The sequence below is a fragment of the Microbispora sp. NPDC004025 genome (assembly GCF_053604425.1).
This window is the reverse complement of the sequence record NZ_JBSGHN010000005.1, coordinates 283,140-450,974: the sequence shown is the minus strand read 5'-3', so window position 1 is coordinate 450,974 and position 167,835 is coordinate 283,140. Positions and strand designations below refer to the sequence as shown.

General features: G+C 71.9%; 152 protein-coding genes, 1 rRNA gene, 1 pseudogene and 1 riboswitch. Of the genes and pseudogenes, 87 read left to right on the top strand and 67 right to left on the bottom strand.

The annotated features are described in order from the left end of the window. Both rrf and ACWEQG_RS17410 read left to right on the top strand, forming a co-directional pair. Positions 1 to 88: ribosomal RNA gene (gene rrf / locus ACWEQG_RS17415) — 5S ribosomal RNA — on the top strand; the annotation flags it as partial. 1,639 nt (positions 89 to 1,727) lie between these two features. Beyond that, positions 1,728 to 2,111 carry a cell division protein SepF gene (locus ACWEQG_RS17410; RefSeq protein ID WP_346226448.1) on the top strand — a complete coding sequence of 128 codons (384 nt, stop codon included), beginning with the start codon at positions 1,728 to 1,730 and terminating at the stop codon, positions 2,109 to 2,111. A 98-nt stretch (positions 2,112 to 2,209) separates the two neighbouring features. Here ACWEQG_RS17410 and ACWEQG_RS17405 read toward each other — a convergent pair whose 3' ends face one another. From ACWEQG_RS17405 to ACWEQG_RS17390, 4 genes are all read right to left on the bottom strand, one after another. Further along, positions 2,210 to 3,523 carry a hypothetical protein gene (locus ACWEQG_RS17405; RefSeq protein WP_452285790.1) on the bottom strand — a complete coding sequence of 438 codons (1,314 nt, stop codon included), beginning with the start codon at positions 3,521 to 3,523 and terminating at the stop codon, positions 2,210 to 2,212. Positions 3,524 to 3,821: 298 nt separating this feature from the next. Then, complete coding sequence (gene argS, locus ACWEQG_RS17400; RefSeq protein ID WP_452285773.1) at positions 3,822 to 5,543, bottom strand: arginine--tRNA ligase; 1,722 nt, start codon at positions 5,541 to 5,543, stop codon at positions 3,822 to 3,824. A 51-nt stretch (positions 5,544 to 5,594) separates the two neighbouring features. Continuing rightward, positions 5,595 to 6,623, bottom strand: a complete 1,029-nt coding sequence (gene plsX / locus ACWEQG_RS17395; protein WP_452285771.1) for a phosphate acyltransferase PlsX — start codon at positions 6,621 to 6,623, stop codon at positions 5,595 to 5,597. Between the two features lie 17 nt (positions 6,624 to 6,640). Beyond that, positions 6,641 to 7,210, bottom strand: coding sequence for a DUF1707 SHOCT-like domain-containing protein (locus ACWEQG_RS17390; protein WP_452285769.1), 570 nt, complete (start codon positions 7,208 to 7,210; stop codon positions 6,641 to 6,643). Positions 7,211 to 7,597: 387 nt separating this feature from the next. Between ACWEQG_RS17390 and ACWEQG_RS17385 the strand changes: the two genes are divergently transcribed. Then, entirely contained in the window at positions 7,598 to 8,560 is a 963-nt protein-coding gene (locus tag ACWEQG_RS17385; protein ID WP_452285767.1) for a hypothetical protein, read from the top strand. A 139-nt stretch (positions 8,561 to 8,699) separates the two neighbouring features. On the opposite strand, the gene ACWEQG_RS17380 is transcribed toward ACWEQG_RS17385, so the two are convergent. The 4 genes from ACWEQG_RS17380 to ACWEQG_RS17365 all read right to left on the bottom strand — a co-directional run bounded on the left by ACWEQG_RS17380 (position 8,700) and on the right by ACWEQG_RS17365 (position 11,228). Beyond that, entirely contained in the window at positions 8,700 to 8,870 is a 171-nt protein-coding gene (locus ACWEQG_RS17380) for a hypothetical protein (protein WP_363463213.1), read from the bottom strand. A 61-nt stretch (positions 8,871 to 8,931) separates the two neighbouring features. Next, a complete protein-coding gene (locus ACWEQG_RS17375; protein WP_452285765.1) occupies positions 8,932 to 9,468 on the bottom strand; it encodes a YbhB/YbcL family Raf kinase inhibitor-like protein in 537 nt (178 codons plus the stop codon). Positions 9,469 to 9,487: 19 nt separating this feature from the next. Further along, positions 9,488 to 10,216, bottom strand: a complete 729-nt coding sequence (locus tag ACWEQG_RS17370; RefSeq protein ID WP_363463217.1) for an ABC transporter ATP-binding protein — start codon at positions 10,214 to 10,216, stop codon at positions 9,488 to 9,490. A gap of 106 nt (positions 10,217 to 10,322) precedes the next feature. Continuing rightward, positions 10,323 to 11,228 carry an ABC transporter permease gene (locus ACWEQG_RS17365; protein ID WP_169986566.1) on the bottom strand — a complete coding sequence of 302 codons (906 nt, stop codon included), beginning with the start codon at positions 11,226 to 11,228 and terminating at the stop codon, positions 10,323 to 10,325. 392 nt (positions 11,229 to 11,620) lie between these two features. Between ACWEQG_RS17365 and ACWEQG_RS17360 the strand changes: the two genes are divergently transcribed. The 5 genes from ACWEQG_RS17360 (at position 11,621) to ACWEQG_RS17340 (ending at position 17,350) form a co-directional block, all read left to right on the top strand. After that, positions 11,621 to 13,306: a peptide ABC transporter substrate-binding protein gene (locus ACWEQG_RS17360; RefSeq protein ID WP_452285763.1), complete on the top strand. Its 1,686-nt coding sequence runs from the start codon at positions 11,621 to 11,623 to the stop codon at positions 13,304 to 13,306. Positions 13,307 to 13,438: 132 nt separating this feature from the next. Next, the gene (locus tag ACWEQG_RS17355) at positions 13,439 to 14,365 is read left to right on the top strand and encodes an ABC transporter permease (RefSeq protein WP_363463210.1); all 927 of its coding nucleotides are present in this window, start codon (positions 13,439 to 13,441) and stop codon (positions 14,363 to 14,365) included. Continuing rightward, positions 14,358 to 15,305, top strand: coding sequence for an ABC transporter permease (locus ACWEQG_RS17350; protein WP_346226439.1), 948 nt, complete (start codon positions 14,358 to 14,360; stop codon positions 15,303 to 15,305). The genes ACWEQG_RS17355 and ACWEQG_RS17350 overlap by 8 nt, the downstream gene beginning before the upstream one ends. Before the next feature lie 13 nt (positions 15,306 to 15,318). Further along, on the top strand, positions 15,319 to 16,350 hold the full coding sequence (locus ACWEQG_RS17345; protein WP_452285761.1) for an ABC transporter ATP-binding protein: 1,032 nt from the start codon (positions 15,319 to 15,321) through the stop codon (positions 16,348 to 16,350). Then, complete coding sequence (locus ACWEQG_RS17340; protein WP_452285759.1) at positions 16,334 to 17,350, top strand: ABC transporter ATP-binding protein; 1,017 nt, start codon at positions 16,334 to 16,336, stop codon at positions 17,348 to 17,350. The genes ACWEQG_RS17345 and ACWEQG_RS17340 overlap by 17 nt, the downstream gene beginning before the upstream one ends. Before the next feature lie 11 nt (positions 17,351 to 17,361). Here ACWEQG_RS17340 and ACWEQG_RS17335 read toward each other — a convergent pair whose 3' ends face one another. Further along, positions 17,362 to 18,168 (bottom strand): SAM hydrolase/SAM-dependent halogenase family protein, encoded by an 807-nt coding sequence (locus ACWEQG_RS17335; RefSeq protein WP_452285757.1) that lies wholly within the window; start codon positions 18,166 to 18,168, stop codon positions 17,362 to 17,364. A 107-nt stretch (positions 18,169 to 18,275) separates the two neighbouring features. Here ACWEQG_RS17335 and ACWEQG_RS17330 point away from each other — a divergent pair, with 107 nt between their 5' ends. From ACWEQG_RS17330 to ACWEQG_RS17315, 4 genes are all read left to right on the top strand, one after another. After that, positions 18,276 to 18,554: a DUF3263 domain-containing protein gene (locus ACWEQG_RS17330; RefSeq protein ID WP_363463205.1), complete on the top strand. Its 279-nt coding sequence runs from the start codon at positions 18,276 to 18,278 to the stop codon at positions 18,552 to 18,554. Positions 18,555 to 18,662: 108 nt separating this feature from the next. Continuing rightward, a complete protein-coding gene (otsB, locus tag ACWEQG_RS17325; protein WP_452285755.1) occupies positions 18,663 to 19,484 on the top strand; it encodes a trehalose-phosphatase in 822 nt (273 codons plus the stop codon). 10 nt (positions 19,485 to 19,494) lie between these two features. Then, positions 19,495 to 20,094 carry a hypothetical protein gene (locus ACWEQG_RS17320; RefSeq protein WP_452285753.1) on the top strand — a complete coding sequence of 200 codons (600 nt, stop codon included), beginning with the start codon at positions 19,495 to 19,497 and terminating at the stop codon, positions 20,092 to 20,094. 68 nt (positions 20,095 to 20,162) lie between these two features. Next, positions 20,163 to 20,762: a hypothetical protein gene (locus ACWEQG_RS17315; RefSeq protein ID WP_452285751.1), complete on the top strand. Its 600-nt coding sequence runs from the start codon at positions 20,163 to 20,165 to the stop codon at positions 20,760 to 20,762. 12 nt (positions 20,763 to 20,774) lie between these two features. Here the strand turns inward: ACWEQG_RS17315 and ACWEQG_RS17310 are convergent, their stop codons facing one another. Together ACWEQG_RS17310 and ACWEQG_RS17305 are read right to left on the bottom strand one after the other, a co-directional pair. Next, positions 20,775 to 21,932 (bottom strand): MFS transporter, encoded by a 1,158-nt coding sequence (locus ACWEQG_RS17310; protein ID WP_452285749.1) that lies wholly within the window; start codon positions 21,930 to 21,932, stop codon positions 20,775 to 20,777. A gap of 38 nt (positions 21,933 to 21,970) precedes the next feature. Beyond that, positions 21,971 to 23,395: an alpha,alpha-trehalose-phosphate synthase (UDP-forming) gene (locus ACWEQG_RS17305; protein WP_452285748.1), complete on the bottom strand. Its 1,425-nt coding sequence runs from the start codon at positions 23,393 to 23,395 to the stop codon at positions 21,971 to 21,973. A 103-nt stretch (positions 23,396 to 23,498) separates the two neighbouring features. Here ACWEQG_RS17305 and ACWEQG_RS17300 point away from each other — a divergent pair, with 103 nt between their 5' ends. From ACWEQG_RS17300 to groL, 5 genes are all read left to right on the top strand, one after another. Further along, a complete protein-coding gene (locus ACWEQG_RS17300) occupies positions 23,499 to 24,050 on the top strand; it encodes an RNA polymerase sigma factor (RefSeq protein WP_363463198.1) in 552 nt (183 codons plus the stop codon). Between the two features lie 97 nt (positions 24,051 to 24,147). Next, a riboswitch (SAM riboswitch) is annotated at positions 24,148 to 24,287 on the top strand. A gap of 14 nt (positions 24,288 to 24,301) precedes the next feature. After that, positions 24,302 to 25,576, top strand: a complete 1,275-nt coding sequence (thrC, locus tag ACWEQG_RS17295) for a threonine synthase (protein ID WP_452285746.1) — start codon at positions 24,302 to 24,304, stop codon at positions 25,574 to 25,576. Between the two features lie 45 nt (positions 25,577 to 25,621). After that, complete coding sequence (locus ACWEQG_RS17290) at positions 25,622 to 25,897, top strand: MoaD/ThiS family protein (protein ID WP_030509193.1); 276 nt, start codon at positions 25,622 to 25,624, stop codon at positions 25,895 to 25,897. A gap of 252 nt (positions 25,898 to 26,149) precedes the next feature. Next, the gene (locus tag ACWEQG_RS17285; protein WP_079319298.1) at positions 26,150 to 26,350 is read left to right on the top strand and encodes a cold-shock protein; all 201 of its coding nucleotides are present in this window, start codon (positions 26,150 to 26,152) and stop codon (positions 26,348 to 26,350) included. A gap of 332 nt (positions 26,351 to 26,682) precedes the next feature. Then, positions 26,683 to 28,305: a chaperonin GroEL gene (gene groL / locus ACWEQG_RS17280; protein WP_363463196.1), complete on the top strand. Its 1,623-nt coding sequence runs from the start codon at positions 26,683 to 26,685 to the stop codon at positions 28,303 to 28,305. Positions 28,306 to 28,383: 78 nt separating this feature from the next. Here groL and ACWEQG_RS17275 read toward each other — a convergent pair whose 3' ends face one another. Beyond that, a complete protein-coding gene (locus ACWEQG_RS17275) occupies positions 28,384 to 28,812 on the bottom strand; it encodes a GNAT family N-acetyltransferase (protein ID WP_363463195.1) in 429 nt (142 codons plus the stop codon). After that, on the bottom strand, positions 28,809 to 30,794 hold the full coding sequence (locus ACWEQG_RS17270) for a HelD family protein (protein WP_452285744.1): 1,986 nt from the start codon (positions 30,792 to 30,794) through the stop codon (positions 28,809 to 28,811). Before ACWEQG_RS17270 ends, ACWEQG_RS17275 begins: the two co-directional genes overlap by 4 nt. A gap of 137 nt (positions 30,795 to 30,931) precedes the next feature. Between ACWEQG_RS17270 and ACWEQG_RS17265 the strand changes: the two genes are divergently transcribed. Beyond that, positions 30,932 to 31,240 (top strand): hypothetical protein, encoded by a 309-nt coding sequence (locus ACWEQG_RS17265; protein ID WP_452285742.1) that lies wholly within the window; start codon positions 30,932 to 30,934, stop codon positions 31,238 to 31,240. A 553-nt stretch (positions 31,241 to 31,793) separates the two neighbouring features. Here the strand turns inward: ACWEQG_RS17265 and ACWEQG_RS17260 are convergent. After that, on the bottom strand, positions 31,794 to 32,663 hold the full coding sequence (locus ACWEQG_RS17260; RefSeq protein ID WP_452285740.1) for an SCO6745 family protein: 870 nt from the start codon (positions 32,661 to 32,663) through the stop codon (positions 31,794 to 31,796). Between the two features lie 85 nt (positions 32,664 to 32,748). Between ACWEQG_RS17260 and ACWEQG_RS17255 the strand changes: the two genes are divergently transcribed. Continuing rightward, complete coding sequence (locus ACWEQG_RS17255) at positions 32,749 to 33,297, top strand: CGNR zinc finger domain-containing protein (RefSeq protein WP_452285738.1); 549 nt, start codon at positions 32,749 to 32,751, stop codon at positions 33,295 to 33,297. 10 nt (positions 33,298 to 33,307) lie between these two features. Here the strand turns inward: ACWEQG_RS17255 and ACWEQG_RS17250 are convergent, their stop codons facing one another. The 3 genes from ACWEQG_RS17250 to ACWEQG_RS17240 form a co-directional block, all read right to left on the bottom strand. Next, positions 33,308 to 34,963, bottom strand: coding sequence for a DNA repair helicase XPB (locus ACWEQG_RS17250; RefSeq protein WP_452285736.1), 1,656 nt, complete (start codon positions 34,961 to 34,963; stop codon positions 33,308 to 33,310). Positions 34,964 to 35,066: 103 nt separating this feature from the next. Then, positions 35,067 to 35,615, bottom strand: coding sequence for a hypothetical protein (locus ACWEQG_RS17245; RefSeq protein ID WP_452285734.1), 549 nt, complete (start codon positions 35,613 to 35,615; stop codon positions 35,067 to 35,069). 47 nt (positions 35,616 to 35,662) lie between these two features. Next, the gene (locus ACWEQG_RS17240; RefSeq protein ID WP_452285732.1) at positions 35,663 to 38,068 is read right to left on the bottom strand and encodes a helicase-associated domain-containing protein; all 2,406 of its coding nucleotides are present in this window, start codon (positions 38,066 to 38,068) and stop codon (positions 35,663 to 35,665) included. 197 nt (positions 38,069 to 38,265) lie between these two features. On the opposite strand from ACWEQG_RS17240, the gene ACWEQG_RS17235 reads away from it, so the two are divergent. Beyond that, positions 38,266 to 38,664: a cold-shock protein gene (locus ACWEQG_RS17235; RefSeq protein ID WP_363463188.1), complete on the top strand. Its 399-nt coding sequence runs from the start codon at positions 38,266 to 38,268 to the stop codon at positions 38,662 to 38,664. Between the two features lie 84 nt (positions 38,665 to 38,748). Here the strand turns inward: ACWEQG_RS17235 and ACWEQG_RS17230 are convergent, their stop codons facing one another. Beyond that, positions 38,749 to 40,041, bottom strand: coding sequence for an MFS transporter (locus ACWEQG_RS17230; RefSeq protein ID WP_452285730.1), 1,293 nt, complete (start codon positions 40,039 to 40,041; stop codon positions 38,749 to 38,751). A gap of 74 nt (positions 40,042 to 40,115) precedes the next feature. On the opposite strand from ACWEQG_RS17230, the gene ACWEQG_RS17225 reads away from it, so the two are divergent. Further along, complete coding sequence (locus ACWEQG_RS17225) at positions 40,116 to 40,913, top strand: DUF3027 domain-containing protein (protein ID WP_452285728.1); 798 nt, start codon at positions 40,116 to 40,118, stop codon at positions 40,911 to 40,913. A 2-nt stretch (positions 40,914 to 40,915) separates the two neighbouring features. Next, positions 40,916 to 43,846 (top strand): sacsin N-terminal ATP-binding-like domain-containing protein, encoded by a 2,931-nt coding sequence (locus ACWEQG_RS17220; protein ID WP_452285726.1) that lies wholly within the window; start codon positions 40,916 to 40,918, stop codon positions 43,844 to 43,846. Here ACWEQG_RS17220 and ACWEQG_RS17215 read toward each other — a convergent pair. Further along, positions 43,843 to 44,631, bottom strand: a complete 789-nt coding sequence (locus ACWEQG_RS17215) for a helix-turn-helix domain-containing protein (protein WP_452285724.1) — start codon at positions 44,629 to 44,631, stop codon at positions 43,843 to 43,845. The genes ACWEQG_RS17220 and ACWEQG_RS17215 overlap by 4 nt on opposite strands. A gap of 89 nt (positions 44,632 to 44,720) precedes the next feature. Here ACWEQG_RS17215 and ACWEQG_RS17210 point away from each other — a divergent pair, with 89 nt between their 5' ends. Continuing rightward, positions 44,721 to 45,125 carry a nuclear transport factor 2 family protein gene (locus ACWEQG_RS17210; protein ID WP_452285722.1) on the top strand — a complete coding sequence of 135 codons (405 nt, stop codon included), beginning with the start codon at positions 44,721 to 44,723 and terminating at the stop codon, positions 45,123 to 45,125. A gap of 681 nt (positions 45,126 to 45,806) precedes the next feature. Here ACWEQG_RS17210 and ACWEQG_RS17205 read toward each other — a convergent pair. Further along, on the bottom strand, positions 45,807 to 46,067 hold the full coding sequence (locus tag ACWEQG_RS17205; RefSeq protein WP_452285720.1) for a DUF2530 domain-containing protein: 261 nt from the start codon (positions 46,065 to 46,067) through the stop codon (positions 45,807 to 45,809). A 94-nt stretch (positions 46,068 to 46,161) separates the two neighbouring features. Here ACWEQG_RS17205 and ACWEQG_RS17200 point away from each other — a divergent pair, with 94 nt between their 5' ends. Beyond that, positions 46,162 to 47,667 carry an NCS2 family permease gene (locus tag ACWEQG_RS17200; protein ID WP_452285718.1) on the top strand — a complete coding sequence of 502 codons (1,506 nt, stop codon included), beginning with the start codon at positions 46,162 to 46,164 and terminating at the stop codon, positions 47,665 to 47,667. Positions 47,668 to 47,722: 55 nt separating this feature from the next. Here the strand turns inward: ACWEQG_RS17200 and ACWEQG_RS17195 are convergent, their stop codons facing one another. Continuing rightward, positions 47,723 to 48,193 (bottom strand): hypothetical protein, encoded by a 471-nt coding sequence (locus ACWEQG_RS17195; protein ID WP_452285716.1) that lies wholly within the window; start codon positions 48,191 to 48,193, stop codon positions 47,723 to 47,725. A 31-nt stretch (positions 48,194 to 48,224) separates the two neighbouring features. Next, on the bottom strand, positions 48,225 to 48,788 hold the full coding sequence (locus tag ACWEQG_RS17190) for a TetR/AcrR family transcriptional regulator (protein ID WP_452285714.1): 564 nt from the start codon (positions 48,786 to 48,788) through the stop codon (positions 48,225 to 48,227). A 96-nt stretch (positions 48,789 to 48,884) separates the two neighbouring features. Here ACWEQG_RS17190 and ACWEQG_RS17185 point away from each other — a divergent pair, with 96 nt between their 5' ends. The 5 genes from ACWEQG_RS17185 to thpR all read left to right on the top strand — a co-directional run bounded on the left by ACWEQG_RS17185 (position 48,885) and on the right by thpR (position 52,209). Continuing rightward, a complete protein-coding gene (locus ACWEQG_RS17185) occupies positions 48,885 to 49,376 on the top strand; it encodes a helix-turn-helix transcriptional regulator (RefSeq protein WP_452285712.1) in 492 nt (163 codons plus the stop codon). 10 nt (positions 49,377 to 49,386) lie between these two features. Further along, positions 49,387 to 49,815: a VOC family protein gene (locus tag ACWEQG_RS17180; protein ID WP_452285710.1), complete on the top strand. Its 429-nt coding sequence runs from the start codon at positions 49,387 to 49,389 to the stop codon at positions 49,813 to 49,815. A 243-nt stretch (positions 49,816 to 50,058) separates the two neighbouring features. After that, positions 50,059 to 50,418, top strand: a complete 360-nt coding sequence (locus tag ACWEQG_RS17175) for a MarR family winged helix-turn-helix transcriptional regulator (RefSeq protein WP_452285708.1) — start codon at positions 50,059 to 50,061, stop codon at positions 50,416 to 50,418. A gap of 5 nt (positions 50,419 to 50,423) precedes the next feature. Beyond that, entirely contained in the window at positions 50,424 to 51,677 is a 1,254-nt protein-coding gene (locus ACWEQG_RS17170) for an MFS transporter (RefSeq protein ID WP_452285706.1), read from the top strand. Next, entirely contained in the window at positions 51,640 to 52,209 is a 570-nt protein-coding gene (gene thpR, locus ACWEQG_RS17165; protein ID WP_452285704.1) for an RNA 2',3'-cyclic phosphodiesterase, read from the top strand. Before ACWEQG_RS17170 ends, thpR begins: the two co-directional genes overlap by 38 nt. Positions 52,210 to 52,306: 97 nt before the next feature. Here the strand turns inward: thpR and ACWEQG_RS17160 are convergent, their stop codons facing one another. Both ACWEQG_RS17160 and ACWEQG_RS17155 read right to left on the bottom strand, forming a co-directional pair. Next, positions 52,307 to 53,275 (bottom strand): aldo/keto reductase, encoded by a 969-nt coding sequence (locus tag ACWEQG_RS17160; protein ID WP_363463173.1) that lies wholly within the window; start codon positions 53,273 to 53,275, stop codon positions 52,307 to 52,309. A gap of 50 nt (positions 53,276 to 53,325) precedes the next feature. Beyond that, positions 53,326 to 53,895 (bottom strand): PadR family transcriptional regulator, encoded by a 570-nt coding sequence (locus ACWEQG_RS17155; RefSeq protein ID WP_452285702.1) that lies wholly within the window; start codon positions 53,893 to 53,895, stop codon positions 53,326 to 53,328. 55 nt (positions 53,896 to 53,950) lie between these two features. Here ACWEQG_RS17155 and ACWEQG_RS17150 point away from each other — a divergent pair, with 55 nt between their 5' ends. From ACWEQG_RS17150 to ACWEQG_RS17135, 4 genes are all read left to right on the top strand, one after another. Further along, entirely contained in the window at positions 53,951 to 55,123 is a 1,173-nt protein-coding gene (locus tag ACWEQG_RS17150; protein ID WP_452285700.1) for an FAD-dependent monooxygenase, read from the top strand. Positions 55,124 to 55,160: 37 nt separating this feature from the next. Further along, complete coding sequence (locus tag ACWEQG_RS17145; RefSeq protein WP_452285698.1) at positions 55,161 to 55,742, top strand: TetR/AcrR family transcriptional regulator; 582 nt, start codon at positions 55,161 to 55,163, stop codon at positions 55,740 to 55,742. Positions 55,743 to 55,809: 67 nt separating this feature from the next. Next, the gene (locus ACWEQG_RS17140) at positions 55,810 to 57,132 is read left to right on the top strand and encodes an MFS transporter (protein ID WP_452285696.1); all 1,323 of its coding nucleotides are present in this window, start codon (positions 55,810 to 55,812) and stop codon (positions 57,130 to 57,132) included. Further along, positions 57,129 to 57,881 carry an SDR family NAD(P)-dependent oxidoreductase gene (locus tag ACWEQG_RS17135; protein WP_363463168.1) on the top strand — a complete coding sequence of 251 codons (753 nt, stop codon included), beginning with the start codon at positions 57,129 to 57,131 and terminating at the stop codon, positions 57,879 to 57,881. Before ACWEQG_RS17140 ends, ACWEQG_RS17135 begins: the two co-directional genes overlap by 4 nt. Before the next feature lie 579 nt (positions 57,882 to 58,460). Here ACWEQG_RS17135 and ACWEQG_RS17130 read toward each other — a convergent pair. From ACWEQG_RS17130 to ACWEQG_RS17100, 7 genes and pseudogenes are all read right to left on the bottom strand, one after another. Beyond that, positions 58,461 to 59,726 (bottom strand): annotated as a pseudogene (locus ACWEQG_RS17130) (BTAD domain-containing putative transcriptional regulator); the annotation flags it as partial. Positions 59,727 to 59,819: 93 nt separating this feature from the next. Beyond that, positions 59,820 to 61,964 carry a peptidase domain-containing ABC transporter gene (locus ACWEQG_RS17125; RefSeq protein WP_452285694.1) on the bottom strand — a complete coding sequence of 715 codons (2,145 nt, stop codon included), beginning with the start codon at positions 61,962 to 61,964 and terminating at the stop codon, positions 59,820 to 59,822. Then, positions 61,961 to 63,013 (bottom strand): TIGR04500 family putative peptide maturation system protein, encoded by a 1,053-nt coding sequence (locus ACWEQG_RS17120; protein ID WP_452285692.1) that lies wholly within the window; start codon positions 63,011 to 63,013, stop codon positions 61,961 to 61,963. Before ACWEQG_RS17120 ends, ACWEQG_RS17125 begins: the two co-directional genes overlap by 4 nt. After that, positions 63,003 to 63,998, bottom strand: coding sequence for an MvdC/MvdD family ATP grasp protein (locus tag ACWEQG_RS17115; RefSeq protein ID WP_452285788.1), 996 nt, complete (start codon positions 63,996 to 63,998; stop codon positions 63,003 to 63,005). Before ACWEQG_RS17115 ends, ACWEQG_RS17120 begins: the two co-directional genes overlap by 11 nt. A gap of 168 nt (positions 63,999 to 64,166) precedes the next feature. Further along, positions 64,167 to 64,367, bottom strand: coding sequence for a hypothetical protein (locus tag ACWEQG_RS17110; RefSeq protein ID WP_452285691.1), 201 nt, complete (start codon positions 64,365 to 64,367; stop codon positions 64,167 to 64,169). A gap of 125 nt (positions 64,368 to 64,492) precedes the next feature. After that, positions 64,493 to 67,738 (bottom strand): BTAD domain-containing putative transcriptional regulator, encoded by a 3,246-nt coding sequence (locus tag ACWEQG_RS17105; protein ID WP_452285689.1) that lies wholly within the window; start codon positions 67,736 to 67,738, stop codon positions 64,493 to 64,495. Between the two features lie 48 nt (positions 67,739 to 67,786). Then, positions 67,787 to 68,797 (bottom strand): helix-turn-helix transcriptional regulator, encoded by a 1,011-nt coding sequence (locus tag ACWEQG_RS17100; protein WP_452285686.1) that lies wholly within the window; start codon positions 68,795 to 68,797, stop codon positions 67,787 to 67,789. 62 nt (positions 68,798 to 68,859) lie between these two features. On the opposite strand from ACWEQG_RS17100, the gene ACWEQG_RS17095 reads away from it, so the two are divergent. Then, on the top strand, positions 68,860 to 69,969 hold the full coding sequence (locus ACWEQG_RS17095) for an epoxide hydrolase family protein (protein ID WP_452285684.1): 1,110 nt from the start codon (positions 68,860 to 68,862) through the stop codon (positions 69,967 to 69,969). A gap of 93 nt (positions 69,970 to 70,062) precedes the next feature. Continuing rightward, positions 70,063 to 71,100, top strand: coding sequence for a hypothetical protein (locus ACWEQG_RS17090; RefSeq protein ID WP_452285682.1), 1,038 nt, complete (start codon positions 70,063 to 70,065; stop codon positions 71,098 to 71,100). A 22-nt stretch (positions 71,101 to 71,122) separates the two neighbouring features. On the opposite strand, the gene ACWEQG_RS17085 is transcribed toward ACWEQG_RS17090, so the two are convergent. Both ACWEQG_RS17085 and ACWEQG_RS17080 read right to left on the bottom strand, forming a co-directional pair. Next, entirely contained in the window at positions 71,123 to 72,643 is a 1,521-nt protein-coding gene (locus tag ACWEQG_RS17085; protein WP_452285680.1) for a multicopper oxidase family protein, read from the bottom strand. Continuing rightward, positions 72,640 to 73,047, bottom strand: a complete 408-nt coding sequence (locus tag ACWEQG_RS17080) for a hypothetical protein (RefSeq protein ID WP_452285678.1) — start codon at positions 73,045 to 73,047, stop codon at positions 72,640 to 72,642. The genes ACWEQG_RS17085 and ACWEQG_RS17080 overlap by 4 nt, the downstream gene beginning before the upstream one ends. Here ACWEQG_RS17080 and ACWEQG_RS17075 point away from each other — a divergent pair. From ACWEQG_RS17075 to ACWEQG_RS17065, 3 genes are read left to right on the top strand one after another with little or no spacing between them, the layout of a single operon-like run. Further along, positions 73,046 to 73,213: a hypothetical protein gene (locus ACWEQG_RS17075; RefSeq protein WP_452285676.1), complete on the top strand. Its 168-nt coding sequence runs from the start codon at positions 73,046 to 73,048 to the stop codon at positions 73,211 to 73,213. The two genes, ACWEQG_RS17080 and ACWEQG_RS17075, sit on opposite strands and share 2 nt — an antisense overlap. A 10-nt stretch (positions 73,214 to 73,223) precedes the next feature. Then, complete coding sequence (locus tag ACWEQG_RS17070; protein ID WP_452285674.1) at positions 73,224 to 74,354, top strand: sensor histidine kinase; 1,131 nt, start codon at positions 73,224 to 73,226, stop codon at positions 74,352 to 74,354. Then, a complete protein-coding gene (locus ACWEQG_RS17065; RefSeq protein ID WP_452285672.1) occupies positions 74,351 to 75,013 on the top strand; it encodes a response regulator in 663 nt (220 codons plus the stop codon). Before ACWEQG_RS17070 ends, ACWEQG_RS17065 begins: the two co-directional genes overlap by 4 nt. 197 nt (positions 75,014 to 75,210) lie before the next feature. Here the strand turns inward: ACWEQG_RS17065 and ACWEQG_RS17060 are convergent, their stop codons facing one another. Further along, positions 75,211 to 75,645: a CBS domain-containing protein gene (locus ACWEQG_RS17060; protein WP_452285670.1), complete on the bottom strand. Its 435-nt coding sequence runs from the start codon at positions 75,643 to 75,645 to the stop codon at positions 75,211 to 75,213. A 63-nt stretch (positions 75,646 to 75,708) separates the two neighbouring features. Beyond that, positions 75,709 to 76,071: a hypothetical protein gene (locus ACWEQG_RS17055; RefSeq protein WP_452285668.1), complete on the bottom strand. Its 363-nt coding sequence runs from the start codon at positions 76,069 to 76,071 to the stop codon at positions 75,709 to 75,711. 88 nt (positions 76,072 to 76,159) lie between these two features. Here ACWEQG_RS17055 and lhgO point away from each other — a divergent pair, with 88 nt between their 5' ends. The 3 genes from lhgO to ACWEQG_RS17040 are packed head-to-tail and all read left to right on the top strand — an operon-like array spanning position 76,160 to position 79,558. Beyond that, positions 76,160 to 77,344 carry an L-2-hydroxyglutarate oxidase gene (gene lhgO, locus ACWEQG_RS17050; RefSeq protein ID WP_452285666.1) on the top strand — a complete coding sequence of 395 codons (1,185 nt, stop codon included), beginning with the start codon at positions 76,160 to 76,162 and terminating at the stop codon, positions 77,342 to 77,344. 18 nt (positions 77,345 to 77,362) lie between these two features. Then, complete coding sequence (locus tag ACWEQG_RS17045; RefSeq protein ID WP_452285664.1) at positions 77,363 to 78,097, top strand: response regulator transcription factor; 735 nt, start codon at positions 77,363 to 77,365, stop codon at positions 78,095 to 78,097. Between the two features lie 3 nt (positions 78,098 to 78,100). Beyond that, on the top strand, positions 78,101 to 79,558 hold the full coding sequence (locus tag ACWEQG_RS17040; RefSeq protein WP_452285662.1) for a sensor histidine kinase: 1,458 nt from the start codon (positions 78,101 to 78,103) through the stop codon (positions 79,556 to 79,558). Positions 79,559 to 79,640: 82 nt separating this feature from the next. Here ACWEQG_RS17040 and ACWEQG_RS17035 read toward each other — a convergent pair whose 3' ends face one another. Then, entirely contained in the window at positions 79,641 to 80,108 is a 468-nt protein-coding gene (locus ACWEQG_RS17035; protein WP_452285660.1) for a MarR family winged helix-turn-helix transcriptional regulator, read from the bottom strand. A gap of 90 nt (positions 80,109 to 80,198) precedes the next feature. Between ACWEQG_RS17035 and ACWEQG_RS17030 the strand changes: the two genes are divergently transcribed. Both ACWEQG_RS17030 and ACWEQG_RS17025 read left to right on the top strand, forming a co-directional pair. Continuing rightward, the gene (locus ACWEQG_RS17030) at positions 80,199 to 80,759 is read left to right on the top strand and encodes an NADPH-dependent FMN reductase (protein WP_452285658.1); all 561 of its coding nucleotides are present in this window, start codon (positions 80,199 to 80,201) and stop codon (positions 80,757 to 80,759) included. A gap of 33 nt (positions 80,760 to 80,792) precedes the next feature. Next, positions 80,793 to 81,557, top strand: coding sequence for an SDR family NAD(P)-dependent oxidoreductase (locus ACWEQG_RS17025; RefSeq protein WP_452285656.1), 765 nt, complete (start codon positions 80,793 to 80,795; stop codon positions 81,555 to 81,557). A 157-nt stretch (positions 81,558 to 81,714) separates the two neighbouring features. On the opposite strand, the gene ACWEQG_RS17020 is transcribed toward ACWEQG_RS17025, so the two are convergent. Continuing rightward, a complete protein-coding gene (locus ACWEQG_RS17020; protein ID WP_452285655.1) occupies positions 81,715 to 83,589 on the bottom strand; it encodes an efflux RND transporter periplasmic adaptor subunit in 1,875 nt (624 codons plus the stop codon). Between the two features lie 157 nt (positions 83,590 to 83,746). Here ACWEQG_RS17020 and ACWEQG_RS17015 point away from each other — a divergent pair, with 157 nt between their 5' ends. The 10 genes from ACWEQG_RS17015 (at position 83,747) to ACWEQG_RS16970 (ending at position 95,329) form a co-directional block, all read left to right on the top strand. After that, positions 83,747 to 84,907, top strand: a complete 1,161-nt coding sequence (locus ACWEQG_RS17015) for an efflux RND transporter periplasmic adaptor subunit (protein WP_452285653.1) — start codon at positions 83,747 to 83,749, stop codon at positions 84,905 to 84,907. A gap of 92 nt (positions 84,908 to 84,999) precedes the next feature. After that, the gene (locus tag ACWEQG_RS17010; protein ID WP_452285651.1) at positions 85,000 to 85,719 is read left to right on the top strand and encodes an ABC transporter ATP-binding protein; all 720 of its coding nucleotides are present in this window, start codon (positions 85,000 to 85,002) and stop codon (positions 85,717 to 85,719) included. Further along, positions 85,716 to 86,996 carry an ABC transporter permease gene (locus tag ACWEQG_RS17005; RefSeq protein ID WP_452285649.1) on the top strand — a complete coding sequence of 427 codons (1,281 nt, stop codon included), beginning with the start codon at positions 85,716 to 85,718 and terminating at the stop codon, positions 86,994 to 86,996. The genes ACWEQG_RS17010 and ACWEQG_RS17005 overlap by 4 nt, the downstream gene beginning before the upstream one ends. A 28-nt stretch (positions 86,997 to 87,024) precedes the next feature. Next, a complete protein-coding gene (locus ACWEQG_RS17000; protein WP_452285647.1) occupies positions 87,025 to 87,609 on the top strand; it encodes a hypothetical protein in 585 nt (194 codons plus the stop codon). After that, positions 87,603 to 88,295, top strand: a complete 693-nt coding sequence (locus ACWEQG_RS16995; protein WP_452285787.1) for a response regulator transcription factor — start codon at positions 87,603 to 87,605, stop codon at positions 88,293 to 88,295. Before ACWEQG_RS17000 ends, ACWEQG_RS16995 begins: the two co-directional genes overlap by 7 nt. Further along, positions 88,279 to 89,778: a sensor histidine kinase gene (locus ACWEQG_RS16990; protein ID WP_452285645.1), complete on the top strand. Its 1,500-nt coding sequence runs from the start codon at positions 88,279 to 88,281 to the stop codon at positions 89,776 to 89,778. The genes ACWEQG_RS16995 and ACWEQG_RS16990 overlap by 17 nt, the downstream gene beginning before the upstream one ends. Positions 89,779 to 89,784: 6 nt before the next feature. Further along, a complete protein-coding gene (locus tag ACWEQG_RS16985; RefSeq protein WP_452285643.1) occupies positions 89,785 to 90,333 on the top strand; it encodes a hypothetical protein in 549 nt (182 codons plus the stop codon). Positions 90,334 to 90,445: 112 nt separating this feature from the next. Then, entirely contained in the window at positions 90,446 to 92,173 is a 1,728-nt protein-coding gene (locus ACWEQG_RS16980) for an ABC transporter (protein WP_452285641.1), read from the top strand. Continuing rightward, complete coding sequence (locus ACWEQG_RS16975; RefSeq protein WP_452285639.1) at positions 92,170 to 93,882, top strand: YfjP family GTPase; 1,713 nt, start codon at positions 92,170 to 92,172, stop codon at positions 93,880 to 93,882. Before ACWEQG_RS16980 ends, ACWEQG_RS16975 begins: the two co-directional genes overlap by 4 nt. Before the next feature lie 67 nt (positions 93,883 to 93,949). Next, the gene (locus ACWEQG_RS16970) at positions 93,950 to 95,329 is read left to right on the top strand and encodes an FAD-dependent monooxygenase (protein WP_452285637.1); all 1,380 of its coding nucleotides are present in this window, start codon (positions 93,950 to 93,952) and stop codon (positions 95,327 to 95,329) included. Between the two features lies 1 nt (position 95,330). On the opposite strand, the gene ACWEQG_RS16965 is transcribed toward ACWEQG_RS16970, so the two are convergent. From ACWEQG_RS16965 to ACWEQG_RS16940, 6 genes are all read right to left on the bottom strand, one after another. After that, a complete protein-coding gene (locus ACWEQG_RS16965) occupies positions 95,331 to 96,425 on the bottom strand; it encodes an SPFH domain-containing protein (RefSeq protein ID WP_452285635.1) in 1,095 nt (364 codons plus the stop codon). A 2-nt stretch (positions 96,426 to 96,427) separates the two neighbouring features. Further along, a complete protein-coding gene (locus tag ACWEQG_RS16960; RefSeq protein ID WP_363461592.1) occupies positions 96,428 to 96,859 on the bottom strand; it encodes an NfeD family protein in 432 nt (143 codons plus the stop codon). A 93-nt stretch (positions 96,860 to 96,952) separates the two neighbouring features. Further along, positions 96,953 to 97,387, bottom strand: a complete 435-nt coding sequence (locus ACWEQG_RS16955) for a VOC family protein (protein ID WP_452285633.1) — start codon at positions 97,385 to 97,387, stop codon at positions 96,953 to 96,955. Between the two features lie 46 nt (positions 97,388 to 97,433). Further along, complete coding sequence (locus ACWEQG_RS16950; RefSeq protein WP_452285631.1) at positions 97,434 to 98,630, bottom strand: Ig-like domain-containing protein; 1,197 nt, start codon at positions 98,628 to 98,630, stop codon at positions 97,434 to 97,436. A 38-nt stretch (positions 98,631 to 98,668) separates the two neighbouring features. Next, a complete protein-coding gene (fahA, locus tag ACWEQG_RS16945; RefSeq protein ID WP_452285785.1) occupies positions 98,669 to 99,760 on the bottom strand; it encodes a fumarylacetoacetase in 1,092 nt (363 codons plus the stop codon). After that, complete coding sequence (locus ACWEQG_RS16940) at positions 99,757 to 100,923, bottom strand: homogentisate 1,2-dioxygenase domain-containing protein (RefSeq protein WP_452285629.1); 1,167 nt, start codon at positions 100,921 to 100,923, stop codon at positions 99,757 to 99,759. The genes fahA and ACWEQG_RS16940 overlap by 4 nt, the downstream gene beginning before the upstream one ends. Positions 100,924 to 101,015: 92 nt before the next feature. Here ACWEQG_RS16940 and ACWEQG_RS16935 point away from each other — a divergent pair, with 92 nt between their 5' ends. Next, a complete protein-coding gene (locus tag ACWEQG_RS16935) occupies positions 101,016 to 101,735 on the top strand; it encodes a uridine kinase (RefSeq protein ID WP_452285627.1) in 720 nt (239 codons plus the stop codon). 3 nt (positions 101,736 to 101,738) lie between these two features. On the opposite strand, the gene ACWEQG_RS16930 is transcribed toward ACWEQG_RS16935, so the two are convergent. Beyond that, complete coding sequence (locus tag ACWEQG_RS16930) at positions 101,739 to 102,392, bottom strand: helix-turn-helix domain-containing protein (RefSeq protein WP_452285625.1); 654 nt, start codon at positions 102,390 to 102,392, stop codon at positions 101,739 to 101,741. 79 nt (positions 102,393 to 102,471) lie between these two features. Here ACWEQG_RS16930 and ACWEQG_RS16925 point away from each other — a divergent pair, with 79 nt between their 5' ends. Both ACWEQG_RS16925 and ACWEQG_RS16920 read left to right on the top strand, forming a co-directional pair. Next, entirely contained in the window at positions 102,472 to 103,863 is a 1,392-nt protein-coding gene (locus ACWEQG_RS16925) for an ATP-binding protein (RefSeq protein WP_452285623.1), read from the top strand. After that, positions 103,860 to 104,984, top strand: a complete 1,125-nt coding sequence (locus tag ACWEQG_RS16920) for an NAD(P)/FAD-dependent oxidoreductase (protein WP_452285621.1) — start codon at positions 103,860 to 103,862, stop codon at positions 104,982 to 104,984. Before ACWEQG_RS16925 ends, ACWEQG_RS16920 begins: the two co-directional genes overlap by 4 nt. Before the next feature lie 10 nt (positions 104,985 to 104,994). Here ACWEQG_RS16920 and ACWEQG_RS16915 read toward each other — a convergent pair whose 3' ends face one another. Further along, complete coding sequence (locus ACWEQG_RS16915) at positions 104,995 to 106,113, bottom strand: PucR family transcriptional regulator (protein WP_452285619.1); 1,119 nt, start codon at positions 106,111 to 106,113, stop codon at positions 104,995 to 104,997. 116 nt (positions 106,114 to 106,229) lie between these two features. Further along, positions 106,230 to 106,472 (bottom strand): EF-hand domain-containing protein, encoded by a 243-nt coding sequence (locus ACWEQG_RS16910; RefSeq protein WP_363461576.1) that lies wholly within the window; start codon positions 106,470 to 106,472, stop codon positions 106,230 to 106,232. A gap of 87 nt (positions 106,473 to 106,559) precedes the next feature. Between ACWEQG_RS16910 and ACWEQG_RS16905 the strand changes: the two genes are divergently transcribed. Then, positions 106,560 to 107,474 carry an SDR family oxidoreductase gene (locus tag ACWEQG_RS16905; RefSeq protein WP_452285617.1) on the top strand — a complete coding sequence of 305 codons (915 nt, stop codon included), beginning with the start codon at positions 106,560 to 106,562 and terminating at the stop codon, positions 107,472 to 107,474. A gap of 219 nt (positions 107,475 to 107,693) precedes the next feature. On the opposite strand, the gene ACWEQG_RS16900 is transcribed toward ACWEQG_RS16905, so the two are convergent. Next, positions 107,694 to 108,785, bottom strand: coding sequence for a cellulose binding domain-containing protein (locus ACWEQG_RS16900; RefSeq protein ID WP_452285615.1), 1,092 nt, complete (start codon positions 108,783 to 108,785; stop codon positions 107,694 to 107,696). Positions 108,786 to 109,511: 726 nt separating this feature from the next. On the opposite strand from ACWEQG_RS16900, the gene ACWEQG_RS16895 reads away from it, so the two are divergent. From ACWEQG_RS16895 to ACWEQG_RS16845, 11 genes are all read left to right on the top strand, one after another. Then, on the top strand, positions 109,512 to 110,801 hold the full coding sequence (locus tag ACWEQG_RS16895) for a cytochrome P450 (RefSeq protein ID WP_452285613.1): 1,290 nt from the start codon (positions 109,512 to 109,514) through the stop codon (positions 110,799 to 110,801). Continuing rightward, on the top strand, positions 110,798 to 111,694 hold the full coding sequence (locus ACWEQG_RS16890; RefSeq protein ID WP_452285611.1) for a terpene synthase family protein: 897 nt from the start codon (positions 110,798 to 110,800) through the stop codon (positions 111,692 to 111,694). The genes ACWEQG_RS16895 and ACWEQG_RS16890 overlap by 4 nt, the downstream gene beginning before the upstream one ends. A gap of 2 nt (positions 111,695 to 111,696) precedes the next feature. Beyond that, on the top strand, positions 111,697 to 113,262 hold the full coding sequence (locus ACWEQG_RS16885; RefSeq protein ID WP_452285609.1) for a prenyltransferase/squalene oxidase repeat-containing protein: 1,566 nt from the start codon (positions 111,697 to 111,699) through the stop codon (positions 113,260 to 113,262). A 203-nt stretch (positions 113,263 to 113,465) separates the two neighbouring features. Beyond that, positions 113,466 to 115,763: a nitrate- and nitrite sensing domain-containing protein gene (locus tag ACWEQG_RS16880; RefSeq protein WP_452285607.1), complete on the top strand. Its 2,298-nt coding sequence runs from the start codon at positions 113,466 to 113,468 to the stop codon at positions 115,761 to 115,763. Then, complete coding sequence (locus ACWEQG_RS16875) at positions 115,760 to 116,182, top strand: roadblock/LC7 domain-containing protein (RefSeq protein ID WP_363461562.1); 423 nt, start codon at positions 115,760 to 115,762, stop codon at positions 116,180 to 116,182. Before ACWEQG_RS16880 ends, ACWEQG_RS16875 begins: the two co-directional genes overlap by 4 nt. After that, entirely contained in the window at positions 116,179 to 116,553 is a 375-nt protein-coding gene (locus ACWEQG_RS16870) for a DUF742 domain-containing protein (protein WP_452285605.1), read from the top strand. The genes ACWEQG_RS16875 and ACWEQG_RS16870 overlap by 4 nt, the downstream gene beginning before the upstream one ends. Further along, positions 116,534 to 117,133 carry a GTP-binding protein gene (locus ACWEQG_RS16865; protein ID WP_452285603.1) on the top strand — a complete coding sequence of 200 codons (600 nt, stop codon included), beginning with the start codon at positions 116,534 to 116,536 and terminating at the stop codon, positions 117,131 to 117,133. Before ACWEQG_RS16870 ends, ACWEQG_RS16865 begins: the two co-directional genes overlap by 20 nt. Positions 117,134 to 117,492: 359 nt before the next feature. Further along, positions 117,493 to 118,779 (top strand): extracellular solute-binding protein, encoded by a 1,287-nt coding sequence (locus tag ACWEQG_RS16860; RefSeq protein WP_452285601.1) that lies wholly within the window; start codon positions 117,493 to 117,495, stop codon positions 118,777 to 118,779. Positions 118,780 to 118,786: 7 nt separating this feature from the next. Next, the gene (locus tag ACWEQG_RS16855) at positions 118,787 to 119,713 is read left to right on the top strand and encodes a carbohydrate ABC transporter permease (RefSeq protein ID WP_363461556.1); all 927 of its coding nucleotides are present in this window, start codon (positions 118,787 to 118,789) and stop codon (positions 119,711 to 119,713) included. Beyond that, entirely contained in the window at positions 119,710 to 120,567 is an 858-nt protein-coding gene (locus ACWEQG_RS16850) for a carbohydrate ABC transporter permease (protein ID WP_452285599.1), read from the top strand. The genes ACWEQG_RS16855 and ACWEQG_RS16850 overlap by 4 nt, the downstream gene beginning before the upstream one ends. A gap of 125 nt (positions 120,568 to 120,692) precedes the next feature. Beyond that, on the top strand, positions 120,693 to 121,547 hold the full coding sequence (locus ACWEQG_RS16845) for an N-acetyltransferase family protein (protein ID WP_452285597.1): 855 nt from the start codon (positions 120,693 to 120,695) through the stop codon (positions 121,545 to 121,547). Between the two features lie 90 nt (positions 121,548 to 121,637). On the opposite strand, the gene ACWEQG_RS16840 is transcribed toward ACWEQG_RS16845, so the two are convergent. From ACWEQG_RS16840 to ACWEQG_RS16805, 8 genes are all read right to left on the bottom strand, one after another. Further along, on the bottom strand, positions 121,638 to 122,441 hold the full coding sequence (locus tag ACWEQG_RS16840; protein ID WP_452285595.1) for a hypothetical protein: 804 nt from the start codon (positions 122,439 to 122,441) through the stop codon (positions 121,638 to 121,640). A gap of 198 nt (positions 122,442 to 122,639) precedes the next feature. Next, a complete protein-coding gene (locus ACWEQG_RS16835; RefSeq protein WP_452285593.1) occupies positions 122,640 to 124,784 on the bottom strand; it encodes a multicopper oxidase family protein in 2,145 nt (714 codons plus the stop codon). Beyond that, on the bottom strand, positions 124,781 to 125,239 hold the full coding sequence (locus tag ACWEQG_RS16830; RefSeq protein WP_452285591.1) for a DUF6220 domain-containing protein: 459 nt from the start codon (positions 125,237 to 125,239) through the stop codon (positions 124,781 to 124,783). The genes ACWEQG_RS16835 and ACWEQG_RS16830 overlap by 4 nt, the downstream gene beginning before the upstream one ends. Before the next feature lie 253 nt (positions 125,240 to 125,492). Next, on the bottom strand, positions 125,493 to 126,017 hold the full coding sequence (locus tag ACWEQG_RS16825; protein WP_452285589.1) for a hypothetical protein: 525 nt from the start codon (positions 126,015 to 126,017) through the stop codon (positions 125,493 to 125,495). A gap of 63 nt (positions 126,018 to 126,080) precedes the next feature. Further along, positions 126,081 to 127,127, bottom strand: coding sequence for a glycosyltransferase family 9 protein (locus ACWEQG_RS16820; protein ID WP_452285587.1), 1,047 nt, complete (start codon positions 127,125 to 127,127; stop codon positions 126,081 to 126,083). Next, the gene (locus ACWEQG_RS16815) at positions 127,115 to 127,948 is read right to left on the bottom strand and encodes a glycosyltransferase family 2 protein (protein WP_452285585.1); all 834 of its coding nucleotides are present in this window, start codon (positions 127,946 to 127,948) and stop codon (positions 127,115 to 127,117) included. The genes ACWEQG_RS16820 and ACWEQG_RS16815 overlap by 13 nt, the downstream gene beginning before the upstream one ends. Before the next feature lie 133 nt (positions 127,949 to 128,081). Next, positions 128,082 to 129,221 carry a cation diffusion facilitator family transporter gene (locus tag ACWEQG_RS16810; RefSeq protein WP_452285583.1) on the bottom strand — a complete coding sequence of 380 codons (1,140 nt, stop codon included), beginning with the start codon at positions 129,219 to 129,221 and terminating at the stop codon, positions 128,082 to 128,084. Beyond that, positions 129,214 to 129,621 carry an ArsR/SmtB family transcription factor gene (locus tag ACWEQG_RS16805; protein ID WP_363461536.1) on the bottom strand — a complete coding sequence of 136 codons (408 nt, stop codon included), beginning with the start codon at positions 129,619 to 129,621 and terminating at the stop codon, positions 129,214 to 129,216. Before ACWEQG_RS16805 ends, ACWEQG_RS16810 begins: the two co-directional genes overlap by 8 nt. Positions 129,622 to 129,712: 91 nt before the next feature. Here ACWEQG_RS16805 and ACWEQG_RS16800 point away from each other — a divergent pair, with 91 nt between their 5' ends. Beyond that, the gene (locus ACWEQG_RS16800; RefSeq protein ID WP_452285581.1) at positions 129,713 to 130,153 is read left to right on the top strand and encodes a hypothetical protein; all 441 of its coding nucleotides are present in this window, start codon (positions 129,713 to 129,715) and stop codon (positions 130,151 to 130,153) included. Positions 130,154 to 130,317: 164 nt separating this feature from the next. Next, a complete protein-coding gene (locus tag ACWEQG_RS16795; RefSeq protein WP_452285579.1) occupies positions 130,318 to 131,076 on the top strand; it encodes a lytic polysaccharide monooxygenase in 759 nt (252 codons plus the stop codon). 111 nt (positions 131,077 to 131,187) lie between these two features. On the opposite strand, the gene ACWEQG_RS16790 is transcribed toward ACWEQG_RS16795, so the two are convergent. Continuing rightward, positions 131,188 to 131,757, bottom strand: coding sequence for an Ohr family peroxiredoxin (locus ACWEQG_RS16790; RefSeq protein ID WP_363461530.1), 570 nt, complete (start codon positions 131,755 to 131,757; stop codon positions 131,188 to 131,190). A gap of 183 nt (positions 131,758 to 131,940) precedes the next feature. Between ACWEQG_RS16790 and ACWEQG_RS16785 the strand changes: the two genes are divergently transcribed. Together ACWEQG_RS16785 and ACWEQG_RS16780 are read left to right on the top strand one after the other, a co-directional pair. Continuing rightward, complete coding sequence (locus tag ACWEQG_RS16785; protein WP_363461528.1) at positions 131,941 to 132,894, top strand: Gfo/Idh/MocA family protein; 954 nt, start codon at positions 131,941 to 131,943, stop codon at positions 132,892 to 132,894. A gap of 54 nt (positions 132,895 to 132,948) precedes the next feature. Continuing rightward, positions 132,949 to 133,566 (top strand): HAD family hydrolase, encoded by a 618-nt coding sequence (locus tag ACWEQG_RS16780; RefSeq protein WP_452285577.1) that lies wholly within the window; start codon positions 132,949 to 132,951, stop codon positions 133,564 to 133,566. Positions 133,567 to 133,606: 40 nt separating this feature from the next. On the opposite strand, the gene ACWEQG_RS16775 is transcribed toward ACWEQG_RS16780, so the two are convergent. Continuing rightward, positions 133,607 to 134,200 (bottom strand): TetR/AcrR family transcriptional regulator, encoded by a 594-nt coding sequence (locus ACWEQG_RS16775; protein ID WP_452285575.1) that lies wholly within the window; start codon positions 134,198 to 134,200, stop codon positions 133,607 to 133,609. A gap of 75 nt (positions 134,201 to 134,275) precedes the next feature. Here ACWEQG_RS16775 and ACWEQG_RS16770 point away from each other — a divergent pair, with 75 nt between their 5' ends. After that, a complete protein-coding gene (locus ACWEQG_RS16770) occupies positions 134,276 to 135,094 on the top strand; it encodes a class I SAM-dependent methyltransferase (protein WP_452285573.1) in 819 nt (272 codons plus the stop codon). Here ACWEQG_RS16770 and ACWEQG_RS16765 read toward each other — a convergent pair. After that, positions 135,069 to 135,962, bottom strand: coding sequence for an oxidoreductase (locus ACWEQG_RS16765; RefSeq protein WP_452285571.1), 894 nt, complete (start codon positions 135,960 to 135,962; stop codon positions 135,069 to 135,071). The genes ACWEQG_RS16770 and ACWEQG_RS16765 overlap by 26 nt on opposite strands. A gap of 87 nt (positions 135,963 to 136,049) precedes the next feature. Between ACWEQG_RS16765 and ACWEQG_RS16760 the strand changes: the two genes are divergently transcribed. Then, positions 136,050 to 136,622 (top strand): TetR/AcrR family transcriptional regulator, encoded by a 573-nt coding sequence (locus ACWEQG_RS16760; protein WP_452285569.1) that lies wholly within the window; start codon positions 136,050 to 136,052, stop codon positions 136,620 to 136,622. Here ACWEQG_RS16760 and ACWEQG_RS16755 read toward each other — a convergent pair. Together ACWEQG_RS16755 and ACWEQG_RS16750 are read right to left on the bottom strand one after the other, a co-directional pair. Then, positions 136,610 to 137,677 carry a spore photoproduct lyase family protein gene (locus ACWEQG_RS16755; protein ID WP_452285567.1) on the bottom strand — a complete coding sequence of 356 codons (1,068 nt, stop codon included), beginning with the start codon at positions 137,675 to 137,677 and terminating at the stop codon, positions 136,610 to 136,612. The genes ACWEQG_RS16760 and ACWEQG_RS16755 overlap by 13 nt on opposite strands. Positions 137,678 to 137,715: 38 nt before the next feature. After that, positions 137,716 to 138,471, bottom strand: coding sequence for a DNA-formamidopyrimidine glycosylase family protein (locus tag ACWEQG_RS16750; RefSeq protein WP_452285565.1), 756 nt, complete (start codon positions 138,469 to 138,471; stop codon positions 137,716 to 137,718). Between the two features lie 43 nt (positions 138,472 to 138,514). Between ACWEQG_RS16750 and ACWEQG_RS16745 the strand changes: the two genes are divergently transcribed. From ACWEQG_RS16745 to ACWEQG_RS16710, 8 genes are all read left to right on the top strand, one after another. Continuing rightward, the gene (locus tag ACWEQG_RS16745) at positions 138,515 to 139,003 is read left to right on the top strand and encodes a nucleoside deaminase (protein ID WP_452285563.1); all 489 of its coding nucleotides are present in this window, start codon (positions 138,515 to 138,517) and stop codon (positions 139,001 to 139,003) included. Between the two features lie 91 nt (positions 139,004 to 139,094). Further along, positions 139,095 to 139,529, top strand: a complete 435-nt coding sequence (locus ACWEQG_RS16740; RefSeq protein ID WP_452285561.1) for a hypothetical protein — start codon at positions 139,095 to 139,097, stop codon at positions 139,527 to 139,529. Between the two features lie 59 nt (positions 139,530 to 139,588). Next, positions 139,589 to 140,017 carry an Lsr2 dimerization domain-containing protein gene (locus ACWEQG_RS16735; protein ID WP_452285559.1) on the top strand — a complete coding sequence of 143 codons (429 nt, stop codon included), beginning with the start codon at positions 139,589 to 139,591 and terminating at the stop codon, positions 140,015 to 140,017. A gap of 262 nt (positions 140,018 to 140,279) precedes the next feature. Next, positions 140,280 to 141,197, top strand: a complete 918-nt coding sequence (locus ACWEQG_RS16730) for a TIGR03619 family F420-dependent LLM class oxidoreductase (protein ID WP_363462729.1) — start codon at positions 140,280 to 140,282, stop codon at positions 141,195 to 141,197. 241 nt (positions 141,198 to 141,438) lie between these two features. Further along, positions 141,439 to 141,768 (top strand): hypothetical protein, encoded by a 330-nt coding sequence (locus ACWEQG_RS16725; protein WP_452285557.1) that lies wholly within the window; start codon positions 141,439 to 141,441, stop codon positions 141,766 to 141,768. Between the two features lie 399 nt (positions 141,769 to 142,167). Then, complete coding sequence (locus tag ACWEQG_RS16720) at positions 142,168 to 151,545, top strand: hypothetical protein (protein WP_452285555.1); 9,378 nt, start codon at positions 142,168 to 142,170, stop codon at positions 151,543 to 151,545. A gap of 14 nt (positions 151,546 to 151,559) precedes the next feature. Continuing rightward, complete coding sequence (locus tag ACWEQG_RS16715) at positions 151,560 to 152,270, top strand: hypothetical protein (protein WP_452285553.1); 711 nt, start codon at positions 151,560 to 151,562, stop codon at positions 152,268 to 152,270. Next, positions 152,216 to 153,832 (top strand): hypothetical protein, encoded by a 1,617-nt coding sequence (locus tag ACWEQG_RS16710; RefSeq protein ID WP_452285551.1) that lies wholly within the window; start codon positions 152,216 to 152,218, stop codon positions 153,830 to 153,832. The genes ACWEQG_RS16715 and ACWEQG_RS16710 overlap by 55 nt, the downstream gene beginning before the upstream one ends. A gap of 120 nt (positions 153,833 to 153,952) precedes the next feature. Here ACWEQG_RS16710 and ACWEQG_RS16705 read toward each other — a convergent pair whose 3' ends face one another. From ACWEQG_RS16705 to ACWEQG_RS16680, 6 genes are all read right to left on the bottom strand, one after another. Then, on the bottom strand, positions 153,953 to 155,269 hold the full coding sequence (locus ACWEQG_RS16705) for an MATE family efflux transporter (protein WP_452285549.1): 1,317 nt from the start codon (positions 155,267 to 155,269) through the stop codon (positions 153,953 to 153,955). 150 nt (positions 155,270 to 155,419) lie between these two features. Then, complete coding sequence (locus tag ACWEQG_RS16700; protein ID WP_452285547.1) at positions 155,420 to 156,433, bottom strand: hypothetical protein; 1,014 nt, start codon at positions 156,431 to 156,433, stop codon at positions 155,420 to 155,422. 416 nt (positions 156,434 to 156,849) lie between these two features. Then, entirely contained in the window at positions 156,850 to 158,241 is a 1,392-nt protein-coding gene (locus ACWEQG_RS16695) for a cellulase family glycosylhydrolase (RefSeq protein WP_452285545.1), read from the bottom strand. Positions 158,242 to 158,461: 220 nt separating this feature from the next. Continuing rightward, entirely contained in the window at positions 158,462 to 159,457 is a 996-nt protein-coding gene (locus tag ACWEQG_RS16690; RefSeq protein WP_452285542.1) for a lysylphosphatidylglycerol synthase domain-containing protein, read from the bottom strand. After that, a complete protein-coding gene (locus ACWEQG_RS16685) occupies positions 159,454 to 160,536 on the bottom strand; it encodes a glycosyltransferase family 2 protein (RefSeq protein ID WP_452285540.1) in 1,083 nt (360 codons plus the stop codon). The genes ACWEQG_RS16690 and ACWEQG_RS16685 overlap by 4 nt, the downstream gene beginning before the upstream one ends. A 58-nt stretch (positions 160,537 to 160,594) precedes the next feature. Continuing rightward, the gene (locus ACWEQG_RS16680; RefSeq protein WP_452285538.1) at positions 160,595 to 161,836 is read right to left on the bottom strand and encodes an endonuclease/exonuclease/phosphatase family protein; all 1,242 of its coding nucleotides are present in this window, start codon (positions 161,834 to 161,836) and stop codon (positions 160,595 to 160,597) included. Positions 161,837 to 162,044: 208 nt separating this feature from the next. Here ACWEQG_RS16680 and ACWEQG_RS16675 point away from each other — a divergent pair, with 208 nt between their 5' ends. The 5 genes from ACWEQG_RS16675 to ACWEQG_RS16655 all read left to right on the top strand — a co-directional run bounded on the left by ACWEQG_RS16675 (position 162,045) and on the right by ACWEQG_RS16655 (position 167,040). After that, the gene (locus ACWEQG_RS16675; protein WP_452285536.1) at positions 162,045 to 163,052 is read left to right on the top strand and encodes a glycosyltransferase family 2 protein; all 1,008 of its coding nucleotides are present in this window, start codon (positions 162,045 to 162,047) and stop codon (positions 163,050 to 163,052) included. A gap of 6 nt (positions 163,053 to 163,058) precedes the next feature. Next, the gene (locus ACWEQG_RS16670; protein WP_452285534.1) at positions 163,059 to 163,760 is read left to right on the top strand and encodes a sulfotransferase family protein; all 702 of its coding nucleotides are present in this window, start codon (positions 163,059 to 163,061) and stop codon (positions 163,758 to 163,760) included. Beyond that, the gene (locus tag ACWEQG_RS16665; RefSeq protein ID WP_363462743.1) at positions 163,757 to 164,788 is read left to right on the top strand and encodes a glycosyltransferase family 2 protein; all 1,032 of its coding nucleotides are present in this window, start codon (positions 163,757 to 163,759) and stop codon (positions 164,786 to 164,788) included. The genes ACWEQG_RS16670 and ACWEQG_RS16665 overlap by 4 nt, the downstream gene beginning before the upstream one ends. Before the next feature lies 1 nt (position 164,789). Continuing rightward, on the top strand, positions 164,790 to 165,830 hold the full coding sequence (locus tag ACWEQG_RS16660; protein ID WP_452285532.1) for a glycosyltransferase family 2 protein: 1,041 nt from the start codon (positions 164,790 to 164,792) through the stop codon (positions 165,828 to 165,830). A 130-nt stretch (positions 165,831 to 165,960) separates the two neighbouring features. Further along, a complete protein-coding gene (locus tag ACWEQG_RS16655) occupies positions 165,961 to 167,040 on the top strand; it encodes an endonuclease/exonuclease/phosphatase family protein (RefSeq protein ID WP_452285783.1) in 1,080 nt (359 codons plus the stop codon). On the opposite strand, the gene ACWEQG_RS16650 is transcribed toward ACWEQG_RS16655, so the two are convergent. Beyond that, a partial coding sequence (locus ACWEQG_RS16650) for an AfsR/SARP family transcriptional regulator (RefSeq protein WP_452285530.1) occupies positions 167,021 to 167,835 on the bottom strand: 815 nt, incomplete at its 5' end. The two genes, ACWEQG_RS16655 and ACWEQG_RS16650, sit on opposite strands and share 20 nt — an antisense overlap.

Below are 167,835 nucleotides of genomic sequence, written 5' to 3'. Positions count from 1 at the left end.
CGGTTACTTTCCGAACCCGGAAGTTAAGCCTGCCAGCGCCGATGGTACTGCACCGGGGACGGTGTGGGAGAGTAGGACACCGCCGGACAATCTTTCATATGGTAGGGCCATCCCGTTTGGGGTGGCCCTTCCGCATTTCCAGACCCCTTTTCCCCTGCGAAGGTTGTCGGGCTCGGTCCCGCGGGATGGGCGCTGAGGCCGTGGTGGTGCCGGCCCGATCCAGCCCCGGCCTCAGGCCCGGGTCCCGGCTGCGTGCCACCGTCGGCGGGCCGGGCAGCAGACCGGTCGTCACCTGCCCTGCCCTCACGGCGAGGCGGATTACAGACCCGGCGACGACATAGAACCAGGGAACACAGCCCCGGCCGATGACGGCCGGGGCTTTCGCATATCCAGGGGCAGGCACGGGGGCAGGTGCAGGGCTGGTAGGGCCGGCGGTGGTGGGCCCCAGGCCGATCCCCCAGCCCAACAGTGTGGGGCGTGAGCGTCGAGGGAGCGGAGCGGGCGGGAGGGAGGACCGCAGCGAAGGCCCAGCGAAGCGGGCTTCGCGAGGACCGGACCTTCCGGCCGGCGCAGTGACCAACCCCCACCCACACCCCCAGCTCGCTCCACCCCACACACATCCAAAGAGCTGGACGTGAGCGTCGAGGGATCGAACCACCCAGCCAGCTCAGTGACCAACCCCCACTCACACCGCCAACTCCATCCCACCCCAACACGCGTCCAAGCGGCACCCGTCCTCGTCCAGCCGCCCCACGATCCCCATACACCGCCGGCATTCCCACACCGGATGCCCATGCCCCACGCGTCCGTGTCGCTCACGCGTCCACGTCACTCACGCCGCCCCGCGGGGTCAGTTTCTGCCATGCGAGGTCGAGTCTTGATTTCAAGGGGCGGAGGCCATCGACCGGGCCGTGGTCCCCGCGAGAGAATCGGCGGGTGTTACTGGAGACGCCACGGTTGTCCTCGCGTGTCCTCGCACCGCTTTGCGGGCCGGGGGCGCGTAGGCGTTCGCCGTCTGCCGTCCGGGCCCTGGCGGATAGCTGTCGCTGCGGCGAGCGCCTCCGTCCGGACGGTGCTCCCCAGTTGCTGAACCAGTCGGTGGCCAAGGGCCCGCTCACCAGGCTGCGCGGAGGTCTGAGCGCCGGGATACGACGGACGTCTCGGGGCGTCGGCCGGGGCCGGATACGGCGGCCTTTCCCGTCCTCTTTCCGCAGGCAGGATTGCGGATCCGTACTGTGCCGGAGGCGCGAGAGACACCTCAAATGGAGCTCGATATGGAAGCCTCAAGGACGCGCTCGGGGCCGCTGCACCGTTATCGAAAATGCTTTCGATATGAGAATTCCGGCGTCTTCGTCGCACAATTCGATCTTCATTGGCGGCGTCGTGAATCGTGCCTCGCATGCGCAGCGCACCAGGGCCCACCTGCAAGATCGTGTTTCGGGAACCCGTCATCGGTGGCGTCCGTTGTGATCTACTGAAGGCGTGCCGTCGTTCGGGGTGACTGTGAGAAATGTTTGCGAAGGGTTCCATGGGGTAGGCGGGTTTGAGAGTTACCCTGGAAGGGCTGACGGAATTGACGATGAAGACACGAGTACCCGGCCTGCACATTATCCAGCCAACAACACTTAAATGGCCGGGCGTGTCGGTGGGGGTTCGCTGAATCGTCGATTACGGTTCCGCGTGTCGGGACGAGCCCGGAAAAGGACAAGCCGGAAAAGGACGAACCGATGGGGGCTGTGCGCAAGGTGGCGAGCTACCTTGGCCTGGGTGGGGCAGAGCAGTACGACGACGAGACCTATGCCGAGGACGAGTACGAGGACGACTGGATGCCGGCGGCCGAGCGTGCCGCCAAGCGTTGGCAGCCCAATGCCGACCCGGCCCGGATCGTCATGGTTCGCCCGCGGAAATACGACGACGCCCTGACGATCGGCCGGCACTTCCGCGAGGGCCACACGGTGGTCATGGACGTGGCGAGCATGTCGACGGCGGAGGCCACGCGAATGGTCGACTTCGCCGCAGGCTTGGCCTACGGCTGCGAGGGACGTATCGAGCGGATCGCGGACAAGGTCTTCCTGATCACTCCGGCGACGGTGGAGGTCTCCACCGCCTGAGACGCATCCGTGTGATCGCATGGATGCGCATCCGCGGACGAGACTGTGCCCGCCGCCCTTCCTGGGCGGCGGGCACAGTCGTCCGCGGTGCAGGCGCCCTACGCGGCCCGCGGGCCCCGGCGCAGGAGGGTGGAGACTTCCGTCAGGTCCCGGGCGGCGGCGGAGGCGCGCTCCTCGGACTCCCTGGCGTACTCGTGCAGGGCCCAGACGGCTTTGTCGGCAAGGTCGGCGAGCTTGCCGGCCCGTGTCTGGACGTACCGCACGTCCGAGTGTTCCTTGATGCGATGCCGCCACAGCAGGTGCCCGCCCCCGGCGCCGATCATCAGGCCGACGAGGGCGAGCGGCAGCGAGACCACGAACCCGGCGGCGAAGACGACGACGGCGAGGACCAGCAGGACGTATCCGGCCCAGGGCCGGGTGCGCTTCGGCACGCAGTCGGTGACGAGCCGCTGCTCGGCCGCGGCCATCGACTCCTGGTCGGGTCCCTCGGGCCTGAGCGTGATCGGATAGCCGAGGATCGGCACGTGCAGGGTGTCGGGCGGCGGTTCGCGCACGACCTCGACGAGGGCCTCGGCGGCCGCCCTGACGGCCGGCGCGGCCACGTGCAGGGCGAGCGCCGCCAAGTGGGGGTCGGCGTCGGGACGCAGGTCCTCCAGCAGATGCCCGGTGAGCGAGCTCAGCGGCCCTTCCTGACCGCGCTGGCCCGCCAGGGCGCGGAGCACGGCCAGCGGCTCGTCCTCGGCCCACACGGTGCCACGTACGATCTTGGTGACCTCGCCGGCCTGCCGGGTGGAGGTGATCTCGGTGCAGCGCTCGCGCAGACGGTTCAGGGTGACCGACGCCCGCAGCGACCGTTCGATCTCGGGGACCTTGGCCAGTTCGGGGAACGCCTCCAGCGAGGCGGGCACGGCCGTCTCCGGCAGACCGGGGACCAGCGCCTTCAGCCATCGGTCGTCGGTGTCCGGCACGTCGACCGCGTCCAGCTTGCGCAGTACGAAGATCTTGCCGACCGGTCCGTACGCCCCGCGGGCGGCGGCGAGCCACAGCGCCCGCTGGCCGGGGGTCACCGGACGGTCTTCGGACAGGTCGCCGAACGCGGTGCCGAGCCAGGAGGCGTGGATCCGGTCGCCGTGGCCGCAGACGGCGAGGGCCAGGCACAGGAACAGGGCGGTGCGCCGCTCGTCCAGCTGGTTCGCCAGGGCCAGTGGCTCCAGGGCGTCCTTGCCGGAAGTGATGAGGACGAGCGCCTCTACGGCGGGCCCCAGCCAGTAGCCCGGCACGTCCGTGATGCCCGGCGGCAGGTCGGGCGCCGTCCCGTCGGCCGCGAGGCTGACGATCAGTGCCTCGGCGTAGCGGTGTAGCTCCGTGGCCTCGGCCAGGTTTTCGAAGTCCGGACTCGTGGTCAGGTCCATGCTCACGCGGAACGCTCCCCGAGGGGTCGGCTGGCACTCCCTTGACCGCGCCAGACTAGACGCTTGGTGCGACAGTCATGGACGAGGCGCGCCGTGGACGGCCGTGACCCGTGGAAACGGCAAGGCCGGGCCGCCCAGGAGCGGGCGGCCGGCCATGGACGTATGGGGACGGCATCTCCACCATCCCCGTCATCCGGGTCATCCCCGGCATCCCAGGCACCTGTGGATGCGCGGACGGCGTCCGCGGCCTCGAGAGAGCCGTCCTCCGTGTCCGCCGGAGCGGGATCCGGCACCCCGCTCACATCCGCTCGGGGACTTCGATGCCGAGCAGGTCGAGCCCGCGCAGCAGCACACGCAGGGTGAGCGCGGCCAGGGCCAGACGCGACTGCCGTACGGACTCCTCCTCGGCCTTGAGGACCGGGCAGCTTTCGTAGAACGAGGTGAACGTCTGGGCGACGTCGAACAGGTAGTTGCACAGCCGGTGGGGCTCGGAGAGTTCGGCGACGGCCGCGACGACCGAGCCGAAGCCGAGCAGCTGCAGCGCGAGCGCCCGCTCGGCCGGGTGGCCCAGCGTGATCGGACCGGTGGCCGACTCGGGCTCGATCCCGCCGTTGCGAAAGATCGACCGGATGCGGGCGGTGGCGTACTGGAGGTACGGCCCGGTGTTGCCGGTGAGAGCGAGCATGCGGTCGAAGTCGAACACGTACTCGCTGTCGTGGCTCACCGACAGGTCCGCGTACTTGACGGCGCCCATGCCGACCTGGCGCGCGATCTGCCGGCGGGTCTCGGGGTCGTACCCGCGCTCGGCGATGACGGCCTCGGCCCGGACGACGGCCTCGTCCAGCAGCTCGGTGAGCTTGATGGACTCGCCGCTGCGGGTCTTGAACATCTTGCCGTCGCTGCCGAGCACGCTGCCGATCTGCACGTGCTCCGCCTTCACGTCGTCGTGCAGCCAGCCGGCCATCCGCGCCGCGGCGAAGACCATCTGGAAGTGGAGCGACTGGGTGGCGCCCACGACGTACAGGACGCGGTCGGCCTTCAGGTCGCGCACCCGGTAGCGGATCGCCGCGAGGTCGGTCGTGGCGTAGCCGTACCCGCCGTCGCTCTTGCGGACGATGAGCGGCAGCGGCTGGTCGTCACGGCCCTTGAACCCGGGCGGGAACACGCACAGCGCGCCCTCGCTGATCTCGGCCACGCCCGTGCGCTCCAGCTCGTCGCAGACGTCGGTGAGCATGGGGTTGTACATGCTCTCGCCGGCGATGTCGTCGTCGGTCAGCGTGACGCCGAGCGTCCGGTACACCTTGGTGAAGTAGCGGTTGCTGTAATCGATGAACTCGCGCCAGAGCCGCAGGGTCTCCGGGTCGCCGCCCTGCAGCAGCGGCACCCGGCGGCGGGACCGCTGCTGGAACTCGGGGTCGTTGTCGAACTTGTGCCGCGCCGCCTGGTAGAAGGCGTTGCCGTCGCCGGCGGCGAGCATGCCGAGGGCCTCCTCCTCGCCGATGTCGAGGAGGTGCTCGATGAGCATGCCGAACTGGGTGCCCCAATCGCCGAGGTGGTTCTGCCGGATCACCTGGTTGCCGACGTGTTCATGGGTACGCGCGAGGGTGTCGCCGACGATCGTGGTGCGCAGGTGGCCGACGTGCATCTCCTTCGCGGCGTTCGGCGCGGAGTAGTCGACGATCACGGTCTGCGGGGCAGGCTGCGGCACGCCGATGCGCTCGTCGAGCAGCCGCTGCCCGGCCTGCTCGGCGATCCAGCCGTCGCGGAGCGTCAGGTTGAGGAACCCGGGCCCGCTGACCTCCACGCTCACGTCGTTCGTGTCGAGGTGATCGGCGATCGCCTGGGCGACCTCCCGCGGGGCACGTCGGAGCCGCTTGGCCAGGCTGAGCGCGACGTTCGCCTGGTAGTCGGCGAACTGGGAGGGCCTGATCAGCGGATCTTCGGTGGCGTACTCCGGACCGAAGGCGGAACCCAGCGCCTGCTGGACCCGCTCGGTGAGCACGAGCTGCGGGTCGGTCATGCGTCAAGCTTATCGGCGCGCGGCTTCCGCCCGCCGTCCTATATCCGGTGGTCACCAGCGGCGGTGCGGCTTGTTGTTGGAGGCGATGCGCTCGCCGATCCTGGCGACGATGCCCTGGGCCGACAGGCGGGCCGCGAGCTCGCAGGCGGCGGCCACGCCGCGCGCCCGTGACGAGCCGTGCGCGATCACCACGGTGCCGTTGAGACCGAGCAGCACGGCCCCGCCGTGCGCCTCGGGATCGAGCCGGCCGGCCAGCTCCCGGAGCCGGGACCGCTGCAGCATCCCGCCGAGCCTGGCCACGCGGCTGTCCGCGATCGCCTCCCTGAACTGCTCGAAGGCGTACCGCACCGTGCCCTCGACGGTCTTGAGCGCGACGTTGCCGGTGAACCCGTCGGCGACGACCACGTCGACCTTCCGGGTGAGCAGGTCGTGCCCCTCGATGTTGCCGGTGAAGTCGATCCCGGGCGTGGCGGCGAGCAGCTCGTGAGCCCGTTTGGCGAGTTTGTTGCCCTTCGAGGCCTCGGCGCCGATCGTGAGCAGGCCGACACGGGGACGCCGCAGGCCGAGCGCCGATTCGGCGTACGCCACGCCGAGGTGGGCGAACTGCACCAGCATCTCCGGCTTGGCGTCGGCGGTGGCGCCCGCGTCGAGCAGCACGGTCGGCTGGGGCAGCGTCGGCAGGCCGACCGCGATCGCGGGGCGTACGACCCCCTGCTGGGCCCGCAGCCGCAGCCGGCCGGTGGCGACGACGCCCGCCGTCGATCCCGCGGACACGACCGCGCAGGCGTCGCCGCGCCGGACGAGGTGGCAGGCGACGGCGATGCTGGAGCGGGGCCGTCTCAGGCTCGCCAACGCGCCCTCGTCCATCGCCAGCGCCTCCTCCGCGCGGACGATGGGGATCTCGGTGACGGCGTCGTGCTCGCCCAGCTCCTGGTAGAGCAGACGGGGGTAGCCGACGAGGACGACGGGCACGCCCCGCTCCCGCACGGCCTGTACGGCTCCCGCGACGATCTCCGCGGGCGCGTTGTCGCCGCCCATGGCGTCGAGCGCCACGGGCAGCGCACGGCCGGTGGGCTGCATGGCCGCATCGTAGGCCGTCAGCGACGTGTCCCGCGGTAAACCACGATCTTGCCGAACCGCGCGTTGCCGGTGACGCGGATCAGCGGGCCGTCGCCGTCGCCGTTCCCGCCGGTCACCGAGCGCTTCGAGAAGACCGCGCTGCCCTCGTCGATCACCCTGGCGTCGGCCGGCACGGTGACGATGAGCTTGCCGCAGAAGGAGTTCAGCTCCAGCGTCACCTCACGGCCGGGCAGCACCGCGTCGCTGAGGTCCACGATCAGCGCCCCGAAGACCGAGCTGAGTTCGGTGTGCCGCCCGGCGACCCAGCGCCCACGCCGGATGATCTTGCTGAACACCGCGGAGACCCGGTGCCGCTCCGTGGCGGGCGTGGCCGGGGGACGGGCCACGTCGGGCAGGTCCCTGACCAGGGGCACGAGGTCGCCGACGGTCACCGCGCTGTAGGCGGCGTCGAGCCGGTCCGCGTGCTCGACGCTCGTCAGGCGGCCGGTGGCGAGCGCCTCGCCGAGGACGGCGGCGACCTGGTCGCGGTCGGCGTCCGAAGCGCGCTGTGCGGGGTCGTCGCCCGCATGGGGGGTGAGGAGAGTCACTCCGCCAGCGTAACCCCTGTCGAGATATGTCGCGATAAGGCGAGCTAGTGATCGGTCCCGGCGGGGCCGGGTCGCGAGGCTCGGCGGCGCGTCGCTAAAAGTGAGCGGAAAGATCTGTCGCCGGGCCTGGGCGTCGTGTTTACCGTGGCTTTCTCCGGAGGCGGGATTGCGGTGACCGCGAAGTGGTCGTCCGGTGCTTGATATACCGACTTTCCGGGCGGGCGCGGGCCGTGGATCCCCTGCTCGGCAGGGCTTTCGGCCGTGATCGGGCCTGATAGAAATGCCGACGTCTTTGTCGGCGTGCTCGCCGACGCACGGGGGTTCTTGGGTTCGTCATTCCCACTCTCGTGAAAAGGAATATGAACCGGGGGCAAGTCAATGAAACGAGTGGTTAGGACAGCCGTCGTCGCCGTCACGATCGGTATCGCCGGCATGCTCGCCGCGCCCGCGCAGGCCGACGTGTGCGCTCAGAAGTGCACGGAGCACCGGGTCGCGTCGGTGGCGAGGCTTCTGGCCGATCTGCAGGGCACGGCCGTCGGCGGGGCGACGAGCGGCGTCGCCGCGCAGGCCGACGCGGCCGCCGAGGTGGCGGTGAACCTGACCGCTGACATCAGGGCCCACCTCCTCGCCGTCGCGAAGCTCTGCGGCACCGTCACGGCCGGTCTGTCGGCCGAGGCGAACGCCCAGATCAACGCCGCGGCCGACATCGCGGCCGACATCGTGGCCGACGCGACCGTCACCGTCACCGCGAACGTGGTCGCGCGGCTGGAGGCCCACCTGACGGCCGCCCTGGTCGCGGTCGCAAACGTCAACGCGAACGTCTACGCGGCGGTGGCCGCCAAGGCGGACGTCGCGGCGGACCTCACCGCCCAGGTCGGCAGGCCGGTCGTCGCCGTCACCGGCCAGACCGCCGCCGCCGTGGACGCCTCGGCGGCGGCCGTCGCCACCGTGGGCGCCGCTGCCCACGCCGGGCTCAACGCCACCGCCAGGCTCAGCTTGCTGCTCAGCGCGAAGGCCGCCGTCGCGGCTACCGCGGGCAGCGCGGGCGGCCTGCTGGCGCTGGTGCCGTGCGACACTCCGGCGGACGGCGCCATGAGCAGCACCCAGGCGACGGCCACCGATGCCGCCGCCCGGGCCGACGCCAACGCCCACGCGGTCACCAGGACCGTCCGCGGCACGACGGACGTTCCGGCGCGGGGAGCCGCCGCGACGACGGGAGCGGCGGCCGGGCTGGCCACCTCCGCGACGGCCACGGCCGACGCCGCGGCGTCGAGCACGGTCTCGTCCGCCCCGGGCACGGTGTCCAACGTCGCGCCGCCGACCGCGCGGCAGGGCGGCTACGGCAGGTGATCGACGCCTGAGGCCTCCTCCGCCGCCGCCAAGGCGATACGCCGAGTGGCACCGGAGACCTCGCGTACGGCAGGACCACCGGAAAGACGTCGATGACGAAAGCGGCCGGCGCCCCTGAGGGGCGCCGGCCGTCCGCACGCTAGTTCGGTGAGTCGGTATGCAGGCGCAGGTGGGTGCGCCTGGCGATCTGGGCTTGCAGGCGGGCCATCTGCCAGTGCAGCTCGATGAGCTGCTCGGCGATCAGCCCGACGGGAAGCTCCGAGGGATCTTCGGCGGCCAGATTGTCGATCGCCGTCGCCAGGTCGCTCATCCGCCCCTCCCCTATGTCGAATCTCCGTTCGAATCATAGTGGAACGAGCGGCCCTCACGCATCAGGTTTCGTACACAGGTGCGATATAGCCGCGGGCGAGCGTGTTGGCCGTGATGTTGAACCCGACCACGGCCGGCGGCGTGTCGGCGTCGACGCCCAGGGACTCCACGCCGAGGGCGTGCACGGCGAAGAGGTAGCGGTGCGGGTAGCCGGGAGGCGGCGCCGCCCCGCCGTACTCCTTGGTGCTGAAGTCGTTGCGCGCGTGTTTGGCGCCCTCGGGCAGTGCCTTGAAGTCGGGGCCGTTGCCCGCGCCCGCCGGCAGTTCCGTGACGCCGGCCGGGATGTCGTACAGCACCCAGTGCCAGAAGCCGCTGCCCGTGGGCGCGTCGGGGTCGAAGCAGGTGACGGCGTAGCTCTTGGTGCCCTCCGGGGCGCCCGACCAGCGCAGATGCGGAGAGACGTTCTGCCCGCTCATGCCCCAGTCGTTGAACACGTGGGCCTCGGGGAGCCGCTCGCCGTCGCGTACGTCGTCGCTCTCGACGGTCAGCGCGGGCACCTCGGGCAGATGGTCGTACGGGATCGGTGGCGGCGTCGGCACGGTCACCCCTCCGTTTCTCTCAGGCCTTGTTGTACGCCTCCAGGACCTCCTGGGGGTCGCCTTCCATTCTGATCTTTCCCTTGTGCAGCCAGATCACCCGGTTGCACGTCTCCTCGATCACGTCGAGGTTGTGGGCGACCAGGAAGACCGTGCCGGCGGACTCGCGCATCTGCTTGATGCGCTGCTGGCTCTTCTTCTTGAACTCGCGGTCGCCGGTAGCGAGGGCCTCGTCGATGAGCAGCACGTCGTGCGTCTTGGCGGAGGAGATGGCGAAGCGCAGCCGGGCGCCCATGCCGGACGAGTACGTCGACATGGGGAACTGGACGAAGTCGCCGATGCCGGAGAAGTCCACGATCTCGTCGTACTTCTCGCGTACATCGGCCGGCGTCATGCCCATCGCGTAGCAGCCGAGGATGATGTTGCGCTCGCCCGTCAGCTCCTTCATGAGGGCCGCGTTGACGCCGAGGAGCGACGGCTGGCCGTTGGTGTAGACGGCGCCCTTGTGCGGGGGCAGGAGGCCGGCGATCGCGCGCAGCAGCGTCGACTTGCCCGAGCCGTTGCGGCCGATGATGCCGATGGCGTCGCCGTGGTGGGCGACGAAGCTCACGCCTTTGACGGCGTGGACCTCCTTCATCTGCGGCCGGCCCTGCCGCCGCAGGATGCGCATGAGGGCGTTGGCGGCGTTGCCCTTCTCGGACTCGCTCGCGGCGCCGTACACCTTGTAGACGATGTGCAGGTCGTCCACGATGACCGTCGGGGTCCCGACCTTGGGATTGCGCGTCTCGGGGGTCTGCGTCTCGGAATTCTGCGTCTCGGAATGCTGGGGCGCCACCTGCGACAGCTCCTCGGTCAGCTCAGCCACGGCCGTACCTCTCCTCGGCCCGCCAGAAGTACCAGAAGCCGACGATCAGCGCGAACACTGCCCAGAATAGACAAGTCACCCACGCCCAGCGCTCGGGGAAGCGCTGGTAGATCAGAAGATCGCGCATGAACTCGATGTAGGCGGCGGCGGGGTTGAACTCCAGGACCCAGCGGAGGAGCTCCGGCAGCTCCCTGGTCTTGTCGTCGATCGCGTAGAAGACGCCGGAGGCGTACAGCCAGGTGCGGGTGATGAACGGCATGAGCTGGTTCAGGTCCCGCATGAACGCGCCGAGGCGGGCCATGAACATGGCCATGCCGATGTTGAAGACCAGCTGCATGAGCAGGGTGACGGGGATCAGCAGCCAGAGCCAGGTGATCGGCTCCCCGGTGACGAGCACCAGGAGGACCAGCACGGCCATGGAGTAGCCGAGCTGCTGGAGCTCCTGCATGGTGTACGCGAGCGGGAGCGAGGCGCGGGGGAAGTGGAGCGCCCGGATGAGCGACAGGTTCGACGAGATGGACTTGGCGCCGCTGATCACCGTGCGCTGGGTGAAGGTGAATACCATGACCCCGGTGATGAGGAACGCCGGGTAGTTCTCGATCGACTTGCTCTGCCCCAGAATGACGCCGAACATCAGCCAGTACACCGCGGCGTTGAGCAGGGGGGTCAGCACCTGCCAGAGCTGGCCGAGCATCGACTCGGAATACTTCGAGACGTTGCGCGAGGTGGCGTACGTGAGGATGAAGTGCCGCCGGTCCCACAGTTGGCGCAGGTAGGCGGGCATGCTGGGGCGTGCGATGGCGCGTCGTAGTCCGTGACGCTCGGCGAGCGCGGCCAGCGACTCCGGGGCTCGGCCGCCACCCTGGGCCTCCGCGAGCGCGGATTCCGGCTGGCTCATGGCATGGACTCTATTGGATGGAGGTCGGTGGGACGGCTGTCGCACCGGACGTGGCTGCGACTGGTCAAAGGTAGCCCAGGACATCCTCGTCCGGGGACCGGGAGGCGGGTGTCGTCTCCCTCCTTGGCCAAAGGACCGGCAGTCTGTCGGTATATGTACTCTAAAGGGGAGTTTGATGCCGTGCTGGGCATTTAAGGTTGGGCTCACGAGAATGTGTGTGACGCCCGACTGACGCACGTGTGACCGAACTGCAACGTGCCGGAGACTCCTCTGGTGCGTCCGGTAAGGGATGCTCCGGACGACTGGCAGGACGTCAGCTGGTTTGACGAAGCCCGGCAAACCGGGTGCTAACCAGCGCGAACGCCCATCCTTAGAGGGAGGACCAATCCACTATGCGCGTGACTAAGGGCGCGAAGATCGCCACCGGCACCGCGCTGCTTGCGCTCGGCGTCGCCGCGTGCGGCGGGGGCGGCGGTTCCAGTAGCGGCGGCGGGGACAACCCCCGGGCCGCGTCGGGAACCGTCTACATCCGTGGCTGTGAGCCCCAGACCGGCTTCGTCCCGGGAAACATCAACGAGACCTGCGGCGGCACGATCAACGACTTCGTGTACAGCAAGCTCGTTCAGTACAACTCGGACACGGCCGCCCCTGAGCTCGACCAGGCCGAGTCGATCGAGACCACCGACAACAAGGTGTGGACGATCAAACTCAAGCCCGGTCTGAAGTGGACCGACGGCACGCCGGTCACCGCGAAGAACTACGTCGACGCCTGGAACTACACCGCCTACTCGCCGAACGCTCAGCTCGGCAGCTTCTGGTTCGGTGACATCGTGGGCTTCGACAAGGTCAACACGGCCGACCCCGACGGCCCCGACGGGCCGAAGGAGGCTCCGAAGCCGGAGACCGACAAGCTGGAGGGACTGGAGGTCGTCGACGACCTCACCTTCAAGGTCACGCTGACCGCGCCGATCTCGGTGTTCCGCACCAAGCTGGGCTACTCGACCTTCTCGGCGCTGCCGGAGGCCTTCTTCAAGGACCCGAAGGGCTTCGCCCAGAAGCCGATCACGAACGGCCCCTTCAAGTTCGTGCAGTGGGACCACAACTCGCAGATCATCGTCGAGGCCAACCCCGACTACCCCGGGCCGGAGAAGCCCAAGGTCAAGAAGATCGTCTACAAGATGTACAAGGACGACAACGCGGCCTACGCGGACCTGGTCTCCAACAACCTCGACTTCACCGAGCTGATCCCGCCGTCCGCCCTCGCCGGCGACAAGTGGAAGACCGACCTCGGCGACCGCGCGATCGACGGCCAGCAGGGCGTCATCCAGACGCTGACCTTCCCGGTGTACGACAAGGAGTTCGGCGGCAACGCCGACTTCCGCAAGGCGGTCTCGTACGCGATCGACCGCAAGACGATCACCGAGAAGATCTTCAACAAGGGCCGTAGCCCGATCAACGGCTGGGTCTCCCCGATCGTCGAGGGCTTCAAGGACGGCGCCTGCGGCGACCTGTGCACCTACAACCCCGCCAAGGCCAAGGAGCTGCTCGCCAAGGCCAAGTCCGAGGGCTACACCCCGCCGGCCGAGTTCCCGATCTGGTCCAACGCCGACGGCACCCACAAGGACTGGATCGAGGCCACGGTCAACAGCATCAACCAGGCCTTCGGTCCCGACGCGGGCGTGAAGTTCGTGCACAAGGACATGCCCACCTTCGCCGAGCTGCGCGACACCATCACCCAGCACAAGATCAAGGGCGCGTTCCGCACCGGCTGGCAGATGGACTACCCGCACATCGAGAACTTCCTGAACCCGCTGTACAAGACCGGCGCCTCCTCGAACGACGGTCTCTACAGCAACAAGGCTCTCGACGCGAAGCTCCACGAGGCCGACACCGCCACCGACCCCGCGCAGGCCAACGCCCTCTACCAGGAGGCCGAGGCTATGCTGCAGCAGGACATGCCCGCGATTCCGCTGTGGTCCTACGGCCTGCAGGCCGGCACCTCCAAGTGGGTGACCGGCGTGAAGGTCACTCCCTTCGGCGTGCTCGACCCGCTGTCGATCGCGATCAAGGAAGCGTAGGACAGCTCGTACGTGAACCCCCCGAGGCCGGTTCCCCCACCGGGGCCGGCCTCGTGGGCTGTCCATTCGCGAACTCCGTGTTGACCCACGGGGGGCGCATGTACGACCTTTAGCGTCAGATCGGAGGTGCGCATGGGCCGATACGCGATCCGGCGCCTGCTGCAACTCGTGCCTGTCGTGCTCGGCACGACGTTCATCATCAACTACATGGTCTGGCAGCTCCCGGGCGACCCGTTCGCCGGGAGATGCGGCCAGCGGCCATGCCCGGACTCCTACGTCACGGCCATGCGCGAGCAGTTCGGCCTGGACCAGCCGCTCCTGCTGCAGTACTGGAACTTCCTGAAGAACCTGTTCACCGGCAACCTCGGCACCGACTTCAACGGCGTCTCGGTGGCGAGCCAGCTCGGCGACGCCTGGCCGATCACCATCAGGCTCGCGCTGATGGCGGTGGCCTTCGAGGCGATCATCGGGATCGGCGCCGGCGTGCTGTCGGGCCTCAAGCGGGGCGGCTTCATCGACAACGTGGTGACGCTCTCCACGCTGTTCCTGCTCTCCCTGCCGATCTTCGTCACCGGCTACCTGCTGCAGTGGGTGCTCGGCGTGCAGCTGAACGTGATCTCGCCGACCGTGACGGACGCCGCGACCGTACCCGAGCTGATCGTTCCCGCGCTCGTGCTGGCCAGCCTCAACATGGCCTTCACCGCGCGGCTCACGCGTACGAGCATCGTGGAGAACCTGCGCTCCGACTACGTGCGCACGGCCGTGGCCAAGGGGCTGAGCAACCGGCGGGTGGTCGGGATCCACCTGCTGCGCAACTCGCTCATCCCGGTGCTGACGTTCCTCGGCACCGAGGTCGGCTCGCTGATGTCCGGCGCGATCATCACCGAGGGCATCTTCAACATCCACGGCATCGGCGGCCTGCTGTGGCGGGCCATCAACGGTCAGGACTACACGATCGTGGTCCCCGTGGCCACGCTGCTCGTGCTCGTGTACCTGATCTCCAACCTGCTCGTCGACCTCCTCTACGGCGTGCTCGACCCGAGGATCCGCTATGAGTGACCCGACCGCGACGCAAGACCTGATCAAGGGTGCGGACGATCCGGCCGCGAGTCCGGTCGCGGTCCGGGAGAGCCAGCGCAGCCTCTGGCGCGACACGTGGGACATCCTGAAGCGACGCAAGATCTTCTGGGTCTCGCTCGTGATGCTGATCGTGTTCCTCCTGATGGCGGCCTTCCCGTCGCTGTTCACGCACAAGGACCCGGAGTACGCGACGCTCGCCAAGAGCATGGAGCTGCCGAGCTCCGAGGCATGGTTCGGCTACGACCTGCAGGGCCGGGACGTGTGGGCCAGGACCATCTACGGCGCCCGCACCTCGATCATCGTCGGTGTGCTGGCCACGCTGGCCACCGTCCTGCTCGGCGGCCTGACCGGCGTGCTGGCGGCCTACTTCGGGCGCTGGCTCGACGCGATCATCTCCCGCGTCGGCGAGATGTTCCTCGGCCTGCCGTACGTGCTGGGCGCGATCATCATCCTCGGCACCGTCGCGCCGGCCCAGTCGAACCCCGGCAAAGCGATGATCATGGCGGTCGTCATCATCGTGCTCGCCCTGCTGGGCTGGCCGATCCTGATGCGCATCGCCCGCTCGGCCGTCATCCAGGCCAAGCACCAGGACTACGTGCAGGCCGCCAGGGCGCTCGGCGCCGGACCGCTGCGGATCATCTTCCGGCACCTGCTGCCGAACTCGCTGGCGCCGATCCTCGTGTACGCCACGATCACGATCGGCAGCTACATCGGCGCCGAGGCCACGCTGTCGCTGCTCGGCATCGGCCTGCGTTCGCCGGTCATCTCCTGGGGCATCGCGATCGCCGACCACACCTCGTACCTGCGGACCGGTCCGCACGCCATGTTCTTCCCGGCCGCGTTCCTGTCCCTGTGCGTGCTGACCTTCGTCATGCTCGGCGAAGCCGTACGCGACGCCCTCGACCCGAAGCTTCGATGAGGAGGCACAGCGAGTGACGGAAGTGCTTTCCGAGCAGATGGGCAGGGGCTCCCACAGCGGCGCCCTGCTGGAGGTCGACGACCTCCACGTCGAGTTCCGCACCCGGGCCGGCGTGGCCAAGGCCGTCAACGGCGTGACGTACAGCGTGGACGCCGGCGAGACGCTCGCCGTGCTGGGTGAGTCGGGCTCCGGCAAGAGCGTCACCGCCCAGACCATCATGGGCATCCTCGACATGCCCCCGGGGAAGGTGACCGGCGGCGAGATCCGCTTCCGCGGCGTCGACCTGCTCAAGCTCCCCGAGGACCAGCGCAGGAGGATCCGCGGGGAGGGCATCTCCATGGTCTTCCAGGACGCGCTGTCGTCGCTGAACCCGGTCTTCCCGGTCGGCTGGCAGATCGCCGAGATGTTCCGCATGCACCGCGGCACCTCGCGGGCGGAGGCGAAGAAGAAGGCCGTCGAGCTGATGGACCGGGTCAGGATCCCGGCCGCCAAGGACCGGGTCAACGACTTCCCGCACCAGTTCTCCGGCGGTATGCGGCAGCGCATCATGATCGCCATGGCGATCGCGCTCGACCCGGAGATCCTGATCGCCGACGAGCCGACCACGGCGCTCGACGTGACCGTCCAGGCCCAGATCATGGGGCTGCTCGCGGAACTGCAGCGCGACAGCAACATGGGACTGATCCTGATCACCCACGACCTCGGCGTCGTCGCCGACGTCGCTGACAAGATCGCGGTCATGTACGGCGGCCGCATCGTCGAGAACGCGCCGGTGCACGAGCTGTACAAGAACCCGGCCCACCCCTACTCGAAGGGGCTGCTCGAATCCATCCCCCGGGTGGACCACAAGGGCCAGGAGCTGTACGCGATCAAGGGCCTGCCGCCCAACCTGCTGGAGATGCCGACGGGCTGCGCCTTCCACCCGCGGTGCCCGTACCGGCGGGACAACTGCGTGACCGACGTTCCCCCGCTGTACACGATCAGTGGCACCCGCGGCAGCGCCTGCCACTACTGGAGGGAGGTCATCGATGAAGGCGAGCGCTGAGTCGATCCTCGAAGTCCGCGATCTGGTCAAGCATTTCCCGCTCACCCAGGGCGTCGTCGTCAAGCGGCAGATCGGCGCGATCAAGGCTGTGGACGGGGTCTCCTTCGACCTGCACCGGGGTGAGACGCTCGGCATCGTCGGCGAGTCGGGCTGCGGCAAGTCCACCCTGGCCAAGCTGCTGATGGCGCTGGAGCGGCCCACGTCGGGCTCCGTACGCGTCCACGGCAGGGACATCACCACGGCCAGGGGCGCCGAGCTCAAGCGGATGCGCCGCAACATCCAGATGGTGATGCAGGACCCCTACACCTCGCTGAACCCGCGGATGACCGTCGGCGACATCGTGGGGGAGCCGTTCGAGATCCACACGGACGTCGTGCCGAAGGGCGGCCGGCGGCGCCGGGTGCAGGAGCTGCTCGAGGTGGTCGGCCTCAACCCCGACCACATCAACCGCTACCCGCACCAGTTCTCCGGCGGTCAGCGTCAGCGCATCGGCATCGCCCGCGGCCTGGCGCTCCAGCCTGAGATCATCATCTGCGACGAGCCGGTCTCCGCGCTCGACGTGTCGATCCAGGCCCAGGTCATGAACCTGCTGGAGCGGCTGCAGAACGAGTTCGACCTCGCCTACATCTTCATCGCGCACGACCTGTCGGTGGTCCGCCACATCTCCGACCGGGTCGCGGTGATGTACCTCGGCAAGATCGTCGAACTGGGCAGCGACGCCCAGATCTACGACAGCCCGACGCATCCGTACACGCAGGCGCTGCTGTCGGCCGTGCCGGTGCCGGATCCGGAGGGCCGGGAGACGCGCCAGCGGATCATCCTCCAGGGCGACCCGCCCTCGCCGGCCAACCCGCCCTCGGGCTGCCACTTCCGCACCCGGTGCTGGAAGGCGCAGGACATCTGCGCCCAGCAGGCGCCGGCGCTCGAGGTGCGCCCGGGCAGCGATCACCCCAGCGCGTGCCACTTCGCGGAGGCCCGCGACGTGGTGAACGCCCAGTAGGACCGGCCGGGTCAGCGCCCGGGCGACAGCCGTACGTGCGCGCCCGGGGGCAGACCCAGGCGGTCGGCGGCGTCCCCGGCGTTGATCGCCATCGCGACCAGGCCTGCGGAGTCGGCGAACGCCACCAGGTCGCCGGGCGGCACGGCGGTGAACGTCTCGCGGAACGGCACGGTGACCTGGCGGCGCCCGAGCCACACGGCCAGGGTGTCGCCGAGCCGTACGCCGAGCTCGGCCAGGTCGGTGGCGGTGATCGACAACTGGACGTTGCCGTGCCTGTCCACCGACAGCACCTCGCCCTCCGCCGCGCCGTCCCGCAGCCGGCAGGTCGGCGCGGGCAGGGTCACCAGGCGGTTCACCGGCATCGGCGGCCCCACATCCGCGACCGCGCGCCCGGTGCACAGGTGGGCGGCCACCGGGGCGAACAGATCCCGTCCCGGGAACGTCGGAGAGACGCTCTCCAGGAACAGGTCCGTGTTCGTCAGCTCGTAGGCCGCGTCGGCGCCTCCGGCGGCGCGCACGGCCCACGACAGGATGCCGTTGTCCGGGCCGAGGAAGACCCGTCCTCCGGCCTCCACCGCGACCGGGCGCCGGTTGCCGCCCACGGCGGGATCGACGACCGCGAGATGGACGCCGGCCGGCAGGTAGGGCAGGGTCTGCGCGAGGATGGCCGCGCCGCGCCGTACGTCCCCGGCGGGGACGAGATGACCCACGTCGATGATCCGAGCCTGCGGAGCGATGCCCGCGATCACGCCGTGGCACGCGGCGACGAACCCGTCCTCCAGCCCGTAGTCGGTCAGGAGCGTGATTACAGAGCTCACATCACGTGACACTACGTCCGTCCCGCCCGGCCTGAACACCCCGGGTTCGCCTCGCTGGTTCGCGCATTACCATGGGACGGGCTCGCGAGCCGATCGAGGAGGAGCGGATGGACACCGAACCGGCCGGCGACGGGCCCGGCCTCTCGGACCGCGACCGCGAGATGCTCGCGTTCGAGCGCCAGTGGTGGCGTTACGCGGGCGCCAAGGAACAGGCGATCAGGGAGGCCTTCGGCATCTCCGCGACCCGGTACTACCAGTTACTCGGGGAGCTGATCGACCGGCCGGAGGCGCTGGAGCACGACCCCATGCTCGTCAAGCGGCTGCGCCGGATGAGGGCCGGCAGGCGGCGCGACCGCTCGGCCCGCCGATTCGGACTCAACTCCTAGCGCCTCTCCCGCGGCACCGGCTTTTTCCCCTTCGCACGCATGAGCCCCGCCACCGGGGCATGAGGCCGTCCCGAGGCGTACGCATCTGACCCCCACCGGAGTGAGGCCATGACCCTGCCCGCGCACGCAGGAATCGACGCGATCGTCTCCGATCCGGCCGGCGCCGTGATCGGGCTCGACTACGACGGCACGCTCTCCCCGATCGTGCCCGACCCCGCCGCCGCCCGGGTGCATCCCGGCGTTCCCGGCGTGCTGGCCGCCCTCGCCCCGCTGGTGCGCGCCGTCGTGATCGTCACGGGCCGCCCGCCGCGTACGGCGCTGGCCCTCGGCGAGGTCTCCGGCGGGCCGTCCCTCGCCGACGTGCCCGGTCTGGTGATCCTCGGCCACTACGGCCTGGAGCGCTGGGAGGACGGCCGCCTGACGGCGCCGCCGCCCCCGCCGGGGCTCGACCTCGTCCGCGCCCGGCTGCCCGAGCTCACGGCGGGCCTCGACGGGGTGTGGATCGAGGACAAGGACCGGGCCGTCGCCGTGCACACCCGGCGGTGCGCCGACCCCGCGGGGGCGCTGGAGGCGCTGCGCGGGCCGGTCGCGGCGCTGGCCGGGGAGGCCGGGCTGACGGTCGAGCCGGGCCGCATGGTGCTGGAGCTGCGGCCCGCCGGGATGGACAAGGGACGGGCCCTGTCGGCCTTCCTCGCCGAGCGCGGCGCCCGCTCGGTCATGTTCGTCGGAGACGACCTGGGGGACCTCGCCGCCTTCGGCGCGGTCGAGACGGCCGGGATCCCCGGCGTACGCGTGTGCAGCGGGTCCGCGGAGGTGACCGCGCTGGCGGAGCGCGCCGACGTGGTGGTGGACGGGCCCGACGGCGTCGTGACACTTCTCGGCGACCTCGTGGCAAGGATGGGCAAGCCGTCTGCAACCCGCCGGGCGTAACGTCCTGGGCATGAGGAAGACGATCTCGGCCGCGGCGGTCGGCCTGGCCGTGCTCGCGGCGTCCCTGGCGGTTCCCACGGCGGCGTACGCGAGCGACAGCGCGGCCACCAAGACGTTGCACCTGCGCAAGGGCCTGACCCTCAAGATCCCCTCGTCCTGGCGGGTCGACGCCGGTCGCGCGGACTGGCTGCGCGTCATCACCGGCTCGTGCCCCACCAAGGGCACGGACACGTACGGCTTCCGCGACTCGGGGTGCCACAGCTTCTGGATCCTCGGCCCCAAGGCCATCAAGGTGGGCCATGAGCTGTTCCAGGCGTACACGCCGGACGGCCCGTTCTATCCGGCCACCGACGTCGGGCCCTGCCCGGTCAAGAAGAAGCTCTACATCGGCCGGACCACGCTCGCCGAGAAGGGGCTGCGGCAGGTCGGGCCGGGGCACAAGGCCGACTACCGCGACTGGGCGGGCACCTGCAGGACCCTGACCTCCGGCACGGTGAAGGCCCGGTTCAACCAGCGCGAGTGGTACCTGCCGACGTCGCGGATCCTGGTGGTCGACCAGTGGAGGACCCCGGGTCTCGCCGCGATCCTCGAGGACGCGACCTGGAGCTGAGCGCTTGGCGATCTCCTGCCTATCGGGCCACAAGTCGTCCGCAAGTGACCGCGCCTAGTGTTTCCGGCATGTTCAGAAAGACGATCTCGGCCGCGGCGGCCGGTCTGGCCGTGCTCGCGGCGTCCCTGGCGGTTCCGGCGGCGGCGTACGCGAGCGAGAGCGGCGGCACCAAGCAGGTCCGTCTGCGCAGCGGCCTGACCCTCACGATCCCCAAGTCGTGGAAGGTGGACAAGGACGACAAGGACTGGGTGCGCGTCATCACCGGCTCGTGTCCCACCCTCGGCACCGAGGACTACGGTTTCCGCGACTATGGGTGCCACGGTTTCTGGATCCTCGGCCCGAAGGCGCTCAAGATCGGGGGGCACACGTTCCAGTCCTACAAGTCGAAGTACGGATTCGACCCGGCGACCGACGTCAGCATCTGCCCGAAGAGCTACAAGCTGTACAAGGGCGAGTGGAAGCTCGCGGACAAGGGGCTGCGGCAGGTCGGGCCCGGCCACAAGGCGGACTACCACAAGTGGGCGGCGACCTGCGTCGACAAGAAGTGGCGGGTGAAGCTGCACTACAACCAGCGCGAGTGGTATCTGCCCTCGTCCAAGGTGCTGGTCCTCGACCAGTGGGACCACCCGCAGCTGGCCGCGATCCTCAAGAACGCGACCTGGAACTGACCGGTCCGGGGCTCAGGACCGCGACCGGGAGCCCACGACTCCGCCCGCGGCCACCGCGATGAGGGCGGGCGCGAGCAGGAACGCCGTGTGCGTCCCGAAGCCGTCCCCCAGCGCGCCGAGCACGAACGGCCCGCTGCCCGAGCCCACGCCCGCCCAGATCGAGGCCGTGCCGGACGCCTGGTCCGGCCGGCCTCCCGACACCTCGATCATGCGCGTCAGGCCCATGGGGAACTGGACCGAGATGCCGAGCCCGCTGAGCGCGAGCCCGGCGTAGCAGACCGGCGCCGAGGTCCCGGTCCAGAACAGCGTCCAGCCCGCCAGGGTCACCCCGAGCGAGCCCAGCAGCACCACTCCCGGAGTGAAGCGCAGGGCCAGCCGGGCGCCGCCGAACCGGCCCGCGGCCATGCCGGCCAGCATCGCGGTCAGCCCGGTCGCCGCCACGCCGGGCGACAGGCCGGTCCGCTGGCCGAACAACGCGGCGGCCCACAGGTTGAAGGCGAACTCCAGGGCCACGCAGCACAGCAGCACGAAACCGGCGACGTGGAAGCGCCAGCCGTACGGGACCCGGAGAGAGGCCGCGGGCGACGGCGGCGGGACGGGCGCGGGCGGCACCCACACCCGGCCCATGACCAGGGCCAGCACGAGGGTGGCCGCCACCGGGACGAACAGCGAGGGGCGCCAGCCGATCGGCGACTCGGCCACCACGCTGAAGACGTAGGTGGTGGCGATGCCGGCGGTGACGCCGACCGCGTTGGCCTCGCTGATGACGGCCGCCCCGGCCGGGCCGTGGTGGTCGCTGAGCACCGCCATCATCACGTACAGGGCCGTCGAGCCGCAGCCGCCGGCGAGGGTGAAACCGGCGAGCGTGAGCGGAAGCGAGTGTCCGAACGCGACGAGGAGCACCCCGGCGTTCATCCCGGCCAGGCCGCCCCAGATGACGGCGCGGCGTCCGAGCCGCCTGGTCAGCGTGGGCAGGGCCAGCCCGCCGGCGATGCCGCCGAGCGCCATCCCGGTGCCGTGCAGCCCGGCGACGGCCTGGGACACGCCGAGTTCGGCGCGCAGGAGCGGCACGGCGGCCGACAGGCCGTACAGGTAGGTGGCGAAGGTGGCGAGCTGCAGGTAGACCAACCAGGTGGGGCCGTCCCTGGTGACCTTTATGTTGCGTTCCAAAACCAGGCAAGGTTAGCGCAAAAACGACAAATCCTTGCTCAAAGCAGCGCGGCGAGCTGGTCCTCGAACCAGCGCTGGGGCGGCAGGGCGGTGGCGGCCTCCCGCAGCCGCAGGCCGCGCGTGAGACGTTCCTGCTCCGGCAGCGTCAGCGCCTCGTGCAGCGCCGCCGCCGTGCCGGACACGTCGTACGGGTTGACCAGCAGCGAGTCGGCCCCCAGCTCGGCCGCCGCGCCCGCCTCGCGCGACAGCACCAGCGCGCACCGGGGCGACAGGATCGGGCCCTCCTTGGCCACCAGGTTCATGCCGTCCCTGATCGGGTTGACGAGCAGGACGTCGGCCAGCCGGTAGGCGGCCAGGGAGCGCGGGTAGTCGTCGTTGACGTTGAGGATGAGCGGGTCCCAGTCCTCGGTGGCGTACTCGTCCTCGATCTCCTTCGCGCAGCGCTGCACGGCCGCCGTGTATTCGCGGTACTCGGGCAGGTCGTGCCGGGAGGGGTAGGCGAACGCCAGGTGGACGACCCGGCCGTGCCACTCGGGATGGGCGGCCAGGAACTCCTGGTAGGCCCGCAGGCCGCGCACGATGTTCTTGGACAGCTCGGTGCGGTCGATGCGCACGATGAGCTTGCGGTCGCCGACGTGGTCTTTGATCGCGGTCATGTGCGACTCGACGTCCGGCTCGGCCGCCCGCGCCCGCAGCGCCTCCCCGTTCACCCCGAGCGGATGGACGCCGATCCTGGTGGTCCGCCCGTCGTAGGTCACCGTACGGGCGGCGTGGTCCACCCGGGCTCCGAGCAGCACGTCGCAGCAGTCCATGAAGGAGCGGGCCCAGCGGGCGGTGAGGAACCCCGCGTGGTCGGCGCCGAGGATGCCGGTCAGCACCTCGGCCGCGACGTCCTCGGGCAGCAGCGCGAAGTATTCGGGCGGCGCCCAGGGCGTGTGCGAGAAGTGGCCGATGCGCAGGTCGGGGCGGTCGACCCGGAGCATCGCCGGGGTCAGCGTCAGGTGGTAGTCCTGCACCATGACGCGCGCCCGGGGCGCCGCCTCCTCGGCGAGGGCCAGTGCGAAGGCCCCGTTGTACGTGCGGTACGACTCCCACTCCCGCCGGAACCGCGTGCCGAACTCGGGGGAGAAGGGCGTGTTGTACAGCAGGTGGTTGACGAACCAGAGGGTCGAGTTGGCCACGGCGTTGTAGGCGCGGTGGAAGACCGCGGGCGGGATGTCCAGCATGCGGATCGGCCCCGTCTCGAAGGCCCGGTCGAGCCGGCCGCCGGGCGCCTGGCGCACCGCGCCCCGGTCGCCGTCCGACAGCGCGGCGCAGACCCACAGGACGTCGGTGTCCCTGACCACCTCGGACAGGCCCGAGACCAGGCCGCCACCGCCCCTGCGCATGGTCAGGCCGCCGTCCTCCGACAGCGTGAAGGACACCGGGCCCCTGTTGGACGCGATAAGAACGGTGCTGCTCATCTGGGCTGTCCCTCGATCAGAGCGGGCGCGCATGCCGGAAGATTAATAAAAGCCGACCTCCGTCAATAGGATGTCAACCGATCGCGGAAGGGCTGGATACGGCATGGCACTGGACGACACGACCGAGGACCTGGCCCGATCGGCTGCCCAGGGGGACCATCGCGCGCTCGGTGAACTGCTGCGACGCATCGAGCCCGACGTGCTGCGGCACTGCGAGAGGCTTCTACCGTATCGGCAGGACGCGGAGGAGGCCGCGCAGGACACGCTGCTCGCCGTGGCACGCAACATCGGCAGGTTCGAGGGGCGCGCCAAGTTCAGCACCTGGTTGCACATCGTGACCGTGAACTGCGCCAGGACCACCTACCGCTCGCTGAAGCGGCGCTCGTCGGAGCAGGCGGAGGAGCTGCCCGACCAGCGGCCCGATCCCCGGCGGGTGAGCGTCATCGCCGGGTCGCGGCTCGACCTGCTCGACGCGATGGAGGCGCTGGAGGCCGAGCGGCCCGACCTCGCCCAGGCGCTCGTGCTGCGCGACATCTGCCAGCTCGACTATTCGGAGGTCGCCGACCAGCTGAAGATCCCCCTCGGCACGGTCAAGTCCCGGATCCATCAGGCGCGCAAGTACGTGCAGGCCGCTCTCGGCGAGGCGTACGGCTGATACGGATCGTCTCGTTATGTGAGACATCGGAACGGACACCGAGGACGCCGGGGTACAGTGCTAGGGACCTTTCTCGGAAAGGTTCCACAACTGAACATGCTCATCCAGAGGGGTGGAGGGACCGGCCCTGCGAAGCCCCGGCAACCTCCCCGGTGTCGAACTCGTGTCCACGAGGCCCGGCCGGGACAGGTGCCAATTCCGGCTCGCGGCCAGGGTGGTCGCGAGCGAAGATGAGGGAAAGGCCTCGCTTCATGGCGCACACCAGCACTGCCGCTAAGACCGCCGCGAACACCGTCGAGTTCGGCCCCGCCACGGGTCTTTCGTGTCGCGAATGCGGCACGCTTTATGAACTCGGCCCGATCTTCGCCTGTACGGAGTGTTTCGGCCCCCTTGAGGTGGCGTACGAATTCGGCGAGATCCGCCGGGAGGACATCGAGTCCGGTCCGGCGAACATCTGGCGGTACCGCTCCCTGCTCCCCGTTCCCGCCGACGTGGCGGCCAAGCCCAACCTCCAGCCCGGCTGGACCAAGCTCGTGAAGGCCGACAGGCTGGCCGCCGAGCTGGGGCTGCGGTCGCTCCACGTCAAGGACGACTCCGGCAACCCCACCCACTCCTTCAAGGACCGGGTCGTCTCGATCGCGCTGGAGGCCGCGCGCAACTTCGGCTTCCACACCCTGTCGTGCTCCTCCACCGGCAACCTCGCCGGCGCGGTGAGCGCGGCCGCCGCCCGGGCCGGACTGGACTCCTGCGTGTTCATCCCCGCCGACCTGGAGCCGGCCAAGGTCGTCATGGCCGCGGTGTACGGCGGCCGTCTGGTCGCCATCGACGGCAACTACGACGAGGTCAACCGCTTCTGCTCGGAGCTCATCGGCGACGAGCTGGGCGAGAAGTGGGGCTTCGTCAACGTCAACCTCCGGCCCTTCTACGCCGAGGGCTCCAAGACGCTGGCGTACGAGATCGCCGAGCAGCTCGGCTGGCGCCTGCCCGACCAGATCATCATCCCGGTGGCCTCCGGTTCGCAGCTCACCAAGATCGACAAGGGCTTCCGCGAGCTGATCAAGCTGGGGCTGGTCGAGGATCGGCCGTACCGGATCTTCGGCGCGCAGGCCGAGGGCTGCTCGCCGGTCTCCCGGGCGTTCAAGGCCGGGCAGGACGTGGTGCAGCCGGTGCGGCCCGACACCATCGCCAAGTCGCTGGCGATCGGGAACCCGGCGGACGGGCCGTACGTGCTCGACATCGCCCGGCGGACGGGCGGCGCGGTGGAGGACGTGAACGACCAGGAGATCGTCGAGGCGATCCGCCTGCTGGCCAGGACCGAGGGCGTCTTCGCCGAGACGGCGGGTGGCGTCACGGTCGGCGTGCTGCGCAAGCTGGTGCGCGAGGGGCGCCTCGACCCCGACGCCGAGACCGTGGTGCTGAACACCGGCGACGGGCTCAAGACGCTCGACGCGGTGGCCGAGCACGCCCGCCCCACCGCCGTCATCCGTCCTTCTCTCGACGCCTTCCGTGCGGCATTCGCCAACTGAAAGCGTTTCACCAGGCCCATCGGCAGCAACGAAAGCGAGCGAACAATGAGCGTTTCCGTGCGGATTCCGACGATTCTCCGGACGTACACCAACGGAGCCGCGGAGGTGAGCGGGGAGGGGGGAACGCTTCGAGAGGTTCTGCAGAAGCTGGACGCGGACTACCCCGGCATCGGCGGGCGCATCCTGGACGAAACGGGTAAGATTCGGCGTTTTGTCAACGTCTACGTCGGAGAAGAGGATGTCCGATTCGCCGACGGTCTGGACACCGCCACGCCGGACGGGGTGCAGATTTCGGTCATCCCCGCCGTCGCCGGAGGCTGAGCCGCCGCACCGGCGCCGAGCACCTGACATGCACTTCTATGGCGAAGAAGTCGGGCGGTGCTATGGCAAATGGTGTAGCTCTCAACTATTCAACAGCAAAGTGAAAATTCTTCGATCCCGCTTTGAGCGAACGCCAAGTAGTAGTTTGCGGATTGACTCTGTTGTCCTACGCCTTGACACGGGTATGGTCGAGGACGATCGACAAAACCGGGGGCTTCTTGGTGGTCCCCAGCCCAGCAAGAGGAGTCGGAAGTGGCGCAGGGCACCGTCAAATGGTTTAACGCGGACAAGGGCTACGGCTTCATCGCGGTAGACGGTGGTAAGGACGTGTTCGTCCATTACTCGGCAATCCTGATGGACGGCTACAAGGCCCTCGAGCAGGGTCAGCGGGTTGAGTTCGACATCACGCAGGGTCAGAAGGGCCCCCAGGCGGAGGCCGTACGGGCCGTCTGATCCCGTCATCGACCTTGGAAGGCCCGGCGCACGAAGTTCCGCGCGCCGGGCCTTCCGCTGTGTCTCCCGCTCCACTCGTCGGGGCGCTCACTCCCGCCGGGTCCGGCGTGACCTGCTGCACTCGTTCTGGACATACCGTCCAAGCTGGTCAGGGTGGCTTCCGCTTGCACTCTCGGGGGGAGAGTGCTAAATACTTGTTTGGCACTCTGAGGTCGAGAGTGACAACAATCGGGATCGGGGCGATGGGGCCCGCGCAGGGATAGCGGGCTCAAGCCGTCGCGGGCGTCGGCTCGGTCCGTTGAAGACACCCTGCTACTGGGAGGTCTAGCCTAATGGCAGCCAAGATGATCGCGTTTGACGAGGACGCCCGGCGCGGTCTCGAGCGCGGTATGAACCAGCTCGCCGACGCCGTGAAGGTGACCCTCGGCCCGAAGGGCCGCAACGTCGTGCTGGAGAAGAAGTGGGGCGCCCCCACGATCACCAACGACGGTGTCTCCATCGCCAAGGAGATCGAGCTCGAGGACCCGTGGGAGAAGATCGGCGCCGAGCTGGTCAAGGAAGTCGCGAAGAAGACCGACGACGTCGCCGGTGACGGCACGACGACGGCTACCGTGCTCGCTCAGGCGCTGGTCCGCGAGGGTCTGCGCAACGTGGCCGCCGGCGCCAACCCGATGGCGCTGAAGAAGGGCATCGAGGCCGCCGTCGAGCGCGTCAGCGAGGAGCTGTCGAAGCTCGCCAAGGACGTGGAGACCAAGGAGCAGATCGCCTCCACCGCCTCCATCTCCGCCGCCGACACCGAGATCGGCTCCCTCATCGCCGAGGCGATGGACAAGGTGGGCAAGGAAGGCGTCATCACCGTCGAGGAGAGCAACACCTTCGGCCTGGAGCTGGAGCTCACCGAGGGTATGCGCTTCGACAAGGGCTACGTGTCCGGCTACTTCGTGACCGACCCCGAGCGCATGGAGGCGGTCTTCGAGGACCCGTACATCCTGATCGTCAACTCGAAGGTATCGGCGAACAAGGACCTCCTGCCGCTGCTCGACAAGGTCGTGCAGTCCGGCAAGCCGCTGGTCATCATCGCCGAGGACGTCGAGGGCGAGGCCCTGGCGACCCTGGTCGTCAACAAGATCCGCGGCCTGTTCAAGTCCGTGGCCGTCAAGGCCCCCGGCTTCGGCGACCGCCGCAAGGCCATGCTGGGCGACATCGCCACCCTCACCGGTGGCCAGGTCGTCAGTGAGGAGGTCGGTCTCAAGCTCGAGAACGCCACCCTCGACCTGCTCGGCCGCGCCCGCAAGGTCGTCGTGACCAAGGACGAGACCACGATCGTCGACGGCGCCGGTGACGCCGAGCAGATCGCCGGCCGGGTCAACGAGATCCGCGCCGAGATCGAGCGCACCGACTCCGACTACGACCGCGAGAAGCTCCAGGAGCGCCTCGCCAAGCTGGCCGGCGGCGTGGCCGTCATCAAGGCCGGCGCGGCCACCGAGGTCGAGCTCAAGGAGCGCAAGCACCGCATCGAGGACGCCGTCCGCAACGCCAAGGCCGCGGTCGAGGAGGGCATCGTCCCCGGCGGTGGCGTGGCCCTGCTGCAGGCCGGCGCCAACGCGTTCGACAAGCTCGAGGTCAACGGCGACGAGGCCACCGGTGCCGCGATCGTCCGCAAGGCCCTCGAGGAGCCGCTGAAGCAGATCGCCGTCAACGCCGGCCTCGAGGGCGGCGTCGTGGTGGAGAAGGTCCGCAACCTCCCGGCTGGTGAGGGCCTCAACGCCGCGACCGGCGAGTACGTCAACATGTTCGAGTCCGGCATCATCGACCCGGCCAAGGTCACCCGCTCGGCGCTGCAGAACGCGGCGTCCATCGCGGCTCTGTTCCTGACCACCGAGGCCGTCATCGCCGAGAAGCCCGAGAAGGAGAAGGCCCCCGCCATGCCCGGCGGCGGCGACATGGACTTCTGATCCATCTGCCTGCTTCGTCTCAACGGAAGGGCGGTTCCCCCTCGGGGGAGCCGCCCTTTCCCGTTGTGCGCCCCGGGTTCAGGTGAGGCGCCTGACCCAGCGGGCGCAGTCGGTCTGCATCGCGTATCCCGCCGACGTCCAAGCGTGGTGCGCCAGGGTGTTGTCGTGCAGGACCATCGCGTCGGCACGGAACGCGCCGAACTTCCGGAACCGCTCCTCGGCGGCCCGGATCAGCAGCGATCCGATGCCCATGCGCCGGTGGGCGGGGTCCACGGCGAGCCGGTAGAGGTGGGCGCGCCAGCCGTCCCACCCGGCGATGAGCGTGCCGATCACGCGGCCGTCGATCTCGGCGATGAGCAGCGCCTCGGGATCGCGCTCGATCAGGGCCACGACCTTGGCGGCGTCGTCGTGCCTGTCGGTGTTCTCCGCGGCCTCCCGCCAGAACCGCAGGACGGCCTCGACGTCCTCCAGGACGCCGTCGCGGACTCGTACGTCGGGCGCGCTCATCGCAGCTCCTCGGGCAGGTCGCGGCTGTGCAGGATGGTCAGTGACGTCACGGCCCGGGTGAGGACCACGTAGAGACGGGCGCGACCGCGCTCCTCCGCCTCGGCGATGGCGGCGGGCTCGGTGACGATCACATGGTCGTACTCCAGACCCTTGGCGAGCGTCGCCGGCACCAGCAACAGCCGGTCGTCGCCCGTCGAGTCGGGACCGAGCACCGCGTGCGGGAGGTGCGCGGCGTCCAGCGCCGCCGTGAGGGCCGGCACGTCCGCGTCGGCGGCGATGACGCCGATCGACCCCTCCTGCGTGAGGGCCTGCCGTACGGCCCCGGGAAGGGCGGCGGCGACGTCGGGCTCGCGGCGTACGGACAGGGAGCCCGTGCCGGGACGCAGCGAGCGCGGCGGGGCCAGCTCCGGCGCGACGGAGGGCAGCAGCCGCGCCGCGAAGTCGAGGATCTCGCGGGGCACGCGGAAGCCGAGCGTGAGCTCGGTGACCTCGCCCGACGGCTGGCCGAGGTGGTCGAGCACGGTCTTCCAGGAGCGTGCCGACCAGGGCGTGGTGCCCTGCGCGAGGTCGCCCAGCACGGTCGCCGAACCGGTGCGGCAGCGGCGTCCGAGCGCGCGCAACTGCATCGCCGACAGGTCCTGCGCCTCGTCGACCACGAGATGTCCCTGGGACGGCGTGCGCTCGATCAGGTCGCCGAGCTCGTCGAGCAGGGCCGCGTCGGCGGCCGTCCACTTGGCCGACCGATGCGACTTGTACGGCTTGCGCCACAGGATGAGCTGCTGTTCCTCGGGCGACAGATCCGACCGGGCCGATCTGGCGAGGAACTCGGGGTCCGACAGCAACCGGAACAGCACCTGCTCGGGGGTGAGCTTCGGCCAGGCGGCGTCCAGTATGGCCTTGACCGGCTTCGAACGGGCCACCGCGTCCTGCACCCGGTCGTCGGGCGACTCGCCGCGCCGTTCCATCTGCACGAGCACGGCGTGGGCGAGCCGCTGGGCCAGGGTGGCGCGGCCCGGGCCGTACCTCGTCGTGCCGCGCAGGGAGGCGACGATCTCGCGGACCTCGTGATCGGGCACCCGGTAGCGGTTGATGCCCTTGGTGAACAACACCCCTTCGACCGGCTTGGTGACGTGCAGCCACAGGGCCCGCTTCACCACCTCGGCCATGCGTGCGTCGCCCTTCACGGCCGCCGCGGCGGGGTCCTCCGGATGGGCGTGGTCGCCCAGGACACCGGCGACCGTCGTCTGGTCGACCTTCACCTCGCCGAGCGCGGGCAGCACCGAGGAGATGTAGGAGAGGAAGGCCCGGTTGGGCCCGACGATCGTCACGCCCGAGCGCGCCAGCTTCTCCCGGTGGGTGAACAGCAGGTAGGCCGCGCGGTGCAGGCCCACGGCCGTCTTGCCGGTGCCCGGCGCGCCCTGCACGCAGACGGTCACGCCGAGGTCGGCGCGGACGATCTCGTCCTGGTCGGGCTGGATGGTCGCGACGATGTCCCGCATGGGGCCGGTGCGGGGCCGCTCGATCTCCTCCGTCAGCAGTCTGCTCTGCCCGAGCGCCCTGCCGTCGAGCGGCTCGTCCTCGTACGCCGTGAGGTCGCCGCCCTGGTAGCCGAACCTGCGGCGCAGCCGGACGCCCATCGGGTCGGCGGGGCTCGCCTGGTAGAAGGCGCGCGAGATCGGGGCGCGCCAGTCGATGACGAGGGGCCGGCTGCTCTCGTCGTGGACGTGCCGGCGTCCGACGTAGACCGTGCCGGGCAGGTCGTCGCCGGGCGCGCGGTCCAGCCGGCCGAAGAACAGCGGCGCGTCGGGATGGTCGGCCAGGGCGGCCACTCTCTGGTCGAGCAGGCCCTGCAGGACCTGTTGCGACACCCAGTCGCCGGCGGCGTCCGCCGACAGCGACTGCGCGTGCTCACGCATCGCGCGGAGCGCGGCACGGGAGGCCGCCAGATGGGCGCGCTCGTCTTCGAGCACATTTCCGGGCATGCGGAAACTCCTCCGGACATGACGAGGACAGGACTGGTGGAAGCGGGAAACACAAGAGCTTAGCGACGGACCCCGCGATGCCGAAACGGTATTTCTCGCGCGTGTCACCGTTTCCCGGGGCGGGTATCTGTACCCGGGTGACGCGCACCGTGGTTCCTCCGGCGATCCAGGCGGCGGCGAGCCTGCTGCTCGCCACGCTGTGGGGGTTCGCGGTCTTCGGCGGCTGGAGCAGGCAGGCCTTCTGCGTGACGAGCCTGGGCTCCTCGCCGGGCTGTGCGGACCGGATCGCCTCGGTGATCGCGCTGTCCGTTGTGGTCGCGGTGATCGCGGCGTGCGCCACAGGGGCCGCCTGGCTCGGCCGGCGCGAGTCCCTGTACGGCGCCGCCGTGGTGGCCTGGGTCGTCGCGCTGGTGGTGCTGTTCGTCGGCGGCCTGGCCGCGCAGTGACCGCGGGCCGGTGACCGTGTCTCGGGCGACCGTGCCTCGGTGATCGCGGCCCGGTGACCGGTCCGGGTGACCGGTCGGAGACTTTCCGGCGGCCGAGGGGCTCGTCCTCTCCTCGGCTCGCCGGGCAGCGTCATGCGGTAGTGGGGTGATTTGTCGTGAAATGCCCTGTTGCGTGAGCCTCGGACGCTCGCCGGCAGGGTGAGGCAAGGGATAACGACGAACCAGGAGTAAGACGAAAAATGCGTATATTGCGTGATTCGCCTCGTCTGCTGGGTATTGCGGCCATCACGACTGCATCATGTGAGGGTAAGGCGCGAGGGGGTGACGTGGTGACAACGCCCAAGGGTATTTCCTGGATTTAGGGTCGCCATCGCCGTACGGGTGAGCGTCCGCGGGAGGGCGCCCGGAGATCGTGACGCGCGTGCGGGCTGGTCAGGCGTCCCCGGCGGCCCGAGAGAGGCGCCGCATGCGGCTCGTCCTCACGCCCGGAGCGGCGCGCTCCAGGTCGGCCGCGCGGGCGAGCGTCCGCCGGCCGGAACTCACACCCCGGAACTCATACCGGGGCCTGGATCTTGCCGATGCCGAGTGTGGTGACGGCGGGCAGCAGGCCCGACTCGAACACCGCCCCGAGCAGTGGCAGGTTGAGCGCGGCCAGCCGCTCGGCCCCCGCGTCGCCGAGCGTTCGCCACGGGCCCGCGGCCAGTTCGTCGGTCATGCGCTCCACCTGGTCGCGCAGCGCGCGCCCCGCCGGAGTGGCCCTCCCCTCGCCGTCCACCAGGCCGCGTACGGCCAGCCGCTCGCGTGCGGCGGCCCACTCCTCGTCGGTCCAGCCGCGGCCGGCGAAGTTCTCCGCCGGGGCCGCGCCCACGGCGGCGAAGGAGACCAGGGCCTCACAGGCGTCGAGGCCGGCGGCGTGCAGGGCCGTCAGGTGCCCGTCGCCGCGGTGCTCGCGCAGCACCGTGTAGGCCTGCCACAGCGCGAGGTGCGGTTCCTCCGGCCAGGGAAGGTCGAGATTGGCCGCGGCGAGCGGCCGGTGAGCGACGTCCGCGCTCTCCGCCGCCCGGATGGCCAGCGCGGCCGCCTCCTTCACGCCCTCGTCGATCCGGTCGCCGAGTAGACCGCGCAGCGTCCGGTCCATCGCGCGCAGCCGCGCGTCGAGCACCTGCCGGGGCGACGCGGTCGCCCAGACGCCCGGCACGAGTCCGGCGATCATGCCCGGGCTGAAGCTGTAGTAGGTGGCGGCCACCAGCGCCGGTCCCGCCGCGCCGAGCGGCGCGGTGCGCCAGGCGAAGTAGCTCGGCCAGCGTGTCGAGACGTCGTAGCCGAGTGCGGCGGCCTCCTCGAAGGCCTGCGGGCTGTAGTAGAGCGTGGCGTGGACCGGCTCGATCTGATGCCACATGGTGCGGGCCAGGCGTGCGGACATCCCTCAAACCTCACTGTCTAGATAAGCTATGCCAGTGACGATAGAGGCATGGAGAATCACTGGTCAACAAGAGATAGACAGTTATGTGGGGAGCTGGGTGGAGCTCGCCGTCCTCCTGGTGAACGTCCTGGCCGCCGACGCGTCGCACGGGCGTGCTGTCACACCGCCCCGGACGGGCGGAGAACGGCTGGCCGCGATCCGGACCGGCCTCGCCGCCGCGGGTCGCCCCGGCACCGGGCTCACCACCGCCGACGCCGACCGGCTCGCCGAGATCACCGCCGAGTTCCGCCCGTTGTACGGCGCGGGGGACCGGCTGCCCGAGGCCGCCGCACGGCTCAACGACCTCCTGGTGCGGCACGGCGCCGTGCCGACGCTCTACGGCGACCCGGGAAAGCTCCGGCTGGCCTTTCACCGCTCGGACGCGACGCTCGTCGACGCCTGGGCCGCCGACATGGGCACGGCGCTGGCCATGGTCGTCGGGGTCGGCCAGGGGGCGCGGCTCGGCGCGTGCCAGGCCACGACGTGCTCTCTGGTCTTCTACGACACCACGCGCAACGCCTCGCGCCGCTTCTGCGATCTGTCCTGCCAGAACCGCGCCAAGGCCAGCGCCTACCGGGCGCGGCGCCGTACGTGACCCGAGAGGGTCACCTCGCCGGGTCCTCCTCGCCCACGTCGTCGGCGTCGATGATGTGGTAGGCGTACCCCTGCTCGGCCAGGAACCGCTGCCGGTGCGCGGCGAACTCCTGGTCGACGGTGTCGCGGCTGACCACCGAGTAGAACCGCGCGCCGCCGCCGTCCGCCTTGGGACGGAGCACTCGGCCGAGCCGCTGGGCCTCCTCCTGGCGCGAGCCGAACGTGCCGGAGACCTGGATCGCCACGGCCGCCTCGGGCAGGTCGATGGAGAAGTTGGCGACCTTGGAGACCACCAGCACCCGGATCTCCTTGTCGCGGAACGCCTGGAACAGGCGCTCGCGCTCCTTGATCTTGGTCTCGCCCTTGATGACGGGCGCGTTCAGGTGCTCGCCCAGCTCGTCGAGCTGGTCGATGTACTGCCCGATGACCAGCACCTGCTCGTCCGCGTGCCGCCGCACCAGCGCCTCGGTCACCCTCGTCTTGGCGGGCGTGGTCGAGCAGAACCGGTAGCGCTCGTCGCTCTCGGCCATGGCGTAGGCCAGCCGCTCGTCGTCGCTGAGCGTCACCCGCACCTCGACGCACTCGGCGGGGGCGATGTAGCCCTGGTTCTCCATCTCCTTCCAGGGCGCGTCGTACCGCTTGGGGCCGATGAGCGAGAAGACGTCGCCCTCCCGGCCGTCCTCGCGTACGAGCGTGGCGGTGAGGCCGATGCGCCGCCGCGCCTGCAGGTCGGCGGTCATCCGGAAGATCGGCGCCGGCAGCAGGTGGACCTCGTCGTAGACGACCAGCCCCCAGTCGCGGGCGTCGAACAGCTCCAGGTGGCGGTACGTGCCCTGCCGCCGGGTGGTCATGACCTGGTAGGTGGCGATCGTGACCGGGCGGATCTCCTTCTTGGTGCCGGTGTACTCGCCGATCTCGTCCTCGGTCAGCGAGGTGCGCCTGAGCAGCTCCTGCTTCCACTGGTGCGCCGAAACCGTGTTGGTGACCAGGATCAGCGTGGTCGCCCGCGCGTGCGCCATCGCCGCCGCGCCCACGATCGTCTTGCCCGCGCCGCACGGCAGCACCACGACGCCGGAGCCGCCGTGCCAGAAGGCGTCGGCCGCCTCCTTCTGGTAGGGGCGCAGCGTCCAGCCGTCCTCGCGCAGGTCGATGGGGTGGTGCTCGCCGTCGACGTATCCCGCGAGGTCCTCGGCCGGCCAGCCGAGCTTGAGCAGCGTCTGCTTGATGTTGCCGCGCTCGGAGGGGTGCACGGCCACCACGTCGGCGCCGAAGCGCTCCCCGACCAGAGGCTGGATCTTCTTGGAGCGCAGCACCTCCTCCAGCACGGCGCGGTCGGTGCTGGTGAGCACCAGGCCGTGGATGGGGTGCTTCTCCAGCCGCAGCCTGCCGTACCGCGCCATGGTCTCCGCGACGTCCACGAGCAGCGCGTGCGGCACGGGGTAGCGGCTGAAGCCGATCAGCGCGTCGACCACCTGCTCGGCGTCGTGCCCCGCGGCGCGGGCGTTCCACAGCGCGAGCGGGGTGACGCGGTAGGTGTGGACGTGCTCGGGCGCGCGTTCCAGCTCGGCGAACGGCGCGATGGCCTTGCGGCACTCGTCCGCCCTGGGGTGGTCGACCTCCAGCAGCAGCGTCTTGTCCGACTGAACGATCAGCGGCCCGTCACTCAATGCCTGCTCCCCCTCGTACGGCTACCGCATATCAAACACGAGGCCGGGCCGAATCAGTCCCGGTCTCGCGGATGCCGTATGTATGGGCGACGTCTGGGCGCGGTCAGTCGAGGTAGCCGTTGATCCCGGCGTAGAAGAGCCCGCCGATTCCCAGGATGAGCAGGACGACGTTGATGCCGATGGCGATCCACGTCCACTTCAGCAGCCCGCGCGCCTGGTCGGGCGCGGTGTCCACCTTGCTGAGCGCGATCCCCGACAGGATGGCCCCGGCGATGCCGCCGAGGGTCACGTAGCAGCTCAACGACAGCACGATGCTGACGACGAGGGCCACGATCGCGTGCGTGCGCGGGCCTTCCGGCCGCGGCGGGTAGCCGCCGGGCGGGTAGTAGCCGTACGGCTGCTGCTGGTAGGGGTTCGGCCCCGGCTGCCCGTACTGCCCTTGCTGGCCGTACTGTCCCTGTTGCCCGTACTGTCCTTGTTGGCCGTACTGTCCCTGCTGACCGTACTGCTGGTTCGGGTCGGGGCCAGGCGGCGTGCCGTACTGGCCGTACGGCTGCTGTCCGTAGGGGCTGGAGCCGGACGGCGGTCCATAGGGATTGGACGGCGTCTGCCAATCCTGGGGTCCCTGCCCCGGCTGCTCTGGAGTCGTCACCCTGAAATCCTTTACTACAGCGGACCCCAAGATTTACCACGAATCAGTCATCGTCCGATCTCGGCGATGCCCGTTATCCGGTGCAGGGCGAAGCGGTGGACCGTCGCCCGGGTCTCGTCGTACGCCGTGAGGTAGCCGCCCTCCATCCGGGCGGGTTCGAGGATGCGGCTGGTGGCGTGCCCCTGCGAGTCGAGGTAGCCGATCCACACCCGCGACCCCTGCCGGATGGCCTCCTGGAGCGCGCTGATCGTGGCGGTCGCGGGGGAGCGGGGCACCTGGCCCTCGGGCGCCTCGACCGGCCGCCGGCGCGAGTCTCCCGCCCGCATCGCGCGCACGGCGGCGGTCAGCGTCTCGGGGTCGGGCGCGGCGGTGGCGGTCACGCGGGCGGCGAGCTGCCCCTCGGTCCGCCGGGCGTCGGCCCGCGCGACGACCACGTCGCCCTCCAGCGACTCGGCCACCGGCGCGTAACCCATCGCCCGCAGCGAGTCGACCAGCGCGGCCCGGGACGTCTTGGACGCCAGCACGGTCGGCGCGAGCCGCCGCAGCCGCAGCAGGTGGGCCCGTTTGTCGGCGAGCACCTCGTCGAGCAGGGCCGGGTCGTCGCACCGGATGTAGGCCGACGCCGCGCCGACGCGGATGCGGCCGTGGCGGCGGGCGACGTCCGTCACCAGGTAGGCCAGCGGCTGGGGGACAGGGGTGGCCGAGTGGCGCTCCAGCATGGCGAGCAGGTCGCCGGCCGAGTGCCCCGCGTCGAGCGCCCGGCGGATCGACTGCTCGGAGAAGCGGTACACCGTCGCCCCGCCCTTGCTCTCCACGTCGGCCGTGAGCGCGAGCCGGCGGCCGAGGTCGGTGGTGAGCGGGCCCGGCGCCACGGCCGTCAGGTCGGCCTGCAGCAGCACGTGGTCGACCGGCCGCGGCAGCAGCGGCGCGAGCAGGCCCGCCGAGCGGCCGTCTCCGCGCGCGACCGAGCGGCCGTGCGAGGACGGCGCGCCGAGGCCGGTCACGCCGATGTGCTCGGCCTCGCGCAGGGCGAACCGTACGAGCCGGTCGCGCAGCGCGGGACGGCGGCGGGGCTGCTCCCAGGCGAGCCGGGCCAGCACCGACTCGGGCGTCGGGGCGAGGCCTGGCGGCGCTGACTCCAGCACGGCGAGCGTGCGTGCCCGCATCTGGGCGGCCCCCGGCCTGCGCAGGTCCGGGTGGAGGGCGTTCAGCGGGCGGTCGCGGTCGTCGCGCTCGCCGATCAGCCCGGGGGCGCGTTCCATCGCGGCCCACGCGTCGGCGAGCACGGCCCACCGGTCCTCGGTGGCCTTGATCCGCCAGGCGTCGTAACCGCCGGTGGGCAGCCATTCCCCTTCGCCCGCGGCGACCAGCCCGGCGGCGTGCGCGACCTCGACGACCAGGCCCGCCGCCCATTCCGGCAGGTCGAGCAGCTGCGCCGTCCGCCTCAGGTCCCGTACGGCGAGGCCGCCCGCGCGCAGCACCCCCGGCGGGTCCACGCTCCACACCTCGCACAGCTCCTCGACCGTTCGCACGAACGTGAACGCCTGCCCGGCGGCCGTGCGGTCGGCCAGATCCTGGTCGCGTACGGGCCCTTCCAGGGCCGGCGGGCCGGGGGACAGGTCGCGGTGCACCCGGCCGTCGCGCAGCACGAGGGCGACCTCCCGGGGGAGCGCGACCGTCTCCTCCCCGGTGGCGCCCAGCAGGCCGCGGGCCAGCAACTGCTCGATGGGCGACTGCGCGCCCGCCGTGTCCACGTCGCGGCGGGCGTTCGGCAGCCGTCCGCTCGCCGGGCCCCACACCAGTTCGTCCAGGGCGGCCCTCGCCTGCGGGGAGACCTCGCCGACGAGGCGGCCGACCGTCGCGGGGTCGGCGAGCAGCGCCGCGAGACGCTCCCTGGCGGGCCGTCCGCCGTCGGTGTGCCCGCCGCCGCCCTCGTACGCCGGGTCGATGTCCCGCAGCAGCACGTCGAGCCGTTCCGGCGGGTGGTGGCGGAAGACCTCGGCGACCGGCGGCCCCAGAGCGGCCGGGGGTTCGAGCGCGTCGGCCACCCCCGGCGCGGGCAGCAGCGCGTTCTCGGGCCCGTAGATCAGGGCGCGCGTGGTCAGCAGGTCGAGCGCGGCGTCGAGCGCGGCGTCGAGGGCGGGCCCGAGGGCCTCGGCGCCGGGTCCGTCGGGTCCGTCGAGCCCTTCGGGCATGGCGCGGCCGAGCAGGGTCAGCAACGTCTCACGGTCGGCGGGACCGGGCCGCAGGGCCAGCGTCTCCAGCACGGAGAGTGTGAACCGGTCGAGACGGTCGAGCGCCCGGCCGATCGCCGAGGGGCTGCAGGCCCGGGCGGCGAGACCGTCGATGTGCGCCGGGACGGGTGTCACGAGTTCGGGCCGCGCCGCCACGAGCGCCCGCAGCCGCTCGTCGGAACGGCCGCGCAGCCACTCGCTGAAGTCCGTGCCCGTCATTCTCTCCATGGTAGGGCTCGACCTTCATCCGGCCGCCGGAGCGCCCGTACGGCAGGGGTTTCGCGCACTCGCCGGAAAGATCCACAAGAATGTCGTCACGGGATGCTTCATTGGCCTCCGAGTGGGTCCACGAGGCCTGTCTCTGGGCATAACCTACCTACAGTCACCTTCACGACAGTCTGAACGAGGTCACCCCTGTGCCGAGTGGCAAGGTCAAGTGGTACGACGCCGACAAGGGTTTCGGCTTCCTCACCCGCGACGACGGCGGTGAGGTCTTCGTGCATTCCTCCGCCCTGCCCAAGGGCGTCGAGGCGCTCAAGCCCGGGCAGAAGGTCGAGTTCGGTGTCGCAGAGAGCCGCCGCGGCCAGCAGGCGCTCTCGGTGCGGGTGATCGACCAGCCCCCGACGCTGGCCAAGACCGTCAAGGGCAAGGTGAAGCGCAAGAAGCCCGACGAGATGGTCGTGATCGTCGAGGACCTCATCAAGCTGCTCGACGACATCTCGAACTCCTACCAGCGGGGCAAGCACCCGGACGCGGCGCACGCCAAGAAGATCGCGACCGTGCTCCGGGCCGTCGCCGACGACCTCGACGCGTAGAAGGCGCGAGGAACGCGTCCGTCCCGCCGCCCGGCCCTCCGAGACGGAGGGCGGGGAGCGGAGAGCGGCGGGATCCCGGCACGTTCAGGTCGCCGGGGCGGCGCGGGCGGCGAGCCTGCGGCGGCGGAGCATGACGAGGCGGCCGAAGGAGAGCGCGAGAGCCGCGGACATCACGCCGAGCCCGGCGGGACCGGCCACGAACAGCGACATCACCAGGCCCAGCAGGCCGCCCAGCACCCAGGCGATCTGGAGCAGCGTCTCGGCGACGCCGAACGCCGAGGAGCGCACCTCCTCGCCGACCTCGCGTTGCACGATGGCGTCGAACGCGAGCTTGCCGAGGCCCTGGGCGAACGCGCCCACGAGGGCGACGACGGCGGCGGTCCACACCGTGAAGAAGAACGCCGCCGCGACCGTGGCCACCGTGGCCAGCGCGAGCGTGGCCATGACGGTCAGGTGCGGGGACCGGGAGCGCGACCAGGAGCCGGCGGCGGCCCCGGCCAGGCCGCCCGCGCCCGCGGCGCCCGCCAGCAACGCCAGCGCGATCTTCGGATCCACGCCGCGCAGGTGGCCGTCCTGGACGAGGAACAGCAGGAAGAACACGAGGAATCCCGACTGCACCCGGATCGCGGCGTTGGCGCCCATGGCCTCGCCCACCACCGGGCCCAGGTTGAGCACGGTGCGCCATCGGGGCCGCGGCTCGTCCTCCTCCAGGTCGGGCGCGTCCACGTGCCGCGGCAGCCGTACGGCGAACACCCCGGACAGCAGGAACAGCGGCACGGCGCCGCGCAGCACCCAGTCGGGCCCGGCGACGGCGGACAGGCCGGTCGCCAGGCCCGCGCCCACGCCGGCCGAGACCAGCGCGAACAACGCGACCCTGGCGTTGGCGGTCACCAGCGGGATGTCGGCGGGCAGCACGCTCGGCATGATCGCCGCCCGGGACACGTTGTACGCCTTCGACAGGACCAGTACGGCGAGCGCCGACGGGAACAGCGTGACGGCGTCGGAGGTGTGGACGGCCCCGGCCATCCCCCAGCACAGCAGCCCCCGCGCCAGCAGGGTGCCGGCCATGATGTAGCGGCGGCCCGAGCGGAGCCGGTCGAGCACCGGCCCGACGAAGGGCGCCACGACCGCGAACGGCAGCATGGTGATCAGCAGGTACGCCGCGACCTGGCCGCGGGCCTGACCGACCGGCAGCCCGAACAACAGCGCCCCGGCGAGGGCCACCGTGACCAGCGCGTCCCCGGCCGAGTGCGCGGCCGTCAACTCGATCAGGCGGCCGAGACCGGTCCGGCCGGCTCCCTGGGCGTGCGTGAGCCGGCGCGCCGCCCGCGCCGGTGCCCTTACGACACGCGTGACGTTCGCCCAAATCTTCACCATAGGCACCGAGGGTCCTTCCATGATTTACCCATCCAGCCGGTGCGGTCCGCTCGCGGCGTGGGTGAAAATGGAGTGTGAGTCGTACCCGAATCCGTAGCACTCCAGTCGACCAGGCCTGTGCCGCGGCGGTCGACCTCGCCCGCCGGGCCGCGGAGGACATCGCGCGTCCGGGAGAGGTGGGAGAGCACCTGGGCTTCGACAGCGAGGGCGACCGGCTCGTCACCCACTACTTCGAGTGCCTCGACCGCGCCTACCGCGGCTGGCGCTGGGCGGTCACCGTCACCCGGGCCTCCCGCGCCCGCATCGTGACCGTGAGCGAGACCGTGCTGCTGCCCGGCTCGGGCGCGCTGCTCGCTCCCCGCTGGGTGCCGTGGAACGAACGGCTGCGCCCTGGGGATCTCGGCGTGGGCGACCTGCTGCCGGTCGAGGCCGACGACGACCGGCTCGTGCCCGGGTTCGCCACCGGCGACGAGGACATCGACAAGCAGATGGTCTTCGAGCTGGGCCTGGGGCGCGCCCGCGTCCTGTCGGCGATCGGCCGGGACCTCGCCGCCCGGCGGTGGCGGGCCGGTGAGGCCGGTCCGCACACCCCGATCGCGCACGCCGCCCCGGCGCAATGCTCCACCTGCGGGTTCTACTGGCAGCTCGCCGGAGCGCTGGGCCTCGGCTTCGGGGTCTGCGCCAACGAGTACGCGCCGGACGACGGCCGCGTGGTGTCCGCCGACCACGGCTGCGGGGCGCACTCCGAGGCGACCACCGTGCCCTCGATGGTCATGGACCCGGCGCCCCCGATCCTGGACGACATGGGATACGACATCATCGAGTCGGGCTCCGTCGACGAGGCCGACTCCGAACCTCTGGGTCACGCCTGATCATGTTCGACACCGCGCGCCTGCGTGACACCGTTCTCGCGGCCTGGACGGCCTCGCCCGCCCGCTTCCGGGAGGACGCCAACGCCGAGGAGGACTTCGCCCTCGGCGGTTACCGCGACCGGCTGGTCGTGGAGCTCGCCCAGAACGCCGCCGACGCCGCGCTGCGGGCCGGCGTGCCGGGACGGCTGCGGCTGACGCTCGCCGACGGCGTGCTGCTGGCCGCCAACGTCGGCGCCCCGCTCGACGAGACCGGGGTGGAGGGCCTGAGCACCCTGCGCGTCTCCGGCAAGAAGGACGAGGCGGGGGCGGCCGGACGCTTCGGCGTCGGCTTCGCCGCCGTCGTGTCGGTGAGCGACACGCCCTCGATCGCCTCCCGCGCCACCGGCGGCGTCCGCTGGTCGCGTGCGGAGACCGCCGCGCTGGTCGCCGCCCGGCCGGAGCTGGCCGCCGAGCTGGAGGGCCGCGAGGGGCACGTGCCGCTGCTGCGGCTGCCGTTCTCCGACGACTCCCTCGACGTTCCCGAGGGCTACGACACGGTCGTCCGGCTCCCGCTGCGCGACCAGGCCGCCGAGCAGGCCGTACGGCGCATGCTGGAGGAGGCGGGGCCCGCGCTGCCGCTGTCGATGCCGGCGCTGGAGACCGTCGAGATCGAGGTGGACGGGCGGACCCGCGCGATCTCGGCCGACGGCTGGCACGTCGTCGCCGAGTCCGGGACGTTCACCCCCCAGCAGGTGGCCGAGCTGTTCGCCGACCGCCCGACCGAGGAGCGGGCCCGGCCCTACTGGGAGGTCCGCTGGGCCGTCCCCGCCGGCCGCCGGAGCGACGTTCCCAAGGTGGTGCACGCGCCGACGCCGAGCGACGAGCCGCTCGACCTGCCCGCGCTGCTGATCGCGTCCTTCCCGATGACCACCGACCGGCGGCACGTCGCCCCCGGGCCGCTCACCGACTTCCTCGTCGCCCGGGCCGCCGAGGCGTACGTCCGGTTGCTGCGGGAGCTCCCGGCGACCCCGGACCTGCTCGACCTCGTGCCCGGCCTGATGGGCAAGGGCGCGCTCGACGCCGCGATCCGGCGGGAGATCGTCAAGTCGCTGCCGGACACGCCGCTGCTGCCGTCGATCTCCGACGGAATCGTGCCGGGCAGTCAGGCGCGGGCGGTCGAGGGATCGGCCGAGTTCCTGGCGCTGATCGCCGGCATCGTCCCCGGGCTGCTGCCCGCGGGCTGGGCCTCCCGGCATCCGGCCCTGACCACGCTCGGCGTGCGCCGGGTCGACCTGGCCGACGTCGTGGACATGCTGTCCGGCGAGGCCGTGGAGGACAAGGACCCGTCCTGGTGGCGGTCGGTCTACGAGGTGCTGCCCGCCGACGACCTGGAGGCGGTCGGCGCGATCGCCGTGCCGCTGGCCGACGGCCGCCTGGTGCGCGGCCCGCGCGGCACGCTGGTGCTCACCGCGGAAAGCTCCGTGGACCCCTCCCTGCTGGCGCCGCTCGGGCTGCGCATCGTCCACCCCGGCGCCGCCCACCCACTGTTGCTGCGGCTGGGCGCGGCCGAGGCGACCCCGCGTACGGTGCTGGAGGACCCGCTCACCCACGCGGCCGTGTCCGAGTCGCTGAACAACGCCGACCCCGAGCCGGTGGCCCAGGCCGTGCTGGCGCTGGTCGACGCGGCGGGCCTGACCGCGGGGGAGGCGCCGTGGCTGGCCGAGCTGGCGCTGCGCGGCGCCGACGGCGAGCTGTACGCCGCGGGCGAGCTGCTGCTGGCCGAGGGCTCGCTGGCCGGTCTGATCGACCCCGAGGTGCCGTTCGGCGTCGCCGCCCCCGAGCTGGTGGAGAGGTTCGGGCCGCACGTGCTGGCGGCGGCCGGGGTGCTCGACGGCTTCGCCGTGGTCAACGACTCCGACGTGCTGCTCGACCCGGCCGAGTGCGACCACGACCTCGACCGCGAGGACGAGTGGCTGGAGGCCGTGCTCGATCTGCTGCCCGACCTGGACGTGCCGCCGGTGGTCCGGGAGTTCACCGCCGTACGCGACCTGGAATACGTCGCGGACTGGCCGAACGCGCTCGCGCTGCTGTCGCGGCCCCCGCTGCGCGCCGCCCTGCGGCCCATGCGGGTGCTCGCGGCCGGGGAGACCGTCGAGGTGCCGTCGTACACCGCCTGGTGGCTGTCGCGGCACCCGGTGCTCGGCGGGCGCAAGCCGACGGAGCTGCGGCTCCCGGCGGGCGATCCGCTGCTGTTCGGCCTGTACGGCGAGGCGCCGGCGGGGATCGACGCGGACGCGCTGAAGATGATCGGCGTCCGGTCCACCCTCGCCGAGCTGCTCGACTCGCACGGCGGCCCGGAGGAGCTGCTCGACCTGCTGGGCGACTCGTCCCTGGAGGTCGACCGGGCCCAGCTGCGGTCCCTGTGGATCGCGCTGGCGGCCGTCGATCCCGCCCGGGTGAGCCCGCCCGAGGCCGTACGCGCGGTGCTGAAAGGCACGGTCACGGTCGCGGACGTCGAGGACGGCCCGGTCGTGGTGGAGGCGCCCGACCTGCTCCCCCTGGTCGAGGACCGGCCGCTCGTGCTCGCGCCGTTCGACCTCGCCGAGGCGCTGTCGGAGGTGCTCGACCTGCCGCTCGCCGGGGAGGAGGTCGCCGGTGCGGTCACCTCGACCGGTGCCGAGAAGCCCGTGCCGTCCGAGGTGCGCTCGCTGCTGCCCGGGGCGCCCTCGACGTACGTCGAGCACGACGAGCTGCTCGTGGACGGCCGGCCGGTGCCGTGGCGGTTCTTCGAGGGCGTGGTGCACGCCACCGGCGTCGACGGCCTGGCCAGGGGCCTCGCCTGGGCGTCCGGCCAGTGGGGCGACCGCCTCGCCGTGGCGGCGCTGCTGCGCGACCCGGCCCGGGTTCCCCTGCTGCTCGCCGAGGCCGATCTCGACCCCACGGCCTCGATCTAGGCGTCGTAGGAGATCGGGCCGGGCGCGGTGAAGTACGCGGCGGTCTCGGCGTCCGCCGGGTAGTACGACTCGATCGCGACCTCGTCCAGGGTGATGTCCGTGGGGGTGCCGAACGTCGTGGTGGTGGAGAACAGCCGTAGTTCCCGTCCGCCGAAGCGGAAGATCATCGGAACCGCGATCTCGGACTCGACCGAAGGGCCGGCGTCCTCACGGCCGGGTCCGGGTGCCAGCAGTTCCTCGTAGAGCGCGGCCAGCTCGTCGCCGGGAGCGACGGCGAGCTGACGCCGGATCCGAGTACGCAGCAGCGCACGCACCTCGGCCAGGTTGACGATGTGCGGAGCGAGCCCGCGCGGGTCCAGCCCGAGCCGCACCATGTTGATCGGCGGCCGCAGCAAGTCGGGCGCGACGTGTGCGAGGAACGGGCCGAGGGCGCTGTTGGTCATCACGATGTTCCACCGGCGATCGACGACCAGCGCGGGATACGGCTCGTGCGCGCGCAGGACCCTCCCGATCGCACCCCGGGCCGCGGACAGCGCGTCCCCGTCGAGCGGCCGTTCGGCGTAGCGGGGTGCGAAGCCGGCGGCGAGCAACAACCGGTTGCGCTCCCGCAGGGGCACGTCGAGCTGTTCGGCGAGCCGCACGATCATGTCGGCGCTCGGGTTGGACTTGCCCGTCTCCACCAGGCTGACGTGACGAGCCGAGACGTCGGCGGCGATCGCGAGATCCAGCTGGCTGATCCGCCGATGGTGGCGCCACTGCCGCAGCAGTTCCCCGACCGTGTGCATGGCCGCCGATGCTACTCCCGGGCGAGCCGTACGCCGATGAAATGCCACTTCATCGACAATCCACGCCGGCGGCGGAAACACTGCCGTCCATGCCTGCCAAGGACATGACCACAGACAACAAGAGCATCGTGCGACAGGCGCTGGCGGCGCTGGTCGCGACGGGTGACGTCGACGCGCTGGCGCGGTCGCTGAGCGACGACTTCGTCCACCACCGGCCGGACGCGACGTCGAGGACCAAGGCGGAATGGCTCGCCGCCGTCCGCACCGCGCTCGTGTCGCTCGCCGGCATGCGGGTGGAGATCCGGCACGTGCTGGCCGACGGCGATCACGTCGTGCTGCACTCGCGGCGCAGGCTGCCCGATGCCGGGCCGGAGATCGCCGTCGTCGACATCTGGCGGCTCGACGACGGGCTGATCGCCGAGGCGTGGGAGATCATCGAGCCGGTGGCCGAGGCAACCGGCCATCTGACGTGGTGGGAACCGGGCGATCGCTGACCGGGTCACGAGCCGGTGAGAGCCGCGGTCGTGAGCGTCCGGGGCGCCGGCGACGGGCCTGGATGCCCCGGCACCGTGTCCCCGCACCGTGTCCCCGCACCGTGTCCCCGCACCGTGTCCCCGCACCGTCCCCGTACCGCGTATCGGCACCGTGTTCCGGCATGTCTCCCTTCCGGGAGGGGACCCCGGACCCTGCCCGAGGGGACAACCGGCATCGCATGCTCTTCCGGACATCCGGCGCGCCCGCGCCGGTCCGACCCTCGCCTCAACGCACGACGGCCGTCGCGGTCGCCGACGCCGAAGGGCTCGCGGCGGTCTCGATGCGCCGCGTGGCGGCCGACTCGGGGTGGCGACCATGTCGCTCTACCGGCACGTCGCGGACAAGGACGCCCTGCTGCTCCAGATGATGGACACGGTCTTCGGGCGGATGCGGTTGCCCGAAGAACCGCCGCGGCACTGGCGCGGCAGGATCGAGCTGGCCTCCCGGATGCTGTGGGCGACGTTCCGCCGGCATCCGTGGCTCGCACCGGCGATGTCGGTGACACGGCCGCAGCTCATCCCCAACGCGTTCCCGTTCATGGAATGGGTGCTCGGGTGGACGCCCTGTTCGAGTTCGGCCTGCAGCGGCTTCTCGACGGCATCGCGATGCTCCTCGCCGAGCCACGCTGAACGGGGGCCGCGTCAGGAACGGCCGGGTTCCGATTCGACGGCATCGCCGGTTGGGGCGGCCTCGCGCAGCCGGGCGTCCCGTCGGCGGACGTACCCGACCCCGAACAGGCCGAGGCCGATGCCGACGACGCATACCCAGGCGGGGCGGGGATCGGCCGGTCTGACCACCAGCAGCACGACGGCCAGGGCGATCACCCACAGCACCGTTCCGGTCAGGATCGTGAGGGTGTCCCTCGTCCTGAGAGGCATGGGGTCCGGGTGGCGCTCGCTCACGCCAGCCAGCTTAGAAGGTCGCGCAGGTGAGCCGGTATCTTCATGACAAACCAGTCACGAAAGGACAACGCTGCTCCCCTGGCTCTTTCCGCCGATGGTAAGGGCCTGCGACTCTGCGCGCGTGAATGCGAACCCCATGAACACCCCTAATTTTCTCGATCGATACTTCTCCATCTCAGCCCGCGGATCCACCGTCGGACAGGAGGTCCGCGGCGGTTTCGCCACCTTCTTCACGATGGCCTACATCGTGGTGCTCAACCCGCTCATCATCGGCACCGTCGCGGACAAGACGGGCCAGTTCCTCGGCGACGGGGAGAACCCCAACATCGCGCTGGTCGCCGCGGCGACCGCGTTCGCGGCGGGCATCCTCACGATCATCATGGGTGTCTTCGGCCGGGTGCCGTTCGCCCTGGCGACCGGTCTCGGCCTGAACGCCTTCCTCGCCTTCGGCATCGCCAGCCAGATGTCGTGGGAGGACGCGATGGGCCTGGTGGTGCTTGAGGGCATCGTCATCGCGATCCTCGTGGTGACGGGTTTCCGGGTGGCGGTGTTCCACGCGATCCCGGCACAGCTCAAGACCGCGATCAGCGTCGGCATCGGCCTGTTCATCGCGTTGATCGGCTTCGTCGACGCCGGGTTCGTCCGGCGCGTGCCGGACGCGAGCGGCACCACGGTCCCGGTGAAGCTCGGCGCGCTGGGCAACGGCTCGCTGACCGGATGGCCCACGCTCGTCTTCGTCGTCGGCCTGCTCGTGACGGCCTTCCTCGTCGCCCGCCGGGTCAAGGGCGCCATCCTGCTCGGGATCGTCGGCACCACCGTGCTGGCCATGATCGTCGAGGCGATCGGCAAGGTCGGGCCGCAGACCCCCGACGGCAGCAACCCCAACGGGTGGTCCCTCAACGTGCCCGCGTGGCCGACGAACTTCATCGAACTGCCCGACCTGTCGCTGCTCGGCCAGTTCAGCCTGTTCGGCAGCTTCGCCAAGATCGGCGGCCTGGCGGCCGTGATGTTCGTCTTCACGCTCATGCTCGCCGACTTCTTCGACACGATGGGCACCATCGTCGGCGTGGGCCGCCAGGCGAACCTGGTCCAGGAGGACGGGACCGTCGAGCGCACCAAGGAGATCCTGCTGGTCGACTCGCTCGCGGCGGCGGCCGGCGGTGCGGCCAGTGTCTCGTCCAACACCACCTACATCGAGTCGGCGGCCGGCGTCGGCGAGGGCGCGCGCACCGGCCTGGCGAGCATCGTCACCGGTGTGCTGTTCCTGCTGGCCATGTTCTTCGCCCCGCTGACGGAGATCGTGCCGTTCGAGGCGGCGACCCCGGCCCTGGTGGTCGTCGGTTTCCTGATGATGACGCAGGTCAAGGAGATCGACTTCAGCGACTTCGAGACCGCGATCCCCGCGTTCCTGACCATCGTGCTCATGCCGTTCACGTACTCGATCACCGCCGGGATCGGCGCGGGCTTCGTGAGCTACATCGCCATCAAGGCGTTCCGCGGGAAGGTGCGGGAGCTGCACCCTCTGATGTGGCTGGTGGGTGCGCTGTTCGTCGTGTACTTCGCCCTCGAGCCCCTCAAGACGCTGCTCGGCCTGTCCTGAGCGTCGGACCCTGTCACGGGCCGCCGGGGCTTTCGCCCCGGCGGCCCGACCTGTGTCACAGGGTCGTGGCGGCGGCGAACGCGCAGACGGCGGCCGCGAGGATGAGCGTGTGCAGGATCATGTGCTCCAGGTTGGGGCGCGGACGGTCGCCCCGGCGGGGGAGCACGATGACGGTCTTGGCGTAGGTCCGCGCGTGCAGCGCCGCCCAGCTCTCCCCGGTCCCGGCCGTCGCCCAGGGGACCGTCACCCCGGCCAGGTACGGCAGCCACCACAGGGCCAGGCCGCCCAGGACCACGAGCAGTTCGAGGGCCGCCCCGGCGTAGGCGAGGGCGGGAAGCCCGGCGGCGGCCGCCCAGACGAGGAGCAGGGCCGGGAGCGCCATGACGGGCGCGTTCACGGCCACCTCGGTCAGCTTCTCCGACCGCTTCGCCTCCCGCACGTTGTTGAACGGGAAGAAGTCCACGAGCGTGGTCAGGAGGAAATAGGCGACGGCGGCGACGACCAGGAGCAGCGCGGTGAGAAACACGGTCGGTGGTCCTTTCTGAGCGGTCGGGGGGTCAGACGGCGTACCGCGCCTGGACGCCCTCCAGGAACGTCGAGACGGCGATGTCGAACCAGGCGTCGTAATAGGCGGGCGGCGCGACCGGCGGCTCCGGCGTCTCGCCGAACTCCGCCAGGGCGAGACCGGTCACCAGGACGTACAGCGACTGGACCAGGTGCAGCGCCTCCTCGTCGGTCAGGCGCAGCCCGTCGTGCATCGCCGACAGGACGACGGGGACGGCCTCCTCGAACACCTCCGGCGAGGCGTTCCGCACGGCGACGACGGCCGCGGCGCCGGGGTGGGCCCGCAGGGCCGCGCGCAGGTCGCGCGCCGTGCCGTGCAGCAGTTCACGCCAGGGCCGGCCGGGAGTGAGCCTCGCGACCACCTCCCGCGCGACGCGGTCCGCGACCAACTGGAGCAGGGCCGCCTTGTTCGGCACGTGGTAGTAGAGCGACGCCGCCTTCACCTCGAGGTGCGCGGCCAGTGTGCGCATCGAGAGCGCGGCGTAACCCTCCCGGTCCAGGACGTCGAACGCGGCGCGGACGATCGCATCGGTGTCGATGCGTGGGGCCGGACTCATGCGATTCCTTTCTAACACTGTTAGAACTAATCTAACGTCGTTAGAACGGGTCGGCAAGTGCGAAAACCTGTCGGTGGGCCCGGCTAGGGTCGAGCCGTGGCTGCGACGGGACGGCGGACGGTGCCGGTGGAGCTGTTGCCCCGGCTCCGGCTGGCGCGCGACCGCATCGACCGCGACTACCGCGGCGATCTCGATCTCGACGCGCTCGCGGCGGTCGCCGGGATCTCCAAGTTCTACTTCGTCCGCTGCTTCGAGGCGGCGTACGGCGAGACCCCGATGCGCTACCTGACCCGGCGCCGCATCGAGCGGGCGCAGGACCTGCTGCGCGGGGCCAACCTCACGGTCACCGAGATCTGCATGGCGGTGGGGTTCACCAGCCTCGGGTCGTTCTCGGCCAGGTTCCGTCAGCTCGTGGGCGAGAGCCCGAGCGCGTACCGCGACCGGTGGGCGGCGCGCGGCGGGCCGCATGTCCCGGGGTGCTGGCTGTTCATGCGCGGCGTGCTCGACCTCACCGGCACGGCCGCGCCGCGGAAGGATCCCCCGGATTGTGCAATTCTGGAGAAGCCCAGGTCAGAGGGGTCGCAGTAGCGTCCTCGGCATGATTAAGAACGTCTCCCTGACGACCGTCTACTGCCTCGACCAGGACGCGGCGCGGGACTTCTACGTCGACGTGCTCGGCTTCGTCCCGCGCACCGACATCAACATGGGCGAGGACTTCCGCTGGGTCACCGTCTGCCACCCCGACCACCCGGAGCTCGAGCTCACGCTCATGAAGCCGGGGCCGCCGCAGGACCCCGAGACGGCGGACTTCTACCGCCGCCAGCTCGAGAAGGGGCAGATGGGCGGCCTCGGCCTGCGGGTCGACGACTGCCGCAAGACCTGCGCGGAGCTCACCGCCAAGGGCGTCACGGTCCTGCAGGAGCCCGAGGAGCGGCCGTACGGGGTGGAGGCGGTCGTCCGCGACAACCAGGGCAACTGGCTCGTCCTGGTCGAGCCGAGGGAGTTCACGCCGGAGGACTTCGCCTGACGCCGGCGCGCGTCCGGACGGCCCGGTCCCCATGGGGCCGGGCCTTCGTCGTCCGCAGGCCCGTGACGTGCCGGTACGGTGTGTCGCGATCGCCGTGCAGAGCCGGACGGTTTGGAGGAATGCGGACATGGACCATATAGTTAGCAAAGGTAATGACTTATGCTAACGAACGCCCAGAACTTGCGCAGCGACGCCGCTCTCGCGTCCGCCTTGCGCGTGTCCCTCGCCCGGTTGACGCGACGGATGCGCAGGCAGGCCGCGCACCACTCACTGACGCCCACACAGCTCGCGACACTCGTCGCCGTCGAGCGCCACACCGCAATGACTCCCGGCGAGCTCGCGGAGCACGAGAAGGTGCAGCCACCCTCGATGACCCGCGTGATCGCCAAGCTGGAGGAGCGGGGTCTGCTGGCACGCAGTCCGCATCCGACCGACCGGCGGCAGGTGACGGTCAGCGTGACGCCGCAGGGAGCGGAGCTGCTGAAGGAGGAGCGCCGCACCAAGGAGGCCTGGCTGGCGCAGCGGCTCAGGGACCTGACGCCGGAGGAGAGGGCGACACTGCGGGCGGCGGCGCCGATCCTGGAGAAGCTGTCGACGATGTAGGCGGCATGTTCCGCTCGCTGCGGAACCACAACTACCGTCTGTTCGCCGCCGGGGGCGTCGTCTCCAACGTCGGCACCTGGATGCAGCGGACCGCCCAGGACTGGCTGGTCCTCGACCTCTCGCACGGCCGCGGCTCGGCGCTCGGCGTCACCGTGGCGCTGCAGTTCCTGCCGACGATGCTGTTCGGCATGTTCGGCGGAGTGATCGCGGACCGCTATCCCAAGCGCCGGATCCTCATGGTGGCCCAGACGCTCATGGGGCTGCTGGCGCTCACCATGGGCGTGCTGGTGCTCACCGGCACGGCCCAGGTCTGGCACGTGTACGCGATGGCGTTCACGCTCGGCCTGGTGTCGTGCGTCGAGGTGCCCACGCGGCAGTCGTTCGTGGTGGAGATGGTGGGCCGGCGGGACCTGCCGAACGCCATCGCGCTGAACAGCTCCACCTTCAACCTCGCCCGGGTCGTCGGCCCGGCGGTGGCCGGTCTGCTGATCTCCTGGATGGGCACCGGCCCGATCTTCGTGCTGAACGCCGCGTCGTTCGCCGCGGTGATCACCGGCCTCGCGCTCATGCGGGTGTCCGAGCTGCGCTCGCCCGAGCCCGTGCCGCGCGGCAAGGGCCAACTGCGGGAGGGGCTGCGCTACGTCGGCAGCCGGCCCGACCTGCTGCTTCCGCTGCTGCTCGTGGCGTTCATGGCGATCTTCGCGCAGAGCTTCTCGACGAGCATCGCCTTGATGGCCAAGCAGGAGTTCGGCGCGGGCGCGTCCTCCTTCGGCGTCGCGTCCAGCGCGTTCGCCGTCGGGGCGTTCGGCGGGGCGCTGCTCGCCGCGCGCCGGGTCAAGCCGAGCCGCCGGTTCCTGATCGCCGGGGCGCTGTGCTTCGGGCTGTTCCAGGTCGCCGCCGGGCTCGCCCCCGGATACCCGGCCTTCCTGCTGATGCTCGTCCCCGCGGGCATGGCGATGATCACGGTCAACACGACCGCGAACACGATCGTGCAGCTCGGCGCCTCGCCCGAGATGCGCGGCCGGGTCATGGGGATCTACGTGCTGGTCTTCACCGGGGGAGCCCCGATCGGGTCGCCGCTGGTGGGCTGGCTCGCCGAGCTGGCCGGCCCCCGGGTCTCGGTCGTGGCCGCCGGCGTGCTGAGCATGTGCGGCGTCTTCCTGGCGGTGCTGGTGACCCGGATGGTCGCGGCGCGCGTCGCCCGCAAGGAAGAATCGGCACGTGAGCAGATTGTTCGTGGCGCTGCTGCCGCCGCCTGAGGCGCTGGCGGAGATCGACACGGCGGTCGGCCCCGTACGCGCCGAGTGGTCGCAGTTGCGCTGGGTCGACCCCGCGCTGTGGCACGTCACCGTGGCCTTCCTCGGGGAGGTGCCCGACGAGGTCCTGCCCGAGCTACGCGTAAGGCTGGCGCGGGCGGCCGCCCGCCACTCCCCGGAGACGGTGGCGTTCGGCGGCGCCGGCGCCTTCCCCTCCGCCTCCCGGGGCCGCATCTTCTGGGTCGGCCTGGACGCCGGACCGGCGCTGACACGGCTCGCCGATTCGGTGGCGGCCGGAGCCCGGCGGGCCGGGGCGGCGGAGACCGACCGCAAGCGGTTCCATCCCCATCTCACCCTGGCCCGCTCCAGGACCCGGTCACGCCACGGCGACGACCTGCGCCCCCTGGTCGGCGCCCTGAACGCCTTCGGCGGGCGGCGCTGGGAGGTGTCGTCGGTGCACCTCGTACGCAGCCACATCGGGGCGAGCGTGCGCTACGAGCAGGTCGAGGCTTACCCATTGGCAGTCCGCGACTAGGCTCCATGGCGTGGATCGTCCTCGTCGCTGGCTATTGCCCACGGTGCTCGCGCTGCTCGTGCTCATCGTGATCGTCGGCGCGTTGCTGAACACCTGATCACCAGGCGTACTCCTCCGGGGCGGTCTTGAAGCCGGGGAAGATCTCGTCGAGCCGGGCGAGCGCCTTGTCGTCCAGCTCGATCTCCAGCGCCCGGAGCGTCCCGTCGAGCTGCTCGACCGTGCGGGGGCCGATGATCGGCGCGGTGACCGCACGCTGGTGCAGCAGCCACGCCAGCCCGACGTTGGCCGGGTCCTCGCCGAGCTCGTCGCAGAACGCCTCGTAGCGCTCGATCTTGTCGCGGTGCTTGTCGAGCTGCGCGACGATGTGGTCGGCCGCCGAGCGGCCCTTGTCGATCTTCCGGAGGATGCCGCCGAGCAGGCCGCCCGCCAGCGGGCTCCACGGGATCAGGCCGAGGCCGTAGTCCTCACAGGCCGGGATGACCTCCAGCTCGGGCGCGCGGACGATCAAGTTGTAGTGGGACTGCTCGCTGACCAGGCCGAGGGTGTTCCGGCGCCGGGCCGACTCCTGGGCCTTGGCGATGTGCCAGCCGGCGAAGTTCGACGAGCCGACGTACAGGATCTTGCCCTGCTGCTTGAGGATGTCCATGGCCTCCCAGAACTCTTCGAACGGGGTGTCCCGGTCGATGTGGTGGGCCTGGTAGACGTCGATGTAGTCGGTCTGCATGCGGCGCAGCGAGGCCTCCGCCGCCCGCCGGATGTTCAGCGCGGACAGCTTCTCCTCGTTGGGCCAGTCGCCCATAGAGCCGTACAGCTTGGTGGCGATGACCGTACGCTCGCGGCGGCCGCCGCCCTTGGCGAACCAGCGGCCGATGATGTTCTCGGTGATCCCCTCGCCCTTGACCCAGCCGTACACGTTGGCCGTGTCGAAGAAGTTGATCCCGAGCTCGTGGGCGCGATCCATGATCGCGAAGGAGTCCTCTTCCGTGGTCTGCGGACCGAAGTTCATGGTCCCCAGGCAGAGCTTGCTGACCAGCAGGCCGGTGCGGCCAAGGTGTCCGTATTCCATGCCCTCCACCCTAGGTACCTGGAGTGGACTCCAGGCGAGCCCGGCGCGCCTCAGAGGCGGAAGTCCCAGGTGAGGCGGCCTTCGGCGAGGTCGTCGGCGAGGCCGCGGACGAACTCCAGCTCGCCGGCGACCTGCCCCCGCTGGTATTCGGACTCCACGAGGAAGAGGCGGGGTACGAAGGTCAGGCTCTCGGCCAGCTCGGCGTCGAGCGCGGCCAGCCGCGTCTCCAGGGCGGTGATCCGCTGCCGCAGCGCGGCCAGCGCCTCGTCCGGCGCCAGCACGGGCAGGAAGGCGAGCGCGGCGGGAAACTCGGGAAACTCCCGGGCCGGGGTGGACAGCATGGTCCGCATCCACTGCTTGAGCGTCTCCCGGCCCAGTTGGGTGGCCTCGTAGACCGTGCGCTCCGGCCGGTTCTCCTCGCGGGTGGTCTCGCGGACCGCCAGCAGCCCGTCGCGGAGCAGCCGGTCGATGGTCTGGTACACGCTGTTGCGCTGTGCGACGTTGACCACGTCGTCCTGATGGCGCTCCTTGATCAGCTGCTGCATCCGGTAGGCGTGCATCGGCGACTCGCAGACCAGGGCGAGCACCGCCGTGGCCAGGGGAGAGCGCCGCGTCGACATGGCGCCCATCATAGGGGCCTTGTCGACAAATAGTCATAATATGTATAGTCACGGCATGACCAAGAGAGCTCTGATCATCGGCGGCGGGATCGCGGGTCCCGTCACGGCCATGGCGCTGCGGCGCGCCGGAATCGACAGCGAGATCTTCGAGGCCTACGACCGAGGCGCCGAGGGCGTCGGCGCCTTCCTCACGCTCGCGGTCAACGGGCTGGAGGCCCTGCGCCTGCTCGACCTGCACGACCTCGTCCGCGGCCTCGGCATGGACACGCCGGTCATGGAGATCCGCAACGCGCGCGGCAAGCTGCTGGCGACCACGAGCCAGCCGAGCCGTACGCTCCGGCGCGCCGACCTCTACCAGGCACTGCGCGACGAGGCCGTACGGCGGGGCGTGCGCATCCACTACGGCAAGCGCCTCGCCGACGCCTCGGCCACCTCGAACGGGGTGCGGGCGGTCTTCGCCGACGGCGGCGAGGCCGAGGGCGACCTGCTGGTGGGCGCCGACGGGCTGCGCTCGCGCACCCGCGCCCTCATCGACCCCGGTGCCCCCCTCGCCCGATATGTCGGGCTGCTGAACACCGGCGGCTTCGCCGAGGGAGTGCGGGTGCCCGGCAGGCCGGGGGTCTGCAACTTCATCTTCGGCAGGCGGTGCTTCTTCGGCTACATGATTCACCCGGAGGGGCAGGTGTGGTGGTTCGCCAACCCGCCGAGCCGCAGGGAGATGACCCCCGAGGAACTCGCGGCGATCAGTCCTGAGCAGTGGCGGGCGAGGCTCATGGACCTGTTCGAGGGCGACACGGGGCCGATGCGGGAGATCATCGCCGCGACCCCGCGCATCGTGCCGGCCTGGAACACCTACGACTTCCCGAGGGTGCCGAAGTGGTTCGGCGAGCGCATGGTCATCGTCGGCGACGCGGCCCACGCCACCTCGCCCTCCTCCGGCCAGGGCGCGTCGATGGCCATCGAGGACGCCGTGGTGCTGGGGAAGTGCCTGCGCGACGTGCCGGACATCACGGACGCGTTCGCCGCCTTCGAGCGGCTGCGGCGCCGGCGGGTCGAGCGGGTCGTCGCGCAGGGCAAGCGCAACGGTGACGGCAAGGCGCCGGGCGTCGGCGGGGCCTTCGTCCGCGACCTGATCCTTCCCGTGATCATGCGACAGGTGGAGAAGCGCAACGCGCTGGCATGGATGCACGACCACCGGATCACCTGGGACGACCACGTCGCGGCTTAATTGACCGATCGTTCTCGATTGGTCTAGAGTCGGGGTCATGGCGAGGACCAAGGAATTCGACCCCGACGTCGTGCTGGAGCGGGCCCTGGACCTGTTCTGGCGGCGCGGATACGAGGCCACGTCCATGGCCGACCTCGTCGAGCACCTCGGCATCGGCCGCGCCAGCCTGTACGCCACGTTCGGCGGCAAGCACGACCTCTATCTGAAGGCGCTGGAGCGCTACGTCCAGACGCGCGACCCGAACCTCGTGGAGCTGCTGTCGCAGCCCGGTCCCGCGCTGCCGGCCGTACGGGCCGTGGTCGAGCTGTACGCCGAGGACTCGATCCACGACCGCGACCGGCGGGGCTGCATGATCGTGAACGCGGCGGCCGAGCTCCTGCCGGACGACGAGCCGGTGGCCCGGTTCGTCGAGACCAGCTGGACGGGCCTGGAGACGGCGCTCACCTCCGCGCTCATCCGCGCCCGCGCCCAAGGGGAGATCTCCGCCGAGGCCGACCCCCGGGCGCTGGCGCGATTCGTGCTCGTCTTCCTGCAAGGGCTGCGGGTGATGGGGAAGGGGCGCGGCGATCCCGGCCGCGTCCGCGACGCCGCCGCCCAGGCCCTCGCGCTCCTCCGCTGATCTCTCCGTGGAAAGAGGAGTGCGCTTTCCCATGCTCTCATTATTGACTGATCGGTCTAGAAAGACAGTGGCGTTCGCCGTGCTCGGCGGGGCGCAGGTCACGCTCGTCGCGGCGATCACTCTTCTCACCGTGCCGCTGCCGGCGATCCAGCGGGAGTTCGGCCTCGGACAGGGGGACCTGGCGCTGCTGAGCTCGGCGTACGGGCTGACCTTCGGCGGGCTGCTGCTCCTCGGGGGCAGGCTCGCCGACCGGTGGGGCGCCCGGGAGGTGTTCCTCGCCGGGATGGCCCTGCTCGCGGCGGCCTCGGCGGTGGGCGGCCTGGCTCCGGGTCACGCCGTCCTGCTCGCCGCGCGCTTCGCCCAGGGAGTGGGCGCCGCGATGGCCGCCCCCGCGGCCGTCTCACTGGTGACGCGGCTCCGCCCGGACGTACGGGAGCGCGAGCGTGCTCTGGCGGTGTGGGGCACCCTGTCGGCCACCGGGGCCGTCGCCGGCAGCCTGCTGTCCGGCCTCGTCGCCGCCGTGGCCTCATGGCGCTGGTCGTTCCTCCTGCCCGCCGCCGCCGGGGTCGTAGCCGTGGCCGTCGGGGCCCTCCTGCTGCCGTCCGTGCCGCGTACGGCGGCCCGCCTCGATCTGCCCGGCGCGCTGCTCGCCACGGCGGGGCTGGTCGCGTTCGCCTACGGCCTTCTGCAGGGTGCGATGGTCGTCACCGCCGCCGGACTGCTGCTGATGTGCGCTTTCGTCGCTCTCCAGACCAGGACGCCGCGGCCGCTGCTGCCGCTCCGGCTCGTGGCGCACCGCCGCAGAGGCGCCGCGCTGCTCGTCGTCTTCGTCACGGCGGCCGCCAGTGCGGCGACCACGTTCCTGCTCAGTCTTCATCTGCAGCAGGGGCGCGGGCTGTCGCCGATCCTCACGAGCCTGGCCTTCCTGCCCTTTCTCCTGGTCGTCGTCATGGGCCCGGTGAGCGGCCGCCTGCTGCGCCGCTTCGGCGTGCGGCGCGTGCTGGTCGCCGGGGCGGTGCTCGCGGCGGTGTCGATGGTGCTGCTCGGCGATATCGGGGCCGGGGGGAGCGTGCTCGCCGGGCTGCTGGTCTTCCCGGTCGCCTCGGGACTGGCCTTCTCCGGCGCCACCGTGGCGGCCCTCGACGACGTGCCCGCCGAGGACGCCGGGGTGGCCGGGGGACTGGTCAACACCGCCATGGAGGCGGGGCCGACGGTGGGCCTCGCCGTGCTCGTGGCGCTCGCCGCCGCCCGCGCGGACCACGTGCCGGCGGGCGGCACCCGGGCCATGACCGAGGGCTACGGATTCGCCCTCACCGCCATGGCCCCGGTCTTCCTTCTCGCGGCGGCGACGGTCGCCGTCGCGCTTCCCCGATTCGAGGAGCGACGATGAGGTTCACGGACAAGGTGGTTCTGGTCACCGGAGCGGGTTCCGGCGTCGGCCGGGCGGTCGCCCGGGGGTTCGCCCGGGAGGGCGCCGTCGTGGTGGCGGCGTCACGGAACCCCCAGGCGCTGGAGCAGACCGTCAAGCTGATCGAGGCCGAGGGAGGCCGGGCCGCCGCGCTCACGGTGGACGTGACCGAATCGGCCGATGTGGCCCGGCTCGTCCGGGATGTCGTCACCCGGTTCGGCCGCCTCGACGTCGCGGTCAACAACGCCGGGGTATTCGCCGCAGGCGCGGTCGCGGACCTGCCGGAGGACGACTGGGCGCGAGTCATGGGGGTGAACGCGACCGGGACCTTCCTCGCGATGAAGCACGAGATCGCCGCGATGCGCGCCCAGGGCTCCGGCGTGATCGTCAACATCGCCTCGAACATCGGGGCCCACAAGAGGGTCCCCGGGCTGGGCGCCTACGCCGCGTCCAAGGCGGCCGTGAGCGTGCTGACCCGTACGGCGGCGCTGGAGAACATCGCGGCGGGAGTCAGGATCAACGCGGTCAGCCCGGGGCCGCTGGACACGGAGATGTCCGTGCGCCCCGGCGAGACCGAGGAGGACCGGGCCGCCCGGCTCCGGGACCAGCTGCCGATCGGCCGCGTGGGCACTCTCGACGAGATCACCGGCACCGTGCTCTGGCTCGCATCCGACGACGCCGGCTTCGCGGTGGGGCTCGATCTGGCGCTCGACGGCGGCGCCTCGGCCTGAGGCCCTCCGGGACGGCGGGACCTCGTCGGCGACGGTCTCCCAGAGCAGGTCGTTGGCGAAGGTCATGCGACCGGCGCGGGAGACGAGCAGACCCGCCTGGGCCGCCTGGTCGAGCGCGTCCCACACCGAATCGCCGCCGGCCTCGGCGACGAGCGCGGGGTCGAAGCTTCGGCCGATCAGAGCGGCGATCCCGAGAACTGCGCCGACCCGCGGCCCCAGCTCGGCGACCCGCCGGCGGATGAGTTCCGCCACCGCGGCGGGCACGGTGTCCGCCACCGGGTCCCGCGCGCGCCGGCTCAGGATCTCCCGCAGGAAGAACGGATTCCCCCCGGTTCGTTCTGCCAGCCGGCGCGTGGCCGGCTCGTCCAGCGTGACGCCGGCATCGGCGGCGAGGGCGCGCACCGTCCGGGCGTCCAGACCCTCGAGCCGGACCCTCACCAGGTCGTAGCGGGCCAGAGCGCGCAGCAGATCTTCGGCCACGTGCCCGGCGGTGCCCGGCGGCGGGGAACAGCGGAAGGCGGCGACGACGGTCACGGGCGCGTCGCCGGGCACGGCGCGCAGATGGATCAGAACGTCCCCGAGCAGCTCGATGGATCCCGGGTCCGCACGGTGCAGGTCGTCGAGGACGACGACAAGCGGCTGCTCGCGCGCGGCGGCGGCCAGCCATCGGGCGACCGCTCCGCCGCGACGCGCGGACGCCGTGACCGCGGGCGGCACGTCGTCCAGCAGGTCCCGCAGGGCGGAGCGGTCAGCCGGAGGGCGGCGCCGCAGGAGCGCCCCCAGCGCCTGACGCCACGGCCCGAACGGTCGCGCATCGCCGGCGTCGTCACAGTCGCCCCACAGCACCAGGTGTCCGAGCCGGGCACGGTCCTCCCGGAAGGCCGCCAGCAGGGCTGTCTTGCCGATGCCCGGCTCCCCGCTGACCGCCGCGACCGCCGGCGCCGCGCCCGGCCGCATGGTCGTCAGCTCCGCCAGCTCCCGCTCCCGGCCGCGCAGCGGCCGCCGCTCTCGCGCGACCTCCGCAGCGACCTCCGCAGTGACCTCCGGGGCGTGCGACACGGCGGCGGGGATGGGTTTCAGGCAGGGGGCGTGCCGGAGGATGTCCGCTTCCAGCGTCCGCACCGCCGCGCCCGAGGTCGTCCCCGGACGACGACCCAGGCGGCTCGCGGCGCGGCGCAGCACGGCCAGCGCGTCGGCCTGCCTGCCGGTGCGGTAGAGCGCCAGCGCGAGCAGGCACCACAGGCGCTCCCGGGACGGGTTGGCCTCCGTCTCCCCCTCCAGGTCGCCGATCACCGCCTGCGCCCGGTCCAGGTCCAGCAAAGCCTGCGCGCGCCGCTCGACCGCCGCCGCACGCTGCTCCCACAGCCGGTCCACCTCGGCGACGGCCCACGGCTCGTCGCAGAACTCCCCGTACGGAAGACCCCGCCACAGCCCCAGCGCCTCGTCGAGCAGGGGCAGCGCCTCCGCCGCCGGGCGGCCTTCCGCACCGCGCACCAGTTCTCCGAATCGCAGGGCGTCGACGTCCGAAGCCGCCAGCGCGTACCCGGGAGGACGCGAGACCAGCAGATACGGCGGGGTACGCGGCGCGCGGCCCGGCTCGACGGCCCGGCGCAGCCTCGACACATGCGCTCGCAACGTCGCCACGGCACAGGCCGGAGGCGCGCCGCGGTACACGTCGTCGACGAGCCGCCCGACCGGCACCACACCTCCGCGCGCGACCAGCAGTCTGGCCAGCAGCGACCGCTGGACGGGACCGCCCAGATCGACGGGCGCGCCTTCGCCGTCGTGGGCCTCCAGGGGGCCGAGGACGCGGAACTCCGTCCGCGTCACCGCGTCCGTGGGCATGAGCGTCCTCCCGGCAGGGCAGTCCTTCGTGGACTTCCAGACAACAGGGAAGGACTTGCATCCGACTGGCCGGGGACTTGGGCCGGAGGAAGGTCAGTACGCGGGGGTCGCGGCGAGCCCGGCCGGCTGACCCTGATGGCGGACCAGGTGGGCGTAGTGACCGCCGTAAGCCATCAGGTCGTCATGAGTGCCCGCCTCGACCAGCCGGCCGCGGTTCAGCATGACGATGAGGTCGGCGTCCCGGATGGTCGACAACCGGTGGGCGATGATGATCTGCGTCTGCCCGAGCCGTAGCAGGTTCCGGCGGATGCGCTCCTCGGTCGCCGCGTCCAGGCTGGCGGTCGACTCGTCGAGCAGCAGGATCCTGGGGCGGCCGGCCAGGGCGCGGGCCAGCGCCAGACGCTGACGCTGGCCGCCGGACAGGCGCCCGCCGCCTTCGCCGACGTCGGTGTCGTAGCCCTGCGGGAGCCGCACGATCTCGTCGTGGATCTCGGCCAGGCGGGCGGCGTACTCGGCCTCCTGCCTGCTGAGGCCGGAGAAGCCGGCGATGTTGGCCATGACGGTGCCGGCGAACAGGTGCGGCTGCTGGGTGACGACCCCCACCTGCCGGCGCAGCCACCGCCGGTCGAGATCCTCCAGCGGCACGCCGTCGAAGCGGATCTGCCCGGCGGACGGCTCCACCAGCCCGATCAACGCCCGGCCCAGGGTGGTCTTGCCGGAACCGGACGCGCCGACGATCGCGACCCGCGCACCGGGCGGAACGCGCAGCGACACGTCACGCAGCACCGGGCTGCGCGCGTCGTAGCCGGTGCTGAGGCCGGTGACGGTGATGGCGCCGCGGAGCCCGCCGGCCAATCGGACACCGCCCTGCCGCTCCGGCTCCGCGCCGATTAGGTCGGCGATCCTGCCGACGTGCGCCGCCGCGAGCTGGAGCTGGTACACGATGCCGAGCAGCGACGCGAGCGGCGCGGTCGCCGAGGCGGCGAGGGACACCAGGGCGAGCTGGTCGCCCAGCGTCGCGCCGTGGCCGGCCGTCGCGAACACGGCGACGAGCAGCCCCAGGTCGAGCGCCATCCCCAGCGCGTGGCTCGCGGCCTGCACCCCGGCCAGGTGCCGGTTGCGGGCCGCTCCCGTGGTCAGTTCCTCGTCGTGACGTTCACGCCAGCGGGCGACGGCCGCCGCCTCGCCTCCGGTCGCCTTGACCGCCTCGATGCCGGCCAGGCTGTCGACGAGGGCGGACTGTGTGGCGGCGTTGGTGTGCAGCGCGGCGAGGGCCAGGTGCGTACCGCGCCGGGCCGTCGCCAGCACCACGCCGGCCTGGAGGGCGGCGGCCGCGAGCGTCAGCACCGCTATGCCGGGCGAGGCCGCGAGGAGCAGCGCCAGATAGGTCACGGCGGTGAACAGGTCGAACAGGAAGGCCAGCGCCTGCTCGGTGAGCAGGTCGCGCAGCATCGCGACCCCGCTGAGCCGGCTCAGCAGGTCCCCCTTGGAGCGCCGCTGGAAGAAGTGGTACGGCAGGGCCAGCGTGTGGCCGACGAGCCTGCGCATCATCTCGGCCGCCACCGAGGTCTGCAGCCTGATGAGCGCCCAGGCGCGCGTCCAGGCGATCAGCGCGTGCGCGGCGACGACGCAGAAGGCGGCCGCCGAGAGCGTCGTCACGTCGGTCTCCACCGGCCGGTCCACCACGATCTTGGTGAACACCGGCACGGCCAGGCCGGCGAGTTGCGTGCCGAGCGAGGCCAGCAGCACGGCGATGATCAGCCCCCGGTTCGCCAGGGCGGGCGCGACCAGGGGGCGCAGCACCCGCCACGGCCGGGACCTGACGGCGGGCGTGAGCCCGGAGGGGGCGTCGGCGAGCAGCACCGTGCCGGAGTAACCGGCGCGGAACTGCCGCCGCGACAGCCGCCGGCGCCCCCGCGCCGGGTCGAGGACGCTGACGCCGCGCGGCGTCACCCGTTCGACCACGACGAAGTGGTTGTTCTCCCACAGGGCGATGAACGGCGCGGGCAACCCGGCGAGGGTGTCCATCGGGGCACGGCAGGCACGCAGCCGCAGCCCGAAACGCGCCCCGGCCTGGATCATCTCGCGCAGGCTCACGCCGTCGACGCCCTCGGGCAGGTGCTCGCGCACCTCCGTGAGGCTCGTGCGGCGGCCCAGCCCGCCGAGGACCATGGCCAGGCAGGCCGCGCCGCACTCGCTGCGCGTGAGCTGCATCTGCAGCGGGACCCGCCGTCTCACAGCCAGAACCAGCGGATCTCGGCGGTGCGCCGACGCTCGTCCAGCCATGCCTGGAACGCCGCGTCGCGCGCCGCGTCGAGCGCCTCCGGCGCCCCGGGGTCCGGCGGGACGACCTCGTACACGACCCCGGCCAGGTATCCGCCCTCGTAGGGGAGGGGCCCGGCCGCCGTGCCGGCGGAGACCTCCCGCAACGGCTCGGGCAGCCAGGGGGTGAGCGTGACGGCGGCCTCCAGACGCAGCCCGGCGGCGTCGCCTGGGGGCAGCAGCGCCGCCGTCACCCGGTTCGCGAACTCGGCCGCCGGTCCGTCGAGCAGGGCGCGCAGCGGCTCCGGGCGGGGTCCCGTCACCCAGGCGGCCCGCCGTACGGTGAGTTGGTCCGGGTGCTCGGCGAGGTGCCGCCGGGCCGGCTCGCCGGCGAAGCGCTCGCGGACCCGCGCGATGCGCGCCTGCGTCTCGATGTGGTTGCGGAACGCCTCCTCGGACATGCCGGTCTCGGCCAGCCACTCCAGCGTCCGGTTGCGGGTGGTGAGCCCGCGGCGGAGGCGGAACCCGTCCGCGGCCCGTTGTCTTTCGGCGGCGGTCAGCGGCTCGGGGTCGCCCTCGATTTCGCCGAGGAGGATGCAGTGGTCCACCAGTCGTTCGTGCAGGCGCGGGTCACGGGCGCCGAGGGCGCGGAGGGTGGACAGCGCGGTCGCGACCGGAAGCTCGTGCCCGTCGACGCTGAGGACCTTTCCCGCCGCCCAGTGGGTGGAGTGGTCGACGAGCCAGGGGACGCCGTCGTCGACCTCGGCGGACAGGGCGACCGTGCCGCCCTCGGGGTGGGCGAGGAGCAGGTCGTAACCGGCCCTGGTCGTTCCCGGCGGCTGGTCGACCACGAGATCGGCGTGGAGCCACGGCCGCCGGGCGGCCCAGTCCCGCACGCGCCGGTGCGCGTCGGCGACCCTGTCCCGGGCGGGCGGCAGTCCGCGCAGGAGCGTGACGGCGTCGGCGAGGTCCGCGGCGAAGGCGGGTCCGGGCCGAAAGGCAGTGGTTTCCGGGTCAGTGCGCATCGGCGGATTCCTCGGTGAGGGGGCGGATGGTGGCGCCGGCGAGCCAGTCGGCGATCGCGTCGCTGATCGGCATGCCGGTCAGCATCTCCACGAAGGCCCACTGCCCGTTGACGTTGAGCTCCAGGAACACGTACCGGCCGTCGGGAGTCACGATGAGGTCCAGCGCGCCGTAGCTCAGGCCGAGCCCCGCGACCAGGCGGACACTGCGTTCCGCGACATCGGGCGGCAGGTCGTAGGCGGAGTAGCCCACCTTGGGATCGTCGTAGTGCCGCCAGTCGACGGCGGTCAGCCGGGACGCCTGGGAGTCGATGCGGGCGGCGAAGACCCGCTCGCCGACGACCGTCACCCGCAACTCGTACGCCTTGGGGACCTGCGGTTGCAGCATCGCCGGGCCGTGCCGGAGCCGGTGCCGACCGGACAGCCGTCGCCGCGGCACCACCTCCGTGTAGAGGTGGCCGAACTCGCCGTCCACCGTGAACTGCCGGAAGTCGATCGATTTGGTGACGAGGCGGCCGCCGGCCCGGTTCCAGGCCGGGACGAGTTCGCCCGGGTCGTTCGTCACCACGGTGTCGACGATGGTGAACCCCAGTTCGGCGGCGCGGTACAGATGCAGCAGCTTGTTGTCGATCGCCCGGGTGTGCCGGGGCAGCGCGGGCATCCACCTCGCCCCCACCATGAGGTCGTACGCGCCGTCGAGGGCGTGCGCGGCCACGTGTTCGGCGAAGTCCCGCTGCGACGGTTCCCCTACGTCCGGGGCTGACGGCCTGCCGGGACGGCGGTACCAGACCGCGCCGACCTTCGACAGGTCGTACGTCTCACCCCGGTGCGTCAGCGTCTGCCGCCACCGGCCGTCGAGGTGCTCAGTGGTGAGTGTGGAGGCCCCGGGATAGTCGCCCTCGTCCCACCACAGCAGCGGCACGCCGCGCTCCCGCAGCTTGGGCAGCACGGCGTGCACCGAGTCGTCGCGCGAACCGCTGATGATCATCAACACGTCTGGGTCCTCCTTGCCCACATGCGGCGGGGAGCCGGCGCCCGAGGGCACCGGCTCCCCGTTCTTTGGGTCCGCGACCGGGCGACGGTCTCGGCCGCACCTGGTCGTCCGGTCGTCGGCAGGACCGGGCCGCGCTCGGTCGGCGGCCCGGTCACCGCGTCGTCAGCGGTCGGCCGGGAGGGTGTCGGTCTTCGTCCCGTTGGCGTAGGAGCTGGACACGTAGCCCGTCCCGGGGCTCATGCTCGCGCTGATCACGCTGCCGTCGTCCTGGACGATGTCCACGCCGGCGACGGTCTCCAGCGCCGCGCCCGAGAGCTCGGTGACGCCCGCGGGCAGGTCCTCGATCTTGAGAATGTCACGCATGACATCTCCCCCATCTGGTTGTGCGGGGCCGCGACCTGCGGCCCTGCACACATCCTGGAGAGCACCGTTTGGGGTTCTCTTGACCGCTCTTGGCCTGTCTTGGATCGTCTTGGTCCCGTCTCCGGTCACGGAGCGGCGGCCCGGTCCCGCCACCAGGCCAGCCCGTTCTCGTCCGCGAGCCGGGCCACCAGTTCGCGGTGCCGCCGCGCCGCGTCGGCGTCGCCCATGGCGGTGGCGAGCAGGGCGAGGTACCAGTCGACGGGCCCCAGACACATCACTCCCGACCAGGCGGAGACGCGCCCGGTGAAGGGCAGCAGCGCCGCGTAGGTCATGCGGCAGGCGTCGGCCTGGCCGAGGGCGGCCTGGGCCGCGGCCTGCAGGCAGGTCGTGTTCAGCCACGACCAGTCCTTGGGCGGCGCCTGCCGGCCGTTCCGCGCCAGCTCACCCGCCTCTTCCGTCCGGCCCTGCGCGCAGAGCTGCAGGATCCGGGCGCCCCTGCCCATGGAGGGATGGAAGACGGCGGTGCGCTCGATGTACGGCCCGGCGTCCGCGATGGTGCCGCGGTGGTAGTGCAGCATGACGCGTCCCATGGCGACGAGACCGTCGGCGTGCCACATGTCGATGGCGCCGATCTGGCGTACGGCCTCGTCGTACATGGCGTCCGCCTCGTCGAACCGGCCGTCGAGAGTGAGCCGTACGGCCCGCCACATGGTGTGCTGGAAGCGGGGCCACGGCAGCGGCAGCCGCTCGAGGATCTCGTCGCACCGCGCGGCGGCCTCGTCCGCGCCCCGGACGTCGAAGATCTCCAGTCTGGCGTTGGTGTACAGCAGCTGCGCGAGCAGCTCGTACCCCGGGGACTCCGTCCGCAGCGCCAGCTCGTGCAGCTCGTCGGTCATGTCCCGCAGCTCGGCGACGTGCAGCGGCTGGGGGAGGGACAGGTGGCGCGCGTTGAGCATGCCCATGAGCAGGACCGGGTCGTCGAGCCTGCGGGCCATCCGCACCGCCTGGGCGGAGAGGGCGTCGCAGCGGGGGTTGTCCGTCCCGTCGTACAGCTCCTGCGCCAGGCCGCCCAGCAGGCGGGCGCGTTCGGGGCTGTCGTCCTCCGGCAGCGCCCGCAGGCAGGTCTCGAAGCGGTGCACCAGCCGCAGCTCCACCGCCTCGTAGGGGTCGCGCAGCGTCCACTTCGCGGGGGCGTCGAGCGCGGTCAGCGCGCGGGCGGTCAGCTCGGGTCCCGCTCCGGCCCGATCGGCGGCGCGTACGGCCTCGGCCCGGGCCTGCCTGGCCCCGAACAGGTCCCCCGCGTCGAGCAGGGCGCGGACCTGGCGGAGCAGCAGCTCCACATGGTCCAGCGGATCACCGGCGCAGGCGCCGTGCGCGGTGATCGCCCGGCCCCACCACGCGGCCGCCTCCTCGAAGGCCATACGCAGGCTCGCCTGCTCGGCCGCCGCCCGCGCCCAGTGCGCCGCCTCGCGGTAGGCCGCCGGGCCGGCCTCGACGGCGTGGTGCGCGATCGCCGTCACGTCGCTCCCGGGGCGGGAGGCCAGCGCGGTCATCACGTCACGGTGCAACGCCGCCTTCCTGAGCGGCGGGATGTCCGCGAGCAGGGTCTCCCGCACCAGGTCGTGCGCGAACGTCATCCGATGGGCCCGAGCGGCGACCAGGCCCGCCAGCGCCGCGTGGTCGAGCGCGTCGTGCGTCTCCGCGCGCCCGGCCTCGGCGACGACGGCGGGGTCGAAGGTCCTGCCGATCACGGCGGCGATCCGCAGGGCTTCTCCGGTCTCCGGAAGGAGCAGGGCGATCCGCCGGCGGATGAGGTCGGCCACCGCCGGGGGGACCGCGTCCAGCGTCCGGCCCTGGGCGAGCAGGCGCACGCTCTCGCGCACGAAGAACGGATTGCCGCCGGTGCGCGCGGTGAGCCGCCCCGCCGTCGTCTCGTCCAGGTCCGTCCCCATGTCCGCCGCGATCGCCCGTACGGTGTCGGCCTCCAGCCCGGTGAGGTGGATCCTGAGCAGCCCGTACCGGGTGACGCGGCCCAGCAGCTCGTCAACGGTCAGGCCGCGCGCGGGCTGGGTGTCGCCGGACGCCGCGGCGCCGGTGAACATCGCGTCGCGGAAGGCCGTGACCAGGGTGAGGGGCACGGGTCGTGCCGCGCCCTCGGTCAGCATGACCACGTCCCTCAGCAGTTCGAGTGAGGCGGGATCGGCCCAGTGCAGGTCGTCGAGGACGATCAGCGTCGGACGCGAGCGGGCGGCGGCGGCGAGCCACTGGGCGATGGCCTGGTTGCGGCGGAGCCTGGCGGCCTCCGTGGTGCCGGTGGGCGCCTCCTCGTCCAGGAGGCCGGCCAGCGCCGGCCGGTCGGGCGGCGGGCACACGAGGGCGAGCGCGTCCAGCACCTGGAGCCACGGCCACAGCGGCGGAGCTCCGCGGGTTTCGTGGCAGTTGCCGCAGAGGACGAGATAGCCCAGGTCCTCGCAGTGGCGGCGCAGGGCGTCGAGCAGGAACGTCTTGCCGATGCCCGGTTCGCCGGTCACCGCGGCGACGGCCATCCCCTCGTGGTCCGTCCGGTCGAGCAGCGTCTTCAGCTCGGCCAGTTCCCGCTCCCTGCCGATTGCGGCGGAGGGCACGGGCCGGAGCGTCGCGGTGTCCTGGAGGATCTCGTTCTCGATTGCCAGCAACTCGGGGCTCGGGTCCAGCCCGAGCCGCCCGAGCGCGTCCCTCGCGCGGTTCGTCGCGGACAGGGCGTCGTCGTGCCGACCGGCACGCCACAGCGCCAGGGCGAGGAGGGACCACAGGCGCTCCCGCAGCGGATGCTCCGCGGTCTCGGCGCCGAGGTCGTCGATCACCGCCTGGGGACGGCCGAGGGCGAGCAGCGCCTGTGCGCGCCGCTCGACCGCGACCAGGCGCAGTTCGGCCAGCCGGTTCGCCTCGGTGAGCGCCCACGGCTCGTCGGTTAGATCGCCGTAGGCGGTGCCGCACCATAGACCGAGCGCCTCGTCCAGGGCGACCAGCGCCTCACCCGGCGGGACCGTCTCCGCGGCCTTCACCAGGTCGGTGAAGCGGATCGCGTCGACGTCCCGGGCGGCGAGCAGGTAGCCGGACGACCTGGACAGGAGCAGCTCGGGTGCGGCGCGCGGCTCCCGGCCGGGCTCGATGACACGGCGCAGGTTCGCGATGTAGGCGTGCAGCGTGGCGCGCGCCCCCCGCGGAGGATCCTCGCCGTACAGGTCCGCGATGAGGGCGTCGGTGGAGACGACGGTGCCGCGAGCCGCGAGAAGCCGCGCCAGGATGGCACGCGGGCGCCGTCCACCCAGGTCGACGGGGAGCCCGTCGTCGCCGCGTACCTCGATGGGGCCGAGAATCCGGAACTCCATCCTCTGCTCCCACCTGTGGAACTCTTTCGCCGTGCAACCACGAGGAGTTTAGGGTGAACGCCGCTTCGCTCCCCGATCAGGAGACCCGTCGTTCCCCTCGGCCGTCCCCGGCGTGGCGCGGGCGTAGCGGACGGTGAGGGCGCGCAGGTGGTCCACCAGGTCCGGCGGCCCGGTGACCTCGAAGTCGAATTCGAGCAGGCCGAGGTGGACGGCGAGCGTGTTCAGGGTGTCGGCGCCGGTCACGAGCACGCAGGTGCGGTCGTCGACGTCCTCCACGACGCCGACGGCGGGGTTGATCCGCGCGGCGACCTCCTCGGCCGGGGCGTGGACGAGCACCCGGGCGTGGTGCCGCCAGGCCGCCGCCGACGCGCCCCTGGCGACGTACGCCGCCGCGCCGCCCTCCGGCGGGTCGCGGGGCGGGAAGCGCGGCCCGGTGGGAGTGCGGGGCGCGATCCGGTCCACCCGGAAGGTGCGCCAGTCGTCGCGGTCGACGTCCCAGGCCACCAGATACCACCGTCGGCCCCAGGACACGAGCCGGTGCGGCTCCGTCACCCGTACGCCCGAGGAGCCGCCGTGGTCGCGGTAGTCGAACCGCAGCCGTTCGCGGTCGCGGCAGGCGGCAGCCAGCACGCCCAGCACGGCGGGGTCGACCACCGGACCCGGCCGGTCGGGCGGCACCGGTTCGGTGTACGCCTGGAGGGCGCCGACCCGGCGGCGCAGGCGCGACGGCAGCACCTGCTCGAGCTTGGCGGCGGCGCGCTCGGCCGCCTCCTCGACGCCCGATACGCCGCCGGCGGCCCGCAGCCCGATCGCCACGGCCACCGCCTCCTCGTCGTCGAGGAGCAGGGGCGGCATCGCGGTCCCGGCGACCAGCCGGTAGCCGCCGTCCGTGCCCCGGGTGGACTCCACCGGATAGCCGAGTTCGCGTAGCCGGTCGACGTCGCGGCGGACGGTCCGCTCGGTCACCCCGAGCCGTTCGGCGAGGACCCTGCCCGGCCAGTCGCGTGTGGCCTGGAGTAGCGACAGCAGGCGCAGCAGCCGCGCCGAGGTCTCCAACATTGCTCCAGTCTGGCGGCACTTCAGGACAGAGCCTGTCCTGAAGGGTCCGTAGTGTCGGCGTCATGAGCGAGAACACGCAGATCACGCCTTTCCGCATCGACGTCCCGCAGGCCGACCTCGACGACCTGAAGGACCGCCTCGGCCGCACCCGCTGGCCCGACGAGATCCCCGGCGCGGGTTGGGACTACGGCATGCCGGTCGAGTACGTGAAGCGGCTGGCCGAGTACTGGAGGGACGGGTACGACTGGCGTGCCCGCGAGGCGGAGATCAACCGTCATCCGCAGTTCACCACCGAGATCGACGGGCAGCGCATCCACTTCCTGCACGTACGGTCGCCGCACGAGGACGCCCTCCCGCTGATCCTGACCCACGGCTGGCCGGGTTCGATCGTGGAGTACCTCAAGGTCATCGAGCCGCTGACGAACCCGGAGGACCCGGCGCACGCGTTCCACCTGGTGATCCCGTCGCTGCCCGGCTTCGGCTTCTCCGGCCCCACCCGGGAGCGCGGCTGGAACAGGTTCCGTACGGCCCGGGCCTGGGCGGAGCTCATGCGCCGGCTCGGCTACGACCGGTACGGCGCGGTGGGCAACGACGGCGGCTCGTTCGTCTCGCCCGAGGTGGGCCGGGTGGACCCCGAACACGTCGTCGGCGTCCACGTCACGCAGATCTACTCGTTCCCCTCCGGCGACCCGGCGGAGATGGCGAACCTCACCGACGAGGAGCGCAAGGGCCTCGAGGTGCTGCAGTGGTTCTACGAGAACAAGATGTCGTTCAACATGGTCCACTCGCAGCAGCCGCAGACGCTGTCGTACGGGATCTTCGACTCGCCGGCCGGGCTGCTGGGCTGGAACACCCAACTGTTCGGCGAGGACGTCGACGACGACTTCATCCTGACCAACACGATGCTCTACTGGGCGACCGGCACCGCCACGTCGGCGACGCGGTTCTACTACGAGGACGCGCACGCCGAGCACCCCAAGGAGCCGACGACGGTGCCGCTCGGCCTGGCGATGTTCGAGGGCGACTTCGTGTCGATGCGCACCTTCGCCGAGCGCGACCACAAGAACATCGTCCACTGGCGGTCCTACGATGGGGGCGGCCACTACGCCGCTCATCTGCGGCCGGACGTGCTCGCCGCCGACCTGCGCGACTTCTACGCCGCCCTGCGCTGATCGCCCGTCACTTGCCCGCCCCTGACCGAATCCGGGACGGCCGGGGGCATGTCGGCCGCCGCACGCGCAGCGGACATCGGGAATGATGGCCGCATGGGGCGCGCAACGGGGCGGACTCGGACGAGACGGATTCCGCGGGCCGTCCTGGCTCTCCTCGCGGCCGCGGGAGCGGTCGTCCCGGGCACGGCCGCCCGGGCCGACGACGGAGACCGGCCGCAGTTCCGGATCCGGGACCAGCGTGTCGGCGAGTCGAGCGGTCTGGCCGTCTCGCCCACACACAAGGGCATCGTCTACACCCACAACGACAGCGGCCACGGACCGCAGATCTACGCGGTCGGCCCGGACGGCCGCACGCGGGCGACGTTCACGATCGGGAACGCCGAGGCCCGGGACTGGGAGGGCATCGCGGCCTCCACCGACCGCGCGACCGGCCGCGGCGTGCTGTGGATCGCCGACATCGGGGACAACATGGACGGCGCCTGGCCGGACGTGTCCGTCTACCGGGTCGTCGAGCCACGGACGATGGAGGACGCGACGCTGCGGGCGACCCGGTACCGCTTCCGGTACGCCGACGGGCCCCGCAACGCCGAGGGGGTGATGGTCGATCCCCGTTCGGGCCGGCTGTACATCGTCAGCAAGGAGTTCTCCGGCGGTGTCTACGCCGCGCCGGCGAAGCTCCGCACCGACAAGGTGAACGTCCTGCGGCGGGTGGGGCCGGCGCCGATCATGGCGACCGACGCGGCGTACGCTCCCGACGGGTCGAGCTTCGTCATCCGCACGTACTTCTCCGCGTCCGTCTACCGCTCGCCCGGGAAGCTGCTCGCGCACGTCACGATGCCACCGCTGAAGCAGGCCGAGTCGATCGCGTACACCCGGGACGGGACGGCCCTGCTCACCGGGAGCGAGGGGGAGGACAGCCCGGTCTACCGGGTGCCGCTGCCGGCCTCCGCCCGCCCGAGTTCCTCTCCCCGCCCGGCCCGGACCTCCGCCCGCCCGAGGGAGGTCACGGCGTCGGGCGAGGCGGCCGCCGCGGACGACCTGCTCGGCGTGCCGATGCCGGTGTTATGGGTGGCGGTCGCTCTCGGGGCGATCGGGGTCATCGCGTTCGTCGCCTACCGCACGGGTCGCTGAGGTGATGGGCCGCTGAGGGCCTTCAGACGACTTCGAAATCGGCCATCATCGCCATGTCCTCGTGCTCGAGGTTGTGGCAGTGCAGCATGTAGCGCCCCCGGTAGCCCTCGATACGGACCAGGACGTCGACGACCTCGTAGGGTCGCACGTCCACCGTGTCCTTCCAGCCGGCGTCGGTCGCCGCCGGCGGCCTGCCGTTCCGTGCGAGCACCCGGAATCGGGCCAGGTGGACGTGCACGGGGTGATGGAAGTCGCCGGTGAACCTCCATATCTCGCTGGTGCCCAGGCGAGGGGTGGCCAGCGGCCGCCCTGGCCGGAAGCGCTGTCCGTTGATCGTCCAGGATCCACCTCCCCCCTGACCCGTGCGGCGGAAGTCGAAGACGCGGGTGGTGACCGCCGTGGCGGCCGGCTCGGCCCGGGACAGCCGCTTCGGGATCGCGCTGTCGTCAGCGGCTCGGCGCCGCACGCGGAACCGCATGACATCGCGCGCGGCACCCGCGCCCAAGGTGTTGACCATGGTCACCTCGGCGCCGACGGGGTGGCCGGAGAAATCCACGATGACATCGAGGCGCTCTCCCGGGGAGATGGTGATCGCGTCGTGCGTCAGGGGAGCGGTCAGCAACCCCTGATCGCTGCCGACCTGGACGAACCGGCCGCCGGGAGTCAATCGCAGCCGGAAACGGCGTGCGTTCGAGGCGTTGAGCAGTCGCAGGCGGTATCGGACCGCGTCGACCTCGAGGAAAGGCCAGGGCGCGCCGTTGACCAGGATGACGTCGCCCTCGACTCCCTCCATGAAGGCGTCGTCCACCCCCGGGCGCATCAGCAGGGTCGGATCCAGGGACGGATAGCGGAACGAGCCGTCCTCCTCGAACGCCCTGTCACAGATCATCAGAGGGATGTCCCGCTCACCCTTCGGCAACGGCAGCGCGTCGTCCTCGTCGTCGCGAACCACGAGGAGACCGGCGAGGCCCCGCCACACCTGTGGCGCGGTGAAGTCCATCCGATGGTCGTGGTACCAGAGCGTGGCGGCACGCTGCTCCAGCGGATACACGTAGTCTCTGGCCACCTCGTGGAAGGTCCACCGCGTCAGGTCGTGGTGGGAGTGATCGCCCTGTGGCGGACGGAACCCCCGTCCCTCCGCGACCACCACGTCCGTGGGGTAGCCGTCGGACTCCGGCGGGGTGACTCCTCCGTGCAGATGTGTCGAGGTGGGCACGGGCAGCTCGTTGCGGACCCGGATGACCGTACGGTCGCCGGTTCTCAGGTCGAAGGTCGGCCCGGGGAACGTGCCGTCGTAGCCCCAGATCTCGGTTGTGGTGCCGGGGATGATCTCTACCTTGGCCGCGCGCTGAACGACCTCGTAATGGCCGGGCCGTACCGGAACGGCGGTCGCGGGGATCGGGAGCGGCACGGTGAACCGGGCGGGCAACGGCAACGCGCTCGTCAGGCTCTCACCGGCCACCTCGGGTGCCAGGGCGCCGCAGCCGGCGACCGTGAGGCCGGCCCCGCCGAGCAGCCCGAGGAAGCCGCGACGGGAGATCATCGTGTCACCCGCCAGACCAGGACCGTCAGCATGGTCGTGGCGCCGAAAACGGCCATGCCGAGCGGGAAGTGCACTGCCAGGACGCGCTCCTGCCCGGCCGTGACCTGAAGGGTCTCGGCGGCTACGAGCCCGGCCGCGGCCAGGGCAGGCCATGCCGGCCCGCGCGCCGGTCGCCACAGCAGGATCGAGGCCACCAGCTGGAGGTAGAGCATGGCATGAGTGAATCCGCCGTTGGTGCGATGCCAGGCGAGCATGTCCACGTCACCCGTGACGAACAGTCCGGCAAGGACGGCTTGCGTGAGCACGCCGAACAGGTGCAGCACGGCGGCCGACCGCAGCGGCCAGACGATCCAATCGGGTCCACGGCCAGGGTCCGCCCGCGGCGGAACAGGTGAGACGCTCATGCACGGCATGCTGCTGCGCCTCGCGCGGAAGATCGTCAGACTGGGGTCGGCGCTCCGCCGTACATCCCAGGGTGTAGGGCACGGCGACGCGGAGCACGAGTACGACCTGGGACGCAGGCGCCAGGTCATCCCTGCGCGGGTGGGCTTGTCCCGCGTCGTGGCCTAGCGTGACAGGCGTGCACCCCTGGAAGACCGATGCGCTGATCACGGCGGCCATGCTCACGCTCGGCGTCGCGGGCACCTATGGCAGGGTGTCCAGCTCAGGTCTCGTGGAGCGGCCGCTGGACCCGCTCGGCCTGACGTTGATCGTTGTGTCGTGCCTGGTGCTCGCCTGGCGGCGTGGCGCTCCCGTGCCGGTCGGCGTGGTCGCGGCCGGCTGCGCCGTCGCCTACTACGGCGCGCGTTACCCGGGCATCTTCGCCGCCGGGCCCGCCCTGATCGCGATCTACACGGCGGCCACTCTGGGACGGCGCCGCCTGGCGATCGGTCTCGCGGCGGCACTGGCCACCGGCATCGCCATCCCGGTCGCGCTGGCCGACACCGATCCCGAACCCGGTGGCCTCGGCCTGCTCAGCGGCTGGCTGGTGGCGACGGTAGTGCTCGGCGAGGTGATAAAGAACCGGCGCGCCTACCTCGAAGAGGTCGAACAACGAGCGATCCAGGCCGAAATCACCAGGGAGGAGGCCGCTCTGCGCAGGGCCGGGGAGGAGCGCCTGTGGATCGCCCGGGAGCTCCACGACACGCTCACGCACAGCATCTCCGTCATCAACGTCCAGACCGCCGTCGCCCTGCAGACTCTGGAGCCGGATCCGGCCCTGGCCCGCCGGGCGCTGCTCGCGGTCAAGGAGTCCGGCAAGGAGGCGATGCACGAGCTGCGCGCCACGCTGGGCGTCCTGCGTCACGCCGATCCCGACGGCTCGGAGGTGGGGCTGGCCGGACTGTCCCGGCTGGTGGACAGGGCCGAAGCGGCAGGGCTGCCGGTCAGGACGCTGACCGTCGGCACGCGCGGGGAGGTGCCCGCAGAAGTCGACCGGGCCGCCTACCGCATCGTGCAGGAGGCGTTCACCAACGTGCTGCGGCACGCCGGGGCCGCCTCCATCACCGTGACGATCGAATACGCGGCTGAGATGATCAGACTGAGCGTCGAGGACGACGGAGAGAGCACGACAGGGACAGCGGAGAACGGGATGGGGTTGATCGGAATGCGTGAGCGCGCGGTCGCCCTCGGCGGCTCGCTCACAGCTGGGCCGCGATCGGGGGGAGGCTTCGCCGTACGGGCCGAACTGCCGACGGTGGCCGCCCCGTGATCCGGGTGCTCCTGGCCGACGACCAGCCACTGATCCGCGCCGGCTTCCGAGCACTGCTGGAGATGGCCGGGGACGTCACGGTCGTCGCGGAGGCGGGCAACGGCGGCGAGGCCGTCGAGTTGTGCCGTGCTCTGCTGCCCGACGTGGCGTTGCTGGACGTACGGATGCCGCTGCTGGACGGCATCCAGGCCATGAGGAGAATCGGCGCCGACCCGGAGCTCGACTCGGTACGCGTGGTCATCCTCACCAACTACGCCCTCGACGAGTACGTCTTCGCCGCCCTGCGTGCCGGGGCCAGCGGCTTCCTGGTCAAGGACATCGAACCGGCCGACCTGCTGCAGTCGGTGCGGGTGGCGGCCGACGGCGAGGCACTGTTGTCTCCCTCGGTCACCAGGCGACTGATCGAGGAGTACGTCTCCACCCCGCCCAGGCCCGTGCCGGGACCCGGCCTCGAACGGCTGACCGACCGGGAGCGCGAGGTCCTGTCGCTGGTCGCGACAGGGATGTCCAACGAGGAGATCGCCGGCCACCTGTCGATCAGCCACGCCACCGTCAAGACCCACGTCAGCAGGACGATAGCCAAGCTGGGCGCTCGTGATCGCGCCCAACTGGTGGTGCACGCCTACGAGTCCGGGCTCGTCACGCCGGGACGTCGCTAGTGTCCTGAGTCGTTCGCGACGCCACCCGGCGCCTGCCGCCCCAGGGTGCCGATCCCACCGTGGAGGAGGCGGCCCGGATCTTCGCTCGGCGCGGGCGCTCCTCGCATCGGCGCTCGCCGGCCGCACCGCGGGGACGGGGCACGTGGAGGGCCGGGCCGCCGTTCCCGGCGACACCGGCCCGGAGAGCGTCGCGAGCGTCAGCTCCGCGCGTAGATGCGGTGCACGAACTCCGCGAGCTTGCTGTCGGGCAGTTCCTTGGCCAGGTCGGCCTCGGTGATCATCCCGACGATCCGGTGGTTGTCGATCACCGGCATGCGCTTGATCTGGTGCTCCTCCATCTTCGTCAGGGCGTCCTCGACGCTGGCGCCGGCGTCGACCCAGACGAGGCCGCGGGCGAGCTCGCTCGCCGTGGTCTGGTCGAGGTCCTTGCCCTCGGCGCAGCACTTGATCACGATGTCGCGGTCGGTGATGATCCCCTTGAGCCGGTCGTCCTCCCCGCAGATGGGGAGGGCGCCGACGCTCAGATCGCGCATCATCTCGGCGGCCCTGCGAAGGCTGTCGTGCTCGCCGATGCACTCGGCGCCCTGGTGCATGACCTGGCCGGCGGTCTTGGTGGCTCCCTCTGTGGTCATGGCTAACCCCCGATTTCCTCTTTTAGGCGGTTATGCCCCATCTGTCCGGAAATAAGAGCGGATTCACAGCCGGGGGAGGAAGTGCTCGCCGCGCAGGGCGCGCTCCACGAGCGCGATCGACTCGGCCAGCCGTACGAGCCGGGGACCCTCCTGGCGGTAGGCGTCCAGGACCGCCTCGACGGCGTGCGGGGGCAGGTGCTCCTTGAGGTCCACCGCCGCCCCGCGATACCCCTCCCTGGCCGCCTGGATCGAGGCCGCCACCTGCTGGCGGGCCATCCGGGCGAGTGCGAGAGGGTGGCGGCGCAGCACGCCGTACGCGCGGTAGTCCGGGGGCACTGCGTCGAGCAGCCACGACACGGCCGAGACCTCCCATTCGGGGCTGCCCGGAGGGCGCACCTCCGGCGGCCAGCCGGGTGGCACGTACACGCCGCCATCGTACCGAACACAGGTTCGATCACCGTGGAGCGGCTCCGGCTGAGACAATGACGGGCATGCTGTCGACATCGGTACGGACATGAGGATCGGGATCGTCGGCGCCGGGATCCTCGGTCTGGCCGTGGCCCGGCAGATGGCACGGGCGGGCGCCGAGGTGACCGTCCTGGAGAAGGAGCCCCGCGTCGCCGCCCACCAGACCGGGCGCAACAGCGGAGTCGTGCACGCCGGGATCTACTACCAGCCCGGCTCGCTCAAGGCGACCCTCTGCCGGGAGGGCGCGGCCATGCTGCGCGAGTACTGCGCCGAGCACGGCCTGCCGTACGACGAGGTGGGCAAGCTCGTCGTGGCCTCCACCCGGGCCGAACTGCCGGGGTTGCGCCGCATCGCCGAGCGGGCCAGGGAGAACGGTGTGCCCGGTATCGCCCAGCTCGACGCGATCGGCCTGCGTGAGGTGGAGCCGTACGCGGTCGGGGTCGCCGCCATCCACTCGCCGCACACCGCGATCACCGACTTCTCCGCGGTCGCGCGCCGCCTCGCCGCCGACGTGGCCGAGGCCGGCGGGTCCGTACGGCTCTCGCGTCCCGTACGCGCGATCAGGCAGACCACGGACGGCGTCGCGGTGGCGGCCGGGCCGGAGAGGCTCACCTTCGACCGCCTGATCTCCTGCGCCGGTCTCGGCTCCGACCGCGTGGCGGACCTGGCGGGGGCCAGCGGAGACGTGCGGATCGTCCCGTTCCGCGGGGAGTACTACCGGCTCGCCGGCTCGGCGCGTGACCTGGTGAGCGGGCTCATCTATCCCGTGCCCGACCCCCGTTACCCCTTCCTCGGCGTCCACCTGACCCGCCGGATCGACGGGGAGGTCCTGGTAGGGCCCAACGCCGTGCCGGCGCTCGCCCTGGAGGGCTACTCGTGGCGCCGGGTCTCGGCCCGCGACCTGCGCGGCATCCTGTCCTGGCCGGGCACGCGGCGCATGGCGGCCGAGCACTGGCGGACCGGCCTGCGCGAGGTGTACGGCTCGCTGGCCAAACGCGCCTTCGTGTCCGCCGCACGGCGGTACGTGCCCGCACTGTCCTCGGCCGACCTCGTACGCACCGAGGGCGGCGTGCGGGCGCAGGCCGTGTCACGGGACGGTGGGCTGCTCGACGACTTCGTCATCGACGTGCGCGGGCGGATCGTGCTGGTGCGCAACGCGCCCTCCCCGGCGGCGACGAGCAGCCTCGCCATCGCCAGGCACATCGCTTTAACGGTTCCCTTAACAACCTAGGTCTAGAGTGCTGGCGCCATGGTCGCTGAATCTCCCGAAGCCCGGCTGCTGATCGTCGAGGACGAACCGAACATCCTCGAACTGCTCGCGGCCAGTCTCCGGTACGCCGGATTCGAGGTCCACACCGCGTCCAACGGCGGCGAGGCGGTCGCCGCGGCCCGGCGGCACCGCCCGGACCTGATCGTGCTCGACGTCATGCTGCCCGACATGGACGGGTTCGACATCGTGCGCAGGCTGCGCGGCGGCGGCAGCCACACCCCTGTGGTCTTCCTCACGGCGCGGGACGCCACCGAGGACAAGATCCGGGGCCTGACGCTCGGTGGCGACGACTACGTGACCAAGCCGTTCAGCCTGGAGGAGGTCGTCGCCCGCATCCGGGCCGTACTGCGCCGCACCGCCGGGGACCCGATGGTCGCCCCGCCGCGGCTGACCTTCGCCGACATCGAGCTGGACGAGGAGTCCCACGAGGTCTGGCGCGGCGGCCGGGCGGTGTCCCTGTCGCCGACGGAGTTCAAGCTGCTGCGTTACTTCATGTGCAACACCGGCCGGGTGCTGTCCAAGGCCCAGATCCTCGACCACGTGTGGGACTACGACTTCCGCGGCGACGCCGGGATCGTCGAGTCGTACGTGTCGGTGCTGCGCCGCAAGCTCGACGGTGATTCTTCTCGGGCCCAGTCCCGGGCCCACCCCCGGCTCATCCACACGCTGCGCGGCGTCGGCTACGTCATGCGGACACCACCCGCCGGCGCCTGAGCCGTGTCGGGACGCACGCCGCTGCGGATCCGGCTCAGCGCGGCCATGCTCGCGCTGGTCGCGGTCGCCCTCGCGGCCATCGGCGTGGGCAGCGTCTCGGTGCTGCGCGACTACCTGGTCAGCCGGGTCGACATGCAGGTCGACATGCTGGCGCACGAGACCGAGATCCGGCTCGGCCGCGGTCCCGCCGCGTTCGCACGACTCAGGCTGCCGCCCGAGGGACGGGTGGAGATCCGCGACACCGGCGGCACGACGGTGCTCGCGCAGGCGGGCATGGGCGTGGAGGACCTGCCGGGGCCCGGCGCCGTGACCGCCCAGAGCCCGGTGACGGTCCCGGCGGTGTCGGGCGACGGCCGGTGGCGGGCCCGGGTGGTGCCCGTCGACGGCCTGGGCACGGTGGTCGTCGCGGTGGACATGGCCTCGGTCGGGCAGATCACCGCGCGGCTCACCCTCATCGAGGCGCTGGTCGGCGGCGCCCTGATGGTCGTGCTCGCCGTCGTCGGCGTGGTGATCGTACGGCGCAGCCTGCGGCCCCTGGCCGAGATCGAGGCGACCGCCGACGCCATCGCCCGCGGAAACCTCGGCAGCCGGATCCCCGACCGCGACCCGCGTACCGAGGTCGGGCGGCTCGCCCGCGCGCTGAACGGCATGCTCGCCCAGATCGAGACGGCGTTCCAGGCCCGGGCGGCCTCCGAGACGGCGGCCAGGGAGTCGGAGGCCAAGGCGCGCGAGTCCGAGGCCAAGGCGCGCGAATCGGAAAGCAAGGCGCGGGAGTCGGAGGCGCGCATGCGCCGCTTCGTGGCCGACGCCTCGCACGAACTGCGCACGCCGCTCACCTCGATCAGGGGCTTCGCCGAGTTCCACCGGCAGGTGCCGGACGCCGACGTCACGCGGCTGATGTCGCGCATCGAGAGCGAGGCCGCCCGGATGGGCCTGCTGGTGGACGACCTCCTGCTGCTCGCCCGGCTCGACCAGCAGCGCCCGCTCCGCATGCAGCCCGTGGACCTGCTGGCCCTGGCGGCCGACGCGGTCCACGACGCCAGGACCCTCTGTCCCGACCGCGGCGTCTCGCTCGTGGTCGAAGGGGACGCGGCGCTGATCGTCTCGGGTGACGAGGTGCGGCTGCGGCAGGTCGTGGGCAACCTGATGAGCAATGCCAGGACCCACACGCCCGAGGGAACGCCGATCACCGTACGCGTCGGGAGCCGGGACGGCACGGCGTACATCGAGGTGGCGGACAAGGGGCCCGGCCTCACCCCCGAGCAGGCCGCCCGGGTCTTCGAACGCTTCTACCGCGCCGACCCCTCCCGCACGCGGCCGTCCGGGGGCAGCGGGCTGGGTCTCGCGATCGTGCAGTCCCTCGTCGAGGCCCATGGCGGCGAGGTCGGCGTGGAGACGGCCCCCGGCGCCGGCGCCGCCTTCCGCGTCACCCTCCCTCTCGCCCCCGAAGCCCGCACCTGACCACGATCTCCGTCGACCAGCGCGTCCTCGACAGTCGAGACGAAGACGCCGGCGGCGCCGGGCTTGGTGTGCCGCCCATCTGTCAGGCGTCGCTCGCGACGTTCTGGATCGCGCGGGCGAGGCGGGCGAGATCGATGCCTTCGAGGTGGTCGAGAAAGTGCCGGCGCACGCTGGCCAGGTTGCTCGGCCACGCCCGTTCCAGGCGGGCGAGGCCGGCGTCGGTGAGGACGGCGTTGAACCCGCGGGCGTCGTCGTCGCACCTGACCCGTTCGACCAAGCCCTGCCGCTCCAGGACGGTGACGATGCGGGTCATCCCGCTCAGGGAGAGCTCGCAGGCGACCGCGAGTTCGCCCATCCTCATCCGCCGCTGCGGCGCCTCCGACAACCGCATCAGGGCGGTCCACTCGATGAGCGGCAACTGTTGTTCACGCACCATGTCGGCGTCGATCGCGCGGGGCAGCGCGTACATCAGGCGAGGCAGCGCGCGGACCAACGCCTCCTCGTCAGGGGTCAGCGGCTGCACCGACGGCGCGGGCTGCGATGTGGTCATGGTCGCATTCTACTTGCTTGCTTCACGAACGAAGTACTCATATCCTTCCTTCGCGAAGCAAACACTTCCTCGCAGAAAGTGGAGATCGTCATGACCAGGATCGGGATCATCCTCGGCAGCACCCGCCCCGGACGCAACGGCGAGGCCGTCGCCCGCTGGGTGCACCAGGTCGCGGCGCGGCGGACCGACGCGGAGTTCGAGCTCGTCGACCTGCTCGACTACAAGCTCCCGCACCTCGACGAGGCGCTGCCGCCGTCGCTGGGCCAGTACACGCAGCCGCATACCATGGCGTGGGCGGGCAAGATCGCCTCGTTCGACGGGTTCGTCATGGTGACGCCGGAATACAACCACTCGACGTCGGGCGCGCTGAAGAACGCCATCGACTTCCTGTACGGCGAGTGGAACAACAAAGCCGTCGGTTTCGTCAGCTACGGCTCGGTCGGCGGCACCCGCGCGGTGGAACACCTGCGCCTGATCGCCGGTGAGCTTCAGATGGCCGACGTGCGGGCCCAGGTGGCGCTGTCGCTCTTCACCGACTTCAAGGACTTCAGCGTGTTCACGCCCAACGAATTCCAAGTCGACTCGCTCACCGCGATGTTGGACCAGGTCGTGGCGTGGAGCACGGCACTCGCACCGCTGCGCGCCAGCTGAGTTCGCGCCGAACACGGGGGACGGAGGAACTTCATGGGAACGCTTGACGGCAAGGTGGTGCTGATCACCGGCACCGCCGGAGGCCAGGGCCGGGTCGCGTCGCTGGTCTTCGCGCGAGAAGGCGCGAAGGTCGTCGGATGCGACATCCAGGTCGCCGCCAACGATGAGACGGTGGAACTCGTCCGTCGCGCCGGAGGTGACATGACGGGCATCGCGCCCGTCGACCTCACCGACCCGGAACAGGCGCGGCGGATGGTCGAGGACGCCGTGGCGGCCTATGGCGGGCTCGACGTCGTCTACAACAACGCGGCCATGCCCCGCTTCGGGCCGATGCCCGATGTATCGGTGGAGGACTGGCGGGCGACCATCGCCGGCGAGCTCGACATCTCTTTCTTCGTGTCGAAGTTCGCGTGGCCGTACCTGGTCCGGCGGGGTGGCGGCGTCATCATCAACGTCGCGTCCATGGCCGGCATGATCGCCGGTGAGATCCCCCCGATGGTCGCGCACAGCGCGGCGAACGCCGGAGTCATCGGCATGACCCGGCAGTTCGCGCTCGAAGGCGCTCGCCACGGGATCCGCGCGGTGGCGATCAGCCCCGGGCCGGTCCTCACCCCGGCCAGTGATCGTGATCTCGGCGACAACCAGGCGGCCAGGGACGCGATAACCCGCAAGACGCTCCTCAAGCGCTTCGCCCGGCCGCAGGAGATCGTCGAGCTGGCGGCCTTCCTCGCCTCCGACCGGGCGGCGTACATCACGGGCGCCAACTACGCGGTCGACGGCGGTGCGACCGCCTGGTAGCGCCACTCGATCACTGCGTGGGGGCCTGCCCATGGGGCAGGGCGTCGCGCGCTGATCGCAGCTTCTCTGAGGCGGGGTTACGGGTCCAAGGGGGTACGCCCCTACTTGGGCCCGGAGCCCGGTGATCGTGCTGAACGGCGGGTGGTCTGCCGATGGGTCAGCGGGCGGCGGGGAAGCCTTCGTCGGGGAAGGCGGTGGTGGTGCCGGGCAGGACGACCTGGTCGCCCTCGGCGAGGCCGTCGGTGATCTCCACCTGGGTGTCGCCGCGCACGCCGATTCTGACCGTGCGCCGTTCCTGTGTCCCGCCGTTGGTCACCGTGACCACGGCCGTGCCGCCGTCCTGGAGGCGTACGGCCTGCGAGGGGACGTAGAGCGCGCCGTCCGCCTCGCCGGTCGTCACCCGAACGGTGGCACTCTGTCCCAGCAGCAGCCGGGCGGGGCGGTTCTCCAGGTCGATCGTCACGCCGTAACGGACGAGCCGGTTGGAGGTGGTCGCGGCCGGGTCGATGTGGGCGACCGTTCCGGCGTACTCCCGTCCCGGCTGCGTGGACAGCGTGACGGTGGCAGCCTGACCGACCTTCAGGAAGCGGATGTCCGACTCGGTGAACATCGCCTGCACCTGAAGAGCGTCGAGGTCGCCCAGGGTGATGAAGGCGCCCGAGGTGTAGCGGGAGCCGGTGGGTCCCGCGACCGACAGGATCGTGCCGTCCGCCGGAGCCTTGATCCGCACGCCGGCGAGGGCCTTCTCGGCCTCGGCCAGTTCGGTCGTCGCCTGGCTGACCTGTGCTTCGGCCTGTGCCTCGGTCAGCCGGGCGCCGCCACCCTGACCGCCCTGGCCTGCCTGACCACCCTGGCCCCCCGCCTGACCGCCGCCGAAGCCCGCACGACCCTGCGTGCCGCCGCCCTGCCCCTGCCGGTTCTGCTCCTGTGCGCCCTGCTCTGAGCCCTGTCCCTGGCCGCCCTGGCCGGGCGCGCACGTGGAGGAGGAATCACGAGGGGAGGGGCTCGGTCCGACGCTGGGCTGCTGTGCCGGTTTCGTGGGCAGGATCGACACGCTCACTCCGGGATTCGGCGTGGCGGCTCCGTCATTCGTGGGGGCCGGGCGGTGCGTCGCGGACGGGTTCGCGTGCGGACGCGGCGTGCGTGTGGGCGCGGGGGCGGGACTGGGCTCAGGCTTCGGGCCGCCGTGGTCACCTCCGTGTTTACCTCCGTGGTCACCGCTTCGGTACGCCACGAGGGCCACGCTCGCCGTGCTCGCGCCGCTGTACGCCACACGGCCGGTCGGCCGGCTCGACGGCCGGGAGGCCGGCTGCCCCGAAGCCTGAGAGGCGGGACGCGCGGACGACTGCCCCGAAGGCCGCCCTGAAGGCTGTACCGAGGGGCGCGCCGAGGGACGCGCGGAGGGTGCCGGACACGCGACCGCGCCGCCGATCCCTGAGCCGCCCGCGTTCCCCGGCCCGGCTCCAGGGCCGGACGCGCCTGAGGTTCCGCCCCCGCTCGACGCGGCTCCCGCGCTTCCCGAACCGGTGCCGCCGCCGGAAGTTCCGGCCCTGCCCGAGGCTCCCGAGCCTCCCGTGCTCGTCCCGCCGCCGGAGGTCCCGGCTGCCGCGCCGCCCGCCCCCGCTCCGGTCCCGCCGCCGGAGGCCCCGGCTCCGGTGGCGGTGCCGTTCTTGACGTCGTCGAGGGTCTCCTGGGCGGCGGCGAGGGCGGCTTTGGCGGCCTCGTAGTTCTCCCTGGCGACGGTGTCGTCGACGCGGGCGAGGACCTTGCCCCGGCGGACCTTCTCGCCCACCTTGACGTAGACCTTCTCGACCGTGCCTTCCGCTCCGAACGCCAGATCGCGCACGCCGGTGTCGACCGTGTTGCCGGCGGCGGAGACGTACGACGTGACCGTGCCCCGCCTGACCGAGGCGAGCGCGATCCGGTCGGCCACGGAGGTGTCGCCGCCACTGGCGGAGATCACGGCGACGCTCGCGATGACGATCCCCGCCAGCGCGAGCCCTCCGACACGGAGTGGAGTGCTCGATCTCATGGCGGCCATCCTGCTGACGCCACGTGACCGGTGGCTTGGCCGTACCTGAGAGTTGTCTGTGGATGCGGACCCGAACGCGGACCCGGACGCGGACTGTCAGCAAACCCTCAGCATCGGCCGAGGTTGCCCGCAGCGGAGTTTGCCATGGTTCGACGTCGTGAAGCTGTCGACGAAGCGCAGGACGCTGATCACCAACGGCGCCCTGCTGGTGCTGCTGCTCGGCGGGATCGCGGCGGCCTGGGCGTCCGTGGGGGGCGACACCTCCGGAGACGGCGCCGCGCCGCTGACGACCCGGGTGACCCGGGGGACCGTGCTCGCCTCGGTCTCGGCCTCCGGTTCCGTCGAGAGCGCCCGGACGCGCGCCCTCGGTTTCGCCGCGAACGGCACCGTGGAGGCCGTACTGGTCGAGACCGGCGACCGGGTCAAGAAGGGACAGGTGCTCGCGCGCATCGACGACACGGCCGCCCGGGAGAGCCTGGAGGCGGCCCGGGCGAGTCTGGACGCCGCCGAGGAGGCGGACACCTCGACGGCTTCGGGCTACTCGCAGTACATCAACGCGAGGAACGCCTATCGGTCGGCGAAACGGGCGCTGGCGGGCACGGTGATCAAGGCGCCGTTCGCGGGGGTCGTCACGGCGGTCAACGGGGCCGTCGGCGGCTCGTCGGGCGGATCCTCACAGGGCGGTCAGGCGCAGTCGCAGAGCGGGTCCACAGGGTCCGCAGGGTCCGCGGGCTCCTCCGCGTCCGCCGGCTCCGGCGGTTTCTTCGAGATCGCCGACCCCGCCCGCCTGCGGATCGTGGGGAACTTCACCGAGGCCGACGTCGGCAGGATCAAGGTCGGCCAGGCGGCGACGGTGAGCTTCGATGCCCTCGCCGGGGTCACCGCCGCCGGAAAGGTGACGGTCGTCGACCCGCAGCCGCAGACCAGCAACAACGTCGTCCAGTACGCGGTGACGATCTCGCTGACCGACGTGCCCTCCACCGTACGGCTCGGGCAGACGGCAACGGCACGGGTGACCGTCGGCGAGGCGGCCGACGTGCTCACGGTGGCGTCCTCGGCGGTCACCACGGCGGGCGGGCAGACCACCGTGACGGTGCTGGAGAACGGCGGACAGGTCGTGAAGCGGGTGGAGGTCGGTATCAAGGGCGACACCACCACCGAGATCAAGTCGGGACTCCAGGAGGGCGACCAGGTGGTGCGGCCCCAGGCGTCGACGACCGGCGGAGGCGGCGGCATCCAGTTCCCCGGTGGCGGAGGCGGTTTCGGCCGCGGCTTCGGCGGCGGTGGCGGCGGCGGTGGCGGCGGAGGCAACCGATGAGGGCCGGCCCGCCGCCGGTGCCCGGCCCTCCTGTGCCCGAACCCCCTGTGCCCGGCCCCCCTGTCCTCGACCCTCCCGTCCTCGACCCCCCTGTGCTCGACTTGGGCCACGTCACCAAGGTGTACGGCGAGGGCGAGACCGCGGTGCGCGCGCTGCGCGGCGTGTCGCTCAGAGTGGAGCGCGGCGACTACGTCGCGATCATGGGCGCCTCCGGCTCCGGCAAGTCCACGCTGATGAACATCATCGGCTGCCTCGACGTCCCCTCCGGCGGCACCTACCACCTCGACGGCACGGACGTCGGCGGGCTCGACGAGCGGCGACTCGCGATCGTCCGCAACCGCAAACTCGGCTTCGTGTTCCAGTCCTTCAACCTCATCCCCCGGATGAGCGCGCTCGCCAACGTCGAGCTCCCCCTGGCGTACGGCGGGGTCAGGGCCGCGGAGCGGCGCCGCAGGGCGCTGGCCGCGCTCGACCGGGTCGGGCTCGCCGAGCGCGTCCACCACCAGCCCAACGAGCTGTCCGGCGGCCAGCAGCAACGGGTGGCGGTGGCCCGCGCGCTGGTCACCGCGCCGACCCTGCTGCTGGCCGACGAGCCCACGGGCGCTCTCGACAGCAAGTCCAGCGAGGACGTCATGAACATCTTCGACCGTCTCAACGCGAGCGGCCGGACCCTGGTCGTCATCACGCACGAGGAGGAGGTCGCCGCGCACGCCAAACGGGTCGTCCGCCTCATGGACGGCCGGATCGTGGAGGACGTGCGCACCACGCCGGTCGGCGGCCCGCCCCCGCGGCTCGCGGAGGTGGCGTCGTGAACGCCGCGGAGGTCCTGCGGTTCGCGCTGCGCGGCCTGGCCGCGAACAGGATGCGCAGCGCGCTCACCATGCTCGGCATCCTGATCGGTGTCGCCGCGGTGATCCTGCTGGTCGCGATCGGCGAGGGGTCGTCCCGGCAGATCCAGCAGAACATCCAGCGGCTCGGGGCCAACTCGCTGACCATCACGCCCTCCACCTCGGGGGGCGGGGGCGGCCCCGGCGGTTTCGCCCGCGGCGCCGGCGGGGGAGGCGGCGGCCAGGCCGGGCGGCAGAACACCGGCCCGCGCACCCAGGCCAAGGACCTCACCGTCGACGACGCGCGGGCGCTGGCCGACCCGGCGAACGCCCCCTCGGTCAAGAGCGTCTCGCCGGTCGTGACGGCGCAGTCCCAGAGCGCCGCGTACGAAGGGGCGAGCCACTCGGTCGGCCAGCTCGTGGGCACCTACCCGAGCTACTTCGAGGCGTCCAACAAGCCGGTGGTCAAGGGCACCTACTTCTACAACGACGACGTGCTCGCCGCGCGCAAGGTCGTGGTCATCGGGCAGACGGTGGCCGAGAACCTGTTCGGCACGGTCGACCCCCTCGGCAAACAGATCACGGTGTCGGGCGTGCCGTTCACCGTCGTCGGCGTGCTGAAGGAGGCCGGCTCGTCCGGGTTCCAGGACGCCGACGACGTGGCGATCGCCCCGCTGCCCGCCGTACAGCAGAGCCTGACCGGGTTCGGGCCGCTGGGGCAGATCCTCGTGCAGGCCAAGAGCGCCGAGGCGGTCGACGCCGCGCAGAGCGAGGTCGCCGAGGTGCTCAACCAGCGGCACGGCATCACCGGCTCGGCGAGCGCCGACTACCGCATCCTCAACCAGGCGACCCTGCAGGAGACGGTCAGCGCGGCGACCGGGACGTTCACGGTCCTGCTCGGCGCGGTGGCCGCGATCAGCCTGCTCGTCGGCGGCATCGGCATCACCAACATCATGCTCGTCACGGTCACCGAGCGGACCAGGGAGATCGGCATCCGCAAGGCGATCGGCGCGCCCAAGGGCGCGATCCTCGACCAGTTCCTCGCCGAGGCGACGATGCTCAGCCTCGTCGGCGGCCTGCTGGGCGTGCTGATCGCCGTTATCGGCGCCCAGTTCACGATCGCGGGTGTGCAGCCGGTGATCGTCCCCACGTCGATCGCGCTGGCGCTCGGCGTCTCGGTCGTGATCGGACTGTTCTTCGGCAGCTATCCCGCCAACCGCGCCGCCGGGCTGCGGCCGATCGAAGCCCTGCGCTTCGAGTGACGGCCGGACCCGTGGAATGGAGATTCATGTGAGCAGGAACGACACCGAGGAGCTTCTGGAGACCTCGCCGTTCGACGACGACCTCCAGGAGGTGCTGACGGCGCGTCCCGCGCGGGCGGGCGGGTCGAAGCTGACGCTCGCCCTGGCCGGGGGCGTCCTGCTCGTGGCCGGGCTGCTCCTCGGCATCCAGGTGCAGAAGCTCCTGGGCGGCTCCACACCGGGCCAGGTCCCGTCCCGCGCGGCCGGCCCGGGGGCGTACGCCGGCGCCGGTCAGGCCCCCGTGGGCGGTGGGTACGCACGAGGCGCGGGCGGCGGCTTCGGCGGCGCGGGCGGCGGGACAAGGGCAGGGACAGGGGGAGGGCCCGGTGGTATGACCTTCGGCACGGTCAAGCTCGTCGACGGCGACAAAATCTACGTCCAGACCGCGAACGGCGGCGTGGTCACGGTGACCACGTCGGGCGACACCAAGGTCCAGGTCAGCCGGGCGGGGAAGGTCTCCGACCTCAAGCCGGGCAGCTTCGTCACCGTCGCGGGCGCCGCCGACGCCCAAGGCCAGGTGGCGGCGACGTCGGTCACGCAGGGCTCGCCCATGGGCCGGAGGGCGGGATCGTGACCCCGGAGGGCCGGCTGCTGGTCGTCGACGACGAGCCCGACATCAGGGAACTGCTGTCGGCGAGCCTGCGGTACGCCGGGTTCGAGGTGATCACCGCGGCCACCGGCCGGGAGGCGGTCCAGATCGCCGGCAAGGTGCGCCCCGACCTGATCGTGCTCGACGTCATGCTGCCGGACCTGGACGGCTTCGCCGTCTCCGACCGGCTGCACGCGTCCGGGCGGCGGGTCCCGGTGCTGTTCCTCACCGCCAGGGACGCCACCGAGGACAAGATCGCCGGGCTGGGCCACGGCGACGACTACGTCACCAAGCCGTTCAGCCTGGAGGAGGTGCTCGCGCGCATCCGGGCCGTGCTGCGCCGCACGCGCGGCGGCGACGCCGCCCCCGCCCGGCTGCGCGTCGCCGACCTGGAGCTCGACGAGGACTCCCACCAGGTCTGGCGCGGCGGCGCCCTCGTACGGCTGTCGCCCACCGAGTTCAAGCTGCTGCACTACTTCATGGCCAACCAGGGCCGGGTGTTGTCGAAGGCGCAGATCCTGGACCACGTCTGGCACTACGACTTCGGCGGCGACCACAACGTGGTCGAGTCGTACGTCTCCTATCTCCGGCGCAAGGTCGACACCACCGAGCCCAAGCTGATCCACACGCTCCGCGGCGTCGGCTATGTCCTCCGTGCGCCGCGTCACTGACCTGCTCCGTTCCGGCGGCCCGGCGCGCGTCCGCCGGGTGCGGGGTTCGCTGAGCGTAGGGGAGCTGCGGCGGCGGGCCGCGCGCACCCCTCTCTGGCTGCGGCTCGTCGCGGGGACGCTGCTGCTCGTGACGCTCGCGATCGCGCTGACCGGCGGCTTCGCCGTCCAGCTCCTGCGGGGCTACCTGGTGCAGCGGGTCGACGCGCAGCTCACGGCCGTCGGCCGGCGCCCGGCCGAGCCGCCGCCCGCCCAGGCCGCCAACGCCGTGTCCCGGCCGCCGAGGCAGTTCGGGTCGTTCTACATCGTCGTGCTCGACCGGTACGGCGCCGTGGTCCGCACCGTCCAGGAGCCGCCGAACGCCGACCCGCCGCCCGCGCTGCCCAGGCCCCGCCAGGACCGGGAGCGGTGGCTGTTCACGGTGGAGTCCCCATCGGGGGTGCTGTGGCGGGCGATCGCCGTACGCGAGGAGGACGGCGCCCGTTTCCGCGTCGCCGCCATCAGCCTGGCCGACATCGACGGCACGGTCTCCCAGCTGGAGGTGATCGTCGTCGGGGTCGGCCTCGCCGTGCTCGTCGCGCTCGGCGTCGCCTGTTACTGGCTCGTACGGCGCAGCCTGCGCCCGCTGGGGGAGATCGAGAGGACAGCGGAGGCGATCGCGGCCGGCGATCTGTCGCGGCGCGTCCCGCTCCGGCATCGGCGCACGGAGATGGGCCGTCTCGGCCGGTCCATCAACGGCATGCTCACCCAGATCGAGACGGCGTTCCGGGAGCGGGAGGCGTCGCAGGAGCGGATGCGCCGGTTCATGGCCGACGCCTCCCACGAGCTGCGCACCCCGCTCACCTCGATCCGCGGCTTCGCCGAGCTGTATCGCCAGCAGAGTTCGCAGGACCCCGTCCTGCTGCTGCGCCGCATCGAGGACCAGGCCGTACGCATGGGCCTGCTCGTGGACGACCTGCTGCTGCTCGCCCGGCTCGACCAGCAGCGCCCTCTCGAACGCCGCCCGGTCGACGTGCTCAGCCTCGCGGCGGGGGCGGTGCTCGACGCGCAGACGCTCGCGCCGGACCGGGAGATCGACCTGCTGCGGCTGGACGACTCGGAGGAGCCGGTCCGGGTGCTCGGCGACGAGGCGCGGCTGCGCCAGGTCGTCGGCAACCTCGTCGGCAACGCCCTGCGGCACACTCCCGCGGGCACCGCGTTCCGGGTGGGCGTGGGCCTCGTGCCCGGATCGCAGGCGCTGATCGAGGTGGCCGACGACGGCCCCGGCCTGGCCCACGGCGACGCCGAGCGCGTCTTCGAGAGGTTCTACCGCGCCGATCCCGCGCGCAGCCGGTCGGATTCCGGCGGCACGGGACTCGGGCTGTCCATCGCCGCCGCCCTCGTCCAGGCCCACGGCGGCACCATCACGGCCGACAGCGAGCCCGGCCGCGGCGCGGTGTTCCGCGTCCGCCTCCCCGCGTGCCCGCCAGAAGAAAGGCTAGGGTGATCCCCTTTGCGACACCTGTCCATCGTGGTCGCCGCGGCGGCGCTGGCGGTCACGGTCGCCGGCTGCGGCGGCGCCGACGACACCGCCGCCTCGACCACCTCGACCACCTCGACCACCTCGACCGCCTCGACCAGCACGACCGCCGACCCCCGGGCGGCGTTCACCGCGTGCCTGCGCGAGCACGGCGTCACGCTCCCCAGCGGGCGTCCCTCGGGCATGCCGAGCGCCTGGCCCAGTGGCAGGCCGAGTGGCAGGCCCGGCGGGGGCTTCGGCGGGTTCCGGTCGATGGACCCGGCGACGAGCAAGGCGTTCGAGGCGTGCCGCTCCCTGATGCCGCAAGGCGGGCGGGGCGGGTTCGGCGGCGGGAACGGCGCCGACCCGCAGGCCATGCAGGCGTTCCGTACCTGCATGAAGGACAACGGCGCCGAGCTGCCCGCCGGCGGGCGCGTGCGCGGCCTGGCCACGGCGGACCCGAAGGTCGCCAAGGCGTACGACAAGTGCAAGGTGCTGCTGCCGGCGCCCACGCCGGCCGCCGCGTCCACGCCGAAAGCCTGAGGCGGAGACGGCCTGCCCCGGCCACCGCCGCTTCCGTACTTGAGCGACCGAGCCCGGTGGCGGCCCGCTCCGGCGGCTGATTCGCGGGCCCTCCTCGGGGAAGGTCGGGAGTATGGCGGGGAACGACAGGCTACGAGCCGCCCTGGAGAGCCTGCGGCGTCACCTCGATCAGGACCTGTTCCCCCTGGAGATCGGGGACGCCGTGGCCGACCGGCGCGTCCTGGTGGAGCTGCGCGGGCAGCTCGACGACTATCTGCTGCCCCGTCTGGCGGCGATCGACGCGCCGCTGCTCGCCGTGGTCGGCGGCTCTACCGGGGCGGGCAAGTCCACCCTGGTGAACTCGCTGGCCGGGGTGACCGTGACCGAGCCCGGGGTGCTGCGGCCCACCACGCTCGCCCCGACTCTGGTGTGCAACCCCGCCGACGCCGCCTGGTTCACCTCCACCACGGTCCTGCCCGGGCTGGCCAGGGTGACGGGAGGGGCGGCCGGCGGGGGGCGCGGCGAGCCGGGCACCTTGCGGATCGCCCCTGTGGAGGGCCTGCCTCCCGGGCTGGCGCTGCTCGACGCCCCCGACATTGACTCGATCGTCACGGCCAACCGCGAGCTGGCGGCGCAACTGCTCGCCGCGGCCGACCTGTGGTTGTTCGTCACGACCGCCGCGCGGTACGCCGACGAGGTGCCGTGGAGCTTCCTGCGCCTGGCCAGGGAGCGGAGCACGGCGCTCGCGGTGATCCTCCAGCGGGTCCCGGCCGAGGCGTGCGCACCCGTGGCCGCCGACCTGACCCGGCTGCTGCGGGACAACGGCCTGGGCGGCACCCCGTTGTTCACCGTCCCGGAGCTGGAGCTGCCGTCGGAGCGGGCCCGGCTGCCCGCCGACGTCGTGCAGCCGATCGCGACCTGGCTCGCCGACCTGTCGGTGGACGCCAAGGCCCGGGCGGAGGTCGTACGGCGGACCCTGACCGGGGCTCTGGACAGCCTGGGCACCCGGGTGCCCGACCTGGCCGACCGGGTGGAGCGCCAGCGGGCGGGCATCACCGAGCTGCGCGACATCGCGAGCAGGGCGTACGACGTGGCGATGTCGGCCTTCGACGACGGGATGCGCGACGGCAGGCTGCTGCGCGGCGAGGTGCTGGCCCGCTGGCAGGACTTCGTCGGCACCGGCGACCTGATGCGCTCGCTGGAGTCGCGGATCGGCTGGCTGCGCGACCGCCTCGCCGCGGCGTTCCGGGGCCGCCCGGCGCCGGACAGGGAGCTGCGCGTGGCGCTGGAGAGCGGGGTGGAGTCGCTGATCCGCGCCACCGCCGACGGAGCGGCGGAGCGGGCCGTCGAGGCGTGGCTGGCCCTGCCGGCCGGGCGCGACCTGCTGGACAAGTCCGGCGTCACCGTCTCCGGGCGGCTCGGGCGCGCCTCGCCGGATCTGCCCCGCCGGGCCGGCGAGGCCGTACGCGCCTGGCAGGGGCACGTGCTCGACCTCGTACGCTCCGAGGGCGCCGATCGGCGCACGCTCGCCAGGGCGGCGTCGTTCGGCGTGAACAGCCTCGGCGTGCTGATCATGCTGGCCGTTTTCTCCACGACCGGCGGGATCACCGGCATCGAGCTGGGCATCGCCGGCGGCACCGGCGTGCTCAGCCAGAAGCTGCTCGAAGCCGTCTTCGGCGACCAGGCGGTACGCACGCTGACGCAGGAGGCCCGTGAGGACCTGCGGCGGCGCGTCCGCGCGCTGCTCGACGAGGAACGCGCCCGCTTCACCTCCCTGGTGGAGGGGCTGGGCCCGGCGCCGGAGACGTCCGCCCGGCTGCGGGAGGCGGCGAAGGCCGTACAGGAGAGGGGCGTCCTGTGAAGCTCCCGCGCAGGAAGGCGGAGGTGTCGCTGGACGACCGCCTGGAGGCGCTCGCGGAGGCCGCCGACCTGGCGGAGGGCCGGCTCGGCCAGGAGGCCGTGGACCACGCGCGCGCCGTCGTCGCCCGGGCCGGGGTACGGCGCGGCCTGTCGGTGGACCACACCGCGGTCGCCCTCGCCGGGGCGACGGGGAGCGGCAAGTCGTCGCTGTTCAACGCCCTGTCCGGGACCGACCTGGCGACGGTGGGGGTGACCCGGCCGACGACGGCCAAGGCGCAGGCCGCCCTGTGGGGCAGCGGCGGCGCGGGGCCGCTGCTCGACTGGCTCGACGTCCCCCTGCGCCACACCGTCGAGGGCGACGCGTCGGGGCTGATCCTGCTGGACCTGCCCGACCACGACTCCATCGAGCTGGCCCACCGCAGGGAGGTCGACCGCCTGGTCGGCGTGGTGGACCTGCTGGTCTGGGTGCTCGACCCCCAGAAGTACGCCGACGCGGCCGTGCACGAGCGCTACCTGCGCCCGCTCGCGCGGCACCGGGACGTCATGGTCGTGGTGCTCAACCAGGTGGACCGGCTGCCCGAACGCTCGGTGAAGCGCTGTCTCGACGACCTGCGCGGACTGCTGGCGGCGGACGGGCTGGAGGGGGTACCGGTGCTGGGCGTCTCCGCGCGCACCGGCGAGGGCGTCCCCGAACTGCGGGCGCTGCTCGACCGCGAGATCTCCCGCCGCCGCGCCTGGTCGTCGCGGCTCGCCGCCGACGTGGCCTCTGCCGCCGCCTGGCTCTGGGCGGCCACCCGGCCCCCGGCCGCGCGGGAACCGGAGCCGGGCGCCGTGGCGCTCCCTGCCGGCACGAGGGGGACGAGGGCGGCGGCCGTCGCCGCGTCCCCGCCTCCGGCTTCACTGCCCGTGACGGCCGAGGCTCCGCCCCCGCCGGGACGGGTGGCGGTGCCGGAGGTCGCCGTCGGCAGAACTCTGACGCGGGCGCTGGCGCAGGCGGCCGGAGCGCCGGTCGCGGTCGAGGCGGTCGCGAAGTCGCACCGGCACCGCTCGGTCGCCGCGACGGGCTGGCCGGTCACGCGCTGGCTGCGCAAGCTGAGGCCCGATCCGCTGCGCCGTCTGCACCTGACCGGGGGAGCCCGCTCCTCGCTGCCCGCGGCCACCGCCGTCGAGGTCTCGGCCGTGGACACCGCCCTGCGGGACGTCGGGGCCGCCGCGTCGCAGGCGGTGCCCGAGCCGTGGGCGACGGCCGTACGGCACGCGGCGCGGTCGCGGTCGGAGGAGCTGACCGACGCCCTGGACCGCACCGTGGCCGCGGCCACGTCGCGCGGCGTCTCCAAAGCCCCCCGATGGTGGCGCGTGGCGGGAACGGCGCAGTGGCTGACGGTCGCCGCGATGGCCGCGGGCGCGATCTGGCTGCTCGTGCGCTTCGCGCTGAACTACCTCATGCTGCCGGAGCTCCCCATCCCCACGCTCGGACGAGCGCCGTGGCCGACCGTGCTCCTGCTGGGCGGCGCGCTGGCGGGAGTGCTGATCGCGCTGCTGTGCCGGGTGTTCGCCTGGATCGGCGGGCGGCGCAGGGCGCGCAGAGCCGCCAAGGCGTTGCGTGACGGCGTCGAACGGGTGGCCGGCGAGCTGATCGTCGCGCCCACCAGGGACGAACTCGACCGCTACGCCAGATTCGCCGACCGCGTGTCGCTCGCCGCCTCGTGACCCCGGCCCGCCAGAGGCGGCAGGCGCGTGACAGCGGTTCGGCAGAGCGGCCCGGCATGGTCGGGGCATGCACGAGAACACCGACGTACTGATCGCCGGAGCCGGCCCGACCGGGCTGACCCTCGCCGTGGACCTGGCCCGGCGGGGCGTCGCCTGCCGGATCGTCGAGCAGGCGGCCGAGCCCGCGGCCGGCTCCAAGGGCAAGGGCCTGCAGCCGCGGACGCTGGAGGTCTTCGACGACCTCGGCGTGATCGGCCCGATCCTGGCGGCGGCCACGCCCTACCCGCCGCTGCGGGTCAGGATGGGCAGGGTGCCGGTCTGGCAGGCCCGCATGCACAGGCCCGCCGAGGCCACGGACGCGGTGCCGTACCCGACGGTGCTGATGCATCCGCAGTGGCGCACCGAGGCGGTGCTGCGCGAGCGCCTGACCGAGCTGGGCGGGAAGGTGGAGCAGGGCGCCGCGCTGACCGGCTTCGAGCAGGACGCGGACGGGGTGACCGCCGGGCTCGGCACGGGCGAGACCGTGCGGGCGCGTTACCTGGTCGCGGCGGACGGCGGCAGAAGCCCGGTGCGCAAGGCCCTCGGCATCGGCTTCACCGGCGAGACCCGCGAGGAGCAGCGGATGGCCCTGGGCGACGTACGGGCCGAGGGGCTCGACCGGGACCACATCCACGTCTGGGTGCGTCCGGGCAAGGGAATGGTGGCGCTCTACCCGATGGCCGGCACCGACACCTTCCAGATGCTCGCCACGCTCAAGCCGGGCGAGACCCCCGAGCAGACGCTGCCCGGCTATCAGCGCCTGTTCGCGGAGCGGTCGATGCTGCGCCGGGTGCGCCTGACCGAGCTGCTGTGGTCCTCCCTCTACAGGGTCAACATCCGCCTCGCCGACCGCTACCGCTCCGGCCGGGTCCTCCTGGCCGGGGACGCCGTCCACGTGCATCCGCCGGCGGGCGGGCAGGGGCTCAACACCGGTGTCCAGGACGCCTACAACCTGGGCTGGAAGCTCGCTCGCGTGCTCGCCGACGCGCCGGAGACGCTGCTGGACACCTACGAGGAGGAACGCAGGCCCGTCGCCGCCCGGGTGCTCGGACTCAGCGCGGACCTCGCCGGCAAGAAGTCCTACAAACGCGACGAGGAGACCTACCAGCTCTCGCTGAGTTACCGGGGCGGCTCGCTCGCCCGGCGCGGCGGCGACCGGGTGCCCGACGGACCGCTCCCGCTGGCGGACGGGACGCGGGCCCGCGTGTTCGACCTGCTGCGGGGCCCGCACTTCACCCTGCTGTCCGCCGGTCCCGCCCCGCACGTCCCCGCCGGCCCCGAGGTGCGCGCGTACGAGGTCGCCGAGCCGTACGGCGGCGAGCGGTACACCCTCGTCCGGCCGGACGGGTATGTCGGGATCTCCACCTCCTCGGCGGACGAGCTCGCCGCCTATCTGGCCATGGTGTGAACTACGGGCGCTCGTCCGGGCGTACGGCGTGGGCGGGGTCGGGGTTCGGGACGCCGTCCGCGCCGAGATCGGCGCGGCGGGACTCGATCTGGCGCGGTCCCAGCTCGCTGTCCTCGACCGCCGCCCTGGCCTCGGCGGCGGCCCGCTCGGCCTCGGCGACGGCCTCGTCGCCCGCCGTCCGGCGCTCGTGCTCCCTGCCGTCGGTCACGGTGGCCCGGCTCGCGGGCAGCGACTCGGTGAACGCCCTCGACAACGTGTTGAGCGCCGAGGTGACCTCGCTCGGGATCACCCACATCGTGTTGCCCTGGCCCTGGGCGAGCTGCGGCAGCACCTGGAGGTACTGGTAGGCGAGCAGCTTGGGGTCGGGGTCGTTGCGGTGGACGGCCTGGAACACCTCGTCGATCGCCTGCGACTGACCCTGGGCCTTGAGGATCTGCGAGGTGCGCTCACCCTCGGCGCGCAGGATCGCGCTCTGCTTCTCGCCCTCGGCCGTGAGGATCTGCGACTGCCGCTGGCCCTCCGCCGTGAGGATCGCCGCGCGCTTGTCCCGCTCGGCGCGCATCTGCTTCTCCATGGCGTCCTTGATGGTCTTCGGCGGGTCGATCGCCTTGATCTCGACCCGGTTGACCCGGATGCCCCACTTTCCGGTGGCCTCGTCGAGCACGCCGCGCAGCTGGCTGTTGATCATGTCGCGCGAGGTGAGCGTCTTCTCCAGGTCCATGCCGCCGACCACGTTGCGCAGCGTCGTCACGGTGAGCTGCTCGACGCCCTGGATGAAGTTGGCGATCTCGTACTCCGCGGCCCGGGGATCGGTGACCTGGAAATACAGCACGGTGTCGATGTCCACGACGAGGTTGTCCTCGGTGATGACCGGCTGGGGCTTGAACGACACCACCTGCTCGCGCAGGTCCAGCAGCGGGCGGACCCGGTCGATGTACGGGATGACGAAGTTCAGGCCGGGCCCCAGCGTGCGGTAGTACCTGCCCAGGCGCTCGACGTTGCCGGCTCTGGCCTGGGGCACGATCCGGACCGCCCGCAGCACCGTCAGAATCGCGACGAACGCGATGACGAGTCCGGCGATCAATGCTCCGTCCATGATCACTCCCGGGGATAGACGAGGGCGGTGGCGCCCTCGATCTCTATGACGTCGACCGTGGCCCCTGGCGGGATCACGAGCGTTTCGTCGTACGCACGGGCCGACCACTCCTCCCCGCCGATGCGCACCCGGCCGTCCCTGCCCGTGACCTCCTTGGTCACGTACGCGGACTTGCCGATGAGCGCGGGCACGCCGAAGCGCTTCGGCGGCGGCTGCTTGAGGTGCCGGAGCGCGATCGGGCGCACCCCGGCGAGGCCGGCGGCGGAAGCGACGACGAACACGGCGAGCTGGATCGCCGGCGGCAGCCCGACGACCGCTGCCACGGTCGTGAGCAGGGCCGCGACGGACAGCAGTCCCAACGCCGCGGTCAGCGTGAAGATCTCCGCGACGCCCAGCACCGCTGCCAAGATGAGCCATACGATCCAGGAGTCCATTGCCGCCTCCATAGCAATGAACGAACACCGCTCGGGTCCGGTTCCTCCTCAAACCTAACGCGTACGACCGCGCTATCCCAGGGTGCGAGGTCCTTACGCCGGGGCCGCGGTGACGCGGAACTCGTTGCCCTCCGGGTCGGCCATCAGGATGTGGTCGTCGAAGGCCTCCAGGATCGTGCCGCCCGCGCGCACCAGCCGGGCGGCCTCCGCCCTGATCCGCTCCCACCGGTCGGCGGGCGAGCCCTCACCGGGCACGCGCACGTCGATGTGGAGCCGGTTGTCCGCCGTCCCGCGCTCGGGGACCCGGAAGATGGAGAGCCGGGGGCCGATCCCCTCGGGGTCGCAGAGCAGGGCCCCGTCGTCGTCGGCGCCGCCGGTGGGCAGGTCGAGCCGCGCGAACGACTCCTCGGCGGTGCCGTACCGGGAGGCCGGGATCTCGTCGACGTAGCCGAGCGCCGTCTTCCAGAACTCGGCGAGGAGCCGCGCGTTCTCACAATAGAGAGTCAGGTCGATCGTCACTGCTGCCATGACTCGACGGTAATGCAGACCGCTGACTCGAGTGCGGCCGCGTCTGTCAGGAGGCCGCGGAAGGGGTCGCCGCGGAAGGGGCCCGCGCGCCGTCGTGCCGCAGGGCGCTGCCCGCCAGCCATCGCGGCCAGGAGAGCTGCCAGAAGCCCCAGCCGTTGTTCCACTCCAGCTCGCGGGTCGTGCCCGTGACGATGACGGGGTCGCCGCGCAGCGCGTGCTCGTAGAACCAGCGCGCCTGGTCGGGGTGGACGTTCACACAGCCGTGGCTGACGTTGACCCGGCCCTGCGCCCACACGTTGTCCAGCGCGTGGACGTACTCGCCGCTGTTGGAGATCCGTACGGCGTAGTCGATGAGCTTGTCGTAGAAGCCGGGGTCGCCCTTGCGGCGGCCCGGGGACACCATGCGGACGGGGTGGCCCTTGTCCATCGTCAGGTGGATCCCGCTCGTGGTCGTGTACTCCCTCGTGGTCGCCATGCCGGCGCTGATCGGCACGCGCCGGGTCACCCTGCCGTCCTGCCGCACCACCATCTCGTGGGTGCGGGTGTCCACCGTGCTGACCATGGCCCGTCCCACGGTGAAGGCCACGCTCCGGTCGGCGGTGCCGTACGTGCCGGGGGCGGCGCGGACGCCGGCGAGATGGGCGGTCAGGCGCACGTCGCCGCCGGACGGCCACATCCTCCGGGGCCGGTAGGCGACCTGGGTGGAGCTCACCCAGTGCCAGGCGCCCTCGGCGGGGCCCCGGACCTCCAGCGCACGCTCGACCGCCGCCCGGTTCTCGACCGGCCCGGTGAACGTCACGATGATCGGCATGCCGACCCCGACGGTCTCGCCGTCGGAGGGGACGATCGAGGCGACGGCGAGCTCGCGGCGCGGGGTGAGCGTGCGGAACCGGCCCGCGACCTGGGCGGTGACGCCCTGGGGCCCGGTCGCGACGGCGTTGACGACGTACTGCGTGCCGGGACGCAACGTCCATGACGACCGCCACACGGTGCGGGCCGGGTCGAACGTGCCGGGCACGGGATCGCGCCCCGCGTACGCCAGCACGCTGGTCAGCCTGCCGCCCTTGGCGCTGACGACCAGGCCGGCCTCCGGCGGGACCGCCGCGGCGCCGGAGGCCGGGGCGATCACGATGCGCGGCGCGGGCGGCACGCGTACGGCGCAGCCCGCGAGAAGCGCCGGGGCGACCACGAGCAGCACCGCGAGCAGGGCGCGGGAGGCGGGAGGCAGGGTGCGTGGCTTCACGGGCACCCAACATAGCGAGGGGTGACGACAGGAACACGCTAAGTCGCCGGAAGGATCCTCCCCGAGACCTCGCCGAGGCTGATCCCGTGCGAGGTCCAGGCGGTGATCGTGACGGTGTCGCCGTCCTCCAGGAAGGTCCGGGTCTCGCCGGGCAGTTTGACCGGGTCCGCGCCGTTCCAGGTCAGCTCGATGAGCGAACCCGGCTGCCCGACCGACGAGACGGTGCCGCTGGCGAACAGGTCGCCGGTGCGCAGACGGGCGCCGTTGACGGTCATGTGGGCGAGCATCTGGTCGGGCGTCCAGTACATGTCGCGGAACGACGGCGTCGAGACCGTCTCGCCGTTCAGATCGACGCGCAGGGTGAGGTCGAGCCCCCAGGGCGCCTGCCTCGCGAGGTACGGCAGCGGCTCGGGCTCCTGCGACCGGCCCTCGACCCTGGCCTCCTCCAGGGCGTCGAGCGGCGTGATCCACGCCGACATCGAGGTGGCGAACGACTTGCCGAGGAACGGTCCGAGCGGGACGTACTCCCACGCCTGGATGTCGCGGGCGCTCCAGTCGTTGACGAGCGCCACCCCGAAGACGTGGTCCTCGAACGCGCCGGCGCGCTCGCCGAGGCGCGTCGGCACCCCGACGACGAAGCCGACCTCCGCCTCGATGTCGAGCCTCTGCGACGGCCCGAACGAGGGCCGCTGCCCGCACGGCCGTCTGATCGGCGTCCCCGAGACGACGACGGTGCCCGCCCGCCCGTGGTAGCCGACGGGCAGGTGCCGCCAGTTGGGCTTGAGCGGCTCGTCGTCCGGGCGGAAGATCCGCCCGAGGTTCGACGCGTGCTCGAGCGACGCGTAGAAGTCCACGTAGTCGGCCACCTCGACCGGCAGGTGCAGGGTCACCTCCGTCAGCGGGACCAGGTGGTCGCCGGTGGCCGCCGCCTCGCGGGCCCGCGCCCGCGTCTCCTGCCAGGCCGTACGGCCCAGGGCCAGCAGCGGGTTGAGGCTGGGCGCCGCGTAGACGTCCCCGCCGAGGGCGGCCGCCAGGTCGAGGACGTGGTCCCCGACCCGCACGCCGACCCTGCGCGGCTCCCCGGGCCGGGAGAACACGCCGTACGGCAGGTTGCCGAGCCCGAAGCTCATCTCGCCCACGTCCACGCGTAGTCGGTGTCCTCGGACGCGAGGGCGGCCGGGCCGAGGTCGAGCGGGCGGAACGTGTCGATCATGACGGCCATCTCCGTCGTCTCGGTGTGGCCCTTCCGCACGGCCTCGACGGCGGCCTCCACCGCGCCCGGCTGCGGGCCGTGCGTGAAGCCGGCCGGGTGCAGCGAGATCGAGCCGACGTCGATCCCCGATCCCTTCCTGGCGGTGTAGTCGCCGCCCACGTAGAACATGAACTCGTCGGAGTCCACGTTGTGGTGGTTGTACGGGATCGGCACGGCCTCCGGGTGGAAGTCCAGCGGCCGGGGGCAGAACGAGCAGACGACGAAGCCCGGGCCCTCGAACGTCTGGTGGACCGGCGGCGGCGCGTGGGTGCGCTTCACGATCGGCTCGAAGTCCTGGATGTTGAACGCGTAGGGGTAGAGGCACCCGTCCCAGCCCACGACGTCGAACGGATGGTGGGCGTAGGTCAGCCGGGTCAGCCCGCCCCGCGTCCTGACCAGGACCGGGACCTCCTCGCCGTCCACGAGCAGCGGCTCGGCCGGCGCGCGCAGGTCCCGCTCGCAGTAGGGCGCGTGCTCCAGGAACTGGCCGTACTGCGACAGGTAGCGCTTCGGCGGCCTGATGTGCCCGGCCGCCTCGACCACCAGCGCGGTCACCGGGCCCTCGGGCACCCATCGGTGGATCGTCCCGGTCGGGATCACGACGTAGTCGCCCTCGGCCACGTCCAGCGCGCCGTACGCCGACTCGAAGCGGGCCCGGCCGCTCGCGATGTAGACGCACTCGTCGCCCATCGAGTCGCGGTACAGCTCGCTGGGCGCGTCCGTCGCGGCGTACGAGATGCGGACGTCGGAGTTGCCCGCGAGCAGCATCCGCCCGGAGACGAGGTCGCCCTCCGGCCTCAGGTCCCGGGTGCGGAAATGGCGCGGGGAGAGCGGCATGTTGGGCGTGAGACCGGACGCTCCCGCGTCCACGGCCTCGGCCTTGACGATGGCCGTGGGCGCGTGGCGGTGATAGAGCAGTGAGGAGTCGGAGGAGAAGCCCTCCTCTCCCATGAGCTCCTCCTTGTACAGCCCGCCGTCGGGAGCGCGGAACTGCACGTGGCGCTTGCGCGGCACCTCCCCGACCACGCGGTAGTACGGCATGACACCTCCTATGTTCGTCCGTTAATCGGACGGCAGTGTCCTATATATGTACGACGATTCGCCATGCCGCCGGGAATGTCAAGCTGTGCGTCATGAGCACAGCGGAGATCCACCTGTCCGTCTCGACCTGGCGGCAGCCCACGCCGGCGCCCGGGTCCCCCGCGCGGACGGCGTTGGTCCGGCGGGTGGCGGAACGCGTGCTCGCTCTCGGGACGGGCCGCCTGCGCGTCGGCGTGGACGGGTTCACGGCGGCAGGGAAGACGAGCTTCGGGCACGAGCTCGCCGAGCACCTCGCCCGAGCGGGACGCCCCGTGCTGCGGGCGAGCCTCGACGACTTCAAGCGGCCGTGGCGTGACCGGCACCTGTACGACCGGGAGTCGGGCGAGGGGTACTACCGGAACGCCTACGACTACGACGCGGCGATCGCCCTGCTGCTCGAACCGGCGGGGCCGGGCGGTTCGGGGGACGTCGCGCTGTGCTCCATCGACCCGCTCACCCAGGTGGACCACTCGTCGGTGCGGACGACCGCCGCGCCCGGCGCGATCACGATCGTCGACGGGGTGTTCGCGTTCCGCCCGGAGATCGACGCGTACTGGGACCTGCGCGTCTGGATGGAGGTGACGCCGGAGACCTCGGTGCGGCGCGGGGCGGAACGCGACCAGGACTGGGCCGGGTCCGAGGCCGAGGCGCTGCACCTGCACCGTTATCTGCCCGCCGAGCGCCTCTACATCGCGGAGGCCGATCCGCTGGCGCGGGCCGACGTCATCGTGGACAACACGGTTTTCACCGAGCCGCGGCTGCTGAAGTGGTGAACGTCAGCGCGGGGGTTCGGACAGGGCGGTCGCGAGGCGTTCGGCGGCCTCCAGGACCAGCGGGCCCACCTTGTCCGCGTCGAGGTCGGCGAAGCTGACCACGCCGACGGACGCCTCCAGCCACGGCGGCCCGGGAACCGGCGCGGCGATGCCCTGCGCGCCCTCCTGGAGGTGTCCCCTGCTCGTGTGCACCGCCGGATCCGTACGGCCCCGGCGCAGCGCGAGCAGCGCCAGCCCGGCGGCGCCGCGCGTCAGCGGATGACGCGAGCCCTCGCGGTAGGCGACGTGGAGGTCGGTCCAGGACGGTTCGACCACCGCGACGGCCAGGCCCTCGTCGCCCTCGGCCACGGTCAGGTGCGCGGTCGCCCCCGCCTGCTCCGCGAGCGCGCGCAGCGCCGGCAGCGCCGCCGCCCGCAGGAGGGGATGCACGGCCTGGGCCAGCACGAGCACCCCGAAACCGAGATGCACGCGGCCCTGCGCGTCCCGCCGGGCGAAGCCCTCGGCCTGCAGGGTCGTCAGGAGCCGGTAGACGATCGGCCGGCTCAGGCCCAGCTCCTGGGCAAGCTCGGTCGGCGTGCGGCCCCGGTGCGCGTCGGCGAGCAGCCGCAACAGCCGTAAGCCACGTTCGAGCGTCTGCGCCGACTCGGCCGCCATCATGTCCCCGATTATCGCCGCCCCGGTGCGGCGGCAAGAAACCTACATTCGAAGTAGCCTACGTGCAATGTAGGTTTGGGCTATGGGCTTCGTGAACAGGGTCGAGGAACTTGCCGCCCTCGAGGACTGGTGGGCGCAGGCGTACCCGCGCCCCGCGCTGATCTGGGGCCGCAGGCGCGTCGGCAAGACCGCTCTGATTCGCCGCTTCGCCGAGGGGCGCAGGTTCGTCTTCTACACGGGTGCCGGCAGCGCCCCCGCCTTCGAGCTGGCACAGCTCTCCCGAGAGGTGGCCGCGGCCCTGCCCGGCGGGCTGCGGCAACTGGACGTCAATCCCTATCGGGACTGGTACGACGCATTCGAGCATCTGGCGGCTCAGGCCGAGCAGGAGCCTCTTCTGCTCGTTCTGGACGAGTTCCCCGAGCTGTCGGCCATGTCCCCGGATCTTCCCGGCATCATGCGCGGAGTGCTGGACCGCATCCAGGGGCGGACGAAACTGCGTATCCTGCTCAGCGGTTCGTCGGTGCGCGCGATGTGGGAGATGCAGGAGTACAGGGCGCCGCTCTACGGCCGGTTCGACCTCGCTCTCCAGCTTCACCCGTTCCGCCCGCATGAGGCCGCGCTGATGCTGCCGGAGTTGTCCGCGGAAGACCGGGCCATGGTGTACGGAATTGTGGGAGGCGTACCTCTCTACCTGTCTCTGTGGGACCAGAGCGAGTCCGTCGAATCCAACCTCCGCCGTCTCGCCATACGGCCTGCCGCCCCGCTCTACAACGAAGGACGGCTCATTCTCGCCACCGAACTCGGGTCGGGGCATCAGCCCGCGGCGGTGCTCGACGCCATCGCCTCGGGACGAACCCGCTTCCAGGAGATCGCCGACGCGGTCGGGACCGATCCCACCCGTACGCTCGAGCGGCTCATCGAACTCCGGCTGGTCGAACGCTTGATTCCGGTCACTGAGGATGAGAGGAAGTCAAAACGTAAGATCTACCGCATCAGCGACAACTTCCTTAGCTTTTATCTCGGGCCACTGATGCGTAACAGGTCGAGGATCGAGATCGGCCTGGGAGAGACCATCCTGCCGGTCATCCTGGAAGGACTGGACGATCACATGGGCGATCGTTACGAGGAGGCGTTCCGTGACCACCTGCGCCGGCGTGCGGCGGAGATCGACCCGCAGGTGGTCGCGGTCGGTCCCTGGTGGGAGGCCGACGGGCAGAACCAGATCGACGCCGTCGTCCTGCGTGGCCGGACGCGTGAGCCGGTGCTCGTTGGCGAGGCGAAGTGGGCCAGGTCGGTCTCGGCGCGCCGGCTCGTTGCGAAGCTGTCGGAGAAGGCCGCCCGGCTCGTGCCCGACCCCACGCGGCTGCGTTACGCGGTTTGCGCGCGAACCCAGGTGACGAACGCGGATCCCGGAGTGATGACGATCACGGCCGCGGACATCTTCTCGCCCTCGCCGGAAGCACTGGCCCGATGAAGTCGGCGATCGTGGTGGGGGCGGGGATCTGGGGGGCGTCGCTGGCGCTGCGACTGGCCGACGAGGGCTGGCGGGTGACGCTCGTCGAGCAGTACGCGCCGGGGCACGTGCGCCAGGCCAGCGCCGGGGAGACCCGCCTGCTGCGCTGCGCGCACGGCTCGGACGACTGGTACCCCCGGCTGGCCTGGCAAGCGCGCGACGCCTGGCGGCGACTGGAGGAGAGGACCGGCGAGGACCTGTACGTCGAGTCCGGTCTGATGTGGTTCGCCCGCGACCCCGACGGCTGGGAGACGCGCAGCGCCGGGGTCCTGGAGCGGCTGGACATCCCTCGCGAGCTGCTCGATCCTGACGAGGCGGCACGGCGGTTCCCCGGCCTGCGGGTCGACGACCTCGCCTTCGTGCTGTGGGAGCCGAACGCCGGACTGCTGCGGGCCCGGCGGGCGACGCAGGTGACCGCGCGCCTGGCCGGCGCCGCCGGTGTCCGGCAGGTCCGCGCCCGGGCCGTGCCGTACGCGCGGAAAGCGGGGGTCGTCGCGGACGGCGAGGTGCTGACGGCGGACCGGGTGGTGTGGGCGTGCGGCGCGTGGCTGCCGTGGCTGTTCCCGCACGAGGCGGGACACGTCCAGGTGACGCGGCAGGACACCTTCCACTTCGGCGTGCCCAGAGACTGGACCACGCCGCCGCTGCCCGCCTTCTGCGACTACGACCTGGCGGCGTACGGGCACGGCGACCTCGACGGCATGGGCATGAAGATCACCGGTGACGCCGAGGGCGAGCCGTACGACCCGGAGACCGGCGGCAGGCGGGTGCTGCGGCACACCGAGGAGCAGGCGCGCTCCTACCTGGCCAGGCGGTTCCCCTCGCTGGTGGGAGCGCCGGTGGTGTTCAGCCAGGTCTGCCAGTACGCGCTGACCGGGGACGCCGAGTGGATCATCGCGGAGATCGAGGACGGCGTCTGGCTGCTCGGCGGCGAGTCCGGGCACGGCTTCAAGCACGCCCCGGCCCTCGCCGGCTATGTCGCGGAGATCCTCGACGGCCGGCGGGAGCCGGACGCGCGGTTCGGCCTGCACGAGCGGCAGGCGGCCCGGGGCCTGCGCACCAGCGGCGGCACCATGCCGTAGGGAGGGCTAGCTAGCCGGGCGGGGTCTGCCGGGCCTGCCGGGCGCGCAGGACGATCTCCAGCTCGAACCGGACGTCGGGGTCGGCGAGCGCGTCGCCGTACAGCTGCTCGATCTGGCGCAGCCGGTAGTGCACGGTCTGCGGGTGGACGTGGAGCGCCGCGGCGACCTCGGCGACGCCCCGGCCGTGGCGCAGCCAGGCGAGCAGGGTTTCGGCCAGGCGGTCCTGCTGGGTCTGGCGCAGGTGCGCGAGGGGCGCGAGGCGCACCTCCGCCAGCGCGGCCACGAGATCCTCGTCCTTGAAGACGACCAGCGTCGCCATGTGGCCGGCGCAGCGCAGCAGGCCCTGCCGGGGGAGGACGCCCCGGGCGCCGAGGTCGAGGGCCTCCCTCGCCCAGCCGAGCGAGTTCGCGGCGGCGGCGATCGGCACCGCGGGACCTATCGCGGCCCGCCGGCCGCGCAGGGCGCTCTCCAGCGCCTGCACGCGTCCCGGGCCGCCGGGATCCGGCACCACGAGACACGGGCAGTCGCGGTCGAGCCCGGCCAGCACGTCCGGCGGCAGCACCGGCAGGGGAGGACCGCCGTCGGGTTCCTCCAGGGCCACTCCCGCGACCGTGCGGGGGAGCCGCCAGCCGGCCGCCCTGGCCAGGTCGGCGACGGCCTCCGCCGGGGCCGCGGGCCGGGTCAGCAGCAGGTCGAGCAGCCTCCGGCGGCGGCGCTCCATCTCGCCGGCGGCGTGCGCCCGCGCCTCGGCGAAGCCCTCCGCCGCGGCGTCGGCGAGCTGGTCGAGGTAGACGAAGATGGCCTCGCCCAGGTCGTACAGCGTCCGCGGGTCGAGGCCCAACTGCTCGGACTGCTCGGTGAGCCTCCGCCATGCCACCCGCGCGCCCAGCCGCATCGCGGTCTGGAAGGGCTCCAGGTCGCGCCCCTCGGCGGCCTCGCCCCTGCCGATCGTCCGGAAGACCTCGGGGTCCCACGGCGCCCGCGGGTTCTCGATGCGTTCGAGGAACCCCCGCAGCGCCTGGTTGACCGACAGCCGCAGGACCTTGATGTAGACCTCGTCCGCCGGGCGGGCGTATTCGGGCACCCGCCGCTGGATCTCCGCGATCATCCGGTCCGCGACGTCGCCCATCCGGGGACGCAGCAGTCTCGCGACGCCCGCGGGCACCGCGTCCCAGAACTCGTCGTCGCCCTTCAGCGTCCGCTCAACGCCCCGCTCAGTGCCTGCTCATTGCCGCTCAGCGCCGCTCAGTGCCCGCTGTGGCCGCTCAGCCAGGCGCCGAACTCCTCCAGGTCGATCAGGCCGTCGCGGTCGGCGTCGACCTTGTCGATCGCGCTCTGCGCGCCTTCCGGCGTGAGCGGCCGGCCGAGCACCTCCATCAGGCGTACGAGCTCCTCGGCGGAGATTCGTCCATCCCCATCGGCGTCGATAAGTTGAAAAGTCGCCGCATATTCGCTCATGCCGTCCTCCTCCGGGATCGCGATCAGCACACTAGCTGAAAGCACGCGCTGCCCCCAGAGAACGCGGCCAAGCGGCGGGAGCCGTTTCTGTCGGTGGCGTCTGCCAGCATGGCGGTCATGACGAGAAGCCTTCAGGGGAAGGTCGCACTGGTCGCGGGGGCGACCAGAGGCGCGGGCCGGGGCATCGCGGTCGAGCTGGGCGCCGCGGGGGCGACGGTCTACGTGACCGGCCGCACCACCCGTGAGCGGCGCTCGGAGATGAACCGGCCGGAGACGATCGAGGAGACGGCCGAGCTGGTCACCGCCGCCGGCGGGCGGGGCATCGCGGTGCCGGTCGACCACCTGGACCGCGAGCAGGTGCGGGGCCTCGTGGAGCGGATCGACGCCGAGCAGGGCGGTCTCGACGTGCTGGTCAACGACATCTGGGGCGGCGAGCTGCTGTTCAGCTGGAAGGACCGGCTCTGGGAGCACTCGCTCGACGACGGCCTGCGCATCCTGCGGCTGGCGATCGACACGCACATCATCACCAGCCACTACGCGCTGCCGCTGCTGATCCGCAAGCCGGGCGGCCTGGTGGTCGAGGTCACCGACGGCACGGCGGAGTACAACGCCGCCAACTACCGCGTCTCGTTCTTCTACGACCTCGCGAAGACGTCCGTGAACCGCATGGCGTTCGGCCAGGCGAAGGAGCTGGCGCCGCACGGCGCGACCGCGGTCTCGCTCACGCCGGGCTGGCTGCGTTCGGAGCTCATGCTGGAGCACTACGGGGTGACGGAGGCAAACTGGCGCGACGCGCTGGCCCAGCAGCCGCACTTCGCGATCTCCGAGACCCCGGCCTTCGTGGGCCGCGCGGTGGCGGCCCTGGCCGCCGACCCGGAGGCGAGCCGCTGGAACGGGCAGTCGCTGTCCAGCGGCCAACTGGCGCAGGTGTACGGCTTCACCGACGTGGACGGCAGCCGCCCGGACTGCTGGCGATACATGGTCGAGGTCCAGGACCGCGGCCTCCCCGCCGACGTCACCGGTTACCGCTGACACGGCGCCCCGCCGCCGCCGGGCGACATGCCCGACGGTCCGCCCGTCGCCGCGTCGGTCCGGCGCACTCCGCCGAGACCGCCGAGACCGACGGGACCGACGGGCGGCCGGGGCGGACGGGGACGGCCCGCGCGGTCGCGGCGCCCTCGCCGAATGATCCGAGCACTTCGGCGGCTCAGGTCCCTCCACCCCGGCCGGGAGCGGCCCGCCCGGCCGAGGTCAGAGGGACGCCACGCAGCCCGGCACCAGTGTGGAGTTGGCGGCGTTCCATGAGGCGATGAAGCCGAAGGTCGTGCTCGCGCCGGCACCTAGGGAGCCGTTCCAGCTCTCGTTCTTCACGGTCACGCTCGCCCCGCTCTGCGTGGCCTTGCCGCCCCACGCCTGGGTGACCTGCTGCCCGTCGGCGAAGGTCCAGGTCACGGTCCAGCCGCTGACGGGAGCGGTGCCCGTGTTCTTGACCGTGACCTCGCCCTGGAAGCCGCCGCCCCACTGGTTGGTGATCTTGTAGCTCGCGGCGCAGCCGGAGGGGCTGGGCCGCGCCGAGGGTGACGCCGACGGGCTCACACTGGGACTCACCTTGGGGCTGGGGCTGGGGGACCCGGGGCTCGGGGACGGCTGCGCACCGCCGAGCAGCGCCGACAGGGCGGGATACCACTTGTCCGCCATCTTCTGGTCGCCGCTCGCGTTGGGGTGGACGCCGTCGTAGGTGTCCGCGCTCGTGCTGAAGCCGGTCCACTGGTCGACGACCACGATCGGCGAGGCCGCCGTGGTCTTCGAGGCGGCCCAGCCCGGAATCGCGCTGTTCAGGGCGACGGCCCGCTGGGCGCATTCGGGGCAGGTGCTCGGGTTCATCGGGATGATCTGGGCGACGAGGATCCTCATGTTCGGGTTGCTCGCCCGCATCTGGTCCACGAGCTTGCCGTACGCCGCGAGGATCGTGGCGGTGGGCCTGTTGCTCCACACGTCGTTGGTGCCGAAGTGCATCATCACGATGTCGGGACGGGTCGCCGAGAGCCAGCCCGGAAGCTGGTTCTGGTCGGCGACGTTCGTGACGAGGAAGCCGCCGTGGCCTTCGTTGTCGCCGTCGTACGGCACCCCGCATCCCTGGGCGGGCAGGGTCCCCACCATGTCGACGTCGGTGAAGCCGCCGCTCTGCAGCTTGTTCCACAGCAGGGCCCGCCAGCAGCCGGGCGATCCGGTGATCGAGTCGCCCAGGGGCATGATCCGCACCGTGGCCGCCTCGGCGGGCCGGGCGACGAGCAGCCCGAGCACCAGGAGCAGGGCCGCCGTCACCACACTTCTCTTCGACATCGCGTCTCTCCCTCGTCCTGTCCGGCGCGATGGTAGAGAGCGGCCCGCCGCCCGGCCCAGAGCCGGCGCGGGGCATAAGCCCTGACCAGCGGGGATGCATGTACGTTTCATCCGATGAATTTGCGATCTCGGTGAGCGTCGCTTCCGGCACGCAGGGTCTCGCCCGGCGCGGGAATCCCGCCCCGCGCCGCCGGGGAACGGTGCCGTGTTCCCGTGCCCGGCGCGAGCGAATATGCTCGGGGTAACTTTCCGCACGTCACCGAGAGGATTCGGTCCCCATGTACAAGGAGTTCCTCGGCGAGGTCGTGGTGTGGCTGATCCCCATCGTCATCCTCGTGGGCATCGCGCTGCTGGTGACCAGCCACTCCTGACGACGCGTCGTGAAGAGGCCGGGCCGTGAAGGCCCGGCCTCTTCTGTTTGCGCTGGTCACAATGCGGCACTCGGCCCGCGGGAGGCAACAAAAGCCGCCCACGACTCAACTGGTCACTAATGCCTACAAAAGTATCACTAGGCCGGAATCTTGATCATTTCGACCGGATCATGTGATACTCCGCCAGTGATGTCCGGTGTGGCCGCTGGACGAGGCCCAGGCGAGGGGCGTCCGGCCACACGCGTATTGCGAGAGAGAGACGGCCGTGACCTCCGAGGCGATCAACATCCGTCGGCCCGTGAGGCCCCCCGCCCTTCCTTTACGGCGCACTCTCCGTCCGCTGCTGCGCGACCCGGTGAACGCGCTCGGGAGCTTCGCCAGGCAGACGCACGGCCAGGTCGTCCGATTGAGCCTCGGGCCGTTCCGTCCCTACCTGGTGAGTCACCCGGACCACGTGCAGCACGTACTGCGCCGTGACTGGGACAACCATCCGCGCGAGGGCATGCTCTGGAAGCCGGTGGAGCGACTGGCCGGCAGGAGCATCATCAGCGACGGGCCGGACTGGGAGTCCGCCCGGCGGGTCATGCAGCCCCTCTTCACCGCCAGATACGTCGCGGGCCTGACCCAGGACATGGCCGAGGCGATCGACGAGGGCATCACGGCGCTGGAGCCGTACGCGCGGGCGGGACGGTGGATCGACATCTGCGCGGAGATGGGCCGCCTCGTGAGCAAGACCGTCATCCGCGTCCTGTTCGGCAGCAAGATCTCGGTCGCCGACGCGGAACGACTCGGCCCCGCGTACGGGATCGCGGCCACCTCCTTCGCCTCGCGGCTGCTGCTGCCGTTCGCGCCGGAATGGGTTCCCATGCCGGGCGACCGGGCCTTCAGACGAGCGGTCAAGACGATCGACGAGGTCCTGATGCCGCTGGTCAGGCAGTCTCTGCGGGAGCCGGGCGACGGGAACGACATCATCTCGGCGCTCGCCCGCGCCCGCCGGGACGAGGACGGCCCTGAGGCGGAACGGCGGATCAGGGACGACCTCGTCAGCATCTACGGCGCGTCGGTGGAGACGACGGCGGTGTCGCTGACCTGGCTGTGGCCGGTCCTCCACGACCATCCCGAGGTCGCCGCCCGGCTGTACGAGGAGGTGGAGACCGTGGTCGGGCGCGGACCGGTGGACGCCGCGTGCCTGCCCCGGCTCACGTACATGAGGGCGGTGTTCGACGAACTGCTGCGGCTGTATCCGCCGGGCTGGATCCTGCCGCGCATGGCGGCGAGGCCGGGCCTGCTCGGCGACGTGCCGATCGAGGCCGGCGCCACGCTGCTGATCAGCCCCTTCGTCACCCATCGTCTCGAGGAGTTCTGGGACCGTCCCGAGGAGTTCGATCCGGAGCGGTTCGCCGAGGGCGCCCAGGAGCGCCGTCACCGGTACGCCTACTTCCCGTTCGGTGGCGGTCCCCACGTCTGCATCGGCCGGCATCTCTTCTACGCGGAGGCGCCGCTGATGGTGGCGGGCCTCCTGGCCCGCTTCCGTCCGCAGGTGCGTGCTCCCCGTCCGCTCACACTGTTCCCCGCCGCGTCGCTGCGCCCCAAGGAGCTCGTCGAGGTGCGCCTGGTCCCCGTCGGCGGGGGCGCCGCGGCATGACCTCGGCACGAAGCCGCGACGCCGCGCACCTGGCGGCAGCGGCCGCAAGTGGCAGGACCAGCGCTCTCGCGGCGCGCTGCCAGCGAGACCTGCAGGAGTGCGCGGCGGCCTTCCCCGAGCTGTTCGCCGCCAAGCCGTTCGACGCGACGCTGTTCGCCACGGTGTCCCTCGCCAACGCGTTCGGCTCTCCGTGGGCGACCGCGGAGCAGCTCAGGATCGCCAACCGCACGTCCTTGTGGATCTTCGCGGTCGACTGGCTGATCGACCATGAGGCCACCTCGCACGGAGAGATCGACGAGATCGTGCGGGGCTGCCTCGCGGTGGCCTACGGCCGCGAGCCGGTCCCGGGCACGCCGCTCACCCGGTTCCTGTCCGCCATCCGCGACGACCTCTCCGCGTCCCCGCTGTTCCCGGGCCTCCACGAGGCCTGGCGAGCCGAGCTCGAACGGATGCTCGGCGCGATGGCCCGCGAGTGGGAGTGGAAACAGGGCGGTGAGGCCGCGCTGCCGACGTTCGAGGAGTATCTCGGCAACGCCGACAACTTCGGCTCGACCCTGGTCAACGTCGGGCACTGGATCCACGCCGGAGATCCGCTCCTCGTCCCCCACCTGGACGGGCTGCTCCGGGCGAGCGGCATCGTCCAGCGCGTGCTGCGCCTGCTCAACGACGTCGCGACGTACGAGCGGGACGTCGCCTGGGGGGACCTGAACGCTCTCCTGCTGGGCGTGCCCCGGGACGAGGTGCTCGCGCGCGTCGCGGCCCTCACCGCCGAATGCCACGCCGTGCTCGGGCCGCTGCGGTCGGTCCGCCCGGACGAGTCGGCCTACCTCGAACGACAGATCGGCTACAGCACGGGTTTCTACGGGCTGGCGGACTACTGGGGCGAACTGTGAGCGTGAACGACCTTGCCCCGCAGGTGGCGGCCGACGTCCCCCGTGAGGCGCAGGACCTGGTGCTCGGGCTGATGTCGATGCCCTGGGGACAGGTGTCCCCGTCGATCTACGAGACCGGGCGCCTGGTGACCCTGGCCCCCTGGCTCACCGGACACGGCGAGCGCGTGCGCTGGCTGCTCGACAGCCAGCGGAGCGACGGCGGCTGGGGAGCCCCGGAAGGCTACGGGCTGGTGCCCGGCCTCAGCGCGACCGAGGCCCTCCTGTCCGTGCTGCGCCGGGGCGACGACCCCGGCGTGGGCGTGGAGACGCTGCGGCAGGCGGCGGCGCGCGGGCTGCGGCGCCTGTCGCGGTGTCTCAGCGACGCCCGGCTGTCGCTGCCCGACATGCCGGCGATCGAACTGATCATTCCGTCCCTGGTCACGCTCATCAACGAGCACCTCGCGGAGAACGGGATGAGCGATCCACTGACGCTGCCCGTGGGGATGAGCGCGGCGCCCCTGGAGGCGGTCCGCGCCTGGCTGGCGTCGGAGGCGGAGATCCCGCAGAAGCTCCTGCACGCGCTGGAGATCGCCGGTGACGCGGCCATCGGGGCGGCCGTGGTCCCCGTGACCGAGATCGGCACGGTCGGCGCCTCGCCGGCGGCGAGCGCGGCGTGGCTGGGAGACAGGGGTCCGAGCGAGCCCGCGCATCCGGTCCGCTGGCACCTGGAGGCCATCGTGCGCAGGCACGGCGGGCCGGTGCCGGTGGGCCTGCCGATCACCGTGTTCGAGCGCGGGTGGGTGCTGAGCTGGCTGGCCCGCGCCGGAATCCCGTTCGAGGTCCCTCCCGAGATGCTGGCGGACCTGCGGGCGGCCATCGGTCCCGTGGGCACTCCCGCGGGAGAGGGCCTGCCGCCCGACGCCGACACCACGTCCGTCGCGCTGTACGCTCTGGCGCTGCTCGGCATGCCGTACGAGCCGGACAGCCTGTGGGCCTTCGAGACGCCGACGCATTTCTGCACCTGGCAAGGGGAGGGGGGCTCCTCGGTCAGCGTGAACGCCCACGTGCTGGACGCCTTCGGCCAGTACGCGAGGGTACGGCCGGCGGAGGCGGCGCGGTACGCCCCGGCGATCGGCAAGCTGTCGGCCTGGCTGCGCGAACGACAGCGGGAGGACGGGAGCTGGGCCGACCGCTGGCATGCCTCGCCGTATTACGCGACCGTGTCGTGCTCCCTCGCGCTGCACGAGTTCGCCGGCCCCGGCGCGGCGCCGGCGGTGCGCGCCGCGGTCGACTGGGTGCTGGACACCCAGCGCGAGAACGGATCCTGGGGCAGGTGGTCCGGCACGGCGGAGGAGACGGCCTACGCCCTGCAGCTCCTGCTGTTCGCCGGAAGCGGGGAACGGGTGCGGGCCGCGGCGGCGCGTGGGTACGACTACCTGCTGAGGTCCGGTGACGTCGCCGAAGGGCCGCCGCTGTGGCACGACAAGGATCTCTACCGGCCCCTGGCGGTCGTCCGTGCGGCCGTCCTCGCCGCGAGCCACCTCGCACAGTCCAGATCACTTGGTGTGAGGCCCGTCGGTCAAGTATGATCTCGTCACGGAAAATCCGTCGAATTCGGAAAAGCGGACATTTACGCCGCTTTATTCTCGACTTGAGGGCTTTTCGGGGCCTTTGCTAAGGTGTCCGAGTTATAGCGCGGGTGTGGGGTGAGCAGCGCTTGCGGCCCATGACGTCGTGCGAGTGTTAATCGTCGCGAGAACCTCGCGTATCGCCGATTTCGCAAGGTGGTCTCATGCGCTTCCGCAATTCCAGGGTGCGGACCAAGGTGGCGGCGCTGCTGGTGTCCCTTGTCGCGCTCTGGGCGTTCGCCGCGTGGGTGACGCTTCGGGAGGGGCTCAACCTCGTCTGGGTCGCGGTGTACGACAAGGGGATCGCGCAGCCCAGCGAGACGCTGCTGGTGGAGTTGCAGCAGGAGCGGCGGCTCACAGCTGTGCTCCTGGCCCAGAACTCCTCCGCCGACCGCGCCGCCATGGCGGCCCAGCGCGCCCGCACCGACGCCGCGGCCGCCGATTTCCGCCGCCTCTCCAAGGGCGGTGACGTGCAGTTCGCCGCCGACGACGTGCTTCGGCGGCGCATCGACGAGATGATCCGTCAGCTGGACGGACTGCGCAAGAACCGCGGCCTCGTCGACGGCGGGCAGACGGACCGCGTCAAGGCGTTCGACAGCTACACCACCGTCATCGACTCCGTCTACCGCACGTACGACGCCCTCGCCACGCTGGACGACGACGCCGTCGCCGAGGACACGCGGGCGCTCATCGAGCTGAGCCAGGCGAGGGAGCTGCTGTCGGAGGAGGACGCCCTGCTCGCCGGCGCGCTGTCGGCGGGACGGCTGACGACTCAGGAACGCGCGCGCTTCTCCCAGATCGTCGGCGCGCAGCGCTTCCACCACAGCGAGGCCGTGCAGGCGCTGCCCGACGAAGACCGTGCCGTCTTCGGCCGCCTGGAGCGGAGCCAGACCTTCACCCGTCTGCGGGCGCTCGAAGAGACCGTCATGGAGAGCACGCGCCCGGGCGGCCTGCCGCCGATCGGCGCGGAGCAGTGGAGAACCGCGACCGAACCCGCCCTGGCGCAGCTCCAGAAGACGATCCTGGACGCCGGTGACCGCCTGGTCGAACGGACCACCCCGGTCGCCGTCGCGGTCGTCGCCCGCCTCCTGCTGGCCGGCGTGCTCGGACTCATCGCGGTCATCGCGTCGATCATCTTGTCGGTCACCACGGCCCGGGCGCTGGTGCGCCAGCTGGAGAAGCTGCGCGAGGCCGCGCTCGAACTGGCCAACGAGCGGCTGCCCGGAGTCGTCTCCCGCCTCGCCCAGGGTGAGAAGGTCGACGTCAAGGCGGAGGCGCCGCCGCTCGACTTCGGGCCCGACGTCATCGGCCAGGTGGGCGCGGCGTTCAACACCGTGCAGGAGACCGCGATCCGCACCGCCGTCGAGGAGGCCCAGCTCCGGCAGAGCATCCGCGACATCCTGCTCAGCCTCGCCCGGCGGACGCAGTCGCTCGTGCACCGTCAGCTCACGCTGCTCGACGTGATGGAGCGGCGCGAGTCGGACCCGGCCGAGCTGAAGGACCTGTTCCGCATCGACCACCTCGCCACCCGCATGCGGCGCAACGCGGAGAACCTCATCGTCCTGTCCGGGGCGTCCCCCGCCCGCGCGTGGCGGCGCTCGGTGCCGATGGTCGACGTCGTACGCGGCGCGCTGGCGGAGGTCGAGGACTACACCCGCGTCACCGTGATGCCGATGGGGGAGACCGCGCTCATCGGCCGCGCGGTGGGCGACGTCATCCACCTGCTCGCCGAGCTGATCGAGAACGCGGTGTCGTTCTCCCCGCCGTACACCATGGTGCAGGTGGGCGGCCAGGCGGTGGCCAGCGGGTACGCGATCGAGATCGAGGACCGCGGCCTCGGGATGAGCGCCGAGGACCTGGAGGCGACCAACCAGCGGATCGCCGACCCGCCCGAGTTCAACCTGTCGAGCACCGCCAGGCTCGGGCTGTACGTCGTCAGCCGTCTGGCCGAACGGCACGGCATCAAGGTGTCGCTCAAGGCGTCGCCTTACGGCGGCACGACCGCGGTCGTGCTGCTGCCGCGCGACCTCGTCATCGAGGGCGAGAACGTCGCGCCTGAGGAGGAGACCGGTCCCGGTCTCGGACGGCGGGAGCCCGCTGCTCGGAAGATCGCGCTGGTGGGCGTGCCCGACGCGGTTCCCGAACCAGTGCAGGAGGTGGTTCCCGTGCCGAGGGCTCCCGAGCCGCCCAGGCCCGTGCCGAGCGCCCCACCCTCCGGCGGTGCCGAGCCGGACAGGCTCGCGTCCACGGGCGGGTTCACCCCGTCGGGGCTGCCGTTCCGGGTGCCGCAGGCCAACCTCGCTCCCGCGCTCGCCGAGGAGCCGAGGCGCGAGGCCACGGCGGACGACGAGGACCGGTCGCCCGAGGACATCCGCAAGATCATGGGCTCGTTCCAGTCGGGAACGAGGCGCGGCAGATCCGAAGCCGCGAAGCTGCTCGGCGAAGAGGAGGACAACCTGTGACGCAGAAGACCGGGCCCTCCGCGGACCTCGCGTGGCTGCTCGACGACCTCGTCGCACGGATCCGCGAGGTGGAGCACGGCATCGTGCTGTCCACCGACGGCCTGCTGCTGGCGGGCTCGCAAGGTCTGGGCGTGGAGGACGCCGAACACCTGTCCGCCGTCGCCTCCGGCCTGCAGAGCCTCGCACGCGGTGTCGGCGAGCGCTTCCAGGGCGGGCCCGTCCGGCAGACCATCGTGGAGATGAAGTCGGCCTACCTGCTCGTGACCGTGGCGGGCAAGGGCGCCTGCCTGGCCGTGCTCTGCACGGGAGACGCCGACGTCGGCCTGGTGGCCTACGAGATGGCCATGCTCGTCGCGCGCGTCGGGCAGTACCTCACCTCGCCCGCCCGCACCACGACGGGGAGCGAGGTCCACCTGTGAACGCCGGAGGGTTCCCGGACGAGGAGCGCCTACTCGACGCGCCGACCATCCGGCCGTACGTGATCGCACGCGGCCGTACGGAGGCCCAGGACCGCTTCGACCTCATCTCGCTGGCGGTGACGATCCGGCCCACCACGGGGACGGAGGTCGGGCTGGACCCCGAGCACCAGGCGATCGTGCGGCTGTGCCGCAGGCCGCTGTCGGTCGCGGAGATCGCGGCCCATCTGGACCTGCCGGCCGGGATCGTCCGGGTCCTCCTCGGGGACCTGTTCGACCGGGGTTTCTTGGCCGTGCAGCAGCCCCAACCGGAGACGGACGTGCTCGACGAGCGAATGTACAAGGCGGTGCTCGATGGCCTTCGGGCGCTCTGATTCGCCGCAGCCCCCCCCGAAGATGCCCACGGCGATCAAGTTGCTGATCGCAGGGGGTTTCGGGGTGGGCAAGACGACGATGGTCGGCGCGGTGTCGGAGATCCGGCCGCTGCGCACGGAGGAGACGCTGACCGACCGCAGCGTCGGCGTGGACGACCTGTCCGGGGTCGAGGCGAAGACCACCACCACGGTGGCCATGGACTTCGGCCGGATCAGCATCGGGCAGGACTTCGTCCTCTATCTCTTCGGCACCCCCGGCCAGGAGCGCTTCTGGTTCGTCTGGGACGAGCTCGCCCGGGGGGCGCTCGGCGCGGTCGTGCTGGCGGACACTCGCAGGCTCGCCGACTGCTTCCCCTCCGTCGACTACTTCGAGCGCCGCGGCACGCCCTTCGTCGTCGCGGTCAACTGCTTCGAGGGCGCTCCGGTCTTCGACCTGGACGAGGTCAAGCTCGCCCTCAACCTCGGCCAGGACGTCCCGATCATGCTGTGCGACGCGCGCAAGCGGGAATCGGGCAAGGAAGTCCTGATCGAGCTCGTCAAGCACGCCTACGGAAAGCGTCCCACAGCCACCGCCCGCTGACGTTTTTCGTCGTATCCGCACCCGGCAGCGTCGGGTTCCTCTGCGTGCATGGCTTATGTCTGCTGTGCGCGAGTTTACGTTTCGTGGCGAGCGGTGTTTTCGTACACGCCTCCGCGTGCCGGCCCTTCCCCTGCCGGGCGCCGCTACGGTTTCGGCTGTCCGTTAATACTGCCCGATTGCTACCTATTCATCCCTTTTGGGCATCGTAGGCCGATCGCTTTGTCCTTCGCCGTCGACCATGCGTAACAGGTGGACAACAGCCGTTGATATGAGCCTTACCCCACTGTAACGTACGCCACATCGCGAAACTATCGGACGAAAGCCGAAAGTTTCGGTCGGAATCCAGAAGGGAAACCACCGTGAAGTTGAGTCGGCGAGGTGTGGCGCTCCTTGCGGCGTCGGCACTGGTCCTCGGGGGATGTGGTAGTACCGGGAACGACGCCGGCGAGAGCAAGAGCTCAGCCGGCGGCAAGGTGACCGTCGAGTTCTGGAACATCTGGACCACGGACCCCCTGAAGAGCTACGGCGCTCAGGCGATCAAGGACTTCCAGGCCAAGCACCCGAACATCACCATCAAGAGCGTTCCCTACGAGAACGAGGCGTTCAAGGCGAAGCTGACGACGCTCACGCAGTCCGGCAAGGCGCCGGACATCTTCCAGACCTGGGGCGGCGGCGTGCTCGGCCAGCAGGTCGACGCGGGCCTGGTCAAGGACCTGAGCGCCGACACCGGTGACTGGATCGGCACCTTCACCGACGCCGCGCTGTCGGCCTATCAGGTCGAGGGCAAGACGTACGCCATCCCCGACGACATCGGCATGGTGGGCTTCTGGTACAACAAGGCGCTGTTCAAGAAGGCCGGGATCGCCCAGCCCCCGGCGACCTGGTCGGAGTTCGTCGACGACGTCAAGAAGCTGAAGGCGGCGGGAGTCACCCCGATCGCCCTCGCCGGCAAGGACAAGTGGCCCGGCCACTACTACTGGGCGTACCTCTCCATGCGCATCGGCGGCCTCGACGCCCTCAAGCAGGCGGGCGAGAGCAAGGACTTCACCGGTCCGGCCTTCGTGCAGGCGGGGCAGAAGCTGAAGGAACTGGCCGATCTCCAGCCGTTCCAGAAGGGCTACCTCGGCGCGACGTACGGCGACCCGGGCGGCCAGGCCGCGACCATGGGTGACGGCAAGGCCGCGATGGAGCTGATGGGCCAGTGGGCGCCCGCGGTCCAGAACGACGCCGGCAAGGGCCTGGGCGACGACCTCGGCTTCTTCCCCTTCCCGGCCGTGGACGGCGGCAAGGGCGCGGTCACCGACGCCTTCGGCGGCGGCGGCGGCTTCGCGATCGGCTCCGAGGCTCCGCCGGAGGCGATCGAGTTCCTGAAGTTCCTCACCGAGAGCACCGAGCACCGCAAGGCCGTCGCGACCGGCGGCGTGCTCCCGGTGCTGAAGGGCGAGGAGGACGCGGTCACCGACCCGAACCTGAGCGTGGTGGCGAAGAACCTCGCCGGGGCCACCGGGTTCCAGCTCTACCTCGACCAGGCGTACCCGCCGGCCGTCGGCCAGGAGGTCAACGACTCCGTGGCCCAGCTGATCGCCGGGACCAAGACGCCCGAGCAGGTGGCGCAGGCCATCACGGAAACCGCGAAGTCGGAGTAACTGTCGCGTGAAGACGACGAGACCCCGGAGCCTCAGGCTCCGGGGGTTCACCACGATCCTCCTGTTCCTGCTCCCCGCCCTCGTGCTCTTCTTCGGGCTCGTCGTGGCGCCGATCCTGCTCGCCTTCTACGCGAGCGTGTTCAAGTGGAACGGCATGCGCGGGCTGCCGACGGACTTCATCGGCCTGGCCAACTTCACCCGCGTGCTGGCGGACGAGGTCTTCCTGGGTGACCTGTGGCGCGGCCTGCTGCTGATCATCCTGTCGGTGGCGATCCAGCTGCCCCTCTCGCTGGGCATCGCCATGCTGCTGAACCAGAAGATCCGCGGCCGGGCGTTCTTCCGCCTGCTGTTCTTCGCCCCGTACGTCCTGTCCGAGGCGATCACCGCGGTCCTGTTCATGATGATCCTGTCGCCCACCGACGGCCTGGCCAACTACATCCTCGGCTGGTTCGGTGTCGACCCGCTCGACTGGTTCGCCGACCCCTCGACGGTCATGATGTCGGTGTTCATCGTCATGACCTGGAAGTACTTCGGCTTCCACATGATCCTGTACATCGCCGGGCGCCAGGGCATCCCGCGGGAGCTCACCGAGGCCGCCCAGATCGACGGCGCGACGGGCTGGAAGACCTTCCGCTACGTCACGCTGCCGCTGCTCGGCCCGACGATCCGCATCAGCGTGTTCCTGTCGGTCATCGGTGCGATCCAGCTGTTCGACCTGGTCTGGATCATCACCGGCGGAGGCCCGTCGCACTCCTCCGAGACGATGGCCGTCACGATGTTCCAGTTCGGCTTCAAACGCTTCCAGGTCGGCTACGCGAGTGCGATCAGCGTGGTGATGTTCTTCATCAGCCTCGTGTTCGCGCTCTTCTACCAGAGATACGTCATGCGCCGCGATCTCGAAGGAGCGAGCACCGTGCTGAGGGACCAGCGATGAGCGCGAAACGTCACAGGCAGTCTCCGACGTCGGGCGGTCCGCTGCGCAGCCTGTCCCTGCACGCGATCGTCGTGATCACGGCGTTGTTCGTCGGCATCCCGCTGCTGTACGGCGTGCTCGGCGGCTTCAAGACCACCCGGCAGCTGTCGAGCAATCCACTCGGTCTGCCCGACCCCTGGGTGCCGGAGAACTACACGAGCGTGCTCGCGTCCGCGTCGTTCTGGCAAATGCTCTGGAACAGCACGTACATCGCGGTGCTGACCACGCTCGTGGTCGTCGCGGTGTCCGCGATGGCGGCCTTCGTGTTCGCGCGGTTCGCCTTCCGGGGGCGCGAAGCGCTGTTCACGATGTTCGCCGCCGGGCTCATGTTCCCGTTCGCGGTGGCGATCCTGCCGCTGTTCGTGCTGCTGCGGATGTTCGGGCTGCTCGACAACCCGCTCGGCGTGATCCTCCCGCAGGCGGCCTTCGGCATGCCGATGACGATCATCATCCTGCGCGGCTTCTTCCGGGCCATCCCGGGGGAGATCGAGGAGGCGGCGATCCTCGACGGGTGCTCGTCGTTCGGCTTCTTCTGGCGGATCCTGCTGCCGATGGCCCGGCCCGCGATCGCCACGGTCTCCGTGCTGGCGGTCGTCAACAGCTGGAACCAGTTCATGCTGCCGCTCGTGGTGTTCAGCGACGACAGCCTCTTCACCATCCCGCTGGGCGTACAGCAGTTCCAGGGGCAGTACGCGACGGACATCGCGCGGGTCATGGCCTACATCGTGGTCGCGATGCTGCCGGCCCTCGGCTTCTACGCCGTGGCCGAGCGCCAGCTCGTCAGCGGCCTGACCGCGGGGGCCGTCAAGGGCTGATCCCCACGCGTTCTTCCCCGTTCCGCCCGGGGCACGTCCCGCGCGGATGCCCCGGCGGTGATCGGGAGGACGACAGCGCCCTAAGGTGAACGGAACGAGGGGAGAACGCGCAGAGGGGAGCACCGATGGCGGATCCGATCGTCCGTGCCGCGGCCGACGCCGACATGCCCGGTCTTCGCGCCGTCGCCGACCACTACGGCCTGCTGGGCACGTGGCCGGAGCGGCCGGACTTCGTGGACGCCGAACGCGAGTTCGGCGCGGTGCTCGTCGGCGAGGTGGGCGGCACGATCGCGGGCTTCGGCGGCACGTTGCGCCGGGGAACGGTCACGCACCTCGGCGACCTGTTCGTCCTCCCGGACCACCAGTCGTCGGGACTGGGCCGCGCGATCCTGTCCCGCCTGCTGCCACGCGACACGCCCAGGGTCACCTTCGCGTCCGACGACAAGAGGGCCTTCGCCCTGTATGTCAGGAACGGGATGCGCCCGCGCTGTCCGTTGCTGTACCTCACGCGGGGGCCGCTCGGTGGCCGGCCCGCCTCGCGAGGAAGCGGACCGGCGGCGCCGGGGGAGAACGGGCCGGGGGAGAACGGGCCGGGGGAGGCCGAGGTCCGCGCGGCGGCGGCCATGGACGCCCACGTCTCCGGAGGGGACCGGTCCGCGACGCTGACCTGGTACGCCGGGCTGCCCGGCGTGACCCTGCATGTCAGCGGGCCGGGCTACGCGTTCGCCAGGGTGACCGGAGACACGGTCGTCATCGGGCCCGCCGGGGGTGCGACTCCCCAGGACTGCGCCGACATCGTGCTGGAGGCGGCGAACGCTCGTCCCGGGGCCGCGCGGGTGCATCTGGCGGTGCCCGGCACGCATCCGCTGCTGCCTCTGCTGTTGGAGGCGGGCTGGCGCATCGGCGACATGGACACGCTGATGACCAGCGAGGACTTCATGCGGCTCGACTGCTACATCCCCCATCCCGACCTGGGTTAGACCGGCGGCCCCCGTCCCCGGCCAGGGGGACACCGGGGACGAGGACGGCGGCCGGGGGGATGCGGCGGGACGGTGCCCCGCCGGTCCGGGTCACAGCCTCCGCAGGTAGTGGGCGGAGGCCCATCCGGGAATGCCGGCGGCGCTGTCGACGGCCACCCAGCCGCGGGTGGCGTCGCAGGCTCCGGCGATGTTCCCGCCGGCCGGTCGCAGCCTGCCCACGGGAGCGTGGTGGACGCCGGCGCCCTCCCGGACGTTGAGATAGCTGCCCTTGCGCACGTGCCGGAGGCGGTAGACGCACGACAGCGAGGGCCGCCCGCCGAGGTCGAGCCTGTGGAGATAGCGGGCGGCGGCGAAGCCCGACGCACCGCCGGCGGTCTTCACCGCGATCCAGCCGCCGGTGGCGGTGCAGGAACCCGAGAAGCCTCCGTCGGCCGGTCGAAGTTTGGCGACGGGGGCGTGGCGTATGCCGGCGCCCTCGCGGACGTTGAGGAAGCCTCCCCGGTGCACGCCCCGGAGCCGGTAGGTGCACACGACACCGGGCCCCCGTCCGCTTTCGCGCACGATCTGCCCGAACGGTCCCGACGTGGAGGGTTCACCGGGACCGGGCGGCCGGACCGCCGGGAGGCCCGGAACGGGACGTCCCGGAACATCCGACGCCGGGCGGGTCGCGATCCCCGGCGTGTGGTGGCCCCCGGCGCCAGAGACGGCCCGAGACGCGGCGCCCGAGACGGCCCGGGCCGTAACGGCCCGGTCCGCCACGGCGGCCGTGCCTGCCCGGTCCGCCACGGCGGGACTGGCCGGACCCGCGACCGCCGGTGCGGGGTGGCCTGCGACGATCCACCCCGTGGCGGCCCACGCCGCCAGCGCGGGAACGATGCTTCCGGCGACTTTCACGATCTCTCCCTTCGGTCGGCATCGCCCACGCCCGGCCGGGGGGACCCGGGCCAGTGGTGCTCACCCGAAGTTCTGATCTGATTACCCTGCGTTTACACCTCGGTCGAATTCGCGCCCGGAATTTTTACCCGACACACCAGGGAAAAGGGGGGTGATTCACGGTCCTCGACCTCGCGCACGCGCTTCCGGACGCCGTCCTCATCCGCCGTGCGCGCCGTGGAAGGGCGTGGTCACCCCCTCGTAGGCCAGGTGCAGCATCATCCCCAGGTCGGCGTGGCTGAGGTTGTGGCAGTGGTTCGTCCACAGCCCGGGATTGGTGGCGCGGAAGGCCACCTCCCACACCTCGCCCGGCCGTACGTCGAAGGTGTCGAGCCACAGCGGGCTGCCGGTGGGGGAGCGGCCGTCACGCGAGAGCACGAGCACCCGATGGCCGTGGAGGTGCCAGGGGTGGGTGTCCCGGCCGCGGTTGACCACGGTGAGCCGGACCAAGTCGCCCTCTCTGACCACCTCCGTGGGGATGTCGGGGAAGGCGAGGCCGTTCACCGTGTGCGCGTAGGCCGGCTTTCCCCCGGCGAGCGCGAGTCCCCGGTCGAGGACGAGCGTGAAGTCACGGTCGAAGCGGCTCCGCCGCGTGTACGGCGTGGGAGCGGGAGCGCCGTACCGGGTGAGGTCGAGCTCCGGCCAGTCCTCCGTGCGGCTCCCCTCCACGGCTCCGTCGCCCGTGCCCGTGCCCGTGCCCGTGCTCGCGCCCTCGCCGGTGCCGGTGCCGGGCGGTCCGGGAGTGAGCCGCACGGCGTCGGAGCGGTCGTCGGTGCGCAGGACGACGGGGCCGGCGGGCATCGTGAACGCGAGGTCGTAGCGGCCGCCCGCGGCGAGCCGCAGGCCGGCACGGTCGAGCGTGCCCGGCCCGGTGAGATCCGTCCCGTCCACGGCCACCAGCCGGTAGGGCGTGCCCGCCAGGGTGAACCGGTGCGGCGTGTTGTCGGTGTTGATCAGGCGCAGCCGTACCGGCGTGCCGGGCGCGGCCTGCCGGACCAGGGGCTGGTCGTGGTCGCCCGTCACCGTCGTGCCGGCGAAGGTGTGCACGGGCAGCGTGAGGTCCACCCCGGTGGCGGCGGCCCCCTTCGGCGTGACGACGAGCGTGCCGTAGAGCCCCATCCGTACGCCGAGGTCGGACACCTCGTGCGTGTGGTACCAGTACGTCCCCGCCTGGGCCGCGACGAAGCGGTAGACGAACTCCCCGCCGGGCGGCACGGCCTCCTGGGTGAGGCCGGGCACGCCGTCCTCGCCCGAAGGCACGTCGTAGCCGTGCCAGTGCAGCGTCACCCCCGACGTGATGTCCGCGTTGCGCAGCCGCACCTCGACGAGGTCGCCCTGGACGGCGGTGATCGGAGGCCCGGGGACCTGGCCGTCGAAGGTCCACGCGGCCACCTTCCGGCCCGACGACAGCGTGACGGTCGCCGTGCGCGCCGTCAGCGTGAACCGGCGCACGGCGCCGCCAGGCGGCGGCACGGCCGGGCCGCGCAGGGCCGTCACCGGGCGAACCGGCCCGCCCGCGACGGAGACCGGCGCCCCCGAGGCGGAGTGGTCCCCGGAGGCGGAGTGGTCTCCGGATGCCGAGTGGTCTCCGGATGCCGAGTGGTCCCCGTGACCGGAGTCCGGCTCGGCGGCGGAGCCGGCGGCCCCCGCCGCACCGGCTCCCTCCGCACCGGCTCCCTCCGCACCGGCTCCCGCCGAAGCCGCCCCCTCCGCCGGGGTTCGCGCCGCGGCGGTCCCCTCCGTGGCCGGGACGAACGTGAGCGCCGTCCCGAGCACGGCGGCCACCGCGGTCGCCGCCGTCGCCGTCCGCAGGCCGGGGACGATCCCGCCGGACGCCCTCCAGGTCACCAGGACGGCCCCGGCGACGACGGCCAGGAGGAGGAGAGCGGTGCCGGGGTCCGCCGGATACCCGATCAGGAAGGTCTGCACGAGCCCGGCCGCCGCCGCGTATCCGGCGCCGAGCAGCGGGACCACCACCGCCGGCGTCCGCACGGCGTGCGGGTCCGCGCCCGGTCGCCGGGCGGCGCGCAGGACGCGCGGCCCGGCGAGCGCGGTGGCGACGGCCGCCGTCGCGAAGAGAAGCGGCAGGGCGAGGGTGACCTTCTCCTGCACGAACCACCAGCCGGCGCCGGCCAGCGCGAGGACCGACCAGACCCGGGCCAGGGACGCGACCAGGGCCACGGCGAACAGGGCCGCGGTCGTCCTCGTACGGCGGGCCGCGGCGGCCACGCCCGCGCTCACCCACGCCGCCGCGGTCAGGACCGAGACGAGCAGGTCGAGCGCCATGAGCCGGTCGGTCGTCATGAGGCGGGAACCGGACGGCCCTCCGCGGTGTCCTGCGACCGTGGCCCCGGCTTGGGCCAGGCGAACTGCCGCGCCCGGCGGAACACGAGCTCGCAGGCGCCGATGACCGCCATGCCGTTGACGGCGTGCAGGCCGAGGATCGCCAGGGAGAGGGGCGTGGTGTTGCCGGTGCTGTCGTCGAACAGCCCGCCGACCTCCACGATCAGCACCTGCACGACGACCAGGCCGAGGGGCAGGACGGTCAGCCCGATCTGGCGGCCCGGCGCCTTGGCGGCCGCCGCGGCGGCGGCCGCCACCAGCGACAGCACGGGGATGACCATCATGCCGTTCATGCTGTGCAGGACGAACGAGGAGTCGTCCCGCGGTTTGTCGAACGCGCCGACGGCCGCGAGGTACATCTGCACGGCGGCCGCGGCGAGCAGCAGTCCCGCTATGGCGGCGTAGACCTTGCGCACGCTCTTTGCTCCCTTCGGTCAGCGGATTGCGGGGATCACGGGGATCGTGTCCCACGTGGGCCGGCGGCGCGTCCCTCGTCGAGAGACGCGCCGGCTACCGCTGGGGGAGTATGTGAGCCGGCGCGCCGTCCGTCCCCTGGCGGTGTCTCGATGGTGGCCGCCGGGGCCCGTCCGCGTCGTCGCACGCCCGGAGGCTGTCGGGCCTACCGCCGTGGGATCAGCGCCGTACGCCGCTACCGCGAGGGGAGTACGGTCACTGCGGCCAGTTCGCGATGATGGCCGGGGTGATTGCGTCGGCGTAGCACTTCAGGGTCGTACGGCGCGCCCCGTCGAGCACGCAGACCTTGACGTCCACACGCTTGATCCGTCCGTCCGACGACAGCCGGAAGGACGCGCGGGACGCGCAGGTCGTCTTCGGCAGGGCCCACCCGGTGCCGCCGCCGGCGTAGTGGAAGCGGGCCCGGACGTAGGCGCAGTGCCCGCTGTGCGCGTCGCGGTCGTACAGCGTGCCCGAGACGACGAACGTCTCCGCCGTGAAACGGGTGGTCCACACGTCGGCCTTGGCGTAGCCGTGGTGGCCGGACCCGGACCGCACCGGACCCCAGTGGATCGGCGGCGCCGCCACGGCCCGGTTCGCGATGCTCTGAGCCGTGCTGGTCTGAGCCGTGCTGGTGGGGCTCGTGCTGCGGTGGCTCGTGGCGGCGTGGGCGGAAGCGGTCGGCAGGCCCATGGCGAAGGCGGCGGCCAGCAGGCCGCCGATGACGAGGTTCTTGCTCATGTCCGCCGACCCTAGGGTCCCCGACTTGGAGGATCCTTGTCGTCCGCTGGTCTGCCCGGACGATCAGCTGCCGAGCAGATCCCCGGCCTGTTCGACCACGTCGTCGACCGGGACCTCGGCCACCCACGACTCGTCGTGCGGGCAGCGCCCCGCCCGGGGATCGTGCCCGCTGACGCCGCAGACCGGGCACCGCGCGGTCCAGGAGATCAGCGGCCGGTGGAGGGCACGGGTGAGGGGCCCCGCGTTGATGAGATTGCCGGACCAGTAGATGCCGACGGTGGCCGTCCCGATCGCCGCGGCGAGGTGGCGGGGGCCGGTGTCGTTGGAGATGACCAGGTCGCACCGCTCGTACAGCGCGGCGAGGCCGCCGACGCTCAGCGTGCCGACCGCCGTGAGGGCGGGCCGCCGCATCGCCGCCGCGACCTCCTCGACGACCCCCCGTTCCTGCTCGACACCGGTGATCACGACCGGGCGGCCGAGCCGGTCGGCCGCCTCCGCGAAGGCGCGCGCAGGCCAGCGCCGCCGGGGGTCGCTCGCCCCCGGATGCAGCGCGACCAGGCCGGGGGGCGGCTCGCCGTACACGTGGGCGAGTTCGGCGCGGTCGGCGCCGGTCACGGCGATCCTGGGCTCGTAAACCTCGGCCGTCCCGCCGACCAGCGCGGCGACCTCCAGATAGCGCAACGTCTCGTGCTGGTAGTAGACGTACGGCACGCACAGGTCGAGCCGTACGGCGTCCGGCGCGCACAGGCCGGCTGTCACGCGGGCGCCGATCGCCCTGACGAAGGGATTGGAGTTGCGCCCGCCGCCGTGGATCTGCACGGCGAGGTCGAACCGGTGCTCGCGCAGCTCCTCGAACAGGCTCTCCGGCGCCTCGTGCCCGCTCTCCGCCGACGAGACCCCGGAGATCGGCGGCAGGGTGACGACGTCGTCGACCGGGCCCGGCCTGCCGTCCAGGAATCCGGCGTGCCAGGAGATGCCGAGGAGGGTCAGCCGGGCCTGCGGGTAGGCCCGGCGGAGCGCCTCCAGGGCGGGCATGGCGAGGACCAGGTCGCCCAGGGCGTTGGCCCGCAGCACCGCGATGCGGCGCACCCCCTCGATCAGGGCGCCCATGCCGGCTCGAACACGTAGTCGTAGCACTCGGCGCTGCGGTCGGTGACCGTCGTGGGCAGCTCCAGGTGGTAGGCCCGGCTCGGCAGCAGGCCCGCGCCGCCGTACCTCTCCATGACGCGCAGCTGCGCCGCGACGTCCTCACCCGCGTGCCGGGGCGGCACCGACCGCCAGAAGTCGAAGCCGCCGCACTCCAGCAGCCGTTCCCGGTCGTACAGCACGCAGCCGCCGATCCAGGCCACCTTGTACGCCCGCCACTCCCCGGGGCCCGGGGTGCCCAGGTGTTCGCGCGCGAGGTGCAGCGGGTTCGAGGCGTTGTGCAGAGTGTGGCGCCGCCAGGCCGGCGACTCCCGGCGCACCCGTTCGGGCCGCACGCCGTCCGTCCATTCCTCGTACGGCGCCAGCTCGGCGGGGCGTACGTCGTCGCGGTAGGACAGGCCGTGCAGGGCGTAGCCGACGAAACCGCAGCGCAGGTCGCTCATCGCGGTCAGCAGGACCTCGATCGCCTCCGGCTCCAGCCAGACGTCGTCGTCGATGTAGAGCGCCAGCCGCCGCTCGGCCCGGTCGAGCAGGAACGCGCGTTGTTCCGCCATGCCGCGTCGGGGCAGGTGATGGTGGACGGCCACCGGCCTGTCGCGGTGGTGGAGGATCCGCAGCTGCGCCGCCACCAGCGGGTCGTCGGCGACCGGCGCGTCCGATTGATCGGAGACCACGACGCGGAACCCGGCCACGGTCTGCGCCGCGAGGCCCGCCAACGTCACGCCCAGCGCGCCCGGGCGGTCCTTCGTGGGCACGAGTACATCCAGGTCGGACGGGGCGAACATGCGCGCGTGATACCCCTGAGGCGATACGGCAAACAGAGCCGTCAGCCGCCCACGCCGGCCGTGCCCGTCAGCGTGCCGGGCAGGCCGAGCCCGTTCGTGTCCGGCCGTCCGACGACGACGGGAGGGGCGACGGTCAGGATCGGCGGTCGGACAGACGTCCGGGGCTGGGGAACCTGATGTACCGGCGGCCGGCGCAACCGGTCTCGCGCCGCTCCGCCGCCGTTTCCTCGACGGCCCGCCACCGCCCGTTCGTGTGCGCGGGGCCGTGCGCGTCGGCACAGTGAGGTTCGGCGGCTTCGGGAGACGGCTCGCCGATCGCGAGGAGCTCCGGCGGGGCGTGGTCGACCTGCAGGGTGGTGTGGGCGATGCCGTACTCGTCGTGGACCATCCGCTGCGCCGCCTGCCGTACGGAGTGGCAGTCGGCGCCGGGGGCGACCAGGATGTGCGCGGACATGGCCGGATAGCCGCTGGTGACCTCCCAGATGTGCAGGTCGTGCACCTCGACGACGTGTTCCAGGGCGGCGGCCTTGCGGCCGATCTCGGCGGGGTTCATCCCGGCGGGAGCCGCCTCCATGAAGACCCGGCCGGACTCGCGCACCAGGCCCCAGCCGGCCTTGAGCATCAGGGCGGCCACGACCAGCGCGGCCAGGGCGTCGGCCCGGCCCCAGCCGGTCGCCCAGATCACCGCGCCGGCGGCGGTGGTGGCGATGAAGGCGAACAGGTCGTTGAGGATGTGCTGGAAGGCGCCCTCGACGTTCAGGCTGGCACGGTTGGCCCTGCTCAGCAGCCAGGTCGCGGCCACGTTCACCGCGATCCCGGCGACGCCGGTGGCGACCACGTAGGCGCCGTGGACCTCGGGGGGCTCGATCAGCCTGCGTACGCCCTCGTAGACGAAGTAGACGCTGAGCAGCAGCAGCGTGATCCCGTTGATCTGGGCGCTGATGATCTCGGCGCGTTTGAGGCCGTAGGTGAAGCCGCCCTGTGGCGGGCGGGCGGCGATCCGCATGGCCACGATCGCGAAGGCGATGGCGATGGCGTCGGTGAGCATGTGCCCGGCATCGCTGATCAGGGCAAGGGAGTGGGCGATGACGCCGATGACGACCTCGACCGCCATGAAGCCGACGATGAGCGCCAGCGCGCCGGTCAGCAGACGCCGGTCGGCCTCGGCGCTGACCGCGTGCCCGTGCCCATGACCGTGCCCGTGCCCGTGCCCGTGCCCACGACCGTGCTCGCGCGCGTGCTCACGGCCCGCGTCCTTCCCGGTCTCAGCCATCGTCCCGGTCCTTCTCCTCATGTCCGATGTGCGTGATCGCCAGGTCGAACAGCAGTCGCACGTGCGAGTCCGCGAGGCGGTAGTAGGCCATCCTTCCCGCACGCCGTACCTTCACCACGTTGTGGACACGCAGCAGGCGCAGGGCGTGGGACGCGGCGGACATGCTGTGGCCGGTCGCGGCGGCGAGGTCGCACACGCACATCTCGCCGCCTTCCAGCAACGCCGCGATCAGCCGCAACCGCCCGGGATCGGCCAGCAGCCCGAAGATCTGCGCCAGGTCCTCCACCGTCTGCGCGGCCGGCAAAGCCCTCCTGACGGTCTCCACCCGGCCGGCGTCCACCACCGGCAGCGCACAGGAGTCGGCCGTCACGAGGTCCACAACACTTGAACGATCGTTCACGTGTGAGAGTGTAGGCGACGGCCGGCGCATGTCAACGCCTCCCACTCGGTGGCCCGTACGGCCGTCGTCCGGTGGATGACAAGATCGGCGCATGAGCACCACCGATCCAGTACTGCGGGCCCTGGTCTTCGCCGTGTCCATGGCGAAGGAGCGAATGGGCGTCGCCCTCGCCGTGAACGGCACGATCATCACCGGCCATCTCGTCTCCCCGGAGGAGTACGCCACCGCGGTGGTCGAGCAGATCCGCCGGTCACACGCCGGGAAGGTACCCGTGGGCAGCGGCCCCGAAGGCTTCTTCATGCGCATCGCGGAGAGCGCGAAGGAGCATCGCGAGCGCCACCGTGCCGCCGCGCTCGCCGGCGACTTCGACTCCGGCTCCGAGCAGGACCTCCCGGACTACCTCCACCTCGTCGGCGCCTTCGCCGGCGACCGCCCGGCGGACGGCGCCGGAGCGACCTGGAGGATCCGCCTCGAAGACGTCAGCGGCTGGTCGCTCGCCCAGGTCGGCGCCCCGGACGAGCCGACGGCGTGAGGTCTCCGTCCGGCCCCCGCTCCCTGAGGGGCGCGGGGGCCGGGCGGAGTCTCCACGCTGGAACGGTCCCATGGCCGGCGCCCTGACAAGGACAGTCATTGGGTCTTCACTGTTAGGAAACTTTCTTTTATATTTGCGCCACCCCCCAGCAGTGAGGAGCACACATGCGAAGAACGCTGACCTTCCTCGCGACGGCGACGGTCGCCATCGGCGCCACGGTGTTCGTCGCCTCACCGGCTCAGGCGCACGGCTACATCTCGTCGCCCCCGAGCCGGCAGGCGATGTGCGCCCAGGGCCGCGTCCCCAACTGCGGCGAGATCGTCTACGAGCCCCAGAGCGTGGAAGGGCCGAAGGGACTGCGCAGCTGTAGCGGCGGCAACGCCCGCTTCGCCCAGCTCGACGACGAGAGCAGGCCGTGGCCGGCCACCAGCGTCGGCAACACGGTCACCTTCACCTGGTCGCTGACCGCCCGCCACGCCACCAGCACCTGGGAGTACTACATCGGAGGCACGCGGGTCGCCGTCTTCGACGACCAGGGACGCCAGCCTCCCGCCACCGTCAGCCACTCCGTGAACCTGAGCGGGCGGACGGGCCGGCAGAAGGTCCTCGCGATCTGGAACGTGGCCGACACCCCCAACGCGTTCTACGCCTGCGTCGACCTGCAGGTCGGCGGGGGCGGGACGCCCAGCCCCACGCCCACTCCCTCCCCGACGCCGACGCGTACTCCGAGCCCGTCTCCCACGCCGACGCGTACCCCCACGCCCACGCCGACCGTTCCCGGGGGCACCTGGGCCGCCGGCACGGCGTACAAGGTGGGCGACCGGGTCACCTACGGCGGGGCGACGTACCAGTGCAGGCAGGCCCACACGGCGCTCGCGGGCTGGGAGCCGCCGAACGTCCCCGCGCTGTGGCAGAGGATCTGAGATGAGCGGGCGGACCCGTGGTGTGCGCGGCCGCGGGTCCGCTCCCCGTCCCCGCGCGGGACGCCTCGGCCCGGGCGCCCCGGCGTGGCGGCCCGGCGTGGGCGGCGCGGGTCAGGCGACGTGCAGGTGCACCTCGGCGCCCTGCATGAAGGCCCGCGAGTACGGGCATTCGCCGTGCGCCTGCTCCACCAGCCTGCGGGCCGCCTCGGGCTCCACCCCGGGCAGGCGTACGGTCAGGTCCGTGGTGATCGTGTAGTCGTCGGCGGTGCCCCGCTTGCGCAGGGTGACGGCGGTGTCCACGGTGGCGTCGGCGGTCCGGACGCCCTGCCGGCCGGCCACCAGGGTGAGCGAGTTGTGGAAGCAGGAGGCATAGGCCGCGGCGAGCAGCTGCTCGGGGTTGGTCGCCCCGCCCGGCCCGCCGAGCTCCCCGGGCGCCTTGATGCGGACGTCGAGCATGCCGTCGTCCGACGCCACCTTGCCGAGGGCGGACGAGGCCCGGGCCGTGTACAGGTCGTCGTAGGATTCGCCGCCCTCGCGGGCCGCCTGCCGTCCGGGCCGTTCCGTTGAGTGGTCCCCGGGTAACTCCCCGGTCAGCTCCGCCTCGACTCCCGGCCCCGAGTAGTCGGGCCCGGGCGCCCGGTCGCTCGGCATATGGGTGAATCGCCGTATTTCCTCGCTCATAGCGCATCCCTCGTCCGCTCGCCTCGCGTCCCGGTCGGGATCGGCGGTCACGTACCCCCTGAGCGGCCCGATACCGGACTCCAGAGGCAAAAGTTCCCATCAGTGTCCCTGTGCTACGGTCCCGGCAGGCATTCCCCAGCAAACGGTGAAATCTCTGTCATGGCGGCGAGGGGTGGGTTCGGTATGAGTGGGGCTGTCCGATGGGGCGTCCTCGGTACGGCGGGCATCGCCGCGCGGGCGTTCCTGCCCGCGTTGCGTGAGGCCGGCGGGGGTACCGCCGCCGTGGTGGCGGGCCGTGACCTGTCCCGCGCCGAGGAGTTCGCCGCGCGGAACGGCGTCGACCGGGCCGTACGCGGCTACGAGGCCGTCATCGAGGACCCGAGCATCGACGCGGTCTACGTCCCGCTGCCGAACGCCCTGCACGCGCGGTGGACGATCGCCGCCCTGGAGGCGGGCAAGGCGGTCCTGTGCGAGAAGCCGCTGTGCCTCACCGCCGCGGAAGCGGGCGACGTCGTCGAGGTGGCACGCCGGTCGGCCCGGCCGCTCTGGGAGGCGTTCGTCTTCCCCTTCCACCCCCAGACGGCGCGGCTGCGCGACCTGCTCGCCGAGGGCGCGATCGGCGACCTGCGGGAGATCTGGTCGACCTTCCACTTCACCATGGAGGGCACCGAGAACATCCGGCTCGACGCCGCCCTCGGCGGCGGCGCCCTCTACGACGTGGGCTGCTACCCGGTACGGCTCGCGCAGCTGCTGTTCGGCGACGAGGCCGTCGCCGGCCACGCCGTCGTCGTGAAGGGCGAGGCGGGCGTGGACATCGAGACCGCCGGGGTCCTGGAGTTCGGCACCGGCCGCCTGATGATGAGCTGCGGCTTCGACCTGCCGTTCACGACGTACACCCGCGTGGTCGGGACCGGCGGGGAGATCCGGCTGACCAACCCGTTCCACCCCGAGCCGCACGACGGGCTCGAAGTGTGGCGTGCGGGACGCCTGGCCGAACGGCACGAGCCGGGCGAGGGGACCGCGTTCTCCTGGGGCATCCGGCACATCCACGAGGTGCTGCGCGGAGAGGCCGAGCCACGGCACACGGCGGCCGACGACTCTCTCGGCACCGCCCGCGCCCTCGACATGCTGCGCTGACCCGCCTGGCGACGTCACCCGTCCGGACGCCGCCACCCGTGGTATGCATGGGCGATGGCGAACCCCCGGCCGTACGACGCGGTGCTGTGCGACCTCGACGGCGTCATCCGTTTCTTCGACCACACCGAGCTGACCGAGCTGGAGCGTGCCGCCGGCCTCGGCGAGGGGACCACCATGAAGGTCTTCTTCGCGCCCGAGGCGGTCCGGCCGGCGCTGCTGGGGCAGATCACCGTCGAGCAGTGGACGGAGGCTGCCGAGGCCTCTCTGACCCTCCAGGCGCCGCGAGAGCAGGCCCGCGCGCTGGTCACGGCGTTCGTCGAGGCGCCCACCCGGGTGGACGAGGACGTGCTCGGCCTGCTACGCCGGGCCCAGGCGCACGTGCCCGTCGTGCTGGTGACCAACGCGACGCTGGGCCTGGAGGACGACCTCGCCCGGCTGGGGCTGGCCCACTTCGCCGACGAGGTGGTCGGCAGCGCCCGGGCCGGGGTGGCCAAGCCCGACCCCCGCATCTACGAGATCGCCGCCGAGCGTGCGGGCGTCCCGGCAGGGCGGTGCCTGTTCGTCGACGACCGGGCGGAGAACGTCGAGGCGGCCAGGGCGCTCGGCATGACGACCGCCCTCTTCACCGGCGTGCCCGGCCTGGAGGCGGCGCTCGCGCCGCTGCTCGGCTGACCCGTCACCGCCGCCGCGCCGCCGGACGGCAGGATGCCGATCAGTCGCGTACGACGCCGGCGATGACCGTGGTCACCATCCGGTGGACGGCGTCGGCCCGCGGCGGGCCGCCGTCACGGTCGGCGAACAGCAGGTGTGAGGCTCCGAGCAGCGTGGGGGCGAGCGTGTCGACGTCGGCGTCCGCCGCGATTCGGCCCAGGTCGCGTTCGGCGGCGAGGTAGGCCGCGAGCATGGCCGCGGCCTCCGTCAGGAGCGGGATGCCGGGCCCCGGCCTGGCCTGGCGCAGCCGGGCGCGCAGGCCGTCCCTGGAGATGATCAGACCGACGACCGCCACGGCGACCGACCCGAAGAGCTCGGTGAGCACGCCGGTGAGGTTGCCGGCGACGGTGCCGGTCCCGGCGGACCGGCGCAGGGCGGCGGCCTGGGCGTCGATCCTCGCGATGCCGTCGAGCACGAGCTCGGCGAGGAAGGCGTCGAAGTCGGCGAAGTGCCGGTGCAGCACGCCCTTGGCGCAGCCCGCCTCGGTGGTCACCGCCCGGCTGGTCAGCCCGCTCGGTCCGTCCCTGAGCAGGACGCGCTCCGCGGCGGCGAACAACTGCTCCCGCGCGTTGTGGAGGGCAACCCCCGTCGGCACCGTTCCGTTCCTCCCGTCCGTCCGCCGACTTTATCCCGTTTGACGAGTGGGCGTGTGCCCACTCATAGTGGGCGCATGCCCACCAACCCTTTCGAGAACGAACCCCACAAGGCGCGAGGGATAGCGGAGTCGTTCGGCGTGGACGCCGAGCGGTACGACCGCACCCGGCCGCCCTATCCCGGCGCGATGGTGGAGCGGATAGTCGCCGCGAGCCCCGGCCGCGACGTCCTCGACGTCGGCTGCGGCACCGGTATCGCGGCCCGGCAGTTCCGGGCGGCGGGCTGCACGGTCCTCGGCGTCGAACCCGACGCGCGGATGGCGGACTTCGCGCGCCGCGACGGGACCGAGGTCGAGGTGTCGACCTTCGAAGCGTGGGATCCCGCCGGCCGTACGTTCGACGCGGTCGTCGCCGGGACGGCCTGGCACTGGGTCGATCCGGTCGCCGGAGCGGCCAAGGCCGCCGAGGTGCTGCGCCCCGGCGGGCGGCTGGCGGCGTTCTGGCACGTGTTCGAGCCCCCGCCCGCCGTGGCGGAGACTCACGCCGCGGTCTACCGGCGGGCGATGCCGGGCTTTCCCGCGCAGGACCGCCCGGCGGGATCGGCCCTCGACGGATATCGGCCGCTGTTCGCCAAGGCCGCCGACGGGATCAGGGACGCGGGCGCGTTCGGCGACCCCGAGGAGTGGCGGTACGGCTGGCAGCGCTACTACACCCGCGACGAGTGGCTGGACCAGATGCCCACGTCCGGTGTCCTCACCCGGCTTCCACCGGACACGCTCGCGGAGGTGCTGGCGGGCGTCGGGGACGCGATCGACGCGATGGGCGGCGGCTTCACGATGTCCTACGTCACGGTGGTGGTCACCGCTGCGCTCAGACGGGATAGGCCACGGAGGTGAGCCGCTGGGAGACCTCCCACAGGCGCTTGCCCAGGCCGCTGTCGTGGGCGCGGGCCGCCGCCCTGACCCGCACGGGATGTCCGCGGATCTCGAACAGGCCGCCCGGGCCGTAGTAGTCGCCGCCGACGGCCTCGTGATCGGTCGCCGCGCGCAGGGTGGGCAGCGCGCCCATGGCCGCGGTTCGCCCGAACAACCGGGCGATCAGCAGGTTCGGCACCCGGAACCATGGCGAGGAGTAGCGGAACACCTCCGTCGCGGCGCCGCCCGGATGCGCGGCCAGCGCCGCGGTGGACGCTCCGGCCGCTCGCAGCCGCCGTTGCAGTTCGTAGGTGAACAGCAGGTTGGCGAGCTTCGACCGGGCGTAAGGGCCCGCGCCCGAGCCGGGGGCGTCGGTGTCGATGCGGCCGAACCGGTGGCCGATGCTGCTGACCGTCACCACGCGGGACCCGGGCACGGTCAGCAGCAGGTCCAGCATCAGCCCGGTGAGGGCGAAGTGCCCCAGATGGTTGACGCCGAACTGGATCTCGAAGCCGTCCTCCGTGCGGCCCGAGAGTCCGGTCACGCCGGCGTTGTTGACGAGCAGGTCGATCCGGTCGTGGCGGGCGCGGATCTCGCCGGCCGCCTCCCGCACCGACGCGAGCGAGGCCAGGTCCAGGCGCACCACGTCGACGGTGGCCTGCGGCGCGTCGCGGCGGATCCCGGCGGCCGCCCTCTCGGCCTTGGCGAGGTCGCGGCAGGCGAGCACGACCGTCGCGCCGCGCCGGGCCAGCGCCTTGGCCGTCTCGAACCCGATGCCGGTGTTGGCGCCGGTCACCACGGCCGTCCGGCCCCACTGGCCGGGGATGTCTTCGTCGGTCCACGCGTCCACGATCGCTCCTAACCTGAACCAGTCGTTCATGTTTTATTATGAACCAATGGTTCAGGTTCATCGCAAGAGCAAGAGGATGTGGAGCGAGTGACCAAGGGGCCGCGCGCGGACGCGGTGCGCAACCGGGCCGCCATCGTCCGCGCGGCGCGTGAGCTCATCACGACGCACGGGCCGGAGGCCGGGATGGACGACATCGCGGCGGCGGCCGGGGTGGCGGTGGGCACGCTCTATCGGCACTTTCCGACGAAGAACGACCTGGTCGACGCCATCGTGACCGAGCTGGGCGCGATGATCGGCGCGACCCTCGACGCCGCCGTGAGCAGGGCCGGCGACGGCCGGAGCGGGGCCCTGGACGAGATCGCCGGGCTGCTGCACCGGGTGGTGGTGGACATGGGACAGGAACGCCTGCTCCGTGAGGCGGTGGCGGGCTTGGCGGGCGAATCTCTGCGGGGGATCCAGGAGCGCGCCGTCCACTCCCTGGAGATCCTGGTCGCCGCCGCCCACCGGGACCGGACGCTGCGGCCCGACGTCACGGTCGACGACGTCGCCCTGCTCCTGACCACCTCACCGGGCCCGGGGACGCCGGAGCGCGCCCGGAGGCGGTGGGTGGAGCTCGCCGTACGCGCTCTCGCGCTGCCGGACGGCGGTCAGAAGGCGTAACGGACCGTGCAGTACGGGATCTTCTCGGCGATCAGGTCGGTGAGCGCGGTGACGTAGCGGCCCTTGTGGCCGGTCTTGTAACGGACGTTCCAGCCGCCCGTCTGCGAGCGCTTCGGCTGCTGGAGGTCGGGACGCCACAGCACCTCCTCGGCCTTGGGATGCCAGCCGAGGTTGACCTCGTGCAGCCGGTCGTTGTGCGTGAGGAAGATGACCTCGGCGGCCAACTGGGCGCGGGCCGCCGGGCTCAGCGCGTCGTCGAGCTGCCCGAGCAGCTCCGCCCAGTCCTCCAGCCAGCCGTCACGGACGACGACCGGGCTGAAGTTGACGTGCACCTCGTATCCCGCCTCGACGAAGTCGTCGATCGCCGCGATCCGGTCGGCGACGGGCGAGGTGCGGATGTCCAGCAGCTTGGCGTCCGCGGCCGGCATCAGGCTGAAGCGGATGCGCGTACGGCCCTGCGGGTCCCAGCCGAGCAGGTCACGGTTGACGTACTTCGTCGCGAAGCTCGCCTTGGCGTTCGGCAGGTCGCGGAAGAGGTCGACGAGGTCGCGCACGTTGCCGGAGACGGTTGCGTCCACCGAGCAGTCGGAGTTCTCGCCGATGTCGTAGACCCAGGCGTGCGGGTCGACCTGGTTCGGCTCGGGCTTGACGCCCTGGCGCCCGGCGTGCCTGGCGAGGTAGCCCGTGATCTTGTCGATGTTGGCGAACACGGTGATCGGGTTGCTGTAGCCCTTGCGGCGCGGCACGTAGCAGTAGGCGCAGGCCATCGCGCAGCCGTTGGCGGTGGAGGGCGCGATGAAGTCGCTCGACCGGCCGTTGGGCCGCGCGGTGAGCGACTTCTTGACGCCGAGGACCAGCGCCTCGGTCTTGATCCTGACCCAGCGGGCCACGTTCGTCTCGTCCCCGTACAGCTCGGGGATGCGGTGATGGGCCTCGATCTCGATGCGCTCGGCGTCGGGGAACCGCTCCAGGATCTCCTTGCCGCGCGGCAGCTCGGCGGCGGCGGGCTCGACGTAGATGCGGCGGATGTCCAGCAGTCTCTGGCCTTCGTTCACCTGGATATAACAACATGGTAACGGCATGACTTCCCGGGTCAGAGGGCATCGAGGTGCTGGTCGGCGGGGCACGCGTACGCCGTTCTCGAAGCCAGCGTCCAGGTCCGCACGGCGGCCCCGCAGCGGCGGCAGCGCTCACGTTTGTAGACCCACCGCTCGTCCGGCGCGGCCGGGTCGCTGACCACCTGCCCGGCGTCGCGGCCCAGCGCGAGGTATCGCACGGCGGCGTCCCAGAGCCGCCCGGCGGCCTCGGCGCCGATGTCGCGGGCGCCGGGGTCGAGGCCGGTGAGGAAGAGCAGCTCCGCCCGCCAGGCGTTGCCGATCCCCGACCACACCCCCTGGTCGAGCACGGCCGCGCCGACCGGGACGTGGGCCGCGAGCAGGCGTCGTACGGCCTCGCTTCTGTCGATGTCACCACGCAGGGGGTCGGGGCCGGTCGCGGCCCGCAGCGCGGCCAGCGCCCGCTCGTCCATCGGCTCGCAGCGGGCGGGCGCGATCAGGTCGAACGCCGTCTCGCCGGTGGCCAGGCGCAGCCGGGTGCCCTTGCGGGGCTCGGCCGCCGGGTCGTCGTACCGCAGGAAGAGACCCCGCATGCCGAGGTGTACGTGGATGGGCGGGGCGCCCTCCAGCCGGTAGAGCAGGTGCTTGCCGAGCGCCTCCACGCCCTCGACGACCCTTCCGTCGTATGGTCCGGCGTCGAACCTGCCCTGCGGGCTGGCAGCCCTGACCACCCGGCCGGCGAGCGCCTCGTGCTGCTCGTCCGCGTAGCGATGGACCAGATGCCCCTCCGGCATGCCCCTCGCCCTACCCGTCCCGCCGGCAGTTACCGTATCGATCATGAGTTACGAGCCGACGCTTGAGGAGATGGGCCACCTCCGCCGCTGTGTGGAGCTGGCGAGGGAAGCGCTGGAGGCGGACGACGAGCCGTTCGGCTCGGTGCTCGTCTCCGGGGACGGCGAGGTGCTGGCCGAGGACCGCAACCGGGTGGCGGGCGGCGACCACACGCGGCACCCCGAGTTCGAGCTGGCGCGCTGGGCCGCGGCGAACATGACACCGGAGGAGCGCGCGAAGGCCACCGTCTACACCTCCGGCGAGCACTGTCCGATGTGCGCGGCGGCGCACGGGTGGGTGGGACTCGGGCGGATCGTCTACGTCGCGTCGTCGGCGCAGCTCGCGCGGTGGCTGGCCGAGTGGGACGTGCCGCCTCCGCCGGTGCGGACGCTCCCGGTCAACGAGGTCGCGCCCGGGGTGCGGGTGGCCGGGCCCGTGCCCGCGCTGGCCGACGAGATCCGCGCGCTGCACCGCCGCCTCCACACCGGCTCCTGAAGCGGTGTCCGAGCACCCAGCACCGCGTGCGGCGAAGGCCCGCCGAGCATGGCCGTGGCCGATCCTGGCGGTGTCCGCCTCGGCGGCGCCCATGATGCTCCCCGTCTCGACGGAGGGCGGACACAACGGCTACCAGGCGATCCTCTCCTTCCTGGGGCTCTTCATAGGAGTCGCCGCGCGGCCGTTCTTCGGCGTCGACGCGATGGTCGCGTGGTGGCTGCCGATGCTCGTCCTGCTGCCGGCCGTCTTCCACCGGCACCTGAGACGGACGAGGTGGGTCGTCGCGGCGCTGCTCGGCGTCATGACGGTCGTCAACCTGGTGGTGGCCCTCGACGAGTACCCGCACGCGGTGATCGTGGCGGATATGAGCGCGGGCAGCCAGCCCGACTTCTCCGGTCCGGGAGACTTCCTGCCCGCCCTGCTCACGACGGTCGCGTACGGCGTGGCCGCGGCGGCGCTCGTGCTCGGGTCGAGGGACCGGGGCGAGGGACCGGGGAGGACGGGCCGGCGAGCGGAGCACCAGTAAGATGCCACGGTCCAGATAGACGGAGATCCACCCTGGAAGGGCTGCACGTGGCGCAGAAGGTGATTCTGGTTGACGACCTCGACCACTCCGAGGGCGACGATGTGGCGCGACGGGAGTTTCCGCTGCTGAACCGGACCTTCGCCATCGACCTGTCCGACGCGAACCAGCAGCGGCTGAGCGAGGCTCTCGCGTTCATCGAGGAAGTGCTGGAGAACGCCCGTGAGGTGAAGCAGGCGTCGCGGTCCAAGAAGGCCGCCGACACCTCCCCGCGCCTGCGGGGTTACACCCTGACGGACGTCCGCGAGTGGGCCCGCGAGCAGGGGCTGGACGTGCCTCCGCGCGGGAAGATGGCCGACGAGGTCATCGAGCGGTTCGTCGCGGCGCACCCCGACGCCGCCCCCGAGGACCCCGCCGGACAGTCCGCGGAGGAAGCGGAGGAATCGGCGGAGACGGTCACCGCGCGGGCGGAGGCGACGGCCGGCGTCTGAACGGCCGCCTCGTAGCGGGCTCCGCCCGGCCCGGCCGCCGTGACAGGCGTCCGGGCCGGGTGAGCGTCCGGCCCGCGTCGCCGGGCGAGCGGCGCGGGCACACCCTCGTGACGCCGGTTTCGACCCCCGGCCTCCGGTAACGCCAGCCCTGGGATGCTCCTTGGACCCTGCCTGTCCAAGTTTTCCGCAAGCGGGCCTTTCTAGCGTCTCCGCCGACGCCCGACAGGGCGATTCCGCTACGGCGAAGTGCGAGGAGACACTCATGCGGCTCGGATACACGGTTCCCCAGTACGGCGCGTTCGCCGACCCGGACTTCATGCGGCAGGCGAGCGCGGATCTCGAGGCGATGGGCTACGACAGCCTGTGGGCGGGCGACCGCATCCTGCTGCCGCTGAACCCCAGCGACCCGTACCCGGGAGGAGACGGGACGGTCCCCCCGGCCTTCGGGACGTTCTTCGACCCGCTCACCGCGCTGACGCTGGCCGCGGTCAGCACGCGCGAGATCCGGCTGGGGACCAGCACGCTCAACGCGCTGTGGCAGCCGCCCGTGCTGCTCGCCCGTACGCTGACCTCGCTCGACCTGCTCAGCGACGGACGGCTGGACGTCGGCATCGGCCTCGGCTGGCTGCGCGACGAGTACACCGCGACCGGGGTGCCCTGGCGGGGCAGGGGAGACCGGCTGGAGGAGACGCTCGACCTGATGGAGGCCGTCTGGACGGACGAGGTGGTCGAGCACAAGGGCGCGCTCTGGACGGTGCCGCCGTCGCACATCGACCTGAAGCCCCGCCAGCGGCCGCGTCCTCCGATCCTGCTGGCCGGTTACACGCCCGGGGCGCTGGAGAGGGTCGGCCGGCGGGCCGACGGCTGGCTGAGCGCGGCCATGCCCATGCCGTACCTGACCGGCCTGTGGGACATGGCGCTGCGGGCCGCCTCCGGTGCGGGCCGGGACCCGTCCGCGCTGCGCATGGTGGTGCGCGTCAACCCGGCGATCACGGACTCGCCGGCGCCCGCCGACCAGGTGCCGCACGCGGGAACCGTGCGGCAGGTCGCCGACTACCTGCTGACCCTCGCCGAGGCCGGGGCACACGAGGCGTTCGTCGACCTGCAGACGACGAGCTCTTCGCGTGACCGGTTCCTCGACGTCGCGCACGAGCTCGTCACCATGGTGCGCGCGGGCTGAGGTCCGACTGATCGCCCGACGAAATCGGACATTAGGGGATAAAGGCGGCATAAGTTCCCATCCAGCGCCCCCTATCCATCAATAAGTAGTTAAACGCCTCCACCCACCGTTTATCGCTTGTCCGGCCTGGAAAACATGACGTCGCGGGGCAATGACCGCTTAACGGTCATTAGGTGCCATTCCTGTCCATTCAGGATTGGCGCACACATTAGGCAGTTGAGCCTTTAGAGGGGGATATAGAATGCCCAAGCTCAAGAAGGTCATCGCCGGACTCGCACTTTCCACCGCGCTCGGCGGCGGCGCCCTCGTCGCGGGCGCCGCGGCCGCGAGCGCGACAACCGCCCCAACTGGCTGGGGCTGTACCAACCCGTGTAGCAACGAGTTCGACAACGGGTTCAACAACACCTTCGAAAACAGCCGGATCCAGAACGGAGCCTTCCAAAACGGATGCTCCCGGAACGGATGCTCCCAGAACACCTGCTCGGACCTCGACGACATCCTCTGGGACGTCTGCGTCGCCGGCAACTGCTCCGACGCACTCCCCGCGTTGTTCGGCTGCGGTTTCAACTAAAAGCCGGCCTGACGTCCTGGGGAATGGGCCGAATGCTGCTCGGAGCGCGGGCTCGCACATCCACTCGCCGATGAGTCACACGGAGGCGTTCATTTCCCAGGAGCAGGAACATGGGCTCCGGCGGTCGAACCGCCGGAGCCCGGACCTTTCGCATTCCCCGGCGGGAAGCCGGAGCGGCGGCCGCACGCCCCGGCGTGTCCCCTCCACGGCCACGTGACGTGCGTGCAGGGGCACCTGCCCGGACGTGCCCACGCGTCCTGCTGAAGTCAGATCCAACCGGATCACAAGTCGCCGTCACTAGAACAGACCGTCGGTATGCAACCCGTCGGTTCTGGGGGTCCGGTGTCAAGGCGGCGATTGATCAGCGCGTTATGCGTCGTGGGAATGATGTCAGGCCTGGTGACCGGCCTGCCACAGGCCGTGTCCGCGGCCGCGCAACCGGACGCGGAGACCACCGCGCTCGTGTCCGCGGTCGAGCGCTTCGCCGCCGTCGGCAGGGGCATGGCGGCGCTCGGCCCGATGGGCGAGCAGTTGCCCCTCGTCGGCCTGGTCCCCGGCGGGGAGGACGGCCTGGGCCTGGGCGACCTGTTCGACGTCGCGGTCTACGACCGGCTCAAGAACCTGACCAGCCTGTCCGATCTGGAGGACGAGTATCCGCTGTCCGGTCCGCGTACCGGCCGGTTGCAGGCCAAGGCGAGCACGCAGGGCGGCGTCAGGCACCTCGACCTGACCCTGGAGGTGACCAGGACGGTCGCCGACCGCCCGGTCTCCGTCAGCAGCGCACAGCCGAAGGTCGCGCTCGCGACCTCCGGGGGTGTGGACGTCACGCTGAAGCTCGGCGCGAAGCTGCCCTTCGCCTACGACCCCGCCACCAAGACGGCCTGGCTGGGCACGGACGCCGCGGTGACGGTGCAGGCCGACGGGCGGCTGGCGGCGGGGGCCAGACCCACGGCCGCCTTCGGCATCCTCGGCGCCGACCTGTCCGCGGGCTCGTCGCTCTCCTTGACGTCCACGTTCACCTCCACCACCTCCGACCCGGACGGCGACGGCAGGCTCGACCTGCGGGAGCTGGGCGCGGACGGCGCGGCGGCCGGACTGTTCGCTTTCTCGAGGAAGGGCTCGGCGGCCGCCAGGCTCGCGGTCACCGCGCAGCCGTTCGCCGGCGCCCAGGTCGAGGGCGCCACCGCGACCGTCGACGTGAGCTGGCCGGACCTCGCCGCGGGCGGACCGCAGGTGAGCGTGAGTCAGCCCGACCTCGACCGGCTGAACCGCTTCCAGACACTCACGCCGAAGGACCTGCTCGACGGGCTGACGCACCTGTCCGGCGCGATCACCGCCGTGCAGCGGGCCCGCTGGGGCGACCAGGGAGGTCAGGGCGGGCAGGGCGACCTGGACCTGCCGTTCATGCGCGGTTCCCTGGCCGACGCCGTACGCATCTCTGAGGCGATCGACAAGTTCGTCGCCGACAGCGTCGACCGGAACACCGGCCAGCCCACCTTCACCTCGATCCAGGACATGTTCGCCGCGCTCGGCAGGGCACGCGGCCTCCCCGGCGGCGCGATCATCAAGGTCGCCGACGCGGGCTACGACGACGCCACCAAGAAGATCGCCTTCACGCTCGTGATCGACCGCGCGGTCAACCCCGTGCCCGAGCCGCTCAACCCCGGCGGGCAGGCGAACAGCGGCGCGGGCGCCGGCGTCACCTACACGGCCACGACGCTCAGGCACGCCGGCCAGAAGTGGACGCCCGGAGCGTTCGCCGGCCGTACGATCACCGCGGGCACGTCGACCGGCATGGTGGCCGACAACACCGCCGACGTCGTCACGCTGACCGGCGAGGGCTGGCGCGCGGGCGTGCCCGCGGCCGGTACCGCCTACCGGATCGCCGCCGCCGACCCGATGATCGGCCAGGTCTCGTTCGGCGACGCCTTCAAGGCCCGCGCGGGCCTCGCCCAGGCCAACGCGACCACCTCGGTCGCCGGGGTGATGCGCGGCTACCACGCCGCCGCCACGGTCGTGCTCGACCTGAGCGACCCGGCCACCGGCCAGGCGTGCGCCACCCGCCCGGACGGGCAGCAGAAGGCGTGCCCCTACAAGCACACCAACCCCGACGGCAGCGCGACCGTGGTCACCGAGCTGCCCCGGCCCGCCGACCGGATCATGCTGCGTACCGGCCGTGACCTGTTCGGCGCCCGCGTGTCGGTCCTCACCTCGGTCAACGTGGACGCCGTCGTCGGCTACCTCGGCGTACGGCTCACCGGCGACCTGTCCATGAGCAGCAAGACCGGTGGCGACGTGGTGAAGGTCGCGCTCAAGGACGCCGGGGACGTGCCGCTGACGCGGCTGTTCGAACGTCTGGCGAGCGACCCCGCGGACGTCCTCACCACCCAGGTGGACGCCACCGCCACGGCCAGGCTGACCCTCGGTGTCCCCGGACTGGCCGACTTCTTCGGCGGCAAGGTCACCGGCGACGTGCAGATGCCGGACGTCCGCACGCCCGGCACTGTGGTCTTCCGCGGCTTCGACCAGATCGGCAAGGTCAAGGACTTCGCCTTCGATCCCGACAACCCGCAGGCGCTGTTCGGCGCGCTGGTCAAGTCGCTGGGCGCGTTGACCACCTATCTCGACCACGTCAAGCCCAACGGACCGGTCGGCACGGCGATGACGGCGAAGCTGCCGCTCCTCGGCCGCTCGCTGTCGGACCTCGTCGCCGCCGACGAGATGGGCTCCGGCCCCGGCGTCGTGTACGGCGACGGCGCCTGCGGCAGCGAGAACGGCTTCGTCACCGACCCGTCCCGGACGTTCACCCAGGCGCACATCGGGCGCGGTGTCGTGATCGGCACCCGCGTGATGACCGTCGGGGCCGTCTGCGCTCAGCACACCATGGCGTTCACCGCGAAGTTCGGCCAGGTCCGTCCCGAGCCGGGCACGGCGTACGCGCTGCGCTCGCCGCTCAGGGACGCGATCGACCGGCTGACCGCGGCCCCGCCGGACACCGTGCAGGCGCTGGTCGCCGAGCTGAACAAGGCCCTGGGCGGCCAGGTCCGCATCGGCTACGAGGACGGTGCGCTGCGCCTGTCGCTGGCGTACGACAAGAAGGCGGCGCTGAAGGAGCCGCTGCGCTTCTCGTTCGGCGACAGCAGCCTGGTCGCCGCCTCCGGTTCCGGCACGCTCGACGCCTCCGTCGGCGGGCAGATCCGGCTGGGGCTGCGGGTGGCGCTCAAGCGCGACTTCGACCTCGCCCGCGACCTGCTCGTCGACACCGACTCCGGCCTCGACCTGGAGGCGAACGCCCGTCTCGACGGCGCGATCAAGGCGAACATCGGCCCGCTGCCCGTCTCCGTCGGCAAGTCGGACGACGACGACCCGATGCAGGCCAGGCTCGCGTACGGCGTGACCCTCCGGTATGACGGCGAGCCGCAGGACGCCGTGCCGCCGGCCGACTTCTTCGCCGGGCTCGACCTGGCGCTCAACGAGACGACGGACCCGGTCACCTGCGACCGCGACCCCCGGCGCGACGAGACCGACCTCGCGCTGTGCGCGGTGCTGCCCGCCTACGTGAACGGCAGCCCGATCACGGCGGACGGCAGGCACGCGCTCGTCCTGCGCCTGCCCAGGGCCGCTCCGCTGGCCGAGATGTTCGACCTGACGAAGAAGCTGCCGGGCGACGTCGACCGGCTGGAGGTGCCCGAGTTCGACTTCTCCACCCTGCCCGCGGGGCTGGAGCTCGACTGGACCAACCTGGGCGACGGCATCGACCGCTACCTCACCGCGCTCGAGGCCGGCATGCGTACGGCCTCCTACGGCGGCAAACTGCCCCTGGTCGGCGACGACCTGCAGCAGGGCGCGGACTTCGTCGGCGCCAAGCGCCAGGAGATCAAGGCGGCTGTCGCCAAGCTGCCGAACGGTGGCCGGGTGCCCACCGGCAAGGACCTGCGCGAGTGGTACAACGCCGAGCTCGCCCCCAAGGTCGGCCCCGGCGTGCAACCGCTGATCACCTGTGTGCAGGCGCCGGAACCCGCGGACCCCACCGCCTGCGACGCCGCCAAGGGCACCGAGCTGACCGGCGTGAAGTTCACGATGAGCATCGGCAAGGGCACGGTCGACCCGCGGCAGGGCTGCGTGGAGGGCTGCGCGGCCGTCGAACGGCAGCTGGACATCGGCGTCCCCGGCCTCGCGCTGCGTCAGGGCCAGGGCAAGGGCGTGCGGGCCGAGCTCGGCTGGCACGCGGACGTGACCGTGGGCCTCGACCGCGTCAACGGCTTCTACATCGACGCGACACCCGACAAGCGGCCGCAGGCCACCGTGGGCGTGAACGTGTCGCTGCCCGACGAGATCAACGCCAAGCTGTCCATCCTCGACGTCACGGTGAAGAACCGCTCGCCGCAGTCTCCCGACCTGTTCGCGGGCACGTTCACCGTCGGGCTCAAGCCGGTCGGCAAGATCGGGCTCCAGCAGCTCGCCGACGCCTCCGACCTGGTGGAGACGTCGCTGCACGCCAACGCGGCCGTCGACTGGCGCTTCACCGTGACGCCCGGATCGCCGATGCTGCCCGGGCTGTTCGGCGACTTCCACCTGGCGTGGGACCTCACCAAGGGCGGCGCGCCCGACCCCGCGAACCTGTCCATTGCCTTCACCGACGTGAACCTGGAGGCCGGCGACTTCTTCCGTACGGTCCTCGGGCCGGTGGTGACGCAGGTCAAGCGGGTCACCGACCCGGTGCGGCCGGTCGTCGACCAGCTTTACGCGCCCATCCCGGTGCTCTCGGACCTCAGCCGGGCCGCGGGCGGCGGCGACGTGAACCTGATGACGATCGCCAAGAAGTTCAACACCCTGGGCGGCAACAGCACGACCCAGTTCATCGAGCGGATGATCGAGATCACCAAGCTGGTGACCTCGCTGCCCGACTGCCGGGGCGAGCTGCACATCCCCATCGGCAGCTTCACCGTGGCCGGTGACAGGGCTCTCACCACGGAGAACTCGCCGGACGTGGCGGACTCGCTGATCGCGGACGTGACGCCCAGGACCGACAACCTGCTGGCGGCGCTCGACCAGGGCGCCAGGACGTGCGACCAGGCCAAGGCCGCCACCGCCACGAAGGCCGCCGCGGACGCGCAGGGCCCGATGCAGCAGTCCGGCAAGGCCGGTTTCAGCTTCCCCGTGCTGGACAACGCCGGGCGGTCGATCTTCAGCCTGCTCATGGGCAAGGACGTCGAGCTGGTCGCCTTCGACTCCGGTCCGCTGCGCCTCGGCTTCACCTACAGCCAGTCGTTCGGCCCGGTCTACGCGCCGCCGCCCATCATGGTCGTCATCTCCGGCACCGCCGGGGTCGAGGCGCGGATCAGGGCGGGCTTCGACACCTACGGCATCCGCAAGGCCATCGAGCAGGGCAAGGCCGACCTCCAGATCCTCGACAGCCTCTACTTGAAGACCACCGACGAGCGCGGCCGCCCCCTCCCGGCGATCAGTCTGTACGGAACGCTGGAAGCGGGAGCCGGAGTCGACCTGCTGCTGGTCAAGGCGGGCGTGAGCGGAGGAATCGCCCTGGGCATCTCGATGCTCTGGGCCGACCCGACCAACGACGGCAAGTTCAGGTTCTTCGAGTTCGCGGGCATCCTGCTGCGCAACCCGTTGTGCCTGTTCACCATGGAGGGCAAGCTCAAGGTCTATCTCAAGGCCTGGGTGGAGATCGGCATCTCGATCTTCAAGAAGCGGTTCGACTGGACGATCGTCGAGGCCACGCTGCTCGACTTCTCGGCCAAGCCGAAGTGCGACGAGGCCCCGCCCAAGCTGGCCACGGTCAGCGGTGAGGCGCTGGTGCTGCACATCGGCCCGATGCGCGCGGCCAGGGGCGGCAGCACGGCCAAGCCGAGCGACGACGCCGAGCAGTGGACGGTCAGCCAGCTCCCCGGCGACGAGGGATTCGTGGTCAACGCCCTCGGCGTCCGCGAGGAGCACCACACTTCCGGTCTCGACCGGGTGCTGGCCGACGGCCGCGGCGCCAAGGGCGGCCTCAAGCTGGTCTTCCAGGGGTACGCCGACGACTCCGGCGCGCCGTTCCCGTTCGACCGGAAGATCGTCGCCTTCGGCGGCGACGGCGACGACATGGTCCTCGCCGGCGCCGGCAAGAACGTGATCGACGGCGGCAGGGGCAATGACCAGATCACCAGCGCCGACTCCTACGACGAGCAGGGCGGCCGGGCCGCGATCGTGGCCGGCGGCCCCGGCGACGACTACCTGACGATCGGCGGCGCGGGTGGCTGGGTGGCCGGCGACGGCCGCCTCACCCCCGCCGTCCGCAAGGTCGGCACGGCCGAGGTGGCCGACTGGACCGCCGACGGCATGCCCGGCGCGCCGGACGACGGCCCGGGTGACGGAGACGACCGGATCGCCGCCGGGCTCGGCGCGAACCGGCTGTGGGGCAACGGCGGAGACGACACCATCGGCGTCGCCTCCGACAGCCCTCTCGCCGAGACCGATTCGTCGCCCCGCTACCGCGCCCAGCCGAGCCTGCTGGTCGGCGGGCCCGGCGGCGACACCCTCACCGGTGGCTCGGCCGCCGACGAGATCCACACCGGGCCGCGGGAGGAGTTCGGGCCCGACGCGCAGGGACCGGCCGACTCGGGGCCGAACTACGTCGACACCGGCGCGGGCGCCGACAAGGTCTACGGCAGCCAGGCCGTCGACCTGGTCGCCGGGCACTCCCGTCCCGGCGAGACCGTACGGATCCTCGGCGGCGGCGGCGAGGACGTCCTGGCGGGCGGCCACGGCAAGGACGAGATCTTCGGCGGCCCCGGCGATGACTGGGTGATCGCCGAGCCGTCCGACGTGAGCGAGGCCGAGGGCCGCGACGACTACGGCCCGGCCAGGAGGGTGCGTCATCTGCCGCTGCCCGCGGGCGTGGAGCCCTCGGTCAAGCTGCTGGTCGGCGGTGACGGCGACGACCACGTCGTGGGCGGCGACGGCGGCGCGACGATCTTCGGCGACCGGCTGCGCGAGGAGCCCTGCACGGACGCCGGGGCGGACGGCGACGGCCGCGACCTCGTCCTCGGCGGCTCCGGCAGGGAGACCGTCTCGGCCGGCGGGGGAGCCGACCGGGTCGAGGCGGGCGGCGGCCAGGACCGCGTCTGCGGCGAGAAGGGCGACGACAGCCTGTACGGCGGCGCGGGCGACGACGACGTGAGCGGCGGTTCGGGTGACGACACCGCTTACGGCGACGACGGAGCCGACGAGGTGACCGGCGGTCCGGGCGACGACACCCTGTACGGCGGCGCCCAGGACGACGTGGTCGTCGGCGAGGCCGGCGAGGACACCGCGTTCGGCGGCCTCGGCGACGACCTGCTCGTCGGCGGCAGCCGTACGGCGGGCAGGGACGACGCGGGCGACACGCTCTACGGCGACGCCGGGGCCGACCGCCTGGTCGGCGACAACGGCGACGCCACCGGCTCCTTCGACCTCGACGGGACGCCGGAGAAGGCCGGCGGGCCCGACGTGATCCACGGCGGCGACGGCGACGACACCGCCTTCGGCGGGATCGGGGCCGACGAGGTGCACGGCGACGCCGGTGACGACCATCTGGAGGGCGGCAACGGCGCCGACCGGGTCTTCGGCGAGGCCGGGGAGGACGAGCTCGCCGGCGGCGGCTCCGGGCCGCACCCCGACGGGGGCGACACCCTGCTCGGCGGGGAGGGACCGGACGTCATCGCGGGTGACAACGCCGTCCTGAGCACGACCGGCACGGCCACCCCCGTCGCCGTACGGCCCGGCCAGTCGCACACCCACCGGGTGGAGCCGCTCGCGGGCGGCTCCGGCGCGGACGTCGCCGACGGCGGCGCCGGCAACGACGTGATCTTCGGCCAGGGCGGCGCCGACCGGCTCCGCGGCCAGGACGGCGACGACTACGCCGAGGGCGGCGCGGGCGTCGACTGGGTCGAGGGCGACCGGGGCGACGACGACCTCGTGGGCGGCTCGCACGTCGCGGCCGGCGACGACGCCGACGCGCTGTTCGGCGGCCCTGGCGACGACGTCGTCGCGGGCGACAACGCGCTGGTCACGCGGGCTGGTACGCCTGCCCGGGCCACGGTCCGGCTGGGCTCGGCCGGTGCGCCGATGGCCCCGCGGGCGGTGAAGCTCCTGGGCGAGGGCTCGGGCGGGGACCGCGTCTCCGGCGGTTCGGGCGTCGACGTGCTGTGGGGACAGGACGGCGACGACCACATCTCCGGCGGCGGCCAGGGCGACTACGCCGAGGGCGGCGGCGGCGCCGACCAGATCCGCGGCGACCTCCCGCTGTCGGCCGAGTCCACCCAGACCGAGAGCGAGCCGCTCGGCGACCCCGGTTGGAAGGGAACCGCGAGTGAGCCCGCCGAGCTGGAGGGCGACGACGCCGCTCCCGGCCAGGACGACCTGATCGGCGGTTCGGCCACGCCGGGCGCGGCCGACAAGGGCGACGCGATCGAGGGCGGCGGCGCGGCCGACGTGCTGCTCGGCGACAACGGCTCGCTCGTCCGCACGCTGACCGGGAACACCGAGCGGGTCTACACCGAGCGCTACGCGGCGGGCCAGGCGCCGGCCGACGCGACGCGCAGCCGTACGCACGACCCGGCGCTGCCCGGCGGCTCCACCCGGTTCTGCACCCAGGCCCAGCCGACGTGCGAGCCCGCAGGGGCCTTCGGCGACGACCGCCTGTACGGCGACGAGGGCGACGACGGGCTGTGGGGACAGGACGGCGACGACCGGCTGTACGGCGGCGCGGGCGACGACGACCTGTTCGGCGAGCTCGGCGACGACGAGATGGACGGCGGTGCGGGCGAGGACGCCATGCTGGGCGACCGCGGCGGCGTGGTGAACGAGCGCATCGACGCGGGCGACGCCCAGCGGCTCGGCTTCACCGTCAGCCTGAACGCCCCGCCGAAGGAGACCTACCGGGGCTTCCCGGCGGGCTCCTACGACCGCCGCACCGACCTGCTGCACGACGCGGACGGTGACACCTGGGTCACCGCGGCCATGCCGCACGACGGCTTCGCCAAGGGCGGCGACGACCGCATGCGCGGCGGGCCGGGCCGCGACAGCATGCACGGCGGCGCGGGCGACGACCTGATCAACGGCGACAGCGGCGGCGACGAGGTCTTCGGCGACGACGGCGCGGACGTCATCTGGGGCGGCAAGGGCTGCGACCCCGTCCTGGACGCGGCGACCGCCGACTGCCTCAGCGGCGGCGCGTTCGACCCGGCGGCCCGGGGCACCGGCGACCGGTTCGTCGACCACGTCTTCGGCGGCGCCGGGGCGGACCTGCTCGACTACAACCCGCGCGGCTCCTACCCGGGCGACTGCGCCCCCGGCCGCATGCCCGAGGGCACGCTCACCACCGTCGTCGACCCGTGCCTGTGGTTCCGGATGACCGGCAAGGACAACGCGTCCGTCGCCGACGACCAGCACCACCAGGGCGTCGACTGGCAGTACGGCGGCGAGGGCCGGGACGTGCTGCAGGGCGACCGCACCGCGAACGGGCCCAACCCGGGCGACAAGATGATCGACTGGAACGGCTCGTTCAACCTGTACACCCACTGCGGTCCGGCCAACGGCGGGCACAACATCGTCCGCCAGCACTCGCCCGCGATGCGCGACTTCCTCGCCAAGGTGGCCTGGGGCTCCGGCGCGGGCCGTGTCCAGGGCGACCCCTCGGCCGAGCGTGAGCTGGCGATCCCCACCGGCGACAACGGCTCGCCGTACCCCACCTCACCCGGACACTTCGACTCGCCCGTGGCCTGCGCGGGCTGATCAGGAGATACAGGATGTTACGCCGAATGATGGCGGCCGCCCTGGCCGCCACCGGACTGGCCGCGGCGGGCCTCGCCGCGGCGGCCCCGGCCCACGCGGCCCCGGCCCACGCGGCCCCGGCCGCCCCGGCCAAGCCGCCCTCGTGCGATCCGGGGTACTGCTTCACCGTCGGTGTCAGGCTCGACCACGCCCCCGCCGTGGGACAGACCGCGACACTCACGGTGGAGGTCACCGCGAAGGAGGACCTGCCGGACGCCACGACCGTCATCGAGCTGCCGGAGACCCTCCGCTGGGTGCGCCCGCCCGCCGGGCTCGATCACCGGGCGGCGACGATCGGCCGCAGCCCTGTGGACCGCGCGAGCCGTACGGAACGAGCCCGGCGCGGCAAGACCGTCCGCTATGAGGGCGTGGTCGCCGCGGTCGCCCCCGGTCCCGCGTCGATCCGCGTCCAGGCCCGCGACGGGCGGCCGGGTCCGGGCAGCGAGGGGCTCGCCTACCTCACGATCGGTGAGCGGTCGTCGATCTTCGGCATGCCGCACGACCTCCCCGTACGCGAGGCGCGGATGCCGGCCGCGACGAAGTCCCTCGCCGGGGACACCTGCGTGCAGGGGCGCGTCAAGCACGTCCAGTCGGAGGACGGCACGGTCAGGGGCGTGCGCCCAGGACGCTCGTGGAGGCGTGGGACACCGACGCGAAGGGCCCCGACACGCTCGGATGGACGCTGACCGACGGCGCGGGCGACTACAAGATCTGCTTTCCCGGCGTCGACCAGGACGGCGGCGCGCAGGACGTCTACATCCAGGTCGGCTCCATCAACAACGAGTGGGACGTGGTGAACCCGGCCACCGGGGACTCCTACAGCGGAGTGAGCGAGGTGACCTGGGACGTGCCCGCGGGCACGCTGACGACCATCGACTACGAGTCCGGGCGCGGCAGCCCGCTGGAGGGCGCGTTCCGCGTCTTCACCTCGGCGTACGAGACCTGGAAGGCGTACACGGGCTGGCTCGGCGTGCCCGGGAACGAGTGCTGGAAGCCCGGCGAGGCGAACTGCCGGTCCGTACGCATCCTGTGGGCGCCCAACGTGGCCGGCGGGGCCTACTACTGCTCCGGCGGGGGCAGCGCCGACTGCCCGAACCGTTTCGAGGTCCACTTGGGCGCGCCTGCCCAGCTCAGGAAGATGACGGTCGCCCACGAGCTGGGGCACTTCATCATGGACTACACCTACAACGGCATGCCGCCCGTCGGCCCCTCCTGCCAGGACCACTGGGCTCAGAAGGTCACTACCCCGGGATGCGCCTGGACCGAGGGGTGGGCCAACTGGGTGGCGATCCAGACCTACGACGACACCCACTACCGCTGGGGCACCGAGGCCTCGATCGACCTGGAGAGCCCGCGATGGTTCACCGAGGGGTGGCCGAACGGCGACGGCGACAAGGTCGAGGGCAGGGTGGCCGGCGTCCTCGTCGACCTCGGGGACTCCGGAGCGCGCAACGAGAAGTACTGGGACACCTCCAGCCTGGGCCCCGCGGCGATCGTGACCGCCTTCAGGAAGGCGCGGGCGGACGACATCCACCAGTTCCTCGGTCAGCTGGAGGCCCGGGACCGGCCCGCCGCGGACGAGGTCCTGTTCCACAACACCGTGCTCCCCGACTACTCCGAGATCCTCAATGACAGGAAGGCGGCGTACCGGCCCGCCAACCTGCCGTACACACAGGACTTCCTCACCACCGCCGGCAGCTGGTCCGTGGTGGCCGCGGCCACCTCGGGGGCCGGCGGCGCGGACGTCGACATGCGGGTGACGCCCGTCGGCGCTCCGAACGACGCGGTCGCCAGTTCCGAATGGGGCAGCTCGGGCCCGGACTTCGTGGCCGTGCAGCCCACCCCGCAGGACCAGCTCTTCTCCGTCGCCGTGACCTCCGACACCGACTACCAGGAGTTCGTGACGGAGGCGGCGCAGGCGCCCGACGGCGACCTGGAGAAGGGCACGCCCATGGAGTTCGGCATGGGCGTCGAACGCCTGGTGGAGATCCGTACGACCTGGATCGAGAAGGGCGTGCCCTCGACGATCAACGTCGTGCCCCGGAACGGCCAGGACGTCGACCTGTTCGTCATGGCGCCGGACGCCAATCGATGGGGCCTGCCGCGGTCCGCCGCGCGGCGCTCGGCGAGCGGCGGGCCGAACAAGGCCGAGCGGGTCACCATCGCGGACCCGAAGGTGACCGGCGTCTACGCGGTCATCGTGATCAGGAAGAGCGGCGAGGGGAACGTCCTCCTCACCCACACCTGATCGGTAGCGGAGCCGGGCGGCGGCCCTCCCTCCTCCCGGGGAGGGCCGCCGCCCCCGCCCGTCCGTGCTCGCGCAGCGGTCAGAGGTCCGAGAGCCGGTCGAGCAGCACCTCGACGCGGGTCAGCGTTCGGCGCCGAGCACCGCCCAGCGGCCGGATCGCAGTCTGGCCAGCGAGGCGACCATCCGGATCAGGAGGAAGGCCGACAACCCCGACCAGATGCCCACCAGCCCCCAGCCGAATCTGAGCGACGCCCACACCACCGGCAGGAACCCCAGCACCGCCCCGCTCACCGTAGCGGTGCGCAGGTAGGCCGCGTCGCCGGCGCCGAGCAGCACTCCGTCCAAGGCGAACACGACGCCGCCGATCGGCTGCAGGACGACGAAGAACCACCACGCCCGCGACATCTCGGCCAGCACCGTGGCGTCGGTGGTGAACACGTGGGGCAGGGACCCGGCCAGCGCCGCGAACACCACGCCGAGCAGGCTCCCGAAGACCAGCCCGCAGCCGGTCACCCGCCAGGCCAGGCGGCGCGCCCGCGCCGCGTCGTCCGCGCCGAGCGCGGCCCCGACCAGCGCCTGGGCGGCGATGGCCAGCGCGTCCAGGACGAAGGCCAGGAACATCCACAGCTGGAACACCACCTGATGGGCGCCGGCCGCCGCGGCGGAGGTGCGGGCGGCGACCGCGGTCGCCGACACCCAGCACGTCTGGAAGGCCAGGCCGAGCACCACCAGGTCACGCGCCATGCCGAGCTGCGCGCGAATCGCGGCCGGAACCGGGGCGAGCGGCACGCCCTCGGCCGCCAGCGCCCGCACGAACAGGCTCGCGGAGATCAGCTGCGCGACCACGTTGGCGACCGCGGAGCCGTTGATCCCCCAGCCGAGCCCGTACACCAGCATCGGGCAGATCACCGCGGAGATCCCGTTGCCGAGGAGCACGTAGCGCAGCGGGCGCCGCATGTCCTGGACGCCGCGCATCCAACCGTTGCCGGCCATCGTGACCAGGATCAGCGGCGCGCCGAGCAGGGCGATCCGCAGCCAGCTCACCGCGGCGTCGGCGACCGGGCCCTCACCGGCGAGCAGGCCGGCGACCGGTGCGGCGAGCAGTTGTCCCGCCAGGGTGATCACCAGCCCCACGACCGCGCCGAGCCAGGTCGCCTGCACCCCCTCGGCCACGGCGTCGGCCCGGCGGCCGGCGCCGTACAGCCGGGCCGCGCGTGCGGTCGTGCCGAAGGACAGGAACGTCATCTGCGAGGCGATCTGCGCCAGCACGATCCCGCCGACCGACAGCCCCGCGAGCGGCACCGCGCCGAGACGGCCGACCACGGCCGTGTTGACCAGCAGGTAGAGCGGCTCGGCGGCCAGGACCCCGAGCGCGGGCACGGCGAGCGCGAGTATCTGGCGCAGCGGTGACCCGGCCCGATCCCCCTGCTCACCCATGGACGTCCTCAAGGAAATGGCCCAGTGCTGGACCTCGCGGCCTATTTGTTGCCATTCTCTTGTTATTGCGAACTATTCGCAACAAGTGCCGGGGTGAGGGCAGAGAAAGGCCGGCCCTCGCCGGTGATGCGAGGGCCGGCCGGCACGTGATCAGGACGCGGGACTCGGGGTCGGGGTGTCCGCGGGCGTCGGCTCAGGGCTGGGAGTTGTGGTCTCCGTAGGGGTCGCGGTCGGCTCGGGTGTGGCGGCCGGCGGCTCGGTGGGGATGAGCGTCGGCGTCGGGCAGGGCTTGGGGGTGCGCCAGACGGGCTTCCCGGAGCGCCACTGCAGGGAGTACGGCGTGCTCTTGCCGTGGTACCACAGCCGCTTGCCCGGCCGGGAGAGGTCGAAGACGTAGGCGGCCGCCGCCGTCTCCCCCTGCGGGGCGGCGGGCGTCGTCTCCTCGATGGGCGGAGGAACGGAGTCCGTCCCGCCCGGAAGGGGGGTGGGGGAGTCCGCGGGCGGCGTGGGCGTGCCCTGAGAGGGAGCCGCGGTGCCATCGGGCGGCGTCGGCGTGCTCACCGGCGGAGCCGGGGTGCCCTCGGCCGGCGGGGTCGGGGTGTTGCCGGGCGGGGTCGGCGTACCCTCGGTCGGCGGGGTCGGCGTGCTGTCCGGTGTCGTCGGCGTATCGGTCGGCGGCGGGGCCGGGCTCTGCGGGGCGGGGCTCTGCGGGGCGGGCTGCGCGGCCGCGACCACCGAGACCCAGGCGTCCTGCCGGATCTCGCCGCCGCGGCGCCCGGTGAACACCCGCGTGGAGTCGGCGATCGCGTACGACCGCTCGAAGCCGTCCTGGCTGCGGATGGTGATCGAGTCCTCCGCCACGGCGACGGCCTGCCCGGTCTGGGTGAAGACGGTGACGGTGCCGCACCCGTCCTTGGTGGGCACGACCACCTCGCCGTGCAGCGCGCCGAGGAACGGGCCCACCAGGGGGACTTCGGTGGCGGGGGTCGCCGCGGGGGCGCCGGTGGCGGCCTCCGCCGGGCCGGCCGTCGGCGTGATCGTAACGGTGGCCGTCACGACGGGCTCGGACGTCTCGGGCGGCGGGTTGACGGGTGTGGCGGCGGAGGCCGCGGACGCCCCGGCGCCGCCCGCCGCGGTCAGCACGAACGCGGTCGCGAGGATCATAGGTGGGGAGACACGCCGGCGTGGCCCACCCGATCGGGACCAGAGTCCTCTTCTCGGGTGGTGGGGGTTGGTCGGCATCACCGTTCCTCCGTATCGTCGATCCGATGGTCGCCGCCGAACGGCGGCGGTCGTATCGGAGCGCCCTGCCCCGATATCCGACGGAAGTGACCGGCGATTTTGTTGCCAAACCGTGTCACTTCCGAGGGATTGTGGAGACCTTCCCCATATAGACCGACTCCATTCGGGGCAATCCGCGCCATGAGGACGGCCCGGTCGTCTTTCGGCAGGTCGCGCGGGGATCGACTGATTTCAGATTCTCCGGTCATCCGAGGCGTTGACCGGGTGGGTGGGCCCAGATCCCACCGCACGGTCGCGGGCCGGGCGCACGCCGCGCCCGGCCCGCACCGTGCATCCGGTCAGCTCGCGGCGCAGGACAGCGTGGGGACGCTGTTGCCGCCGTTCCACGACCCGAGGAACCCGAAGGTAGTGCCGGCCCCGGCGCCGAGGCCGCCGTTGTAGCTCATGTTGCGGGCGGTCACGCTCGCCCCGCTGCTGCTGACCGTCGCGTTCCAGGCGTTGGTGACGGTCTGGCCGTTGGCGAAGGTCCACGTCACCGTCCAGCCCTTGATCGCTGAGCTGCCCGCGGTGACCTTGACCTCGGCCTGGAAGCCGCCGCCCCACTGGCCCACCACCTGGTAGGTGGCCGAGCAGCCGCCGGGCCGGGGCGAGACGCTCGCGGACGGCGACGGGGACGGTGAAGGGGACGGGCTCGGAGACGGGCTCGGAGACGGCGACGTCGACGGCGAGGCGCTGGGCGACGGCGAGGGGCTGCTGCCGCTGTAGATCGACGCCTCCTTGGCGGTCGCCTTGATGCCGTTGGCGCCGTTGAAGATCCTCGTGCCGAACGTGGTGAGCTGCTTCGGGTCGAAGTTGACCGTCATGTCCAGGATCGGGTCGGTGTTGCCGCTCCAGGACCAGGCGAGCCAGCCGAGGCCGCGCGCCTGTGCCTCGGACAGGATCGTCTCGTGGTCCACCTCGCCCGAGTTGAACCGCCAGCCGAACTCGCCGATGACCAGCGGCCACCCCTTGGCCTGAAACCGGTTGAGGTAGTCGACGATGCTCGCGGCGGTGTTGAACACGGCGTACATGTGGATCGACAGCACGGTGTTGTGCCGGCTGTCGGCATCGAGGATCGTCTGGCCGTTGTCGCGCATGACGTACTGCCAGTCCTGGCCCCAGTTGGGCGCGTCGACCATGAGCAGGTGCTCGAACCCGTTGCTGCGCATCTTCCTGATCGCGTTCGCGGTGGCGTCGGTCCACTGACCGGGGTTGGTGTTGCCGATCGGCTCGTTGCCGATGTTGATCACGACGTAGTTCTCCTGGCCGGCCAGGACGCTCTTCTGGCTGATCCAGTAGTCGACCGCCTCGTCGAGTGAGGCGGCGGCGCCCTCCTCGCCGTACCCGGTGGTGTCGTGCACCTCGAGCACGCAGATCAGCCGGTTCTGCTTGCACAGGGAGATCACGTCGGCGACGTCGGTGGACGGGCCCCACCGCTTACCGCTGCCGAGCACCACTCGTACGGTGTTGGCGCCGAGCGCCTTGATGTCGGCGAACGAGCGGGTCTGGCCGGTGTACCAGACGTGGGGGTGGTTGACGCCCCGCATGACGAGTTCCCGGCCGTCGGCCTCGACGATCTTCGTGCCGCTGATGTGCAGGCCCACGGCCGCGGACGCGGGCTGGACCGAGACCAGGATCGACGCGATGGCCGCGATCAACGCGGCGCCGAGAGCGACGAATTTGTTCTTCATGTGCCTACCTCGTGGTGGTGGGGTCCCGGCGATCCGGAGCGGAGAACGCCAGGGCGGTCGTCACGTGTGGACGAGGCCGGACCCGATGGGACGACCACGAGCAAGGATGCGAGTCTTCGCATGGACGGTTCCCTCCGAGCACGGACGACCGGCCATGCACGATCAGGCGGGGACCCTGACCGTCCTTCTCCCGTGTGCATGGAAATCTGAAAGGGAAGGCTCACACACCAGCGGATTCGCCGTCAATAGTTTGGAGACCAGAGAAACTCCGCGGCTTGCGGCGGATGAAATATTCGGCGGCGGTGAGGGCGGCCGCGCCGAGGACGACCTCGCTGACGGTGGAGACCAGGCGGCTGGCCAGGGCCACCACCGCGGCGGCGGGGGCGGGGAGCACCAGGGCGAGCGCGGCCGCCAGCACCGCCTCGCGGACGCCGATGCCGTCGGGGATGAACACGCTGGCGATGCCGATCGTCGTGGCGAGCGTGAACGCGCCGACGCACAGGGCGAGGGAGCGCGACGGGGGCGCGCCCACCGCGATGGCCAGGGGCCACAGGTGCAGCCCGGTGACCACCCAGGACAGGCTCTGCCAGGCGACCGCGAGCCGCACTCCCCGGACTGAGACGGCACTGGCCGCCGAGGGCCGGCGCAGCAGCCGCAACAGCAGAGCCGAGCCCCGGTTGACGATCTGCGGGCGCACCAGGACGAGCACGATCAGCACGGCGGCGCCCGCGAGCCAGGCCGCCCGGGCGCCCAGCATCTGCACGCCCGCGAGCAGCCCGACCGTGAACCCGCTCAGCAGCACCAGGCTCATGACGAGCGCGGCGGTGCTCATCAGCCGGCCGAAACCGACGCCGTTGGCCGTGGCCACCTTGGTGATCGCGATCATGCCGGGCACCCGCCCGGGCACATACTTGGACAGGAAGCCGACGAAGAAGATCCGCACCACCCGCGGCTCGCTGACCGGGGGGCCGCTCTCCAGCAGCACGACACGCCAGGCGAGGAACCCGAACGACAGTCCCGCCATGCTCGCCAGCAGCGCGCCGCCCAGCAGGAGAACGATCTGCCCGGCGTCGCGCCGGGCGAACAGGACAGCGACCACGCCCCAGTCCAGCCGGCTCAGCGTCAGCGCGATCGCGCCCACGGCGACGAGGACGAACGCGGCCACCAGCACCCGCCGGACCGGACGCGGCAGCCGGGGGAGCCTGATCGCCCTCACTCGGGCGCGCCGCTCGACGGCACCGGCGACAGGCCCGTCCTGACCGGCTCTCCCTGCCTGCGGCTCAATTCGTAGGCGACGCGTACGAGCCCCACGCAGGCGCCGAGGAAGAACGCGGTGTGGAAGCAGAGCTGCATCCAGGCGACCCACAACGCGAAGCGGACGCCCCCGTGACGGCGGGCGAAGCCGATGAACCTGCCGTTCATCCTCAGGAACACCCCGAGCGTCGCCGCCGGCACGACCAGCATCCAGGGACTGAGGAGAGCGAGCGGCAGGGTGAGGAAGGTGGCCGTCGCGGACGCGGACGACACTCGGGGAGGCTTGCGGCGTTTGTGCTGGCCCGTCCCGATCATGTTGAGCTGGAAGCCCACCTTCCCCTCATCGCGCAGCCGGCGGGCACGCACCATGATCACCGGTAACGTGGTGGACCGGACGAACCGCTCCACGAGGCATCCCCAGAACTTGTCCTCGTCGTCGGCCTTCGTCACCACCGAGGTGGTCACCACCAGCCGGTAGCGGGCCGGGACACGCGTGCCGAACTCGAAGTCCTCGCCGTCGCGCAGCCGCTCGTCGAGCCGTCCCGCCTCCTCGAAGACATGGCGCGGGATCAGCGTGCAGGACAGGAACGTCGCCGTGGTCTGGCTGCGCTCGTAGTGCTCGCACAGCACCCGGTAGCGCTCGACCGGGCCGTCGTCGTACAGCGGATCGGCGTCGTAGATGCCCTGCACCATGCCGCAGTCCGGGGTGTTCCGGTACTCCTGGACCGCGTTGCGGATCGCGTCCGGCGCGAGTGCCGTGTCGGAGTCGACGAAGAACAGCAGCGGCGCCGAGCTCCTCGCCACCCCGAGGTTGCGGGCCACCGCGGGCCCCCCGTTGTACGGCGACTCGACGATCGTGCACGGGAAGTCCCGCGCTATCTCCAGCGAGCCGTCGGTGCTGACGTCGTCGACGACGATGACCTCGGCGGGCCGGTAGGTCTGCGCGTACACCGACTCCAGGCAGGCGCGCAGGGTCTTCCTCTTGTTGTAGTTCGGCACGATGACCGCGACGTCATCACGCCACATCGGCTCGTCGGACATGTCCGGTTCCTCTCGTCGGTCAGGTCGTCTGCGGGATCGTCTGCAGGGCCCGCGCCGGTCAGGACACCGACATGAGCATGCGCTGGGCCCGGTGATCGGACTGCTCCCCGGCACCGGGCAGCTCGTAGTCGTGCACCGTCACGTCGGGGGTGGTGTAAAGCCAGTCGATCCGCCACAGCTCGGCGGTCCCCGCCAGGTAGGTCGCCGGGTAGAGGGACGAGAGCGCGGGCGTCCAGTCGACCAGCCCCTCGGGGAGCAGACGGCGGATGCCCATGGCCGGGGAGGTGTTCAGGTCGCCCGCGAGCACCACGGGGTTGGGGTTGGCCGCGATGTCCGCGCTGATGGCGTGGTAGCTCGCCTCCCGGCGGAGGGTCCGGCTCTCGTTGACGTCGCGGGACTCGGCGTCGTACAGCCGCCATTCGAGCGGGGGCTGGGAGACCTGCGCGTCGTAGAAGGAGACGACGGTGCCGTTCACGTCGATGTCGGTGCGCAGCGTCTCGACCGTGTACCCCTCCGGCCAGTGCCGGAGGACTTCGGGGATCTCCTTCTGGTCGGCCGGCAACCACGGGCGCATGTCGAGGCCGTGGTGCGCGGTGATGGGGAACCGCGAGAGCGTGATCTGCTCGCCGGAGACCGCGACGTGCCAGCCGGGGAACTCGTGGCGCAGCTCCGCCAGCTTGTCGATGCGCAGCGCCAGGTCACCCGTCCAGCGCTGTGCCGGGCGCATGTCCCTGTGCAGGTACTCCGCGAGCAGGTAGACGTCGGCGTCCAGGCTGTGGAGGTAGTCGTAGAACCCGGGCGAGAACGCGGTGCCGTCGGAGGTGCGCAGGTCCTGGTCCCAGAACTCGGTGTTCCAGGCGACGACGGTGATGGCCCCGGGGCGCGCGGGCGGCGGCGTGTACCAGAGCGTGGCGTAGTTGACCCCGCTCCGCCCGGCGCCGAGCACCGCGGCGACCACCAGCAGCGACATGATCCGCCAGCGGACCGGCCGGGCCAGTGGCGCCACGATCATCAGCGACGCGGGGACCGCCAGGAACAGCAGCGGCGGGATCAGTTCGACCGGCGCCCACAGCGACGTCCGCCCGCTCGCCAGCAGGTGGCAGACCACGAAGAGCAGCCACGCCACGGTGGCGGTCACGACCAGCCTGGTGCCCAGGCACCAGCGCCGCCGGGGGCGGACGAATCGGCCGACACGTGCCGCCCAGCCCGTCCCGGGCTCGGACTGGGCGGGGATGGACTGGGCGGGGATGGACTGGGCGGGGATGGACTGCTCCTCGATCAGGGCGTCCCGATCGCTCATCAATCGACACCATCCTCGGTGGGGGGACCGGCGTCGAACCTACTGAGCGCTCCTTGTCGCATCCTTGTCGGCCGCCGACGGCGGGAGGCGCGGCCGGCCCACACGTAGGCGACAAGATTGGGACAAGCCGCCGTGCCTAGCGTGTGCCGAACACGAGGTCTGACATGCACGTTTCGGAACCGACGACCTCCGGCCTCTGGAGCACATCATGAGTCAGGACCATCCGCTCGTCTCGGTCATCATCCCCAGCTACAACCGGTCCGACGTACTGCGACTCTGCCTCGACGCGGTGAAGGAGCAGACCTATCCACACATCGAGGTCATCGTGGTGGACGACTGCGGCACCGAGGACGCGGCACGGGTGGCCGAATCGAAGGGCGCCACGGTGGTGCGCACCCACGTCAACGGCGGCCCGACCCCCGCGCGCAACCTCGGCGCCGAGCACGCCACCGGAGACATCCTGTTCTTCCTCGACGCCGACATCGCGCTCGACCCCGACGCCGTGGAGAACGCGGTGCGGATACTGGAGTCCCACCCGGAGATCGGCGCGCTGGGCGGCGTCCTGCGGCCCGAGTCGCTGGTGTCCCAGAGCCTGGCCTCCCAGTATCGCGCCGTGCAGATGCACCGCTGGTGGATGCCCGCCCACCGGCCCACCCTGGAGCTGCACGCGTCCGTGCTCGCCGTCCCGGCCAAGGTGTTCGCCGAGGTCGGTCCCTTCGACCCCCGCCTGCGCGAGACCGTCTCCTCCGACTACCGCATCCGCGTGACGCGGTCCCACCAGGTGAAGCTCAGCGACGCGATCCGCGGCAGGAAGGACCACGACCCGACCGTACGGACGATCCTGCGCAAGGTGTTCCGCCGCGCCCGCCTCAGCGCCCTCGACTGGCACCAGGGCGAGACGCCCGGCGACTCGGTGCCCCGCGCGGTCGGCGGCGTCCTGCTGCTCGCCGCGGTCCCCGCGCTCGCCCTGCCCATGGTGGCGGGCCGGGCCGGGGCGCTCGTGTCACCCGCGCTCGTCGCCGCCGCCGCGGCCCTGGACGCCGGCACCCACCGCTTCGCCTTCGCCCAGCGGGGGACCGCGTTCGGCGTCTACTTCTCCGGCGTGCACCTCGCCGTCACCTTCACCGGCGCCCTCGGCGGAGCGGTGGGCGTCCTGCAGCGTCTCGCCCTTTCCCGCCTGGAGAAGCCCGCCCAGATGCTCGCGGCCCAGGATTGAACGGCCATGCAGGTCATCGGCACCGGCTTCGGCCGGACGGGGACGCTCTCCCTCAAAGCCGCGCTGGAGCGGCTCGGCTTCGGGCCGTGCCACCACATGGTGGACGTGTTCACCCGCCCGTGGCAGATCAGGAGCTGGCTCGCCGCCGCCGCGGCCCGCGAGGCGGACTGGGACCACCTGCTCGTCGGCTACGAGTCGTGCGTGGACGGCCCGACCTCGATCTACTGGCGGCAGCTCGCCGAGCACTACCCGAAGGCCAAGGTCATCCTCACCACGCGTGACCCGGACCGCTGGCTGGAGAGCATGCGGCGGACGCTGTTCGCCCAGCGGCGGCGTATCGAGTCGCTGCCGGGCCGGGCCGCCGTCCTGCTGTCGTCCCTGCTCGGCACCGACCTCGCCGCGTTCGTCAGGATGGTCGACACGACCCTCGACGCGCGGACCTTCGCGACACCCGCCGACCGCGAACGCGAACGGGCCATCCGGCTGTTCGAGGCGCACGCGGCCAGGGTGATCGCCGCCATCCCGGCCGAGCGGCTGCTCGTTTTCGACGCCGCCGACGGCTGGAACCCACTGTGCGAGTTCCTCGGGGTCCCGGTTCCGGACGAGCCGTTCCCCCGGGTGAACGGCGCGCCGGACTTCACCAGGAGCGGCCTCGGCCGGCCTCTGCCGTTGCTGCTGCGCCGTACGAGGCGAGGAGGACACCGATGACGTCACAGGTACGCCCGCTGGTCTCGGTCATCGTGCCGAACTACAACTACGCCCGCACGCTCGACCTGTGCCTGAGCGCACTGGAGCGGCAGACCTATCCGCACATCGAAGTGATCGTCGTCGACGACCGCAGCACCGACGACTCGGTGGAGATCGCGCACCGGCACGGGGTGCGGGTCGTGGAGACCGAGACCAACATCGGCGCTCCGGCGGCGCGCAACCTCGGCGTGGAGTACGCGCGCGGGGACGTGCTGTTCTTCCTCGACTCCGACCTCGCCCTGGCCGAGGACGTGGTCGAGCACACGGTGGACCTGCTCACCTCCGACCCCACGCTGGGAGTGGTGTGCGGCACCTACGACCCGGAGCCGCTGATCCCGGACAGCCGGGTGGAGCGGTACCGCAGCCTCCAGTTGCACTACTGGATCTCCGGCGACGAGGGCGAGATCACCACCATCTACTCCGCGCTGTTCGCCATGCGGACGGAGGTCTTCCGCGAGGTCGGCCCGTTGAACCCCGCCCTGCGGCACAGCGAGAACGCGGAGTACGGCCACCGGATCACGCAGCGGTACCGCATCGTGCTGGACAACCGGATCAGGGGCAGGCACGACCACGACGACAGGCTCGGCGTGGTGCTGTCGAAGTTCTTCCACCGCGCCCGCCTGCACATCCCGCTGTACCTGCGCCGCCCGGACTTCAACGGCGGCCCGGCCCAGAGCAGCCGAGGCTGGGGCTCGCTCGCCGCCCTGTTCGCCGTGCTCTGCGCCCCGCTGCCGCTGCTGCTCGGGCCGGTCTGGCTGGTGGCGCCGGTCGCGCTGCTGGCCGCGTCGATCGCGTCGGACCTGGGCATGTACCGCTTCGTCCTGGGCTACGCCGGCGCCCGGTTCACGCTCTACTTCGCCGCGGTGCACTTCCTGGTGAACGTGACCGTCGCGGTGGCCGTGTTCGCCGGCGTCGCCCAGTGTGTCCTGTCCAGCCGGTTCCGCCGTACCTACGACATCCCCGCCCGCTCCGCGTCGGTGGAGGCGTGACATGACCGAACACTCGCCGCTGGTCTCCGTGATCGTGCCCAACTACAACTACGCCGCCTCCCTGGAGCTGTGCCTGCGGGCGATGCGGGCGCAGACCTACCGGGCGATCGAGCTGATCGTGGTGGACGACGGCAGCACCGACGACTCGGTCGAGGTCGCGCGGCGGCTCGGCGTCCGAGTCGTCCGTACGGAGCGCAACATGGGGGTGGCAGGGGCGCGAAACCTGGGCGCCGCGCACGCCCGTGGTGAAATCCTGGTGTTCGTGGACTCCGACGTGGCCGCCTATCCCGACGCCGTCGAGGTCGCCGTGGGCATGCTCGCCGCCGATCCGCGACTGGGGGCGGTGTGCAGCATCCACGACCCCGAGCCGCTGATCCGTCACAGCCTCGTCGAGGAATACCGCGCGCTGCAGTACCACTACTGGACGGCGAGCTCCGAGGGGCCCATCTCGTTCCTCTTCCCGGCGCTGATGGCGATGCCTCGCCGCGTGTTCGACGAGATCGGGCCGTTCAACACCCAGCTGCGCGAGACCGAGGAGGTCGACTACGGCCACCGCCTCACCCAGCGATACGGGATGGTGCTCACGTCGGCGATCCGCTCGCGGCACGACCACGACCACGAACTGCCCGGCCTGCTGCGCAAGCTGTACCGGCGTGGCCGCGCCCGGGTTCCGCTGTACGCGCGGCGGCGCCGGTTCGCCCGCGGGTTCGAGACCTCCAACAGGGCCGGCGGCAGCCTCGCCGCGCTGGCGGCGCTGGCCGCGATACCGGTGGCGGTGCCGCTCGGGGCGGCCGGCGCCGCGCTCCCGGCCCTCGCCCTGGCCGCGTCGGTCGCGGCCGACCTCGGCATGTACCGCTTCGTGCTGCGCCGGCGCGGCCCGCTGTTCCTGCTCTACTTCGGCGCCGTGCACTTCCTGGTGAACGTGACCATCGCGGCCGGTGTGGCCGCCGGAGCCGCGCGCTGGCTGTGCTCGGCGAGGTTCCGCCGGCTCTACGACCCCGACCTTCCCGTGCGCTCCACGGCCCTCGGGGAGGCCGTGTGACGGCGCTCGCCGTGCCCGTCGCGCCGCGCCCCGGAACGGGGCGCGGCGCATGACCGGCGGCACACGGGTCGCGACGCGACCGGGCGGGTCCCTGGGCGTTCCGAGGGCCCGCCGGAGGATCCCGGTGGTGATGCCGGCGGCGGCGGCCTGGCTGATGTTCGCGGGGCTGCACCGCGCGCTGTCCGGCCGGGTCTGGTGGTGGCAGGTCCCCGAGCTCGTCCCGCCGCTGGCGTTCGCGGCCGTTCCCGTGGTGCTGCTCGCCGCGGTCGCGGTGGCGCGCCGCGCGCGCCGTACGGCTCTCGCGATGGCTCTGGTGTCACTGGTGCTGGGCGGGGGCGCCGGTGGGCTCAACCTCGCCTCGCTGTGGCACCGCGTGGCCCCCGCTCCGCCGGGCGCGATCAGCGTGTTCTCCTGGAACACCTGGTATTGGGACCAGCGGGCGGCGGGCGGACAGCCGATGCCCCCGCCCACCGGCACGCCCAGGCGGGACGTCGAGGGTTTCTACCGCTATCTGCGGGCCCAGCACGCCGACGTGCTCCTGCTGCAGGAGTACGTCTATTTCGGCGCCGACTCCCGGCCGATCCGCGTGAACGACCTCGACAGGCTGCGCCGCGAGTTCCCGGGCTACCACGTCGCCACGGTGAGCGAGCTGGTGACGCTGTCGCGCTTCCCGATCGTCGCGCAGCGCGGCCTCGACCTGCGCCCGTGGCTCGATGACGGCCGCGACACGCCCGTGCCGCCCGGCTCCGGCTGGCCCGGCTTCCACACGGTGAAGACGCTGCGCACGGACCTGCGCGTCGGCGGCAGGACCGTCTCGTTCTACAACGCGCACATCAACACGCCCGTCGACTCGTCGCCCCCGGGCCTCGACCCCCGCCGCCTCAACCGCACCCAGCACGAGGCGCGCGAGGCCAACCTTCGCGCGCTCGCGGCCGACGTCCGGGCGAACCCGCTGCCGGCCTTCCTGGCCGGGGACTTCAACGCCTCCCCGGCCATGGGCATCATGCGCCTGCTGCCGCGGCGGCTGACCGACGCCGCCCCCGCGATGGACTCGCTCTACCCCGCCACCTGGGACGAGCGGTGGCCCCTGTGGCGGATCGACTGGGCGTTCACCAGCCCGGAGGTCGCCGTACACGAGTATCGGCTGGTGCCCTCCGACGGCCAGTCCGACCACAGCGGCCAGCGTCTGGTCATCTCACTGACTCGCTGACCTGGGCCAGCAGCAGGTCGCGCGGCTGAGCCCGCAGGCCCGTCCGCACGAGCGGCTCCGCGTCGCCGCGCAGCATCCGCAGGTGCAGCGCGCGCAGTTCGGGGCCCGGCTCGACGCCCAGGCGGTCGGCGAGATACCCGCGCAGACGGGCGTACAGGGCGACCGCCTCCGCGGTGCGGCCGAGGGCCCACAGGCCGCGCATCAGCATGTTCGCGAGGGGCTCCGCGAGCGGGTAGTGCGGCACCAGCGGGGTGAGCTCGGCGACCACCATGTCGGGGCGGCCCTGGCGCAGGTGCGCCTGGGCCCAGGTGGCGAGGGCGCCGACGAACTGCTGCTCGATGCTGTACCGCATGCGGGCCGCCCAGTCGCCCGGGACGCCGGTCAGCGGCGCGCCGCGCCACAGCTCCATGGCCTCGGCGAGCAGCGCGGCCCGTACGGTGTCGTCCCGGGCGTTCTGCGCCTGCCTGGTCAGCCGGCGGAACCGGTGGGCGTCCACCCGCTCGGGGTCGACCTCGAGCGCGTACCCGCCGCCGCGGCGCTCGATGCCGACCCCGGTCCCGGTCAGCGCCTGCCGTAGCCGGGCTATGTGGGCGTACAGCGAGTCGGTCGCCCGATCGGGCGGGTCGTCCCAGACCCGCTCGATCATCGTACGGAGCGACACGGGACGGTCGGCGTCGACCGCGAGTGCGGCCAGCACCGCGTGCCGCTGTGGTGGTCCCAGGGGGACGCGGCGGCCGTCCAGGGTCACCTCGACCGGTCCCAGCAAGCGGACGTCCATCGGCTTCCTTCCATGTC

What these genes read in the sequence shown, in the direction of transcription:
- ACWEQG_RS17410 (WP_346226448.1), top strand. Translation starts at nt 1,728, where the DNA reads ATGGGGGCTGTGCGCAAGGTGGCGAGCTACCTTGGCCTGGGTGGGGCA.
- ACWEQG_RS17405 (WP_452285790.1), bottom strand. Translation starts at nt 3,523, where the DNA reads ATGGACCTGACCACGAGTCCGGACTTCGAAAACCTGGCCGAGGCCACG.
- argS (WP_452285773.1), bottom strand. Translation starts at nt 5,543, where the DNA reads ATGACCGACCCGCAGCTCGTGCTCACCGAGCGGGTCCAGCAGGCGCTG.
- plsX (WP_452285771.1), bottom strand. Translation starts at nt 6,623, where the DNA reads ATGCAGCCCACCGGCCGTGCGCTGCCCGTGGCGCTCGACGCCATGGGC.
- ACWEQG_RS17380 (WP_363463213.1), bottom strand. Translation starts at nt 8,870, where the DNA reads ATGAGCGACCTGGCGACGGCGATCGACAATCTGGCCGCCGAAGATCCC.
- ACWEQG_RS17365 (WP_169986566.1), bottom strand. Translation starts at nt 11,228, where the DNA reads ATGAGCCAGCCGGAATCCGCGCTCGCGGAGGCCCAGGGTGGCGGCCGA.
- ACWEQG_RS17360 (WP_452285763.1), top strand. Translation starts at nt 11,621, where the DNA reads ATGCGCGTGACTAAGGGCGCGAAGATCGCCACCGGCACCGCGCTGCTT.
- ACWEQG_RS17355 (WP_363463210.1), top strand. Translation starts at nt 13,439, where the DNA reads ATGGGCCGATACGCGATCCGGCGCCTGCTGCAACTCGTGCCTGTCGTG.
- ACWEQG_RS17350 (WP_346226439.1), top strand. Translation starts at nt 14,358, where the DNA reads ATGAGTGACCCGACCGCGACGCAAGACCTGATCAAGGGTGCGGACGAT.
- ACWEQG_RS17340 (WP_452285759.1), top strand. Translation starts at nt 16,334, where the DNA reads ATGAAGGCGAGCGCTGAGTCGATCCTCGAAGTCCGCGATCTGGTCAAG.
- ACWEQG_RS17330 (WP_363463205.1), top strand. Translation starts at nt 18,276, where the DNA reads ATGGACACCGAACCGGCCGGCGACGGGCCCGGCCTCTCGGACCGCGAC.
- otsB (WP_452285755.1), top strand. Translation starts at nt 18,663, where the DNA reads ATGACCCTGCCCGCGCACGCAGGAATCGACGCGATCGTCTCCGATCCG.
- ACWEQG_RS17320 (WP_452285753.1), top strand. Translation starts at nt 19,495, where the DNA reads ATGAGGAAGACGATCTCGGCCGCGGCGGTCGGCCTGGCCGTGCTCGCG.
- ACWEQG_RS17315 (WP_452285751.1), top strand. Translation starts at nt 20,163, where the DNA reads ATGTTCAGAAAGACGATCTCGGCCGCGGCGGCCGGTCTGGCCGTGCTC.
- ACWEQG_RS17305 (WP_452285748.1), bottom strand. Translation starts at nt 23,395, where the DNA reads ATGAGCAGCACCGTTCTTATCGCGTCCAACAGGGGCCCGGTGTCCTTC.
- ACWEQG_RS17300 (WP_363463198.1), top strand. Translation starts at nt 23,499, where the DNA reads ATGGCACTGGACGACACGACCGAGGACCTGGCCCGATCGGCTGCCCAG.
- thrC (WP_452285746.1), top strand. Translation starts at nt 24,302, where the DNA reads ATGGCGCACACCAGCACTGCCGCTAAGACCGCCGCGAACACCGTCGAG.
- ACWEQG_RS17290 (WP_030509193.1), top strand. Translation starts at nt 25,622, where the DNA reads ATGAGCGTTTCCGTGCGGATTCCGACGATTCTCCGGACGTACACCAAC.
- groL (WP_363463196.1), top strand. Translation starts at nt 26,683, where the DNA reads ATGGCAGCCAAGATGATCGCGTTTGACGAGGACGCCCGGCGCGGTCTC.
- ACWEQG_RS17275 (WP_363463195.1), bottom strand. Translation starts at nt 28,812, where the DNA reads ATGAGCGCGCCCGACGTACGAGTCCGCGACGGCGTCCTGGAGGACGTC.
- ACWEQG_RS17270 (WP_452285744.1), bottom strand. Translation starts at nt 30,794, where the DNA reads ATGCCCGGAAATGTGCTCGAAGACGAGCGCGCCCATCTGGCGGCCTCC.
- ACWEQG_RS17260 (WP_452285740.1), bottom strand. Translation starts at nt 32,663, where the DNA reads ATGTCCGCACGCCTGGCCCGCACCATGTGGCATCAGATCGAGCCGGTC.
- ACWEQG_RS17240 (WP_452285732.1), bottom strand. Translation starts at nt 38,068, where the DNA reads ATGACGGGCACGGACTTCAGCGAGTGGCTGCGCGGCCGTTCCGACGAG.
- ACWEQG_RS17230 (WP_452285730.1), bottom strand. Translation starts at nt 40,041, where the DNA reads ATGGTGAAGATTTGGGCGAACGTCACGCGTGTCGTAAGGGCACCGGCG.
- ACWEQG_RS17220 (WP_452285726.1), top strand. Translation starts at nt 40,916, where the DNA reads ATGTTCGACACCGCGCGCCTGCGTGACACCGTTCTCGCGGCCTGGACG.
- ACWEQG_RS17215 (WP_452285724.1), bottom strand. Translation starts at nt 44,631, where the DNA reads ATGCACACGGTCGGGGAACTGCTGCGGCAGTGGCGCCACCATCGGCGG.
- ACWEQG_RS17210 (WP_452285722.1), top strand. Translation starts at nt 44,721, where the DNA reads ATGCCTGCCAAGGACATGACCACAGACAACAAGAGCATCGTGCGACAG.
- ACWEQG_RS17200 (WP_452285718.1), top strand. Translation starts at nt 46,162, where the DNA reads ATGGTAAGGGCCTGCGACTCTGCGCGCGTGAATGCGAACCCCATGAAC.
- ACWEQG_RS17190 (WP_452285714.1), bottom strand. Translation starts at nt 48,788, where the DNA reads ATGAGTCCGGCCCCACGCATCGACACCGATGCGATCGTCCGCGCCGCG.
- ACWEQG_RS17180 (WP_452285710.1), top strand. Translation starts at nt 49,387, where the DNA reads ATGATTAAGAACGTCTCCCTGACGACCGTCTACTGCCTCGACCAGGAC.
- ACWEQG_RS17175 (WP_452285708.1), top strand. Translation starts at nt 50,059, where the DNA reads ATGCGCAGGCAGGCCGCGCACCACTCACTGACGCCCACACAGCTCGCG.
- ACWEQG_RS17170 (WP_452285706.1), top strand. Translation starts at nt 50,424, where the DNA reads ATGTTCCGCTCGCTGCGGAACCACAACTACCGTCTGTTCGCCGCCGGG.
- ACWEQG_RS17160 (WP_363463173.1), bottom strand. Translation starts at nt 53,275, where the DNA reads ATGGAATACGGACACCTTGGCCGCACCGGCCTGCTGGTCAGCAAGCTC.
- ACWEQG_RS17155 (WP_452285702.1), bottom strand. Translation starts at nt 53,895, where the DNA reads ATGTCGACGCGGCGCTCTCCCCTGGCCACGGCGGTGCTCGCCCTGGTC.
- ACWEQG_RS17150 (WP_452285700.1), top strand. Translation starts at nt 53,951, where the DNA reads ATGACCAAGAGAGCTCTGATCATCGGCGGCGGGATCGCGGGTCCCGTC.
- ACWEQG_RS17145 (WP_452285698.1), top strand. Translation starts at nt 55,161, where the DNA reads ATGGCGAGGACCAAGGAATTCGACCCCGACGTCGTGCTGGAGCGGGCC.
- ACWEQG_RS17135 (WP_363463168.1), top strand. Translation starts at nt 57,129, where the DNA reads ATGAGGTTCACGGACAAGGTGGTTCTGGTCACCGGAGCGGGTTCCGGC.
- ACWEQG_RS17120 (WP_452285692.1), bottom strand. Translation starts at nt 63,013, where the DNA reads ATGCGCACTGACCCGGAAACCACTGCCTTTCGGCCCGGACCCGCCTTC.
- ACWEQG_RS17115 (WP_452285788.1), bottom strand. Translation starts at nt 63,998, where the DNA reads ATGATCATCAGCGGTTCGCGCGACGACTCGGTGCACGCCGTGCTGCCC.
- ACWEQG_RS17110 (WP_452285691.1), bottom strand. Translation starts at nt 64,367, where the DNA reads ATGCGTGACATTCTCAAGATCGAGGACCTGCCCGCGGGCGTCACCGAG.
- ACWEQG_RS17105 (WP_452285689.1), bottom strand. Translation starts at nt 67,738, where the DNA reads ATGGAGTTCCGGATTCTCGGCCCCATCGAGGTACGCGGCGACGACGGG.
- ACWEQG_RS17100 (WP_452285686.1), bottom strand. Translation starts at nt 68,797, where the DNA reads ATGTTGGAGACCTCGGCGCGGCTGCTGCGCCTGCTGTCGCTACTCCAG.
- ACWEQG_RS17095 (WP_452285684.1), top strand. Translation starts at nt 68,860, where the DNA reads ATGAGCGAGAACACGCAGATCACGCCTTTCCGCATCGACGTCCCGCAG.
- ACWEQG_RS17090 (WP_452285682.1), top strand. Translation starts at nt 70,063, where the DNA reads ATGGGGCGCGCAACGGGGCGGACTCGGACGAGACGGATTCCGCGGGCC.
- ACWEQG_RS17085 (WP_452285680.1), bottom strand. Translation starts at nt 72,643, where the DNA reads ATGATCTCCCGTCGCGGCTTCCTCGGGCTGCTCGGCGGGGCCGGCCTC.
- ACWEQG_RS17075 (WP_452285676.1), top strand. Translation starts at nt 73,046, where the DNA reads ATGCACGGCATGCTGCTGCGCCTCGCGCGGAAGATCGTCAGACTGGGG.
- ACWEQG_RS17080 (WP_452285678.1), bottom strand. Translation starts at nt 73,047, where the DNA reads ATGAGCGTCTCACCTGTTCCGCCGCGGGCGGACCCTGGCCGTGGACCC.
- ACWEQG_RS17060 (WP_452285670.1), bottom strand. Translation starts at nt 75,645, where the DNA reads ATGACCACAGAGGGAGCCACCAAGACCGCCGGCCAGGTCATGCACCAG.
- lhgO (WP_452285666.1), top strand. Translation starts at nt 76,160, where the DNA reads ATGAGGATCGGGATCGTCGGCGCCGGGATCCTCGGTCTGGCCGTGGCC.
- ACWEQG_RS17045 (WP_452285664.1), top strand. Translation starts at nt 77,363, where the DNA reads ATGGTCGCTGAATCTCCCGAAGCCCGGCTGCTGATCGTCGAGGACGAA.
- ACWEQG_RS17035 (WP_452285660.1), bottom strand. Translation starts at nt 80,108, where the DNA reads ATGACCACATCGCAGCCCGCGCCGTCGGTGCAGCCGCTGACCCCTGAC.
- ACWEQG_RS17030 (WP_452285658.1), top strand. Translation starts at nt 80,199, where the DNA reads ATGACCAGGATCGGGATCATCCTCGGCAGCACCCGCCCCGGACGCAAC.
- ACWEQG_RS17025 (WP_452285656.1), top strand. Translation starts at nt 80,793, where the DNA reads ATGGGAACGCTTGACGGCAAGGTGGTGCTGATCACCGGCACCGCCGGA.
- ACWEQG_RS17020 (WP_452285655.1), bottom strand. Translation starts at nt 83,589, where the DNA reads ATGAGATCGAGCACTCCACTCCGTGTCGGAGGGCTCGCGCTGGCGGGG.
- ACWEQG_RS16980 (WP_452285641.1), top strand. Translation starts at nt 90,446, where the DNA reads ATGGCGGGGAACGACAGGCTACGAGCCGCCCTGGAGAGCCTGCGGCGT.
- ACWEQG_RS16970 (WP_452285637.1), top strand. Translation starts at nt 93,950, where the DNA reads ATGCACGAGAACACCGACGTACTGATCGCCGGAGCCGGCCCGACCGGG.
- ACWEQG_RS16965 (WP_452285635.1), bottom strand. Translation starts at nt 96,425, where the DNA reads ATGGACGGAGCATTGATCGCCGGACTCGTCATCGCGTTCGTCGCGATT.
- ACWEQG_RS16960 (WP_363461592.1), bottom strand. Translation starts at nt 96,859, where the DNA reads ATGGACTCCTGGATCGTATGGCTCATCTTGGCAGCGGTGCTGGGCGTC.
- ACWEQG_RS16955 (WP_452285633.1), bottom strand. Translation starts at nt 97,387, where the DNA reads ATGGCAGCAGTGACGATCGACCTGACTCTCTATTGTGAGAACGCGCGG.
- fahA (WP_452285785.1), bottom strand. Translation starts at nt 99,760, where the DNA reads ATGAGCTTCGGGCTCGGCAACCTGCCGTACGGCGTGTTCTCCCGGCCC.
- ACWEQG_RS16940 (WP_452285629.1), bottom strand. Translation starts at nt 100,923, where the DNA reads ATGCCGTACTACCGCGTGGTCGGGGAGGTGCCGCGCAAGCGCCACGTG.
- ACWEQG_RS16935 (WP_452285627.1), top strand. Translation starts at nt 101,016, where the DNA reads ATGAGCACAGCGGAGATCCACCTGTCCGTCTCGACCTGGCGGCAGCCC.
- ACWEQG_RS16930 (WP_452285625.1), bottom strand. Translation starts at nt 102,392, where the DNA reads ATGATGGCGGCCGAGTCGGCGCAGACGCTCGAACGTGGCTTACGGCTG.
- ACWEQG_RS16925 (WP_452285623.1), top strand. Translation starts at nt 102,472, where the DNA reads ATGGGCTTCGTGAACAGGGTCGAGGAACTTGCCGCCCTCGAGGACTGG.
- ACWEQG_RS16920 (WP_452285621.1), top strand. Translation starts at nt 103,860, where the DNA reads ATGAAGTCGGCGATCGTGGTGGGGGCGGGGATCTGGGGGGCGTCGCTG.
- ACWEQG_RS16915 (WP_452285619.1), bottom strand. Translation starts at nt 106,113, where the DNA reads ATGGGCGACGTCGCGGACCGGATGATCGCGGAGATCCAGCGGCGGGTG.
- ACWEQG_RS16905 (WP_452285617.1), top strand. Translation starts at nt 106,560, where the DNA reads ATGACGAGAAGCCTTCAGGGGAAGGTCGCACTGGTCGCGGGGGCGACC.
- ACWEQG_RS16900 (WP_452285615.1), bottom strand. Translation starts at nt 108,785, where the DNA reads ATGTCGAAGAGAAGTGTGGTGACGGCGGCCCTGCTCCTGGTGCTCGGG.
- ACWEQG_RS16890 (WP_452285611.1), top strand. Translation starts at nt 110,798, where the DNA reads ATGACCTCGGCACGAAGCCGCGACGCCGCGCACCTGGCGGCAGCGGCC.
- ACWEQG_RS16880 (WP_452285607.1), top strand. Translation starts at nt 113,466, where the DNA reads ATGCGCTTCCGCAATTCCAGGGTGCGGACCAAGGTGGCGGCGCTGCTG.
- ACWEQG_RS16865 (WP_452285603.1), top strand. Translation starts at nt 116,534, where the DNA reads ATGGCCTTCGGGCGCTCTGATTCGCCGCAGCCCCCCCCGAAGATGCCC.
- ACWEQG_RS16850 (WP_452285599.1), top strand. Translation starts at nt 119,710, where the DNA reads ATGAGCGCGAAACGTCACAGGCAGTCTCCGACGTCGGGCGGTCCGCTG.
- ACWEQG_RS16845 (WP_452285597.1), top strand. Translation starts at nt 120,693, where the DNA reads ATGGCGGATCCGATCGTCCGTGCCGCGGCCGACGCCGACATGCCCGGT.
- ACWEQG_RS16835 (WP_452285593.1), bottom strand. Translation starts at nt 124,784, where the DNA reads ATGACGACCGACCGGCTCATGGCGCTCGACCTGCTCGTCTCGGTCCTG.
- ACWEQG_RS16825 (WP_452285589.1), bottom strand. Translation starts at nt 126,017, where the DNA reads ATGAGCAAGAACCTCGTCATCGGCGGCCTGCTGGCCGCCGCCTTCGCC.
- ACWEQG_RS16820 (WP_452285587.1), bottom strand. Translation starts at nt 127,127, where the DNA reads ATGGGCGCCCTGATCGAGGGGGTGCGCCGCATCGCGGTGCTGCGGGCC.
- ACWEQG_RS16815 (WP_452285585.1), bottom strand. Translation starts at nt 127,948, where the DNA reads ATGTTCGCCCCGTCCGACCTGGATGTACTCGTGCCCACGAAGGACCGC.
- ACWEQG_RS16810 (WP_452285583.1), bottom strand. Translation starts at nt 129,221, where the DNA reads ATGGCTGAGACCGGGAAGGACGCGGGCCGTGAGCACGCGCGCGAGCAC.
- ACWEQG_RS16800 (WP_452285581.1), top strand. Translation starts at nt 129,713, where the DNA reads ATGAGCACCACCGATCCAGTACTGCGGGCCCTGGTCTTCGCCGTGTCC.
- ACWEQG_RS16795 (WP_452285579.1), top strand. Translation starts at nt 130,318, where the DNA reads ATGCGAAGAACGCTGACCTTCCTCGCGACGGCGACGGTCGCCATCGGC.
- ACWEQG_RS16790 (WP_363461530.1), bottom strand. Translation starts at nt 131,757, where the DNA reads ATGAGCGAGGAAATACGGCGATTCACCCATATGCCGAGCGACCGGGCG.
- ACWEQG_RS16785 (WP_363461528.1), top strand. Translation starts at nt 131,941, where the DNA reads ATGAGTGGGGCTGTCCGATGGGGCGTCCTCGGTACGGCGGGCATCGCC.
- ACWEQG_RS16780 (WP_452285577.1), top strand. Translation starts at nt 132,949, where the DNA reads ATGGCGAACCCCCGGCCGTACGACGCGGTGCTGTGCGACCTCGACGGC.
- ACWEQG_RS16770 (WP_452285573.1), top strand. Translation starts at nt 134,276, where the DNA reads ATGCCCACCAACCCTTTCGAGAACGAACCCCACAAGGCGCGAGGGATA.
- ACWEQG_RS16750 (WP_452285565.1), bottom strand. Translation starts at nt 138,471, where the DNA reads ATGCCGGAGGGGCATCTGGTCCATCGCTACGCGGACGAGCAGCACGAG.
- ACWEQG_RS16745 (WP_452285563.1), top strand. Translation starts at nt 138,515, where the DNA reads ATGAGTTACGAGCCGACGCTTGAGGAGATGGGCCACCTCCGCCGCTGT.
- ACWEQG_RS16740 (WP_452285561.1), top strand. Translation starts at nt 139,095, where the DNA reads ATGATGCTCCCCGTCTCGACGGAGGGCGGACACAACGGCTACCAGGCG.
- ACWEQG_RS16730 (WP_363462729.1), top strand. Translation starts at nt 140,280, where the DNA reads ATGCGGCTCGGATACACGGTTCCCCAGTACGGCGCGTTCGCCGACCCG.
- ACWEQG_RS16725 (WP_452285557.1), top strand. Translation starts at nt 141,439, where the DNA reads ATGCCCAAGCTCAAGAAGGTCATCGCCGGACTCGCACTTTCCACCGCG.
- ACWEQG_RS16715 (WP_452285553.1), top strand. Translation starts at nt 151,560, where the DNA reads ATGTTACGCCGAATGATGGCGGCCGCCCTGGCCGCCACCGGACTGGCC.
- ACWEQG_RS16705 (WP_452285549.1), bottom strand. Translation starts at nt 155,269, where the DNA reads ATGGGTGAGCAGGGGGATCGGGCCGGGTCACCGCTGCGCCAGATACTC.
- ACWEQG_RS16700 (WP_452285547.1), bottom strand. Translation starts at nt 156,433, where the DNA reads ATGATCCTCGCGACCGCGTTCGTGCTGACCGCGGCGGGCGGCGCCGGG.
- ACWEQG_RS16695 (WP_452285545.1), bottom strand. Translation starts at nt 158,241, where the DNA reads ATGAAGAACAAATTCGTCGCTCTCGGCGCCGCGTTGATCGCGGCCATC.
- ACWEQG_RS16685 (WP_452285540.1), bottom strand. Translation starts at nt 160,536, where the DNA reads ATGTCCGACGAGCCGATGTGGCGTGATGACGTCGCGGTCATCGTGCCG.
- ACWEQG_RS16680 (WP_452285538.1), bottom strand. Translation starts at nt 161,836, where the DNA reads ATGAGCGATCGGGACGCCCTGATCGAGGAGCAGTCCATCCCCGCCCAG.
- ACWEQG_RS16675 (WP_452285536.1), top strand. Translation starts at nt 162,045, where the DNA reads ATGAGTCAGGACCATCCGCTCGTCTCGGTCATCATCCCCAGCTACAAC.
- ACWEQG_RS16670 (WP_452285534.1), top strand. Translation starts at nt 163,059, where the DNA reads ATGCAGGTCATCGGCACCGGCTTCGGCCGGACGGGGACGCTCTCCCTC.
- ACWEQG_RS16665 (WP_363462743.1), top strand. Translation starts at nt 163,757, where the DNA reads ATGACGTCACAGGTACGCCCGCTGGTCTCGGTCATCGTGCCGAACTAC.
- ACWEQG_RS16660 (WP_452285532.1), top strand. Translation starts at nt 164,790, where the DNA reads ATGACCGAACACTCGCCGCTGGTCTCCGTGATCGTGCCCAACTACAAC.
- ACWEQG_RS16655 (WP_452285783.1), top strand. Translation starts at nt 165,961, where the DNA reads ATGCCGGCGGCGGCGGCCTGGCTGATGTTCGCGGGGCTGCACCGCGCG.